General features: G+C 60.7%; 155 protein-coding genes, 2 tRNA genes, 2 pseudogenes and 2 riboswitches. Of the genes and pseudogenes, 67 read left to right on the forward strand and 92 right to left on the reverse strand.

Translation table 11 applies throughout. The features are described 5' to 3' along the window. Positions 1-276: 276 nt before the first annotated feature. The 4 genes from ACP7E0_RS22525 to ACP7E0_RS22540 all read right to left on the reverse strand — a co-directional run bounded on the left by ACP7E0_RS22525 (position 277) and on the right by ACP7E0_RS22540 (position 2857). Positions 277-465 (reverse strand): Trm112 family protein, encoded by a 189-nt coding sequence (locus tag ACP7E0_RS22525; RefSeq protein ID WP_113247138.1) that lies wholly within the window; start codon positions 463-465, stop codon positions 277-279. 8 nt (positions 466-473) lie between these two features. After that, positions 474-1157: an LON peptidase substrate-binding domain-containing protein gene (locus tag ACP7E0_RS22530; RefSeq protein ID WP_113317414.1), complete on the reverse strand. Its 684-nt coding sequence runs from the start codon at positions 1155-1157 to the stop codon at positions 474-476. 130 nt (positions 1158-1287) lie between these two features. Continuing rightward, complete coding sequence (gene trxA, locus ACP7E0_RS22535) at positions 1288-2289, reverse strand: thioredoxin (RefSeq protein WP_426127996.1); 1002 nt, start codon at positions 2287-2289, stop codon at positions 1288-1290. 58 nt (positions 2290-2347) lie between these two features. Further along, positions 2348-2857: a prolyl-tRNA synthetase associated domain-containing protein gene (locus ACP7E0_RS22540; RefSeq protein WP_426127998.1), complete on the reverse strand. Its 510-nt coding sequence runs from the start codon at positions 2855-2857 to the stop codon at positions 2348-2350. Positions 2858-3111: 254 nt separating this feature from the next. Here ACP7E0_RS22540 and ACP7E0_RS22545 point away from each other — a divergent pair. Then, positions 3112-3186 (forward strand) — tRNA-Gly (locus tag ACP7E0_RS22545). 31 nt (positions 3187-3217) lie between these two features. On the opposite strand, the gene ACP7E0_RS22550 is transcribed toward ACP7E0_RS22545, so the two are convergent. The 9 genes from ACP7E0_RS22550 to ACP7E0_RS22590 all read right to left on the reverse strand — a co-directional run bounded on the left by ACP7E0_RS22550 (position 3218) and on the right by ACP7E0_RS22590 (position 9652). Next, positions 3218-3799, reverse strand: a complete 582-nt coding sequence (locus ACP7E0_RS22550; RefSeq protein ID WP_426127999.1) for an intradiol ring-cleavage dioxygenase — start codon at positions 3797-3799, stop codon at positions 3218-3220. 137 nt (positions 3800-3936) lie between these two features. Next, positions 3937-4704, reverse strand: a complete 768-nt coding sequence (locus ACP7E0_RS22555; RefSeq protein WP_426128001.1) for an SDR family oxidoreductase — start codon at positions 4702-4704, stop codon at positions 3937-3939. 226 nt (positions 4705-4930) lie between these two features. After that, positions 4931-5947 (reverse strand): aldose epimerase family protein, encoded by a 1017-nt coding sequence (locus tag ACP7E0_RS22560; protein WP_426128240.1) that lies wholly within the window; start codon positions 5945-5947, stop codon positions 4931-4933. A 245-nt stretch (positions 5948-6192) separates the two neighbouring features. Next, positions 6193-6645, reverse strand: coding sequence for a GNAT family N-acetyltransferase (locus ACP7E0_RS22565; protein ID WP_426128241.1), 453 nt, complete (start codon positions 6643-6645; stop codon positions 6193-6195). Continuing rightward, the gene (gene metA, locus ACP7E0_RS22570; RefSeq protein ID WP_426128003.1) at positions 6642-7568 is read right to left on the reverse strand and encodes a homoserine O-acetyltransferase MetA; all 927 of its coding nucleotides are present in this window, start codon (positions 7566-7568) and stop codon (positions 6642-6644) included. Before metA ends, ACP7E0_RS22565 begins: the two co-directional genes overlap by 4 nt. 88 nt (positions 7569-7656) lie before the next feature. Then, positions 7657-7734, reverse strand: a riboswitch (SAM riboswitch). 74 nt (positions 7735-7808) lie between these two features. Next, positions 7809-8279 carry an SRPBCC family protein gene (locus ACP7E0_RS22575; RefSeq protein ID WP_426128006.1) on the reverse strand — a complete coding sequence of 157 codons (471 nt, stop codon included), beginning with the start codon at positions 8277-8279 and terminating at the stop codon, positions 7809-7811. A 27-nt stretch (positions 8280-8306) separates the two neighbouring features. Continuing rightward, positions 8307-8780: an SRPBCC family protein gene (locus ACP7E0_RS22580; RefSeq protein ID WP_426128008.1), complete on the reverse strand. Its 474-nt coding sequence runs from the start codon at positions 8778-8780 to the stop codon at positions 8307-8309. Between the two features lie 27 nt (positions 8781-8807). Continuing rightward, complete coding sequence (locus ACP7E0_RS22585; RefSeq protein ID WP_426128010.1) at positions 8808-9281, reverse strand: SRPBCC family protein; 474 nt, start codon at positions 9279-9281, stop codon at positions 8808-8810. After that, the gene (locus ACP7E0_RS22590; protein WP_426128012.1) at positions 9278-9652 is read right to left on the reverse strand and encodes an ArsR/SmtB family transcription factor; all 375 of its coding nucleotides are present in this window, start codon (positions 9650-9652) and stop codon (positions 9278-9280) included. Before ACP7E0_RS22590 ends, ACP7E0_RS22585 begins: the two co-directional genes overlap by 4 nt. Positions 9653-9795: 143 nt before the next feature. Between ACP7E0_RS22590 and ACP7E0_RS22595 the strand changes: the two genes are divergently transcribed. From ACP7E0_RS22595 to ACP7E0_RS22610, 4 genes are all read left to right on the forward strand, one after another. Beyond that, positions 9796-10227: a DUF4345 domain-containing protein gene (locus ACP7E0_RS22595; RefSeq protein ID WP_426128014.1), complete on the forward strand. Its 432-nt coding sequence runs from the start codon at positions 9796-9798 to the stop codon at positions 10225-10227. Positions 10228-11650: 1423 nt separating this feature from the next. Then, positions 11651-12175, forward strand: a complete 525-nt coding sequence (locus ACP7E0_RS22600) for a transporter suffix domain-containing protein (RefSeq protein ID WP_426128016.1) — start codon at positions 11651-11653, stop codon at positions 12173-12175. Between the two features lie 25 nt (positions 12176-12200). Next, positions 12201-13304: an HlyD family secretion protein gene (locus tag ACP7E0_RS22605; protein WP_426128018.1), complete on the forward strand. Its 1104-nt coding sequence runs from the start codon at positions 12201-12203 to the stop codon at positions 13302-13304. After that, on the forward strand, positions 13294-14310 hold the full coding sequence (locus tag ACP7E0_RS22610) for a DUF2955 domain-containing protein (protein ID WP_426128020.1): 1017 nt from the start codon (positions 13294-13296) through the stop codon (positions 14308-14310). Before ACP7E0_RS22605 ends, ACP7E0_RS22610 begins: the two co-directional genes overlap by 11 nt. A gap of 15 nt (positions 14311-14325) precedes the next feature. Here the strand turns inward: ACP7E0_RS22610 and ACP7E0_RS22615 are convergent, their stop codons facing one another. From ACP7E0_RS22615 to ACP7E0_RS22625, 3 genes are all read right to left on the reverse strand, one after another. Further along, positions 14326-16149: an ABC-F family ATP-binding cassette domain-containing protein gene (locus tag ACP7E0_RS22615; protein ID WP_426128022.1), complete on the reverse strand. Its 1824-nt coding sequence runs from the start codon at positions 16147-16149 to the stop codon at positions 14326-14328. A gap of 2 nt (positions 16150-16151) precedes the next feature. Further along, positions 16152-16802 (reverse strand): thiamine diphosphokinase, encoded by a 651-nt coding sequence (locus tag ACP7E0_RS22620; protein ID WP_426128024.1) that lies wholly within the window; start codon positions 16800-16802, stop codon positions 16152-16154. A 202-nt stretch (positions 16803-17004) separates the two neighbouring features. After that, entirely contained in the window at positions 17005-17520 is a 516-nt protein-coding gene (locus tag ACP7E0_RS22625; protein WP_426128026.1) for a MarR family winged helix-turn-helix transcriptional regulator, read from the reverse strand. A 120-nt stretch (positions 17521-17640) separates the two neighbouring features. Between ACP7E0_RS22625 and ACP7E0_RS22630 the strand changes: the two genes are divergently transcribed. Further along, entirely contained in the window at positions 17641-19143 is a 1503-nt protein-coding gene (locus ACP7E0_RS22630) for an MDR family MFS transporter (RefSeq protein WP_426128028.1), read from the forward strand. A 101-nt stretch (positions 19144-19244) separates the two neighbouring features. On the opposite strand, the gene ACP7E0_RS22635 is transcribed toward ACP7E0_RS22630, so the two are convergent. Then, on the reverse strand, positions 19245-19697 hold the full coding sequence (locus tag ACP7E0_RS22635) for a GNAT family N-acetyltransferase (protein ID WP_426128030.1): 453 nt from the start codon (positions 19695-19697) through the stop codon (positions 19245-19247). Positions 19698-19961: 264 nt separating this feature from the next. After that, a riboswitch (TPP riboswitch) is annotated at positions 19962-20082 on the forward strand. 40 nt (positions 20083-20122) lie between these two features. Between ACP7E0_RS22635 and thiB the strand changes: the two genes are divergently transcribed. From thiB to ACP7E0_RS22660, 5 genes are all read left to right on the forward strand, one after another. Further along, positions 20123-21145: a thiamine ABC transporter substrate binding subunit gene (gene thiB / locus ACP7E0_RS22640; protein ID WP_426128031.1), complete on the forward strand. Its 1023-nt coding sequence runs from the start codon at positions 20123-20125 to the stop codon at positions 21143-21145. Positions 21146-21530: 385 nt separating this feature from the next. Further along, on the forward strand, positions 21531-23174 hold the full coding sequence (thiP, locus tag ACP7E0_RS22645) for a thiamine/thiamine pyrophosphate ABC transporter permease ThiP (protein WP_426128032.1): 1644 nt from the start codon (positions 21531-21533) through the stop codon (positions 23172-23174). Further along, positions 23161-23883, forward strand: a complete 723-nt coding sequence (locus ACP7E0_RS22650) for an ATP-binding cassette domain-containing protein (RefSeq protein ID WP_426128034.1) — start codon at positions 23161-23163, stop codon at positions 23881-23883. Before thiP ends, ACP7E0_RS22650 begins: the two co-directional genes overlap by 14 nt. 373 nt (positions 23884-24256) lie before the next feature. Continuing rightward, entirely contained in the window at positions 24257-25678 is a 1422-nt protein-coding gene (locus ACP7E0_RS22655; protein WP_426128243.1) for a M48 family metalloprotease, read from the forward strand. Positions 25679-26083: 405 nt separating this feature from the next. Further along, the gene (locus tag ACP7E0_RS22660; protein ID WP_426128035.1) at positions 26084-27145 is read left to right on the forward strand and encodes a LacI family DNA-binding transcriptional regulator; all 1062 of its coding nucleotides are present in this window, start codon (positions 26084-26086) and stop codon (positions 27143-27145) included. Between the two features lie 69 nt (positions 27146-27214). On the opposite strand, the gene ACP7E0_RS22665 is transcribed toward ACP7E0_RS22660, so the two are convergent. The 3 genes from ACP7E0_RS22665 to ACP7E0_RS22675 form a co-directional block, all read right to left on the reverse strand. Continuing rightward, entirely contained in the window at positions 27215-28954 is a 1740-nt protein-coding gene (locus tag ACP7E0_RS22665; protein WP_426128037.1) for a peptidoglycan D,D-transpeptidase FtsI family protein, read from the reverse strand. 211 nt (positions 28955-29165) lie between these two features. Beyond that, complete coding sequence (locus ACP7E0_RS22670; protein WP_426128039.1) at positions 29166-30638, reverse strand: diguanylate cyclase domain-containing protein; 1473 nt, start codon at positions 30636-30638, stop codon at positions 29166-29168. 199 nt (positions 30639-30837) lie between these two features. Next, positions 30838-31704 (reverse strand): RNA polymerase factor sigma-32, encoded by an 867-nt coding sequence (locus tag ACP7E0_RS22675; protein WP_426128040.1) that lies wholly within the window; start codon positions 31702-31704, stop codon positions 30838-30840. A gap of 519 nt (positions 31705-32223) precedes the next feature. Here ACP7E0_RS22675 and ACP7E0_RS22680 point away from each other — a divergent pair. Continuing rightward, a complete protein-coding gene (locus ACP7E0_RS22680; protein ID WP_113318057.1) occupies positions 32224-32730 on the forward strand; it encodes a GNAT family N-acetyltransferase in 507 nt (168 codons plus the stop codon). A 39-nt stretch (positions 32731-32769) separates the two neighbouring features. On the opposite strand, the gene ACP7E0_RS22685 is transcribed toward ACP7E0_RS22680, so the two are convergent. Then, positions 32770-33378 carry a hypothetical protein gene (locus tag ACP7E0_RS22685; RefSeq protein ID WP_426128042.1) on the reverse strand — a complete coding sequence of 203 codons (609 nt, stop codon included), beginning with the start codon at positions 33376-33378 and terminating at the stop codon, positions 32770-32772. A 152-nt stretch (positions 33379-33530) separates the two neighbouring features. On the opposite strand from ACP7E0_RS22685, the gene ppa reads away from it, so the two are divergent. Then, the gene (gene ppa, locus ACP7E0_RS22690) at positions 33531-34064 is read left to right on the forward strand and encodes an inorganic diphosphatase (protein WP_113318059.1); all 534 of its coding nucleotides are present in this window, start codon (positions 33531-33533) and stop codon (positions 34062-34064) included. A 345-nt stretch (positions 34065-34409) separates the two neighbouring features. Here the strand turns inward: ppa and ACP7E0_RS22695 are convergent, their stop codons facing one another. Next, positions 34410-34703, reverse strand: coding sequence for a YggT family protein (locus ACP7E0_RS22695; protein WP_426128043.1), 294 nt, complete (start codon positions 34701-34703; stop codon positions 34410-34412). A 129-nt stretch (positions 34704-34832) separates the two neighbouring features. Here ACP7E0_RS22695 and ACP7E0_RS22700 point away from each other — a divergent pair, with 129 nt between their 5' ends. Next, positions 34833-36080, forward strand: coding sequence for an MFS transporter (locus ACP7E0_RS22700; protein WP_426128045.1), 1248 nt, complete (start codon positions 34833-34835; stop codon positions 36078-36080). A gap of 249 nt (positions 36081-36329) precedes the next feature. On the opposite strand, the gene ACP7E0_RS22705 is transcribed toward ACP7E0_RS22700, so the two are convergent. From ACP7E0_RS22705 to hemC, 6 genes are all read right to left on the reverse strand, one after another. Further along, positions 36330-37073 carry a glutamine amidotransferase gene (locus ACP7E0_RS22705; RefSeq protein ID WP_426128047.1) on the reverse strand — a complete coding sequence of 248 codons (744 nt, stop codon included), beginning with the start codon at positions 37071-37073 and terminating at the stop codon, positions 36330-36332. Position 37074: 1 nt separating this feature from the next. Next, positions 37075-37560: a TerB family tellurite resistance protein gene (locus tag ACP7E0_RS22710; RefSeq protein WP_426128049.1), complete on the reverse strand. Its 486-nt coding sequence runs from the start codon at positions 37558-37560 to the stop codon at positions 37075-37077. Between the two features lie 29 nt (positions 37561-37589). After that, positions 37590-39254, reverse strand: a complete 1665-nt coding sequence (locus ACP7E0_RS22715; RefSeq protein WP_426128050.1) for a heme biosynthesis protein HemY — start codon at positions 39252-39254, stop codon at positions 37590-37592. A gap of 10 nt (positions 39255-39264) precedes the next feature. Continuing rightward, the gene (locus tag ACP7E0_RS22720) at positions 39265-40542 is read right to left on the reverse strand and encodes a COG4223 family protein (protein ID WP_426128052.1); all 1278 of its coding nucleotides are present in this window, start codon (positions 40540-40542) and stop codon (positions 39265-39267) included. 141 nt (positions 40543-40683) lie between these two features. Next, a complete protein-coding gene (locus tag ACP7E0_RS22725; RefSeq protein ID WP_426128054.1) occupies positions 40684-41406 on the reverse strand; it encodes a uroporphyrinogen-III synthase in 723 nt (240 codons plus the stop codon). Positions 41407-41410: 4 nt separating this feature from the next. Then, the gene (gene hemC, locus ACP7E0_RS22730) at positions 41411-42340 is read right to left on the reverse strand and encodes a hydroxymethylbilane synthase (protein WP_426128056.1); all 930 of its coding nucleotides are present in this window, start codon (positions 42338-42340) and stop codon (positions 41411-41413) included. A gap of 76 nt (positions 42341-42416) precedes the next feature. On the opposite strand from hemC, the gene tsaD reads away from it, so the two are divergent. Genes tsaD through ACP7E0_RS22750 form a run of 4 tightly spaced genes read left to right on the forward strand, consistent with a single transcriptional unit; the run spans position 42417 to position 45258 of the window. Continuing rightward, positions 42417-43514 carry a tRNA (adenosine(37)-N6)-threonylcarbamoyltransferase complex transferase subunit TsaD gene (tsaD, locus tag ACP7E0_RS22735; protein WP_426128058.1) on the forward strand — a complete coding sequence of 366 codons (1098 nt, stop codon included), beginning with the start codon at positions 42417-42419 and terminating at the stop codon, positions 43512-43514. Continuing rightward, a complete protein-coding gene (locus tag ACP7E0_RS22740; protein WP_426128059.1) occupies positions 43514-44512 on the forward strand; it encodes an NAD(P)H-dependent glycerol-3-phosphate dehydrogenase in 999 nt (332 codons plus the stop codon). The genes tsaD and ACP7E0_RS22740 overlap by 1 nt, the downstream gene beginning before the upstream one ends. A gap of 18 nt (positions 44513-44530) precedes the next feature. Beyond that, complete coding sequence (locus tag ACP7E0_RS22745) at positions 44531-44824, forward strand: YciI-like protein (protein ID WP_426128061.1); 294 nt, start codon at positions 44531-44533, stop codon at positions 44822-44824. Between the two features lie 2 nt (positions 44825-44826). Further along, the gene (locus tag ACP7E0_RS22750; protein ID WP_426128063.1) at positions 44827-45258 is read left to right on the forward strand and encodes an EVE domain-containing protein; all 432 of its coding nucleotides are present in this window, start codon (positions 44827-44829) and stop codon (positions 45256-45258) included. Positions 45259-45416: 158 nt separating this feature from the next. Here the strand turns inward: ACP7E0_RS22750 and ACP7E0_RS22755 are convergent, their stop codons facing one another. After that, positions 45417-45848, reverse strand: coding sequence for an Lrp/AsnC family transcriptional regulator (locus tag ACP7E0_RS22755; protein WP_426128065.1), 432 nt, complete (start codon positions 45846-45848; stop codon positions 45417-45419). 33 nt (positions 45849-45881) lie between these two features. Here ACP7E0_RS22755 and ACP7E0_RS22760 point away from each other — a divergent pair, with 33 nt between their 5' ends. After that, the gene (locus ACP7E0_RS22760) at positions 45882-47075 is read left to right on the forward strand and encodes a saccharopine dehydrogenase C-terminal domain-containing protein (protein WP_426128067.1); all 1194 of its coding nucleotides are present in this window, start codon (positions 45882-45884) and stop codon (positions 47073-47075) included. A gap of 274 nt (positions 47076-47349) precedes the next feature. On the opposite strand, the gene ACP7E0_RS22765 is transcribed toward ACP7E0_RS22760, so the two are convergent. From ACP7E0_RS22765 to ACP7E0_RS22795, 7 genes are all read right to left on the reverse strand, one after another. Beyond that, entirely contained in the window at positions 47350-48777 is a 1428-nt protein-coding gene (locus ACP7E0_RS22765; RefSeq protein WP_426128069.1) for a mannose-1-phosphate guanylyltransferase/mannose-6-phosphate isomerase, read from the reverse strand. A gap of 243 nt (positions 48778-49020) precedes the next feature. Then, positions 49021-49428, reverse strand: coding sequence for a F0F1 ATP synthase subunit epsilon (locus ACP7E0_RS22770; protein WP_426128070.1), 408 nt, complete (start codon positions 49426-49428; stop codon positions 49021-49023). 129 nt (positions 49429-49557) lie between these two features. Further along, positions 49558-51120: a F0F1 ATP synthase subunit beta gene (gene atpD / locus ACP7E0_RS22775; protein WP_426128072.1), complete on the reverse strand. Its 1563-nt coding sequence runs from the start codon at positions 51118-51120 to the stop codon at positions 49558-49560. A gap of 24 nt (positions 51121-51144) precedes the next feature. Further along, positions 51145-52029 (reverse strand): F0F1 ATP synthase subunit gamma, encoded by an 885-nt coding sequence (locus ACP7E0_RS22780; protein WP_426128073.1) that lies wholly within the window; start codon positions 52027-52029, stop codon positions 51145-51147. Between the two features lie 27 nt (positions 52030-52056). Next, positions 52057-53586, reverse strand: coding sequence for a F0F1 ATP synthase subunit alpha (gene atpA, locus ACP7E0_RS22785; RefSeq protein ID WP_426128075.1), 1530 nt, complete (start codon positions 53584-53586; stop codon positions 52057-52059). Continuing rightward, the gene (locus tag ACP7E0_RS22790; protein WP_426128076.1) at positions 53586-54152 is read right to left on the reverse strand and encodes a F0F1 ATP synthase subunit delta; all 567 of its coding nucleotides are present in this window, start codon (positions 54150-54152) and stop codon (positions 53586-53588) included. The genes atpA and ACP7E0_RS22790 overlap by 1 nt, the downstream gene beginning before the upstream one ends. Positions 54153-54414: 262 nt before the next feature. Next, positions 54415-54801, reverse strand: a complete 387-nt coding sequence (locus ACP7E0_RS22795; RefSeq protein WP_426128078.1) for a DUF4345 domain-containing protein — start codon at positions 54799-54801, stop codon at positions 54415-54417. Positions 54802-55372: 571 nt separating this feature from the next. Between ACP7E0_RS22795 and ACP7E0_RS22800 the strand changes: the two genes are divergently transcribed. Beyond that, a complete protein-coding gene (locus tag ACP7E0_RS22800; protein ID WP_426128080.1) occupies positions 55373-56098 on the forward strand; it encodes a nucleotidyltransferase family protein in 726 nt (241 codons plus the stop codon). Between the two features lie 3 nt (positions 56099-56101). Here the strand turns inward: ACP7E0_RS22800 and ACP7E0_RS22805 are convergent, their stop codons facing one another. Continuing rightward, positions 56102-58306 carry a primosomal protein N' gene (locus ACP7E0_RS22805; protein WP_426128082.1) on the reverse strand — a complete coding sequence of 735 codons (2205 nt, stop codon included), beginning with the start codon at positions 58304-58306 and terminating at the stop codon, positions 56102-56104. 96 nt (positions 58307-58402) lie between these two features. Between ACP7E0_RS22805 and fsa the strand changes: the two genes are divergently transcribed. Then, positions 58403-59056 carry a fructose-6-phosphate aldolase gene (gene fsa, locus ACP7E0_RS22810; protein ID WP_113313881.1) on the forward strand — a complete coding sequence of 218 codons (654 nt, stop codon included), beginning with the start codon at positions 58403-58405 and terminating at the stop codon, positions 59054-59056. A 61-nt stretch (positions 59057-59117) separates the two neighbouring features. Here fsa and ACP7E0_RS22815 read toward each other — a convergent pair whose 3' ends face one another. After that, the gene (locus ACP7E0_RS22815) at positions 59118-60251 is read right to left on the reverse strand and encodes an AAA family ATPase (protein ID WP_426128085.1); all 1134 of its coding nucleotides are present in this window, start codon (positions 60249-60251) and stop codon (positions 59118-59120) included. 9 nt (positions 60252-60260) lie between these two features. After that, positions 60261-61187, reverse strand: coding sequence for a GNAT family N-acetyltransferase (locus ACP7E0_RS22820; RefSeq protein ID WP_426128087.1), 927 nt, complete (start codon positions 61185-61187; stop codon positions 60261-60263). A 131-nt stretch (positions 61188-61318) separates the two neighbouring features. On the opposite strand from ACP7E0_RS22820, the gene ACP7E0_RS22825 reads away from it, so the two are divergent. From ACP7E0_RS22825 to ftsZ, 3 genes are all read left to right on the forward strand, one after another. Continuing rightward, positions 61319-62260, forward strand: a complete 942-nt coding sequence (locus ACP7E0_RS22825) for a tyrosine recombinase XerC (RefSeq protein ID WP_426128088.1) — start codon at positions 61319-61321, stop codon at positions 62258-62260. Positions 62261-62359: 99 nt separating this feature from the next. Further along, complete coding sequence (locus ACP7E0_RS22830; protein ID WP_426128090.1) at positions 62360-63463, forward strand: TraB/GumN family protein; 1104 nt, start codon at positions 62360-62362, stop codon at positions 63461-63463. 355 nt (positions 63464-63818) lie between these two features. Further along, the gene (gene ftsZ, locus ACP7E0_RS22835; protein ID WP_426128092.1) at positions 63819-64844 is read left to right on the forward strand and encodes a cell division protein FtsZ; all 1026 of its coding nucleotides are present in this window, start codon (positions 63819-63821) and stop codon (positions 64842-64844) included. Positions 64845-64885: 41 nt separating this feature from the next. Here ftsZ and ACP7E0_RS22840 read toward each other — a convergent pair whose 3' ends face one another. The 18 genes from ACP7E0_RS22840 to sdhC form a co-directional block, all read right to left on the reverse strand. Then, positions 64886-66151, reverse strand: a complete 1266-nt coding sequence (locus ACP7E0_RS22840) for a CHASE3 domain-containing protein (RefSeq protein ID WP_426128094.1) — start codon at positions 66149-66151, stop codon at positions 64886-64888. A 114-nt stretch (positions 66152-66265) separates the two neighbouring features. Continuing rightward, on the reverse strand, positions 66266-66757 hold the full coding sequence (locus tag ACP7E0_RS22845) for a DUF2867 domain-containing protein (RefSeq protein WP_426128095.1): 492 nt from the start codon (positions 66755-66757) through the stop codon (positions 66266-66268). A 101-nt stretch (positions 66758-66858) separates the two neighbouring features. Further along, complete coding sequence (lpdA, locus tag ACP7E0_RS22850; protein WP_426128097.1) at positions 66859-68265, reverse strand: dihydrolipoyl dehydrogenase; 1407 nt, start codon at positions 68263-68265, stop codon at positions 66859-66861. 23 nt (positions 68266-68288) lie between these two features. Then, positions 68289-69047 (reverse strand): SDR family oxidoreductase, encoded by a 759-nt coding sequence (locus tag ACP7E0_RS22855; RefSeq protein WP_426128098.1) that lies wholly within the window; start codon positions 69045-69047, stop codon positions 68289-68291. Further along, a complete protein-coding gene (locus ACP7E0_RS22860) occupies positions 69044-69538 on the reverse strand; it encodes a hypothetical protein (RefSeq protein ID WP_426128100.1) in 495 nt (164 codons plus the stop codon). Before ACP7E0_RS22860 ends, ACP7E0_RS22855 begins: the two co-directional genes overlap by 4 nt. 2 nt (positions 69539-69540) lie before the next feature. After that, entirely contained in the window at positions 69541-70182 is a 642-nt protein-coding gene (locus ACP7E0_RS22865; protein WP_426128102.1) for a LysE family translocator, read from the reverse strand. 37 nt (positions 70183-70219) lie between these two features. Next, entirely contained in the window at positions 70220-70633 is a 414-nt protein-coding gene (locus tag ACP7E0_RS22870) for an MAPEG family protein (RefSeq protein WP_426128103.1), read from the reverse strand. A gap of 179 nt (positions 70634-70812) precedes the next feature. Further along, positions 70813-72066, reverse strand: a complete 1254-nt coding sequence (gene odhB / locus ACP7E0_RS22875) for a 2-oxoglutarate dehydrogenase complex dihydrolipoyllysine-residue succinyltransferase (RefSeq protein ID WP_426128105.1) — start codon at positions 72064-72066, stop codon at positions 70813-70815. 76 nt (positions 72067-72142) lie between these two features. Next, complete coding sequence (locus tag ACP7E0_RS22880) at positions 72143-75139, reverse strand: 2-oxoglutarate dehydrogenase E1 component (protein ID WP_426128107.1); 2997 nt, start codon at positions 75137-75139, stop codon at positions 72143-72145. Between the two features lie 167 nt (positions 75140-75306). Then, positions 75307-76209, reverse strand: a complete 903-nt coding sequence (gene sucD / locus ACP7E0_RS22885) for a succinate--CoA ligase subunit alpha (RefSeq protein ID WP_426128109.1) — start codon at positions 76207-76209, stop codon at positions 75307-75309. A gap of 18 nt (positions 76210-76227) precedes the next feature. Then, positions 76228-77421 carry an ADP-forming succinate--CoA ligase subunit beta gene (sucC, locus tag ACP7E0_RS22890; protein ID WP_426128111.1) on the reverse strand — a complete coding sequence of 398 codons (1194 nt, stop codon included), beginning with the start codon at positions 77419-77421 and terminating at the stop codon, positions 76228-76230. Between the two features lie 31 nt (positions 77422-77452). After that, on the reverse strand, positions 77453-78415 hold the full coding sequence (mdh, locus tag ACP7E0_RS22895) for a malate dehydrogenase (RefSeq protein ID WP_068955315.1): 963 nt from the start codon (positions 78413-78415) through the stop codon (positions 77453-77455). Between the two features lie 194 nt (positions 78416-78609). After that, positions 78610-79764 carry a cell division protein ZapE gene (zapE, locus tag ACP7E0_RS22900; RefSeq protein WP_426128113.1) on the reverse strand — a complete coding sequence of 385 codons (1155 nt, stop codon included), beginning with the start codon at positions 79762-79764 and terminating at the stop codon, positions 78610-78612. Positions 79765-79829: 65 nt separating this feature from the next. Continuing rightward, positions 79830-80372 carry a protease inhibitor Inh/omp19 family protein gene (locus tag ACP7E0_RS22905; protein ID WP_426128115.1) on the reverse strand — a complete coding sequence of 181 codons (543 nt, stop codon included), beginning with the start codon at positions 80370-80372 and terminating at the stop codon, positions 79830-79832. A 248-nt stretch (positions 80373-80620) separates the two neighbouring features. Then, positions 80621-81400 carry a succinate dehydrogenase iron-sulfur subunit gene (locus ACP7E0_RS22910; RefSeq protein ID WP_426128118.1) on the reverse strand — a complete coding sequence of 260 codons (780 nt, stop codon included), beginning with the start codon at positions 81398-81400 and terminating at the stop codon, positions 80621-80623. Between the two features lie 12 nt (positions 81401-81412). Next, positions 81413-83257, reverse strand: coding sequence for a succinate dehydrogenase flavoprotein subunit (gene sdhA / locus ACP7E0_RS22915; protein WP_426128120.1), 1845 nt, complete (start codon positions 83255-83257; stop codon positions 81413-81415). A 6-nt stretch (positions 83258-83263) separates the two neighbouring features. Next, positions 83264-83644, reverse strand: a complete 381-nt coding sequence (gene sdhD / locus ACP7E0_RS22920; protein WP_426128122.1) for a succinate dehydrogenase, hydrophobic membrane anchor protein — start codon at positions 83642-83644, stop codon at positions 83264-83266. A gap of 15 nt (positions 83645-83659) precedes the next feature. Next, positions 83660-84052: a succinate dehydrogenase, cytochrome b556 subunit gene (gene sdhC / locus ACP7E0_RS22925; protein WP_113241789.1), complete on the reverse strand. Its 393-nt coding sequence runs from the start codon at positions 84050-84052 to the stop codon at positions 83660-83662. A gap of 313 nt (positions 84053-84365) precedes the next feature. On the opposite strand from sdhC, the gene ACP7E0_RS22930 reads away from it, so the two are divergent. From ACP7E0_RS22930 to ACP7E0_RS22950, 5 genes are all read left to right on the forward strand, one after another. Then, positions 84366-84965, forward strand: coding sequence for a hypothetical protein (locus tag ACP7E0_RS22930; RefSeq protein WP_426128123.1), 600 nt, complete (start codon positions 84366-84368; stop codon positions 84963-84965). Between the two features lie 97 nt (positions 84966-85062). Beyond that, entirely contained in the window at positions 85063-85842 is a 780-nt protein-coding gene (locus tag ACP7E0_RS22935) for a helix-turn-helix domain-containing protein (protein ID WP_426128125.1), read from the forward strand. Positions 85843-85917: 75 nt separating this feature from the next. Continuing rightward, a complete protein-coding gene (locus ACP7E0_RS22940; protein ID WP_426128127.1) occupies positions 85918-86319 on the forward strand; it encodes a VOC family protein in 402 nt (133 codons plus the stop codon). A 31-nt stretch (positions 86320-86350) separates the two neighbouring features. Next, complete coding sequence (locus ACP7E0_RS22945) at positions 86351-86755, forward strand: VOC family protein (RefSeq protein WP_426128129.1); 405 nt, start codon at positions 86351-86353, stop codon at positions 86753-86755. Next, positions 86752-87111, forward strand: a complete 360-nt coding sequence (locus ACP7E0_RS22950) for a DUF1801 domain-containing protein (protein ID WP_426128131.1) — start codon at positions 86752-86754, stop codon at positions 87109-87111. Before ACP7E0_RS22945 ends, ACP7E0_RS22950 begins: the two co-directional genes overlap by 4 nt. Positions 87112-87168: 57 nt before the next feature. On the opposite strand, the gene ACP7E0_RS22955 is transcribed toward ACP7E0_RS22950, so the two are convergent. From ACP7E0_RS22955 to ACP7E0_RS22970, 4 genes are all read right to left on the reverse strand, one after another. After that, positions 87169-87828: a class I SAM-dependent methyltransferase gene (locus tag ACP7E0_RS22955; protein WP_426128133.1), complete on the reverse strand. Its 660-nt coding sequence runs from the start codon at positions 87826-87828 to the stop codon at positions 87169-87171. Between the two features lie 128 nt (positions 87829-87956). Beyond that, entirely contained in the window at positions 87957-89609 is a 1653-nt protein-coding gene (locus ACP7E0_RS22960) for an OFA family MFS transporter (protein ID WP_426128134.1), read from the reverse strand. Positions 89610-89850: 241 nt separating this feature from the next. Then, complete coding sequence (locus ACP7E0_RS22965; protein ID WP_426128136.1) at positions 89851-91854, reverse strand: sensor histidine kinase; 2004 nt, start codon at positions 91852-91854, stop codon at positions 89851-89853. Beyond that, positions 91847-93238, reverse strand: coding sequence for a sigma-54-dependent transcriptional regulator (locus tag ACP7E0_RS22970; RefSeq protein ID WP_426128138.1), 1392 nt, complete (start codon positions 93236-93238; stop codon positions 91847-91849). The genes ACP7E0_RS22965 and ACP7E0_RS22970 overlap by 8 nt, the downstream gene beginning before the upstream one ends. A 192-nt stretch (positions 93239-93430) precedes the next feature. Here ACP7E0_RS22970 and ACP7E0_RS22975 point away from each other — a divergent pair, with 192 nt between their 5' ends. After that, positions 93431-94036 (forward strand): nucleotidyltransferase domain-containing protein, encoded by a 606-nt coding sequence (locus tag ACP7E0_RS22975; RefSeq protein ID WP_426128140.1) that lies wholly within the window; start codon positions 93431-93433, stop codon positions 94034-94036. 15 nt (positions 94037-94051) lie between these two features. Here ACP7E0_RS22975 and ACP7E0_RS22980 read toward each other — a convergent pair whose 3' ends face one another. From ACP7E0_RS22980 to ACP7E0_RS23015, 8 genes are all read right to left on the reverse strand, one after another. Next, positions 94052-94765, reverse strand: a complete 714-nt coding sequence (locus ACP7E0_RS22980) for a pentapeptide repeat-containing protein (protein ID WP_426128142.1) — start codon at positions 94763-94765, stop codon at positions 94052-94054. A gap of 228 nt (positions 94766-94993) precedes the next feature. After that, complete coding sequence (locus ACP7E0_RS22985; RefSeq protein WP_426128144.1) at positions 94994-95332, reverse strand: formate dehydrogenase subunit delta; 339 nt, start codon at positions 95330-95332, stop codon at positions 94994-94996. After that, on the reverse strand, positions 95322-96149 hold the full coding sequence (gene fdhD, locus ACP7E0_RS22990) for a formate dehydrogenase accessory sulfurtransferase FdhD (RefSeq protein ID WP_426128146.1): 828 nt from the start codon (positions 96147-96149) through the stop codon (positions 95322-95324). Before fdhD ends, ACP7E0_RS22985 begins: the two co-directional genes overlap by 11 nt. A 452-nt stretch (positions 96150-96601) precedes the next feature. Beyond that, entirely contained in the window at positions 96602-99481 is a 2880-nt protein-coding gene (gene fdhF / locus ACP7E0_RS22995) for a formate dehydrogenase subunit alpha (protein WP_426128148.1), read from the reverse strand. Positions 99482-99486: 5 nt separating this feature from the next. After that, positions 99487-101043, reverse strand: coding sequence for a formate dehydrogenase beta subunit (locus ACP7E0_RS23000; protein ID WP_426128150.1), 1557 nt, complete (start codon positions 101041-101043; stop codon positions 99487-99489). Further along, a complete protein-coding gene (locus ACP7E0_RS23005) occupies positions 101040-101459 on the reverse strand; it encodes a formate dehydrogenase subunit gamma (protein ID WP_426128245.1) in 420 nt (139 codons plus the stop codon). The genes ACP7E0_RS23000 and ACP7E0_RS23005 overlap by 4 nt, the downstream gene beginning before the upstream one ends. A gap of 271 nt (positions 101460-101730) precedes the next feature. Then, positions 101731-102624 carry a LysR family transcriptional regulator gene (locus tag ACP7E0_RS23010; protein ID WP_426128151.1) on the reverse strand — a complete coding sequence of 298 codons (894 nt, stop codon included), beginning with the start codon at positions 102622-102624 and terminating at the stop codon, positions 101731-101733. 25 nt (positions 102625-102649) lie between these two features. Continuing rightward, positions 102650-103420: an SDR family NAD(P)-dependent oxidoreductase gene (locus ACP7E0_RS23015; protein WP_426128153.1), complete on the reverse strand. Its 771-nt coding sequence runs from the start codon at positions 103418-103420 to the stop codon at positions 102650-102652. Between the two features lie 175 nt (positions 103421-103595). On the opposite strand from ACP7E0_RS23015, the gene ACP7E0_RS23020 reads away from it, so the two are divergent. From ACP7E0_RS23020 to ACP7E0_RS23055, 8 genes are all read left to right on the forward strand, one after another. Beyond that, positions 103596-104360 (forward strand): DeoR/GlpR family DNA-binding transcription regulator, encoded by a 765-nt coding sequence (locus ACP7E0_RS23020; protein WP_426128155.1) that lies wholly within the window; start codon positions 103596-103598, stop codon positions 104358-104360. 105 nt (positions 104361-104465) lie between these two features. Beyond that, complete coding sequence (gene glpD / locus ACP7E0_RS23025; RefSeq protein ID WP_426128157.1) at positions 104466-106007, forward strand: glycerol-3-phosphate dehydrogenase; 1542 nt, start codon at positions 104466-104468, stop codon at positions 106005-106007. Between the two features lie 47 nt (positions 106008-106054). Then, complete coding sequence (locus tag ACP7E0_RS23030; RefSeq protein ID WP_426128158.1) at positions 106055-107137, forward strand: ABC transporter ATP-binding protein; 1083 nt, start codon at positions 106055-106057, stop codon at positions 107135-107137. Positions 107138-107147: 10 nt separating this feature from the next. After that, positions 107148-108218 (forward strand): ABC transporter ATP-binding protein, encoded by a 1071-nt coding sequence (locus tag ACP7E0_RS23035; protein ID WP_426128160.1) that lies wholly within the window; start codon positions 107148-107150, stop codon positions 108216-108218. Between the two features lie 2 nt (positions 108219-108220). Then, positions 108221-109087, forward strand: coding sequence for a carbohydrate ABC transporter permease (locus ACP7E0_RS23040; protein WP_426128161.1), 867 nt, complete (start codon positions 108221-108223; stop codon positions 109085-109087). A gap of 21 nt (positions 109088-109108) precedes the next feature. Further along, positions 109109-109945 carry a carbohydrate ABC transporter permease gene (locus tag ACP7E0_RS23045; RefSeq protein ID WP_426128163.1) on the forward strand — a complete coding sequence of 279 codons (837 nt, stop codon included), beginning with the start codon at positions 109109-109111 and terminating at the stop codon, positions 109943-109945. Next, positions 109945-110364, forward strand: a complete 420-nt coding sequence (locus ACP7E0_RS23050; protein WP_426128165.1) for a DUF2160 domain-containing protein — start codon at positions 109945-109947, stop codon at positions 110362-110364. The genes ACP7E0_RS23045 and ACP7E0_RS23050 overlap by 1 nt, the downstream gene beginning before the upstream one ends. A 75-nt stretch (positions 110365-110439) precedes the next feature. Further along, entirely contained in the window at positions 110440-112158 is a 1719-nt protein-coding gene (locus ACP7E0_RS23055) for a carbohydrate ABC transporter substrate-binding protein (protein ID WP_426128167.1), read from the forward strand. Between the two features lie 139 nt (positions 112159-112297). Here ACP7E0_RS23055 and ACP7E0_RS23060 read toward each other — a convergent pair whose 3' ends face one another. The 4 genes from ACP7E0_RS23060 to ACP7E0_RS23075 all read right to left on the reverse strand — a co-directional run bounded on the left by ACP7E0_RS23060 (position 112298) and on the right by ACP7E0_RS23075 (position 115544). After that, a complete protein-coding gene (locus tag ACP7E0_RS23060; protein ID WP_426128169.1) occupies positions 112298-113041 on the reverse strand; it encodes a sugar transferase in 744 nt (247 codons plus the stop codon). Between the two features lie 252 nt (positions 113042-113293). Then, positions 113294-114163 carry a DUF6030 family protein gene (locus ACP7E0_RS23065; RefSeq protein ID WP_426128170.1) on the reverse strand — a complete coding sequence of 290 codons (870 nt, stop codon included), beginning with the start codon at positions 114161-114163 and terminating at the stop codon, positions 113294-113296. 108 nt (positions 114164-114271) lie between these two features. After that, entirely contained in the window at positions 114272-114460 is a 189-nt protein-coding gene (locus ACP7E0_RS23070) for a hypothetical protein (RefSeq protein WP_426128172.1), read from the reverse strand. Positions 114461-114638: 178 nt separating this feature from the next. Further along, on the reverse strand, positions 114639-115544 hold the full coding sequence (locus ACP7E0_RS23075; RefSeq protein WP_426128174.1) for a LysR substrate-binding domain-containing protein: 906 nt from the start codon (positions 115542-115544) through the stop codon (positions 114639-114641). 114 nt (positions 115545-115658) lie between these two features. Here ACP7E0_RS23075 and ACP7E0_RS23080 point away from each other — a divergent pair, with 114 nt between their 5' ends. The 3 genes from ACP7E0_RS23080 to ACP7E0_RS23090 are packed head-to-tail and all read left to right on the forward strand — an operon-like array spanning position 115659 to position 119438. Beyond that, positions 115659-116801: an iron-containing alcohol dehydrogenase gene (locus tag ACP7E0_RS23080; protein ID WP_426128175.1), complete on the forward strand. Its 1143-nt coding sequence runs from the start codon at positions 115659-115661 to the stop codon at positions 116799-116801. A 2-nt stretch (positions 116802-116803) separates the two neighbouring features. Continuing rightward, positions 116804-118303, forward strand: coding sequence for an aldehyde dehydrogenase family protein (locus tag ACP7E0_RS23085; RefSeq protein WP_426128176.1), 1500 nt, complete (start codon positions 116804-116806; stop codon positions 118301-118303). Positions 118304-118316: 13 nt separating this feature from the next. Further along, positions 118317-119438: a mandelate racemase/muconate lactonizing enzyme family protein gene (locus tag ACP7E0_RS23090; protein ID WP_426128178.1), complete on the forward strand. Its 1122-nt coding sequence runs from the start codon at positions 118317-118319 to the stop codon at positions 119436-119438. Positions 119439-119592: 154 nt separating this feature from the next. On the opposite strand, the gene ACP7E0_RS23095 is transcribed toward ACP7E0_RS23090, so the two are convergent. Next, positions 119593-120399 (reverse strand): potassium channel family protein, encoded by an 807-nt coding sequence (locus ACP7E0_RS23095; RefSeq protein ID WP_426128247.1) that lies wholly within the window; start codon positions 120397-120399, stop codon positions 119593-119595. Between the two features lie 231 nt (positions 120400-120630). On the opposite strand from ACP7E0_RS23095, the gene mprF reads away from it, so the two are divergent. Then, positions 120631-123231, forward strand: a complete 2601-nt coding sequence (gene mprF / locus ACP7E0_RS23100) for a bifunctional lysylphosphatidylglycerol flippase/synthetase MprF (RefSeq protein ID WP_426128179.1) — start codon at positions 120631-120633, stop codon at positions 123229-123231. After that, complete coding sequence (locus ACP7E0_RS23105; protein WP_426128181.1) at positions 123228-124607, forward strand: virulence factor family protein; 1380 nt, start codon at positions 123228-123230, stop codon at positions 124605-124607. Before mprF ends, ACP7E0_RS23105 begins: the two co-directional genes overlap by 4 nt. A 69-nt stretch (positions 124608-124676) precedes the next feature. On the opposite strand, the gene ACP7E0_RS23110 is transcribed toward ACP7E0_RS23105, so the two are convergent. The 3 genes from ACP7E0_RS23110 to ACP7E0_RS23120 all read right to left on the reverse strand — a co-directional run bounded on the left by ACP7E0_RS23110 (position 124677) and on the right by ACP7E0_RS23120 (position 127071). Next, positions 124677-125093: a hypothetical protein gene (locus ACP7E0_RS23110; protein WP_426128183.1), complete on the reverse strand. Its 417-nt coding sequence runs from the start codon at positions 125091-125093 to the stop codon at positions 124677-124679. A gap of 72 nt (positions 125094-125165) precedes the next feature. After that, positions 125166-126122 carry an MBL fold metallo-hydrolase gene (locus ACP7E0_RS23115; protein ID WP_426128184.1) on the reverse strand — a complete coding sequence of 319 codons (957 nt, stop codon included), beginning with the start codon at positions 126120-126122 and terminating at the stop codon, positions 125166-125168. 79 nt (positions 126123-126201) lie between these two features. Beyond that, a complete protein-coding gene (locus tag ACP7E0_RS23120; RefSeq protein ID WP_426128186.1) occupies positions 126202-127071 on the reverse strand; it encodes an alpha/beta fold hydrolase in 870 nt (289 codons plus the stop codon). 156 nt (positions 127072-127227) lie between these two features. On the opposite strand from ACP7E0_RS23120, the gene ACP7E0_RS23125 reads away from it, so the two are divergent. Then, complete coding sequence (locus ACP7E0_RS23125; RefSeq protein WP_426128188.1) at positions 127228-128229, forward strand: GlxA family transcriptional regulator; 1002 nt, start codon at positions 127228-127230, stop codon at positions 128227-128229. Positions 128230-128283: 54 nt separating this feature from the next. On the opposite strand, the gene ACP7E0_RS23130 is transcribed toward ACP7E0_RS23125, so the two are convergent. The 4 genes and pseudogenes from ACP7E0_RS23130 to rocF all read right to left on the reverse strand — a co-directional run bounded on the left by ACP7E0_RS23130 (position 128284) and on the right by rocF (position 133079). Then, positions 128284-128763 (reverse strand): chemotaxis protein CheW, encoded by a 480-nt coding sequence (locus ACP7E0_RS23130; protein ID WP_037097448.1) that lies wholly within the window; start codon positions 128761-128763, stop codon positions 128284-128286. Further along, positions 128763-130546 (reverse strand): annotated as a pseudogene (locus tag ACP7E0_RS23135) (methyl-accepting chemotaxis protein). The gene ACP7E0_RS23130 and the pseudogene ACP7E0_RS23135 overlap by 1 nt, the downstream one beginning before the upstream one ends. 364 nt (positions 130547-130910) lie before the next feature. Continuing rightward, positions 130911-132116 (reverse strand): ornithine--oxo-acid transaminase, encoded by a 1206-nt coding sequence (gene rocD / locus ACP7E0_RS23140; protein WP_426128189.1) that lies wholly within the window; start codon positions 132114-132116, stop codon positions 130911-130913. Positions 132117-132143: 27 nt separating this feature from the next. Beyond that, a complete protein-coding gene (gene rocF / locus ACP7E0_RS23145; RefSeq protein ID WP_426128191.1) occupies positions 132144-133079 on the reverse strand; it encodes an arginase in 936 nt (311 codons plus the stop codon). A 138-nt stretch (positions 133080-133217) separates the two neighbouring features. Between rocF and ACP7E0_RS23150 the strand changes: the two genes are divergently transcribed. Continuing rightward, positions 133218-133661: an Lrp/AsnC family transcriptional regulator gene (locus ACP7E0_RS23150; protein WP_426128249.1), complete on the forward strand. Its 444-nt coding sequence runs from the start codon at positions 133218-133220 to the stop codon at positions 133659-133661. Positions 133662-133689: 28 nt separating this feature from the next. On the opposite strand, the gene ACP7E0_RS23155 is transcribed toward ACP7E0_RS23150, so the two are convergent. From ACP7E0_RS23155 to ACP7E0_RS23165, 3 genes are all read right to left on the reverse strand, one after another. Continuing rightward, positions 133690-139401, reverse strand: coding sequence for a translocation/assembly module TamB domain-containing protein (locus ACP7E0_RS23155; RefSeq protein WP_426128193.1), 5712 nt, complete (start codon positions 139399-139401; stop codon positions 133690-133692). Positions 139402-139600: 199 nt separating this feature from the next. After that, positions 139601-141511: an autotransporter assembly complex protein TamA gene (locus ACP7E0_RS23160; protein WP_426128195.1), complete on the reverse strand. Its 1911-nt coding sequence runs from the start codon at positions 141509-141511 to the stop codon at positions 139601-139603. 256 nt (positions 141512-141767) lie between these two features. Further along, positions 141768-142025 carry a YMGG-like glycine zipper-containing protein gene (locus tag ACP7E0_RS23165; RefSeq protein WP_113313822.1) on the reverse strand — a complete coding sequence of 86 codons (258 nt, stop codon included), beginning with the start codon at positions 142023-142025 and terminating at the stop codon, positions 141768-141770. Positions 142026-142746: 721 nt separating this feature from the next. On the opposite strand from ACP7E0_RS23165, the gene hemA reads away from it, so the two are divergent. Then, the gene (hemA, locus tag ACP7E0_RS23170; RefSeq protein ID WP_426128251.1) at positions 142747-143964 is read left to right on the forward strand and encodes a 5-aminolevulinate synthase; all 1218 of its coding nucleotides are present in this window, start codon (positions 142747-142749) and stop codon (positions 143962-143964) included. Between the two features lie 97 nt (positions 143965-144061). Next, on the forward strand, positions 144062-145180 hold the full coding sequence (locus ACP7E0_RS23175; protein WP_426128197.1) for a serine hydrolase domain-containing protein: 1119 nt from the start codon (positions 144062-144064) through the stop codon (positions 145178-145180). Between the two features lie 6 nt (positions 145181-145186). Here the strand turns inward: ACP7E0_RS23175 and dxr are convergent, their stop codons facing one another. Further along, positions 145187-146380 (reverse strand): 1-deoxy-D-xylulose-5-phosphate reductoisomerase, encoded by a 1194-nt coding sequence (gene dxr, locus ACP7E0_RS23180; RefSeq protein WP_426128199.1) that lies wholly within the window; start codon positions 146378-146380, stop codon positions 145187-145189. Positions 146381-146549: 169 nt separating this feature from the next. On the opposite strand from dxr, the gene ACP7E0_RS23185 reads away from it, so the two are divergent. Beyond that, a complete protein-coding gene (locus ACP7E0_RS23185; protein WP_426128201.1) occupies positions 146550-147263 on the forward strand; it encodes an META domain-containing protein in 714 nt (237 codons plus the stop codon). A gap of 43 nt (positions 147264-147306) precedes the next feature. On the opposite strand, the pseudogene ACP7E0_RS23190 reads toward ACP7E0_RS23185, so the two are convergent. The 3 genes and pseudogenes from ACP7E0_RS23190 to ACP7E0_RS23200 all read right to left on the reverse strand — a co-directional run bounded on the left by ACP7E0_RS23190 (position 147307) and on the right by ACP7E0_RS23200 (position 149323). Beyond that, positions 147307-148763 (reverse strand): annotated as a pseudogene (locus tag ACP7E0_RS23190) (FAD/NAD(P)-binding protein). A gap of 100 nt (positions 148764-148863) precedes the next feature. Further along, the gene (locus tag ACP7E0_RS23195) at positions 148864-149076 is read right to left on the reverse strand and encodes a hypothetical protein (RefSeq protein ID WP_426128203.1); all 213 of its coding nucleotides are present in this window, start codon (positions 149074-149076) and stop codon (positions 148864-148866) included. Positions 149077-149185: 109 nt separating this feature from the next. After that, the gene (locus ACP7E0_RS23200; RefSeq protein WP_426128205.1) at positions 149186-149323 is read right to left on the reverse strand and encodes a hypothetical protein; all 138 of its coding nucleotides are present in this window, start codon (positions 149321-149323) and stop codon (positions 149186-149188) included. 200 nt (positions 149324-149523) lie between these two features. On the opposite strand from ACP7E0_RS23200, the gene ACP7E0_RS23205 reads away from it, so the two are divergent. The 3 genes from ACP7E0_RS23205 (at position 149524) to ACP7E0_RS23215 (ending at position 153239) form a co-directional block, all read left to right on the forward strand. Beyond that, positions 149524-151257: a cation:proton antiporter gene (locus tag ACP7E0_RS23205; protein ID WP_426128206.1), complete on the forward strand. Its 1734-nt coding sequence runs from the start codon at positions 149524-149526 to the stop codon at positions 151255-151257. 187 nt (positions 151258-151444) lie between these two features. Further along, on the forward strand, positions 151445-152728 hold the full coding sequence (locus ACP7E0_RS23210) for a cystathionine gamma-synthase family protein (protein WP_426128207.1): 1284 nt from the start codon (positions 151445-151447) through the stop codon (positions 152726-152728). 343 nt (positions 152729-153071) lie between these two features. Beyond that, positions 153072-153239: a hypothetical protein gene (locus tag ACP7E0_RS23215; protein WP_426128209.1), complete on the forward strand. Its 168-nt coding sequence runs from the start codon at positions 153072-153074 to the stop codon at positions 153237-153239. Positions 153240-153373: 134 nt separating this feature from the next. Here the strand turns inward: ACP7E0_RS23215 and ACP7E0_RS23220 are convergent. Continuing rightward, positions 153374-153450, reverse strand: a tRNA-Arg gene (locus ACP7E0_RS23220). Positions 153451-153669: 219 nt separating this feature from the next. Between ACP7E0_RS23220 and ACP7E0_RS23225 the strand changes: the two genes are divergently transcribed. The 7 genes from ACP7E0_RS23225 (at position 153670) to ACP7E0_RS23255 (ending at position 162602) form a co-directional block, all read left to right on the forward strand. After that, the gene (locus ACP7E0_RS23225) at positions 153670-154566 is read left to right on the forward strand and encodes an ROK family protein (RefSeq protein ID WP_426128210.1); all 897 of its coding nucleotides are present in this window, start codon (positions 153670-153672) and stop codon (positions 154564-154566) included. 20 nt (positions 154567-154586) lie between these two features. Further along, positions 154587-155081 (forward strand): heme-degrading domain-containing protein, encoded by a 495-nt coding sequence (locus ACP7E0_RS23230; RefSeq protein WP_426128212.1) that lies wholly within the window; start codon positions 154587-154589, stop codon positions 155079-155081. A 14-nt stretch (positions 155082-155095) separates the two neighbouring features. Further along, positions 155096-156259, forward strand: a complete 1164-nt coding sequence (locus ACP7E0_RS23235) for an AGE family epimerase/isomerase (protein ID WP_426128213.1) — start codon at positions 155096-155098, stop codon at positions 156257-156259. Positions 156260-156422: 163 nt separating this feature from the next. After that, positions 156423-160196, forward strand: coding sequence for a methionine synthase (gene metH, locus ACP7E0_RS23240; protein ID WP_426128215.1), 3774 nt, complete (start codon positions 156423-156425; stop codon positions 160194-160196). Between the two features lie 220 nt (positions 160197-160416). Further along, positions 160417-161613, forward strand: a complete 1197-nt coding sequence (gene cml / locus ACP7E0_RS23245; RefSeq protein ID WP_426128217.1) for a CmlA/FloR family chloramphenicol efflux MFS transporter — start codon at positions 160417-160419, stop codon at positions 161611-161613. A gap of 155 nt (positions 161614-161768) precedes the next feature. Then, positions 161769-161987, forward strand: coding sequence for a hypothetical protein (locus ACP7E0_RS23250; RefSeq protein ID WP_113313808.1), 219 nt, complete (start codon positions 161769-161771; stop codon positions 161985-161987). Between the two features lie 126 nt (positions 161988-162113). Then, positions 162114-162602: a BA14K family protein gene (locus ACP7E0_RS23255; protein WP_426128218.1), complete on the forward strand. Its 489-nt coding sequence runs from the start codon at positions 162114-162116 to the stop codon at positions 162600-162602. A gap of 90 nt (positions 162603-162692) precedes the next feature. Here ACP7E0_RS23255 and ACP7E0_RS23260 read toward each other — a convergent pair whose 3' ends face one another. Genes ACP7E0_RS23260 through ACP7E0_RS23270 form a run of 3 tightly spaced genes read right to left on the reverse strand, consistent with a single transcriptional unit; the run spans position 162693 to position 166432 of the window. After that, positions 162693-164171, reverse strand: coding sequence for an aldehyde dehydrogenase family protein (locus tag ACP7E0_RS23260; protein ID WP_426128220.1), 1479 nt, complete (start codon positions 164169-164171; stop codon positions 162693-162695). A 14-nt stretch (positions 164172-164185) separates the two neighbouring features. After that, positions 164186-165451 (reverse strand): glycosyltransferase, encoded by a 1266-nt coding sequence (locus tag ACP7E0_RS23265; protein ID WP_426128222.1) that lies wholly within the window; start codon positions 165449-165451, stop codon positions 164186-164188. A 15-nt stretch (positions 165452-165466) separates the two neighbouring features. Then, positions 165467-166432 (reverse strand): FCD domain-containing protein, encoded by a 966-nt coding sequence (locus tag ACP7E0_RS23270; RefSeq protein ID WP_426128224.1) that lies wholly within the window; start codon positions 166430-166432, stop codon positions 165467-165469. 273 nt (positions 166433-166705) lie between these two features. Between ACP7E0_RS23270 and ACP7E0_RS23275 the strand changes: the two genes are divergently transcribed. The 9 genes from ACP7E0_RS23275 (at position 166706) to ACP7E0_RS23315 (ending at position 175710) form a co-directional block, all read left to right on the forward strand. Next, positions 166706-167758 carry a polyamine ABC transporter substrate-binding protein gene (locus ACP7E0_RS23275; protein ID WP_426128225.1) on the forward strand — a complete coding sequence of 351 codons (1053 nt, stop codon included), beginning with the start codon at positions 166706-166708 and terminating at the stop codon, positions 167756-167758. A 186-nt stretch (positions 167759-167944) separates the two neighbouring features. After that, positions 167945-168781 (forward strand): ABC transporter permease, encoded by an 837-nt coding sequence (locus ACP7E0_RS23280; protein WP_426128253.1) that lies wholly within the window; start codon positions 167945-167947, stop codon positions 168779-168781. Next, positions 168774-169565 (forward strand): ABC transporter permease, encoded by a 792-nt coding sequence (locus ACP7E0_RS23285; protein WP_426128228.1) that lies wholly within the window; start codon positions 168774-168776, stop codon positions 169563-169565. The genes ACP7E0_RS23280 and ACP7E0_RS23285 overlap by 8 nt, the downstream gene beginning before the upstream one ends. Beyond that, positions 169562-170623 carry an ABC transporter ATP-binding protein gene (locus ACP7E0_RS23290; protein WP_426128229.1) on the forward strand — a complete coding sequence of 354 codons (1062 nt, stop codon included), beginning with the start codon at positions 169562-169564 and terminating at the stop codon, positions 170621-170623. Before ACP7E0_RS23285 ends, ACP7E0_RS23290 begins: the two co-directional genes overlap by 4 nt. 19 nt (positions 170624-170642) lie before the next feature. Beyond that, positions 170643-171935 carry a nucleotide disphospho-sugar-binding domain-containing protein gene (locus tag ACP7E0_RS23295; protein WP_426128231.1) on the forward strand — a complete coding sequence of 431 codons (1293 nt, stop codon included), beginning with the start codon at positions 170643-170645 and terminating at the stop codon, positions 171933-171935. After that, positions 171928-172284 (forward strand): cupin domain-containing protein, encoded by a 357-nt coding sequence (locus tag ACP7E0_RS23300; protein WP_426128233.1) that lies wholly within the window; start codon positions 171928-171930, stop codon positions 172282-172284. The genes ACP7E0_RS23295 and ACP7E0_RS23300 overlap by 8 nt, the downstream gene beginning before the upstream one ends. 88 nt (positions 172285-172372) lie before the next feature. Continuing rightward, the gene (locus ACP7E0_RS23305) at positions 172373-172720 is read left to right on the forward strand and encodes a cupin domain-containing protein (RefSeq protein ID WP_426128235.1); all 348 of its coding nucleotides are present in this window, start codon (positions 172373-172375) and stop codon (positions 172718-172720) included. A 173-nt stretch (positions 172721-172893) separates the two neighbouring features. Beyond that, the gene (locus tag ACP7E0_RS23310) at positions 172894-174399 is read left to right on the forward strand and encodes an aldehyde dehydrogenase family protein (RefSeq protein ID WP_426128237.1); all 1506 of its coding nucleotides are present in this window, start codon (positions 172894-172896) and stop codon (positions 174397-174399) included. A 117-nt stretch (positions 174400-174516) separates the two neighbouring features. Beyond that, entirely contained in the window at positions 174517-175710 is a 1194-nt protein-coding gene (locus tag ACP7E0_RS23315; protein WP_426128238.1) for a saccharopine dehydrogenase family protein, read from the forward strand. Positions 175711-175940 lie beyond the last annotated feature (230 nt).

Genomic DNA, 175940 nt, shown 5'->3' on the forward strand with positions numbered 1-175940 from the left:
CGCGGCAAGCCTTTCAAGGTCATCATCATTGCCCTCGCACGCAAAATACTCGCCATCGCAAACGCAATCACGAGGGACAAAACAATTTTTTCACAAACGTAGAAACACAGTTGCCAGCCGCCACGCGTCTGCGCGGCGAGGGGACCGACCACCCAAGCCTGGATTACGAGTCTTCCACGCGACGGACGCCGCGTGACTGGATTCCTGTGACAAGCACAGGAATGACGGAGAGTTTTGGGCGAGCCGCCAAACGTACGCCAAATCAATCCTCAATCCTCAATCCTCAATCTTCCTCGCTTCGGAGATCAGCATGATCGGAATGCCGTCGCGGATCGGATACGCGAGGCGGGCTTTCTCGGAGATCAGCTCGTTGTCGGCGGCGCGGTAGCTGAGGCGGCCTTTGGTGAGCGGGCAGACCAGCAGTTCAAGCAGTTTGGGATCGACCCGGCTGGTTCTGTCTTCCATCTTTCCGCCTATTGCAGCATGGTTTCGATATCGCCGAAATTGCGGGCGAGAACGATTTCGGTAATGGCAATCAGCGTTTCGGCGCGGGTCTTCAGGTCCGGTGCCTCAAGCAGCGCCTGCTTTTCCGCCGGGCCATAGGGCGACATCATCGCCATGGAATTGACCAGCGTTACATTGCTGGCGCGCTCGACGCTCTCCCAATCCGCTTCCAGCTTGTTGGCGTCGAGATAGGCCTTGAAGGCGGCCAGCAGGGCTTGGCGATCGACCTGCGCCTCATCGTCCGGCCCGGTGAGGTCGGTGGCGAAGGGGGCGATTTTGAAGGAGCGATAGCCTTTTTTGGTCAAATGCACTTCGTCGAACAGGCGGAAGCGGCAGATGCCGGTGAGCGAGACGATATAACGGCCATCCTCCATCTCGGCGAACGAGGTGATTCGGCCAACGCAACCGACCTGGCAGAGCGCCTGCACATGCGCTTGGCCCGGCTCTTCGCGAATTTCCCCGAACGAAGGCTGGATCATGCCGATCAGGCGATTTCCGGCCAGCGCATCGTCGAACATCGAGAGATATCGCGGCTCGAATATGTTGAGCGGCAGCTGGGAGCCGGGAAGCAGCAACACGCCCGTCAGCGGGAATACCGGAAGCGTCTCCGGCAGGTCCTGAGGCCTCAGATAACGTGCATTACCAACTTGCATGTCTCAATTCACCCCGTCGCTGTCAGGCGTTCTTGGCAGCCGCTGTGGCGCCGCGCCGCTTATCGACAAGAAATGGGGCGCCAGCGGTAAATCTCAAGGGAGATTGTCACAAAGCCGCCCCGTTAGGGTATCACGAAAACAGGATCGATGACAGTTTGCGCCGCGCTGACAGCGTTGCGGGGTCCAACGGTCCCCAGACGTCGAAGAACTGCAGCAGTTCGCGCCGTGCGCCGTCATCCTCGAACGTCCGGTCGCGCTTCATCACCTTGAGCAGGTGATCGGCGGCAGCCTCGCGGTCGCCCTCGACATTGCGGATCTTGGCGAGCTTGATGCGGGCACCATGATCGTCGGGATCGGCGGCAAGGATCTGTTCGAGCGCATTCGGGTCGCCGAGCTTGCGGGCCTCCTCGATCTGGTCGAGTTTTTTCACAACGGCGGCGATGCCGGCATCCTTTGCAAGCTCCTCGGAAAGCTCGGCCAGCACTTCGCGCGCCTGCTCCAGCTCGCCGGCGGTGATCAGGCAATTGGCGAGCCCTGCAAGGGCTGCGGCATTCTCCGGGTCCGCCTGCAGCACGGCACCAAACAGGCCGGCGGCGTTCTGCAGGTCGCCCTGTTCAGCAAATGCCTTTGCCTCGGCTAGCGCCGCATCGATCCCGGCCTGCTGGTCATCAATCATGGGGCCTGCGATCTTGTCGATGAATTCGCGTATCTGGCTTTCGGGCACGGCGCCCATGAAACCATCGACCGGCTTGCCGGCGACGAAGGCGATGACGGCCGGGATGGACTGGATGCCGAGCTGGCCGGCGATCGAGGGATGATCGTCGATATTCATCTTGACCAGCCTGACGCGGCCCTGTGCCTCGGTCACCACCTTTTCGATCACAGGGGTCAGCTGCTTGCACGGGCCGCACCAGGGGGCCCAGAAATCGACCAGCACCGGCTGCTGACGGGAGGCTTCCAGCACGTCGCGCGTAAAGTTGGCGGTGGTGGTTTCCTTGATCAGCTCGCCGGCCGACGCGGCTGTGGCCGCCGCTGCCGGAGCTTTCGCTGGCGCAGGGGCGCCGCCATAGCTGGCCGTTGCCGTCATCTGGTTGCCGTAGGATGCTGCATAGGGATTGTCGTTGCCGCTCATCGTGTCTCCTCGCGGACATCCTCGTCCGTCTGACTGTCTTCCCGTCAAAGATCGTATGTCAGGACGTCACTTTCAAGACAAGGGCTTCATGTCCTGTCGCCTCGATAAAGCGCAGCAGATCCTTCGACGCGATCGACGTCGTCGCATCGTTCGCCAGCGGATGGCAGTTGACGATCTCGCACTTCATCAGCGCCTCGTCGATGATGATCTTCACGTTCTTATGGGTATCGTTGATCACGCCGAAGGCGGTGACGGCGCCGGGAATGACGCCCAGATATTCCATCAGCTTTTCCGGCCGGCCGAAGGACACTTTGCTGGCGCCGCCGATGAGCGTGTGCACCGTCTTGAGGTCCACCGTGGCGTTCTCTTCGACGGTGAGCAGGAAATAATTGTCCTTCTTGTCCTTCACGAACAGGTTCTTGGTGTGCCCGCCGGTAATGGCGTCCCTAAGCGCCACCGATTCGGCGACGGTGAAAACCGGCTCGTGCTGCATGGTCTTGTGGGCGATGCCGAGGCCGTCGAGAAACGCGAACAATTCGTCCTGTGTCTTCGGCTGCATTTCACTCATGACGGCTTCCTTCTGGCTCGAAAATAGTGGTCTTCCTTACGGGTAAGGGCAAAAAACCGCAATCTTCCACAGAAAGCAGGCTGCAAAACGCCTTGTTTTCAGGGGCTTGCGACATTTCTTCAAAAAATTATTGGACCGACCGTCATTTCCCTGTTGCATTTAAAAATCGTCTGGGCCATATAGCCGTCGTCGCAGCAAACAACAAACGCAGCGGCGCCACGGTCCACCGACTACCCCCGGACCTTGGATGATGAGCGGGTGTAGCTCAGGGGTAGAGCACAACCTTGCCAAGGTTGGGGTCGAGCGTTCGAATCGCTTCACCCGCTCCATTTTTTCTTCAAAGACTCTCCAAGCCTTGGGTTACGCAACGATGAAGTCGTAGCGGCCGAATTTTCCGTCGTCAGTCGGGCTGACATCGAGCAATAAGGTTGCGTTGAATATCCGGTCGCGCTCATTGAGCGGCTCACCCGGAAAATAGAGTTGCGTCGTCAGCACGCTCCCGCCGGGCCGTTGGACTTTCAGGTGGTAATGCCGGGTGCGACCAGGATATAGCCCTGGAACGATCGTCTCGAACCACCATTTCCCTTCATCGTCGGTGAATTGATGTCCACGGAGTTTGTAGCCACCATTGTCGTAGAGCCCGCTTTCGTTGGCATGCCATAACTCGATCAGCGCTTTTGAGACGGGCCGGCAGTCCTCGGTCAGCACGCGGCCGGCAAGCGTCATCCTTTCACCGTCGGGTGCGTCGTTCGCGAAGTCCTGTTTTTCAGGGCTGTGCGGGGTAAAATACGGGCCTTCTGTCTGCGCTGGCGTCACATCGTCGTCGTCAATGCAAGTTGGTGTAAGTGACAGCTGTGCCGGCGCACCGGCTGCGTGGCCGAGTCCCGGCAGCACAATCGGCGCGGCAACGAAGCCGATAAGGAAATGTCGCCGGGTGGGCATCGCGCTGTATCTCCCGATTACGGAAACCAAGATCCTTGCGGCTCCATAGGGCGGAAGTGAGGCAGGACTTTCTCCTGCCAGGCCATCCTGCGTCGCTGTGCTTGTTCGATCTCCGCCAGTCAAAAAAGGTCCTACTATCATCCCCTTCCGACATACGGCATCTGTGTCGCCATCACGGTCATCGTCAGCACATTGGCGTCGAGCGGCAGTCCGGCCATGTAGACGACGGCGTCGGCGACCAGGTTTGCCGGGATGGTCGGTTCGGAGGCGATGTCGCCATTGGCCTGCAGGACGCCTCCGCTCATCTTTGATGTCATTTCAGTCGAGGCATTGCCGATATCGATCTGGCCGCAGGCGATATCGAACAGGCGGCCGTCGAGCGCGGTAGACTTGGTGAGGCCGGCGATGGCGTGTTTGGTGGCTGTGTAGGGCGCCGACATCGGGCGGGGCGTCGAGGCGGAGATCGAGCCGTTGTTGATGATTCGCCCGCCACGCGGCGTCTGCGCCTTCATCAGCTTCATAGCCTGCTGGGTGCAGAGGAATGCGCCGGTCAGGTTGGCGCTGACGATCGCGTTCCACTGTTCGAAGGTGATGTCCTCCATCGGAATGGCCGGTAGGCCCATGCCGGCATTGTTGACCAGCAGGTCGAGACGGCCGAAATCATGTTGGATGGCGGAAAACAGGGTGGCGACCGCCTGCGGATCACCGACATCGGCGGCGAACGCCCTTGCCGTGCCGCCGGTCTCGGCGGACAGCTCCTTCGCGGCGTTCTGGAGAATATCGAAGCGCCGGCCTGAAAGGACGACCGTATAGCCGTTTTTCAATAGCGCCTCGGCAATGGCGCGGCCGATACCGGTCCCGCCGCCTGTGACCAGGGCAATCTTCGATCCGCTTGTTTCAGCCATGCCCAAGTCCTCCTCGTGCCGCATCATTGATTAGGGCATCAAATCCGGTTTTGCCGCAAAAGCCCAGCGGATTTGCTTTGGACTTATGGGGGCAGCCGGTCGACGGCAACGAGGGGCGGCTTACGCCGCGCAGCGGTGGATCGATCGTTCCACGGTTATTCGTCCGTACTCCGTGGCAGTCACGCCGGGAGGCGTCGTATTGGCGTGGACGAGGAGCCGGCGCCGATCAGCTTCGTGTGAAGACGTAATCTGTTTCCTGCCGCAGGGTTTCGCCGGGCTGCAATACGGCTTGCGGGAAATTGGCGTGATTGATCGCGTCCGGCCAGATCTGGGTTTCCAGGCAGAAGCCGGCGAATGGCCCGTAATGGCGGCCTTCGAGGCCGGGCGCGGCTATATTCATCTTGAAGCCGGTATAGAATTGCACGCCGGGCTCGGTGGTGCGGACTTCCAGCGAAACGCCGGAATTGATGCTGCGCACAAGGGCAACGGACTGCTTGGGGCCACGGGCCTCTGCCAGGCAGAAATTGTGGTCGTAACCGATCTTTTCGCCTTCCAGCTGACGGCGCAGCGGGGTCATGGCGCGCAGGTCGAACGCCGTGCCTTCGACGGAGCGGATCTCGCCGGTCGGGACCTGCAGTTCGTTGGTCGGCAGATAGGTATTGGCGGCAATCATCGCATCGTGACCGAGCGCATCGGCGGTGCCGTCGAGATTGAAATAGCTGTGCTGACAGACGTTACAGATCGTCGCGCGATCCGTGGTGCTTTCATAGAGAACATTGAGGACGCCGCCTTCGCTGACCGTATAGGTGCAGGTGATGGTGCAATTGCCGGGATAACCGGCGCGGCCATCGGGATCGACGATCTGCAGCACAACGCGGTTCTCCGCCGTCTTGATCACTCTCCACAGACGCTTGGCGATGCCGTCGCTACCGCCGTGCAGGTGGGTCACGCCCTTTTCATTGCATTCCAGCTGATAGGACACGCCGTCTATGGCAAACCGCCCACCGCCGATGCGGTTGGCGTTGCGGCCCGGCGTTGCGCCGAAATAGGGGGAATGCGCGAGATAGTCGGAAAAATTCTCGAAGCCGAGCACCAGAGGCGCCGCATGGCCATCAAGACGCAGGTCCTGGATGACCGAGCCCCAGGTGAGGATATGTGCTGTCAGGCCGCCGCCCTTGATCACAATGCGATGCACGGGTTCGCCGGACGGCATATGGCCGAACACTTCAGTCTCTGTCTGCACGGCCATTCTTCCTCCACTCTTCCTGCTGCATAATTCCTTAAATCGGAATCGATTTAAGGGGAAATTATGCAGCAAATTTAACGTGCTACAGCGACCTTTGCGCGTCATGAATGACGCGCGGCGCTGTAGGCGGCAAACTGCGTCATTTCACTGATCGCGGCAACCGAAAAGTCATACAATTTACGGCCATCCGGCCGCCGCATGCGTTGCCGCGCCTTCCGCAGCAGAGACAAAGCAGATTCGTCTCAAAACGTCTTCTGATAGATGATGAAGGGCGTCTTATCGGCGATCCGGTCGTAAAGCTTGCGGGCATTGGCGTTGAAGTCCTGGGTCATCCAGTAGACTTCCTCGGCCTTTTCCGCGTTCGCCCGGGCATAAACAGCCTCGATCAGCGCTCGGCCGATCCCCTGTCCACGCACGTCCGGGTCGGCGAACAGGTCCTGCAGGTAGCAGATCGAATTCTTGTGCCAGCAGGACCGGTGAAAGAGGAAATGCGCAAGGCCGACGGGCTTGCCATCCAGCACGGCGAGAAATCCCGCATATTCATGGGCTGCGCCGCTCAAGAGCCGTGAAAAGGTGAGGGCGTAGATGTCCTCCGGCAGGGTGGTCTCGTAGAAGGCGAGATACGCCTGCCACAGACGGCGCCAGTCTTGCTTGTCACCGGGCTCGACGGGGCGGATGGTGAGGGGTGCGGTCAGCGTCTGTCCTTCCCGATATCGGCGAGATCAAAGGATGTCGTCTGATAGATATCGTTGATCCAGTTGCCGAACAACAGGTGTGCGTGGCTGCGCCAGCGGTTCTGTGGCGTCAGCGTCGGATCATTGTGGGGAAAATGGTTGTGCGGCATCTTGATCGGCACGCCGGCATCGACATCGCGGAAATATTCGTCCGATAGCGAGGTCGAATCATATTCGACATGATTGAAGACATAGAGCCGGTTGCCCGCCTTTTCATGCACGAAGCAGACGCCCATTTCCTCGGATTCCATCAGGATTTCGAGGTCCGGCTTTTTCTCGATATCGGTACGGCGGACCTCGGTCCAGCGCGATACCGGGATCTGGAAATCATCGGAAAAACCGCTGAGATAGGGCGAGGACGGGTTGAGATTGTGATGACGATAGACGCCAAAAGCCTTTTCCTTCAGCGTGTATTTCGGCACGCCATGGAAATGGTAGATCGCCGCCATCGCGCCCCAGCAGATGTTCAGGGTCGAATGGACGTTGGTATGGGTCCAGTCGAGAATCTCACGCATCTCGTTCCAGTAGGTCACGTCCTCGTAATCCAGCGTCTCCACTGGCGCGCCGGTTATGATCAGGCCGTCGAACTTGCGGTGCTTGACCTCTTCCCAGGTCTCGTAGAAGGCGAGCAGATGCTCTTCCGGCGTGTTCTTGGCCTTGTGGCCGCCCAGCCGGATCAGCGAGAACTCGACCTGCAGCGGCGAGGCGCCGACAAGGCGCGCCATCTGCACTTCGGTCTTGATCTTGTTCGGCATGAGGTTGAGCAGGCCGATCTGCAGCGGCCGGATATCCTGACGGATCGCCGCAGTTTCGGTCATCACCCGCACGCCCTCTTTGACGAGGGTTTCGAAGGCGGGCAGCGTATCGGGAATCTTGATCGGCATGGGCAACACTCTGGTCTACGAGCAAGCGGGATATGAACTTGCCGGCACAAAAAAACCGGCAACGACAGAGTCGCTACCGGGCCCGCTTGCTTGCGCACGCACGGCCCTTTAGCAACTTATTTAACGTGGCTGCAAGCCGGCCGGCCAAATCACCACGAATGCTTAGATAGCGCCTGTTGGTGCGCGAATCAATATGCGGCGCCGATGTCCATGAAACGGGCGCCGCAAGGATGCTTTCTGTCAGTCCGGATCGCCGGTCGCTAGAAATGCTGCCAGACTGTCGAGCAGGGAACGCGTTCCCGTTTCGCGCTGTCTGGCAGTGTCATGGCCGTCGAGAAAGGCGTCCTGTTCGGTGAAGATCAGCTTCGTCCCGGTGCCGTCTGCCTTCAGTTCGACCGTGGTCAGCGAGACGGAGATCCGCGTGCGATCCAGGTGCATGTCGTAGCTGTAGATGATGCGCTCGTTTGGCACGATGTCCTGATATTGCCCGTCGAAAGTATGCACGACCCCATCGGGGGCGGCGATCGACAGGTGCTCGCGGCCGCCGATGCGGAAATCCAAGGTGAAGTCCTGCGATCTCCAGCCGGCATGGCTGGCGTACGACGGGGCCTTGCGGTCCTTCTGCGCCCAGGCGGCAAAGACGCGGTCGGGGGAGGCATCATAGTGGCGGACAATGGTGAAGGTGGCGTGGGTGACCGAATGTGGGGCCATGACGGTTTCCTTCCTTTGGTGACAACGTCAGGCAGCAACCTGCGGGCGCAAGAGTTCTATGCAGAGTTTGTCGAGCATTTCACTCCAGCCTGCCTCGTGGTTCGCCCGTTTGTCGTGGCCGTCGAGGAACGCGCCCTGTTCGGTCACGATGTGGCGGCAGCCCTTGCCGGCAAGGATGAATTCGGCCGTGATCAGGCTGGCAAAAATGTGCTTTCCCTCTGATGTCATGCTGCTGGCCGAGACAATTCTCACATCGGGCACGATGTCAAGGTAGGTGGTCTCGTTGCGGAAAGTCGGGCCACCTCTCGGGCCGAAGCGGTTGATATCACCGCCACCGACCTTGAAGTCGAAGTGGTCATAGGCAAGATCCCAGCCATCGCCCGGATTGCCCCAGCGCAGCAGCGCTTCACGTGTTGACCAGGCGGCAAAAACGCGGGACGGCGATGCGTCATAGGTGCGCTCGATGACGATGGTCGAATGATGTATTGAACGCTCGCTCATCACACTCTCCTTGTTTGGCTGCTGGGGTCAGGCAATGGCAGCGCTGCGTTCGAGCTCCAGCGCCAGTTGTTCGTAGAGGTCGCGGCAGCCCTTTTCGCGGTCGGCGACCTTGTCGAGGCCGTCGAGGAAGGCGCCCTGTTCGGTGTAGAACAGCCGGGTCTTTGTGCCTTCTGCCTTCAGTTCCACCGTGGCGAGCGACGAGGAAATGCGCTTGTCGCCGATCAGCATCGAATAGGCGAAGATCATCCGGTTGTCCGGCACGATGTCGTGATAGATGGTTTCGTTATAGACCATCATCGTGCCATCCGGGCTGAACCGGCCGGTCTCGCGGCCGCCGACGCGGAAGTCGAAGGTGTATTCGGCAATCGGCCAGTTGTCGGCCTTGACGAACCAGCGGTTGCGGGCGGCCGGGTCGGAAAAGGCCTTGAAGACGCGGGCCGGCGAGGCGTCGTAGACGCGCTCGATGACGAAGGTGGCATGGGTGACGCTGCGGTCGGTCATTTTGTACTCCCTGGTGATGTTTCGGTTTTGATGGTTTCGGGGTCTTCAGGATTTTCAGCGAGATACTCCCCCAGCGCGTCGAGACGGCGGCCCCACAGGGCGCGGCGGTCGGAGATCCATTGTTCGGCAAGGCTCAGCACCTCCCGGTCGATGGTGCAGGTGCGGACCCGCCCGACCTTCTGCGATTGGACGAGGCCGCTCAGTTCCAGCACCTGCAGGTGCTGCATGACGGAGGGCAGGGACATGGTGAGCGGGCCGGCCAATTCGCTGACCGAGGCGGATCCGCGGCAGAGCCTGTCCACCATCATGCGCCGCGCCGGATCGGCGAGCGCCTGGAACATGAGATCGAGCTGGTTCGATTGGTTAAGCATATGCCTAACTATCATGGTGTGATGGTGGGCGCAAGAGATAGTTAAGTGAATTACTAAGTGTTGTGTTCACGCCTATGTGTTCGGGGTGCTGAAACTCGGCCGCGCCCGCGTCCGTACCCCTGATGACTTCAGGAGGAAACGCGATGCCCAGTCTTGCCTATCAGATCAGCCCGGCCGATTTCCGGCAGCGGCGCCTGCTGCAGGCGACCATCGCGGTTCTTGCGATGCTGCCGGTGTTTGCCGGTTTGTGCGGGGTGGTGATGGGACCTGGGTTTCTCGGCGAAAAGACCCCGCCTACGGATCTCAGCAGCCATGTGCGGTTCCTGTCCGGGGTTTTCCTTGCCTTCGGCATCGCCTGGTACAGCTGCATTCCGGCGATCGAGACGAAGGCCGAGCGCATCCGGCTTCTGGCGATCCTAACGTTCAGCGGCGGGCTGGCGCGGCTGTATTCGCTGTATGTCGATGGCGTGCCGTCGGCCGGGCATGTGCTTGGCCTCGGCATGGAACTTGTCGTCGTGCCCTGCCTGGTCGTCTGGCACGGACGGGTCGCGGCGCTCAGCCAAAGCCGGGGCTGAGCGGGCTGAACGATGTCGCGCGGCAATCGGCGTCTTCCTCCCTAAAAGCAAAAGGGCGGAGGCGATTGCCGCAAGCGGCGGGTGGGGCGGTCCTAGCGTGGCTGGGAGGATCGTCTCACCCTTTTTTCCGGCATGCGGGAGAGGTTGTCGCGTCACCGTTCAGTGGGTGACGTGCTCCGGGAACAGTGTTTCATGCCGAACTGCTTTCCCACTGTCCGTCGTACTCGAACAACATGCCCCGCTGCAGCGCAGCGAAAGAACCCTTGCCCTGACGCTGGCTTGTCTTTTGGCGCGAAGGACTTCGCGCCGCTGGATCCCCGCCACGGAGGGCTGACATGACGGAGGTGGGGAGGGCTTCTGGGCACAAAAGATGCTCCACGCCTTCCATCCACGCGCGAAAATTCGCCGTGGGTTTTCAAAGAACAGGTTGGCCGGGGCACATCGGGTGCCTCAGGTAGGTAATAGTAGGTGACACGCGATGTGCCCCGTTTCGGTGTCTTTTGCCGCGCTTCTCAGGTTCTTCTGCGCTTTCCTTTTTGACGGGAAAGCCTCCAATGCCCCGGCCCGGCCGCTTATCCGCCAGGCCTTTCAATACGGCGGGGTTCAGCCCTGGACCGTCCAAGGACGGTGTGACCACCCGGCACGCCCAGTCCGCTTTCACGAACCGGAGGAGAACCGCCTTTCACGCAGCCCCGGGGATTTTGCGCGCGTTCCGCCAAACCGTCCGGGCACCGGCCCCGCCTCGCCGGCAACGCAAACCGGTGTATCCGTGGTGGGACGGGGAGAAGTATGGCACGGGTTTTGAGGGCGGGGATTTGCGGGGATGATTTTTTACGAAGTGGCGGCTATCCGCATCAAACGGAACTTATCAACCTGGCAGCGGGTTCCTTCCCCTTAGAGGCCACATCTGCTAAAATCGTGCAGAACATGGGGTGGTCCATGATGCCTAGATTCCTCGGTATTGCCGCCTGCGCCAGCACGCTCCTATGCCAAGCCCTGGTCGCCGAAGAGCTTGCCACCTGGCAAACTCACGCCTTGGAAGCAATTCAGCAAAAGAGAGGCGTGGAAAGGGTTTCCTGGAAGGCGCCCGTGATAACGTCTTGTGGGTAGACGTACAGCCCGACACCTATCATTCGGCGGGGTTCGCACGTTACCTATGCACCACGCTGGACGACGCCGGTTTGCCGCCCGGCGTTCGAACCACGATCTGGATCTTTGATCCTGCTGCACATAGAAGGGGCGGATGGCCCCTCGGCGACACGAAATGTGTCGGCCACTGATCCTCGACCGGCTTCAGCCCGGCGAATTGCATTTTCTCATATACTAAAAGCCTAACTTGCGATTTATAATCGTTTTGACGGGAAAAGAGCGGGAGCAGCGCTGGTCGGCAACGCGATCGACGCTTCAGGAGGGGATGAGGAAAATGTCAGTTCAATTGGAAGAGAATGTCGCGCCGCAAGCACCGGCCTGGCGTTTCAAGCTCGGTATCGTCCTTGTCTGCGTCGCCATAGCCATGTGGCTTTGCGTGCCGATCGCAGCATGGGCGGGTGTGCCAAGTACAAGGATTGCCGCCATCACGGGGGTGATCTTCATCGTCAACAAGATCCTTCTGCTGCTTGTTATTGCGGTGATGGGCAAGGCCGGCTTCCAAGAGCTCAAGAGGAAGATCTTCGGCGTCTTCCGTCTCTCGACGGAGACCCATATCAGCCGGGCGCGATACAATCTCGGCCTCGTGATGTTCTGTATCCCGCTGATCTCGGCCTCGCTGGAGCCGTATCTGGATGCGCTGTGGCCCCAACTTCGCCCGAACATGTGGCAGCTCCAGTTGCTCGGCGATCTAATGTTCCTTGCAAGTTTCTTCGTCCTCGGGGGCAATTTCTGGGACAAGATCCGCTCGCTGTTCATTCGGAGCAGCCGCGTCGTCTATCCCGCCAATCCTGCTGCGTAAGCACCGACAGTCAAAGGAACGATCCGTGGCTTCTGAAGAAACGTCAAGCGAACCTGTGCCGGCGCCGCCAGCCGGCAATCCTTTGCGCAGGGTTGCACTGATCATCGTGCTTCTGGCTCTGGTTTTACTCGTCCTTTCCATCTTCATGGAACGAAGGACACCCTCGAGCTCGCAGGCGCAGGTACAGGCCTATGTCGTCGGCATTGCTCCCGAAGTCACGGGACGCGTTGTCGAGGTCAACGTCACAGACAATTCGCCTGTCGAGGCAGAGCAGGTGCTGTTTCGCATCGATCCGAGCCGTTACCAGATCGCAGTCGCGGAAGCGGAAGCGGCTCTCGAGCGCGTCGGCCAGACAATCGGCGCCTCGACGGCGCAGGTTGATGCGGTGCAGGCACGGCTCGTGGAAGCCCAAGCGAACCGCGACAATGCCCGCGAGCAGTTCGGCCGGGCCTCGGAACTGGTCAAGCGAGGGGTTTACGCGCAGGCGAAATTCGATGAAGCCAAACTTGCCTTCGATCAGGCGGAAGCGGCGGTAAAGGGTGCGCAAGCCGATCTTTTGAGCGCGCAGGAGGATCTCGGCCCGGCGGGTAGCGACAATCCGCAGCTGAAGGAAGCGCTTGCGGCGCTGCAAAGGGCGCAGCTCGATCTGTTGCGCACGACCGTTCGCGCCCCGGCCGCGGGTGTCGTGACCAATCTGCAGCTGTCAATCGGCAAGGTGGTCAGTGCCGGCCAGTCTGCCATGACCTTCATTGATGTCGGTACGGTCTGGATCGCCGGGGCCTTCAAGGAGAACAGTCTCGAAAGGGTTGCGGTGGGCAACGAAGCCGAAATCCTGTTCGACGCCCTTCCAGGGCAATTGTTTAAGGCAAAGGTGGAAAGCGTCGGGCTCGGCGTATCGCAGGGCGGCACCGATCCGAGTACCGGCCTGCCGACCATTCGAAGCGACAGCGGCTGGGTCGCCGAGGCACAGCGCTTCCCCGTTCGGCTGGTTCTGGAGGAGGGGAGGCCCAAGGGGGTTCGCTACGGTTCGCAGGCGACGGTTGTCATCTATACCGGGGAGCACCCTGTCACGAATGCATGGGGCTCGCTCTGGATACGCATCATGTCGGTTCTAACCTATGCTGGCTGACCCCGTTGCCGAGCAGAGACGCAAGGGACTGCGGGTGGCGCTCGCGGTCTCGGTGGGTTTCACGCTCGCGGTTGCGATGGGTGCGGTCGTCCCGTTCCTTGGGCCGCTCTTTGCAGCCCAGTTTCTCCTGTCGAGTCCGCAGCCCATGCCTCTTGGCAAGACGCTGGGGATGGCGATCCTCATTCTTGCCACCGGCGTCGTCATGATGCTTCTGACCTCATGGTTCGGCGATCGGCCCGCGACCTTTCTCATGGTCCTCGGCCTGATCTACTTTTCATGTTTCCTTGCACAATCGAGCGGCAAAGGCGGCCCGGCGGTTTTCCTGGTCCTCGTCGTCGCTGTCATGGTGCCGCTGCTGGGTATCCTCAACAAGGAGCTGGCGGCGTCGATCCTGTCGATCCTGACGATCGGGGTGCTGAGCGGAGCGGTGATGATGTGGCTTGCCCATGCGGTCATTCCGGAGCCGGCATCGATTATGCCGCAGCTACAGCCTCCGGCCCCGACCACGCCCGGGTATCTGCGCGCTCTGGCAAACACTGTGATCCTCCTATCGACTGTGACAATCTGCCTGACCAGCGAGGATCTGGGTGCGGCAATCGTCATTCCGATAACGGTGGCGTCCCTGCTTGGGCAACTCGATACAACGGCAAGCGGCCGGGCGTCCGTCGGGCTCGCTATCGTCAATCTCCTTGGCGGTATCGTCGCGTCGCTCGCCTATGCCATTCTAACGATCCGCCCGAACCTGTTTTCCATGTTCGTCATCGTGCTGGTCGTCTGCCTGATTTTTGGCGGCCGCGCGGCAGCGCGGACTGCGGACGCGAAGCTTTACGCCGGTGCGCTGACGACGTTCCTGATCCTCTTCGGGCTTGGCGTTTCGCCCTTGCCTGGCAGCGCTGCGGAATCGTTTTCCACGCGGATATTATACGTCGCCGGTGCGATCGTTTTTGTGTTTCTCACGACAGCCTTGCTTTGGCAGCGCCCGCACGAAAAGCATGCAACTGTCTGACGGCAAATGTGCCCGCTACCCCTCGATCTCTTCCCGCAGCATCTCCAGTTCCAGCCATTCCTCTTCCATCTTTGTGATCGAAGTCCGCAGCTTTTCGAGCTCGGCGGCGAGCGCCGAAAACCGGGCCGGGTTCCTGGAAAACAGGTTCGGGTCGGCCATTTCCTTTTCGTGTTTGGCGATCACGGCTTCGGCTTTTTCCATCTCCTTCGGCAGGTTTTCCAGCGCGAATTTCTGTTTGAAGGAGAGTTTGCCCTTGCCGGTTTTGGGCGCTGAGGAGCCGTTGTCGGTGGCGGATTTGGCTTTTTCGGCTTTTTCCGCGCGCTTCTTTTCGTCGGCCATGCCCTTGCGCTGCGCCATCATGTCGGAATAGCCGCCGGCATATTCGATCCAGCGGCCGTCGGGCGCGTCGGGGTTGGCAGGCGCTATGGTCGAGGTGACGGTGCGGTCGAGGAAGTCGCGGTCGTGGGAAACGAGGATGACGGTGCCGGGGAAGCCGGCGACGATTTCCTGAAGCAGATCGAGCGTCTCGATATCGAGATCGTTGGTCGGTTCGTCGAGGATCAACAGGTTGGTCGGGCGCGACAGGATGCGGGCGAGCATTAGCCGGGCGCGCTCGCCGCCGGACAGGTTCTTGATCGGGGTGCGCGCCTGTTCCGGCTGGAACAGAAATTCCTTCATGTAGCCGGTGACATGGCGCTGCTCGCCATTGACCAACAGGTTGTCGCCGCGGCCGTCGGTGAGGTAATGGGCCAGCGTATCCTCAAGGTTCAGGTCCTCGCGGCGCTGGTCGAGCGTGGCGATCTCAAGGTTGGTGCCGAGCTTGACCCAGCCGCTGTCCGGCTTGATCTGGCCGGTCAGCATCTTCAGCAGCGTGGTCTTGCCGGCACCATTCGGGCCGACGAGGCCGATGCAATCTGTGCGGTGGACGCGGATCGAGAAGGGGGCGACGATATTGCGGTCGCCATAGGTCTTGGTGATCTGATCGGCCTCGATCACCAGCTTGCCGGATTCGCGGGCGTCCGAGACGGTCGCCTGCACCGAGCCTTGCGGGCCGTTATGGCCGCGGTGCTTGGCACGCAGGTCCTGCAGCGCGCCGAGGCGGCGCATGTTGCGCTTGCGCCTTGCCGTCACGCCATAACGCAGCCAGTGTTCCTCGCGTTCGATCTCCTTGCCGAGCTTGTGCTGTTCGAGCTCTTCTTCTTCGAGCACTTTGTCGCGCCAGGCTTCGAAGAAGGCAAAGCCCTGGCTGAGGCGGCGAGACTGGCCGCGATCGAGCCAGACGGTGGCATTGGAGACCTTTTCGAGGAAGCGCCGGTCATGGGAGATGACCACGAGGGCCGAGCGGCTCTTGATCAGCTCACCTTCCAGCCATTCGATGGTCGGCAGGTCGAGATGGTTGGTCGGTTCGTCGAGAAGCAGGATATCCGGCTCGGGCGCCATGACGCGGGCAAGCGCTGCGCGGCGGGATTCACCGCCCGAAAGCTGGTTCGGGTCCTCGTCGCCGGTGAGGCCCAGATGTTCCAGAAGATATGCGACGCGGTAGGGATCGTCGCTTGGGCCAAGGCCGGCCTCGGCATAGGCGCGGACCGTATCGAAGCCTTCGAAATCGGGGGCCTGATTGAGGTAACGGATGGTGACGGAGGGGTGGCGGAAGATTTCGCCGGTCTGCGGTTCGGCAAGGCCGGCCGCCATCTTCATCAAGGTCGATTTGCCCGAGCCGTTGCGGCCGACGAGGCAGATGCGGTCGCCCGGCTCCACCTGCAGATTGGCGCCGGCCAGCAGCGGCGTGCCGCCGAAGGAGAGGAAGATATCATCGAGTTTCAGAATGGGTGGTGCCATGGTCAGGCTCCCGAAAGGTCTTGCGGACGGGCAAGGATGAGCGCCCGGCCGGAGGAAAGGGTAAAGCGGACGGTGCCTTCGGCGACATTGGAAACAGTGCGCGAGGAGCCGAACGGCAGATGGAAATCCTTGAGCGGATAACGGGCGCCTTCAATGGACAGGCCGGTCAGCGTATCGAGCCCGAGGATGGAAAACAGGCTGCTCTTCGGCAGGTCGATCTCGAACGTGCCGGGCAGGAGCGGATAGGCTTCCTCCTCGCCGGAGGTCAGCAGCATGTCGATGCCCTGTTCGGCGAGTTTGGCGGCATAGAGCAGGTGCATGAAGGCATGGTCGCTGCGCTCGCCGCCCAAGGCGCCTGCCAGCACCAGCCGCGCCGCGCCGCGCTCAAGGGCCGTGGCAACGGCGATTTCGCCATCGGTCTCGTTCTTGGCGGCGGGATAGGGCTCGCGGGCAACGTTCGGCCATTCGGCGATCAGGGCGTCGGCCGTGGAATCGAAATCGCCGACCCAGAGTTCCGGCGTCAGGCCAAGCGCGCTCGCATGGCGCATGCCGCCATCGGCCGCAATGACGCGGGCGTCGGCCAGCTGGGCCAAAAGCCTGTCCGTCGGCGTCAGCGGCCCGCCCATCAAGATTACGAAAGCCTGTTTGCTCATGGCGCAAGGCCATAGCGTAAACAGGGGGATGAGGGGAAGAGGCGGGCGTGTATTTGGCGGTGATGGATCTCTTCTCCCCAGCGGGGAGAAGGTGGCCCGAAGGGTCGGATGAGGGGGAACCGCAAGCTGTGAACGTGCCGAACCGCCCCCTCATCGCCTCGCATTCGCTCGGCACTTCTCCCCGATGGGGAGAAGAGGGATGCTAATCCGTATCCTTAGCGCGGGTGGTGCAGACCTGCTCGAACGAGGTGACGAAGCGGTCGAAGAGGTGGGCGAAGCTGGCGACGTCTTCTTCCGGCCAATCGGCCAGCACGCTTTCGATGACATCGCGCTTGACTGCCTGGATCTTGATCATCAGCTGCTGGCCAAGCTCGGTCATGACGACGATGATGCGGCGGGCATCGGCCTGCGAGGCTTCCCGGCGCAGTGCACCGCGTGTCACCATCTCGCCGACGATGCGGCTGGCGCGCGACGGATCGATGCGCATCATCTCGGCAATGGTGCCGACCGTCACTTCGCCCTCCGGTTCGGCCCGGCGCACGGCATCGAGCACGTCGAGATGGGTGATTTCAAGGCTCGGTGCGACATTGCTGATCGCCAGACGGGCAAGCACCCGCCGCCCGATCATCGTCCGCCAGCGGCCCATCGAGTTGCTGATCAAGGTGCGGTGGCTCTCCGCGTCGCCGCTGCATTCCAAGGGTGAGGGTGCGTGATCCATGGCGCATCCTAGCAAAACGCGCGGGTTCCATAAAGCATGAATATGCTTTGGGCATAAATGTGCTGTTGACAATTATATGCTAACAGCACATAAATTGGCCAACGCAATTGGAATTCTCCCATGGACATGCAGGTCACCCCGGCGCCGCTGGTCTCAAACCCGGCGCTCCGCCTCACGCTTTTCTTCTTCCTGATGACGGCTTTGTTCATGGCGACGCTGGACAACCAGATCGTCGCGACCGCGCTGCCGACCATTGTCGGTGAATTCGGGCAGATGGAGCGGTTCGGCTGGATCGGCTCTGCCTATCTGCTGGCCACCTGCGCCGTCATGCCGCTCTACGGCAAGCTCGGCGATCTGTTCGGCCGCAAATATGTGATGATCGCGGCGGTGACGATTTTTACGCTGGGGTCGATTGCCTGCGGGCTGGCCGTCTCGATGAACACGCTGATTGCGGCGCGTGTGCTGCAAGGGCTTGGCGGCGGCGGCATCATGGTGTCGATCTTTTCGATCACTGCCGACCTGTTCGAGCCGCGTGAACGGGCGCGCTACCAGAGCTATTCCAGCTTGGTCCTGATGGCGTCCGGCGCCGTCGGCCCGGTGATCGGTGGCGCGATGAGCGATCACTTCGGCTGGCGCTCGATCTTCCTCATCAACATCCCGATCGGTATCGCGGTGCTTATCGGCCTGTTCGTCTTTCTGCCCTATCGCCGCCCGACACGCCGTCCGACGATCGATTATGCCGGCGCGCTGCTTCTCGCCGCCGCCGTTACCTGCGTCGTGCTTCTGGGCGATGGTGCCGAACTGTTCGGCTCGCTGTTGTCGCTCGGCAGCCTGGCGATCGTCGCGCTTGGCGCGATCTGCGCCACGGCTTGGGTGTTTGTCGAGCGGCGGGCGCCGGAGCCGATCGTGCCTTTGACGCTGTTTCGCAATCCGACGTTCAGCCTGATGCTGGTGATTTCGCTGGCAAGCGGCGCCGTCGGCATCGGCATGGTCAATTATTTTGCGCTGTATCTGCAGACGACGACAGGGCTGACACCGTCGCTCGCAGGGCTGCTGTTCATCATGCTGACCGGCGGCATCGTCTGCGGTTCGCTGACGGCAGGACGGCTGATTTCGCGGAGCGGCCGCTACAAGCCGTTTGCGATCGTCAGCGCCAGCCTGACGGTTGTGGCCTTGCTTATCTTCACGCAGATCCAGCCCGGCACGCCGCTTTATGTGATCTGCGCAATCATGGCGCTGCACGGCATCGGCATCGGGTTTGGCCAGCAGGTGCCGATCGTCGCGGTGCAGAACATCGCCTCGCGCGGCGATGTCGGGGCCGCCACCGGCGCCGTCACCCTGTCACGCATGGGCGGCGCCTCGATCGCCATCTCGATCTACGGCGCGATCATCGCGGCAGGCCTTGCCCGCGGCACCACGGCGATCCCGGGCATCACCGACATCGAAAAGCTGACGCCGCTGGTGTTGTCAACCCTGCCGGAGGCAACACGCCAGCTGGTGGCTGAGAGCTATACGGCTGCCTTCCTGCCGCTGTTCCTGACGGCTGGCGGCATCTCGTTGATCGCGCTCACTGCGGCGATTAGCCTGAAGGCCGTGCGGTTGCCGCAGAAGCCGGCGGAGTGAGGGGTGTCACGGTGACCGCCACCCTTAAAATAGGTGATGGCCTGCCTTGGGCGCCAGAAGCGGTCATGCCGGGCAACGAATGAAGTTGCCCGGCCGCTGTTTCAGCCCTTTAATCGCAAACGCGCATTCTCGAAAGGAAAGCCTTCATCGTCGGTGGCTCTTCGCGACACTTCATAGAACCCAAGCGCTGTGTAGAACCGCATGGCTTGTTCGTTCTCGGTATAGACTTCCAATGAAAGTTCGCCTTTTCGATCCACCGCATGGGTGATCAACTTGCGTCCGATTCCCCGCCCGTGCTGGTCCGGGGCAACAAAAATTCCCCCGATGAACGTGTCCATCAAGCTGATGAAGCCAACAGGTTCACCCATGCGGCAGGCCACCCAGGTCTCGGCATTGGGCAAGTATTTTTCCTCGATCAGCTGCCGCTGTTCGAGGAGTCTGGATTCACCGATGAAAGGGTGAGCGACAAGGGAAGCGTCGAGCCAAATGCCTGACAGTTTTTTGGTGTCCGTCGCCGCCACAAACGGCCGGACCACTAGATTTTGGTTCTCCATGAGAACTCCACAGAATATACATGCAAAGAAGATCAGCACCGTTATGGTGCCGAGCGATACCGCTACAGGCGGTTTAATCTAATCTTCTGCGCATAAGTCTCCTTCTGCCAATAAGTCTGTTTATGCCCGTCATATCGTGGCGTCAATGGCGGCTTCGGGACATCTGTAGCCCATCCCGCTCCAAACGGGAACGGCGCGACAGCCCGGCAATAGCCACCCGTTCTTGCCCCCTTGCCAAGCATATCCCCCGGGTCTAAACCTCCTCCTGCTCTAACGGGGTGCCGGCCGTTCTTTTTTTGAACGTTTGGCTGAGAGGCTTTTTAAAAGCCAACCCGAAGAACCTGATCCGGTTTGTACCGGCGGAGGGATTAGACGGCACATTCCAGCGCCCTATTCCCATTTTTTGGATTTATAAGGAGGCGCGGATGCGCAAGGCAATCATTCCACTTCTCGGGCCATTTTTCGCGGCAGTCGCTGCCCTCGCTACGCCGTTTTCCGCCTCGGCCGAAGACAAGGTGCTGACGGTCTATACCTATGAAAGCTTCACCAGCGAATGGGGCCCCGGCGCCAAGGTCGCGGAAGCCTTTGAGAAGACCTGCGGCTGCAAGGTGTCCTATGTCAGCGTCGCCGATGGCGTCGAGCTCCTGACCCGGCTGAAGCTCGAGGGCGCCTCCTCCAAGGCCGATATCGTGCTTGGCCTCGACACCAATCTCGTGTCCGAGGCCAAGGCGACCGGCTTCTTTGCGCCGCACGGCGTCGATACCTCGGCCGTCAAGGTTCCCGGCGGCTTTAGCGACGATACGTTCGTTCCCTATGACTACGGCCATTTTGCCGTGACCTACGACACGCAGGTGATGAAGGAACCGCCGAAGAGCCTGAAGGAACTGGTCGAGGGCGATCCGAACCAGAAGATCGTCATCGAGGATCCGCGCACCTCGACGCCGGGCCTTGGCCTGCTGCTTTGGGTCAAGTCTGTCTATGGCAAGGATGCTCCCGCCGCCTGGGCAAAGCTCAAGGATCGCGTCCTGACCGTCACCCCCGGCTGGTCGGAAGCTTACGGCCTGTTCACCAAGGGCGAGGCGCCGATGGTTTTGTCCTACACGACCTCGCCGGCCTATCACATGGTTGCCGAAAATACCGACCGCTATCAGGCTGCCGCCTTCTCGGAAGGTCATTACATCCAGATCGAAGTGGCTGGTATGACCAAGGCCGCCAAGGATCCGGCGCTCGCCAAGGACTTTCTCTCCTTCGTGACCGGGCCGGAATTCCAGTCGATCATCCCGACCACCAACTGGATGATGCCGGTTGCCGCCACCAAGGAACTGCTGCCGGAGGCGTTCGGCAAGCTGGTGACGCCGGAAAAGACGTTTCTGATGTCGTCGGACGAGGTTGCCGCCAACCGCAAGGCCTGGATCGACGAGTGGTTGGCTGCGATGAGCAAGAACTAGCGTTACGTTTGGGCAGGGCTGCCCCTCATCCGGCCTGTCGGGCACCTTCTCCCCGTTATGACGGGGAGAAGGGACCTGCTGCAAGCTCTGTCATCCGCTCTCCCCGCGTGCGGGGAGAGGGCTAGGGTGAGGGGCTGAAGGCTTTCCGCGTGCGGGAGGGCTGGATTGATGAGTGGCTGGCGGCGATGAGCAGGAACTGGACGGGCTGGGACGATCGTTTCCTCTTCTCCCCGGCGGGGAGAAGTGCCGAGCGACTGCGAGGCGATGAGGGGGCGGTTCGGCACATTCTGAGTGTTTGGCCCCCTCATCCGGCCCTGCGGGCCACCTTCTCCCCGATGGGGAGAAGAGGGGACGAGGTGACGCCCGTAAACGAGATAAAGTCATCATGATCAACCGCATGGAACGACGTTGGACGCTTGCCGCCGGTGCGCTTTGCCTTGGCGGTATTTTGCTGTTCGTCTGTCTGGCGGCTGCGGCGCTTCTCGCCTTCGACGAGCCGGGCTCAGCCAATGACGGCGTGCTGTTTGATGCCTATGTCTGGCGTGTTGCCCGGTTCACGCTGTTGCAGGCCTCGCTTTCCGCGCTTCTTTCCATTCTCTTTGCCATCCCCGTTGCCCGGGCGCTGGCGCGGCAAGCGGCCTTTCCCGGCCGTGTCTGGATCATCCGGCTGATGGCGCTGCCGCTTGGGCTGCCGGCGCTGGTCGCGGCTCTGGGCCTGATCGGCATCTGGGGGCGGCAGGGCGTGCTCAACACGGCGCTTGTGGCTGTCGGCCTCGATCAGCCGGTGAGCATCTACGGCCTGTCGGGTATTCTCGTCGCCCATGTCTTCTTCAACATGCCGTTGGCCGCACGGCTGATGCTGAGCGGGCTGGAGCGCATTCCGGGCGAATACTGGCTGGTCGGGGCCAATCTCGGCATGCGGCCGGTTTCGATTTTCCGCTTCATCGAATGGCCGGTGATCCGCGGGCTTTTGCCGGGTATCGCCGGACTGATCTTCATGCTCTGCGCCACCAGCTTTACCCTGGTCCTGACGCTTGGCGGCGGGCCGGCGGCCAGCACGATCGAAGTGGCGATCTATCAGGCGCTGCGCTTCGATTTCGATCCGCCGCGCGCCATCGCGCTGTCGCTGCTGCAGATTTCGGTGACTGCAGCGCTGCTGATTGCCATCCGCTTGCTGACGCCCACTGCCGATGAAGGCCACGGCGGCGGGCGCAAAGTGCGCCGGTTCGATGGCCGTAGCCGGTTTGGCCGGGTGGGTGACGGGCTGGTGATCGTGTTTGCGGTGCTGTTTCTCGTCCTGCCGCTTGGCTCGGTGGTCTCCTCCGGTCTTCGCGCCGATCTCGTCCGGCTGGCCAGCGATCCGACGGTGCAGCGGGCGTTGCTCACCAGTATCGTCATCGCGCTGGCTTCGGGTCTGCTTTGTGTCCTCTCGGCCGCTCTGATGATCCGGGCGCGGCAGGCAGCACTTTCGTCCCGGCGGCCAGCGGTGTTTCTGCGGGGGCTTTCGGCCGGGATTTTTGCCAGTTCGTCGCTGGTGCTGTTGGTGCCGCCGGTCGTTCTGGGGGCAGGCTGGTTCCTGCTGTTGCGGCCGCTCGGCGATGTCGCCCGTTTTGCGCCGCTTTTGGTCATCCTGATCAATACGCTGATGGCGCTGCCCTTCGTCTACCGCGTGCTGGAGCCGGCGATGGCTACCCATACTGCCCGGACGGCCCGGCTTGCGGTGAGCCTCGGTCTCGGCGGCTGGCATCGTTGGCGCCTGATCGACTGGCCGGGGTTGCGTAGGCCGTTGCTGATGGCCCTGTCTTTTGCCTGTGCCTTGTCGCTCGGCGATCTCGGTGCCGTGGCGCTGTTCGGTTCGCAGGATATGGTGACGCTGCCGTGGCTTCTTTACAGCCGCATGGCCGGTTATCGCTCGACCGATGCGGCGGGGCTGGCGCTGTTTCTCGGCCTCGTCTGCCTGGTGCTAACGATCGCCGGTACGTCGCGGGCAGAGGCCGATGATACGAGGAGTAAAGATGTCACCGCCTGAAACGGATATTGCGGTTCGCCTCAGCGGCGTGCGCGTGCAGTTCGGCCAGACCGAACTGCACTTCGATTGCGCCATCGGCAAGGGGCAGATCGTCGCGGTGACCGGGGCGTCCGGTTCCGGCAAATCGACGCTGCTCAATGTGATCGCCGGGTTCGAGACGCCCGACGCGGGCACAGTCGAGATTCTCGGGGACGATGTTGCCGGGCGCGATCCTGCTGAGCGGCCGGTGTCGGTGATCTTTCAGGAACACAACCTGTTTGCGCATCTCGACGTCGCCACCAATATCGGTCTCGGCATCGATCCGGCGCTAAAGCTGGGCGTCAAGGAGAAGGCGAAGATTGCAGGTGCGCTGCTGCGCGTCGGGCTGGAGGGTTTTGGCAAGCGCCTGCCGCCGACCTTATCCGGCGGCGAACGGCAGCGGGTGGCGCTTGCCCGGGCACTGGTGCGCCGCAAGCCGATCCTGCTTCTCGATGAGCCGTTTGCGGCGCTCGATCCGGGTCTGCGCGCTGGCATGAGCAGCCTCATCCTCGATCTGCACGGACAGGAGGGCCATACGATCCTGATCATCACCCATCATCCCGACGATGTCCGGGCGCTGGCCGACAGCGTGCTCTTTCTCGACAAGGGCCGCATTCTCCTGCATGAACCCACGGCGCAGTTTCTCGAGCATACCGATCTTCCGGCTGTCGCCCGGTTTCTCGGCCGGTGAGTATCGCCTGCGATGCTTTTGCCACAATTTGAACGACAGCCTATGCGACGGCGCTTTGGATGTCCGGCGGCGTGCGTTCTCCTATGCGTTGCCGGGATATCACGGGGCAACTATTTCTATCGGCGTATGCTAGGCACGCATGGCGCGAATAGGCTACAGCAGGTCATTGCCGTGACCGCCGCCCGGCTTATTTATGGGGCTGTAAAGAATACTGAATTTGCACGCGTGTTAACACCGGAACGGTTTGCACGGCTGGCCTGAAGACTGGAAATGAGCTGAGGCGATGAGCAGAACGACAGGCACGCAGAAGCGGGTTTCAGGAACAGGCTCCGGCGTGTCCTTTCGCGCTGTCGCGGCGCTGGCGGGAAGCCTGATGTTGTCCAGCTGCCAGTCGGTGATCGAGCAGACCTACGAGCCCAAGGTCTCGCCGTCGTCCAATCCGCAGATCGTCGAGGAAGTCCAGAAGAACGACCCGCGCGCCCAGGTCGGCGCCCGCGAACATCCGCGTATCGTTGCGAGCTATGGCGGCGAGTATCAGGACGAAAAGACCGAACGGCTGGTCGCCCGCATCACCGGCGCGCTGACGGCGGTTTCGGAGAATCCGAACCAGTCCTACCGGATCACCATTCTCAATTCTCCCGCCATCAACGCCTTCGCGCTGCCGGGTGGCTATCTCTATGTGACGCGCGGCCTTCTGGCGCTCGCCAATGATGCCTCGGAAGTGGCAGCTGTGCTCTCGCACGAAATGGCGCACGTGACGGCCAATCATGGCATCGAGCGGCAGCAGCGCGAAGAGGCTGAAGTCATCGCCAGCCGCGTCGTATCAGAGGTGTTGTCGAGCGATCTGGCCGGCAAGCAGGCCTTGGCGCGCGGCAAGCTGCGCCTGGCGGCGTTCTCGCGCAATCAGGAATTGCAGGCTGACGTCATCGGCGTGCGCATGCTCGGCGAGGCGGGTTACGACCCCTATGCGGCGGCGCGCTTCCTTGATTCGATGGCAGCCTATAGCCGTTTCTCCTCGGTCGATCCCGACAGCGACCAGAGCCTGGACTTCCTGTCGAGCCATCCGAGCGCGCCGCAGCGCGTCGATCTCGCCCGCCGCCATGCCCGTGCCTTCGGCGCGGAAGGTTCCGTCGGCGATCGTGGCCGCGACTATTATCTCGCCGGTATCGACGGCCTGCTCTATGGCGACAGCCCGCAGGAAGGCTATGTCCGCGGCCAGACATTCCTGCACGGCAAGCTCGGCATCCGCTTCGATGTGCCGGCAGGCTTCCAGATCGACAATAAAGCCGAGGCCGTTCTTGCAACGGGGCCGAACGAGACCGCGATCCGCTTTGACGGCGTGGCCGATACGCAGAAGCGCAGCCTGACCGACTATATCGGCAGCGGTTGGGTAACCGGCCTGCAGCCGGACACGATCCATCCCGTGACGATCAACGGGCTTGAGGCCGCGACGGCGCGGGCATCGGCCGAGCGCTGGGATTTCGATGTGACCGTGATCCGCATCGACACGCAGATCTACCGCTTCCTCACCGCCGTGCCGAAGGGCGCGTCGAGCCTGGAGCCGACCGCCGATGTCCTGCGCGCCTCGTTCCGCCGCATGACGCCACAGGAAGCTGCTGCCTTGAAGCCGCTGCGCATCCGCGTCGTCACAGCAAAGCCCGGTGATACGCTGGCAACGCTCTCGGCCCGGATGATGGGAACCGACCGCAAGCTAGATCTCTTCCGCCTGATCAATGCGATGCAGATTACCTCGACGGTAAAGCCCGGCGACAAGGTGAAGATCATTTCGGAATAGGGCGCGGCAAAAGCCGTCGCAGGCTCGGCCGCGCATCGAAATTTTGACCGTTTCGTCGTATCGGCCGTCTATCTGGAGAGGCGGTCGATCGGGATAGTGAAGGACCAGGCGTTCGGGCGTTCTGCCCGATGGCGAAGGAACCTCTGCGTAAAGATGGTGTTCCTCTCCTGCAAAGGATTTCCCTGTGCCGGATTGGTTGGAGCGCCCCAGCGGTCGTTATAAAGGTCCTTGAAAAGATAGCTGATCGGGATCATAGTTTTATTCTTTCTTGAATCGATTCAATAAAAAGCCGAAAGCCTTCTTGAACCGATTCAATTTTGCCTGATCAATGGAAGGTGTCAAGAGATTTGAACCGATACAATATTCTGCTAGGTTGACGTGGGTTCAGTGGATGAAGGAGCGACCTTGATCAAGGGACATTTAAAGCTTGCCGACGTTGCCAAGGCGGCCGGTGTGTCGCAGGGGACGGCGTCGAATGTCTTCAGCCGGCCGGAGGTGGTGCGCGAAGAGGTGCGCGAGCGCGTGCTGGGGATCGCCCGGGATCTTGGCTACAATGGTCCGGATATCAAGGGGCGGCTGCTGCGGGCGGGGCGGGTCAATGCCATCGGCGTGGCGGCGATCGAGCCACTGGCCTATTTCTTCGAGGACCCCTGGGCGCGGGCGCTGATGACGCAGGTCGCGGCGGTCTGTGACGCCACCGGCACCGGCATCGCGCTGGTCTCGGCGCAAAACCAGCAGAAGCTGGCCTGGAACATCAACAGCGCGCTGGTCGACGGCTTCATCCTGCTGTGCGTCGAGGGCGGGGAACAGCTGGTAGCGTTGACACGGCGGCGGCAATTGCCTTTCATTGCCCTGGCACTGGGCGACGGGGACGCTGCAATCCCGGCGATCGGTCTCGACAATATCGCCGGGGCAGCGCAGGCGGCGCGGCATTTGGCGGATCTCGGCCATCGGCGGTTTGCCATTCTGGCCATCGACCTCGCCGGCGATGAGGCGGGCGCGATGGCGCCGGAACAGGCTGTCCGTTCGCTGAAATTCACCTCGCGCGACCGGGCGCTCGGCTATTGGCAGGCCTTGGCGGATTTCGGCGTCGGGCGGGCTGATGTGCCCATCCACGCGACGCAAAACGACAGGCCGAGCGTCGATGCGGCGCTGGAGACGCTGTTTGCAGCCGCAGGACCGCCCACAGCCATCCTGGCCATGTCCGACCGCATTGCTCTCTTTGCCATGCAATGGCTTGCCGGGCGGGGATATGCGGTGCCGGACGACGTGTCCGTCATCGGCTTCGACGGCGTGCCGGAGGCGGCGACGGCCGTGCCGGGGCTGACGACGATGGCGCAGCCACTTGCCGAGATCGCGCGCCGGGCCGTGGCCGCCATCCTTGAGGACGCGACGCCTGCGCAACAGGAGGCGCTTGCTGTGACGTTGATCGTGCGGGGCAGCACGGCACCATCGCCGCCGGTTTAGCGTCTGCCGGCGGCTATCACGGGAACCGCCCCCGCTTTGATGAGCGTGGTATCGCCAACCTGTTTCCCGTCAGTAATCGGCGAGAATCAAGGACCCGTCTTTCCCGAATTGCGGCTGAACGCCGAGCAGCGGGCCGGCGCGGCTGATGATTTCCTTGATCATCGGGGCGGCCGTGGATGCTGCCGTGCGTCCGCCGTTCTCTCCGGTCCGGGGCGCATCGACAATGGTGAGGACGATATATTTGGGCTTATGCATCGGGAAGCCCGCAACGAAGGCGTTGAAGTTGATATCTTTGGCATACCGGCCGTTGATGACCTTGTCGGCCGTTCCGGTCTTGCCGCCGACATTGAAACCGGCGACCTGCGCATTCCGGCCTGATCCGTTTGAGCCGTTCCAGTTGAAAAGATAGCGCATATCGGCGCTTGTCTTTTCCGTTACGACCGTGCGGGCAATCGCCATTGCCTCCGGAAGCGACCGGGGCAGAAATGTCGGTGGGATCAGGTTTCCTCCGTTGATAAGGGAGGCCGCCGCCACGGCGGTCTGCAACGGCGTGGTTGCTACCCCGTGGCCGAAGGAGATGGTCACCGAGTTGATCTTCTTCCAGGCCCTCGGCTGCGTTGGTGTCGCCACGCCCGGCATTTCCGTTTCCATTTTGGATAGCAGTCCGAGCCTTGTCAGGAATTCCTGGTGCCCTTCGATGCCGACCATGTCCGCCACCGCCGCCGTGCCGATGTTTGATGAGTACTGGAAAACCTCGACGATTGAGAGGGGGCGGTTCTTGCCTTTGAAATCCTTGATCGTGAACCCGCCCATGCGGATGGGGCGTGACGCATCGACAACCGAATTGAGGGTGATCTTTTCGGCGTCGAGGCCCATGGCCAGGGTAAAACTCTTGAACGTCGATCCCATCTCGAAGGTGGCATTGCTGATCCGGTTGAACCATCCCTTCTCATAGTCCTTGTCGACGCTGCCGTCGGGTAGCGTCCGGGAGGGCTGGTTCGGGTCGTAGTCAGGCACCGAGGCCATGGCGAGAACCTCGCCGGTTTCCATGTCCAGAACCACGGCGCCGGCGGCTTCCGCCTGATAGTCCTTCATTGCGCGTACGGCGACCTCGCGGACGATATGCTGAACACGCAGGTCGATCGACAGTTTTACCGGTTCCAGCGGCACATCGCCGGTCAAGCCGGCGGCGCGCAGATCAGCCAGGCCTTGCTGGTCGATATACCGCTCCATGCCGGCAAGGCCCTGATTGTCGACGTTCACATGGCCGAGAATATGCGATGCGGTGGGGCCGCCCGGATAGAAGCGCCGGTTTTCGGGGCGAAAGCCGATGCCGGGGATGCCAAGCGCCAGGATATCCGATTGCTGGCGCGGCGTCAGCTGCCGTTTCAGCCATTGAAACGCGGAGCCGGATTGCAGTTTCTTGTGAGTGTCGCTCCAGTCGAGGTTGGGAATGACGATCGCGAGTTTTTCGACGGCTTCATCGGCATCGACGATCCTGCGCGGCTCGGCATAGAGCGACATGGTTCTGAGATCTGTTGCCAGCAATTGTCCGTTGCGATCGACGATATCCGGCCGGGAGGCGACTGCGGCAGTGCCGTCGATGATCGATGCGAGCGCAATGGGATCTGCAAGCCCGTATTGAACAAGCCGGGCAAAGGTCACAAGAAAGATAACGGTAAATCCGGCGATGAGGATGGCAAGCCTGTTCCTGGAATCAAGTCTACGTTGTGCGGCGCCGACGAACGCTCTGTTCTTGCGGGTGCTGAAATGATTGCGGCTGCGCAGCCGCATGACAAAAGCAATCATTGCAAACGACCCCACGCAACGCCGGTGAAAGCGGCCCCGAACGGATTATGGCCGCCGGGGTGAAAGGTGCACGCAGCCGGGGCGCAAGCCAATCAAAGAATGGGCGGATGGGGGCGGATCATTAAAGTTGTATTAATATACATTTAAAGTTGTGATGGGGAGCTTGAGCCTTGTTAACTTATGCCTTCACGGGCGCTCAGCATTTCCCCTGCTATGACGTCCGGCGGGCAATGCGGCCGCCGCTTGCGCTCATCGTGCCCCTGGCTTCGTAGAATGCTCTCTTATGCTCGTACATCAGAGTATCGGCGCGCTGGACGAGGGATTCCATGGATTCGCCCTGTTCGCTGGTCGCGACGCCGAAGGACATTGTGAGGGGCGCGCTCGAATAGAACTGGTTGTTGATCTTCAGGAGTTCGTTGATCGTCTCCATCATCGCGCCCGCGGCCTTGTTGTCTGCCCCAGGCATCAGAACGGCGAACTCGTCGCCGCCGATCCGGGCTGCGTGGTTGGGCTGCGAGACGGCGCCATTGAGGATTTCACCGAACCGCCGCAACAGGGCATCACCGGCATCGTGACCAAGCTGGTCATTGGCCTCCTTCAGCCCGTTGAGATCGATGATGATCGCCGAAACGGGGCGAAGCGATTTCCTCTCCAGCCGGTTGATTTCCTCGGCGTAGAAGGCGCGATTGTAGAGCTTTGTCAGGACATCATGCTTGCCGAGGTATTCGAGATAGGCTTCGGCTTTTTTGCGCGCCGTAATATCCGCCAAGGCAACCTGAACGCGGGACCAGTCGTTTTCGCGACCGGGAAAGACCGAAAAATGCAGCAGTATGTGCCGTTCGGATCCATCCAGCGCGTAGTTGATGACTTCGCGGTGGTGGAACAGCTTTCCGTTCCAAAGCTCGATGAGTTGCTCGCGGAACGGCTTTTCCATATCGCCGCGGAAGATATCGCCCAACCGCTGAAGCAACGTCATGCGATCCGGGGCGCAGAAGAGGTCGAGCGTCGCCTGGTTGACGTCGATGACGCGGATTTCGCTCATGCACTGCGTGACAAATTCCGGATGGACATCCATGAAGGTTCGAAAGTCGCTGATGCCGCGGGCGCGGATATCCTCGATCAAAGCCTTGATGCGGCTGAAGTCCTCGATCCAGAGGGAAACCGGCGAATGCTCGAAGATGCCTTCGGCATAGAGTCTTTGCGCGATTTCAGACCTGCGCGCATCTTCCCGCGTGGTGATGTTTTCCGTCGTCAGAAGCACCTTGGCGAGAGAGCCTTCATGACCCGGCATGACCGCACCGCGAAGCTGGATATCGAGACGGCGGCCGGAGAGCGTGTAGTTTACGGTGGTGCTGGAAAAGGCAAGCTTTCCGTCGAAAAGGTCGGCCAGTTCATTGCTATGCGTTTCGAGCATGTCGTCTCGAAAGATCTGCGCTATGCCCGCTCGGAGATGATCGACGTCATCGGCTTCAAAAAGCTCAAGCGTCTTCCTGTTGACATCCAGCACCCGAATTCGCCTGGAGCATTCGGCGATACGCCGGACATCATCCCGCAAGAAGGCGCGGATGTCGGTGACCCCTTGCGATCGCCAGATGTCGAAAAGCGCTTTGACGTCACTGAAATCCTCGATCCACATGGCAATCGGCGCAAGGTTGAAGACGCCGGAATCGAATGTCTCTTGCATTATGCCACCTGAAAACGAGTGAGAACAAGATGCGCCACTGGCGCAAAAATCGCGTATCCGCAGTATTAACCCCCGAAGGTAAACCACGCATGACCGCTGCTGGGCTGCTGCTGTGCCGAAGACATGCTCCAGTCGTACATGCTGACGTAAAAAACCGGATGAAGCCTTTCATCCGGTTTCACGTTCGGTCAAATTTTCCTCAGTGCCGCATTGCCAGCACCGGGGCCTCCGCGACCAGCGCGATCTTCAGCTTTTCCAACGCCCTTGTTTCGATCTGGCGGACGCGTTCCTTGGAGATGCCAAGGTCGGCGCCGAGTTCTTCCAGCGTGGCGCTGTCTTCGGAAAGGCGGCGGGCGCGGATGATCTTCATTTCGCGCTCGTTGAGCTGGCACAGCGCATGGCTGAGCCAGGTGCGGCGGCGTTCGCTGTCGATCATTTCGGACACCTGCTCATCGGGCAGGGGTGCGTCGCAGGCGAGAAGATCGAGGCGTTCACCACCGTCGGATTCGCCCGACGAGGAGATCGGCGCCTGCAGCGAGGCGTCGTTGCCGGAGAGGCGCGCATCCATGGTCTGCACATCGGCAAGGCTGACGCCGAGCGCCACGGCGATTTCCTCGTGCACGGCACGTGCCGTCAGCTGGCGGTCGCCCTGGGCGAGCTTGGCGCGCAGGCGGCGCAGGTTGAAGAACAGGGCTTTTTGGGCCGACGACGTGCCGCCGCGCACGATCGACCAGTTGCGCAGCACGTAATCCTGCATCGAGGCGCGGATCCACCAGCTGGCATAAGTCGAGAAACGGACTTCGCGGCTCGGTTCGAAGCGGGCTGCCGCTTCCAGAAGGCCGATGTGACCTTCCTGGACAAGATCGCTCATCGGCAGGCCGAAATTGCGGAACTTGGAGGCCATGGAAATGACCAGCCGCATATGGGCCATGGCAATCTTGTTGCGGGCGTCCTGGTCCTGATGGTCTTTCCATGCCAGCGCCAGCGCATGCTCTTCATCCCGTGCGAGATATGGAGCCGCCATGGCGATCTTGATCATGCGCCTGTCTGCTGAGAGATTTTTCATCGGCTACTCCATGACGGGCACAAGGGCGTGCCGCTGAACGATAGGTCGATAGGTATTTCGGGATTTCCGCTGCCTGGCGCTTGACCAGAATTCGAACCGCCCTACTTCCTGTTGAGATCCGAGGCCGGAAGAAGAGGCCGCGGCAGTCCCGATTTGCGCAAGTGCACATATGCGGACGCTTTCAAACGCGCGACCTGATGAAAAGGTTCCATGCTGCGCTGCCGTATTTTGAGGCGGCGGGCGTCTTTTTGTGTTTCCGCCTCTGTTTGCGATTCGGATGATCGCCGAGAAGCGTTGCCTGGCCTGGGCGAATCACCTCAACCGGCAAAAAGTGAAAGTTGCTCTGACGTTAGAGGGTGCGGCGGGGCAAATCTTGTGTGCTGCGATGATTGCCGCTTGCCGGAAAAGTTAAAAAAGCGTTAACTTTTGATGGTTGTCCCCATAAGTTGCCTGTGAGTTAGTTAAAGACAGGGCTTGGACGGGATTCCTGTTTGTCCGGCACGGGTCTAGAGTCGCGTTATGAAAACACTATCAATCGAGGTGCGCCCGGGTGAGCCGAGGGACGCCATGTCCATCTCGGATGTGCACCGCGTCTCGTGGCTGCAGGCCTATGGCGGTCTCATTCCGCACAAGCCGCTGACCCAGATGGTTCACCGGCGCGATCATGCGTGGTGGCGCAAAGCCACGCGCGGACCCTCGACATTGCTGGTCGTCGAAGTTGCCGGCGTGATTGCCGGCTACGCGACGCTTGGGCTCAACCGGTCCCGGTCGCTGCCGCAGGAAGGCGAGGTCTACGAGATATACCTGCGCCCGGAATATCAGGGCATCGGCCTTGGCCGCATTCTCTTCGGCGAAGCCAAGAACCTGTTGAAGTCACTCGGCTGCCAGGGCCTCGTCGTCTGGTGCCTGGAAGACAGCCATCATGCCGACCGCTTCTTCCGCATGGCCGGCGGCCGTGACCTCTGCGAGGGCATGGAAGATTTCGGCGAAAAAAACCTTAAGAAGATCGGCTATATCTGGGATTGATGCGCTCGCGCAGACCGCTTCTGTGCGATATGCCGTGGTTCAGTCTGGAAAAACATGCGTCGGCTCTGCCGCCGTCGGGCCGCGAATGCCGTGATAAGCCGCCGTGTCTTTACCGCAGGCGAAGTCTTTTGCCCTGGTGTCGGCGACTTCCCGGGCCACTCTGTTGGGTTCGGGATTAGCCAGCGCATCGACATAGCCGACCACGCAGCCCTGTCCGGTACCATCCGCCACTTTCGAGACGACGAGAACCTGGCCTTTCAATTTCAGTGACGGTTCGTAGGTGACCGGATCGATGTTTTCCAGGAACCAGCGCAGGATTGTCGCAACCGGCTTGCCGTCCGCGCCAAGGCGCCACTCGATCTTTCGCGTCGCGTTGTTGAACGGCTCGAAGCTTTCAAAGACGTCGTTGACATAGGTGCCGCTGACGGGGCCGTAGAGGATGCTCTGCCGCAGATCGCCTTCCTTGAAATAAACAGCGTAGTCCTCGAGACCCTTGCATTGCAGCGAAATGCTGCCGCCTTCCGTGTCTTCCGGCAGAAGGGACTTGCAGTGATCGGTGTCGAGGTCGGTATAGGTGCTGTTATTGGCAAGGGCGGGCGCCATCGACAACAGGAGCAGAAACGGTATGGCATAGGCGAACTGTTTCATTGGAACTCCTCTTGCAGATATACGTCCTGCCGTGCGCGAATATTCGCTGAAACGTCGCATTTTTCGGGCCGAAACGAAAGTAATGTTGCGCCGCGTCATGTTTCCCGTTATCGGACTTGCCATCGGAAAAACTGGCCCCTGGGGGAAAACTCATGCGTATTGATGCAATTTCGATTGGAAAGAATCCGCCTGAAGATATCAACGTGATCGTCGAGGTTCCGGTTGGCGGGCATCCGATCAAGTATGAAATGGACAAGGAAGCCGGCACGCTGGTCGTCGACCGCTTCCTCTATACGCCGATGACCTATCCCGGCAATTACGGCTTTGTGCCGCACACCCTGTCGGAAGACGGCGATCCGATCGACGTGCTGATCGCCTCGACGCGTCCGCTGGTTCCCGGCTGCGTCATCAACGTGCGCCCGATCGGCGTTTTGATGATGGAAGACAATTCCGGCAAGGACGAAAAGATCGTCGCCGTGCCGAACTATCACCTGACCAAGCGCTACGACAAGGTGAAGGAGTATACCGACCTGCCGGAAATCACCCTGCAGCAGATCGAGCATTTCTTCGAGCACTACAAGGATCTGGAGCCCGGCAAATGGGTGAAGATCTACGGCTGGAAGGATACCGCCGTTGCCCAGCAGCTGATCCTCGAAGCCATCGAGCGCGCCAAGGCAGAGAAGTAAGCGAGAGCTGAAAAGGCGTCCTGCGCTTCAGTTGCCAACGCTTCAGGGCGTGGCTTTGACGAAGCGCATAGCCCCATCCCGGTCATGGTCGCCCTCGTGGCGGGCATCCAGCGACCCGACGTCCGGCGGGTCAAAAGCTTTTCAGCCCAAGGACTTGGGCTGGCTAGATTCCTGTGACGGGCACAGGAATGACGGAGATTTTGGTGTCACTCAGTTTCCCAAATGACCTGTCAAAAATGGGAAATGGCTTTGTCAGTCGTAAAATGAAAACCTCCGGATCAGCCTGATCCGGAGGTTTTCTTGTTTTCGACGGTTCAAGACTTGAGCCCGAAGGCTCCTCGGCGTTTAGCTGAGCAACGCTGCGGCGATTGTCGTGTTGAGCAGGTACCAGAGGAAATAAAGGATGACCAACACCACCAGCGGCGACAGGTCGACGCCGCCCATGTTGGGCAGGACGTTGCGGATCGGCCTGTAGAGCGGTTCCGTCAGCTGGTACAGCGAACGGCCGATCATGTTGATGGCGTTGTTGTTCACGTTGATCACGTTGAAGGCGTAGAGCCAGGAAAAAATGGCCGAGGCGATGACCAGGAACCACGCAATGTTGATGATGAAATTCAGGGTCGCAATGACAGCAAGCATGCCGGTCTCCAATTCGTTGTTGACAGACATGTAGACATTGCCGACTAAACCGGCAAGTCCACGCTTCGTGATGGGCCAAACATGTTTAATGCGGCGGGATAGCCTGCCGTTGTTCGGAAAGATTGCCGCATGTCCGTCCCTGAAGGTGCAGACCGGTTTGCCGCATTCCGGCATGTCTCCTATGCCCGTTTTTTCTTCGCCCGTTTCCTTGCGTCCTTCGCGATCCAGATCATCAGTGTCTCGGTGGGATGGCAGATGTACGAGCAGACGCAGAACACGCTCTATCTTGGCCTGATCGGCCTGTTCCAGTTTCTGCCGTCGCTGCTGCTGATCCTGATCACCGGATCGGTGGCCGACCGTCATTCGCGGCGCATGATCGTTTCGATCTGCATGATCATCAGCGCGCTCTGCGCGGCGGCGCTGCTGGGATTGACGATTGCCGATGCCTTTTCGCCCTGGCCGGTGTTTGCCATCCTGATCGTCTTCGGTATCGAGCGCGCCTTCATGGCACCCGCCGTGCAGTCGCTGGCGCCCAACCTCGTTCCGGCCCGGGACCTCGCGAACGCGATTGCCTGGAATTCATCCTCCTGGCAGACGGCCGCCATTCTCGGCCCGGTGGCCGGTGGCCTGCTCTATGGTCTTAGCGCCATTGTTGCCTATTCCGTGGCGCTGGTTTTTCTCATCCTGTCGGCGATCCTCATCTTCATGATCGAGAAGCCGGCGCAGCACAGTCTCAGCGAACCGCGCGACTGGACCTCGGTGCTTGCCGGGTTCAAGTTCATCCGCACGGAAAAGATCGTGCTGGGGGCAATCTCGCTCGACCTGTTTGCGGTGCTGCTCGGCGGTGCCGTGGCACTGATGCCGGTGTTTGCCAGCGAAATCCTTGTCTTGGGTCCGCTTGGTCTTGGCCTGTTGCGCGCAGCACCCGGTATCGGCGCCATCCTTGTGGCCGTGACGCTGGCGGCCTACCCGATCCGCCACAATGCGGGCCGGCTGATGTTTGCCGGTGTGGCGCTGTTCGGCGTCGGCACGGTGATCTTCGGCCTGTCGCAGGTTGCCTGGCTTTCGATCGCGGCGTTGATGCTGATGGGCGCTTCGGACATGATCTCGGTCTATGTGCGCGAAACGCTGATCGCGCTGTGGACGCCGGATGCGGTGCGCGGCCGCGTCAATGCGGTCAACATGGTTTTCGTCGGAGCGTCCAACGAACTCGGCGAATTCCGCGCGGGCACGATGGCGCATTTTATCGGCGCGGTGCCGGCCGTGGTGATTGGTGGAGTCGGCACTCTGGCGGTCGCAGTCATCTGGGCGCTCGGCTTTCCGCAGCTGCGCAAGATCGATTCGCTCGATGCGCCGGATCGTTCTGTTTCGGGGTGATCCGGGGCGGGGGCGGTATGCGTGGCGGGCACCCCCTCTGCCGGCTATGCCGACATCTCCCCCGGAAGGGGGGAGGTTGCCTATCAATTGCCGAGCGCACAACGATCTCCCTCTTCTCCCCAGCGGGGAGAAGTGCCGAGCGTATGCGAGGCGATGAGGGGGGGCGGCACATTCTGAGAGCTTGGCCCCCTCATCCGGCCCTGCGGGCCACCTTCTCCCCGCTGGGGAGAAGAGGAAACGGTGACTTGCTCAAGCTCTGACCGTCTCGCCCTGCCGCTGGAAGATGTGGCTGAGAAACTGGTCCATCCAGGCGCGCAGCGGCGCGTCGTGATCCATCCGGCCTTCCAGATGGGCGCGGCCGATTTGCGCACCCGGCAGCTCGAACCGGTGGGCGCCATGCACGACCCAGCGGTGCATCATCACCCGTGTCAGTTCGCCGTGGAACTGAATGCCCCAGGCGTTTTCGCCATAGCGGAAGGCCTGGTTGGGGTAGGTGCTGCCGGAGGCGAGCAGTTCGGCGCCTGCCGGAAGGTCGAAACCTTCGCGGTGGAATTGGTAGACCATCGGTGGCCAGTCCATCAGCGCGTTGCCTTTTTCGGTGGCGTGCAGTGGATACCAGCCGATTTCCGTCTGTCCTTCATGGTGCGGGCCGACCACGCCGCCGAGGTGGCGCACCAGCATCTGGGCGCCGAGACAGATGCCGAGGAAGGGCTTGTTTTCAGTGAGCGGTACGGAGAGCCAGTCGATCTCGCGGCGGACATAGTCCTCGTCGTCATTGGCACTCATCGGCCCGCCGAAGACGACGGCGCCGGCATGCTGTTCCAGCGTCGCGGGAAGGGGATCGCCGAGCACCGGACGGCGGATATCGAGACTCAGGCCCTTTTCCAGCAGCAGATGTCCGACACGGCCGGGGCTGGAGCGTTCCTGATGCAGGACGATCAGGACCGGCTTGTCGGTATTGCGCGTGTAATAGGTACGGTCGTCGAAAAGCATGTCACTTTTCCTGGTGCGCGGTTGCTTCCTCCACGACGTCGAGCTTGGCGGCTACCTCCTGCCGCTTGATGATCCGGTCCCTGCCGGACACGCCAAGCAGATCGGCGATCCGCCAGATCACATGATCCTCCATCTCGCTGCGCTTGCCATCGGCATAGACAATCTCCCACAGCATGCCGATCAGGTCTATGCGCTGCTCCTCGGAAAAATGCCGCTTGATGTCGGAGGTGAAGCGGAAGAAATCGATGGCCTGGCTTTCGGCGGTTTCGCCGGCAGCAATCAGCGCGTCGAGGGCCGCGTCGTCGAGCTTGTAGTGATCCTTGATCATCGAGCGCACTTTGCGGCGTTCCTTTTCGTGGATCTCGCCGTCAGCTTCCATCACCTGGATGCAGAGAGCCATGATGGCGATGCGGGGATCGCCGGGCTCGATGGCGGAGGGGCCGCTGCCGGTCAGGCTGTCGAGGAAAGTTCGAAATCGATCAAACATGGTTTTCCGTTAAAGAGCGGGGTTTCTTTTCAAAACAGGCGAAATGTGGACTTTTCCAGCGGCTTGCTGCCGTCATCGCGAACGCCGGGATCATCCGGCGAGCGGCCGAAGAAGGGTTCCACGACGGTTTCTAGGGGCTTGCCTTCACCAATTTTGGCTGGGGCCGGCTTGGGCTCGACCTTCACCGTTTGCGGCACGATCACCGATTCGCTTGGCGTTGGCACGGCGATGGTCTTGACCGTCACCGGCGCTTTATCCTCGGCTTCGATCACTGGACTTGTCTTGACCGGAACAGCGGCCTGTTCAGGCTGCGGCTCCGGACGTTTATGGACGATGGCCACCGGCGGCAGGCTGCGGATTGCGGCGTCGGCAGCATCCGGCGTACCTTCCTCGATAGGTCCGGCGATCTGGGCGACCGGCTGTTTCCATTCAAACGCATCGAGACGGCCGCTGACCGGCGAAACCGGCAGCCATTCGGGTGCCGTGACGCCATCTGCGGTCCAGGCCGGGTCGCGCGGGCTTTTCAGTGCCTGGTTCATCCAGTGGCGGATACGGCCGTCATCATTGGTATCGGCCTCCTCGATATCGGCGAGCAGCAGAAAGATACTCTCGCTCGGCTGGATGCGGGCGGCGGCTTCCGCCTTGGAACGGGCGAGCGGCAGCTGGCGGGCTTCGAGTGCACTTTCGGCAACGGCTGCGAGCGCAACCGGATTGTTGGGGCGGAGCGCCTCAAGCTTGTTGGCACGCTTCAGCCGGTCGCTTGCGGAATCGCCGCTGCGGGCACGGACATAGAGCTTGGCCACCTCCGGATGCGGATCCTGCTTCCAGAGCTTTTCCAGAATGGCGGCGCCCTTGCGCAGGTTATCCTCGCGAAACAGCGCCCTGGCGGCGATCAGTCCGGCGGGGACCAGATCTTCGGCAAGCTTCAAGGCGGCCTGCGCATCGTCGCGGGCGCCCTTCGGATCGGCCTCCAGCTTTTCCCCGGCGCGGGCCGTCAATAGCACGGCCTTCTTGCGGTCGGCTTCCTTGCGCTCAATGACATGCGCCGTGCGGCTCTGGTCGAGCAGGCGGATCGCTTCATCCCACTGGCCGGTCTGGCTGCGATAATCGAGAGCGGCCAGCGTCGCCCAGGGCAGATGCGGTGCCTTGTCGGCGGCGCGCTCGGCATATTGGCGGGCCGCCTCGTTGGCGCCCAGCCGCTTGGCTTCGAGATAGAGGCCGCGCAGTCCGAGTTCGCGGGTTTCCGGATCGTCGGCCATCAGCTCGAATTTCTTGCGGGCGTCGTCATATTTGCCTTCGATCAGCGCCGTCTGGGCTTCGAGCAGGTGGATCAGAGGCTCCTGGTCGGCGCTCAAAAGACCATGGGTGCGGGCAGTCATCCTGCGGGCAAGGGCTGAGTCGCCAGCGCCGGCAGCAATCAGGCCGGTGGAAAGCGCCTGATAGCCCCGGTCGCGCTTGCGGGCGCGGAAATAGCGGGAGATCGAATGGGGCGAGAGCCAGACGACGCGGATGAACCAGACGACGATCAGGATAGCCGCGATCAGCGAGGCCAGCAGCGTTGCCGCCACCATCAGGCTCATCTCGATGCGTTGGCCCTGCCAGATCAGCGACAGTTCGCCGGGACGATCGGCAAGCCAGGCAAAGCCTGCGCCAAGGGCAAGGACGATGAGAACATAGAACAGAATACGGATCATGAACTCTTCCTTAGCCCTGGTTGGCCGTCATGGCGCCGGCAACGGTGGCGTCGATCAGACCCTCGACGCGGATGCGCTGGTCCAGCTTGGTCTTGAAATCGGCACCGGCAGTCTTTGCCGGCTCCGGCAGCGTTTCCCATTCCAGGCTCGCGCCCTTCAGGTCGCCATTGGTCAGCCTGTCCTCGATGCGGGCGACGACGGCTTCCGGGCCTTCACCCTCGACGCTGCCGACCGGGCGGACGCGGATGGCTGAAGAGGCGCTGTCCATCAGACGGGAGAAGACGCCCTGATTGGGATCGCTGTGCCGGGTTGCCTCCAGCATCGTATCGGCAACGGCCGGGAAGTCGCGCACCAGATCGGCGCGCGGGGCAATGCCCGTCGTGGCATCGTCTGCAAGGCCGGTGACGGCCGGGTCGGTGGCGGCGATGCTTTTCAGAGCGTCGAGTTCGGCCAGGAACGGTCCGCCGCGATCGATCGCCGTCTTCAGCGCTGTGACGGCGACGGCCCGGGCCAGCTGCACGTCGCTCGCGGGCTCATCGATCTTCTTTTCGGCAGCATCGAGACGGGTCGACAGCTCGGATTTCGCCGCTTCGGTCGATTGTTGTGCATCAGCCAGCGCCGATTTCAACGTGGCGATCTCGCCGGTCAGGTTGGCGATCTGGGCATCAAGGCCCGAGACATCGGCGCCGGCGCCATTTCCGGCTTCTGCGGTCTTCTTCTCCAGCTCGGTGATGCGGGTTTCAAGCGGGCTCAGATCAGCGGTCGCCTGCGGTGCCGGGGCTGCGGCAAGCTGCGCCTTGAGGGCTTCGATATCGCTGGCGAGGCTCTGTTCGACAGCTGTATTACTGGCGCTCGGGCCAAGCGAGGGCATGACACCGGCATATTGCAGGCCGCCGGCGCCGAGAAGCGCGATCAGGCCGCCGAGGATACCGGCGGCAAAGGCGCCGGAATTGGAGGTGCGGTGCTGAGCGGGGTAGATCGGCCTTACCGGTTCTTCGGCGGCGGTTGCAGCTGAGGTTGGCTCCTCGGCAAAGGCTGCAGCGGCGGCTTCGGCTCGCGCATCTTCCTCTTCCGCTTCGGACTTGCCGGTATCAGTGCCGGAAATATCGGCGCGCACCGTTTCATCGGCTTCACCGGCGCGGATTTCCGTTGTTTCGTCGACAGAAGCTTCGCGCTCTACGGCGGTGCTTTCATCGGACCCTTCCTTCTGCACCGCAGTGGCATCCAGGTCGATCGTCAACGGCTCCTGATCGGACTTCGAGCGGCGCGGAGGGTTTTCCGGTCCCATGATGATCTCTTTCCGTTATCGCATGAACTTGACGTACTGTCTTAAACCTAGACATGCGGCAGGGATAGGGAAAGCCCCCAAGCGACAATTCCTTGACCAGACCCTGTTGCGGGCAACGTTGATTGCTCGCCGCCGAAACGATTAGAGCTGGGCCAGGAGTGCTTCTTCGGAGGGCTCCGAGGCGATGGCAATCGGCCCGAAACCCGGCGGTATGGCGTTTGCGACATGTTCGCTCAGGCAAAGGAGACGCGTGCCGGAAAGCATCTGCGCTGTTCGCGGAGACAGAAGCGTGAAAAAATGCCGCGCGGTTTCGTGCGAGTAGAGCAGGGCGACGTCCGGGATGGGGGAGCGAAGCCGCTGTTCGATGATTTCCGGTGGGTGGGCGATTGCCGACATCCGGTAGGTTTCGGCGGTGCGGCAGGCGATGCCTGCGGCCTGCAAACCGGCCTCGAAGGCGGGAGAGCGCGGCCAGCCGGCCAGATAGACCAAGCCGTCTGTGAGGCTTGCCGATGCGGCTGCGGCGATCCTGGCGAGGGATAACCCGGTGCCTGAGCCGGCAATGACCGATTGGAAGCCCATGTGTTGCGCTGCCTGCGCCGTTGCCGGGCCGACGCAGTAGACGGTTGTTTGGAAATGCGGCGCCAAACGGTCCCTGTAGTGTGCAAGCGCGCGAAACACCTCGGCACTGGTGACGGCAATGGCGCTGTGGGGGTGGGCCAGCGCGTCGAGCGCTGCCTGCGGCTGATGGACGGCTTCCATGACCGGCAGCAGGACGGCTTGATGTCCCATTGCCTCCAGCCTTGCCGCCGTTGCCGCTGCCGAAGGTTGCGGCCGGGTGACAAGGATGCGCAAGGGCACAGGCATGGGCTCAGGTCCAGCTCGAAAAGAAGTCCGGTCCCGCTTCGATGCGGATATCGTCGCCGGCCTTGGCGCCGAGCTGTTCGGCATCGGACGCCTTGCCCTCGGTCGTCACGCGAAAATACTCGCTGCCGTCTGGGGTCAGAACCATGCCGGAGAAGCGGACGGTATCGCCATCGGAGACCGCATAGCCGGCAATCGGCGTGCGGCAGGAGCCGTCGAGCGTGGCAAGGAATGCCCGTTCGCAGGTCACGGCTTCGTGGGTTCTCAAATCATTGACAGCTTCGAGCAGCGCGTTGACCTTGGCGTCGCCAAGGCGGCTCTCGATACAGATGGCGCCCTGCGCCGGTGCCGGCGGGAAGGTTTCCGGATCGAGAAGCTCGGTCGGAACGTCGTGCTTGCCGAGCCGCTTCAGGCCGGCGAAGGCGAGCAGCGTCGCATCAACCTGACCCTCGGCCAATTTCCTGAGCCGGGTATCGACCAGGCCGCGATAGGTTATGACGTTGATATCCGGGCGCAGGCGCTTGATCAGCGCCTGACGGCGCAGCGACGAGGAACCGATGGTGGCGCCCTGCGGCAGGTCGAGCAGTTTTGCGGCGGTGCGGCCGACAAAGGCGTCGCGGGCGTCTTCGCGCGGCAGATAGGCGGAGAGGAACAGGCCGGTTGGCAGCTTGGTCGGCATGTCCTTGGAGGAATGCACGGCAAAATCCAGCCCGCCGGAGGTGAGCATATCCTCCAGTTCCTGGGTGAACAGGCCCTTGCCGCCGATCTCCGACAGCGAGCGGTCGGTGATCCGGTCGCCCATGGTCGACAGCACGACAATCTCGAACATTTCGGACGGCAGGCCATGCGCCGCCATCAGCCGGTCCCGTGTTTCATGGGCCTGCGCCAGCGCTAAGGGACTGCCCCGCGTGCCGATCCGGAAAGGTTTTGTTTGCATCCACTGCGATCCGTTGTTACCGGAGTTCCGTGTAACCGCCTTTCCCCGCGACCGCAATATTCGAGTCAATTCGCCCATGTCCGCCCGCCTGCGCATCCTCGGTATCGAAACAAGCTGCGACGAGACCGCCGCTTCCGTCGTCCTGCGCGATGAGAACGGCCATGGCGAAATTCTGGGCGACGTGGTTTTGAGCCAATTGGAAGAGCACAGCGCCTATGGCGGCGTCGTGCCCGAGATTGCCGCTCGTGCGCATGTCGAGGCGCTGGATACGCTGATCGAGGAAGCGCTTTTGCGCGCCGGCGTGACGCTGTCGGATATCGATGCCATTGCCGCAACCAGCGGTCCGGGTCTGATCGGCGGCCTTTTGGTCGGCCTGATGACCGGCAAGGCGATGGCGCGGGCGTCGGGAAAACCGCTCTATGCGGTCAACCATCTGGAAGGCCATGCACTGACGGCGCGGCTGACCGATGGGCTGTCCTTTCCCTATCTGATGCTGCTGGTTTCCGGTGGCCACACGCAGCTGATCCTCGTCAAGGATGTCGGCGTTTACGAGCGCTGGGGCACGACCATCGACGATGCCTTGGGGGAAGCCTTTGACAAGACGGCGAAGCTCCTGGGCCTGCCTTATCCGGGTGGTCCGGCCGTCGAGCGTGCGGCAAAAAGCGGCAACCCGGAGCGATTTTCCTTTCCGCGTCCACTGGTCGGCGAGGCGCGGCTTGATTTTTCGTTTTCCGGCCTGAAGACCGCCGTTCGCCAGGCCGCGCAGTCGATCGCGCCGGTGACCGATGAGGATATCGCCGATATCTGTGCCTCCTTCCAGAGGGCGATTTCACGCACGCTGAAGGATCGCATCGGCCGGGGGCTTGCCCGTTTCAAGGAGCAATTCGGTGGTACGGTCGAGCATCCGGCGCTGGTCGTGGCCGGCGGGGTTGCGGCCAACCAGGCGCTGCGGGCAACGCTGCAGGAGCTCTGCGACACGAACGGTTTCCGCTTCATCGCCCCGCCTTTGCAGCTGTGCACCGACAATGCGGCGATGATTGCCTGGGCCGGTGCCGAGCGCATGGCGGCGGGATTGCCGGCCGATGACCTCGATGTGGCGCCGCGTTCGCGCTGGCCATTGGATGCTGATGCGAAAGCCCTGATCGGGTTTGGCAAGCGGGGAGCAAAGGCGTGATGGCGGACAAGGTGCGGACGGATCGTATTGTTGTTGTCGGCTCCGGCGCATTCGGAACGGCGCTGGCGGCTGTTGCTTCTGCATCCGGCAAGGTGCCGGTGACGCTGCTCACCCGCCGCGAAAGCATCGTCGAGGACTTCAAGCAAACAGGCCGCAACGACAGCGCACTGCCGGGTATCGACCTGCCGGAAACGCTTGATGTTTCCGATGATCCGGCGGTGCTTGAAGGTGCCGGCATCGTTCTCTTCGCAATGCCGTCGCAGGCGCAGCGCGAGGCTGGGCGCTCGCTACATGGTTTCATCGGCAAGGGTGCCGATGTGGTGATCTGCGCAAAGGGCATGGAACGTGCCAGCGGCCGGTTGCTGACCGATGTCGTCGAGGAAGAGTTGCATCTGCAGAATGTCGCGGTGCTGTCCGGCCCGGGGTTTGCCGCCGATATCGCCAAGGGCCTGCCGACGGCGATGGTGATTGCGGCCAATGGCATGGAGCGCGCTGCGGTTCTGGCCGAAGCTTTGTCGGGTGCGACCTTCCGTCTCTATCCGTCGGCCGACCGTATCGGCGTCCAGCTGGGCGGCGCCTTGAAGAATGTGCTGGCGATTGCCTGCGGCATTGTCGAGGGCGCAGGGCTTGGTGATTCGGCCCGGGCGGCCCTGATTTCACGCGGATTGGCCGAAATGTCGCGCTTCGTGGCGGCTCGTGGCGGCGAGGCCGATACGGTGCGCGGCCTGTCGGGCCTCGGCGATCTGGTGCTGACCGCAACCAGCCATCAGTCGCGCAACCTGCGCTACGGCATCGCGCTTGGCCAAAGCGGCAGTGCCAAGGGTTTTTCCGGCGAACTGGTCGAGGGTGCGTTTGCCGCCTCGGTTGCTGCCGATGTCGCCCGAAAGCTCGGCGTCGATATGCCGGTGACCGAAGCGGTGGCTGCGATCATCGATGGAAAAATGGATGTGAGAACGGCGCTGGAACAGCTGATGTCCCGCCCGATCACTCAGGAATAAATCAACAAGGAGAACACCATGCTGTTTGCGGTTCTGTGCACGGACAAGCCGAATGCCCTGCAGGTGCGGATGGGCGCCCGTCCCGAGCACGTCGCGTTTCTGAACGATCTCAATGCCAAGGGTACGCTGGCCTTCGCCGGTCCGTTCCTCGACGATGCTGGCAAGCCGAACGGCAGCCTGGTGGTCATCCAGGCAGAAACGATCGACGATGCACGGGCGATCGCAGCCGCCGATCCCTATGCCAAGGCCGGCCTGTTTGCCAATGTCGATATCAAGCCCTGGAACTGGGTCTTCAACAAGCCGGAGGCTTGAGCGTGGGTTACTGGCTTTACAAGTCCGAGCCGTTCAAATGGTCCTGGGCTATGCAGAAGGATGCGGGCGCCAAGGGCACGGAATGGACCGGGGTGCGCAACTATCTGGCGCGCAACAACATGCGGGCGATGCAGCTTGGCGACAAGGGCTTCTTCTACCACTCGAACGAGGGGCTGGAGATCGTCGGGATCACCGAAGTATGCGCGCTGTCGCATCCCGATTCGACCGCCGAGGGCGATCCGAAATGGGATTGCGTCGATATCCGCGCCGTCTGCGACCTGCCAAACCCGATTTCGCTGAAGGACATCAAGGCCAATCCAACATTCGAGAAGATGGCTTTGGTCACCTCGATGCGGCTATCGGTGCAGCCGGTCACCGAAGAGGAATACCTGGAAATCTGCCGGCTCGGCGGGTTGGACAATCCGCCGCGGTGACCTGCTCTATGGCGGATTGATTGCCTCTTCCCTTTACAGTCACGTCTAGGGCTGGATTACATATGGGAGAGCGCGCGCCGATCTCCCTCTTCTCCCCGGCGGGCAGACGTGCCGAGCGCATGCGAGGCGATGAGGGGGCTTCGGCGAAGCCGGGGCCATCACCGATTGATTCGCGTCGACAGAATGATCGATGACAGCGTTTTTTCCACCCCGTCGATCTCGCCGATCCGGTCGATCACCAGATCGAGTTCGCTGATCGATGACGCAGCGACAATCGCGATCAGATCGAAACTGCCGCTGACCGAATGCAGCGTCCGCACATCCTCGATATCGTGCAGGTTCTGCGTTACCCGCCCCAGCGCCTTGGCGGCAAGCGTGATCAGCACATGCGCCTTGATCAGCCCCTTCTCGAAATCGTCCGACAGCCGTACGCCATAGCCGGCAATGATGCCGTCCCGTTCCAGCCGCTCCAGCTTTGCCTGCACCGTCGTGCGTGAAAGACCGAGTTTTCGCGCCAAAAGCGCCGTCGGCATGCGGGCATTCTCGCTGAGAATGGCGAGAAGATGCCGGTCCTTGTCCGCTAACGTCATTCTGATCATCCCTGACGGCATTATGCCGATTATATGTCGGCATTTTTATCAGATCAGCGCTTCATATCAACCGCCGGAAAGCAGACAGTTGGGGTACAAACAGATTCATTCGGGGGAACCACCATGAAAAACATCGTTGTCATCGGCGCCGGCAAGATCGGCTCAACCATCGCCCGCCTTCTCGCCCATTCCGGCGATTACCAGGTGACGCTGGCCGACCGCAGTGCCGAACAGCTCGCCATGATCGAAAAGCACGACGCCATTTCGGTCGCTGAAATCGACATATCCGACAGCGCTGCCATGGTTGCGCTTTTGACCGGCAAATTCGCCGTTCTCAGCGCCGCACCGTTCCACCTGACGATTGCCATTGCCGAAGCCGCCTCCAAGGCCGGCGTGCATTACCTCGACCTGACCGAGGACGTCGAATCCACCCGTCTCGTCAAGGAGATCGCCGAAACCGCCAACACCGCCTTCATCCCGCAATGCGGTCTGGCACCCGGCTTCATCTCCATCGTTGCCAATGATCTCGCCAGCCGCTTCGATACGCTCGACAGCGTGCGCATGCGTGTTGGCGCCCTGCCGCAGTATCCGTCCAACGCGCTCAACTATAACCTGACCTGGAGCACCGACGGCGTCATCAACGAATATATCGAGCCCTGCGAAGCCATCGTCGAAGGCCAGTTGATCAAAGTGCCGGCACTGGAGGAGCGCGAAGAGTTCTCGCTCGACGGCGTCACCTATGAAGCCTTCAACACGTCGGGCGGCCTCGGCACGCTCTGCGAAACGCTGAAGGGCAAGGTCCGCACGCTCAACTACCGCACCATCCGCTATCCCGGCCACGCCGCGATCATGAAGGCACTCCTCAACGACCTTGGCCTGCGCCACCGCCGTGAAGTTCTGAAGGACATCTTCGAAAATTCGCTGCCATCGACCATGCAGGACGTCGTCATCATCTTCGTTACGGTTTCCGGCCGCAAGGAAGGCCGCTTGGTGCAGGAAACCTACGCGAACAAGGTCTATAGCGCCGTCGTTGCCGGCCGCATGATGAGCGCCATCCAGATCACCACGGCAACCAGCATCTGCGCCGTTCTCGACATGCTGGCCAAGGGCGAACTGCCCTCCAAGGGCTTCATCCGTCAGGAAGAAATCGGCCTCGACGCCTTCCTCAAGAGCCGCTTCGGCCACCACTACGAACAGCGCGCCTATGCCGACAAATTGGCCGGCTGATCTGCGGGGATAAAAAGACCATAAACTGCAACGCCCGGGATTAAATAATCCCGGGCGTTTTCGTGTCAGCGTTTCAACGCAAATTCGCAGCGCAGCCCCTCATCCGCCCTTGGGGCACCTTCTCCCCGCAAGCGGGGAGAAGGACACGGGGTGGCAAGCCCCAGTGTCTTTCGATTATCTTCAAACGGAATGCGGGCGGTGCGGCATAGTCTTTCTCCCCGCCCGCGGGGAGAAGGTGGCCGACAGGCCGGATGAGGGGCGGCAGCCCGATTCGCTACGTCCGTCCAAACTCGTCATCCAGCCGGATGATATCGTCATCCTCCAGATAAGACCCCGTCTGCACCTCGATCAGCTCCAGGGGGATCTTGCCGGGATTGGTCAGCCGGTGGACGACCCCTTGCGGGATATAAACAGACTCGTTTTCATGCAGCAGGCGCGTCTCGCCGTCGATCATGATCTCAGCAGTTCCCTGCACGACGATCCAGTGCTCGGAGCGATGATGGTGCTTCTGCAGCGAGATTTTCCGGCCGGGCGTCACATGCAGACGCTTCACCTCGAAACGCTCGCCGCTCAGCACGGATGCCACTGCACCCCAGGGGCGATAGGATGTCGGATGATTTTCCGTCAGCCCACGGGTTTTCGCTGACAAGGCCAGCTGCTTGACGATCTGCCCGACATTCTGGCTGTCTTCCATCCGTCCGACATAAACGGCATCCTCGCTCGCAATGACCGCGACATCATCCAGCCCCTGCACGGCGATATGGATATCACGCGATAATATCAGCGAGTTGCGGGTATTGGACACCGTCGCCTTCTGGCCAACGACGTTGCCATCCGCATCCTTGTCGCCGATCGACCAAACGCTGTCCCAGCTGCCGAGATCAGACCACGCGAAGGATGACGGAACGACGGCAGCATGCGGCGTATTCTCAAACACGGCGTAATCGACGGAAATATCCGGTGCCTGCGAGAAGGCCGCCTCATCGAGACGGTCGAAATCAAGATCCCGCTCTGCGCCTTGGATTGCCCGCTGCGCGGCATCGTAGACGGCAGGTGCATAACGCAGGATTTCCGCCAGCAACTGCCCGACGGGCAGCATGAACATCCCGGAGTTCCAGAGATAACGGCCGCTTGCCAGAAGTTCCTCGGCGCGTTCGCGGTCTGGCTTCTCGACGAACCGGGCAACGGTTTTTGCACCCGTTTCGAGATCGCCCCCCATTTCGATATAGCCATAGCCGGTTGCCGGTTCCGTCGGCTCGATACCGAAGGTCACCAGCTTGCCCGTCTGTGCCGTCTCCTGAGCAATGCGGATGCAGTCGAAATAATGCGTGTCGGCATCGATCTCATGGTCGGAGGCCAGCACCTGCATGATGGCTGCGTCACCATGGTCCCGCAGAACCACGAAGGCGGCCGCTGCGAGTGCCGGCGCGGTGTTGCGGGCGACCGGCTCCAAAAGGATGCTCGACAGCGGTGCATCCAGCGCCCGGGCCTGCTCGGCAACGATGAAGCGGAATTCGGCATTGGTGACCACCACCGCCGGCGTATACAGTTCCTGATCGGAAACCCGCTGCAGGGTCTTCTGGAACAGCGAGTGATCGCCGAGAAACTGGAGAAACTGCTTGGGCGCCGCCGCGCGCGACAGCGGCCACAGCCGCGTACCCTTACCGCCAGCCATGACGACCGGCACGATCCTGGAAGTCATGCGCATCCTCTTGTCTCTTGCCGAACCTGACGGCTCCAAACGTTCAAAAATGTCTGCGACGGCCACAGCCTAACGAAAAACCGAAGGTTGTGAAACCATTAAACATCCCGAGCTTTATAGAATCAAAGCGTTAACACGGCGATTCAGTACCGCCGCGCCTCTCGAACCACCGTTGGCGCGCAAAATTCGGACAATAAAAAACCCCGCCGGAGCGGGGTTCGAAAGTCTAGTTGCTCAAGCCTTTCAGGCGGCAACAACGATTTCATTGAGCTGCGTCAGCTCGGCAAGGAAACTTTCAAGACGCGTCTTATGCTCGTCACTGTGCGAACCGTCTTCCAGTTCCGACTTCGTTGCATCGATGCGCTTTTCGATCAGCTTGGCATCGACTTCGCTGACCGGAACGGCGGATTCGGCAAGCAATGTGCAGCCTGTCGGCAGGATATCGGCGAAACCGCCGAACACGACGTAGCGCGTCACCTTGCCGTCGATCGCCTTGACGCTTACGACGCCCGGCTTGATCGTCGTCATCGTCGGGGCGTGGTTGGCCATGACGGTCATTTCGCCTTCCGTTGCCGGAAGAACGACTTCGCTGACGCGCTCGGACAACAGCAGGCGTTCCGGGGAGACGAGTTCGAAATTGAAATCAGCCATGATCATTCGCTTCTTTTGGCGCTACCGGCGAGAGACCCCGGCAGAAAATCCGTTCGGCGCGGCCGGACCCTTGCCAGCCGCAGCGATTGTCGATCGGGGCACCGTTCCGGCGCCCCGATCGAAAAGTCATTAAGCGGCTTCGGCAGCCAGGCGCTTGGCCTTCTCGACCGCTTCCTCGATGGAGCCGACCATGTAGAAGGCGGCCTCCGGAAGATGATCGTATTCGCCGTTGACGAGGCCCTTGAAGCCCTTGATCGTGTCTTCGAGAGCAACCAGCTTGCCCGGCGCACCGGTAAAGACTTCGGCCACGAAGAACGGCTGCGACAGGAAGCGCTCGATCTTGCGGGCGCGGGCAACCGCGACCTTATCTTCTTCCGACAGTTCGTCCATGCCCAGGATGGCGATGATGTCCTGGAGCGACTTGTAGCGCTGCAGGGTCGTCTGGACGCGGCGCGACACTTCGTAGTGCTCTTCGCCGACAACCATCGGGTCAAGCATGCGTGAGGTCGAGTCGAGCGGGTCAACGGCCGGGTAGATACCCTTTTCCGCAATCGAACGCGACAGAACGGTCGTTGCGTCCAAGTGGGCGAACGATGTTGCCGGTGCCGGGTCGGTCAAGTCGTCGGCCGGAACGTAAATGGCCTGAACCGAGGTGATCGAACCCTTGGTCGTCGTGGTGATGCGTTCCTGCATCTGGCCCATGTCGGTGGCAAGCGTCGGCTGATAGCCCACAGCCGAAGGAATACGGCCGAGAAGAGCCGACACTTCGGAACCTGCCTGGGTGAAGCGGAAGATGTTGTCAACGAAGAACAGAACGTCCTGGCCTTCGTCACGGAACTGTTCAGCGATCGTCAGACCGGTCAGGGCGACGCGAGCGCGGGCGCCCGGAGGTTCGTTCATCTGGCCGTACACGAGTGCTGCCTTGGAGCCTTCGCCGCCGCCGTGCTTGTTCACGCCGGATTCGATCATTTCGTGGTAAAGGTCGTTGCCTTCGCGGGTCCGTTCACCCACGCCAGCGAACACCGAGTAACCACCGTGCGCCTTGGCGACGTTGTTGATCAGTTCCATGATCAGAACCGTCTTGCCGACGCCGGCGCCGCCGAACAGGCCGATCTTGCCGCCCTTGGCGTAAGGAGCCAGGAGGTCGACGACCTTGATGCCGGTGACGAGGATCTGCGCTTCCGTTGACTGCTCGACGTAGGACGGTGCTTCCTGGTGGATCGAGCGCTTGCCCGACGTGATCAGCGGACCAGCTTCGTCAACCGGCTCGCCGATGACGTTCATGATGCGGCCGAGCGTTTCCAGCCCAACCGGAACGGTGATCGGAGCGCCGGTGTCTGTCACAGGCTGACCGCGGACCAGACCTTCGGTCGAGTCCATGGCGATCGTGCGAACGGCGTTTTCACCGAGATGCTGGGCAACTTCGAGAACAAGGCGGTTGCCGTTGTTGTCCGTTTCCAGCGCGTTGAGGATCAGCGGCAGCTGGCCTTCTTCGAAGGTCACGTCGACGACGGCGCCGATGACCTGCGTCACGCGGCCGACTGCGCCGGTTGCCGTCAAGACGACCTTGGCTGCCGGTGCCTTCTTCGCTGCAACGGTCTTCGCTGCTGCTGCCGGCTTTTCCGCTGCTGCCTTCACCGCTGCCGGCTTCTTAGCCGCTGCTGTTGTACTGGGGGTAGCTGCCTTAGCCATAATCCTTACCCTCTTTCCGTAACCTTAGAGCGCTTCCGCGCCCGAAATGATTTCAATGAGTTCCTTGGTGATCTGAGCCTGGCGCTGACGATTGTAGGACAGCGTCAGCTTGTTGATCATTTCACCGGCATTGCGCGTGGCATTATCCATCGCGCTCATTTTGGCACCCATTTCACCCGCAACATTTTCGAGCAAAGCCCGGAAAACCTGCACCGAAATGTTGCGCGGGATGAGATCGTTGAGGATCTCGCCCGCATCTGGCTCGTATTCATAGATCGCGGCGGCAGATGCTTCATCGCTCTTGGCGACTGCCGGAGCAGCAGCCGGGATCAGCTGAAGCGCTGTCGGAACTTGGCTAATGACCGACTTGAACTCCGAATAGAACAGAGTGCAGACGTCGAATTCGCCCTTTTCGAACAGGCCGATGACCTTCTTGCCGATCAGGTCGGCATTGTCGAAGCCGATCCGCTTGACTTCGCGCAGATCGACACGATCGATGATCAGCGATGCAAATTCGCGGCGAAGGATATCGAAGCCCTTCTTGCCGACGCAGATGATCTTGACCGTCTTGCCATCGACCAAAAGCTTGCGCACGTGGTCGCGGGCAAAACGGGCGATCTGGCTGTTGAAACCGCCACAAAGACCGCGTTCGGCCGTGCAGACCACGAGCAGATGCGTCTGGTCGCGGCCATTGCCCGTCATCAGGCGCGGTGCGCTGTCGTCGGTGCCCACAGCTTCTGCGATGTTCGCGAGAACGATCGCCATCCGCTGCGAGTAAGGCCGAGCAGCCTCGGCCGCCTCCTGCGCACGCCGAAGCTTCGCCGCAGCGACCATTTTCATCGCCTTGGTGATCTTCTGCGTCGCCTTGACGGAGGCGATCCTGTTTTTCAGATCCTTAAGTGAAGGCATCCGTTGTCCGTCCTAACTGGTACCCGATCAGGCGAAGGATTTCGCAAACGTGTCGATGGCAGACTTGAGCTTGCCCTTGACGTCGTCGCTGATTGCCTTGTCCTTGCGGATAGCCTCAAGAATGTCCTTGCCTTCGGAACGCATGTACGACAGCAGACCCTGCTCGAACGCGCCAACCTTGTTGACGGAGATCTTGTCGAGGTACCCGTTCACGCCGGCGAAGATGACTGCGACCTGTTCTTCCGTCTTCAGCGGCGAGAACTGCGGCTGCTTCAGGAGTTCGGTCAGACGCGCACCGCGGTTCAACAGGCGCTGCGTCGCAGCGTCAAGGTCGGAACCGAACTGAGCAAAGGCGGCCATTTCGCGATACTGAGCAAGCTCGCCCTTGATCGAGCCGGCAACCTGCTTCATCGCCTTGACCTGAGCGGCCGAACCGACGCGGGAAACCGACAGACCGACGTTCACCGCCGGGCGAATGCCCTGGTAGAACAGGTCGGTTTCAAGGAAGATCTGGCCGTCGGTGATCGAGATCACGTTGGTCGGGATGAACGCCGAAACGTCGTTACCCTGGGTTTCGATGACCGGCAGAGCGGTCAGCGAACCAGCGCCGTTGGCGTCGGAAAGCTTTGCAGCGCGCTCAAGAAGACGCGAATGCAGATAGAAAACGTCGCCTGGATAGGCTTCGCGGCCCGGAGGACGGCGCAGCAGCAGCGACATCTGGCGGTAGGAAACAGCCTGCTTGGAAAGGTCGTCGTAACCGATCAGGGCGTGCATGCCGTTGTCGCGGAAATATTCGCCCATCGCGCAACCGGCGAACGGTGCGAGATACTGCATCGGAGCCGGATCGGACGCCGTTGCAGCAACGATGATCGAATACTTCAGTGCGCCGCGCTCTTCGAGCACCTTGACGAACTGGGCAACCGTCGAACGCTTCTGGCCAATAGCGACATAGACGCAATACAGCTTTTCGGCTTCCGGACCATTGTCGTGAATGGCCTTCTGGTTGAGGATCGTGTCGAGAATGATGGCGGTCTTGCCGGTCTGGCGGTCGCCGATGACCAGCTCGCGCTGGCCGCGGCCAACCGGGATCAGGGCGTCGATGGCCTTGAGGCCGGTCGACATCGGCTCATGAACCGACTTGCGCGGGATGATGCCCGGAGCCTTGACGTCAACACGCGAACGGCGCGTTGCGTTGATCGGGCCCTTGCCGTCGATCGGATTGCCGAGCGCGTCAACGACGCGGCCGAGCAGTTCCGGACCAACCGGAACGTCAACGATGGCGCCGGTCCGCTTGACAGTGTCGCCTTCCTTGATGCCACGGTCGGCACCGAAGATAACCACACCGACATTGTCGGCTTCAAGGTTCAGCGCCATGCCGCGAATTCCACCCGGGAATTCCACCATCTCGCCGGCCTGGACATTGTCCAGACCGTAGACGCGGGCAATACCGTCACCGACGGACAGCACCTGGCCAACCTCGGAGACTTCTGCCTCCTGGCCGAAGTTTTTAATTTGATCTTTAAGAATTGCGGAAATTTCCGCGGCGCGGATATCCATCAGCCGACCTCTTTCAGTGCAAGCTTAAGGCTAGAAAGCTTTGTGCGAAGGGAAGTGTCAATCTGGCGGGACCCGACCTTGACGATCAGACCACCGAGAAGAGAGGGTTCAACCGTGACGTTGAGCGTCACGTCTTTGCCGGTGACGCCCTTGAGCGCCGCCTTCAATTCAGTCTGCTGCGCTGCCGACAGGGCATGAGCCGAAGTCACCTCAGCAGAAACTTCGCCACGATGACGGGCGGCGGTTTCGCGATAGGACTTGACGATGCCAGGCACTGCAAACAGGCGGCGATTGCGAGCAACCACCTTCAGGAAATTGCCGACCAGACCTGTAATTCCAGCCTTCACGATGATCGCGGAAATGGCCTTGAACTGGTCGTCGGCAGAAAAGATAGGGCTGACGATAAGGCGCTTCAGATCGGCGCTCTCGTTGATCAGCGACTGGAACTTGTCCAGATCCGCCCCTACGCTCTCCACCGAACCCGCTTCCAATGCGAGATCGAAAAGCGAAGACGCGTACCTTTCTGCAACACCGGAAATAAGCTGGGATGTGTCTGCCACGGGCACAAGCTTCTCTTATTTTAATTCAAAGGCGATGTCTGCGGAGAACCGTAAACCCAACACTTTGAATTTGTTGCTATATTTTAAAGGACATACAGGCCGGGCGGCCTGTTTCCCCCACAAGTCGCGGTTCGTCTAGCATAGGATATCTGGACTCGCAACACGCGAACCGCACGAATGCGCATAGTTGGGGCCGGATTGGCCAAATTTTGACAAAAATGGGGTATGAGCTGGCGAGGTCCGCGCTGTAGGGCCTGACTGACGGGGCTTAAACGAAGCCAAAGACATAGGCCAAGGGCAAAGCCGAAAGCGCGATCTGGACGATCAGATACAACCAGTTCACAACCGTATTGCCGCTATCCGACAGCATCGACAGGATGCGCCCGAATGCCGCAAGCGCAAAAGCAGCCCCCAGCGCCAGATAGACCATCGGCTGGGCCAACAGCAGTGCGGCGATGCCAAGCCCGAGGTGGAAACCACCCATCGTCGAGCGCGCCTCAGCATAACCACCACGCCGGCCTTCGCGCAGATCGATCCCCAGCGCCCGAAAGGCGATGCCCGGAGCAAACAGAAAGACAAGCCCGAGCAGCGACGTGACGACGGCTGCGCAAAACGCCAGGAACTCTCCCGTTTCCGTCGGAATGTAGAATTCCATGTCATATCCCCGTTTTCGATCTGCCGATTCGCTTATCGCACAGACGGATTCTGCCTGAAAGCGCAGAAACCTCGCCCATAGATTTGCCGGGTCAGCCGTTTCTTTCCACGAATTGAAGACAACATATTGAAAAATAAAATATTATCCCTGTTTAAGGGAAATTTTCCGCAAAAGGGATAATTCTTGAATTGCTCTTCCTGAAGACTATTATCCCTTTTCCTCAAGAATTCTCCATGAAGGGGATAACGTGTATAGTATCAATATACTAAGCGGAGAAAAAGCGCGCCAGATCATCGATACCGAGCAGGTTTACCTCGCCTGGAGGACGGCTTCCCGGGAGTTGGCGGCGCGATATGCAGGCTCCATGGCATTCAAAAAGGTTGGCAAGCGCGAATACCTTTATCGAAAGGCTGAAAGGACCTGGAAATCGCTGGGGCCGCGCGGCGAGGAAACAGAAGGCATTTTCGCAAGCTTTCACGACGGCCGCCGAACGCTGCGTGACGCGGTTGCGAGCTTGGTGCGACGCCTGAATGAGCTTGCCGCTGTCAATCGTGCAATGGGGCTGGGAAGGATGCCGTTGATCGCGGCGAGAATACTGCGCGCCACGGATTCAGCCCATCTGATGGGTTCGGCTCTCGACATTGCAGGCACACATTGCCTCTTTGCCTACGAGCGCCTGGCCGGTGTGCACATAGACAGCCAACTCGTCGCCACCGGCGACATAGATCTTTTACTCGACAGACGGACAAGTTTGCGGTTGCTTGCAAGACATATGCCGCAGGAGGGTTGGCTCGGCCTGTTGACGTCCGTTGATCAGTCCTTTCGCTTGCTTTCGAAGGGCAGCTATCGAGCAGTCAACAAGGATGGCTTCCTTGTCGATCTGATTACGCCCCAATCTGCCGATCCCATAAAGCCCGGCAGATTGGAAACTCCCCACGCAACCGACCTGACGCCCGTCGAGATTGAGGGTCTAAAATGGCTCGTCAACAGTCCGAAAATCGAACAGACCGTACTGGACGCGCGCGGGTTTCCGTTGACGATGTCGGTACCCGACCCGCGCAGCTTCGCTCTCCACAAGATCTGGGTTAGCGAAAGGGAGGATCGCGACCCACTCAAGCAACGGCGGGATAAGGATCAGGCCTATCTTGTCGCCGAGTTGATCGCCAAACACCTGCCGCATTTGAGCTTCGAAGATTCAGCCCTTAATGCGCTTCCACTGGAATTGAGACGCCGGGCAGCAACGTTGGCTGCCGAAACAAGAGAAATCACCCCGCCTTCCCTTGAACCTGATTGGTAAACCTCACAAAAAACTCTGCGGATCGATATCGAGCTGCACGCTCACCGAGCCGCGCATCTTCGGTCCGTTGGCCATCATCGTTTTGACGAAAGCCTGCATGTCGCTGTTGCGGCGGCCGTGGACCAGCAGCCGGAAACGGTGGCGGCCGCGGATCAGCGCCAGGGGCGCCTCCGCCGGACCTAGAATGCTGATGCCGCTGACCTTGGGGGCTGCTTGCCGCAGGCCGCGCGCATGCCCCTCGGCATCGGCGCGGGTATCGGCCGAGACGATGATGGAGGCAAGCCGTCCGAAGGGCGGCAGAAGTGCCTTTTCCCGCTCGCTAATCTCGCGTTCGTAGAAGGCATCCGAATCGCCCGACACGATCGCCTGCATCACCGGGTGCTGCGGCTGGTAGGTTTGCAAAAGGCCAAGGCTCTTCAGGCCGGTTCGCCCGGCCCGGCCCGTCACCTGGCTGAGCAGCTGGAATGTGCGCTCGGCCGCGCGCGGATCGCCGTTGGCAAGGCCGATATCGGCATCGACGATGCCGACGAAGGTCATCATCGGAAAGTTATGCCCCTTGGCGACCAGTTGCGTGCCGACGACGATATCCGCCTCGCCCTTGGCGATGGCCTCCAGCTCCAGACGCAGGCGCTTGACGCCCATCAGGTCGGAGGACAGCACGATGGTGCGGGCATCGGGAAAATGCCGGTCGACTTCTTCGGCGATCCGCTCGACGCCCGGGCCGCAGGCGACCAGATGATCGAGCGTGCCGCATTCCGGGCAGCTCTCCGGCGTTTTCTCCGCATAGCCGCAATGATGGCACTGGATCTGGCCGCGAAACCGGTGCTCGACCAGCCAGCTGGAGCAATCCGGGCATTGGAACCGATGGCCGCAGACCCGGCAGAGCGTCAGCGGCGCATATCCGCGCCGGTTGAGAAACAGAAGCGCCTGCTCGCCGCGCTCCACCGCCTTGCCGATATAGCGCAGCAGGACGGGCGACAGGAAGCCGCCGCGCTCCGGCGGATGCTTGCGCATATCGACGAGGCCGAGATCCGGTAGTGCCGCATCGCCGAACCGGGTCGGCAGGTGGATCGGATTATAACGGCCAAGATCGCCGTTGACCCGGCTTTCCACCGATGGCGTGGCAGAGACAAGCACGATCGGAAACTCGCCGATCCGGGCCCGCACCACCGCCATGTCGCGTGCATTATAGAAGACACGGTCTTCCTGCTTGTAGGCCGGGTCATGTTCTTCATCGACAATAATGAGACCAAGATTTTCGAACGGCAGGAACAGGGCCGAGCGCGCACCGGCCACGACTCGCACCCCGCCCTCCGTCACCTGCCGCCAGACTTTTTCCCGGGTGCGGGGAGCGAGATCTGAATGCCATTCGGCCGGTTTCGAGCCGAACCGGTCCTGGAAACGTTCGAGGAAACTCGCCGTCAGCGCAATTTCCGGCAGGAGGATCAGCACCTGCTTGCCGGCCTTCAAGGTCGCGGCGATCGCCTCGAAATAGACCTCGGTCTTGCCTGAACCGGTAATGCCGTCGATGAGCGAGACAGAAAAACCGCCGGCATCGACGCTTTCGAGCAGATCCAGCGCAGCCTGCTTCTGCGGCCCTTCAAGCCGATGCTCTGTATAGTCCGGATCGGGTAATGCCACCACCGGCGGCGGCGGCATGAAAACCGTCTCGAACACACCCTGCGCCGTCAGCCCGTCGATGACGCTGGACGAGGTGCCGGCGGCATGGGCAAGCCCCGACCGCGTCCAGGTAAAACCATTGTCGGCCGTGGCGATCACCCGTTCGCGCGCCGAGGTCATCCGCTCCGGCCGTGTCTCGGTCAGCCGCAAGCCCTCGATCATCGGTTCCGGATCGAACGCCGCCGGGGCCCGCAGCGCCATGCGCGCAACAAGACCGGGTGGCGAAACGGTGTAGGTCGCCACCCAATCGAGGAAAGTCCGCATGTCCTTTGCCAATGGCGGGCAATCGAAGACACGGGTAATGGCCTTGAGTTTCTTCGGATCGACGCTGCCGTCGTCGATCCCGTCCCAGACCACGCCCAGCACCTGGCGGGGTCCGAGCGGCACCTGGACGATCGATCCGGGCTCGACAGCCATTCCCTCCGGCACGGCATAGGAGTATGGTTTCGGGGCGGGCATCGGCACCAGAACGGGCACGACACGGCGGGCGAACAGGTCGTCAAACAAATCGGTCGAATCTTCAGTCATCGGCCGTGACCTTGCCTCCGGATTGCGTTAAAGAAAACCCCGAAACAACACAGCAGCCCGCGCATCGCCCGCCCGAGCGCCGAAAGGGAGAATTCCATGAAGTTTTTTGTCGATACAGCCGATGTCAATGAAATCCGGGAGTTGAACGACCTGGGCCTCGTCGACGGCGTCACGACCAACCCTTCGCTGATCCTGAAGTCCGGCCGTAACATCCTGGAAGTGACCAAGGAAATCTGCGGCATCGTCGATGGCCCGGTTTCGGCCGAAGTGGCTGCCACGGACTACGAAACGATCATGAAGGAAGCGGCTGTCATTTCCAAGATCGCCGACAATATCTGCATCAAGGTGCCTTTGACGCTCGACGGCCTCAAGGCCTGCAAGAACCTGTCGTCGGATGGTCACCTGACCAACGTGACTTTGTGCTTCTCGGCCAACCAGGCCCTGCTCGCCGCCAAGGCTGGCGCCACCTTCGTGTCGCCCTTCGTCGGCCGCCTCGACGACATCGCCTTCGACGGCATGGACCTGATCCGCGAAATCCGCCAGATTTTTGACAACTACGGCTACGAGACCGAAATCCTCGCCGCCTCGATCCGCACGGTCAACCACGTCAAGGAAGCCGCCCTGATCGGCGCCGACGTCATCACCGCTCCGCCGGCAACGCTGAAGGCACTGGTCAAGCACCCGCTGACCGACAAGGGCCTCGAAACTTTCCTAGCCGACTGGGCCAAGACCGGCCAGAAGATCGCCTGATTTTTTTCAGGTTTTGGAATGAACGAAGAGCCCTGCGAGACGATCGCGGGGCTTTTTGTTTTCAATCATCATCCTCATCGATCACGCCCGTCAGCCGCATGCCTTCGATCCAGGTCGCGCCATCGTTGCGGATCACCCGTTTCGGGCGCGTTCCGCATCGCTTGTGGATTTCCGCCGCCAGGAGCTCGGAATGGGTGACGATCCAGATCTGGCTGTCGGCCGAAGCACTGGCGATCATTTCGGCAAGTGCCGGCAGCATATCGGGATGCAGGCTGGTTTCCGGCTCGTTGAGGGCGATGAAGCGCGGTTTGCGATAGGAGAGCAGCGCGCCGGCAAGAGCCAGGAACCGCATCTGGCCATCCGACAGTTCGCGCGGCGAAAACTGGCGTTGCGGGAAATCCGGAAAGACCAGCGAGAACTCGGCAAACTCTTCCGGTTCCGGCACTACCAGCCGCGCACCGCCGAAGGCATCGGTAATGGCGCGGTCGAGATCGACCGTATCCTGGCGGGTATGAAACAGCGTTGCAAAGACGGCGGCAAGGTTGGAGCCGTCCTCATCCAGCATCGGCGCGGTGACGGCAAGGCAGGGGGAGCGCAGCGGCGAATCGCGGTCGGTGCGAAAGCCATGAAAAAACCGCCAGCCGTCGATCGCCCGCCGGAACGTACCGATCTCCGGATAATGCCCGGCATCGCCGAGAAGCGCGATGGCGGTTTCCGAGGTCAGCGCCTGTTCCGGATGCTCCTCCATCCGGCCGGCAGCGTTTCTGACGAAAATGCCCGGCCCCGCCCGCTTCATCACCGTGACCGGACGGCCGGCGTCGACCTTCAGTTCCTCCTCCTTCACCTGCGGTTCGAAGACGAACCCGGCAGCAGCCTTCGCCGGGCGCAACCCAGCCTCGACGCGGTAGAGGAAGCTCAACGCATGGACATCATCGAGTAACTCAACTTCAAGCTTGATCCGCACCGGATCGCCGCTCCGGCGCTTTCCGCTCCACAACGCCGAAGCCATGCCGCCTTCGCGGGCGATCTCGTGGGCCAGCCGTCCGCGCACGGCGGCCTGAATCAGCTGCAGGGCGCGGTAGAGATTGGACTTGCCTACACCGTTTTCGCCGATGAACAGGTTGACGCCTGCCATATCCATGCGGATGGATTTGAGCGACCGGTAATTAGCGGCGAACATGGAGCGAATCTGCATGACGCAGATTTACCCGATCGTCTCCGGCAACGGAACCGGATTGCGGAACCGGGCATCACCGTCAAAGGCGAGATCGACCACGGTGTGCCGCTCCAGGGCCCGCGTCACCTCGACCGGGTCCCCATCCAGCGCATCCGGCTGGATCAGGTTGCCGATGGTGAAATCGAACAAGTCGCCCTTCTTGTTCAGAAGCTCATGGAACACAGTCATGTCGCGCAGTTCCGTCGACCATTTGGCCAGCCAGTAGAACAGCCCGGAATTGCGCGCCGACATGTGCACCGGCAGGATCGGCAGATTGTACTTGCGGGCAAAGCCGACGGCCGAGGTCTTCCACGGGCGTTCATTGAGCCGTCCTTCCGCCCAATAGGCGATGCGGCCGGACGGAAACAGCACCGTCGCCTTGCCTTGCGAGATCGCCCGGTTGGTGATCTCAAGCGTTTCGCGCGCTTTCAGCTTGCTCTTGTAATCCTCGCGCCACTCGACCGGGATGACCATTTCGGCAAAGCGCGGATTGACCCGGATGGCATCGCGATTGGCAAAGAACATCATGTCAGGGCGGCGGTTTTTCAAAAGATCGAACACGGCGATACCATCGGCAATCCCGGTCGGGTGGTTGCTCACCAGAAGGAAGCCGCCCTTTTCGGGAATACGCTCTTCGTTGTGCACGCGGATATCCAGCGAAAGCGTCCGGCTCAGATGCTCGAACGCCTGGAAGCCCGGCACGTTGGCTACGGCATCGGCAAACTCGATCGCCTTGCGGTAATTCAGCACCGTATAGAGAAACGGCCGCATCACCGGCCAGAGCGGATGCTTGACGATGCGCTGGCCACGCTCGGCAATCAGCGTATCGACGATATGGCCGGGCTGGCCGTGCGACACCAGCGCGACCGTCTCCGCGAAGTAGGTGAAACCGCTTGCCGAATGCCGTCGCGCCATCGCTTCTTCCGCCTCGTCTGCGCCTGAGCTATCGCAGTTGAATATGATCCGAGCATGACAAATTCCAAGGGCCGTTAGGAAAAACATAACCGGCTGGCGCGCAGAGTCGTGCTCATCTCGAAACGCGGAGCATGGCTGTGAACGAACTCTTGATCATAGGTCATCCCGAGCTGATGGCCGAGCGCCAGCGCTGGCTTTCCGGCCTCGGCGAGGAGCGGCGCCTGTCGGACAAAACCGTCGAGGCCTATGAGCGCGACACACGGCAATTCCTGCATTTCCTCACCGGCCACCTCAGCGGCCCGGCCAGGCTGAGCGACATCAGCGCGCTGCGCCCTGGCGACCTGCGCGGCTTTCTTGCCTCCCGCAGACGGGATGGTGCGGGTGCCAGAACCCTTGGGCGCGGACTGGCGGGCCTTCGCTCCTTTCTGCGCTATCTGGAAAAGAAGGGCCTTGCAAATGCCGCCGGCGCCTCTGCCGTGCGCTCGCCAAAACAACCGAAATCGCTGCCGAAGCCGCTGACGGCTATCGATGCCCTGATGGTCGTCACCAGCGACGCTCAGCTTGCTGACGAACCCTGGATCGCTACCCGCAACGCCGCCGTGCTGACGCTGCTTTATGGCTGCGGCCTGCGCATTTCCGAAGCGCTGGACCTGACGCCGGCCGATTTTGCCGGTGCGCCGACCGCACTACGCATTCACGGCAAGGGCGGCAAGACCCGCATCGTGCCGCTGATATCGGCGGCGATCGACGCGGTGCGTGCCTACGAAAAACTCTGCCCCTATCATCTGGCAACGGATGGTCCGCTGTTTCGCGGCGCCAAGGGGGGCAAGCTGCAGGCGGGGATCATCCAGCGCGAGATGCAGAAACTGCGCGGCGCGCTCGGCCTGCCGGATACGGCAACGCCACATGCCCTGCGCCATTCCTTCGCCACGCATCTTCTGGCCGGTGGCGGCGACCTCAGGACCATCCAGGAGCTGCTCGGCCATGCCAGCCTGTCGACGACGCAGGTCTATACTGGCGTCGATTCGGCAAGGCTCTTGGAAATCTACGACCGGGCGCATCCACGCGCCTGAATTTTGCCAGTTAACGCGCATTAACCAGATTTGTTAAACGGCCCGTGAGGCCTGGGCGGCTAGAATCGCCCGATAGAGTTTTCGCAGACAGGATCGACTATGTTTCAGCATTTGGCAAAACCGGCACGTAGCCTGGTCAGCACATTGGCCGGCAGGTTGGGCGACAATGTCCTTGCGCTGATCGCCACGCTGCACGTCCTGTTTGCGATGAGCCTGATCGTCACTCTCTTGTCGATCTCGCCAGCCCGTGCGCAAGACGCGTCCTGTGGCGGCAAGAACTTGATTGCCGAGATGCAAACCTCCGATCCGGCCAAGTTCGCGGCGCTGGAAAAGGAAGCGGCGGCCATTCCGAACGGCAGGGGCACCTTCTGGAAGATCGAGAAGGCGGGCATTGCGCCATCCTATCTGCTCGGCACCATGCATGTGACCGATCCGCGCGTGCTGGCCATGCCGGCAGGCGCCAGCCAGGCCTATGACACCACCAAGACCGTCATCGTCGAATCCGACGAGATCGTCGATGATCGCAAGGCAGCCGCCGCGATCATGATGCAGCCGGGACTGACGATGTTTGCCGACGGCAAGACGATAAAGGATTTCTTGAAGCCCGAAGAGATCGAAAAACTATCGGCCGGGCTGAAGGCGCGCGGCATCCCGTTGACGCTGGTAGCGAAGATGAAGCCATGGATGATCGCGAGCTTCGTTGCCCTGCCCGCCTGCGAAATGAGCCGAAAGGCTGCCGGTGCCGCCTTCCTCGACAAGAAGCTGGCCGAAGATGCCCTGAAACAGGGCAAGAGCCTGAAAGGGCTGGAGACCCTGGTCGAGCAATTGCAGGCAATGGATGCCCTGCCGGTGCAGTTTCATCTGGAAGCACTGATCGAGACATTGGCGCTCGGCGATACCATCGCCGACGTCATGGAAACGACCACCGAACTCTATCTCTCCGGCGATACAGGCCTGATCATGCCGATGATGAAAGCCGTTTCGGAAGAAAAATCCGCCGTGGACGACGCAGGCTATGCCGATTTCGAGCAACGCATCATCACCAACCGCAACAAGACCATGGCAACCCGCGCCAAGCCGATCCTTAACAGTGGCGCCGCCTTCATGGCCGTCGGCGCCCTGCATCTGCCCGGAAACGAAGGCGTGATCGAGCTTCTGCGCAAGGACGGCTTTACCATCACCAGCATGTCGGCCGCCAACTGAGCAACGTCTTGTCTCTTCTCCCCTGCGGGGAGAAATGCCGAACGCGGTGAGGCGATGAGAGGGTGGTTCGGCATATTCCGCACCTGCGGCTCCCCCCTTGTCCGGCCTTTCAGGCCACCTTCTCCCCCGCTGGGGAGCAGAGGAAGTGCTCCCGAACGACCCCTTTACCCCCTCCAGACCGTTCGCCGGCACAGCAATTTTAGCTGTGACTCTTGCACCCGTGCCGTCTCTCTGCCTTTTTGCCAGAATAACCTGCGGCAGCCTGATTCGCGCCCGCTCCGCTTCGCATTCGATGCAGCTCCCGGAACGCGCTTCCACATGCCGGGGCCGCAAGCACGTCCAAGGAGACGACGAGATGACAGAGATCAAAAAACCCGTGATTTCGGAAATGAGACCGAAGATCACGGTCATCGGCGTCGGCGGCGGCGGCGGCAATGCCATCAACAATATGATCACCGAGGGCCTGCAGGGCGCCGAATTCGTCGCGGCCAACACCGATGCGCAGGCGCTGACCATGTCGAAGGCGACCCGGCTGATCCAGCTCGGCGCGCAGGTGACCGAGGGTCTCGGCGCCGGTTCGCTTCCCGAGGTTGGCCGTGCGGCGGCAGAAGAATCGATCGACGAGATCATGGATCATCTCGGCGGCACCCATATGTGTTTCGTCACCGCCGGCATGGGTGGTGGTACAGGTACCGGTGCAGCTCCCGTCATCGCGCAGGCGGCCCGCAATGCCGGCATCCTGACGGTGGCTGTGGTCACCAAGCCGTTCAGCTTCGAAGGCAAGCGGCGCATGCAATCGGCCGAGGAAGGCATCGAGCGGCTGCGTGAAGCGGCCGATACCGTCATCGTCATTCCCAACCAGAACCTCTTCCGCATTGCCGATGCCAAGACCACCTTTGCTGATGCCTTCGTTATTGCCGACCGGGTTCTCTATTCCGGCGTCGGCTGCATCACGGACCTGATCGTCAAGGAAGGCCTGATCAACCTCGACTTCGCCGACGTCAAATCGGTGATGAAGGGCATGGGCCGCGCCATGATGGGCACCGGCGAAGCCAGTGGTGATGGCCGCGCCTCCAAGGCCGCCGAAGCGGCGATCGCCAATCCGTTGCTCAGCGAAGTCTCGATGAAGGGCGCCAAGGGCGTGCTGATCTCGATCTCCGGCGGTTCCGACATGACGCTGTTCGAAGTCGACGAAGCTGCCACCCGCATCCGCGAGGAAGTCTATGAGGATGCCGACATCGTCGTCGGCGCTATCTTCGACAAGAGCCTCGACGGCGTGTTCCGCGTTTCCGTCGTTGCCACCGGCCTCGACGGCCAGGCTGCGGGCGCCGATACCGGCGCTGTTGCCGCCCAGCTGGCCCAGATTCGTACACTGCAGTAAGCGTATTCAGCTCCGACGCCGGTCACCCGGCGTCGGAGCCCTCACGTCAGTATCCCGGCAACTTCGGCCGCCGGATCAAACCGCACCCGGAAAGCGCTGACGGGATGGGCGATGTTCTTCACCTTTAGGAAGCCCAGGTCATCGAAACTCAGGTGCCTCTGCTTGCGGATATGATCGCGCACCGCGCGAGAAATGCAGATGCCGCCGGGATCCGCCATCGGCTCCAGCCGAGCCGCAACATTCACCGTATCGCCGAAGACATCCCCGTCCTGCACGATCACGTCACCGACATTGATACCGATGCGGAACATCAGATGCTGTTCTTCCGGCAGCTCCCCATTGTCGGCAGCCATCGCCCCCTGGATCTCCACCGCACAATCGATTGCTGATAGGGCGCTGGCAAAGGCGACGAGCACGCTGTCGCCGGCCGTAGTGACGATGCTGCCGCTGTGGCTGGCAATGATCGGATCGATGCGATCGCGCATCTCTTTCAGCCGCGTCAGGGTCTGGGCTTCATCGCTCTCCATCATCCGGCTATAGCCGACGATATCGGCCGCCATGATGGCGAGCAGCTTGCGATCGAGCTGCTGCAACAACTCATCGCGCGATGCCTCCGCCGATCGTGCCCGCCGCAGCGTGGCGCGCACCGCAATCACGCCCATGAGGGCGGTCAGAAGCGCCAGCCCGATCACCATCATCTCCAGGACAAACCCGGCGCGCCGCGCCTGATTGGCCCGCACGGTCATCAGGCTTTCCTCTTCCGTGCGCGTGCGCTCCAGAACGTCGCGCACGCCGTCCATCAGGACCTTGCCCTGGCCATTGCGCAGCACGGAGACGGCCGCCGCCTCATCGCCGGCGCGGCGGCGCTCGACGGTCTGGCGCAGCTCCGACAGTTTCTGCGTGGTCAGAGATCGCAGCACGGCGATATTGCCGTCCTGGCGGCGGTTGTCGGAAACCCCGGTTGCGAGGCTTTCCACGCTGGCGCTGATCGCGCTGACCGCCTTGTCATAGGGCTCGAGATAGAAGGGGTCGCCGGTCAGGAGGTAGCCGCGCTGGCCGATTTCGGCATCCTGGAGCTGGGACTGCACGACCGAGATCAGGCGCTCATTGCGAACCGTGTGGGCGACGGCCTCATCGGCCTCCTGTCCCTTCTTGGACACCCAGAAGGAGGCGCCCAGGAGAAGGACGACGAACACGGCGACGCCGACTGTGATCATCCGTAGATTTTGCCCGGCCTCGCTGATGCGCCGGATGACCGTAGAGGCTTTCGGGCCGGAGATTTTGGGCGCGCTGAAATCGGATGCCACGGATACCTGCCTTGCCACCGGCACCGGTGGCACCGTCAAGAAAAAATGGCGCGGAACCGCGGTTTTACAAGGGCTGGCCGACAGCGTTATGAGAATACCCTGCGGCCGGAAATGTCAGCGCATGGCCATTCCGGGACGGGCAAGCCGCGCCAGCATCGTCTTGACGATCAGCCGGTGAAACGGTGTGATGACGGCGATATAGATCTTTCCGAGCAGGATCTTGCGGCGCACCAGCGTCGTCACACTGACCCTCTGGGCCAGCTCGCCCGCCTGGCGCACATCGACAACGATACGGAAATCCAGATGGGTATCGTCAAAGCCGAGCACAGCCTGTTCGCTCGATTGCGAGATGATGGGGAAAAAACCGATCATCTCAGCCTTGCCGTTGGCACCCGAACTCTTCAAGCCGAAGGGGCTGACAACGGCGTTTCGCAGCCACATCAAAGCGCGGACCCAGGTTGGAAAATCACCCAATGCCCGCTTGGCCGCAGAGATGGCGGTGGTCGCCTGGCCGGGCACCAGAAGGTCGTAACAATCCGCCCAATCGGCTAGAGGCAGTGCTGAATGAGGCAGGGTAACCGGAACTGTGTGGGGGCGTTGGGGCATAGGCGGCACTCCTTGAATACGCTGATCCTAGACCGCATGCTCAGGAGCCGCAAAGGGGCCGATTGTCACGGCCCCTCCCAGTTTTTCCGATGTAGATTTTTTTACATATGGATCGGCTTGAAGAAGGTGGCGAGTGCCGCTTCCTTCACCGCTTCCGACATGGTCGGGTGCGCATGGCAGGTGCGGCCGAGATCTTCCGAAGAACCGCCGAATTCCATCAGCACGGTGATTTCGTGGATCATCTCGCCGGCGCCGAAGCCAACGATATGACCGCCGAGAACACGGTCGGTATTCTTGTCGGCAAGGATCTTCACGAAACCGTCAGTCTCCAGCATCGCGCGGGCGCGGCCGTTTGCCGTGAACGGGAACTTGCCGACCTTGTAGGCGATGCCTGCGGCCTTCAGCTCTTCCTCGGTCTTCCCCACGGAGGCGACTTCCGGCTGGGTGTAGACCACGCTCGGGATGACGTCATAGTTCACGTGACCGGCCTGGCCGGCGATGATCTCGGCAACCGCAACACCTTCGTCCTCCGCCTTGTGGGCGAGCATCGGGCCGCGCACGACGTCTCCCAGCGCATAGATGCCGGGAACGCTGGTGAGGAAATGATGGTCGATCTCGACGCGGCCGCGGTTGTCCATGACGACGCCGGCTTCGGCCAGGCCGAGGCCATCGGTGAACGGCTTGCGGCCGGTGGCGATCAGAACGACATCGGCGTCGATGGTCGCAGCATCACCGCCCTTGACCGGCTCATACGTCACCTTGGCACCCTTGCCGGACTTTTCAACGCCGGTCACCTTGGCGCCGAGTTTGAAATCGATGCCCTGCTTGGCGAGCATCCGCTGGAACTGCTTGGAGACTTCGCCATCCATGCCGCCAAGAATGGTATCGAGATATTCGACGACGGTGACCTTGGCGCCGAGACGCGACCAGACCGAGCCGAGCTCCAGACCGATGACGCCGCCGCCGACCACGACCATGGTGGCCGGAACTTTTTCCAGCGCCAGGCCTCCGGTGGACGAGATGATGATCGTCTCGTCGATCGCGACCTCGACGCCCGGAATGCCGGCAACATCGGAACCGGTGGCGATGACCACGTTCTTGGTCTCGATGATCTGCTCTTCACCCTTGTCGTTGGTGACGGAGACCTTGCCTTCGCCGAGCACCTTGCCGGTGCCCTGGAAGGTGTCGATCTTGTTCTTCTTGAACAGGAAGGCGACGCCATCGACGTTGGATTTGACGGTCGCGTCCTTGTGCGCCAGCATCTTGGGCAGGTTCAACTTGGGGGCTGCGACTTCGACGCCGAGCGCATCGATGCCGTGGCCGACCTGGTGGAACACTTCCGACGCATGCAGCAGGGCCTTCGAGGGGATGCAGCCGATGTTGAGGCAGGTGCCGCCATAGGTGGCACGCTTCTCGATGACGCCAACCTTGAGGCCGAGCTGGGCCGCCTTAATGGCGCAGACATAGCCGCCGGGGCCGGTACCGATAACGATGAGATCATAAGCCATGGGAAAGTCCTTCCTGAGAGCGGCTAGCGTCCGCCGCTGACGTTGAGAATGGCGCCCGTTACATAGGACGATGAAGGGGAAAGCAGGTAAAGAACGGCATCGGCGACCTCTTGCGCGGTACCCGGCCGTTTCATGGGAATTGTTGGTCCGAGTTCGCGGGCGCGGTCGGGAAGCCCGCCCGACGCGTGGATATCCGTATCGATGACACCGGGGCGCACCGCATTGACGCGAATGCCGTCCGAGACGACTTCGCGGGCAAGGCCAACGGTAAATGTATCGATCGCCCCCTTCGAGGCGGCATAATCGACATATTGTCCGGCCGAGCCGAGCACGGCCGCCATCGAGGAAATATTGACAATGACGCCACCCTTGCCGCCATGGCGCACCGACATGCGCCGGACGGCCGCCGCCGCACAGAGGATCGAACCGGACACATTGACCCGCAGCATGCGCTCCAGCCGGTCCGAGGTAATCTCATCGATCCGCGCCGGAACGCCGACAATGCCGGCATTGTTGACCAGACCGTCGAGACGGCCGAACCTCTTGTCGATCGCCGCAAAAATGGCAGTAATCCCGGCTTCACTGCCGACGTCACCTTCCACCGCAATGGCCGTACCGCCCTCTGCCTCAATCGCAGCCACGACCGCGTCGGCGGCAGGCCGGTTGGAGGCATAGTTGACGGCAACCGCCCAGCCCTGTTCGGCCGCCGACCGACAGATGGCCGCACCAATGCCGCGGCTGCCGCCGGTGACCAGCAGAACGGGCCTGTCATTCCGCGTCATTGGCCGCATTCCTTGAAGGTCAGAACATCCCAGGGCGCGACGGTCGCCTTGCCCCAGATCGATGAATTGCGGATGGCTGGGCCGAAATCAGGCAGCAGGACCTGCGAGGCAGCCTCCAGGCCCTCTCCGGGCAATGAGGCGACCTTGCCGTCGGGACTGACGGAATAGATCACACCCTGCCAGACGGTGCAGGCGGCGATATCGTCGCCGGTGACGTCGCCTTCCGGGCAATTGTTCATGATCATGCCGTTGGCGCGCGCTGGTTCATCCGATTGCATCACGATACCGTCAAGCACCAGATTGGTCTTGGCGACCTTGACCTTGAAATGATTGCTGGTGGCGGCACTCGCGGAACCGACCGGCTCGAACCGCAGTTCATAGGCACCATCGGCATCGCCATAGATTGCCTGTTCCTGCAGGCAACCAGCAGCAAACGCCGGCGAAACCGCCAGCAATGCGCTCAAGGTCGATGCGAAAGCGGCAAGACGCATGCTCAGGCCGCCTTTTCGGTGGCGAGCTTCAGGCCAAGCGCAATGAAGACCAGACCGCTGGCGCGGTCGATCCACTGGCTGGCACGCGAGAAGGCAGCGCGCATCTTCGGCGTCGTCATGAACAGGCTGACACCGACGAACCAGAGGATCAGGCAGCTCGCCATCACCAGGCCGTAGCCGAACTTGACCATGATCGGCGTATGAGCGCTGACCACCGTCGAGAAGATCGACAGGAAGAAGAACACCGGCTTCGGGTTCAGCGCGTTGGCGGCAAAGCCGAGACCGAACGCCTTCAGCCCTGACTGACGCTTTTCGCCGACGCGGACGCCTTCGGCCTGCGCCGTCATGTCGGTCTTGCCGGCCCGCAGCGACTTGATGCCGATATAGAGAAGGTAAGCGACACCGCACCATTTGACGATGTTGAACAGGGTGATCGACTGCGAGATCAGGAGGCCGAGACCGAGGATCGTGTAGGTTACATGGAACATCAGTGATGTGCCGACACCGAACGACGTGATGACGGCGGAGCGGCGGCCGTTGACGATCGACTGGCGCATGACCATCGCAAGATCGGCGCCCGGCGAAACGATAGCGAAGGAAAAAATCGCCATCAGCGAGGCGAGTTCGAACAGATAGGGATGCACGGCAGTGTCTCCGGTCGTTTACGGGTTCCGATATCCGTCAGAAGATAAGCACGGCCGTCATGACGAGCAAGCCTATGAGCGATCCGACCCAGACGAGCGAGCGGACATAGGGAATGCCCGCCAGGTAGAGCGGGATATAGACGATCCGGCAGACAAGCCACAGCCAGGCGCCAACCAGGCCCCAGCCGCTCAAATCGCCTGTGATGGCGAGCGACACAGCCAGACCGATGAAGGCCGGGTAGGTTTCGCGGAAATTGGCAAACGCCCGTTCCGCGCGTCCGGCAAAGACGCCGGACGGCTTTTGTCCATCGTCGCGCGCCCCGGCATTCCATGCCGATCCCAGTTCCAGCGTGGCGGGAATGCTCTGCAGCCCGATATGGACGGCAAGCAGCACCACACTCCATGCGAGAAGCGTGATGAAAGGCGATACCGCCAGAACTGCTGCGTCCATTGAAGACTATTCCCTTTTGATCGACTGAGCTCTTTTATTGCAAAGCCCCTCACCCTAACCCTCTCTCCGCTCGCGGGGATAGGGGACGACGGAGCCAGCCTCTTGGCCCTTCTCACCGCAAGCGGGGAGAAGGTGGCCGACAGGCCGGATGAGGGGCCTCAAGCCATGAGATCATCCAATTAAAGGTCGAGAACGAGGCGTTCCGGATCTTCCAGGCTTTCCTTGACGCGCACGAGGAAGGTAACCGCTTCCTTGCCATCGACGATGCGGTGATCGTAGGAGAGCGCGAGATACATCATCGGACGGATGACGATCTGGCCGCCGACGACGACCGGACGGTCCTGGATCTTGTGCATGCCGAGAATGCCCGACTGCGGTGCATTGAGGATCGGCGAGGACATCAGCGAACCGTAGACGCCGCCATTGGTGATCGTGAACGTACCACCCTGCATGTCAGCCATGGAGAGTGCTCCATCGCGGGCAAGCTTGGCGAGACGGCCGAGATCCTTCTCGACTTCGGCGATCGACATCTCGTCGGCGTCGCGGATGACCGGAACGACGAGACCCTTGTCAGTACCGACGGCCATGCCGATATGGCAGAAGTTCTTGTAGATGATGTCGGTGCCGTCAATCTCGGCGTTGACCGAAGGAATTTCCTTCAAGGCATGCGTTACCGCCTTGGTGAAGAAGCCCATGAAGCCCAGCTTGACGCCATGCTTCTTCTCGAAAATGTCCTTGTACTTGGTGCGTAGCGCCATCACCGCGCTCATATCCACCTCGTTGTAGGTGGTCAGCATCGCTGCCGTGTTCTGCGCATCCTTGAGGCGCCTGGCGATCGTCTGACGCAGACGAGTCATCTTGACGCGCTCTTCGCGCGGCGCATCTTCTGCCGACGACGGACCACGCGATACGACTTTCACCGGCTCGGACACGGCAGGTGCCGAAATGCCCTTGGCAACGGCAGCAATGACATCGCCCTTCAGAACCTGACCGCGCTTGCCGGAACCATCGACCTGTTCGGCCGAGAGGTTGTTTTCGGCCAGCATCTTGGCAGCAGCAGGTGCCGCCGGCATAGCGGAAGCGACCGGCGTGGCGACCGGCGTTGCGGCCGGTGCAGCAGCGGCGGCTGCAGGTGCCGAGGCAGCCGGTTCGGCAACCTTCTTTTCGGCAGCGGCCGGAGCAGCGGCTCCTGCAGCGCCAGCGGCGATGTTGCCGAGCAGCGCGCCGAGGCCGACGGTTTCGCCGGCAGCAGCGACGATTTCCGACAGGACGCCGGCGGCGGGTGACGGCACTTCGATCGTCACCTTGTCGGTTTCGAGTTCAAGCAGAGGCTCGTCGGCCTTGACGGTATCGCCGACCTTCTTGAACCAGGTACCGATGGTGGCTTCGCTGACGGATTCGCCCAGAGTGGGAACGCGGATTTCTGTGGCCATGATATTTTGTCGTCCGTTGATCGGGTGTCTGTTTCTGTTGAGGCAAAAGGAGGGAGGCCTTTCAGCCTCCCGTTTTTCAGCCCCCAAGCGCGTCTTCGAGGAATGCGGCAAGCTGGGCGAGATGTTTGGACATCAGGCCCGTCGCCGGAGAGGCGGCAGCCGGACGGCCGGTGTAGCGCACCCGCTGGTACTTCGCATCGATATGGGCAAGCACCCATTCCAGATACGGGTCGATGAACGACCAGGCACCCATGTTCTTCGGCTCTTCCTGGCACCAGACCATTTCGGCATGACGGAAGCGCGAGAGTTCGTTGATCAGCGCCTTGGCCGGGAACGGATAGAGCTGTTCGACGCGCAGCAGATAGACATCGTCGATGCCGCGCTTTTCGCGCTCTTCCAGCAGGTCGTAATAGACCTTGCCGGTGCAGAGCACGACGCGCCGGATCTTGGCATCCTTTTGCAGCTTGATCGGACCGTCCTTGATGACCTCTGCATCGTCCCACAGCAGCCGGTGGAAGGAGGTCTCGCCGGCCATTTCCGACAGCGAAGAGACGGCGCGCTTGTGGCGCAGCAGCGACTTCGGCGTCATCATGATCAGCGGCTTGCGGAAGTCACGCTTCGTCTGGCGGCGCAGGATGTGGAAGTAGTTCGCCGGCGTCGTGACGTTGGCAACCTGCATGTTGTCTTCGGCGCACATCTGCAGCCAGCGCTCGAGGCGGGCCGAGGAATGTTCCGGACCCTGACCTTCATAACCGTGCGGCAGCAGGCAGACGAGACCGGACATGCGCAGCCACTTGCGTTCGCCTGACGAGATGAACTGGTCGAAGATGACCTGTGCACCGTTGGCGAAGTCGCCGAACTGGGCTTCCCAGAGCGTCAGCGCGTTCGGACGGGCCAGCGAATAGCCGTATTCGAAACCAAGTACCGCTTCTTCCGAAAGCATCGAGTTGATGACCTCGTAACGGGCCTGGGTCGGCGCCAGGTTGGCAAGTGGGATGTAGCGATCTTCGGTCTCCTGATCGTAGAGAACCGAATGGCGCTGCGAGAACGTGCCGCGTTCGCAATCCTGGCCCGACAGGCGGATCTTGGTGCCCTCGACGCAGAGCGTACCGAATGCGAGCGCTTCCGCCATCGCCCAGTCGATGCCTTCACCGGTCTGGACCATGTTGGCCCGGCCGTCCATGAAGCGCTGGATGGTCTTGTGGGCGTGGAAGCCTGCCGGAACTTCCGACAGCTTGCGGCCAACGTCCTTCAGCGTCTTCATCGGCACCGACGTCTTGCCACGGCGCTGCTCATCCTGATTGTCTGCAGCGCGAAGCCCCGACCATACGCCGTCCAGCCAGTCGGCCTTGTTCGGCTTGTAGGACTGTCCGGCTTCGAATTCCTGTTCCAGACGCGCACGCCAGTCGGCGCGCATCTTTTCCAGTTCGCCTTCGGAGATCAGGCCCTCGGCGATCAGGCGTTCGCCATAAATCTGCACGACCGTCTTGTGAGCGCGGATGACCTTGTACATCTTCGGCTGCGTGAATGACGGCTCATCGCCTTCGTTATGGCCGAAGCGGCGGTAGCAAAACATGTCGACGACGACAGGCTTGTGGTACTTCATCCGGTATTCGGTGGCGATCTTGGCGGCGTAGACAACCGCTTCCGGATCGTCGCCGTTGACGTGGAAGATCGGCGCTTCGATCATCTTGGCAACGTCGGACGGATAGGGCGACGAGCGCGAGAAGGCCGGATTGGTGGTGAAGCCGATCTGGTTGTTGATGATGAAATGCACGGTGCCGGCAACGCGGTGACCGCGCAGGCCCGACAGGCCGAGGATCTCAGCCGTGACGCCCTGGCCGGCAAAGGCGGCATCGCCATGCAGCAGAAGCGGCATGACTTGCGCCCGCTCGGACAGCGGAATGACGTCGCCTTCGAAGATCTTCGCCATCTGGTCCTGCTTGGCGCGGGCCTTGCCCATGACGACAGGATTGACGATTTCCAGATGCGACGGGTTTGCGGTCAGCGACAGATGCACCTTGTTGCCATCGAACTCGCGGTCCGAGGAGGCACCCAGATGGTACTTCACGTCGCCGGAGCCTTCGACATCGTCCGGAGCGGCAGAGCCGCCCTTGAACTCGTGAAACACCGCGCGGTGCGGCTTGCCCATGACGTTGGTCAGCACGTTCAGGCGGCCGCGATGGGCCATGCCGAGGATGATTTCCTTCAGGCCTTCCTGGCCGCCGCGCTTGATGATCTGTTCGAGCGCCGGGATGAGCGATTCACCGCCGTCGAGGCCGAAGCGCTTGGTGCCCTTGTACTTGACGTCGATGAACTGCTCGAAGCCTTCAGCCTCGATCAACTTCTGCAGGATGGCCTTCTTGCCTTCCGGCGTAAAATCGACGCCCTTGTCCGCACCTTCGATCCGCTCCTGGATCCAGGCTTTGATTTCCGGATCGGAGATGTGCATGAACTCGACGCCGAGCGTCGAGCAGTAGGTGCGCTCGAGGATGTCGACGATTTCCCGCAGGGTCGCGTATTCGAGGCCCAGCACGTTATCGATGAAGATAGGGCGGTCCATGTCTTCTGGGCTAAAGCCATAGTTCGACGGCGACAGCTCATGATAATCGTCGACCGGTGCGGCAATGGCCAGCGGGTCGAGTTTGGCATGCAGGTGACCGCGCATGCGGTAGGCGCGGATCAGCATGATGGCGCGGACGCTGTCGCGGGTCGACTGGTGAACGTCGGCTGGCGCTGCGGCAACGCCGGTTGCAACAGCCTGTGCCTCGGCCTTCGCCTGAACCTTCTTTTCGATAACCTTTTCGACCGTGCCCCAGTCGCCGTCCAGCGCCGAGACCAGATCGCCACTGGCCGGGATCGGCCAGTGCGGCTTCTTCCAGGACGCGCCCTTGGCGGCCTTGATGACGTCTTCAGGCTGCTCCTGCAGCGCCTTGAAGAACGACTGCCATTCGCCGGAGACCGACGACGGATCGTTTTCGTAGCGCGCATAGAGCTGATCGATATAGCCGGCATTCGCTCCGTCGAGGAACGAGGTCAGCTGAAATTGCTCGTTGGCTTCTTGCCGTGCCATGGTGTTCTGCGGACCTGTCCGTCCGCCTCCTGACTTGTTAACTCTGCCGGGTGTGGGCCCCGGTAAACCGCATTTTCAAAAGCGCTAGACGCGCCTTCACGTCATCAGATGGTGCGGACCGGGCCAACCGCAATGGCAAGCCCGGTCACGTTATCGGTGCGTCAGTCTCAGCCCTTGAGGACTTCGACCAGCGTCTTGCCGAGGCGTGCCGGGGAAGGCGATACCTTGATACTGGCTGCTTCCATGGCGGAGATCTTCGATTCCGCATCGCCCTTGCCGCCGGAAACGACAGCGCCGGCGTGACCCATGGTGCGGCCCTTCGGAGCCGTCCGGCCGGCGATAAAGCCTGCCATCGGCTTCTTGCGGCCCTTCTTGGCTTCATCGATCAGGAACTGTGCCGCATCTTCTTCAGCCGAGCCGCCGATTTCGCCGATCATGATGATCGAGGTCGTGGCTTCGTCGGCGAGGAACATTTCCAGCACGTCGATGAATTCGGTGCCCTTCACCGGGTCGCCGCCGATGCCGACAGCCGTCGTCTGGCCAAGGCCTTCGTTCGACGTCTGGAACACGGCTTCATAGGTCAGCGTACCGGAGCGCGAAACGATACCCACCGAACCCTTGCGGAAGATCGAGCCCGGCATGATGCCGATCTTGCATTCTTCCGGTGTCAGGATGCCCGGGCAGTTCGGGCCGAGAAGGCGGGACTTGGAGCGGTCGAGGCGAGCCTTGACGCGGACCATGTCCATGACCGGAATGCCTTCGGTGATGCAGGTGATGAACGGGATTTCGGCTTCGATCGCCTCGATGATTGCATCCGCAGCGCCTGCCGGCGGAACGTAGATCACCGATGCATCGGCGCCGGTGCGTTCCTTGGCTTCAGCGACCGTCGCAAAGATCGGCAGGCTTTCGCCCTTCGAACCGGTCCAGGTTTCGCCACCCTTCTTCGGGTGGATACCGCCGACCATCTGCGTGCCGTAATAGGCAAGCGCCTGTTCGGTGTGGAAAGTGCCGGTCTTGCCGGTCAGGCCCTGAACCAGGACCTTGGTATTCTTGTTGACGAGAATAGACATAAGTTCGGGTCCTTCAAATTAGGCTTTGATCGCCGCGACGATCTTCTTGGCCGCATCGTCCAAGTCGTCTGCCGCCGTGATCGCGAGACCCGACTCATTCAGAATCTTCTTGCCGAGTTCGACATTGGTGCCTTCGAGGCGCACGACGAGCGGAACCTTGAGGCCGACTTCCTGCACGGCAGCGACAACGCCTTCAGCGATGACATCGCACTTCATGATGCCGCCGAAGATGTTGACGAGGATGCCTTCGACCTTGGGATCGGCCGTGATGATCTTGAAGGCTGCAGCCACCTTCTCCTTTCCGGCGCCGCCGCCGACGTCGCAGAAGTTTGCCGGCTCCTTGCCGTAGAGCTTGATGATGTCCATCGTCGCCATGGCAAGACCAGCACCATTGACCATGCAGCCGATATTGCCGTCGAGCGCCACGTAGGCGAGGTCCCACTTGGAGGCCTCGATTTCCTTGGCGTCTTCTTCGGTCTCGTCGCGCAGCGCCTTGACGTCGTCGTGACGGAAGATCGCGTTGCCGTCGAACGACATCTTGGCGTCGAGTACGCGCAGATGATCGTTCTTCATGACGATCAGCGGGTTAACCTCCAGCAGGGCCATGTCCTTCTCGTTGAAGGCTTTGTAGAGAAGCGGGAAGAGCGACTTGGCGTCCTCCGCAGCAGCACCCGAAAGCTCGAGAGCCTTGGAGATCGCGGCCACATCAGCATCCGTCACGCCCGTTTCCGGATCGATGGCGATCGTGTGGATCTTTTCAGGCGTGTCGTGGGCGACAGCCTCGATGTCCATGCCGCCTTCGGTGGAGACCACGAAGGCTACGCGGCCGACCGAACGGTCGACGAGCAGCGAGAGGTAAAGCTCGCGGGCGATGTCGGCACCGTCTTCGATGTAGAGGCGGTTGACCTGCTTGCCGGCTTCGCCGGTCTGCGCGGTTACCAGCGTGTTGCCCATCATTTCCTTGGCGTGCGCCTTGGCTTCATCGATGGAGAACGCCAGGCGAACGCCGCCCTTGGCATCCGGGCCGAGTTCCTTGAACTTGCCCTTGCCGCGGCCGCCGGCGTGGATCTGGCTCTTGACGACATAGAGCGGGCCTGGAAGCGACTTTGCAGCCGCTTCGGCTTCTTCCGCCGAGAAGATGGCGACACCTTCCGCGACCGGAGCGCCAAAGGTCTTCAACAGAGCCTTGGCCTGATATTCATGAATGTTCATGGGGAAACTTCCTGTTTAAGCCGAACGGCAATTACTTGAGGCTCGGCGCGATGGCGATGCAGGCTTCGCAAAGGCTCGCCACCGAAGCGACGGACTTTTCGAAGGCTTCCTGCTCGGCCTTGTTGAATTCGACTTCGATGATGCGCTCGATGCCGCCGGCACCGATGATCGTTGGCACGCCGACATACATGTCCTTGACGCCGTACTGGCCGTTGAGATAGGCGGCGGCCGGCAGCACGCGTTTCTTGTCCTTGAGGAAGGATTCAGCCATTTCGATCGCCGAGGCAGCCGGTGCGTAGTAAGCCGAACCGGTCTTGAGCAGACCAACGATTTCGGCGCCGCCGTCGCGGGTGCGCTGAATGATTTCTTCGAGGCGCTCCTTGGTGACCCAGCCCATCTTGACCAGATCGGTCAGCGGAATGCCGCCGACGGTCGAGTAGCGGGCAAGCGGCACCATCGTGTCGCCATGGCCGCCGAGAACAAACGCTGTGACGTCCTGGACGGAAACGTTGAATTCCTGGGACAGGAACAGGCGGAAGCGCGAGCTATCGAGCACGCCCGCCATGCCGACGACCATGTTCTTCGGCAGGCCGGAGAACTTCTGCAGCGCCCATACCATCGCGTCGAGCGGGTTGGTGATGCAGATGACGAAGGCGTTCGGGGCATATTTCTTGATGCCGGCGCCGACCTGTTCCATGACCTTGAGATTGATGCCGAGCAGGTCGTCGCGGCTCATGCCCGGCTTCCGGGCAACACCGGCGGTGACGATGCAGACATCGGCGCCTTCGATTGCGGAATAGTCACTGGCACCGGTCAGGTTGGCATTGAAGCCTTCGACGGGAGAGGACTGAGCGATATCGAGACCCTTGCCCTGCGGAATGCCGTCGGCAATGTCGAACAGGACGATGTCGCCCAGTTCTTTCAGGCCGGCGAGATGCGCCAGCGTGCCACCAATCATTCCAGAACCAATAAGTGCGATCTTGTTGCGCGCCATGAAAGTGCTTCCTTTGCGATCCAAATCTGTCAAGGCCTGACGTGGCGCCTCAAGCGCGAGCGATGGCAAACCTTCCGCGCAAGGAATTAAACGCCAAAAACTAAAATATCAACCCATACTTTTGGGTAGAGCAATTTCAATCGGTTAGATCATAAAATTCTTACGTAAACGTAAGAATTTACGTCGCCATTTTGTCATGAAACAGCAGAAGCCGCATGATGATTGGCGGCATATTCCTTGCTCTGCAGCTCGATCAACCGCGAAACAGTGCGATCGAACTCGAAGCCCTCGGTGCCTTTTTTCGCGGTCAGCAGATCGATCGGCGCGGATGCCGCCGAGGCAAACAGCCGGGCACCGTGATCGTAGATCGTATCGATCAGCATGATGAAGCGCTTGGTCTCGTTGCGCCTCTCAGGCCCCAGATGCGGGATATGCTCGACGAAGAGCGTCCGGTAATGTGAAAGGATGGCAAGGTAATCGGCCGCCCCGAGCGGTTTTTCGCAGAGATCGGCAAACGAGAACCGGGCGCATTCACCAGCAGCCTTGGGCACGACGATCTTGCGGCCCTTGAAGGCCACCTCGGCAGAGGTCACCGTCAAACCTGCCGTTGCCAGTTTCCAGGCATTGTCGAGTTCGGCATCGGCGTCCGGTCCGAGCGGCGACGACCAGACCGGCAGGCCCTCGATCTTTGCCAGCCGGTAATCCGTCGTCGTATCCAGCGGCACGATATCAGCATGCGCTTTCAACAGATTGATGAACGGCAGGAACAGGCCGCGATTGAGACCGTCCTTGTAGAGATTGCCGGGCTCGACATTGGATGTCGCCACCAGCACGCAGCCCTTGGAGAACAGCTCGCCGAACAGCCGCGACAGGATCATCGCGTCGGCGATATCGGTAACCGAGAATTCGTCGAAGCACAGCAGGCGGGCCTCGGCAAAGATTTCCGCAGCCACAGGCGGCATCGGATCGGCCTGGCGCGTCTCGCCGTTCTTCAGCTTCTGCCGGTGCATGAAGATGCGTTCATGCACATCGGCCATGAATTCATGGAAATGCGCCCTGCGCTTGCGCTTGATCGGCACCGTCTCGAAGAACAGGTCCATCAACATGGTCTTGCCACGCCCGACGCCGCCGTAGAGATAAAGCCCCTTCAGCGGCGGATGCTCGTTCTTGCGCGAGGCAAACAGCCAGCCGAGCGCATTCGACTTGCGCTCGGCGCGGCCGGCGGCCAGTTCCGAGGAAAGATGATCGAGGCGCCTGGCGATGACCAGTTGCGCCGGGTCACGCGTCAGCGTTCCCGCCACGATCATGGCTTCGAGTTTTCGTGAAATACTATCTTCAGGATTGGGCACGCGCTTTACCGGTCTGGTGTCGGAAACGACGGCAAGAAAAAACCCGGCTGATGCCGGGCTAATGATTAGCGGCTGAGGCTGACCGACTGGCCGCCATTGGTCGAGCCGTCGAAACGCGAATCGGCCGTCTTGAAAAGGCGGGCGAGCGGATTGCCGTTGCGATCCTTGAGCACGACCTGCTTGCCGGCAACTTCCCAGGAGCCCATCGCCGTCAATTCGCCGGCGCAACCGCGCGTACCGCCGCGCGAGCCGCTGCCGAGATTGGTGAGCGTCAGGAACATGTCGCAGGAAGCACCGGCATTCGAGACGCGCCAGTTGCCGACCATCGATTCCTTGGTGACGTCAAGTGCATTGGTTGCTGCCGCTACCTCGGTACCGCCGGGCGCCGTGACACCGCCAACCGCAGCCGTGCCGCTGACCGGAGCTGCCGGAAACTGTGAGGTTTCGCCGGGAGCAGCAAGCTGGCCGGACGAAACGGTCGGCACAGGCTGCGCCTGCACAGGAGCAGGCGACGTGTTGTTGCCATTGAAATCGGTCATGGACGTCCTCTGACATCCAGCCAGCGCCAGCACCACGGCCAGTCCCGCCACCGCATGTATTGTCCGCATGTTTAAGCTCCCGATCATCTTTGCCATCGTATTCATCAACTGGCATATAGGCGCAATTAACTTAAAACCATCTTTCAATTCAAGAGCACGGCAATTCTTTGACGGCTGTGACATGATTGAAACGGTCAATTCCCTGCGTGGTAGAGTTGCCGTCTCTTTCAAACCGGGCGCTCGAAGCAGCTTGCTCACACGAAAACGCCGGGCAGAACCCGGCGTTTGCAAATTGATCAAAACGGCCGCACCCAGTATCAGACGCGGCGTTCCACCATCATCTTCTTGATTTCGCCAATGGCCTTGGCCGGGTTGAGGCCTTTCGGACAGGTCTGGGCGCAGTTCATGATCGTGTGGCAGCGATAGAGGCGGAAGGGGTCTTCGAGATTGTCGAGACGCTCGCCCTTGGCTTCGTCGCGACTATCGATCAGCCAGCGATAGGCCTGCAGAAGCACGGCCGGACCGAGATACCGGTCGCCATTCCACCAGTAGCTCGGGCACGAGGCGGAACAGCAGGCGCACAAGATGCACTCATAGAGACCATCAAGCTTCTGGCGGTCCTCGTGGCTCTGCTTCCATTCCTTGGCAGGCGTCGGCGAAACCGTCTTCAGCCAGGGCTCGATCGAGCGGTGCTGGGCGTAGAAGTTGGTGAGGTCCGGCACCAGGTCCTTGACGACCGGCATGTGCGGTAGCGGGTAGACTTTCACCGTGCCCTTCACCTCGTCCATGCCCTTGGTGCAGGCCAGCGTATTGGTGCCATCGATGTTCATCGCGCAGGAACCGCAGATGCCTTCGCGGCAGGAGCGGCGCAGCGTCAGCGTCGGGTCGATCTTGTTCTTGATGTAAAGCAGTGCATCGAGAACCATCGGCCCGCAATCGTCGACATCGATATAGAACGTGTCGATCGACGGGTTCTTGCCGTCGTCCGGGCTCCAGCGATAGATGCGGAGCTCACGAGTGTTGGTGGCACCGGCCGGCTTCGGCCAGACCTTGCCTTCCGTCATCGTCGAGTTTTTGGGGAGAGCGAGTTCAACCATGGATCATTCTCCTCAGTACACGCGTGCCTTGGGCTCGATCTTTTTCGGATCGATGCCCGGCTGCAGAAGTTCGGTGTGAACCGGGCGGTAGTCGAGGCGGACTTCGCCGGCCTCGTTCACCCAGGACAGCGTATGCTTGCGCCAGTTGACGTCGTCGCGGCCGGCAAACGGGCCATCGACAAAATCCTCGCGCGCATGGCTGCCACGGCTTTCCTTGCGGGCTTCGGCGCCATAGACCGTGACGATGGCGTTGGCCATCAGGTTTTCCAGCTCCAGCGTCTCCACCAGGTCGGAATTCCAGATCATCGAGCGGTCGGTGACCTTGACGTCGCTCAGTTCCTGCCAGATCGCGCTCATGCGCTTGCAGCCGCTCTCCAGCGATTCCTGCGTGCGGAACACGGCGGCGTCGTCCTGCATGGTGCGCTGCATCTTTTCACGCAGCACGGCGGTCGGCGTCGAACCATCGGCATAACGCAGCTTGTCGAAGCGCGTCATGATCTTTTCGCAGGCCTTTTCGTTGATCGCCGGGATCGGCGAGGCGCGGTCGATGACTTCGCCGGCGCGGATCGCAGCGGCGCGGCCGAAGACCACGAGGTCGATCAGCGAGTTGGAGCCGAGGCGGTTTGCCCCGTGCACCGAAGCGCAGCCGGCTTCACCGACAGCCATCAGGCCCGGCAGGACGCGCTCGGGATTTTCACCGTCGGCGTTCAGCACTTCGCCCCAGTAGTTGGTCGGAATGCCGCCCATGTTGTAGTGAACGGTCGGCAGAACCGGGATCGGCTCGCGCGTCACGTCGACACCGGCAAAGATCTTGGCGCTCTCGGAAATGCCCGGCAGGCGCTCGTGCAGAACGGCCGGATCGAGATGGTCGAGATGAAGGTAGATATGGTCCTTGTTCTTGCCGACGCCGCGGCCTTCGCGGATTTCCAGCGTCATGCAGCGGGAAACCACGTCGCGGGACGCCAGGTCCTTGGCCGAGGGCGCATAGCGCTCCATGAAGCGCTCGCCCTCGGAATTGACCAGATAACCGCCTTCGCCGCGCGCACCTTCGGTAATCAGGCAGCCGGAGCCGTAGATGCCGGTCGGGTGGAACTGGACGAATTCCATGTCCTGCAACGGCAGGCCGGCGCGCGCCACCATGCCGCCACCGTCGCCGGTGCAGGTATGGGCGGAGGTCGCCGAGAAATAGGAGCGGCCATAGCCGCCGGTCGCCAGAACGACCATCTTGGCCGAGAAGCGATGGATCGTGCCGTCGTCGAGGTTCCAGGCGACAACACCGGTGCAGCGGCTGCCGTCATCCGACATGATCAGGTCAAGCGCGAAATACTCGATGAAGAATTCGGCATTGTGTTTCAGCGACTGGCCATACAGCGTGTGCAGGATGGCATGGCCGGTCCGGTCGGCAACGGCACAGGTGCGCTGCACCGGCGGGCCTTCGCCGTAATTTTGCATGTGGCCACCGAACGGCCGCTGGTAAATCTTGCCTTCGGCATTGCGCGAGAACGGAACGCCGTAATGTTCAAGCTCGTAAACGGCCTTCGGCGCTTCCATGGTCAGATACTGCATCGCATCGACATCGCCGAGCCAGTCAGAGCCCTTGACCGTATCGTAAAGGTGCCACTGCCAGCTATCCGGCGTCATGTTGGTCAGCGATGCGGCGATACCGCCCTGGGCTGCGACCGTGTGCGAACGCGTCGGGAAAACCTTGGTGATGCAGGCCGTCTTGAAGCCCTGTTCGGCCATGCCGAGCGTGGCGCGCAATCCGGCGCCGCCGGCCCCGACGACGATCACGTCGTAGGCATGGTCGACATAGTCATAGGCGTGGCCGTTGATGAGCGGCGAGGAAGTGGGTGCCATTTTGAATTACCCTGCAAACGCGATCTTCAGGATGGCGAAAAGACAGAGCCCGCCAACTGCGATCGCAAAAAACGTATTGAGCATGACGAGGACTATCTTGGCGCCTTCGTTGTGGACATAGTCCTCGATGACGACCTGCATGCCGAGCTTCATATGGATCAGGCCAGAGATCACGACCAGCCCCATGACCACGGCCACGAAGGGGTTCGACAAGGCAACGACGACCTCGGCATAAGGGGCGCCTGCATATTTGATCAGGAACAGCACGAAGAAGATGATCAGCGGCACGTTGGCAACGGCCGTCAGCCGCTGGCGCCAGAAGTGATCGGTGCCTTCCTTGGCCGAACCGAGGCCGCGAACCTTGCCGAGGGGAGTACGCATATCCATGGAATTCTTGTCCTCTCAGCGAACCACGTAGCCGACGATCCAGATCAATACGGTCACCGCGACCGAACCGATCAGATTGGCAATGGCAAGTTTGGTCGCAAAATGCTTTTCGTAGCCGTAACCCAGATCCCAGACGAAGTGCCTGAGACCGCCGAACAGATGATGCACCAGCGCCCAGGTATAACCAAACAGAATGAGCTGGCCGATGATCGTGCCGAAGGCCCACATGGCCCAGTCGTAATATTCGGGACCGCTGGCGGCGGCGATCAGCCACCAGGCGACGAGGACCGTGCCGAAGTACAAGGCGCACCCCGTGATGCGGTGCACAATGGACATGACCATCGTGGGAATGGGCTTATAGATTTGTAGATGCGGCGACAACGGCCGGCTTTTGGTGACATTCGTCATCTGAACCTCACGGAAGACCCGGAAAGATGCCCAAAAACTGGACTATTTTCATCCGGTATTGCACCTGATTGTGCGCAATTCAGTCAGCCGACGTTTAATCACCATATTGATTAACGACAAGTGTGTTTGCACTGCAAAATCAATTTAATCGATTAGACGAAAATATGGCGGCTTGACGGATACGATTCATCCGCCGCGTTAACGATAAGGCGTGAAAATTCAACGCAATCCGTGACTTTTGCCGGCATCTGCCCCACATTGCCTGTTAAGGATTTGTTAAGAGTTACCCGGAGGGCTGCACGAAATGCGTCCAATGAGCATGCAGAATGCGACGAAAGTCTTGATCGCGGCGCTGACCGTGATCCTCTCGTTCGCCAGTTTCGCCGAAGCGCGTGATCGCAGTGGCGAGCGCCACCAGTTTCGCCGTACCCATTTCGAACGGTCGCATGACCAGCGCCCGCACCATCAGCGCCGCGACCGCAGCGAAACGGTTTCGGGCATCAATGCTGGTCACTGGTATCGCGATGACCGCCGCCGTGGCCGCAACAGTCTCGCCGGCCGCATGGACCGCCGCCAATATTACGAGCGCCGCTACGGACATCGGTACGATCGCGATCGCGGCATCGTCGTGCGCCAATATCGCGAACAGCGCGGCAATGGCTGGGACCAGTCCTATGGCGGTGACGGCTTCCCGTCACATGCCAATGGCGGTACCTATTTCGGCGGGCTCTCCGCCTGGACCGACCCGGGCAACGGCACCTATTTCAGCTCGGAGCGCAATGGCTACGGCTTCTATTCTGGCGACACCGGCATTAACTATCCCGCCGCGCGCCCGAAGATCATCCGCGTCACTCCATCGACCGCCGGCCGTGCCTGCTCCTGGGAATCCGGCGTCTGCGTCATTCGCAGATGACATTGTTGTTCCGAGGGTGGCGGCACGGGGATGGTGTGTGCTGTGCGGCGTGATCGCCGCAAACCTTGTGCCAGTTTCCGTTGCTCTTCAGGCCCCGATGACACTTTCCTCGCGCTACGCCGAACTACCCGAACAGACTGACCTGAATGCCGGAATCGAATCCGTCTGGTCGTCGCTCAGCGATCGGTCGGGAGAATATCGCGTCCTGCCTGACGGGCGATGCGATATCCTTCTCAGGTTCCAGGCCGGCGAACGCCCAATCCGGGAGGTGACTGCGGTGGTGACCGGCCCGGCGACCGGATATTATGATGTTCCGATAGTGTCTGGCATGGGATTTGCGGGCGTTCGGCTTCGTCCGGGTTCCTTTTTCAGGATATTGGGACTTGAACCTGCCAGTCTTCGCGATCGCAACCTCGTTGGTGATGCTGCACTTGCCGCCTGTCCTGAACTTGCCGCGATCTGCCTGCCGGCTGTGAGCCGGGAAGAACTGCTCAATCGCCTGATCGGTTTCGTTCATCGCCGAAACGCCCAAAGCAATTACAGGCTCCCGCCTCAAACGCGCGAAGTTCTCGGCGCATTTCACGCGTCCAGTGGGCGGTTGCGCATTGGGGAAATTGCCCGAATGCATGACATCGCCGATCGCACTGTGCGGCGCATTATGATCGAGGCCACCGGCCTCCCGCCCAAGGCATTTGCGCAGATCTTGCAGTTTCATCGTGCACTGCGGCTGTTGCGCGATCATCACCTGAGCCCTGCCGATGCAGCGCTGGAAGCCGGGTTTTCCGATCAGCCACATATGAACCGGGTGTTTCGCCGCATGGGCGGCATTTCGCCGGCCCGGCTGCCTGACCTTACACTGGTGACAATTCGCGATTGATGTCCGATTTGTTCAAGACTAGCCCATCCTTGTCCACCATGATCAGGCTGCACTATAGAATGCAGAAAGAGACAAATGACCGTAAGGTTCGGATATACTATCCTTTACGTGCCGGATGTGACCGCAGCCATCGCCTTCTATGAAACAGCCTTTGGCCTCAAGCTGAGGTTCCTGCACGTAAGCAAGCTCTACGCCGAGATGGAAACAGGGGCAGTTACCTTGTCTTTCGCCGGCGAGGAAATGGCGGAGATGAATGGTCTGGCCATCCGCCCCGGCCGCAAGGGCGACCTGGCGGCCGGCTTCGAGATTGCCCTCATCTGTGACGATCCGCAAGCGGCGTGGGACAGGGCAAGGGCCGCAGGAGCCACCCCGGTCAAGCCCCCCGAGGCGAAACCGTGGGGACAGACAGTCGGCTTTGTCCGCGATTTGAACGGCTGCATGGTGGAGCTTTGCTCCGACATATCGACGGTGGCCTGATCGTGCCCCGCTCCACGTCAGGAGAAGCATAATGCGTCCAACCGCAGCCTCGCCCTGCATCACCACCCCGCATATCGCCGCTTGCCGGACATTCTACCGGAAGCATTTTGGCGCCCGGTTGGTCTTCGACTGCGGCTGGTTCATCAGCCTTGAATTTGGCGACGGAATTTCTCTGCAGTTCATGGAGCCACAAGGGGGCCAACCAGCCTGCAAGACCGAGGGGTTGACCTATAATTTCCGGGTGCCGGATGTGGATGAAGATTTCCGCCACCTCGTCAATACCGGTCTAACACCGGACATTCAGCCGGAAGACCACCCTTGGGGCGATCGCGGCTTCTCGGTCCAAGACCCGAATGGCATCACCCTCTACATCTATTCCGATCGGGAACCAGCGCCTGAGTTCAAATCGGCTTTCATCGGGGAAATTGCAGCATGAACACAAATATTAAAGTGGAAGCCTTCCTACAGGAGATAAGAGCGCATCGCGGAGAGCTCTTTCCGATTGTTGCGCGCTTGCGCGACATGGTTCTGGCCGCCGGCCCATCCATTACCGAAGAAGTGAAATATGGTGGATTGCTGTTTTCATCCGGCCAAAGTTTCTGCGGCGTTTTTCCCTACAAGTTCCACGTGACGCTGGAATTCAGCCAGGGCGCAGCCCTTACCGACCCTCATGGGCTCCTGTCCGGCGGCGGCAAGTACCGGCGCCATATCAAACTGGAGACCGTGCAGGATATCGAGACAAGACGCGTCGCGGACTATGTCGCGCAGGCACGCGAAGCGGCGGACAGCTGACCATCTGCGTTGCGTTGCACGCCAACGGAACGCCGCCCGCGCACGCCGTGGCAGCCCTCAATCGAGCTCTCTGCTCAGAAACCGCCAGACCGTGGTCTTCTTGACCTCGCTGTCCTCCAGTGCCCGGGTCACCGGCACCTGGTAGGTCGCCAGCATCTCCATCCGGTCACACGGGCAATAGGCGCGACCGGGATCGCCGACGAGAACATCGGCACCGTCTTCGGCCAGCATGTTCAGCCAGGGAACGATCCGGTCAGCAAACGACTTGTCATAAAAGACGTCGCCGGCAAGGTAGACATCCGCATTCCGCCCAGTGCCGATAATATCCGACGCCGACGACGAGACTGCGACACCATTCAGCGTTGAATTCAGCCGGATAGCCGTTTCGGTCCAGGGATCGATGTCGATGGCGGCAACAGACGCAGCCCCCGCCTTCATCGCCGCGATCGCCACCAGACCGGACCCCGAAGCGAAATCGATCACCCGCTTGCCCGCCACCAGTTCGGGATGATCAAGAATATGCCGCGCCAGCCCCTGCCCGCCTGCCCAGGCAAACGCCCAGAACGGCGGCGGCAATCCGATCTTCTCCAGCTCCTCCTCCGTCTTCAACCACAGATCATGCGCTTCGCTCGCGAGATACAGCCGCACCTCCGGCACATGCGGCGGCGTCATGATGTCCGTGTTTGTGCGGATAAAGGTTTCGGGATCGGTTTTCACGGCTGTTGGGCTTCCGGTTGATGATTGGCCAATGGCTTGAACGAACCTCTTCTCCCCGTCAACACGGGGAGAAGTGGCCGGAAGGGCGGATGAGGGGGGGCGGCAGCAGTAAGCTGCCGCGCTTCCCTTTACCCGAACAGCACCATACTGGCCCTCAGCGTGACCCAGACGCCCCAGAGCAACGGGATGCCGACGATAGCCCAGGCGATCAGGGCCTTGCCGTCGAAACCGCCGGCGCCGATGCCGAAGGAGCCCGTGGGGCCAGCATTTGCTGCGGCGGACTTGGCCTGGAGGGCATTAACCTCCTCGTCGTTCATGAACCATTTGTCCGATAGCGGCCGGATCAGCGCATTGGCGATCAGACCCAGTGCGAGCATGCCGGCGAGGATATACATCGTGCCGGTGTAGAGTTCGGGACCGGGCGCGACGCCAGCCGAAATCTGTGCCTCGCGGATATAGTTGACCACGACCGGGCCGACGATGCCCGCCGTTGCCCAGGCCGTCAGCAGACGCCCATGGATGGCGCCGACGAACTGGGTGCCGAAGATATCGGCAAGATAGGCGGGGATGGTGGCGAACCCGCCGCCATACATCGACAGGATGATGCCGAACGCCAGAACGAACAGCGCCTTGTTGCCCAGACCGGCGAGCGTCGGGGCGAGCGCATAGAGCGCGATACCGAGGACGAAGAAGCAGAAGTAGGTGTTCTTGCGGCCGATCTTGTCGGACAGCGAGGCCCAGAAGAAGCGGCCGCCGATGTTGAACAGCGAGAGAAGCCCGGTAAAGCCCGCCGCGATGGCGGCGATCGATGCTTTCTGCGTCGTGTCGAGATCTGCAAAGGCGACATCCGGCAGGCCGATCAAGGAGCCTGCGAAAATCTCCTGGAGCATTGGCGAGGCCATGCCGATGACGCCGATGCCGGCCGAGACGTTGAGGCAGAGCACTGCCCAGATCAGCCAGAACTGCTTCGTCTTATGGGCATCGCGCAGGTGAACATGCTTGGTGGTGATCATCGTGCTTTTGGAGGCGGGTGCAGTCCAGCCTTCCGGACGCCAGCCGGCGGGTGGGATTCGGTAACCGAAGGCGCCGCCCATCATGAAGACGAAGTAGATCACCGCCATGACGACGAAGGTTTGCCAGACGCCGGCCGAAGCATCAGTGCGGAAATAGGTCATCAGCAGGTTGGCGAGCGGAGCGCCGATCATGGCGCCGCCGCCAAAGCCCATGATCGCCATGCCGGTTGCCATGCCGCGCCGGTCGGGGAACCATTTTATCAGGGTGGAAACCGGCGAGATATAGCCGAGCCCGAGGCCGACACCGCCGATGACACCGGCGCCGAGCCACATCAGCCAGAGTTGATGGGTATAGACACCGAGTGCCGCGACGAGGATGCCGCCGCACCAGCAGCAGGCGGAGACGAACCCGGCCTTGCGCGGGCCGGCGCGTTCCAGCCAGCCGCCCCAAATGGCGGCCGAGCAGCCGAGCAGCACGAAAAACAGCGTATAGATCCAGCCGAGATCTGCAACGCGCCAATTGCAGCTGGTGGTGAAGAGGGCAGACGCGAGGTTCATGCTGGCGCAGGTATCGGGCGTGGTGCCGAGCGCCTTGGACAGCGGCAGCCAGAAGACGCTGAAGCCATAGGCCATACCGATACAGAGATGGATGGCCAGCGCTGCCGGTGGTACGAGCCAGCGGTTGAAGCCCGGCTTGGCGATGATGCGTTCGCGGTCGAGAAGACCGACTGCGCCTCCGCCCACATAGGTATCCGTTGTTGCTGCCATTGTGTATCTCCTCCATTCGCCCACGTCCCGTCGGGCGTTCCCAGTGAATGTCATGTCCGGGGTGGCTGAACAGTGTCTCGCACCACTCGCTCCTCAACGCGTGTTGCCTCCTCTGCCGTCCGTCCCATCACAGGAGCAATCGGCGTGCCATATCGGGTCATTCAAGATTTCAATGGGTTATGCGGGAGAGGCTGCGGGCGTTGGACAAAATGTCTGGGAGCCGGCGGACATTTTGTCCGGATCAGCTGGCTTCCGGCAGCCAGATGGAAAAGGTCGTTCCCTCTCCCGGCGCGCTCTGGACGGAAATGCGGCCGTTCTGGCGGGCGATCAGGCGCTGGCTGATGGAGAGGCCAAGACCGGTTCCTTCCTGCCGTTTGGTGGTGAAGAACGGGTCGAAAATCTTGCCGATCAGTTCCGGCGTCATGCCCACACCCGTGTCGGTGATTTCAATGAGGACGCCGGGTCTCGTCTCGACGTCTTGATCCAGCGTGCGGATCGTTAGTATCCCGCCCTTCGGCATGGCGTGAATGGCATTGACGATCAGGTTGACCGTCACCTGCTGCAGTTCCGTCCGGTTCATCAGCACCAGCCGCGTGGCCCGGTCGTCGCGGACGAGCTTGATCTCGGCTTTATGGAGCAGATGCTGCACCAGCGGCAGGCAATCGGAGATCACCTCTGATGGCGGGTGGCGCTCAACATAACCGGCATATTCTTCCGGCTTGGCAAACTGCAAGAGCTTGGTGACGATCTGGCTGATGCGATGGATCTGCTCGTCGATTAGCCGGAACTCGACTTTCGCCTCGTCGGCCTTGGCGCCGAGCACACTGCGGACAACGTCGAGATTGCCCTGGATGACGGCGATCGGATTGTTGATCTCGTGGGCGACACCGGCGGTGATCTCGCCGATGGCGGCAAGTTTTTCCGACATGATCAGCTGCTTGGTGGTCGCCTCGATCTGGCGGTTGGCGAGTTCCAGTTCGCTGGTGCGTTCGGCAACGCGGTCGTTCAGCTCCTCGTTCCATTGCCGAAGTTCGCGGTCGCGCTGCTGCAACTGGTCGAGCAGGCCGTCGAGATGCAACGCGACGCGGCCGATTTCGTCGCTTGCGGCCTCCAGTTCGGTGCGGGCGCCCATATTGCCGCCTTCGACGCGGGTAATGGTGTCGCTCATGCGTTCCAGCGGCTGGAAGATCGCCCGGGCCCAGCGCAGGAAGATCGGAACGCTGGCGGCAGTAACGGCCAGGAAGGCGAGTACGATGGTCAGCAGCGTGGTATATTTCGCCTGCCGGAAGGGCGTTTCCAGAAAGCCGACATAGAGCATGCCGACGCGCTTGCCGAAACTGTCGACGATCGGCTCATAGGCCGAAATGTACCAGTCATTGACGACGAAAGCGCTGTCGAGCCAGGTGCGGCCCTCGTCCAGAACGGTAGCGCGCACGGCGGCGGAAACCCGGGTTCCCAAGGCGCGGCGATCCTCGAACAGGCGCACATTGGTGCTGATACGCACGTCCTCGAGAAATAGCGTCGCGGTGCCCTTGCTGCCCTCCGGCAGGCTAGCCTCGCGATAGACGAGGTCGTTGATCGTATCGATGAAGACGAGGTTCTGGTTGAGCAGGATACCGCCGACCAGTGCCGCCTTTACGCCGTTTGCGAGTATCACCGGGCTGGCCGAGTGCACGACCATGCCGCGCGTCTCGCTCTTCCTGTCGGTCGGTACTGCGTTGGGGGTTTCCACCAGCTCGATCCGGGCGCGCTCCGCCAGCGCCGGCGACAGGGCGGCCAGTTGGGCGTCGGAGAAAATGTCGATAGCGGTCGAGGATGTGCCGTCGAGCGCTGAGATCACCACCGTCCAGGCTTCCTGCGCTTGCCGTGCCGCGCTGATCGGTTGTCCCTGATGATCGACAAGCATGAGGAAATCGAGGCCGAGCGTCTGGCGGCTCTTCTCAAGGAATGCTGGCAGGGCCGGGGTTTCGCCGGAGCCGACCGTGTCGCGAAATGCGGCGGAGACGGCAAGTGCCTGGATATGCTCACCGGTGTTTTCGAGAATGCGGGACAGATATTGATGGGCGATGGTCAGGTCGCCATTGACCTTGGTGATCAGCAGCGCATCGAATTTCGCATTCCAGCGGGCAATGGCGATACCAAGCAGAAGCGGCAGGATGACCAGCGTCGGCAGGAGCGCGATGGCCAGAAGCCTAAAGCGGATTGAGCGGGCAGGGCGCTCCTTAGGGCGGGAAGCCTCAGCCATTCCAGACGGCGCATTTGCGGTCGATGGTCTTGCGCGAAATGCCGAGGCGGCCGGCCGCTTCATCACGATTGCCGCCGGTTTCCTTCAAAACGGCCAGAATATGCCGCCGCTCGACATCATCCAGCGTTTCACCAGCCGCTTCCGCCTGCTGACTGCGATTGCCCCGAAAGTCGTCCGGGAATTTTCCGAGAATCAACGAGCGCTCGATGAGGTTGCGCAGCTCGCGCACATTGCCCGGCCACGCATAACGCGCCAGCGCTGCCCGCACCGGCGCGTCGATCGTCACTTTCGGCATGCCGAGTTGCTGCGACAGTTTCTGCATGAACAGATCAGCGAGTTCTTGCACATCGTTGCCCCGGTCGCGCAGCGGCGGCAGAGTGAGCTGCATGACATTGATCCGGTAGAACAGGTCGGCGCGGAACCGGCCTTTCTCGACCTCCTTCTGCAGGTCGGCATTGGTGGCGAAGACGAAACGCAAATCGACCGGCACCTCCCGCTCGGAGCCAACAGGCCGGACGCGGCGATCCTCGATGACACGCAGCAGCTTGCTCTGGGTGGCAAGCGGCATTTCGCCGATCTCATCGAGGAACAACGTGCCGCCCTGCGCATGGGTGAACAGGCCTTCGCGGTTGTTTTCGGCGCCGGTAAACGCGCCCTTGATATGGCCGAACAGCTCGGTCTCGATCATGTCGGCCGGGATGGCGGCGCAATTGACCGGCACGAAAGGCTTGTCCGCCCGGTCGGACAAGGTGTGCAGCGAGCGGGCGGCGACCTCCTTGCCCGTGCCGGATTCGCCGGTCAAAAGCACCGAGGTCGGCAATGGGGCGACGCGCGCGATGGTATCGCGGACATCGCCGATGACCCGTGATGCGCCGATCAGCCGGTCGCGCAAAAGGATGTGGTCGGACGTCGCCTTCAGCTCGTAGCGCAGCACGAAATTCTCGCGCTGCAGCCGCATGCGGTCAAGGCAGCGGGCGACGGAATTAAGGATCTGGTTTGAGCGGAACGGTTTGAGCACGAAATCGACGGCGCCGGCGCGCAGAGCCTGGATCGCGGTTTCCAGATCGGCAAAGGCGGTGATCAGGATCGCCTCGGCAAAGAAGCCGATGGCGCGTTGCTCGGCAAGCCAATCGACGCCATTCTTGCCGGGCATGATATTGTCGAGGATGACGACATCGAAATGATGCGCGTCGAGCTTGCGCGACGCCTCGTCGGTATCGGCCGCCTCCTCGATCCGCTTGCAGCGGGGTCCGAGCGTACGAACGAGGAAATTGCGCATGCCCGGCTCATCATCGACGATCAGGATGGATGCCTGCGCCAGCCACGGGCCGAATTCCGGATCGCGCTCCGGCACGGACGCTTTTCGCGCTGCCTCTCCCTGCAAAAGTCTCTCCCTCTTTTGACGAGGCCGACCATAGCAAGGGTGACGGGAAGGTACAAAGCGGTTTCGGGTTTCTTTCGGAAAACAGCCTGATTGGTTCGCTGCGGGATATCTTGCGGCAGATAGGCCCGGTTTATTCGCTGCTTCAACTCTGCTAGGTGCCCGATCGAATGCAATGGCTGAGGGGCACATTCGATGAATGTACAGGAAATTCCGGACCATGATGCCTGGAGCGCCTGGTATCCGTTGGAGCTGGCAAGCCGGCTGGCTGGCGTTTCGAAGCCGTGGTGCATCGTTGGCGGTTGGGCGGTTGATCTGTGGCATGGCCGACAGACCCGCGATCACGACGATCTCGAATTCACTGTGCTACGCGAGGATATCGGGATTTTCCGCAATGCCCTGAAAGGGCTCGATTTCTACACGGCGGGAAACGGGGTCGTGGAGCCTCTGCCGCACGACGCAGAGCTGCCCGCCGATATCACGCAGATCTGGTGCCTGGACAGTATCGAACGCCGCTGGCGGGTGGATATGATGATTGAACCCGGAACGCCGCAGACATGGGTCTGCAAACGCGATCCGACAATCTTTGGCCCCCGCCATGATTTCGTCCGCTCGACTACGGGTGGAATTCCCTATCTGGCGCCAGCACCCGTCCTTCTGTTCAAGGCCAAATATCAGCGGGCCAAAGATGAGATCGATTTCGAAAATGTCTTGCCGAAACTGGCAGTGTCGGAGCGGGTTTGGCTGAGGGCCAGCCTTGCGGTGGTGCACCCAGGGCATGACTGGATCGGAATGCTGTAGGGGCGATGGAAAGGGCTACCGAACCTTCAGCCCCAACTCCGCAAGCAACTGGCCCGCCTGATCGCGTGAGATCGTTGCGCCCTTGAATTGCTTGGCGTTCAGCAGGCGAATGCCGCCGAGGTCGGCGCCGCGAAGATCGGCACCCTCGAAACGGCAATCGACCAGATTGGCGTCGCGCAGGCTGCAATCCTGAAAGATCGCGTCGCGGAAATCGCATTTCTTCAGATCGGCCATCTGAAAATCGAGGCCGTTCAGGCGGGCCTTGCGAAAGGAGAGGCCGGGCAGCCGGGCGTCGGCCAATCGGGTTTCGATGAAGGTCAGGTTGAGGGTTTTGGCCTCGGAGAGGTTGGCTCCCGTCAACTTGCAGCGGGCGAATTGCGCGCCAGTCAGCGTCGTGCCCCTGAAATTGCTGTTGTTGAAGTCGCAGCCTTCGATCCTGCTTTCGGACAGATCGCAGCCGGTGAAATCGGCGAGACCGCCCTTGCAGCTTGACCAGGTCGTGGCACTGAGTTTTGCGCCGGTAAAATTGGCCTGCTTGACATTGCAGGCCTCAAACACCCATCCGTCCATTGTCAGGCGCGAAAGGTCGGCCTCCTCTAGAACGCAATCGATCAGCTTGTGCGGCAGCCCGCTTTTCGAGAGGTGTTCGATTGCAGAACGATCAAGCTCGCAGGTATCGAGGATATTGGCTGCTGAAATTTGGGTGTCCGGGGAGATGGAGGGCGCCATGCCGATGGTCCTTGTTCGTCATCGAGGGAACACGGCATAGAACCACGACCTCGCTGACCATTGCTGATCAAACTGGTGCCGTGGAAACCCGGAGGGGGCGTAAGCTGCTCAGCGCAGAAACCGGATTACCAACCGGCTCATCTTTTTCGGTGTTGCTGCGTAGCTTAGATGGCGCTCCCGTTCAACGTCCATGAACGGAGTTGTGCAAAGTATTGCGTCGCCCCGAGATCAGGCCTTTTCGGGAATGCTCGGTTCGGACAGGGATTCGCCGGCTGCCGTGCCTTTCCCGCCCGGTGCACCGGCGGCGGCATCGCTGCCGGTACCCACGCCTTCGGAGCCGGAATAGGGCTGCTTGATGATGGCGGCAGCGGCGATCACGATCGGGTCGAAACCGGCATCGCCCTGTTCGATCAGTTCGAAGAACGCCTTGCGCATGCGCGGTTCCCAGAACTTGTTGATATGGGTGGCGACGCCCTGGACGCGTTCGGCTTCGGGCTGCGACTTGAAGAAGGTGGCGATCTGGTTGGCCATCCGCACAAGTTTGCCATTGGTGTTATCAAGCGACATCGGCGATGGCTCCGGATTGAATGCGATGGGATTGCGTGAAAATCTCGAAATCGGCGCCGCGCACCAGCGCGATCAGCGTCATGCCGGCCTCATCCGCCGTGCGGATGGCAAGCGCCGTTGGTGCCGATATGGCGATGATGAACGGGCTGGCGATAATGGCGGTCTTCTGGACCATCTCTACGGAAACGCGGCTGGTGACGACGACGGCGCCGGTTGATCCGGCATGTCCGGTTCGCGCCGCAGCACCGACCAGCTTGTCCAGCGCATTGTGCCGGCCGACATCCTCGCGCACGGCGATCAGGCCCTTGCCGGGAACGTAAAAACCGGCGCCATGCACGGCGCGGGTTTCGAAATGTAGCGGTTGCTGGCCATTGAGCAGGGCAACGGCTTCGATGATCTGCTGCTCTGAGAGGTGCAGCGTCGAGGTCGATACCGTCGGCGTCTTGCGGACGGCCTGCTCGATCGATTCGATGCCGCAGAGACCGCAGCCAACGGGACCTGCCATATGGCGGCGGCGGGAGACCAATGCGTCGTTCTGCTCGTCCTTCAGGATGATCTGCAGGTCGATGCCTTTTTCGTCCGTGACGGCCTCGATCGATTCGATCTCGGAGGGATCGGTGATGATGCCCTCCGTCAGGCTGAAGCCGACGGCAAAATCCTCCAAATCACCGGGGGTGGCCATCATCACCGCATGGGTGGAGCCGCCATAGGAGAAGGCGATCGGCGTTTCCTCGGGGACGACGCGGGAGCCGGGCGTCAGCTTGCCGTTGCGATAGGCGGTCTCGGGGACGGTCTGGATGAGCTTGAAGCGGGTCATGCGGCGAGCTCCCTCTTCTCCCCAGCGGGGAGAAGGTGGCGCACAGCGCCGGATGAGGGGAGCGAAGCCGCCCTTCTTGCATCATGAATCTCATTGTTGTGAGACGAAACCGCGATCATCGGAGATTGGGGAATTGGCCTGCGGCCCCCCTCATCCGCCCTTCGGGCACCTTCTCCCCGCTGGGGAGAAGAGGGAACTCGATCTAACCCTCCCCCTTGTGGGGAGAGCCGGAGCGAAGCGGAGGGGAGGGGTTCTTGTTCGTTGAAGGAAAAGACCCCTCCCCAACCCCTCTCCACAAGGGGGAGGGACTTGACCGCGGATGACGCACGACCCAGCCACTCTCCCCCCTTGAGGGGGAGATGTCCCGGAGGGACCGAATAGCATGGGCGCGTCACATTCATCATTCGTTGTTCTTCTACAGTCTCAGTTCGCGGGTGTTGTGCGTCTAACAGCTACTCCGCTGCCTCCAGCTTGCCGGCGATCCGGCGGGAATGGCGGGCCTGTTCGTCATAGTCGATCTGCCATTGCGAGGGGCCGTTCGATGGCGAGATCTGGACTGCGGTTACCTTATACTCAGGGCAGTTGGTTGCCCAGTCGGAGAAGTCGGTGGTGATGACGTTGGCCTGTGTCGTCGGGTGGTGGAAGGTGGTGTAGACGACGCCGGTGGCGACGCGGTCGGTGATGAGCGCGCGCAGCGTCGTATCGCCGGAACGGCTGTGCAGCTTCACCCAGTCGCCATCGCGAACGCCGCGCAATTCGGCGTCATGCGGATGGATTTCCAGCCTATCCTCCTCGTGCCAGACGACATTGTCGGTGCGCCGGGTCTGGGCGCCGACATTGTACTGGGACAGGATGCGGCCGGTGGTGAGCAAAAGCGGGAAGCGCGGTCCGGTCTTTTCATCGGTTGCCACATACTCGGTGCGGATGAACTTGCCCTTGCCGCGCACGAAGCCGTCGATATGCATGATCGGCGACCCGAGCGGAGCCTTCTCGTTGCACGGCCACTGAACCGATCCCATCTTTTCCAGATAATCGTAGGACACCATGGCAAAGCTTGGCGTCGTCGCGGCGATTTCGTCCATGATCTGCGACGGGTGCGTATACGTCCAATCGAGCCCCATGGCCTGCGCCAACTTCTGCGTCACCTCCCAGTCCGCATAGCCGTTGCGGGGCGTCATCACCTTGCGGACGCGGTTGATGCGGCGCTCGGCATTGGTGAAGGTGCCGTCCTTTTCGAGGAAGGTCGAGCCCGGCAGGAAGACATGGGCGTAGTTGGCGGTTTCGTTGAGGAACAGGTCCTGCACGACGACGCATTCCATCGCGGCAAGGCCAGCCTGCACATGCTTGGTGTCCGGGTCGGACTGGAGAATGTCCTCGCCCTGGATATAGATGCCCTTGAACGAGCCATCGACGGCGGCATCTAGCATGTTGGGAATGCGCAGGCCCGGCTCGTTGGAAATGGTCACGCCCCAGAGCTTTTCGAAGGTTTCACGCGTCGCGTCATCGGAGACGTGACGGTAGCCTGGAAGCTCGTGCGGGAAGGAGCCCATGTCGCAGGCGCCTTGCACATTGTTCTGGCCGCGCAGCGGGTTCACGCCGACGCCTGGACGGCCGATATTGCCGGTGACCATGGCGAGATTGGCGATCGCGATGACCGTCGTCGAGCCTTGGCTGTGTTCGGTGACGCCGAGGCCGTAATAGATCGAGCCGTTGCCGCCGGTGGCAAACAGGCGGGCCGCACCGCGGATTTCCTCGGCCGGAACCCCGGAGAGCTTTTCGACGGCTTCGGGGCTGTGATGTTCTTCAGAAACGAAAGCCGCCCAGTCCTCGAACTCCGACCAGTCGCAACGTTCGCGGATGAATTTTTCGTCGTAGAGGCCTTCCGTCACGATGACATGGGCCAGCGAAGTGACCACGGCGACATTGGTGCCGGGGCGCAGCGGCAGGTGATGCGATGCCTTGATATGCGGCGAGGAGACGATGTCGGTGCGGCGCGGATCGACGACGATCAGCTTGGCGCCCTGCCGCAGCCGCTTCTTCAGGCGCGAGGCAAAGACCGGATGGCCATCGGTCGGGTTGGCGCCGATGATGATGACGACATCAGTGTGCTCGACCGAATCGAAATTCTGCGTGCCGGCCGAGGTGCCGAAGGTGGCGCCGAGACCATAGCCGGTCGGCGAGTGGCAGACGCGGGCGCAGGTATCGACATTGTTGTTGCCGAAGCCGGCGCGGATCAGCTTCTGGACGAGGTATGTTTCCTCGTTGGTGCAGCGCGACGAGGTGATGCCGCCGACCGATTCGCGGCCGTACTGATACTGGATGCGGCGGAATTCGCTGGCCGTATGGGTGAGCGCCTCTTCCCAGCTGACTTCGCGCCAGGGATCGGTGATCTTTTCGCGGATCATCGGGGTGAGGATGCGCTCCTTATGGGTCGAATAGCCATAGGCGAACCGGCCCTTGACGCAGGAATGGCCGCGATTGGCCTGGCCATCTTTCCACGGCACCATGCGCACCAGCTCTTCGCCGCGCATCTCCGCCTTGAACGAGCAGCCGACGCCGCAATAGGCGCAGGTGGTGACGACCGAATGTTCGGGCTGGCCGATGGCGATGACGGATTTTTCGGTGAGCGTCGCGGTCGGGCAGGCCTGGACGCAGGCGCCGCAGGAGACGCATTCGGACTCAAGAAAATTCTCGTGCATGCCGGGCGAAACACGGGAGCCGAAACCGCGGCCTTCGATGGTCAGCGCGAACGTGCCCTGAACCTCTTCGCAGGCGCGCACGCAGCGCGAACAGACGATGCATTTCGATGGGTCATAGGTGAAGTATGGATTGGATTCGTCCTTCGGCATCCATTTGGCATTGATGTCGCCATTGTTGCGCGCCTTGACGTGGTTGTCGCCTTCATAACCGTAGCGCACGTCACGCAGGCCGACGGCGCCGGCCATATCCTGCAATTCGCAGTCGCCATTGGCGGCACAGGTCAGACAGTCGAGCGGGTGGTCGGAGATGTAAAGCTCCATCACGCCCTTGCGGATGTCCTTCAGGCGGCTGGTCTGGGTATGGACGGTGATGCCGGGTGCGACGGGTGTGGTACAGGACGAGGGCGTACCGTTGCGGCCTTCGATTTCGACGAGACAGAGGCGGCAGGAGCCGAACGCATCGACCATGTCGGTGGCGCAGAGTTTCGGCACCTTGATGCCGGCCTCCATCGAGGCACGCATGATCGAGGTGCCTTCCGGCACGGTGATTTCGTTGCCGTCGATGGTGAGCGTCACCATGTTTTCCGAGCGGGAGGCGGGGGTGCCGAAGTCGATTTCAGAGACGAGGGGCATGGAAATTACTCCGCAGCTTCGACAAGGGGAGCCGGGCGAAAATCGTCCGGGAAATGATTCATGGCACTGGTAACCGGATAGGGCGTGAAACCGCCCAGCGCGCAGAGCGAGCCGAATTTCATCGTGTTGCAAAGGTCGGCGAGCAGCGCCATGTTCTTTTCCGGCTCGATGCCTTGGGCGATCTTGTCGGCTGTTTCGACGCCACGGGTCGAGCCGATGCGGCAGGGGGTGCACTTGCCGCAGCTTTCAATGGCGCAGAATTCCATGGCGAAACGGGCCTGCTTCAGCATGTCGGCGGTGTCGTCGAAGATGGTGATGCCGGCATGGCCGATCAGGCCATCCTTGGCTGCGAAGGCCTCGTAATCGAACGGCGTGTCGAACAGGGCGCGGGGGAAATAGGCGCCGAGCGGGCCGCCGACCTGCACGGCCTTGACCGGACGTCCGGTCGCGGTGCCGCCGCCGATCTCATCGACGATCTGGCCGAGCGTCAGGCCGAAGGCAGCCTCATAAAGTCCACCATGCTTGACGTTGCCGGCGATCTGGATCGGGATCGTGCCGCGTGAGCGGCCCATGCCGAAGTCCTTATAATAGACCGGGCCCTTGTCCATGATGATCGGCACAGAGGCGAGGGAGATGACGTTGTTGATGACGGTCGGGGAGTTGAAAAGGCCCTTGTGGGCGGGAAGTGGGGGCTTGGCACGGACAATGCCGCGCTTGCCTTCCAGCGAGTTCAAAAGAGCCGTTTCCTCGCCGCAGACATAGGCGCCTGCGCCGGTGCGGATCTCGATGTCGAAGGCCTTGGCCGAGCCGAGCACGGAGCTGCCCAGCACCCCTGCCTTGTGGGCGATCTCGACGGCTTGCGTCATCGTCGTGATGGCGTGGGGATATTCCGAGCGGATGTAGACGAAGCCCTTGGTCGCACCCGTTGCGATGCCGGCAATCGCCATGCCCTCGATCAGCACGAAGGGGTCGCCCTCCATGATCATGCGGTCGGCGAAGGTGCCACTATCGCCCTCGTCGGCATTGCAGACGATGTATTTGCGGTCGCCGGGGGTGTCGAGAACCGTCTTCCATTTGATGCCGGTCGGGAAGCCCGCGCCGCCGCGGCCGCGAAGACCGCTCTCGGTCACGTGGGTAACGATATCGGCAGGCGACAAGGTCACGGCTCTTTCCAGGCCCTTCAGCCCGTCATGGGCCCGGTAGTCGGCGAGTGACAGCGGATCGACGATGCCGCAGCGGGCAAAGGTCAGGCGCGTCTGGTTTTTCAGGAATGGCAGTTCCTCGGTCTTTCCGAGACAAAGCGGGTGGGTTCCGCCGGTGGCAAGGCCTGCGTCCAGCAAAGACGCCACATCGGACGCTTTCACCGGGCCATAGGCAATCCGGCCTTCTGGCGTCTCGACCTCGATCATCGGTTCCAGCCAGTGCAGGCCGCGCGATCCGTTGCGGACGATTGTAGCGTCCAGCCCGCGCGCTTCGATTTCACGGGTCAACGCCGTGGCGACGCGCTCGGAACCGAGGGCGAGGGCTGATGCATCCTTGGGAACGAAAATCCGCACGCTCATGCCCGTACCTCCGCAACGAGGTCGCGCACCGCCTCTGCGTCAAGCCGTCCGTGCACCTCGCCGTCGAGCATCGCGGCGGGTGCGGTGGAGCAGAGCCCAAGACAATAGACGGGTTCCAGCGTCACCGCGCCATCGAGCGTCGTCTGGTGGAAATCGATGCCGAGCAGGGATTTTACCCATTCGGCCAACTGGTCGCCGCCCATCGACTGGCAGGCTTCGGCCCGACAGAGCTTTAGCACATGCCGGCCCGCCGGGTGGTCGCGATAGTCGTGGTAGAAGGTGACGACGCCGTGGACTTCGGCGCGCGACAGGTTGAGCTCGCGGGCGATGACCGGCAGGGCTTCCTGCGGCACATAGCCGAACTCGGCCTGGATCTCGTGCAGTATCGGCAGAAGCGGCCCTTCGAGCGACTTCATTTCGCTGACGATATCCAGCGTCCGTTCACCGATATCACGGCTTGATACATGCAGGTTCAACGTTCAGACCTCCCGAACTGAAATGAACAATCTGTCGTCATCTGCGATTCCAATCAAACGAAGCTCCCTCCAGAACATCGTTTCATTCGGTTTCCTGGATCAAAATGACCAGAAAGACGCGGTTTCGCAGCTCACGCACTGAGAGGACAGCGTGTCAGCAGGCTGCGGGAGGGTCAATAGGCGTATTCCGTTAAGCGATAGATGTTTTCTATCAAAGAGCTTGGGCGTCGGCCAGAATGCGCGCTTCGTGCAGCAGGGCCGAGACGAGCGGCGTGAATGGTTCGCGATGCGTTGCGACCAACCCGACCGTGTGCCGGGCATCCGGCTCGATGATCGGGATCAGCCGGATCTCGTCATGAAAACCAAACGATTTCGCGACGTTATACGGCATGATGCTGGCCCAGTGGCCGGTGCGCACATGGGAGAACAGTACGATCATCGAATTGGATTCCAGCGTTGGCGAGACGGTCACGCCGGCTTCTGCGAAATGCTGGTTGATGATGCGCCGGTTCTGCATATCCGCGGTCAATAGACAAAGCCGAACACTGCCGACTTCCTTCCAGGTCACAGTTTCGCGATCTGACAGATCGGTACCTGCAGCGGTCACCAGATGATAGCGCTCCACCTGCAGCGGCACGCTGGTGACGCGCCCGAGCGGTTCGTTTTCCAGATAGGTGAGACCGGCATCGATCTCTAGGTTTTCCAGCAGGCCGAGGATTTTCAGCGAGGTGGTGGAGAGGATAGAGAAGGTCACCTCCGGATGCTTTTCCTGGAACGGTGCGGTAATGCGCGGCACCATAGCAAGCGTCGTCGGCACGGCAGCTAGCCTGATATGGCCGACAAGTCCGCGCCGGGCAGCGCGCATTTCCTCGTGCATGGTGCGCGAATCACCGACGATCCGCCGGGCCCATTCCAGCACACGCTGGCCTTCCGGCGTCAGGCTCTGGTAGCGCGAGCCGCGATTGACCAGCATGACGCCGAGTTGATCTTCCAGTTGCTTGATCGCGGCCGAAAGCGTCGGCTGGGTAATGCCGCAGAGGTCGGCGGCGCGGCCGAAATGCCTCTCCTGGGCGAGTGCGATGAAGAATTCCAGCTTGTCGATCAATCGCTACCCTCCCCCATGCCTACGCTCAGCAGATCAACTGACCGCCGTTCACTTCCAGCACCTGTCCGGTGATGTAACCCGAGAGCGCGTTCGACGCGAGGAACAAATAGGCCGGGGCGCAATCCTCGGCGGTGCCCAGCCGTTGCAACGGGATGGTCTTGCGGGTGGCTTCGAGCTTTTCGGCGGATGAGTAGCGTTCGTGGAAATCGGTGGTGATCGTTCCCGGCGAAACGCAGTTGACGCGGATACCTTCAGGCGCCAGCTCGCGGGCGAGTGCCTTGGAGTATGTCGAGACGAAGGCCTTGGTGGCCGAATAGATCGCCGATCCGGCGCTGCCGCCGGTGAGCGCCGAGATCGACACAGTGGTGATGATGGCCGGATGGGTGCCGCGCCGGATCAGTGGCAAGAGCGCGCGGGTGGTCTGCACCACGGAGGTCTGGTTGAGCTGCACCACCGTCTCATATTGTTCATCGGTCAGGTCACCGGCGAGAAACCGGCCGACCATCGTGCCGGCATTGTTGATGAGAATGTCGATGGCCTGGAAACGCGTGGCGATGCCGGTGGCCAGAAGTTCGATGCCGCCTGCAGTCGAGAAATCGGCATACGAGAGAAAAGCCCGGCCTTCGGTCAGAGCCGCATCGAGAAAATCGGGCAGCGGCTCGCGCGCCACGCGGCCGCCATGCAGATAGACGGTTGCGCCGCAATCGAGAAACTGGCGGGCGACCTCCAAGCCGATACCGCGACCGGCGCCGGTGACGACAACATTCAAGCCTTTGAACAGCGATGGATGAAACATAGTGAACTCCTCCTCAGCCACCGACAGGCTGTAGCATCATGACCGGAATTGCAACGCAGCCGGTTTCCCTTCTTTGAAAAGGGTTCATTTTAAGCACTCGCTGCGTTTATGAAATTGCGCTGCTTTCGTTTTTGCCTATTATGAAAGAAAACGAAAACGAAGGGGAGGAGTAACCATGTATCTGACGGGGCGCCAGTCGGAAATCCTAGAGCTTGCCAAGACCGATGGCCGGGTTCTCGTCGATGAACTGGCCGCACGCTTTTCCGTGACGCCGCAGACCATCCGCAAGGATCTCAACGATCTATGCGACGGCCGGGTGCTGACGCGTATCCACGGTGGGGCGGTCTTTCCGCGTGGCAACGAGAATGTGAAATACGAGGCCCGCCGCTCGATCGCAGCTCTGGAAAAACAGGCAATCGGCCAGGCTGCTGCCGCGATGATCCCGAACAATTCCTCGCTTTTCATCAATATCGGCACGACGACGGAAGCCGTCGGTGAAGCGCTTCTTGACCATACGGAACTGATGGTCATTACCAATAACATCAATGTTGCCAATCGCTTGCGAGTTTTTCCATCGATCGAAGTGGTCATTGCCGGTGGCGTCGTGCGCGGTGCCGATGGCGGTATCGTCGGTGAGGCGGCGGTGGATTTCATCCGCCAGTTCAAGGTGGATTATGCCGTTATCGGCGCATCCGCGATCGATCACGACGGCGCGCTTCTGGATTTCGATTATCGCGAAGTGAAAGTGGCCCAAGCGATCATTGCCAATGCCCGGCATGTTATTCTCGTTTCGGACTCGACCAAATTCGAGCGCACGGCGCCGGTCCGGATCGGCCATATCACCCAGGTTCACACCTTCATTACCGATATTTGTCCCATCGAGAATGTCCGGAATATCTGCCAGGAGCAGGATGTTCGGCTGATCGAAACGGCGCGCTGAAATCGTTGATTTTAGCGGCTGCTTGTTTTCCAAAAACATTCGTTTGACATTCGTAAGGTTTTCGCTTTAATTATTTTTACTTTCGCATCTGCGCAAAATTGTGCAATGCGAAATGTGGGAGGGGAAGCAGTGCCTGCGCAAGATGTACTCGACATTTTCGTGATCGGTGGCGGCATCAATGGGTGTGGCATCGCAAGAGATGCTGCCGGCCGTGGATATTCGGTTGCGCTGGCCGAAATGGACGATTTCGCCTCCGGTACCTCCTCGCGCGCCACCAAGCTCATTCATGGTGGATTGCGCTATCTCGAGCACTACGAATTCCGGCTGGTGCGTGAATCGCTTATGGAGCGCGAAGTGCTCTGGGCGATGGCGCCGCATATCATCTGGCCGATGCGCTTCGTGCTGCCGTTCCACAAAGGCGGCATCCGCCCGGCCTGGCTCATCCGTCTCGGCCTTTTCCTCTACGATCATATCGGCGGCCGCAAGCTTTTGCCCGCCACTCGTACGCTGGACATGCGGCGCGATCCGGCTGCCAAGCCGTTGAAGGCGCTGTTCACCAAGGCATTCGAATATTCCGACGGCTGGGTCGATGACGCCCGCCTCGTGGTGCTTAACGCCAAGGATGCAGCGCTCAAGGGTGCGCGCGTCATGACCCGCAGCCGCGTCGTCTCGGCGGAGCGTGAAGGCGGCCTCTGGTCTGTGAGTGTGGAGGATGCGGCGACCGGTGGCGTCAACACCTTCAAGGCGCGGATGCTGGTCAATGCGGCCGGCCCCTGGGTCGACGTGGTTTTGTCGGGTGCCGTGCGCAAGAACAATGTCCACAATGTCCGCCTCGTTCAGGGCAGCCATATCGTCGTGAAGAAGAAGTTTGACGATAGCCGCGCCTATTTCTTCCAGAACCCGGACAACCGCATCATCTTCGCGATCCCCTACGAGACCGATTTCACCCTGATCGGTACGACCGACAATGATTTCACCGGCGACCCGAAGAACATCCAGATCACCGAGGGCGAGATTGCCTATCTCTGCAATGCGGCGAGCGAGTATTTTTCCGAACCGGTCAAGCCGGCCGATGTGGTCTGGACCTATTCCGGCGTGCGGCCGCTGTTTGATGACGGCGCCTCGAAGGCGCAGGAAGCGACGCGCGATTATGTGCTGAAGATCGATGGCGGCGACGGCGATGCGCCACTGCTCAACGTCTTCGGCGGCAAGCTGACCACCTATCGCCGGCTCGCCGAGCATGCGCTGGAAAAGATCGCCGGCGCGATCGGCGCGAAGGGCAATCCGTGGACCGCGAAAAGCGTCCTTCCGGGCGGTGATTTTCCGGCGAGCGGCTATGACGCCGAAGTTACGAAACTCAAGAGCCGCTATCCGTTTCTGACTGAGCGCCACGCGCGCCGCTTGGTCCGGCTTTATGGTACGCTGGCAGCAAGTCTGCTGGGCAATGCCGGCAAGGCGGAGGACCTTGGGTTGCATTTCGGCGCTGATCTCTATGAGGTCGAGGTGCAGTGGCTGATGACCCAGGAATGGGCGCGGCACGCCGAGGATATCCTCTGGCGCCGCACCAAGCTGGGCTTGACATTGACCCAGGCGGAAGCCGCCGGGTTGGAGGAATACATGCGGGAGACTATCCGCAACGTTGCCTGACGGTCGCGCCGGGATGGCGCTGCCTACGGCTGGGAGGAAGCCTGAGAATGCTTGAACTGAAAAACATAACCAAGGTTGTCGGGGCGGATACGCATATCCATTCGACCGATCTTGTGCTGGAGCGGGGCTCGCTCAATGTGTTGCTGGGCCCGACGCTGTCGGGCAAGACATCGCTGATGCGACTGATGGCTGGGCTCGACAAGCCGACGACTGGCACGATCTCGTTCGACGGCAAGGATGTGATTGGCGTGCGCGTGCAGGATCGTTCTGTCGCCATGGTCTACCAGCAATTCATCAACTACCCGGCGATGACCGTTTACGAGAACATCGCCTCGCCGATGCGCATTTCCGGCAAGGATGCGGCAACGATCGATCGCGAGGTGCGCAAGGCGGCCGAGCTGATGAAGCTGACGCCTTACCTCGAGCGCACGCCGCTCAACCTGTCGGGTGGCCAGCAGCAGCGCACGGCGCTGGCGCGCGCCATCGTCAAGAATGCCAGCCTCGTTCTGCTCGACGAGCCGCTTGCCAATCTCGATTACAAGCTGCGCGAGGAATTGCGCGAAGAATTGCCGAAGCTGTTTGCCGCTGCCGGCTCGATCTTCGTCTATGCGACGACCGAACCGCAGGAAGCGCTGCTGCTCGGTGGCCATACCGCTACCATGCACCAGGGCCGCATCAGCCAGTTCGGGTCGACGATCTCGGTCTATCGCAAGCCGGCCGATATAGTCACCGCAAAAACCTTTGCCGATCCGCCGCTCAATACGCTCGACGTTGTGAAGTCCGGCAACACATTCGAACGCGGCGGCCTCAGCGTCCTGCCGGTGCCGGCGCACCTGGCCGGTATCGCCGACGGCGCCTATACCATCGCCTTCCATCCACACCATCTGTCGCTTGCCCGTCCGCACGACACGGCGGCGACGCTGAAGGCGCGCATCATCATTTCGGAAATCGCCGGCTCGGAAAGCTTCATCCATGTCGATTGCGCGGGATCGCGCTGGGTCATGCTCGAACACGGCATTCACGACATCGATCCGGATACGGCAATCGAGCTTTTCGTCGATACCCGCCACCTGATGGCGTTCGGGCCGGATGGACGCGCGATCGGCGGCTCTGCCGCTCGGGGAGCGTGAGGAGAAAACCATGGCACGCATCAATCTCGACCATATCCGCCACGCCTACGGCCCGAACCCGAAGAAGCCCTCGGACTATTCGCTGAAGGAAGTGCATCACGAATGGAATGATGGCGGCGCCTATGCGCTGCTCGGTCCGTCCGGCTGCGGCAAGACCACGCTGCTCAACATCATTTCCGGGCTGCTGCAGCCGTCGGAAGGCAAGATCCTGTTCGACGGCAAGGATGTCACCAACCTGTCGACGCAGGAGCGCAACATCGCCCAGGTGTTCCAGTTCCCGGTGATCTACGACACGATGACCGTTTACGACAATCTGGCCTTTCCGTTGCGCAACCGCCGGGTTCCGGAAGGCGAAGTCGATCGCCGCGTCACGGAAATCCTCGAAATGATCGGCCTGTCCGACCGGGCGAAGAAAAAGGCGCAGGGGCTGACCGCCGACCAGAAGCAGAAGATCTCGCTCGGCCGTGGTCTTGTCCGCTCCGACGTCAGCGCCATCCTGTTCGACGAGCCGCTGACGGTTATCGACCCGCATATGAAATGGGTGCTGCGCTCGCAGCTGAAGCGCCTGCACAAGCAGTTCGGCTTCACCATGGTCTACGTCACCCATGACCAGACCGAGGCGCTCACCTTCGCCGACAAGGTCGTTGTCATGTATGATGGCGAGATCGTCCAGATCGGCACGCCGGCGGAGCTGTTCGAAAAGCCGAAGCACACCTTCGTCGGCTATTTCATCGGTTCCCCGGGCATGAATGTGCTGCCGGCGAAGATCGACGGTTCCTCCGTCGATCTCGATGGCCAGAAGCTCGCCCTGTCCTTTGCGCCGAAGATCGCCGCCGGTGCGAAGACCGAACTCGGCATCCGTCCGGAATTCATCCGGCTTGGCCGCGAGGGCATGCCGGTGACGATCTCCAAGGTCGAGGATATCGGCCGCCAGAAGATCGTCCGCGCGTCCTTCGCCAACAAGCCGATCGCCATCGTCGTGCATGAGGACGGCGAAATCCCGGCGGAACCGAAGATCACCTTCGATTCCGCGGCCATCAATATTTACGCCGACAGCTGGCGTGTAGGGGGGGAGGCCTGATCATGGAAAAGACCTGGAACAACAAGGCCTGGTTCATGGTCCTGCCGGTGCTGGTGCTGGTCGCCTTCTCAGCGGTCATCCCGCTGATGACGGTGGTCAACTATTCGGTGCAGGACACATTCGGCAACAACGAATTCTTCTGGGCAGGCACCGACTGGTTCATCCAGGTGCTGCAGTCCGACCGTTTCTGGGATGCGCTGACCCGCAACCTGATCTTCTCCGCCATCATCCTGGCGATCGAGATCCCGCTCGGTATTCTGATCGCGCTCAACATGCCGAAGACGGGGTTTGGCGTTCCCGTTTGCCTCGTTCTGATGTCGCTGCCGCTGCTCATTCCGTGGAACGTCGTTGGCACCATTTGGCAGGTGTTCGGCCGGGTCGATATCGGCCTGCTCGGCTACACGCTGGCAGCGCTCGGTATCAACTACAACTATGTCAACAATGTCTTCGACGCCTGGGTGACGCTGATCGTCATGGACATCTGGCATTGGACGAGCCTTGTGGTTCTGCTTTGCTATGCCGGCCTCGTGTCGATCCCGGATGCCTATTATCAGGCTGCAAAGATCGACGGTGCCTCGCGCTGGGCGGTGTTCCGTTATATCCAGCTGCCGAAGATGAAGCGCGTGCTTTTGATCGCCTTCCTGCTGCGCTTCATGGATAGCTTCATGATCTATACCGAGCCCTTCGTCATCACCGGCGGCGGACCCGGAAATGCCACCACATTCCTGTCGATCGATCTCGTCAAGACGGCCATCGGCCAGTTTGATCTCGGTCCGGCAGCAGCACTTTCGCTCATCTACTTCCTGATCATCCTGTTGCTCTCATGGATATTCTACACCGTGATGACCAATAGCGATGCGCAGAGCTGACGGACGGAGGGAGGAAAAACAATGACCACCGCAACACAATCTGCATCCCTGGCATCCGGCCGCAGCCTCTCCTGGCTCGTGCCCACGATCTACATCATCTTCCTGTTGTTGCCGATCTATTGGCTCGTCAACATGAGCTTCAAGACCAACACCGAGATCACCGGCACGTTCTCGCTCTATCCGCATGCGCCGACGCTCAGGAACTACGCTGTGATCTTCACCGATCCATCCTGGTACAAGGGCTATATAAACTCGATCATCTATGTGGTGATGAACACCGTGATCTCGGTTTCGGTGGCGTTGCCGGCGGCCTATGCCTTCTCGCGCTACCGGTTCCTTGGCGACAAGCACCTGTTCTTCTGGCTCTTGACCAACCGTATGGCACCGCCGGCCGTTTTCGCGCTGCCGTTCTTCCAGCTTTATTCCGCTTTCGGCCTGATCGATACGCATATCGCCGTGGCGCTGGCGCATTGCCTTTTCAACGTGCCGCTGGCGGTCTGGATCCTCGAAGGCTTCATGTCGGGCGTGCCGAAGGAAATCGACGAGACCGCCTATATCGACGGTTATTCGTTCCCGCGCTTCTTTGTCCGGATCTTTATCCCGCTGATCGCATCCGGTATCGGTGTCGCCGCGTTCTTCAACTTCATGTTCTCCTGGGTCGAACTGCTGATCGCTCGGACCCTGACGACGACCGACGCCAAGCCGATCGCCGCGATAATGACGCGCACGGTGTCTGCATCCGGCATGGACTGGGGTGTACTGGCCGCGGCCGGTGTGCTCACCATCATTCCCGGTGCGATCGTGATCTATTTCGTCAGAAACTACATTGCCAAGGGCTTTGCCCTGGGGAGAGTCTAATGGCCACCGTGTCCCAACGCATCAACCGCTGGCCCCTGGCGCTGGCTGCCGTTCTCGTCGTCTATGCCGCCTTAACCGGGCTGCTCATCATGGCGCTGCCGATCAAGGACGGCGTGCGCGACTGGTTTGCGCCGCTGATCCCTGGCGGCTGGATGGCCTGGTCCTTTCCGGGCGCGATGTTCTTCCTCACCATCTTTGCGCTCCTGTCGCTGATGGCCGTCTGGGAATATGCGCGGCCGGGTGGCAGCCCGCGCGTCGGCATCCTGCGCTTCGAGACGACGCGCGGCGATCGGCTTTTCGTCTCGCTGCTCGGCAGCGCCTTCATTCATCTCGCATGGCTGGGACTTGTCGGTCCCAACGTGTGGTGGGCTCTTGCGCTTTCCTTCGTGTACGCCGTCGGCGTTTTCAAGCTGGTTTGAGGCAAGATTACTGAAACGGATTGCCGGGGAGGCAATCCGACATTGCAATCGCAAAACCTTTAAGGGAGGACAATTATGCGACGGCACCTTTTAACATCAACAGCAGTTCTGCTGCTGGCCTTTACCGGATCCGCATTCGCGGGCATGGACGAGGCAAAGCAGTTCCTCGATAAGGAAATCGGCGATGTCTCGACGCTCGATCGCGCCGGCCAGGAAGCCGAAATGCAATGGTTCGTCGATGCGGCAAAGCCATTTGCCGGCATGGACATCAAGGTGGCTTCCGAAACGCTGACCACACACGAATATGAATCCAAGACCCTTGCCGCGGCGTTTACCGCGATCACGGGCATCAAGGTCACGCACGACCTGATCGGCGAAGGCGATGTGGTTGAAAAGCTGCAGACCCAGATGCAGACTGGCGAGAATATCTATGATGCCTATGTCAACGACTCTGACCTTATCGGCACCCATTGGCGTTACCAGCAGGCCCGCTCACTGACCAAGTGGATGGCCAATGAAGGCAAGGACGTGACCAATCCCGGTCTCGACCTCGCTGATTTCATCGGCACGAAATTCACGACAGCCCCGGACGGCGACCTCTACCAGCTGCCCGACCAGCAGTTCGCCAACCTTTACTGGTTCCGGTATGACTGGTTCAACGACGAGAAGAACAAGGCCGATTTCAAGGCGAAATACGGCTACGATCTCGGTGTTCCGGTCAACTGGTCTGCTTATGAGGACATCGCTGAATTCTTCACCGGTCGCGAAATCGACGGTAAGAAGGTCTATGGGCACATGGACTACGGCAAGAAGGATCCGTCGCTCGGCTGGCGCTTCACCGACGCCTGGCTTTCCATGGCCGGCAACGGCGACAAGGGCCTGCCGAACGGCCTTCCGGTCGACGAATGGGGCATCAAGGTCAACGAGAAGTCCCAGCCGGTCGGCTCCTGCGTTGCCCGCGGTGGCGACACCAACGGTCCTGCAGCGGTCTATTCGATCCAGAAGTACCTGGACTGGATCAAGGCTTATGCGCCGGCGTCCGCCGAAGGCATGACCTTCTCGGAATCCGGTCCGGTTCCATCGCAGGGCGAAGTCGCCCAGCAGATGTTCACGTATACGGCGTTCACCGCCGACTTCGTGAAGGAAGGTCTGCCGGTGGTCAACGCTGACGGTACGCCGAAGTGGCGCTTTGCTCCAAGCCCGCACGGCGTCTACTGGAAGGACGGCATGAAGCTCGGTTATCAGGACGTGGGTGCCTGGACGCTCATGAAGTCCACGCCGGAAGACCGCGCCAAGGCCGCATGGCTCTATGCGCAGTTCGTCACCTCCAAGACCGTTGACCTTAAAAAGAGCCATGTCGGCCTGACGCTGACCCGCGAGTCGACGATCCAGCACAAGAGCTTCACGGATCGTGCGCCGAAGCTTGGCGGTCTGATCGAGTTCTACCGCTCGCCGGCCCGCGTTCAATGGTCGCCGACCGGTACCAACATCCCTGACTATCCGAAGCTGGCACAGCTTTGGTGGCAGGCGATCGGTGACGCGTCCTCGGGTGCGAAGACCGCGCAGGAAGCCATGGATTCGCTGTGCGCCGAGCAGGAAAAGGTTCTGCAGCGTCTGGAACGCGCCGGCATCCAGGGCGAAATGGGTCCGAAGCTCGCCGAAGAGCACGATCTCGAATATTGGAACAAGGATGCCGTCTCGAAGGGCAACCTTGCACCGCAGCTTAAGATCGAAAACGAAAAAGAAAAGCCGCAGACCATCAACTACGACGAACTGGTCAAGAGCTGGCAGTAAAAGATAGCAACCAGGCGCCGGATAATACCGGCGCCTGGTTCTGTATTCTCAGGCGGATCACTGTCGATCCGCCGGTAAAAAAGCCGCCGGAAGATATTTTTCCGGCGGCTTTGTTGTTGGGGATGTCTGCCTTTTGGCTCTAAAGGCCGGTGGCGCTCTTTAGCGCATTGAGGATGTTGCGGGATACGATCTTCACATCCATGATCAAGGAAAAATTACGAATATAATTGACGTCACAAACGATGCGGCGGATCACCATCCAGCGGTGTCCGGCCAGGCCGTGTAGATGACGGGCCTGTGTCAGTCCGGTCAGGCCGGGGCGCATCAGGTGGCGGTATTCGTATCCCTCTACCAGTTCGGCATAGCGCTGCCCTCCAACCTGCATATCGGGAACATGCGGGCTTGGCCCGACCAGCGACATATCGCCGGCAAGCACATTCCATAATTGCGGCAATCCATCGAGATGGGTCTTCTGTAAGATGCGCCCAATCGGCGTCAGCGGCGGGGCGGCCGGTGCATGGGGCATGCCGCGGCGGTACTCACAACGAAATCGCAAGACATCGAACGGGACTTCGTTGAGGCCGGTGTGTAATTGCCGGGTGAGGGCCGGGCCTTTGCTACCCAGTTTGATGAATACGGCGATGAGGAAAAACACCGGCGCAAGAAACAGAAGTCCGAGAGAGGCGCAAACGGCGTCGAAAAGACGTTTGACAGCCAGTTGAACGGGAGCGTTCGGGGAGCCGGTCGGATGGATGTAAAAGCTGTTGTCGTCTTTCCGCCGGTCGTTATCGGGAGGGAGAAATTTCGTTGGCAGCGTCCTGCCTGTTCGGCGGCCTGCCATCTTGATGGCCGAAGCCGGTTCGAACACCATTTCCTCTGCCATGCTTTGGCTACTCCCGATGTTCTTGACAGACGAGGACGATACGTTTTTCTGCGTACGTGATAATATGACGAAGGCTAATAAAACTTTTAGTGTTGCCGCCTGATAAAATTACTTTGTTCGTGCGTAGAATATTGGATTTTTAGTAATCTATTAAATACGACGATCTTCGACAATGCCCTGACGGGTTATCTTGTTACGTTTGGTTAATATGTGCAGTCCGAGATGGATTGTGGCGGCCTTGATATAAGCTGATTACGGGGCCGGATTTTCGAGCGTCAAGCCTTCAGCGCTTTCACCGGCCATCATGCCGTCGATCATGGGGAGGCCGTCGCTGCCAGTCAGCGGAAACCATTTTTGCCGATCGAAAAACAGCTCACCTGGCGTTTTCTTGCGCCGGTTGGTGATCTGGTAGGCGATGAAATTGTAGCGCGGCGTTTCGCCAAACTCTTTCTTGAACTGGATGCGACTGCCAAAGTCACGGATATCGAACGCTTCCAGCGCATGGATCTTGGCGATGATCTCGTCGATATTCCCCCAGCGAACCTGCCGCAGGAAGATGCCCGCAGCGTCGCCGGCAAGGTCTGCAACCTTGGCCGTGTCGGCTGCGGCTTCTATGTTCAGCTTGACGCGGAAGGAGGTGACGAGGTTTTCGGCCGCACCCTTGATGGAGATGAAGACTGAAGACTGCACGTCTCCCGCATTGTTCTGAATAGGCAATTCAACGAAGGACGAGCATTCCCAATTGTCTTTGCTGTTGCTGCTCACCGTCCAGTCCAAGTCGCCGAAGCCGCCGCTCTTCAACTGTTCGCAAAGGGTTCGCGGATCGCTCTGGATCAGGCGGATAAAATTCTGTTGCGGTGCCTTGAAGTCGGCGAATGTATAGACCGGCAACACCATGCGAGCCGGCGGCATGCGAATGCCCCGGCTTTGCGTGATCTTCACCTGTTTTGCAGCCGGATCGGGTTTTCGCAGAAGGTCCGGATAGCCAAGATAGGTCAACAGCAGGTCGAGATTCCGGTGGTTGTTGGCAAGCAGAACCGTTGCCAGAATACCTGCAAAGACCAGGCCCACAGCGACGAGAAAGAAAACCTTTCCAGACCGGCTTTTCCGCTGCTCTTTCATGCCGAAACCCGAACTCCGCGGTTCCCACCGGCCTTGGACGTTTTCATGCCCTGGCCATCCGGCTTCTTGTTTGTTCCAGGCCCACCCTGGTAACTTTTGCGGGCGGGATCAGCCGGTCAGCCGGCTCAAACGAGCCATGACGATCGCGTGAACAAGGAGCAAAGGCCACACGAGGCACAAAACCAATCCGAGAACACGCATTCCATCCCAGCCGCCACCGCCGATCTCACCCTCACGATAGGTATTGTCGAGAAAAAACAGACATATCAAGGCATAAAATGCAAGAAACGATGCCATCAAGATGGACCCGGAACCAGCGAGAGGGAAGGGAGACGCGGGCTATACGCAATTTTGGACATGGCAGCATTGCTACCAAGACCTTGCACAGCTGCAACTGGCCGGCAATATACCACGACAGCGGCTGATAGAGCCTTGCTTGATTCGACGGCAATTCACAATCGGCCCACGCTTTTGGTCATACCGTTCCCGATTCAAGCAACCTTGCGTGCAGGTGCATCGCTTCCGCCGATACTGTCTTGTATTTCGGCAGGCCGAGATAGTAGCCGTATCCGGTTGCCAGGCATTCTTGACCTACCCGCACCAGCTGCCCGTCTGCGATCTGCTCGTCGATCAATCCCAGACTGCCAAGCGCGATGCCATCGCCGCGCAGGGCCGCATCGATCGCCATGATATAAGTTGAAAAGGAAAAGCGCGGATTCTGCAGCTTGAGCCGCGGCGGATTCGGCAGCCGGCCGAACCATTGGCGAAACGAGATCCAGTGGGCGTTGAAACGTTCATAGTCGATCAGGTCAAGCGCGGCGATATCGGTGACAGAGAGTTTGCCGCTGTCGAGCCCACGGCTTGCCAGGTAATCCGGCGAGGCGACCGGGGCCAGCAGTTCCGGCATCAGCAGCGTCAGATTCCAGCGCGGATGCTCGCCGGTCGAATAGAGAATGACGAGATCATTGTTTTCCGATGCAAGATCGGAGGGCGTATCAGAGGTCAGAAGCCGCAACGAAATGGTTGGGTTCTCCTTGCCGAAGTCCCTCAGCCGCCGCCCGAGCCAGAGATGAGAAACCGAGCCGCTGGCTGCAATGGCGATCGTTCCGCCGGTGCCGGGCCGGAATGGCTCAAGACTTTCCTCCAGGTATTCGAGCGTTGCGCGCACCCGCTGAAACAGCTGTTCTCCTTTTGGCGTCAGTTCAAGGTTTTTGCCGCGCCGGATGAATAAGGGCGTGCCGAGATGATCTTCCAGTCCCTTGATGCGACGGCTGATGGCGGCCTGGGTGATGTTCAGCTCGCGGCCAGCCTTGGAGAAGTTCATTTGCCGGCAGGCTGCGTCAAAGACACGGAATGCTTCCAGCGGAATATGATCGAGCATATGTCTTCCATGACTTCAGATTATCAAAATGGCTGAATAATGCCCATATTTGAAAATATCAGATTGTGATGCACGGTGGAAGCAGCATCCACCTCGCATTGCAGGATAGACCCCGTGCCGTTCTCCACATCCTTCGTTCCCGAAATCCGTTTCGGTGAAAATCTCCACGAAACGATCGGTGCCGCAGCCAAGGCTTTTGGCGGCAAAACCGCAGCCCTCATCATCGATAGTTTCCTGGCGCAATCGGGGCTGGCGGAGCGGGTCGTTGCCCAGCTCAAGGCTGAAGGCATCGAGGTGCGGGTATTTTCCGATTTCGCCGGTGAGCCGAAGATCGCGCATGTGCGCAAGGCGACCGAAACCGTCACCGGAGCGGATGTCGTGATCGGCATCGGTGGCGGTTCTGCGCTGGATATTGCAAAGATTGCCGCCTGTTGCGCAGCTTCCGGCGAAGACGCCATGCATTATGCTCTTGCTGCCAATCCCCTGCCGAAAAATCCACTGAAGAAGATCATGGTGCCAACCACCGCCGGAACGGGGTCGGAAACATCCGCTACCAATATATTTGCCGGGCCGGAAGGCAAGAAGCTCTGGATCTGGGGTGCCGAGACCAAGGCCGATCTGGTGCTGCTTGATCCGGCCCTGACCGCGACATTGCCTGCTACCTTGACGGCCTGGTGCGGCATGGACGCCTTCATCCATGCCTTCGAGGCTGCCACCAACCGCAATGCTCACGCTGGCGGCAAGTTTTATGCTCACGAGGCATTGCGTCTGCTGACGGATGCGCTTGAGACGGCGGTGAAGGAGCCGAATGATATGGAGGGCCGCGGCAAGGTGTTGCTCGGCTCATGCTACGCCGGCATCGCCATCGACAATTGCGGCACGGCCGTCGCCCATAATATCAGCCATGCCATGGCAGGCCTAGCGCCTGTGCATCATGGCCTTGCTACGGCACTCGGCTTCGAAGCGACGCTCGCCTGGCTGGTCGAAGCTGATACCGCCGATCTGAACGCCGCGGCTCATGCCTGCGGCCTTGCCGATGCGGCAGCACTGCCGGCCTTCGTGTCTGATCTGATGAATCGTTGCGGTATCGCCCGCGTTTTGCCGAAGGCTTTCTCGGCTCTCGATGCGGCGGCGCTCTCCGAGGAGATGAAGGCGCCGGAAAATCAGCCGATGCGCCGCTCGACCATTCGCGAAATCGGCGACGAGGATATCGCCCGTTTCGCCGCATCCATCATGTCCCTTCCGAAGGCAGCCTGATCATGACCAAGCAGTATACCCGCGACTACTGGGAAAACGTTCTCTCAGCTCTGAAGCCGGAAGGCCGCCATTTTATCAATGGCGAACTGTCGCCGTCGTCATCCGGCCAGACCTTCACCCGCACACGCCCGATGGACGGACAGCCGGGCGGGGTTCTGGCGCGCGGCAATGCTGCCGATATCGACCGGGCGGTGGCCGCCGGGTGTGCTGCCTTTGCCAGCGGCGTCTGGCGGCACAAGGATCCGGTTGAAAAGAAGAGGGTCATGCTGAAATGGGCGCAGCTTATCCGCGACCACGGTGATGAACTGGCGATGCTGGAAACGCTCGATGTCGGCAAGCCGGTGATGGCCTCGCTGAATGTCGACGTCCGGCTCTGCGCCGATGGCATCCAGTTCTATGGCGAAATGATCGACAAGCTCTATGACGAGGTGGCCCCGACGCCGCCTTCGGAACGGGCGATCGTGCGCAAGGTACCGATCGGCGTTATCGGCGCCATTACGCCCTGGAACTATCCGATGATCATCGATGCTTGGAAGCTCGGACCGGCGATTGCAGCGGGCAATTCCGTGGTGCTCAAGCCAGCCGAGCAGTCCTCGCTCTCGGCCATCCGTCTTGCCCAGCTTGGTTACGAAGCCGGTCTCCCGGCAGGCGTCCTCAACGTCGTCACCGGCTTTGGCGAGGAAACCGGCAAACCGCTGGCGCTGCATATGGATGTCGACATGATCGCCTTTACCGGCTCGACGGAGGTCGGCAAGCTGATCATGGGTTATGCCGCCCAATCCAACGTCAAGCGCGTGGCGCTCGAACTGGGCGGCAAGTCGCCGCTGGTGGTGTTTGCCGATGCCGATCTCGATGCCGCCGCATCCGCCGTTGCCTGGGGCTGTTTCTATAATTCCGGCGAGACCTGCCATGCCTCGACACGGCTGATCGTCGAACGTTCGGTGCAGGACGCGCTGATCGCCAAGATCGAAGCGGTGACGAAGAGCGACATCGCGCTCGCCCATCCCTTCGAGCCGTCGGCCCAGATCGGTGCGCTGATCGAGGAGGAGCACATGAACAAGGTGCTCGGGATGATCGCTGCCGGTGAGAAGGAGGGTGCGCGCCGCGCGTTTGGTGCCGAACGGGTTCTGGCGGAAACCGGCGGCTATTACGTCTCCCCCGGTGTTTTCGTCGATATGACCAACGATATGAGCCTCGCCCGCCAGGAAATATTCGGACCCGTGCTGGCCGCCATCCCGTTCGATAGCGAAGAAGAGGCGCTCAGGATCGCCAACGACACGATCTATGGTCTTGCCGGTGCCGTCTTCACCACGGACATGAGCCGTGCTCACCGCTTCTCTGAAAACCTGCATGCCGGCACGGTCTGGATCAACACCTACGACATGTCGAATTTCGCCACGCCATTCGGCGGCTTCAAGCAGTCGGGCTTTGGCCGCGACCGTTCGGTGCACGCGATCGACAAATATTGCGACTACAAGACCATCTGGCAGCATTTCGGCTGAGGAGAGCAGGGCTATGAGCAAGATCGTTTCCATCGAGATCACCCATCACCGCCTGCCGCTCGATCCGGCCTTCAAGGCGAGCTGGGACGGCCGTCCGCGCAAGCATTTCGATGCGACGATCGTCCGCGTCCGCGATGACGAGGGCCGCGAGGGCATCGGTTCCGGCGACCTGATGAAAGGGTTTGAGGGCCATGAGGACCTGTTCATCGGGCAGGATCCGCGGCATCTGGAGCGGCATTATGAGGTGTTGTCGCATATCTCGTTCCATTATGGCCGCTGCTGGCCGATGGATCTGGCGCTGTGGGACCTGTCCGGCAAGATCACCGGCGAACCCGTATGGCGCATGCTTGGTGGCCGCGCGGACAAGGTCCGGCTCTATGCTTCGTCCGGTGTTCTGCGTGATCCGTCCGCCATGGCCGACACTGCGGAACGTTATATTGCTGAAGGCTTTCCGGCCATGAAGGTGCGTTTCTCTTCCTCGGCCGGTGGCCGTGGCAGCTGGAAGGCGGATGTCAAGGCGCTTGAGGCGATCCGTGCCCGCGTCGGCGACAAGCTGGAACTGATGGTCGATTGTAACCAGGGTTGGCGCATGCCGTGGGATACGACGCTTTCCTGGACCTTCAAGGACGCTCTGACTGTTGCCAGGGAGTTGGAGAAGCTCGGTATCTATTGGATGGAGGAGCCGCTGTTTCGCTCCGACCGCGAAGGCATGCGCCGTCTGTCGGACGCGACCAGCATGCGTATCGCTGGCGGCGAAATGACCCGCGAACTTTATGAATTCCGCGATATTATCGAGGAGCGTGCCTTCGACGTGATCCAGCCCGATGTGGCGCTGGTCGGCGGCATTACCGGTTGCCGGCGTCTTGCTTATCAGGCCAGGGAAGCCGGGGTGATGTTTACGCCGCACTCCTGGACAAACGGCATCGGCGTGCTCGCCAACGCGCACCTGACCGCCGGTGCCGGCGATGCTCCGTTCCTGGAGTATCCCTATGACAATCCCGAATGGAGCGAGGCCCGCCGCGACTATCCGATGGTTTCACCCTTGAAACACAAGGGCGGCTGGCTTGAACTCGGCGAAGCGCCGGGGCTCGGTGTCGTCTTGGACGAGGACAGGCTGAAGGCGACGCGGGTTTAGAGCGCTAGGGCACTTGATGAAGTGCGGCCTGCTCAGGCAACTCCCTCCCCTTTGTGGGGAGGGTTGGGGAGGGGAAGCTGCACGCTTTGAACAGAAGAAACCCCTCCCGGCCCTCCGGGCCACCCTCCCCACAAGGGGGAGGGAGACGCAGGCTTCAGTTTCCTTCGTCCGGAATGTTCAGGACATGGCCGCAGGCCTTGCAGTGCACTGCGTTGGCGTCATGCCGCTGCAAGCCGCATTGCGGGCAGGGGAAGACGACCTTGTGCGGGCGCACGATCGCCTGCGCCAACCGCACGAACAGCGAGATGCCGAAGATCATCGTGACGATGGACGTCAGCTTGCCAAGTGTTCCGGGCAGGGTGATATCGCCGAAGCCTGTCGTCGTGATGGTGGCGACGGTGAAATAGAGGGCATCGACGAACCCTTCGACACCTGCCGCTTGATGATAGAAAAACGCGGTATAGACGAAGCCGGTGACGAGGAACAGGAAGGTCACAAAATTGATGCAGGCGCGGATGACGTCTTCCCATTCCGCATAGCCCGCCCGCTTGATCAGAAGCGTGAACACCTTGCTCTGACCAAGCGACCAGATGCGGAAGGCACGCAGGAACGCGAAATTGGAAAATTGTGCCGGAAAGAGCAGGGTCGCCAGGATCGCGATATCGACCCAGGTCATCGGCCGGGTCAGCCAGCGTCTGAAGCTTGAAGCGATCAGCGCGCGGGCCCCGAGCTCGAAGGCGATCAGCGCGGCGATTGCATAGTCGATGATGAGGTAGGTATGCCCGGCAGCGAAATAGGGGCCGACGAGGAAGAAGATGATGATGGCGAGATCGATGAACGCCATGGTGATCTGAAACCGGATCGCCCGGGTACTCGTACCGAGATAGAGCATGCGCAGTTTGCAGCGCAGGGCATGCAATACCGGTTCTTCTGGTTTTTCCGTCTCGATGTGCTCTGTCATGAAATTGAAATAGGCTGGCGCGTTAAAGTGGTCAATGCTGCCAATGGTTACAGATGTCATGATGCGGGTGCTACGCGACCAAGAGCCGGTTCGAATCTGGTGGGGCCCTCGTGCCGGCGCAAAAAGGCTGGAATCAGGCGTTTGAAGATTACATTAAGTTCACTTTATTTAGCTATCGCAGGATGTATATGTCGATGACATTACAGTTTGAAATGCCCCACCAGGTGCTCAATGTCCAATCCGGCCGATAGAAACGATGAGCACAATGGTGCTCAAGTCCTGGTTCAGCGGGTATGGCTTCAGGGCCGGCTGCTGGCGGCGATTGCTACGATCCTTATTCTTGCCCTTGCCGGCTATGCGATCTTCCACCTGACGAGTGAAGTTCGCTACGAGGACGTGATGTCGGCGCTCGATAACGCCAGCACCACGTCCATCGCGCTTGCCATCGGCTTTACCGGTTTGAGCTTCTTCGCCCTGACCTTCTACGATGTCGGAGCGTTGATCTACCTCAAACGAAAGTTGCCTTATGCGGATGTCACGCTGACGGCGGCGGCGGCCTATGCCGTCGGCAATACGGCGGGTTTTGGGCCGCTGAGCGGCGGCGCCATCCGCTACCGCGCCTATTCGCGCCTGGGTCTGAAGCCGGAAGAAATCGGCGCCATTATCGCTTTCGTCACCCTTGCCTTTGGGCTCGGGCTGGCAAGCGTCACGGCCCTCAGCCTTTTAATGATCGCTCCGGAAGTGGCGCCGCTCGTCGGCATGAGTTCACCGGCACTCCGTACCATCGCGATCCTGATCCTGACCGTTCTTGTGGCGTTTATGGTGGCGGGGCGCGACAACCGGGCCCTGCAGCTGGGGCGTTTTTCCTTGCGTATTCCCGATTCGCGCACGGCATCACGCCAGTTTCTCGTGACCGTCCTCGACCTGGCGGCCTCGGCGTCCGTCCTCTACGTGCTGTTGCCCGACGGCGTGATCGGCTGGCCGGCGTTTCTTGCGATTTATGCGGTGGCTGTCGGCCTTGGCGTTCTCAGTCATGTCCCGGCCGGCCTCGGCGTCTTTGAAACGGTGATTGTTGCCGCGCTCGGACAGGCGGTCGATGTCGACACGGTTCTGGGGGCACTCGTCCTCTACCGCCTGATCTACCATGTCCTGCCGCTGCTTCTGGCGGTCATCTTCGTCATCGGTGCCGAGTTGCGCAGTCTCTACCGCAAGCCGGTCGCTTCCAGCCTTCGCCGCGTGGCAGGCCGGCTGACGCCGCTTCTCCTGGCAACACTCGCGCTTATTCTGGCCGCCATGCTGGTGTTTTCCAGCGTCACCCCGACGCCGGATGACAATTTGGCTTTCCTGGCCGACTATGTGCCGTTGCCGATTATCGAAGGCACCCATTTCCTGGCCAGCCTGCTCGGCCTTGTTCTCGTCATCGTCGCGCGTGGCCTGGCCCGGCGGCTGGACAGTGCCTGGTGGGCAGCGCTGGTCGTCGCCGTTATCGCGCTGCTGTTTTCACTGTTGAAGGCCGTTGCGCTGATCGAGGCCAGCCTGCTCGCATTTTTCATCGTTAGCCTGCTGGCAACGCACCGCCTGTTCGACCGGCCTGCAAACCTGTCGAACGAACGGCTGACGCTGCCGTGGTTGACGGCGATGCTGGCACTGTGCGCCTTTGCCGTGATCGTGCTGTTGTTCGTCTATCGCGACGTGGAATACAGCAATACGCTCTGGTGGCAGTTCGAGCTGTCGGAGGAAGCGCCGCGCGGCCTTCGCGCTGTCCTCGGATTGACGATTTTCTCCGGTGCCGCCGCGCTCTGGAGCCTGTTGCGCCCGGCCAAGGGTCCGAGGGAAGCGTCTTCCACAGAGGACATCGACAAGGCGATCGCCATTGCCAGAATGCAGGATATGTCGGACGCCAATCTTGTGCGAATGGGCGACAAGAGCCTGATGTTTTCAACCGATGGCCGCGCCTTCATCATGTATGGCCGTCAGGCCCGGTCCTGGATTGCCCTGTTTGATCCTGTTGGCCCGCGCGATGCGTGGCCGGACCTGATCTGGCAGTTCATCGAGGAAGCGCGTTCCTGCGGCTGCCGCCCGGTTTTCTACCAGGTGTCTCCTGCCGGGCTCTCCTATTACGCGGATGCGGGCCTGCGGGCGTTCCGTCTGGGCGAGCTTGCCACGGCGGACCTGACAACGTTCGAGCTGAAGGGCGGCAAGTGGGCCACTCTGCGCCAGACCGTCAGCCGGGCGCAGCGCGACGGCCTGGAATTCGCCGTCGTCGAGCCGGACGGCATCCCGGCGATCATGGACGATCTCGTTGCGGTCTCCGACGCCTGGCTTGCGCACCATCGTGCCAAGGAAAAGGGTTTTTCACTCGGTGCATTCAACCCGGACTATATTGCCGCCCAACCGGTCGCGGTCCTGCGGCTGAACAGGAAAATCGTCGCCTTCGCCAATATCCTCGTGACCGATGTTTGCGAGGAAGGGACCATCGATCTCATGCGCTTCCTGCCGGATGCGCCGAAGGGATCGATGGACTTCCTGTTCGTATCGCTGATGGAATATCTGCGCGACAAGGGGTTCAAGCGGTTCAATCTCGGCATGGCACCGCTGGCCGGCCTTTCCGGCCGCCGTTCCTCGCCTGTCTGGGACAAGGTTGGCCGCACGGTTTTCGAACACGGCGAACGCTTCTATAACTTCAAGGGCCTGAAGGCCTTCAAGTCGAAATTCCATCCGCACTGGCAGCCGCGTTATATGGCAGCGGGTGGTGGTATCAACCCCGTTCTGGCACTGATGGATGCAACATTCCTGATTGGCGGCGGCGTTAAGGGAATTGTGAAAAAATGATCTTGAAGACATTCTGCCAGGCCGCTTTCGCAGCCAGCCTGTTTTTCACGGCATTCCCGGCGCGATCGGAGGATCCTGCCGCCTTTGATACGGGCATGATTCCGTCGCCGCACATTCTGACGCCTACCGGCGATGTCGCTGCCGCCGTGGTGCTGATTTCGGACAAGGCCGGATGGTCGGACAAGGAGGATACGCTTGCCAAAAGCCTGAGCGACGGCGGCGCCTTGGTCATCGGCATCGATCTGCCGAGCTATCTGGCATCGCTGGCGAAGGACGACGGCGACTGCATCTACATGGTGTCGGACATCGAAGCGCTAAGTCAGCAAGTCCAGCGGGCGGCGAAGAACAACGATTACCGGCTACCGATCGTTGTCGGCGCCGGCGCGGGCGGCGCGCTGGCTTTGGCCATCGCGGCGCAGACCCCGGCAGCGACAATCGGGCAGACGCTGGCGATCGATCCCGAGGCCGGCATCGCACTGAGCAAACAACTCTGTACGCCCGCCGACAAGAAAAAGGTGGGCGATCGGATGGTCTACGGTCTGACCGACGGCCCGCTGCCCGACCCGGTCACTGTGCTGTTTACCAAGGATGCACCTGCAGATGGCCGCGCCCATGTTGCGGAGTTGACAGCCAAGCACAGCGATATCGAAATCACCGAGACCGATGACGAAACGTGGACGGCTTTTTCCGATGCGCTTTCGGGGCTCGTTTCTGCCTCCGCAGGCGAGGACAATCCGCTCGGTCTGCCGCTGACGGTGCTTGAGGCCAAGCCGACGCGTGACACGATGGCCATCGTCTATTCCGGCGATGGCGGCTGGCGCGATATAGACAAGGAAGTCGGTGATGTTCTGCAGCAGCAGGGCATGCCGGTGGTCGGTATCGATTCCCTGCGTTACTTCTGGTCTGAACGCCAGCCGCAGGAAACCGCCGATGATCTGCATCGCATCATCGCATTTTATGGAAAGCGCTGGAACGTCAAGCATATCCTGCTGATCGGCTATTCCTTCGGTGCCGATATCCTGCCCCGGACCTACAATCTGCTGCCACAGGCCGATCGCGACCGCGTTGCGCAGGTATCGCTGCTCGCCGTGTCGCATCAGGTGGATTACAAGATTTCCGTGCTTGGCTGGCTGGGTGCGGCGGCGGCGGATGGGGCCGGAGATCCGGCAGACGACATAAGCAAGATCAAACCAGCCGTCGTGCAGTGCGTTTATGGGACCGACGAGGAGGATGATGTCTGTCCGACACTGAAGGATACCGGCATCGAAGTCATCGCAATCGACGGAGGCCATCATTTTGACGAGGATTATCCGGCTCTGGTCAAGCGCATTCTGGATGGATTTGATCGCAGGCTGGCGGCTATCGCCAAACCTTAGTCGGTAAGCCGCGGCCGGACATAGAAAAGACCGCCCTCCTGATGGAGAACGGTCCTTTTTGGTCAAGGGTTATTGCTTGTTGGCTTTGTCAATGTCGGCGCGGCCGCTCGGAATGGTGCTGACGGTGACCGAGACCGGATCACTGGCGGGGAACGAAGACTCCAGCCCTTCATCAAGCTGTTCTTCCAGCGTGCCGCTATCGCCAGCAGTTCTCGCACTTCGCAGCGAAATCACTGCCGGAGATTCACCGGTGGAACCACTGCTAACGCGCCCGCTATCATCGGCCTCGCCGCCATCGGGCTGGTCGAACGACGCCACTTGCAGCATCATCGCCTTGGCTCTTGCGATCGCGTTGAGACGGTTCAAGCCATCGGATTCGGTCTGATGCATCTGGACCGAAATCACGTCGCCACCTTCGCCGACAAATTCCACAGTCATGAGCCCCGATGAAGGCTGCGGGTGGACCTGCGTGCCGATTACTTCCATGACAGTCGCCTCCGTGAATACGTTACCGCTAATAACAGCGCCGGGAGAGGTTTTGTTCCGTTGCTCGATGTCTCACGCTGCAACGAAGCGGTAACTGGTGCCCTTGCGTTCGGCATAGCCGATGCCGGGATAGGTCCAGTGGTAGCCGAGCAGCTTGATGCGGTCGGCGGCGGCGCGGTCCATCAGTTTCTGGCGGTTCCTGATTGCCACGTCCGAAAGCGTGTCGAAGCCGAATTTCCAGCCGGGATGTTCGAAGGAAACGATACGGTTGGTGGCGGCGTCGGCCGAGATGATCATTCCATCGCTGCCCGCCAGTTCGAGCGAGATATGGCCGGGGGTATGGCCCTCGGTATCGAGGACCCGCATGCCGGTGACGATATCGTCGCCGTCTTTCACCAGCTTCACCCGGTCCTTGACGGCAAACAGGTCGCGTTGCGCACCGCGGGCAAAGCTGTGCAGGGCCTTCGGCATCTTTGTTTCGAAGTCCGGATCGGCCCAGAAGGCCCATTCCTTCTCGGAGACGAAGTATTCGGCGTTGGGAAAGCGCAGGTTTCCCGCCTCCGTCAACGTGCCGCCGGTGTGATCCGGATGCGCATGGGTGAAGACCACCTTGGTGACGCCGTTGGGATCGGTGCCGGTGATATCGAAGTTCTTGCCGAACAGGCCGGCCGTCGCCTGGAAATTTGTGCCCGAGCCGACATCGACGACGATGATGTCCTTGCCCGTGCGGATGACCGGAATGTTGGCCGGCATCGGCGCACTTTCGGCATCGCCGCCGAGGCGCTTCAGGATGTCGGCACGCTCAGCCGGTGTTGCTTCCGGCATGATGATATCGGCGGGCAGGGTGAAATAGCCGTCGCTGAGGACGGTGATGTCGAAATTGCCCTGGGTAATGCGATGGGTTTCGGTCGCGAACATGGTCTTTGGCCAGAATGGGAGGGTGGCAAGGGCTGCACCAAGCGCCAGGAACTGGCGGCGGCTGGTTTCGCTCTCGGTGAAGGTCTCGGTGGCAACGGTTGCGCGGGTCATGGCAAAACTCCGGTGGGTTCGGGTTTAACGATAAGGCGGTTCCGGCACCGCGGGAGGTGGCGGTGCCGTAAGGTCGGCATCACAATCTTGCGAATTCGAGCAGATCGGCGTTGAGCTGCTCCTTGTGCGTGTCGGTGATGCCGTGCGGGGCGCCGGCACAGACCTTGAGGATGGCGTGCGGCACCAGCTTCTTGGAGGCGCGGCCGGCGGCATCGATCGGCACGATCTGGTCGTCGTCGCCATGGATGATGATCGTCGGCACGTCGAACTTCTTCAGGTCCTCGGTGAAGTCGGTCTGCGAGAAGGCGACGATCGAGTCATAGGTGTTCTTGTGGCCGCCCATCATGCCCTGCAGCCAGAAGCTGTCGATCATGCCCTGGGAGGCAACGGCGCCGGGACGGTTGAAGCCGAAGAAAGGGCCAGAAGCGATATCCCTGTAAAGCTTCGAACGGTCGACGACGCTTGCCGCCTGGATGCCGTCGAAGACCTCCTTCGGCAGGCCGAGCGGGTTCGCATCGGTCTTGACCATCAGCGGTGGCACGGCGGAGATCAGGCCGGCCTTGGCGATGCGACCCGTGCCATGGCGGCCGATATAGCGGGTGATCTCGCCGCCACCGGTGGAAAATCCAGCCAGGAAAATGTCCTTGAGGTCCAGCTGCTCGATCAGGTCAGAGAGGTCGTCGGCATAATGGTCCATGTCGTTGCCATCCCATGGCTGTGACGAACGGCCGTGGCCGCGGCGGTCATGGGTGATGACGCGAAAACCATTGTTGGCGAGATGGAAGGCCTGGGCTTCCCAGCTATCGGCGGACAGTGGCCAGCCATGGCTGAGGATGACGACCTTGCTATCCGTCGGACCCCAGTCCTTGTAGTAGATTTCGACGCCGTCGCGTGTGATGATCCTGCTTATCATGGTCTTGGTCCCTTCGGTTGCAGTGTGGATGGTCATGGTCGTATTCCCTCTGGTTCTATCCGGTTGTTTTTCCTCGATGGGGGCTGCGTTTCCGGTGTTTCCGTTTGCGCCGCCGGTCTTGTTGCTTTGATACCAAGCGGGGCCTAAACTCGGGATTGGCGAAACTGACATTAAGCGGGACGGAACTGACAAATGGCGCTTGGTGAACCAGCAGAGATCGGCATCGTCATCTATCCGGAGGCGCAGCGCGCGGCGATTCACGGGCTGACGGACCTGTTTCACGTGGCCAATCTGATGAGCGACGAGCAGGCTGGCAGGGCACCGGCACGCATCCGCGTCAGCCACTGGCAGTTGTCGGAGGATGGCCGCGAGGTGACGAAGGTCTTTGACAGTCATCCCGGTCCGCACAGGGGACCGGTTGCACTAATCCTGCCACCGAGCCTGACCAACCTGCCCATTGGCAAGCGCATGGGTGTCCTGCCGGAATGGATCAGGGCTCAGCATGCGGCGGGGACGACGATCTGCTCGATCTGCGGCGGCGCCTATCTTCTGGCGGAATCCGGATTGCTCGACGGCCGCGTGGCGACGACCCATTGGAGCCATTCCGACGAGATTTCAGGCAAGTTTCCCGGCATCAAGGTGGATGTCAGCAAGCTGATCATCGATGACGGCGACATCATTACCGCCGGGGCGATGATGGCCTGGATCGATCTGGGACTGAAACTGACGGCGCGTTTCATGAGCCCGAGCATCCAGCTCGCCACTGCCCGCTTCATGCTGGTCGATCCGGCCGGGCGCGAACAGACCTTCTACAGCACCTTCGCGCCGAAGCTGCATCACGGCGACGATGCCGTGCTGAAAATCCAGCACTGGCTGCAGGCGCATCACGCGGAAAAGATCACGCTGGAGATGATGGCGGAGCGCGCGGGGCTCGGCGAACGCACATTCCTGCGCCGTTTCCAGAAGGCGACGGGTATAAACCCGACGGAATATTGCCAGCAGTTGCGGATTACCAAGGCGCGCGAGCTGCTGGAGATTTCCGGCATCAAGGTCGAGCAGATCGCCTGGCAGATCGGTTACGAGGACCCCGGCGCATTTCGCAAGATCTTCCGCAAGCTCTTGGGCCTGTCGCCGGGCGAATACCGCCGCCGATTCTTCGTCGGCGAGGATGCGCCCGGCACGGCTGCTGCCTAAACGCAAAAAGAGCGGCCGGCGCCGCTCTTTGATGCGATCGTGAAGCGGCAGCGATCAGGCTGCGACGTCTTCCATCTCGCGTTCCTTGAACATGCGGGCGAGGTTGAGGAAGCAGATCATGCCGGTCTCGTTGGCGATGATGCCTTCCGCATAGCTCTTGTCGAAGGAGGTGGTGATTTCCGGAACCGGCTGAACCTGGTCGCCGCGGACAGTCAGGATGTCGGAGACGCGGTCGACGACGAGGCCGATGACCATGTTGTGGACTTCTGCAACAACGATGGCGCTGCGTTCGTTGGCAACCGTGCTCTTCATGCCGAGCTTGTGGGCAAGGTCGATGATCGGGATAACGGTGCCGCGTAGGTTCATCACGCCGAGAACGTCGGCCGGAGAATGCGGGATCGGGGTGGACGGCGCCCAGCCGCGGATTTCGCGGATCGTCGTGGTCTTCACGCAGAACTCCTGATCGTGAAGACGGAAGGCGATGATCTCGAGCGTTTCGTGACCGAAGGTACCTGTAGAGATCGTGTTGTTCATCAAAATTCTTCCCAGCTATCCCGATTGGCGGCAACTGCCACGTTTGAACTAAAGGCCTTCGCTACCCGGTTGGCCATGGCTCGGGCCGGGGAAGCGACCGGTTTTGCGTCCTGCCGCGCTGCCGCCAAGCGACCCTTAGATGCCTCGCCGACCTTGAACTGGCTGAGCAGACTGAAAAGACCGTCCGCTTCCTTCGCCAAGGCGTGGCTGGCAGCCGTGGATTGCTCGACCATCGCTGCATTCTGCTGTGTACCTTGGTCCATTGTATTCACAGCCTGGTTAATTTCTTTCAAACCTGCCGCCTGTTCTTTTGCACCTTCTACAATAGCGGTCACATTGGTGTTGATCTGCTGCACCTGGGTCAGGATTTCCTCCAGTGCCTTGCCGGGACGAGAGAGACGCCGGTTTTGACCTGATCGCTGGAGGTAGTGATCAGGCTCTTGATCTCCTTGGCCGCTTTTGCCGAGCGCTGGGCGAGTTCACGCACTTCCTGTGCCACCACCGCAAAACCCTTGCCGGCATCGCCGACCCGGGCCGCCTCGACGCCTGCATTGAGGGCCAGCAAGTTTGTCTGGAAGGCGATTTCGTCGATCACGCCGATAATGCTGGAAATCTCGCGCGACGAGTTCTCGATCTCGCCCATCGCCTTGACGGCGTTTCGTACCACCTCGCTGGAGCGTTCGGCTCCGAGCTTGGTCTGCGCCACCAGCGTGCCTGCCTCTTCGGCGCGGCTGCTGCTGTCAGCCACGGTGGTGGTGATCTGCTCAAGTGCTGCGGCGGTTTCCTCTATCGATGCCGCCTGCTGCTCGGTGCGTCTTGAAAGATCCTGGGCGGCGTTGCTGATTTCGCCGGAACCAGCGGCGATCGCCTGCGCATTGGTGCCAACGGCGCGCATGGCCTGCTTCAGTTTGTCGATGGAATCGTTGAAGCTGAGGCGGAGCGTTTCCAATGCCGGGATGAATTGCCTGTCCAGATGCTGATCGAGATTGCCGCCAGCCAGGTCTTGCAACGCCGCCGCCAGTTCCTGGCTATTGTTGACGCGGCCGGTAATGTCGGTGGCGAATTTTACCACCTTCATCACCGATCCGTTCAAATCGAAGATCGGATTGTAGCTGGCCTGGATCCACACCTGCCTGCCGCCGCTGCCGATCCGTTTGAATTCGTCGGCGATAAACTGGCCGTTGCGCAGCTTGGCCCAGAAGTCCCTGTATTCGTCGCTGCGGCTGTAGGCGGGATCGCAGAACAGGCTGTGGTGCTTGCCCTGAACATCGGCAAGTTGATAACCGAGCGTCGAGAGAAAATTCCCGTTGGCCGTCAGAATGTCGCCGTTCGGGGTGAACTCGATGACGGCCTGGGCGCGGGAGATCGCATCGATCTTGCCGGCATCTTCGGTGCTCCGCAGTTTAGCCACGGTAATGTCGGTGGCAAACTTGACGATCTTGTAGGGCTTGGAACCCCGGAAAACGGGGTTGTAGGATGCCTCGATCCAGATTTCCCGGCCGCCCTTGCCAATTCGCTTGTACTGGCGTCTGTCGAATTCGCCGCGCCCAAGCCGTGCCCAGAATTCGCGATAATCCGTGCTAGCCGCGTCGGCCGGATCGACAAACATGCGGTGATGCTGACCGACGATTTCCGGTAGGTCATAACCCAGTGTTTTGCAGAAGTTCTCATTGGCAGTCAGGATTTTACCCTGCAGATCGAACTCGATGATCGCTTGTGATCGCTGCATCGCAGACAGGATTGCCTTGGCGTCGCCGCCGAACGGCGATGGGAAACTGCTCATGGCTGTCGGTCCTTATGTGCACGGTTGGACAACGCGCGCGCAGGCGCGCCGCGCGATCGGGGCGGATTTTCACTGAATGGGAATGCGGACTGTTGGTGAACGATACCGGCACTTGCGCCAGCGGCGTCATGTCATGCCGGATAAACGGCGTTGCGCGAAAGCTTCATGCTCCGGCGAATACCGGTCGCGTAGCAATATCTAGGGGGTAAAACTTGAACAGATATTTAAGATTTGGCGGTTTGAGGCCGTTGATCGGTATAAATATGATAAATGAAAATACCCGGCTCAACGCCGGGTATAAAAGCTTACTTGATTGCATTCAAAGGGTGCGGAAAGCCACGTTTCCGGGCTTTCGCGTTGCTGCTCACTGTGCGGTGAGAACGCCTGCGAACTGCTCGACGGCCCAGTCCACCTGGTCTGCGGTGATGACCAGCGGCGGGGCGATGCGGATCGTGTCGCCATGAGTGTCCTTGGCCAGAATGCCGCGTTCCTTCAGCGCTTCGCAATATTTGCGGGCACCACCGGCTTCCGGCACCAGCTCGACTGCGAGCATCAGGCCGCGTCCGCGCACCTCCTTGATGATGTTCGAGCGAATATCCTTGAGGCCTGTCTGGAAACGCTCCCCCATGCGGGCGGAGTTGCCGATCATGTCTTCCTCGGTCAGGGCCTTCAGCGAGGCGCGGGCAATGGCGCAGGCAAGCGGATTGCCGCCAAACGTCGAGCCATGCTGGCCGGGTTGCAGGACGCCGAGCACTTCGGAATTCGAAAGAACAGCAGAGACCGGATAAAAGCCACCGGACAAAGCCTTGCCGATCAGGGTCACATCGGCTTCGATGCCTTCATGCTCTTCGGCCAGCAGCTTGCCGGTGCGGCCAAGGCCGGTCTGGATCTCGTCGAGGATCAGCGTGATGCCATGCTTGGAGCACAGTGCGCGCACTTCCGGGAAATAGCCCTGCGGCGGGATCATCACGCCGGCTTCGCCCTGGATCGGTTCGATCAGGAAGGCGACCGTATTTTCGTTGATCGCGGCACGGAAGGCTTCGATATCTCCGAACGGAACGGTCTTGAAGCCGGGTGCGAACGGGCCGAAGCCGGAGCGTGCGTCCGGGTCCGTCGAGAAGCCGACGATACCCATGGTGCGGCCATGGAAATTGTTGGAGCAGACGATGATCTCTGCCTTGTTCTCGGCAACGCCCTTGACCTCGTAACCCCATTTACGCACCGCCTTTACGGCGGTCTCGACAGCTTCTGCGCCGGAGTTCATCGGCAGGATCTTATGGCTGCCGGTGAGTGCCGCCAGTTCCTCGTAGAAATGCGCAAGCTGATCGTTGCGGAAGGCGCGCGAGGTCAGTGTCAGCTTCTGCGCCTGCTCAACCATTGCCGCCAGGATTTTCGGGTGGCAATGACCTTGGTTGACCGCAGAATAGGCCGACAGGCAGTCGAGGTAACGGTTGCCATCGAGGTCCCAGACATAGACGCCTTCGCCGCGCGACAGCACGACGTCGATCGGCTTGTAGTTATGTGCGCCGAGCCGGTATTCGGTTTCGATCAGTGCGTTGGTCGTGTTCATGGTTCCTCCGGTCGTATTGTTATTGGCTCAGGCGCCGCGCGTGGGGCGATCAAGGATGCGGCGGCCGAACAGGCTTGCCGTCAGCTCGACGAGGATGCGGGCGCTCTTGCCGCGGTCGTCGAGGAAGGGATTGAGCTCGACCAGGTCGAGCGAGGAGACGAGGCCGCTGTCACACAGCATTTCCATGATCAGATGCGCTTCGCGGAAGGTTGCGCCGCCCGGAACCGTTGTGCCGACGCCAGGTGCCAGTTCCGGGTCGAGGAAATCGACGTCGAGGCTGACATGCAGCAGGCCGTTGGCGGCTTTGATCGTGGCGATGATCTCGTGCATGATATGGGCCATGCCGGTCTCGTCGATGGCGCGCATGTCATAGACATTGACGCCGTGCTCGGCGATTTCCTCGCGCTCGCGGTCATCGACGGAGCGGATGCCCACCTGGAAGACGTTCTTCGGATCGACCATCGGGCGGTTCTTGTCGAGGATCGGCGCAAACTCCGCCTGGCCGCAGAAAAAGGCCACCGGCATGCCGTGCATGTTGCCGGAAGGTGATGTCGCCGGCGAATTGAAATCGGCATGGGCATCGAGCCAAAGCACGAAGAGCGGGCGGTTCTGCTCATGGGCATAGCGCGCCATGCCGGAGACCGAGCCCATCGACAGGGCATGATCACCGCCGAGGATCACCGGAAATTTGCCGGTGCGGGCTGCCTGGTGCACCGATTCGTCGAGCGCGCGGGTGACGGCTGCAACGATCTGCAGATTGTTGGCTTTCGGATGGTTGGGAAGGTCTCTGGCAGGCAGAGGCTTCAGGTCGCCTTCGTCGGTGACGCTGTGGCCAAGACCGGCCAGAATGGTGTCGAGGCCTGCAATGCGCAGGGCTGCTGGACCCATTGCAGCACCGCGACGGCCGGAGCCTTCTTCGAGTGGTGCGCCAATGAGCACGATGTTCTTCTTGGATTCAGCCATGGTCTTCCCCGCAAGTTCGCGTGATGCCGGTTTGCCCGGTTTGTGTGCGGATTATACGGGTTTGTTCGTTGGCAAATAGATGGAAAACTGGCAAATAGGCAGCAATAATTGACACTATGAGAAGTGCGGATGGACAGAATGATAAGTCTCGATGATCTTGATCATGCCCTGATCAGTGCGCTGCGTCACAATGCCCGTACACCCGTTTCAGCCCTTGCCGCCACCACAGGTGCGTCGCGCGCGACCGTTGCCGCCCGGATCGACCGGCTGGTGGCATCCGGCACCATCGCTGCCTTTACCATCCGCACCGGAGCGGAGCTTTCCGGCAGCGGTGTGCGCGCCATCGTGATGATCGAAATTCACGGCAAGATGGCCGATCGCGTCGCGGCGCAGCTGCGCGGCCTGCCACAGGTGCGCGCGCTGCATTCCACCAATGGCCGCTGGGATTTCATCGCCGAGCTGGAGGATAAGGATCTCGGCACCTTCGACGAAACGCTGCGGCTGATCCGGCTGATCGATGGGATCAACCTGACGGAGACGAATATTCTGCTGAAGACCAGCAAGATTTCGGCTGCGGTTTAGGTCGGATGGTATTGAGCGGCGCCTGCCCTCAGTATTCCTTCTCATAGAAGATACCGCCGCCTGCGCCGCTGGCTCCGGCTTCACCGCGCAGCTTAACGCCACGTCCCACGTCGAGATTGATGATCGCCTTGCCGCCGCCTGCTTCCGCGCCTGATTGAAGCTCAAGGTAGGTCCGGTCATTGAGATACTTGCCGGCCGTAACCGTGGCGCCGCCGGTCGCATCGGTCGAGACATCGAGATCGTCGACGCCCAGCTTGTTGCGCAGGCCGCTCAAAAGCGAGTTGGAGCCGCCGCCGGCCAGTTCGCTGACGGCGCCGGCCAGTTGGGCGATCTGCAGAGCCGAAAGATTGGAGAGCGACCGGTTGAAGATCAGCTGAGCCAGGATTTCGTCCTGCGGCAAAGCAGGCGATGAGGAGAAGGTGATGGCCGGATTGTTGGCCGGCCCGGCGACATTGACGGTAACCGTCGTTGATCCGGCGGTGGAGGTCGCGTCGAGGTCGAGGGTGGGCACGAGGTTGCCACCGAAGCTGATCGTGCCATCGGCGAAGTTGAGACGCTTGCCGAGAATTTCCAGCCGGCCGCGCCGCATCTCGAAACCGCCGGAGACTGCCGGTTCTGCTGCGGTGCCGCGGATGGTCAGGTCGCCACCAAGCTCTGCATCGATGCCACGTCCGCGGACGAACAGCTTACTCGGCGCGCTGACCGCCAGGTCGAAGGCAATGCCGCCGCTCTTGCTGCCGCCGCCGCTGACCGTATCCTTGCGGACATCTGCCTGCATCTGCCGCACCTTGGCCGGGGCGTTCTTATGCTTGATGTTGATCTCGGACAGCGAAGCCGGCAGCTTTTCCGGAATGGTGATCGAGGCTTTGTGAATGGTGACTTTTCCGCCCAGCACCGGCGTTGCGGTCAGCGAGCCCTTGAGGGTCATCGCGCCATCGACGCTGGCTGTGAACAGGCTGCCATCGACATAGGTCGCATTGGCAAGGCGGATGGCAAGGTCGGCCGGGAAACCCGAGCCGGGAGCGATGCCGACCGTGCCCGTGACATCGAGTGTGCCGCCGCTGGCAAGCTTGCCGGAAAGCTTCTGGATGCTCGCCTGCTTGCCATCGAGCGAAACATTGGCAGTCAGATCGGTGATCGCCAGATTGCGCCGGACATCGACGAAGCGCGCGCCGGAGGTCGAGATCGTGCCGGTCACTTGGGGTGCGGTTGCGGCACCGGTGATGGAGAGGTCGACATTGGCAGCACCGGTCAGGGTGAACCCTTGCTCGGCCAGAAGACCGGCCGCGAGGCCGAAGGGCAGATTGCCCGACAGTTTCATGTCGATCGGCTTGTTGCCGGTGATGCCGACCTTGCCGTTGGCCTTGAAGGTAAGCCCGCCCGCCCCGTTGATCGCGCTGTCGAGCGTCACGACGTTGTTGGCAAACTGGCCTTTCGCCGCGATATCGAGCGCGCCGACGCCGGCGGATTTGGCCTGCGCGACGGCGGCATTTGCCCAGCGCAGATCGTAAGCCACGATGGGTTCCGCCGCGGTTCCGGTGACATCGACCTTGCCGCTGATGGCACCATCGGCGCCCAGAGACGGCACGAATGTATTAGCAAGGCTGGCCGGTAGCGCGTTGAGGGCGACGTCGAGATCCAGCTTTTCCCCAGCCGAGCCGGTCAGTGCGATCGTGCCTCCCGAAGCGCCGATTGTCAGCTTCTGCAGGCTGACCTTGCCGTTTTCCATAGTGATCGTCGTCGGTGCAGCCAGCCTCACCGGAATCTTGCGCGGTGTTGCGGCAAACGAGGCGAGATTGACGATCGTCTTACCGTTCGCTGTCTCGATATCAGCACGCAGATTGAGCGGCGCGCCGTCATACTCGCCGTCCAGCGTCACGTCGGTTTTGCCTGCCTGCTGGGTGAAGTCGAGCTTCAGGCCGCCAACACGGTTTTGCCCGTGCGCGAATGTTTCGACGGAGAGATTGCCTTTGATCGCCAGTGACTTGAGGTCGGAGATGGTGATGTCGGCGACCGGCTTCGTAATGACGAGATCGCCGCGCTTGATGCCGGAACCGCTGGCTTTCAGCGCAATCGAGGTCTTGCCGCCGTCGCTGTTGATCGAGGCCGATCCGGCCATGTCGCCCGATGCCTTTTCACCGGCCATGGCGGCGAGCAGGCCGACATCCGGGAAGGTGAAGTCGATATTGCCCTGCGGCAGGAAATCGCTGGTGAACTGGATCTTGCCGTTCAGTCTGTTGTCGCCAATTTGCACCTGAAGAACCGGAAGACTGGTGCGCCCTTCCTCCGAGACGAGGTCCGCGTTGACGTTGAGCGCCTGGCCGCCGAGGGCGCCGGTGGCCTTGATCTTCGCCTGCGGGTTTTTCGGATTGGCGGTCCCATCGGCGGTCAACTGGAGGTCGCTAAGTGTGCGCCCTGCCAGAGTGGCACCGCTGGAGGTGACTTCCGCCTTGATACTGAGATTGTCGAGCGGGCCGGTGGCGTCAACCTTGAAGTCAGCGATGCCGCTGGCGTCGGCCAGCACCTTGCCGAGATCGGGCAGTGTGCCGGTGACGGCGGCTGTGAGGGCTCCATCCTTGAGGCCGACGGAGCCGGCGGCCTGGATCGTACCGGAACCGACGGCCAGTCTGCTGATATCCACCGCGCCATCCGTACCGGTGGTCACCATGCCGGATAATGTTACCGGCGTGTCGAATTTCGGGGAGAGGGACGTTGGCAGGCCGGCCGGAAGGATGGACAGGTTGAATCCGGCATTCAGGGTCTTTGCGGCAATCTCGAGCGCGCCATCGACTGTGCCGCCGAGATTGCTGCTGTCGATGGTGACGGGATCGAAGCCGATCCGTTGCGGTGACACGTCCAGAACGGTCTCGACCGTCAACGGTCCCTTGACCAGCCTGTCGAGGTCGGCGCTTGTCAGCTGTGTGTTGCCGGTCACGATGCGGGTTTTGATCAGGCCGGTCTGGGTCGACAGGTTGAAGGTGTCGCTATGGGCCGTGAGCTTGATTGCTTCGAGGCGGCCTTGTGGCAGAGCCAGCTGACCGACATCGGCCCGGACGTCGACGATGGCGGATTGCATACTGCCGGTGATCGATGCAGTCCCGGTATCGAGCACGACATGGGCTTCGCCATTTTCAAGCGGCAGGCGAGCGTCGATTCCCGCGAGCGTCGCGGTGATATCGAGCTTTTCGCCGGCACTGCCGTTCAGCGTCACCGTGCCGCCGGATGCGGCGATTGCGAGTTGTTGCAGATTGACCGCGCCGTTTTCGACGGTGATCGTCGTTGGGGCGGCCAGTTGCAGCGGGATTTTCTTCGGTGCGGCGGCGAACGACTGGAGATTGATCGTCGTCTTGCCGCCAGCACTCTGCAGGTCGCCGCGTGCAGTCACAGGGGCTGCATCATAGCTGCCGTCGAGGGCGAAGTTGGTTTTCGGACCCTGTTGTTCGAAGCCGAGCTTGAGACCGTCGAGGCGCGTGTCACCTTGCTTGACCTCTTCCACCGTGACCGCGCCCTTGATCGCCAGCGCCCTCAGATCGGCAATGGTGATGTCGGCGGCGGGTTTGCTGATCACCAGATCGCCGCGCGTAATGCTCGAACCGTTAGCCTTGACGGAAACCGAGGTGACACCGTTTTCAGACGTGATGCTGGCCGTACCTGCAAGGTCACCGGAGGCGGTCTGGCCGGCCATGGCGGCAAGCAACCCGAGATCGGGGAAATTGAACGTGAGTGCGCCGTTCGGCTGGAGATCCGGCGTCAGGTCCAGCGCGCCGGTCAGCGTGTTCTGGCCGATCGTCGCTTCGATCGAGGGAAGGCTGGTCGCACCCTTGGCGGACGCGATTTCGGCCTTGGCATTGATCGCCTGTCCGTCCAGCGCGCCGGTGGCGGTGACCGTCGCATTCGGGCCATTCTGGCCGACGGTCGCATCGGCGTTGACGGCGAGATCATTGAGCGTGCGTCCGGCAAGCGTTGCACCGTTTGCCGTCACCTCGGCCTTGATGGCCAGAGCGTCGAGCGGACCGCTAACATCGGCCTTGAAATTGGCGGCGCCCTTGGCATCTGCGAGGAACTTGCCGATTTCCGGGACGACACCGCTGATGGCCGCCGTCAGGTTTCCGGTTTCGAGCGCTGCCGATCCGGCCGCCTCGATGGTTCCGGACTTGAGGGCCAGATCACTGACGGTGACGCTGCCATTCGCGCCGGTGCCGAGATTACCGGTGATGGCGATAGTCGTGTCGAATTTTGCAGCCAGCGCCGGGGGCAGGACGACGGGCAAGGCGAAGAGCTTGAAGCCGGTGGCCAGTGTGTTTTCGGCAATCGTGTAGGAGCCGGTCAGCGTTCCGCCGATGCTGGCGCTTTCCAATGTCAACGGATCGAAGGAGACCGTTTCGGGGGTTACCGACAGTGTGCCGTCGATCTTCACCGGGCCTTTGATCAGGCGGTCGATATCGGCGCTGACGAAGCGGGTCGCACCGGTCTCGATCGTTGTCTTCAGGGGGCCGGTCTTGGTCGAAAGGTTGAAGGCGTCGCTAAAGGCGTGAAGCTTGATCGCCTCGATCTCGCCCTGCGGCAGCGTCGCCTTGCCGATATCGGCGCCGATGTCGAGGACGGCCGCCTGCGCCTCGCCGATCAGCGAAACGCTGGCATTGTTGATCGAGAATTGCGCTTCTCCCTTTGCCAGCGGCAAGCGGAAGTCGATGGGGCCATTCGTGCCGGTGAGGCTTGCCTGCAGGTCGTTTTGACCTGCCGTGCTGTAGGTGCCGGATGCGGCGAAGGTCAGTGCACCCGTCGAGAAATTACCCCTGTTGATGCGCATGGTCGTGCCATCGAGCGCCGCCGACAGGTCAATGTCGGTCGTGCCCTCGAACAGTGGCCTGAAAGCAGCTGGCAATAGATCGCTGAACGTGCCACCTCCCTTGAGCGAGAGGGTGCGGAAGCCATCGCGAGCAAGCGTGTGCTCGCCTTCCACTTTCAGCACCTCGTTGCCGTCAAGCGCTGCGGTTGCCGTACCGGTCCATTTCGTCAGTGGACCGTCGCCGGTCACTGAAATGCTGACCGCCGGTTCGCCGGGCAAGCGCATGGCCTTGGCGAGCAGGCCGCCCTTCGGCTCGTTGATCGTGGTTTCAAGCTTCAGTTTGTTGTCTGCCGGATTGAAGACGATATCGGCTATCGCCTTGGCGTCCGGCCGGTCGCGCTGTGCAACCGCAAGCGCCGCGGCAATGCTGGCATTGGTGGCGTTCAGCTTACCCTGCGCATTGAGGAACTGATCGACGCCGGCGATATCCTTGCCGATGATGATTTCCTGCAGATCGAAGGCATCGATCTTGACGTCGAGCGGGAGAGCAAAGGTCTGGCGGACTTCCTTGGTTTCCTGCGAGGGAATCGGCAGCCGTTCGAGGCGAACGGATCCAGCGGACAGTTTTGCTGCATCGAAGCGTTTGGAAAACAGGGCGGTCGGCGACCAGTCGATCGCGACTTCGCGGATTTCGGCATAGATACCCTTGCTGTCGAACAGCGTCACGCTGGACGCCGTGAAATCACCTGTCAGAAGCGCGCTCGGGTCGTTGATGCGAACGATCTGGTCGGGCGTCGAGGCATATTTCTCGATCATCGCGGCGACAAAGCGCGCACCTGGCGCGGTAAAGCCTGCGAAAAGCACCAGAAGCACCAGGGCGACCAAGGCAAAGCCAAGGCCGTAAACCAGCCAGCGCGACGCGATTTTCAAAAAACGGAGCAAACGATTCATGGTTCATCCATAGCGCAAGTTGCGTTGCGGTGAAATTGCTTCTCACTACAGCGCCGCGCGTCATTTGTGACGCGCAAGGTCGCTGTAGAACTTAAATTTGCTGCATAATTTTTCCGTAAATCGATTCTGATTTAAGGAATTATGCAGTGAAATCGGCTTCTTGCGTCCGGGGCCAGGCCGTGGTGACTGCCCCAGGCAATCAGAAGGATTGGCCGATGCCGGCATAGATTCCGTATTTTGTGCCGCCGGGATAAGCATTCAGCGGCACGGCGACATCCAGCCGGATCGGTCCGAACGGCGTGTTGTAGCGCAGGCCGATACCGGCCCCGGCGCGGATATCGGAAAAGTCCGGTGCGGTCTTTGCCGATACGGTTCCTGCGTCGATGAAGGGCACGATGCCGATCGTGTCGGTGATACCGATGCGGGCTTCCACGGTCGCATTGACATAGGAACGGCCACCCAGAATATCGTCATTGCCGTTGCGCGGGCTGATCTCCTGATAGGAATAGCCGCGCACAGTGCCGCCGCCACCCAGATAGAAGCGCCGGTTTGCCGGAATGGATGCGAGGAAATCACCACCGGCAATCACGCCGGCGCCAAGCCTTCCGGCCAGAACGAAGCGGTTCTCCTCGCCGAACCCGACATAGGCTGCTGCCGATCCTTCGAAGGAACTGAAGAAGGTCTGGCCGTTGATCTCGTAACTTGGCTTGGCGTTGATCGAAGCGCGATAGCCCTCGGTCGGGTTCAGCTTGTTGTCGCGGGTGTCGCGGACATATTCGATCGGGATTGCCGCCGTCAGATATTCGTTCTTGCCGAAAGCGTCATCGACATCGGCCCAGCTGAGTTCACCACCGGCGGAAATGGTGTCGGTGTCTGAGAGCTCAACGGTGACCCCGGCAGCACCGGTGAAGATCGTCGCCTTGTAGGCGTCTGGATCCAGCAGCTGCGCCTTCAGGCTGGCATTGAAGGTGGAGGCAGGCCCGAAGGCGCCGGGCTTGGCAAATAGCAGGCCGGCCGAATAGTCGAGATCGCCGACATCGGTGGTTTCGCCGATGCGGCTGACCGAGCCCTCCAGACGCAGGGATTCGGCCCGGCCGAAAAGGTTGCGGTGGCCCCAGTAGCCCTGCAGACCGAAACCGTCGGTAGTGGAATATTGCGCACCTGCGCCAAAATAACGGTGTTTGCCTTCCGAGACCTCGATTGACATCGGAATGGTGCCGTCCGGTGCCAGCTGATCAGCTTGCTTGATGGTGACACTGGAGAATACGCCCAGCTGCCGCAGCCGGTCGGATGCCTTGCGCAACGCTTCGGGAGAGTAAGGCTTGCCGCCGTTCAGGCGGGAATAGTCGGCAACGAAGGTCGGATCGACGGTCTTGGTGCCGCTGACGGTGACGGCGCCCACCGGCGCGACGGGGCCACCTTCGGCTGCGATTGTCACATCGACGGTGTTCGTCGCGTGATCGGCAACAACGCTGCGTTCCGTCAGTTTGGCGAGCGGCCGCCCTTCTTCCTTGAGGTCTTCGACAACTTTTTCGCCCGCCTTGATGGTCAGGGTCGAATCCGCCCGTGCGCCGGGTTTCAGATATTCGTCCGGCCGGCGTCCAATGGCGTCTCCCTTGAGGACAACATCGCCGAGCGTGAACACCGGGCCAGGGCTCACGGTGATTTCGACCGGCACCGGGGCACCGTCTGGAAAAACGGGATCGGGCGGCAGCGTGTCGATGTCCTGACCGTTCACCTTGACGGCCACGGTGCCGCCGTAGCGGGCCTGTTCGTAAAGGGCTGCCAGCAGACGATCGCGGTCGTCGCGCGCCTTGATGGCGAGACCAAGATCGCCGGAAACCGGCTTGTCCTTGTCCTGAAACAGCCGGGAGCTGTTTTCAAGCGCCGACTTCAGATCGGCGTCGCCGGAGGATTCATTCAGTGTCAGGCTGAAATTGACGGGATCGACGATATCGTTGGGCTCTTCTTCTTTTTCGAAAAACCGCATGCCGAAGATTTTGAAGGCATAGGCGTCACTGACAGACAGAGGTCCGCAGGCAGCCAGAGCCGCGACCGCAAAAGCAGCACCAACCTTCCGATACGCAACACTCATATTCGGCAAACGCATAATTTCCGCATTCCGCTGTTCAGGCCACTTCGAACACCTGCCTGCCATCACGGCAGAGGTACAATCGCATGACAAGGTTTGCCGTTTGTTAATGATGACCCTACACAGCATTGGCCGGGTGATGAAGACTTTTGGCGGTCTTTTTGTATAAAACCCCTCCAAGTGTGGCACGAGGGAAACAAAAAACCCCGGATTTCTCCGGGGCTGAGAGTGGAAAAGCGGTGTAATGCGCCACTTTTCGCGGTGTGGCCTGCAATCAACGCGGGCAGCTGTCGATGTAGCGGCGGCCGTAGCGGTCGCGGTAGTAGCACTGGCCGGGCTGTTCGCTTACGTTGCCAATGACAGCGCCGGAAACGCCACCGATCGCAGCACCCACGGCAGCGCCGCGAACGTCGCCGGTGATTGCTCCGCCGATGATAGCGCCGGAAACCGCCCCGATACCGGCACCCTTTTCAGTCTGCGTGCAGCTCGCGACGGATAGAGCGAGCAGGACAAGCACGATGGCCTTCTTCATTTGTTTCTCCAAATCTGGACGCGGGAACTGAGTTCCCGGCCGTCCGTTTCTCCCCAGGGATGGAAAGCGGACGGTAAGGTCCCCCTCCGGTCGAACTTGCACCTTCGAAAGATAAATGCCTGTCTGTGAAAGTCTACAGATATCCTGCAAAATCCCCTTGTCGCAAGTAATGCTATTCAACCTGAACGGAAGCTGAAGGCTGTTCCTTGCGTGACAGGTACGACCGGTATTTCTCGGTTGCCCGACTTTTTCGATGCCGGGATGGTCTGCTGGCCTATTGGGTGGCGTCGGCGGCTACCCAACCGACTTCGCGCGCCATGCGAGGACAGCTGCGTTCCTCCGCTGGCGCCGGGCGTGGTGATGCATCGTTAGCGGATGCCGACATTCTGCATCATTTCAGCGTACTTGTTGTCCGTTATTCCCCGCGGATACAATTGCCGGAGATCGCACCAATCTGATGAAGGTCACGGCCAAACGCGGCGCTGCTATTTCGTGAGAGATTACCGCTGATCTCATTGAAACAGAATATAAGGACCGAATGCCCCGTCCTTTTCGCATGGTCTTGACTCAGATCAAGGTTAAGTGGAATGAAATCCATGACGGATAGCTTGGAACTGTTCAAAATTAGGGGCCTTTTGCCGCACTTGGCCGCGCTAACCCTCGCAGAGGTTGACGCCGCCGCACTTTGGATCAAAAAGACGGCAAGGTTCTGGAGACAATGATGGATTTCGAGAGTTTCTTTAAAGGTGAGTTGGACGGCCTGCATCAGGAAGGCCGCTACCGCGTTTTTGCCGATCTGGAGCGCCAGAGCGGGCAATTCCCCAAGGCGACCCGTTACAATTCGGCCGGCGAGAAACAGGACGTCACCGTCTGGTGTTCCAACGACTATCTTGGCATGGGCCAGCACCCCAAAGTCACTGAGGCGATGAAGCTCGCCATCGACCAGTGTGGCGCGGGTGCGGGAGGCACCCGGAATATTTCGGGCACCAACCATTATCACGTTCTTCTGGAGCGCGAACTTGCCGACTTGCACGGCAAGGAATCGGCGCTGTTGTTTACCTCCGGCTACGTGTCCAATTGGGCAGCGCTCGGAACGCTCTGTTCGAAGATTCCCGGTGTGATCGTCTTTTCGGACGCCGGGAACCACGCATCGATGATCGAAGGCATCCGCTACTCCAAGTGCGAGCGGGTCATCTTCAAGCATAATTCGCTCGCCGACCTCGAAGCCAAGCTCCAGGCCGCCGATCCGCGTGCGCCAAAGATCATCGCGTTCGAATCGGTTTATTCGATGGACGGCGATATTTCGCCGATCAAGGAGATCTGTGATCTGGCCGACAAGTATGGCGCGATGACCTATCTCGATGAAGTGCACGCTGTCGGCATGTACGGCGCGCGCGGCGGTGGCATTGCCGAACGCGAAGGCCTGATGCACCGCCTGACCGTGATCGAAGGCACGCTCGGCAAGGCTTTTGGCGTGATGGGCGGCTATATTGCTGCGTCCACGGCGTTGTGCGATTTCATCCGCTCGTTTGCGTCCGGCTTCATCTTTACGACGGCGCTGCCGCCGGCGCTTGCTGCCGGTGCCGTTGCCTCGATCCGCCATCTCAAGGAAAGCCAGGTCGAACGCTTCGCCCATCAGGAACGCGTCCGCCGGCTGCGCAATCTGCTCGACAAGAACGGCATTCCACATCTCAACAATTCGAGCCATATCGTACCGGTGATCGTCGGCGATGCCTCTAAGTGCAAGTGGATCTCCGATCTCTTGCTCGACAATTGCGGCGTCTATGTCCAGCCGATCAACTATCCGACGGTGCCGAAGAAGACTGAACGCCTGCGCATCACCCCGACGCCGCTGCATTCGGATGCGGATATCGATCATCTGGTCGGCGCGCTGCACCAGCTCTGGTCGCGTTGCGCGCTGGCAAGGGCCGTCGCGTAAGGCAGCGGCTCATTGGCAAAGGCTTGAATTTACAATGCGGATTGTCGAAAGATGATCCGCATTTTTGCTTCTGGACAGTCTTTCGGGGGTTCTCCGCATGGGTATCGAGCACAGGCTCAATCAGGTGATCGACCGGTTTCTCGAAACCGGAAAAATCACCGGAACCGTGGTGCTCGCCTATCAGCATGGCCAACCGCTTTTTCGCCGGGCCGCAGGCTTTGCCGACCGGGAAGCGGGCAAGCCGGTTGAATTCGATACGATTTTCCGAATGGCCTCGCTGACCAAGCCGATCGTTGCGGCCACGGCGCTGGCGATGATCGATCGGGGCCTGATGGCACTGTCAGATCGGGTCGCCGGGCATCTGCCGTGGTTCCAGCCGAAGGCGCCGGATGGCGGGGCGGCGGATATCTCCATCCATCATCTGCTGACGCACACATCCGGTCTTGTTTACGACGTGGCGCTCGAGCATCTGCCTGACGACCAAGCCATCACCTGCGGACTGCTGGACACCGATCTCGATTACGAAGCCAATTTCGGCCGCCACAATGCCGTGCCGCTGGCTTTCCACCCAGGAGCCCAATGGGGTTACTCGTTCGCAACGGACATTCTGGGTGCCGTGATTGCTAAGGTTCATGGCGGGGCGCTGGAAGACGCCGTGGTGATATACATAGCCGGTCCGCTCGGGATGGCCGACAGCCGTTTTCATGTCACGGATGTTACCCGGCTCGCAGTTCCCTACGCCGATTCGTATCCGGCCGCAGTGCGGATGACTAATCCTTACTTCGCGCCGGGAGATGCTGACTGGACAATCGGCTTTTCACCTGCCCGGATATTCAATCCCAAGGCGTTTCAATCCGGTGGTGCCGGCATGGTGGGAATGGCCGATGATTTTCTGGTTTTCCTGGAAACATTGCGCACAGGCGGCGGTGCCGTTCTCAAGTCGGAAACGGTGCGTCTTGGCCTTTCCAACCGCATCGGTGCGCTGATTTCCGACCCCGGCTGCTCCTTCGGTTACTTCGGCGCGGTCGTTGATAACGCCATCGAAGCAGCTACGCCGCAGGCGGCGGGAACCGTTCGCTGGGGTGGTGTCTACGGTCATAACTGGTTCATTGATCCTGCCAGCGGGCTAACGGTGCTCAGCATGAGCAACAACGCCACGGAAGGTTGCTCCGGTGAATTTCCGGCCCGGATCGTCGAAGCGGTCTACGCGGCGTAGCTTTTCCTACGCAGCTGCCGCCTCACGTTCGACGATCGTTTTTGCAATGCGTCGGGCTTCTCCATCAACGGCAAAGACGTCATCCATGCTGAATGCCGCCGGTATCGCGATCATCGCATTCATGACGGTCTCGGTGATCTCGGCCATCTGCAGGAAGCCGACATGTCCGCTGATGAAGGCCTCCAGCGCCACTTCCTTGGCGCCATTCAGCACCGCGCTCTGCATGCCGCCGCGCTCCATCGCCAGCCGGGCGAGGCGCAGGGCCGGGAAGCGTTCTTCGTCCGGCGCCTCGAAATCGAGCCGTGAGAGTTTTGCAAAATCCAGCCGCTCGACATCGAGCGCCGGCCGTGCGGGGTGCGATAGCGCATAACCGATCGCCGTGCGCATATCCGGGCAGCCCAGCTGCGCCAGCACCGAGCCGTCGCTATAGCCGACCATCGAATGAATGACCGATTGCGGATGGACGATCACTTCGATCTGGTCCGGCCGCATGCCGAAGAGGTGCTTGGCCTCGATCATCTCGAGCGCCTTGTTGAACATTGACGCGCTGTCGATCGAAATCTTCAGGCCCATCGACCAGTTGGGGTGGGCGCGGGCCGTGGCGGCAGTGACGTCGCGCATCTCGGTCAGCGTCGATTGACGGAACGGGCCACCGGATGCGGTGAGAATGATGCGCTCGACGGCATGGCGCTGATGCTCTTCCAGCACCTGATAGATGGCATTGTGCTCGCTATCGACCGGCAGCAGCTTGCCGCCGCCGGCATGGACGGAGGCCACGAAGAGATCGCCGGCCGAAACCAGGCATTCCTTGTTGGCAAGCGCGATGTCGGCGCCGCGCCGTGCTGCAGCCAGTGTCGGGGCAAGGCCAGCCGTACCGACTATGGCTGCCATCACCCAGCTGGCGTCCCGCTGCGCCGCCTCGATCAGACCGCTGCGGCCAGCCGCGACTTCGATACCGGTGCCGGCCAGCGCTGCCTTGAGGTTTTCGTATTGGCCTTCATCGGCCGTGACGGCGAGTTCGGCGCCCGTTGCTTTTGCCTGTTCGGCCAGTAGCGCTATATTGCCGTTGCCGGTCAACGCGGTAATTTCGAACGCATCGCGTCCACCGAGCTGGCGGATAACGTCGAGCGTGTTGGTGCCGATCGAGCCCGTCGAGCCCAGAATGGTCAAGCGGCGTTTTTCAGATGCGCCGGAGGTCATGGCCAAGTCCCGTTGTTTTTGTTGTTTCACGGTAGGCTCTACAGGTGAAAGCGGATGCCAACAAGGGTAGCTTCGCTCCGGGTGGTGGCGATAGGGTCGCAGGTACTGCGAATCACCGCCCGTTTCTGATCGGGGTGGAACCCGCCGTTTGCGGGAAAGGATGTTCCTGATGCTGAAAATTGCGCTGTTTCTGTCCTGTTCCTGCGTGCTGATCGATGCCACGTCGGTCTCCACCGTTGCGGCCGAATCGGTGCCGAAAGCGCTGGTGGGGACATGGCTGGCAGAGGATATCGGCGGGCGTGGCGTCATCGATTATCTGCAGACGACGCTGGAGATCAACGATGATGGCACCTATTCCGGCTTTGCCGGCTGCAACAACTACACTGGCACCTTCGACCTGAAGGGCGCAGAGATCGTCTTCGGTCCGGCGGGCTCGACGCGCAAAATGTGCGTGCCGGCGGTGATGGATCAGGAGACGAAATTTTTCGAGGCCCTGAAGACCGGCCTGTCCTGGAAGATCGAAGAAACGAAGCTGGTGCTGGCGAAAGCCGATTCGACGACGGCCCTGCGGCTTGCTGCGCACACGGTGTCGTCAGATGTTCTCATCAATGTTCCCGGTGCCCGGACAATCGACCGGCAGGCGGTGCGGTACGACTGTGCCGGCAAATCCGTGGCTGCCGAATATATCAATGCCGGACCGGTCTCTTTGGTCACGCTGACCATCGGCAGCGAGTTCGTGATCGCCTCAAACGTGCTTTCGGGATCCGGTGCGAAATATGCGGGCGGGCAATATGTCTGGTGGACGAAGGGTGGCGAGGCGACGCTGATCGACACGATGAAGGGCGAGGACGGTCCCGGTATCGCCTGCTCGAAGGTGCCGTAAATCGTCTCTGCCGCCGAGGAGTATCGACGGCCAAATTTCCACGTCAGCTGGTGGCTAACGCACCCAGCTGCAGGCGGTCCGAGACGATGGAGGCAACAAACGCCGCATGTTCCGTCACCTGCGGCAGGCCCATCAATTCGCCAAATGTTCCGCGCGCCAGCGGACCTGCGATCAGCAGGGAGGGGCTCACGCCTGTCGATCCGATGGCTTCCGAGTTTCGCGTGCAGGAGAGCCCAAGCCCGGTCGGGTCGAGTTCGAGATAGCCGCTCTCCGACAGTTCGGCGAGAAACGGCTGGCTGGCGAGAATTCCTCCGTGGCCGGGGCCGGTGGTAACGACCACCGCGTCATAGGCTCTTTCGATGGGGACCGGATCGTGCCGCAGGCGAAGGGTACAGTGGACGTCCTCGTTTTCGAGGCGGGTGGACGCGATCGATCCGGCCAGAATTTCAAGGCGTCCCTTTGCTATCGCCTCGTCCAGCGCCGCCTCGACCTGCGGCGCGACGCGGAAGCGGTGGACATCCCAGTAAGGCCGCAAATGCCTGACGATCCGCTGTTGTTCCGCCAGCGGCAGCACCTTCCAGAGGCCTTGGCCCTGCGCACGCACCTGATCGATGACGGCGTGCCAGCTCACTCCCTCGGAAGCGGCCGTGCGAATGGCATTGCGAATGGTCTTCAAAAGCTGGCTGGCGGAGAGGGCTGGCTGTGTGAGGAAATCACCGGCCGGATCGTGCGGACAGGGCGCATGGCCGCGCGATCGCAGGCCACGGCGCGAGATCGCCGTGATCGGCCCATTGTGTCCTTGAGGGCGAGCGATGCGATCACATCTGCCGAGGTCAGGCCATTGCCGACGACCAACACCCGGTCGGATGGGCGAATTGCTTCCAGAGCGCCGGGTTTCGTCGGATCGGGCACGAAACGGGCGCGGCCCTTCAATACGGCCTGCAACGGTCCGGGCGCCACCGGCGGTGGATGGCTGGTTGCGATCACGACGATATCGGCCATCGTCCGGGCGCCATCATTGTCGATGATGCACCAGCGCTGTCCCTCGCGCAGCACATGGGCAACCGTGGTGCGGCGGTGCTGGACGGTTCCATGAGTAATAAGGGGTTGCAGCATGTCGTTGACATAATCACCGAAAACGCTGCGGCGGGGAAACAGAGCACCGTCGGGCTGCAGGGCGTCGTCATCACCGGCCGTTGCCGAATGCGCCGCGATCCAGTGGAGGAAATGCTCCGGTTGATCGGTGATGAGGCTCATGCGCGCGGCAGGCACGTTGATGCGATGGGCGGGTTCATTGGTATCGTAGGCAAGGCCCCTTCCAATGCCGTCACGCGGTTCGAAAACGACGATTTCAGGTATTGGTCCCTGTTTTGCCTGCGCCAAATAAAAGGCTGTCGCTGCACCGGATACGCCGCCGCCGATGATGGCGACCAGCGGCCGGACGGCCGGTTCTGTGCCTGCGGCAAACAGGCTCGTCGGGTTGACGATCAACTGGTTCATGACACCTCACCGTCAGGCCGTCTTTGATAGTCTATAGTTTTTATCAATATCATGCGGGGGTCAAGCCCACAAATCGGCTGACCTCAGTGCTGCCTGCCAATCAGGATTTTTCGTCGAGAGCCTGCAGCACCCGCCTAAGCAATTCCTCTTCATCCCGAACGCCGTGGCGATAGAGGGTCAGGACGAGTGCTGCGACCGGGTCATTGGCATCACTTTCGGGGGGAATTGCGCGTGCTGTCCTCGCCGCGTCGAAAACGCGTTGGCACAGCTGCACATGATTCGGGAGCATCGGCTCGTTGCGCCATTTCGTCATTCTTCGTCTCCTGCCCGCCTGCTTAGCGAACGATGATCGCGTTGCTTCGAGGGATACGATTGGCGAGTGATTGTGGCGGTTTTTTTACCGGCGCGCGGTTGGCCGGCTGTCACGTGGGCTCGGTAGCTGAGGCCGGGTCCAGCATCGGCACTGCGGCGTTTAAATCATTCTCGGCATATTTGATCACGAGAATGCTGAGAATTGAGCCGATGATCACAAAGACGACGGCGCGCATGACCATCTGCATATTATTTTTTCCTGTTTAGGTACCCCTGAAACGTGCGGATCGCCAGCTTGTTCCGAAAGGCAGGGACGGCGAGAGCATGGCGGCCATCCGGTAAAATCGCCATTTTCCGAATATGCCACTTTATCAAAGGGCTAAGGACGGCATACGATGGGAAAGGGACCGTCATGTTGACGAACGGCTTGGGCAGTTGGGAGTAGGGCGTGCATCAGGACATGGCTTTGGTAGCGACGGTGGCGATCGGCTTCGTGCTGGCAGCCGGTTTCGGCTATCTTGCTGACAGGCTCCGCCTGCCGCCTTTGGTCGGATATCTCGTTGCCGGCATTATGATGGGGCCGTTTACGCCAGGATTTACTGCAGATAGCGCGCTTGCGGCGCAATTGGCCGAAATCGGCGTCATTCTGCTGATGTTTGGCGTCGGCCTGCATTTCTCCGCCTCTGATCTCATTGCCGTGCGCGGTGTCGCCATTCCCGGTGCTATCGGCCAGATTGTTCTCGCGACGCTTCTCGGCATGGGCCTTTGTAGCCTTTGGGGCTGGAGCCTCGGCGCCGGGCTTGTTTTCGGTCTTTGCGTTTCCGTCGCCAGCACAGTGGTTCTGCTGAAAGCCCTGGAAGAGCGAAATCTTGTCAATTCGCCGAATGGCCGGGTGGCGATCGGCTGGTTGATTATCGAGGATTTGGCGATGGTCCTGACGCTCGTTCTTTTGCCGATCATCGCGCAGGTGCTGGGCGATCCTGGCGCCGATGCTGCACATCAGGCGAGTGCCAGCGGCACGTCTATTGTGCTCACCATCGTTTTGACATTGGTCAAGCTGGGTGCATTTGCGGTGCTGGCAATCGTGCTTGGGCCGCGGCTTGTTCCGTGGCTGCTGACACTGGTGGCGCGCACCGGTTCGCGCGAATTGTTCACGTTGACTGTGTTGGCTATCGCGCTCGGTATCGCCTTCGGCTCGGCAACCATCTTCGGCGTCTCCTTCGCGCTCGGGGCGTTTTTTGCCGGCGTCATCATGAGCGAATCGCATCTGAGCCACAGGGCCGCGGCGGATTCCTTGCCGCTGCAGAATGCCTTTTCCGTTCTGTTCTTCGTGTCCGTCGGCATGCTGTTCAATCCAATGGTGGTCTTCGAACAGCCGGTGGCGGTGCTTGCCACCGTGGCGTTGATCACGTTCGGGAAGTCGCTGATCGCCTTCGGCTTCGTGCTGCTTTTGCGCTACCCCGTATCGATGGCGTTGACCGTCGGCGCAAGCCTTGCGCAGATTGGCGAGTTTTCCTTCATCGTTGCAGGGCTTGGAGTGTCGCTGGGTCTCCTCTCGCAGGAAGGGCATGACCTCATTCTTGCTGGCGCTATCCTGTCGATCACTTTGAACCCGGCGATCTTCTGGGCTGCGGGCAAGTTGAAGATAGCAATGTCCGGCGCCATGCCCGGCTACGGCGAGCGGAAATTTGCAACGCTCAGCCATGCACTGGATGTCATCAAGGCGAAAGCCGAGGAACGAGAAAACCAGCAACAACTGAAGAAGCAGCAACTGCTCAGCATGTTTCCGCTTTTCTCGCAGGTCAACGACCATGCCCTTGAAGAGCTTCTACTGTTGTTCCGCCCAACGTCGGCCTCGCCGGGTGACAAAGTGATCCGGGTCGGCGAACGTGGCGATGCCATGTATTTCATTTCCGCCGGTGCGGCCGAGGTGCGGTTGCCGGGCAATGCCATTCTGCTGGAAGCTGGCTCGTTCTTCGGTGAAATGGCGCTTTTGAGCGGCGGGTTGCGAACCGCTGATGTCATCGCGGTGGATTTCTGCCAGTTTCTCAAGCTGGACCGGCGCGATTTCAATATTTTCATGACCCGGCATCCCCGGTTGCGGGCGGCAGTCAGCGATATGGCGCGCGAGAGAAAACGGATGAATGTGGCCCCGGATACGGGCTCGCCCGTTCCGGAGTGAAATTGCCGGATGCTGCCTGGGCCATGCAAGGGGCTCCTGTTTGAAAACGCCGGATGAGGCGAACGACCCGGCGGTGGCTTTCTCGCCAATCGCGCAACTTTTGGCCGAAAACGCATGCGGAATGGTAACAAGCGGTCGCCGGAATTGATGTAGACTACCGTTATCGCCTCAAAATCCGGAGATCGCCATGACTGCTCCACATCCTTCCAAGACTCATATCGGCAATCATAAACTGCATCCCGAGACACTGATGCTGAACTATGGCTATGATCCGGAACTCTCCGAAGGCGCGGTGAAGCCGCCGGTGTTCCTGACCTCCACCTTTGTCTTCAAGTCGGCCGAGGAAGGACGCGACTTCTTCGATTTCGTTTCCGGACGCCGCGAGCCGCCGGCAGGCACCGGCGCGGGACTCGTCTATTCCCGCTTTAATCACCCCAATAGTGAAATCGTGGAGGATCGTCTCGCCGTTTACGAGCGGACGGAAAGCTGCGTGCTGTTTTCCTCCGGCATGTCGGCGATTGCCACGACGCTGCTGGCCTTTGTGCGGCCGGGCGATGCGATCCTGCATTCGCAGCCGCTTTATGGCGGCACTGAAACGCTGCTGGCCAAGACTTTTCTCAATATGGGCGTTGCTGCGGTCGGATTTGCCGATGGTGTCAACGAGGCGTCCGTGCAGGCAGCGGCCGAGGAAGCCATGGCCAAGGGCCGGGTGTCGATGATCCTGATCGAAACGCCGGCCAACCCCACCAACAGCCTCGTGGATGTTGCGATGATCCGCAGAGTTGCCGATGCGATCGGCAGGAAACAGGGGCATACGCCGATCGTCGCTTGCGACAATACCCTGCTTGGGCCGGTCTTCCAGCGGCCGATCGAGCATGGCGCCGATATTTCGCTGTATTCGCTGACCAAATATGTCGGGGGCCATTCCGACCTGATAGCCGGTGCGGCTCTCGGCGCTAAAACGGTGATGAAGCAGGTCAAGGCGCTGCGCGGCGCCATCGGCACACAGCTCGATCCGCATTCCTGCTGGATGCTCGGCCGGTCTCTGGAGACATTGTCGATCCGCATGGAGAAGGCCAATAACAATGCGCTCGAAGTCGCCAATTTCCTGCGCGAGCATCCAAAGGTCGAGGGCATTCACTATCTGCCCTATCACGACCCGCAGTCGCCGCTCGGCAAGACGTTTGCTGCGCAATGCACCGGGGCGGGATCGACTTTCTCGTTCGACATCCGCGGCGGCCAGCCGGCTTCCTTCAAGTTTCTCAACGCGCTGCAAATCTTCAAGCTCGCCGTCAGTCTCGGCGGCACGGAATCGCTTGCCAGCCATCCGGCAACCATGACGCATTCCGGCGTGCCGCTGGAGGTTCGCCAACGGATCGGTGTGCTGGAATCGACCATCCGCCTGTCGATCGGTATTGAACATCCGGATGATCTGATCGCCGATCTGACGATCGCGCTGGATGCGGCCTGATATATTCGGCGATTTTTTCTTAATTTTCGCTTTGTCTTGAAATGGTTACATTCCCTTGCCATATTGCCTCCTTGGAATTCGTTTCCAGCGGTTGACCACGGATGTACTGGCAATCACTGTCGAGACGGGTCGGAGAGGTCGGGTTTTCACCCGGCCTTTTTCTTTGCCAGGACCTCTGTCCTGCACTCAATCGTAGTGTTCCTTTTTGGGACCGGCGTTTGCATTGGCCTTCATCATCTCGCCTTTCTGGAGAATGGCGCTACTTGCCATCGAAGATGATTTGGAGGAACAATGCAGTCAGGCCATCCGGCCGTCCGGCCAATCATCACGACAGGAGAACACTATGCCACTACGATTTCTGATGGCTGTTGCGGCATTGGCGCTTTTGGCCCTTTCGGGATGTGCAAGCACCGGCGGCGCCAACAACACGACCTATTCCCAGTACCAGGGATATGGTCCGGTGCCTGACTTCGGCGCATCCGAACCCGGTGGCGTGCGGGTCGGATACTGATACCGGGCGAAGCATTGCTTGTGCAGCTTGAGGCAGGTGGGACGAACGTCTTGCCTGCCCGGCTCTTATAGCTGAGGAACAAGACGTTCCACCAGTAGCGTATTTTCCGTAAAGTATCGCGGCAGGACAATAGGTGGTGATCCCAACTGGATTCGAACCAGTGGCCTCAAGATTAGGAATCTTGCGCTCTATCCTGCTGAGCTATGGGACCAGCCTGAAGAACCCTTACAAAAGGTGGGCGCGGAAGCCAAGTGTTTCCGGTGTGGTTTTTGGCGGTTTTCTGCGAACAGGCCTTTCTGATGTGCGTGACGCAGGCCGGGGCTGGCGCGGGACGGTTTTCCGATGTTAAGCAGGATGCGGCGAAACGGGGAGGAGACCCGGCCGTAACGGCGCCGTGTTTGGCAACGACACCCACAGAGTTTGATCCGGTATGTTCATTGGAATTGATTGGGGCGGCACGAAAATGGAAGTCATCGCGCTCGATCGCGATGGCGCAACGCGGGCAAGGCATCGTATCGCCACGCCAACCAGCGGCTACGACGCCTGCATCCGCGCCGTACAGGAGCTTGTCGCTGCCGCCGAGCAGACGGCCGGCGAAACGGGAACGATCGGCATCGGTATTCCCGGCAGCCCCAATCCGCGCACCGGGATCGTGCGCAATTCGAATGCGGTGCTTCTCAACGGCCAGCCGCTTGGACGCGATCTTGGCGCAGCACTCGGCCGCGAGGTCCGGCTTGCCAATGACGCCAATTGTCTGGCGATCTCGGAAGCCGTCGATGGTGCCGGCAAGGATGCGCATACGGTGTTCGGTGTTATCGTCGGGACGGGCCATGGCGGCGGGCTGGCGATCGGCAAACACGTGCATGCAGGCTATCAGGGCATTGCCGCCGAAATTGGCCATTACCCGCTGCCCTGGATGACTAGGCAAGAATATCCCGGCCATAAATGCTGGTGCGGCAAACATGGCTGCCTTGATATGTATGCCTGTGGCACCGGCGTGGAGCTCGATTATCGCCTGACCACGGGCGTTGAGCGGCGCGGCCGCGATATCATCGCCGACAAGCGCAATGGCGAGCCGGTGGCGACCGGCGTCTATGACCGCTTTGTCGACCGGCTCGCCCGCAGCCTGGCGCTTTTGACCAATATCGTCGATCCGGATGTCTTCGTGCTTGGCGGCGGCATGTCGAATGTCGATGAGATCTACGATGAATTGCCGGACCTGATCGTCAAATATATCTTCGGCGACAGTTTCGAAACGCCGATCCGCAAGGCGGTGCATGGTGACAGTTCCGGCGTGCGCGGTGCCGCATGGCTCTGGAAAGACTAAAAAACAAAAGGGAGAGCAGAATGAGTATCGACGCGGATCTGGAGCGGATTGCCCTTCAGGAAAAGGAACTGCAGTTCGACAGTTTCAGCCTGGAAACCGGCTGGGCGCTGGGATCGCTGCTGCGCGAGATGGCGGTGGAGCGCAAGCTCGGCGTCGTCATCGACGTGACGCTGTTTTCCATGCCCGTCTTTTACGCCGCGCTGGAGGGCTCGACGCCGGACAATCCGAGCTGGGTGCGCCGCAAACGCAATTGCGTTTTCCGCTTTCTGAAGAGCAGTTATGCCGTCGGCCTTTCGCTTGCCAAGCAAAGCACCGATATCACCACCAAGTTCGGTTTGCCGGACGCCGAGTTTGCACCGCATGGCGGCAGTTTCCCGATTGTCGTCAAGGGCACCGGCTGTATCGGCGCGGTTACCGTTTCGGGCTTGCCGCAGCGCAACGATCACATCATGGTCATCGAAGCGCTTGCCCAGATCCTCGGCAAGGATATCGCCGCGCTGAAGCTTGGCGAATGAGCCTGAACGGATAGATGACTATGGATATTGCCGGTTTTTCCGCGAAATTGAACGAATGGCTTTCCGAAAAGGCTTTGCCGCTCTGGCGGGAGAAGGGTTTTGATGCGGCCGGCGGCGGCTTTGTCGAGACGATCGACATGGCGGGGGAGCCGACGCGGGCCAACCGGCGTTCGCGCGTCCAACCACGCCAGGTCTATTGCTTTGCGGAAGCCGCGCGACGTGGCTGGTCCGGCGACTGGCAGACGCCTACTACCGATGGCCTTGCCTATTTCGATCGGGTCTATCTGCAGCCAAGCGGCTTCTATGGCGCGCTGGCGGATGCGGATGGCACTCTGATCGATGCGTCATTCGATCTCTACAATCAGGCCTTCGCGCTGTTGTCGTTTGCCTATCTGGCGCAGGTGTTTCCCGGTCGCAAGGAGGAGATGATCGATCGCAGCAATGCATTGCGCGACCGGCTCGAGGCCCGTTGCAAACATCCTTCGATGGGGTTTGAGGAGGACAATCCGCCGCGCCTGCCGCTCGGCTCCAACCCGCATATGCACCTGTTCGAGGCGTGCCTTGCCAGCGAGACCGTGGAGGGTTTCGATGCTGTTGCCTGGACCAATCTGGCCGATGAGATCGCCTTCCTCTGCATGGAACATTTCATCGACCGGGAAACCGGCGCGCTGCGCGAATTCTTCGATCACGACTGGGCACCGATATCAGGCGACCAGGGCCGCATCGTCGAGCCCGGCCATCAGTTCGAATGGGCCTGGCTTCTGTTGCGCTGGGCCGAGCGGCGCGGCAATGCCGATGGGCTGGTCAAAGCCCGGCGGCTGTTTGAAATCGGCGAGCAATATGGCATTGCCCAGCCGCGCGACGTGGCCGTCATGACGCTGTTCGACGATTTTTCGGTTGCCGATCCGATTGCCCGCCTGTGGCCGCAGACGGAATGGCTGAAGTCGGCAATCCGTTTCGCAGCACTGACGCAGGGCGAGGAGCGTGAGCGTTACCTGCGATCGGCCGTTCGCGCCGCAACCGCATTGCAGAGCTTTCTCGATACGCCGATCGAGGGCCTTTGGCGGGACAAACAGAAGGCTGACGGGTCCTTCGTCAACGAACCGGCGCCGGCCAGCAGCTTTTACCATATCCTATGCGCCATCTATGAATTGGACGACTGCCTGAAGCGGTTGTAAGTCGAGATATCTGCTCACTTTTTTCAAACGGCCCGCCTCGAATAGAGGCGGGCCGCTTTGTTTTCAAGGTGTTCAAATAATGAAGTCATATATTGACATAAAGATATCTTTATGTGATCTCTGATTTCCAATTTATTGTCGTTTTCAGAACGGGAGATTTCCCATGTACGCCATTGATGCACTTTTCGGTGCCGTTTTACCCAAGCCGGATGGGTCCGAAGTGATGGCCGCGCTGAAGGCGGCGGCTCGCCAACGCATCCTGATCATGGATGGCGCGATGGGCACGGAAATCCAGCAGCTTGGCCTTGGCGAAGACCACTTTCGCGGCGACCGCTTCGGTGCCTGTGAATGTCATCTGCAGGGCAACAACGACCTTCTGACGCTGACCCAGCCGGGCGCGATCGAGGAAATCCACTATAACTACGCCATCGCCGGCGCCGATATTCTCGAGACCAACACGTTTTCCTCGACTTCGATTGCCCAGGCCGACTACGGCATGGAGGCGATGGTCTATGAACTCAACCGTGATGGCGCGCGCCTTGCGCGCCGCGCCGGATTGCGGGCGCAAAAGGTCGATGGCAAGCGCCGCTTCGTTGCGGGCGCCTTGGGACCAACCAACCGCACGGCTTCGATCTCGCCGGACGTCAATAATCCCGGATATCGTGCCGTCTCCTTCGACGATCTGCGCATCGCCTATACCGAGCAGTTGCGCGGCCTCATCGACGGCGGCACCGATATCATTCTGATCGAAACCATCTTCGATACGCTGAACGCCAAGGCGGCGATCTTTGCGACCGAGGAAGTGTTCATCGAGATGGGGGTCCGCCTGCCGGTGATGATCTCCGGCACAATCACCGATTTGTCCGGCCGCACGCTGTCGGGCCAGACGCCGACCGCCTTCTGGCATTCGGTGCGCCATGCCGATCCCTTCACCATTGGCCTCAACTGCGCGCTCGGTGCCAACGCCATGCGCGCCCATCTCGCTGAAATCTCCAGTGTTGCCGACACATTCGTCTGCGCCTATCCGAATGCCGGCCTGCCCAACGAGTTTGGCCAGTATGATGAAACGCCGGACGAAATGGCCGCTCAGATCGAAGGCTTTGCCCGCGAAGGCCTGGTCAATATCGTCGGCGGTTGCTGCGGTTCGACGCCGGCCCACATCAAGGCTATCGCTCAGGCTGTTGCAAAACATGCGCCCCGCGAAATTCCCGACGTACCGCGGCTGATGAAGCTGTCCGGCCTGGAGCCTTTTACGCTGACCAAGGACATCCCCTTCGTCAATGTCGGCGAGCGCACCAACGTCACGGGTTCCGCGAAGTTCCGCAAGCTGATCACAGCCGGTGATTACGCGGCGGCACTCGATGTCGCGCGGGACCAGGTGGCCAACGGCGCCCAGATTATCGACATCAACATGGACGAAGGCCTGATCGATTCGAAGCAGGCTATGGTCGAGTTCCTCAACCTGATCGCCGCAGAGCCGGACATCGCCCGCGTTCCGGTGATGATCGACAGTTCGAAATGGGAGATCATCGAGGCGGGTCTGAAATGCGTTCAGGGCAAGCCGCTGGTCAATTCAATCTCGATGAAGGAAGGCGAGGAAGCCTTTTTGCATCACGCAAGGCTTTGCCGCGCCTATGGCGCCGCCGTCGTCGTCATGGCGTTCGACGAACAGGGGCAGGCGGATACGCAGGCCCGCAAGGTCGAAATCTGCACCCGCGCCTATAAGCTTTTGACCGAACAGGCCAACTTTGCGCCGGAAGACATCGTCTTTGACCCGAACGTCTTTGCGGTGGCCACCGGTATCGAGGAACATAACAATTACGGCGTCGATTTCATCGAAGCGACGCGCGAGATCATCGACACCCTGCCGCATGTGCATATTTCCGGCGGCGTCTCCAACCTGTCCTTCTCCTTCCGCGGCAACGAGCCGGTGCGCGAGGCAATGCATGCCGTGTTCCTCTACCACGCCATCCAGGCGGGCATGGATATGGGCATCGTCAATGCCGGTCAGCTGGTGGTCTATGATCAGATCGAGCCAGAGCTGAAGGAAGCCTGCGAGGACGTGGTTCTCAATCGCCGCGCCGATTCGACCGAGCGCATGCTGGAACTGGCCGAACGCTTCAAGGGTACCGCCGGTAAGGAAGCCAAGGAACGGGACCTGAAATGGCGCGAATGGGCTGTCGAAAAGCGGCTTGAACATGCGCTGGTCAACGGTATCACCGAGTTCATCGAGGCCGATACCGAGGAAGCCCGCCAGAATGCGGAGCGGCCCCTGCACGTTATCGAAGGCCCGTTGATGGCCGGGATGAATGTCGTCGGGGATCTCTTCGGCGCCGGCAAGATGTTCCTGCCGCAGGTGGTGAAGTCTGCCCGCGTGATGAAGCAGGCGGTTGCTATTCTGCTGCCCTACATGGAAGCCGAACGGCTGGCGGGTGGTGGCCTTGGCGAGCGCAAGAGCGCCGGCAAGGTGTTGATGGCGACGGTGAAGGGCGATGTTCACGATATCGGCAAGAATATCGTCGGCGTGGTTCTGGCCTGCAACGACTACGAAATCATCGATCTCGGCGTCATGGTGCCCTCGGCCAGGATCCTTGAGGTCGCCCGCGAAAAGAATGTCGATATCATCGGTCTTTCCGGTCTGATCACGCCATCACTGGATGAGATGGCACATGTGGCGGCCGAAATGGAGCGCGAAGGGTTCAATATTCCGCTGTTGATCGGCGGCGCGACGACCAGCCGTGTCCATACTGCGGTCAAGATCCATCCGCGCTACAACCAGGGCCAGGCGATCTACGTCACCGACGCCAGCCGTGCCGTCGGAGTGGTCTCCAGCCTGCTGTCGCCGGAGATGAAGGGCGGCTACATCGACACCGTCCGGGCCGAATACAAGAAAGTCGCGGACGCACATGCCCGCAACGAACTGGAAAAGCAGCGCCTGCCGCTCGCCAAAGCCCGTGCCAATGCCCAAAAAGTCGATTGGGACGCCTACCAGCCGAAGACGCCGTCTTTCCTCGGCACGCGGGTTTTCCAGAATTGGGATCTTGCGGAGCTGGCTGAATATATCGACTGGACCCCGTTCTTCCAGACTTGGGAGATGAAGGGTGTCTACCCGAAAATCCTTGACGACGAGCGCCAGGGCGAGGCCGCGCGCGCGCTGTTTGCCGACGCGCAGGCGATGCTCGCCAAGGTGATCGCGGAAAAATGGTTTGCGCCGAAGGCCGTCGTCGGCTTCTGGCCGGCCGGCGTGGTCGGTGACGATATCCGCCTGTTCACCGACGAAACCCGGGCAACCGAACGCGCCGCCTTCTTCACGCTGCGCCAGCAGATGGCCAAACGCGATGGCCGCCCGAATGTAGCCTTGTCGGATTTCGTCGCCCCGGTTGATAGCGGCAAGCAGGATTATCTCGGCGGCTTCGTTGTCACCGCCGGTATCGAGGAAGTGGCGATTGCCGAACGCTTCGAGCGGGCCAATGACGACTATTCGTCGATCATGGTGAAAGCCTTGGCCGACCGTTTTGCCGAAGCCTTTGCCGAGCGCATGCACGAATATGTCCGCAAGGAACTCTGGGGCTACGCAGCCGATGAAACCTTCGCACCGGGCGAACTGGCCGGCGAACCCTATGCCGGCATCCGTCCGGCGCCCGGCTATCCGGCGCAGCCGGATCATACCGAAAAAGCTACGTTGTTCAATCTGCTGAAGGCCGAAGAGGAAATCGGTGTGACCCTGACGGAAAGCTTCGCCATGTGGCCGGGCTCCTCCGTCTCAGGCATCTATATCGGTCACCCGGACGCCTACTATTTCGGCGTCGCCAAGGTCGAGCGCGACCAGGTCGAGGACTATGCCGCACGCAAGGACATGGCCGTTACCGAGGTTGAGCGCTGGCTGGGACCGATATTGAACTATGTACCGGTCCCGAGGGCGGAAGCGGCGGAGTAGCGCGCCTTTCGCGGCAACATTGTTTGCACGCTCCGATTTTGATATAGGGGCGTTCATCGAATTTCGGATATTGGAGCATCGGCATGGGGACTGCAAAATCCGCAGATAAGTAAGCCGCAACAACCTTTTCATGTTGTTGCGGCGTTCTGTCGATCCAATCCCCAGCTCAAGCTGACAGGCAGACGCCGCCAAATGTACTCATTTGAGCGGATGTTTTTCCATGCCTACTAATTCCCGTGTCTGGGCCTATTCCCTGCCAGCAACACTGCTGCTGCTGGCCCCATTCGATATCCTCGCCTCTCTGGCGATGGACATCTATCTTCCGGTCGTTCCTGCCATGCCCGGGATTCTCAACACCAGCCCGGCGGTCATTCAGCTGACCCTGAGCCTTTACATGGTCATGCTCGGTCTTGGGCAGATCGTGTTCGGGCCGCTCTCCGATCGCATCGGCAGGCGCCCGGTGTTGATCGGTGGCGCGCTGCTGTTTGCTGTCGCGTCGTTCTGCCTCGCCGCATCATTGACGGCAACCCTGTTCATCGTTTTCCGGTTCCTACAGGCAGCCGGTGCGTCCGCAGCGCTGGTGGCCACGTTTGCGACCGTTCGCGATGTCTATGCAGACCGTCCGGAAAGCGCTGTAATCTATAGCCTTTTCAGCGCCATGCTGTCCTTCGTGCCGGCTCTTGGCCCGATTGCGGGTGCCTTGATCGCCAATGGATTGGGCTGGCGCGCGATCTTCGCCGCTCTTGGCGCCGTCACGATTTTAGCACTCGTCAATGCTGCGTTTCGATGGCATGAAACGCGGCCGGCAGTTGCGGCAAACTCGCGCCGTTCGATTCTGCCAATTTTCAAGAGCTTTGCGTTCTGGACCTATACGCTCGGATTCAGCGCGGCGATGGGCACGTTCTTCGTGTTCTTCTCGACCGCCCCCCGCGTCCTGATCGATGGTGCGGGTTTCTCGGAGGTGACGTTCAGTCTGGCTTTCGCAACCGCGGCGGGCGCGATGATTATCATCACGCGCTTGGCCCGGGCATTCGTGGAGAAATGGGGTATTCGCGGCAGCCTCGCCAGAGGAATGGGAATGCTGCTGCTGGGTGCTCTCCTGCTGAGCATCGGCCAAATCTGCGGTTCTGCTTCTTTCCTCACCTTCATCGTGCCGATGTGGGTGATGGCGATCGGCATCGTCTTTGCTGTTTCCGTCACTGCCAACGGAGCGTTGAAGGGCTTTGACGATATCGCCGGATCGGCGGTCGCCTTCCATTTCTGTATCCAGAGCCTGATCGTCGGCGTTGTCGGGACGCTGGTGGTCGTCACTTTACCCGGCGATACGGCATGGCCACTCGTCGCCTATTCCTCGTTTATGGCGCTGATTGTGTTGGCTGCGCTGGCATTGCTTCGCCGCCAGCAAAGAACGGCCTAATTGACTGGGGCAGGTCGGCATCTGCTGTCCTGCCCGGTTCCCGATGTTTGGATTGAGAAAGGCGCACAGGTTGATGTATTGAACCAATCTGTATTCGTCGTCGCGACAAGGATCGAATGCCGCCTCGACATGGCGAGAAGGAGCCTGCCACATTCATGGCCGAAAACAAGCTCGATACGATTGCCCTTCTCAAGGCGATTGCCGATAGCCCGAAGCGTGACAACAGTGCCTATCACCGGGCAATGGCGGAGGCGCGCCAGGCTTTCGAAGATGCGGAGATTGCGCTTGGTGGACCAGTGCGGGTGCGGACCAAAACCAAGCTGAAGCGTAGCGGCGAGTTTACGGTCAAATGGACATTTAAGCGCATATCCTGAATAATGGCTCTGAAAGGGTGCTGATCGTGTGCGGCATGATCACAGGATGATTATTTTTATTCGACCAGGGCACAAAACTGTCGGTTGAAGCGTTTCATAGGTTGAAAGGTAAAAATGGTGACTCACATGAAAATGTTTGCAATCATCGGTCTGTCGCTGGCCACGGCCTTTTCTAGCGTTGTGCCGGCCCAGGCATTCCCATCCATTGAACGGCCGAGACCTCAAGTTTCGGATGTTCAACAGGTCGAATCATACCGCAGTTCCTGGGGTATTGGCCGCTATGGCGGCAACCGTGGCCCTTACATCAGGCGCCACTATCGCAACGGTGGCTATCGCAATGGCGGCGGCTATCGCAACGGCGGTTACTATAACCATCGACGCTACGACCGTGGCTATGACGACAACTTCGGCGCGGCGTTTGGCGGCCTGGCTGCAGGCGCGATCATCGGTGGGCTCTTAGCGCAGCCCAGATATTACGGCGGTGAGCGCCGCTATTATCGCACCGGCGGTTCGCATGCCGATTGGTGCTATGCGCGATATCGCTCGTACAGGGCCTATGACAACACATTCCAGCCGTATAATGGTCGCCGCCGTCAGTGCATTTCGCCTTACTGACGTCAGTTGCCGATGCTGCTAAATCGTAAAGGGCAGGACAGGGTGTCCTGCCCGAGTTGATGGGTAGCCCTTTTTTCCGGCGCACGCGCTTTACTGTTTGATATACCATCCCCACGGTTCGTCGCTGTTGAAACGGGTGATCTGCTTGGTTTCCAGATAGTTCGACAGTCCCCAATGGCCGAGTTCGCGGCCGATGCCGGATTGCTTGTAGCCACCCCAGGGGGCTTCGACGAAAGTCGGCTGCGAGCAATTGACCCAAACGATGCCGGCACGAAAGGCCTCCGCGACACGTTCGGCGCGGATCACGTCCTTCGACATCACGGCGGCGGCAAGGCCGAAGCGGCTGTCATTGGCCATACGGATCGCATCGTCCTCGTCTTTGAACGGCTTGACGCAGACGACCGGACCGAAAATCTCTTCTTTCCAGACGTAGCTGTCCTCACTCATATCGGTCAGTACGGTCGGTTCAAGGAAATAACCGCTGTTGAGGCCCGCCGGGCGGGAGCCGCCATAGGCGACCGTGGCCCCATCGATGCGGGCGCGGTCTATTGCTGAGGTGATCTTGTCATACTGGCCCTTCGAGACGATCGGCCCAAGCAGCGTTCCTTCGTCCATGCCGTTGCCGATCTTGATCTTGGCCGCTTCCTCGCACAGGCGTGAAACAATCGCGTCATAGATCCCCGCTTCGACCAGCACGCGCGAGGTTGCCGAACAGACCTGGCCCTGATTCCAGAAGATGCCGAACATGATCCATTCGACGGCTTTTTCGATATCGCTATCGGCGAAGATGACGAAGGGCGATTTGCCGCCGAGTTCGAGGCTGACGGTCTTGATATCCTGCGCGCCGGCCATCATCACCTTGCGGCCGGTGGAGACCGAGCCGGTGAAGGCGAGTTTATCGACCAGCGGATGTTCGGTCAGCGGTTCGCCGGCTTGCATGCCGGTGCCGGAGACGATGTTGAGCACGCCCGCGGGAAGATCGACTTCTTCGGCGATAACGCCGAGTTCGAGCGCGGTGAGTGGTGTCAGTTCCGATGGCTTGAGGACCATGGTGCAGCCGGCGGCGAGTGCGGGTGCGACTTTCCAGGAGACCATCAACAGCGGATAGTTCCATGGTGTGATGGCGCCGACGACCCCAAGCGGTTCGCGCACTACCCGCGAGGAGAAGCGCGGTTCACTGAGCGGGATGGTCTCTTCCGGGTGGTGATCGAGTTCTTCTGCCAGAGTGGCATAATAGTTGAAACAGCCGGCGACATCGTCGATGTCCCAAAGCGCTTCCGGCAGCGGCTTGCCGTTGTCGGCGACTTCGAGCCTGGCGAGGAAGTCGCGTTTCTCGGTCACTTTCGCGGCAATGGCGCGCAGATAGACGGCGCGCTCGGTGCCGGTGAATTTCGACCAGGGGCCGGAATCGAAGGCGTAGCGGGCAGCTTTGACAGCCTTGTCGATATCGCCGCTGGTGCCGGCCGGGACCTTGTGAATGACCTGTTCGGTGGCGGGGTCGATAACATCCAGCGTGCCACCCTTCTCAGGCCTTACCCACGCACCGTCGATGTAAAGCCTGTCCTGCATGTCGCCGTCCTTCTTTAAATCAGCTCAAGTATCGCCTTGGCAGCCGCTGTCACGCCGGCAGCCTTTTTCATCGTCGCGGAATTGGCAGCAAGTGTATCGTGCAGCGTGGAATTGTCGAGAAGGCCGGTAATCGCCTCCGCCAGTTCGCCGCCGGTCCAGCGATAGCGGTCCAGCTTGCGTCCAACACCAGCATCTTCAGCGCGCCGGGCATTGTCATGGCCATCCCAGCAGAACGGCATGACCAGCGACGGCACGCCGAAATAGAGCGATTCGCAAAAGCTGTTATTGCCGCCATGATGGATGAACAGGCTCGACTGCTCGACGACCGAAGGCTGCGGAAACCAGCTTTCGAGGAAGACGTTGTCGGGGATGCGGCTGTACTCGTCACGCCACGGTCCGACATTGACGATGAAGCGGTAGGGCAGGGTTTCGAAGACGCCGATCATCCGCTTGATCATCGACACGTCCATGGCGCCAAGGCTGCCGAAACTCGCCAGCACCAGCGGCGCATCCTGATTCGAGGCGAAATGCGGCAGCGTATAGGGTGCTTCCTGCCGGACGCAGCCGTCGAGATAGACGAATTGTTTCGGATCGAGCGGGTTATCGCGCTCGAAGCGCACGGCGTCCGGCGAGAGAAGCAGATTGAGGTACGGCGAGTTTTCCAGGAACTCGCTTGGCGGCAGCGGGTTGAGGCCGCATTCCGCGAGAAACGCATTCATGCGTTTCTGCGCCGGCGCCACCGCCTTGGCATAGGCGCGTGCAAACGCCGACCAATCTGCGCCGGGCTTGCCGCCGCAGCCGGAGAGATAGGGTGGAACCTGCGGATCGGGCAGCTCCGTCTCGGCGCACGAGACAACCCGGACCCATGGCACACCGGCATTGGCGATCGCTGGAAACATCACCACGTTGTCGAGCACGATGGCCGCCGGTTTCAACTGCGCTAGCAACTGGCGAAGCGGCTCTTCCGCTGCAATGGCCGTATCGACGATCGCCTCCCAGGTGGGGGAGACATAGCTCTTCACCTGCTCCAGCGGCGACTGGCGAAAGGCGTCCTGGTGCCGGTTGATGAAGTCGGTCCAGTCGGTCTGGCTCTCCGTTCCGGCTGACTGCAGCAAATATTCCGGAAAACCATATTCACTAAAGACGCCGCGAAAGCCGGGATGACAGATGAACACCGGGCGGGCACCTAGCCGGCGCAGTTCCTGGGCGATGCCGACACAGTTGAGGGCTGCGCCGTAGCTGGCTTCCGGGAAAAAGGCGATCATCTTGGGCTGGCTCATGCGTGCACCAAATATCTAGCCCACGACCTTGAAGACGGGCGGAACGCCGCGCCCGGCAAGGCGTGGCCGCTGCGAATGGGAAAGCTGGATATGCACGCGCATCAGGTCGGCCGCAAGCTCAAGCTGGCCGCGCTCGATCTGTTCCAGCATCTGGATATGCTCCATGTTTGACTGCATCAGCCGGAAGGCGTTGACATGTACCGGCGGCTGGCTGGAGCGGCGGCGGCGGTGATGGCTCGACAGAGCCTCCGACATGAAGGGATTGCCGCAGCTTCTTGCGATCAGCATGTGGAAATCGAAATCGGTGCGCTCGAACAATTTCTGATCGAAGCTGCTTTCGGTCATCGAGCGGAGGATTTCCATCGATTGTCTGAGCGAGGTGATTGCCGCGGCATCCCGGCGAAAGCCGGGCATGATCAGGGCCAGCGGTTCGCAGGACAGGCGATATTCGAAACTCTTGGCAACGGCGTCGCCGCTGATGGCGAACTGCTTGATCAGCCATTGCTGGCCGGCGGCGCGTTCCGCCAGATTATCCTCGGCTAGCCGCGTCAGCGCGTTTTGCACCGCGTTGCGGGATGCATCGTAGCGGCGCTGCAGGCTGGCGACGGTCTGGGAATCGCTGATCCGTCCGGCCGAGACGTCGCGCAGGATGGCGTTGTAAAGCTCGGTTTCCTCGGCCGGCTGCGTCGTGTCCTCCAGGCCGGGAAACGAGGCGGGATCAATGGCAAGCAGATAACCGCCTTCGGTCTCGGCCGTGACGATCGATTTTTCGGCCAGGAACTGCAGAGCCTTGCGGATCGGGGTGCGCGAAACGTTGCAGCGGGAGGCAAGCGCCTGTTCCGGCAGCCGCTCGCCGCGGCCCATGCCGCGTTCCGTGGCGATATCGAGTATTTTTTGCGCCAGTTCAACATGGCGATGATTGACCTTTTTCGCCTCTGCTTGCATCGCCCGTACCTTTGAATGCCATAGAGTAAAGCTCATGCTGCATCTTCTACCAAAGGTCTGCAAGAGCGTTTGTTAAATTTTCGCCACTGGTGCGATTTCATATTGACGTATTTTTTTTATAAATAATACTGCCTGACGAAGCGAGACATAGACCGGATAATCGGCGCGCTGCTTTGGGAACAGAGGTTGAACCCTCGGGTGAGGCATTGCGTATGACCGCGATACCTTCCGGGACGATGTATTTGCGCATGCGGCGATGGCCCAAGATCTGCTTGGCATCCGGGCTGCGCCAGCAACGGGAGACTACCCTTGAAAACGTCAGTGAAATTGCGCCTGGCCGGTCTCGCAGCGACAGCCATGATCCTTTCGTCCGGAACGGCGCTATCGGCCGATCTGGTAATTTCCAACTGGGCCGGATACATGGCACCGGACATCGCCGAGACCTTCAAGGCGGCGACCGGGCTGACGATCGAGGTGGTCAACCACGCCACCAATGAAGAGATCATGGGCAAGCTGATGGCGGGCCAGGGCAAGGGCTACGACGTTGTGTTCGTCTCCTCTCCCTTCGCCCATATCCTCAACGGCCAAGGCCTGCTGGAGCCGCTCGGCGCCGAGAAGGTGCCGAATCTCAAAAATCTCTATCCCCAGGCGACCAAGCTGGCGTTCGATCCGGGCAATACCTATGCCATCCCCTATGCCTGGGGCACGACAGGTCTCTGCTATCGCTCCGATCTGGTCGAAGGAACGCCGGACAGCTGGTCCTATCTGCTCAATCCGCCGGAAGCGCTGAAGGGCAAGATTACCATGCTCTCGACCGACCGCTGGCTGATGGGCGCCGGCCTGCTCTACAAGGGGTACTCGGTCAACGAGAAGGACCCGGCCAAGATCGAGGAGGCGAAGAACGCCCTGATCGAAGCCAAGAAGGGCCTGCTCGCCTATGACGACACGACCTTCTTCTCCAAGCTGGTGTCCGGCGAAGCTTCGCTGGTGCAGGCCTGGGACGGCTGGTGCAACTATGGCATTGCCGAGAATGACAAGATCAAGTTCGTCGTGCCGAAGGAAGGCTCCGATCTCTGGATCGACACGATGGTCGTGATGAAGAATTCCGAGCACAAGGAAGCGGCGTTGAAATTCCTCGACTTCATCCTCGAAGCAAAGAACCATGCCTGGGCTGCCTCGAACATCTTCTACGAGGTGCCCAATAAGCCGGCCATGGAAAGCCTCGATCCGGAGCTGATCAAGAAATACCCGACCATGGGCGTCTCGCCGGAAACACTGGTGAAATACGAGGAACTTCAGGACCTCGGCGAAGCACAGCGCGACTATTCGCGCGCAGTCAGCGAGATCAAGGCGGCGAATTAAGGCGTCTTTCTTTCCTTCTCCCCGCAAGCGGGGAGAAGGTGCCCGTAGGGCGGAAGAGGGGCTAAGCGAAACACTCAGTTTGTGGATGCAACCCCTCACCCCAGCCCTCTCCCCGCAGGCGGGGAGAGGGGGTAACTAAACCCCGGAGTCCTTGCCTTGTCCTCGCAGACGGTTCGTTCCAATCTCATGGCTCTGCCTGCCGTTGCGTGGCTCGTCCTGTTCATGGTCGTTCCGTGCCTGATTATTCTTGCCTACGCATTCCTGACGCGCGGTCTTTATGGCGGCATCGAATACACGCTGACGGCGGAGAATTTTCAGCGCGTTATCGATCCGCTTTACGCGAAGATCTTTCTGACATCGGTGCGCATCGCGGGGCTTGCCACATTGCTGGCGATCCTGATCGCCTATCCTGCCGCCTATGCCATCTGTCTGGCGCCGAAGCGGACGCAGCCGCTACTGCTGTTCTTTGCCGTCTTGCCATTCTGGAGCAATTATCTGATCCGCACCTATGCCTGGATCGTGCTGTTGAACCGCGAGGGCCTGATCAACAATCTGCTGCGCTGGTTCGGTTACGAGGGCGAGCCGCTGGCTCTGCTCTATAGTGAGGGCGCCGTGATCACCGGCCTCGTCTACAACTATCTGCCCTTCGTGATCCTCGCCATCTATTCCAGCCTGTCGCGGTTGAACGGGGAACTGATCGAGGCGTCGCGCGATCTGGGTGCTTCGCGGGTGCGGACATTCTTCCGCGTCACCCTGCCGCTGACCATGCCGGGCGTGGCTGCCGGTGGCGTGTTCGTCTTCGTGCTATCGATCGGCAACTTCGTCACCCCGGCTCTGCTCGGGGGCGGCCGGTTCCAGATGATCGGCAATCTCGTCTATGACCAGTTCCTCACCGCCAACGACTGGCCGTTCGGTGCCGCGCTCGGCATGGTGTTGATCGCCATCATGATCGGGCTGCTGCTGCTGCAGGCGCGGGCCTCGGCGCGCTTCAGCGGCGAAAAGCAGGAGGCGACCCATGGCTGACGCTCTGCGCACCAAATTGACGGGACGCACCATCCTCGTGCTGGTCTTCGGCTTCCTCTATCTGCCGATCGCGGTTCTCGTGCTGCTGTCGTTCAATGCCAGCGGCTTGCCGACGACCTGGTCGGGCTTTTCACTGCGCTGGTATGTCTCGCTCGCCGGCAATAGCGACATCCTGCACGCCGCTTGGAACACGTTGATTGTTGCGCTCGTCGCGACGCTGATCGCCACAGTTCTCGGAACCATGCTGGCAATCGGCATGGAAACGCGCAAGCGCAAGAGCACCGCTCTCGAAGCGCTGGCATTTGCGCCGATGGTTATCCCGGATATCGTGTTGGCCGTCGCGCTTCTCACCCTGTTTTCACGCCTGAACGTGACGATGGGCCTTTCGACGATCATCATCAGCCACGTGATCTTCGATCTCGCCTTCGTCTGCTCCGTGGTGCGAGCTCGTCTGAAGAATTTCGATTTCTCGATTGTCGAGGCGTCGCGCGATCTCGGAGCCTCGTCGTTCACGACCTTCTGGCGGATCACCTTTCCGGTTTTGCTTCCGGCCATCATCGCCGGAGCGCTGCTCGCCTTCACCCTGTCGGTCGATGAATTCATCATCGCCTTCTTCACCTCGGGCGCCGGGCGCTCGTCGATCACTCTGCCGATGCAGATCTATTCGATGATCCGCTTCGGCGTGACGCCGGAAATCAATGCGCTCGCCACCATCGTCATGGGCGTCAGCGCCGCCGCCCTTCTGCTTTCGCAATGGCTGAACAAAGAACAGATGACCCGATGAACACGTCTTTCAAAGCCCCGGTTCTGGCGGTCGATAACGTCGTCAAGCGTTTCGGCAAGACGATAGCGGTCAATGGCCTGTCGCTGGATATAAGAGAGAACGAATTCTTCGCGCTGCTCGGCCCGTCCGGCTGCGGCAAGACCACGCTTCTGCGGATGATTGCCGGGTTCGAGGTGCCGGATGAGGGCCGCATCCGGCTGGCAGGCGCCGATATTACCGGGCAGGCGCCGGAAAAGCGGCCGCTCAACCTGATGTTCCAGTCCTATGCCCTGTTCCCACATATGACGGTTCGGCAAAACCTGGCCTACGGCCTCGAAATGGAACGGCTCGCCAGACCCGAAATATCGGCACGCGTCGAAGACATGCTGAAGACGACGGACTTGCAGGCGTTGGCGGAACGCAAACCGAACGAGCTTTCCGGTGGGCAGAAACAACGCGTTGCTCTCGCACGAGCACTGATCAAGCGGCCAAAGGTTCTTTTGCTCGATGAGCCGCTCGGCGCACTCGACAAGAAGCTGCGCGAAAAGATGCAGCTCGAATTGAAGCGGCTGCAGCATGAGGTGGGCATCACTTTCATTATCGTCACGCACGATCAGGAAGAGGCGCTTGTCATGGCCGATCGCGTGGCGGTGCTGAAAGATGGCCGCATCCTGCAATGCGGCACGCCCGAAGAGGTCTATGAGCGCCCGGCCAACCGCTTCGTTGCAGGCTTTATCGGCATGATGAATTTCATCGAGGGTGAGATCGGCGATGACGCGGTTTTCCGCGTCGCGGGCCAAGCATTGGCCTGCGATACCGCAGGTCTGAAACGCAATGCCAAGGCGGTGCTGGCAATCCGGCCTGAAAATATCACACTGACATCGGCAGGCTCCGGGATCGCCGGAACCGTCGGCGATGCCGCCTATCATGGTCTCGACCGGCAACTCTACGTCAAGACGGCTCTATCGGCGGTGCCCCTTCAGGTTCGCGTGGCGGCGACAGGGGCCGGGACCGTGCAGACAGGTGCTGTGGTGTCGCTCGGGTTTGAGGCGTCATCCTGCCGGATTTTTCAGGACTAAAGAAAACAAGAGGGAACTGATGTTCAAGACGATTGCATTCTTTCCGGAAGCGGCCTTCGGCCCGGCGCTCAATTCCGTCGGCATCGCGCAGGCCGTCGAGGCGCTCGGCCACAAGGCCGTCTTTCTGTCCGATCCCGGTTTCGTCGATGTCTACAAGGGGTATGGGTTTGAGGCCTATCCCGTGAACCTGTCGGCGCCGATGCCGCCGGAGCAGATGGCGAAGTTCTGGGAGGATTTTATCAACGGCCATATCCCAAACTTTCGCAAAAGCCCCTATGACCAGATCGGCAATTATGTGCGCGATTGCTGGGAAGCGATCGTCGACAGCGCCAAGTGGGCTGAGAAGGATTTGCCGGACGTGCTGGCGAAAATCAAGCCCGACCTCATCTGCGTCGACAATGTCATCCTGTTTCCGGCGATCAAGCAGTTCGGCAAACCCTGGGTCAGGATCATCTCCTGCTCGGAAAACGAGATCGAGGACGAAAACATTCCGCCGCACCTGTCCGGCTGCCGCCAGGACGATCGCGCCGGCCATGCCGCTTACCGCGAAAAATTCAACGCGGTGATCAAGCCGATCCATGAGGATTTCAACGCCTTCCTCGCCTCGACCGGGGAGGCGGCCTATCCGATCGGCCAGTTCTTCGAGGCCTCGCCCTTCATGAACCTGCTGCTTTATCCGGAATCGGTGAAGTTCGATCGTGAACATCCGCTCGATCCAAAACAGTTCCAATATCTTGAAGGCTGCGTGCGCAAGGAAAAGTCCTACGACGTCCCGGTCTTTGCCGAGAACAATGACAAGCCTCTTCTCTATATATCCTTTGGCAGTCTTGGCGCCGGCGATACCGATCTTTTGAAACGGCTGATCACCACAATTGAAAAACTGCCCTATCGCGCGCTCGTCAATGTCGGAGACTATAAGGAGCAGTATAGCGACCTGCCTGATAATATCATTGTCGATAGCTGGTTTCCGCAACCGTCCGTTATTCCACAGATCGATGCGGCCATCCATCACGGCGGCAACAACTCGTTCACCGAGTGCCTCTATTTCGGCAAGCCGGCGATCATCATGCCCTATGTCTGGGATGGCCACGACAACGCGACGCGGGTCGACGAAACCGGCCATGGCTTCAAGATGTCCCGCTACAACTGGACCGACGATGAACTGGCCGCCAAGCTTGACGCCTGCATCAACGATCCCAAGATGAAGGCGAAACTGGCTGCCACCAGCGCCCATATGCAATCGCAAAGCGGCCCGCAAAAGGCCGCCGCGATTCTCGATCAGCTGGCAAAGACGGGGACGTTCAATGGCTGAGCCTTCATCCGCACCACATATCTACAACGCCACCACCACTGACGACCTCGTCGACTGGGGCGTGCAACCGGACAGTGTCGAGGGCCAGTCGAAATCGACCGGCCGCCTCGTGCACAAGGGGCCGAACAACCAGCCGGAATCCGGCATCTGGGTCTGCACGCCTGGCCGCTGGCGGCTGTCGATCCCACGCGACGAATTCTGCCATTTCGTCGCCGGCCGTGCCGTTTATCGTTCGGACGAGGGCCAGGTGATCGAGGTCGAGGCGGGCACCGTGGTGATGTTTCCCGGCGGCTGGACCGGCGAGTGCCACGTGATCGAGACCATGCGCAATATCTACATGCTGGTCTGACCGGCCGGACTTGAGACTACTGCAGCGGCTTCTCGGCGTTTCTCCAAACGCGGCCGCTTCCCGAAGAACAGACGAAAGGAAACACGCCATGACCGCAACACCGCTGATGCGCAAGCCGCTCGAACAGACCGACCTCAAGGACTGGGGCGTCATCTCAACGATGATCGAAGGGGAGAGCCGAACGACCGGCAAGCTGATCCACAAAGGCCCCAACGGCGAATCCGAATGCGGGCTATGGGTCTGCACACCCGGCAAGTGGGACTGCCACGTGACGCGCGACGAGTTCTGCCACTTCCTCGAAGGCCGCTGCACCTATGTGCATGAATCGGGCGAAGTGATCGAGATCACCCCGGATACGGCCGCCTTCTTCCCGCAGGACTGGAAGGGCGTCTGCACCGTCCATGAGACGATCAAGAAGGTTTACATGATCCGCTGAGGGTTTTTGGGGGCAAACCGCGCGACGGCAAGACCCCTCATCCGCCCTTCGGGCACCTTCTCCCCGTCGGGGAGAAGAGGGGTGCGGCGAATTCTGTTCCTCCTCTCCCCGCCGGGGAGAGGGCAGGGTGAGGGGGACTTCACCTCTCGGAATAAAGCGACAAGGAAAACACCATGTTCAATCCAGCCGAGCCCGTCTTCTACCGGCACCCGGTCTACATCGCGGCGACGGGCGAACGTCATGGGGTGATCAACCCCGCCACGCTCAAAAACGAGGGCGTGTTTGCCGAAACGACGGTCGCGGAACTGGATGCCGTGCTGCTTGCGGCGAAAACCGCGCAATCCCAATGGAAACGTCTCGACGCCAAGAGCCGCGCCACCATCCTGCACCGGATCGCCAACCGGATCGAGGCGACCGACATGCGGACCTGCGCCGAACTGATGTCGCGCGAGATGGGCAAGCCCTATCCGGAAGCGATCGGCGAGGTCGCCAATTGCGCCGGTGCCTTCCGCTATTTCGCCGAAATGGCCCGCGACGAGGCCGGCAAGGTGGCGGGCACGACACAGGCCGGGTCGTTCCAGTATGCGCGTTATGAAGCGCTCGGCACCAGCGTCCACATCATGCCGTTCAATTTCCCGATCCTGTTGATGTGCTGGACGGTGGCGGCGTCGTTGGCGTCGGGCAATGCCTGCATCATCAAGCCGGCGCTGGCGACGACCTTGTCGACGCTGGAATTCATGACTGTCTTCGAGGCCTTGCCGGAAGGGTTAATCGCTTGCGTGCCGGGTGGTGCCGAGGTCGGGCAATATCTGATCGCCTCGCCGCTCACCCACGCCGTCGCCTTCACCGGTTCGGTCGCGGCCGGCCGGGCCGTGTCTTCGGCCGCCGCGGGCCAGATGAAACCGGCAGTGATCGAGGCGGGTGGCAGCGATCCGATGATCATCACCGCACACGCGCCGCTTGATGTCGCCGCTGCCGGTGCGGTCACGGCTGCCTTCCATCTTTCCGGCCAGGTCTGCACATCGGCCGAACGTTTCTTCGTCGTCGATAGCGTCCACGATGCTTTCATCGAGAAATTTGTCGCGCAAGCCCGCCGCTTGCGCGTCGGCAACGGCTTGACGAGAGCCGAGATCGGCCCGCTGGTCAGCAAAGCTGCGCGTGACAAGGTGATCCGGCTTGTCCAGGACGCCACCGCCAAAGGCGCAACCGTTGTTCTTGGCGGCAAAATCCCCGAAAGCGAACCGGTTGGCTGGTTCTATGAACCGACCATCCTCACCGGTTGCACGCCGGATATGGCGATTATGCAGGAAGAATGTTTCGGCCCGGTCGCGGCTGTTGCTCGCGTCGCGGATTTCGACGAGGCGGTCCGGCTTGCCAATGACAGTCCCTTCGGCCTCGGGGCTTCAGTGTTCACCACCAGCCTGGAAGAGGCGATGGAGGCGGCTGAGCGGTTGGAATCCGGCATGGTCTGGGTCAACAATCCGATGATCGACAATGATGCGCTGCCCTTCGGCGGCTGGAAGGCATCCGGCATGGGCCGCGAACTCGGGCGTCAGGGCCTTGATGCGTTCCGCCGCTCGAAAATGGTCATCATCGACCACAAGCCGGTCATTCACGAGTGGTGGTACCCCTATCCCGACAGCTGGTTCTACGAGGAAGGCGGGCGCAAGCACGTCTGAGAGTTCCCTTCTCCCCAGCGGGGAGAAGGTGGCGCAAAGCGCCGGATGAGGGGGAGCGCAACTCTCCTGAAAACAGGATGCCTGTCGGGCCAAGAATTCGAAAAGGACGCCTAGCTCATGAAAATCTCCATTCTCGGTGGCGCCGGCCTGATGGGCGCCGGTATCGTCCGCGATCTCGTTTCCGATCGCGCCATTGTCGATATTTCGATGATCCGCATCTGCGATACGTCGCGCGATCGCATGGAAAGCCTTGTTGCCGATCTCGGTGATCCGCGGCTGGACCTGTTCGACCTCAATGTGAACGACCCGGCGCGGCTGGCGGAAGCGATCGCGGTCGCGGATCTCTGCATCAACTGCGTGCCCACCCTGCTCGGTTTCCAAATGACCATCTTCGAGGCGGCACTATCGGCAAAGGTCGCCTATATGGATCTCGGCGGCCTCGGCACGTTCACAGTCAAGCAGATCGCCGAACATGAGCGCTTCAAGGCGGCGGGGGTCACCGCCGTTGTCGGCGTCGGTGCGGATCCCGGCATGTCCAACGTCATCTGCCGCGCGGTGGCCGACGAGCTCGATACGATCGAGAAGATCAACCTCTATTGGGCGGCCGAACTGACGGGCGACGAAAACCCGATCCTGATGCCGCCCTATAGCGTCTCGACGGTGCTGGCCGAATATGCCCATCCGAGCACGCAGTTCCTCGGTGGCAAACATGTCGAATGCGCGCCGATGACGGGCAGGGAAGTGCTCGACCTGCCGGAACCATGGGGGCGCTGCGAATTCATGTATTCGCCGCATTCCGAACAACTGACCGTGCCGCTTGCCGACGGCATCCGCGACAAGGGCATCCAGGAGTTCACCTGGAAACTGCATCTGCCGCACCGCGAGCACGAAGCCTGGGTCGGTCTGGTGAAGGCCGGATTTGGCGATTTCAACGATCCGGTCGAGGTCGGCGGCGTGTCGGTCAAGCCGCTAGATGTGCTCAACGCCGTCATCCAGCGCAACATCGCCCGCAACCCGCACCGCATTCCGCAGCAGGAGAGTTCGGAGATCCACTTTGCCATCGGCCGGGGCTTGAAGGACGGCAAGCCGGTCGAGGTCCGCTACGAGGTGATCGTCACGCCGGATGAGATGTATGCGCCTTATGTGGATGCGGGTACGTCGATGAGTGCGTCGATCGCTGCCCAACTGGTCTTGAAGTACCCGAAGCGACCCGGCGTCTGGGCGCCGGAGGAATATTTTACGGCGGCTGATTTCTTCCCTGAACTGGAGAAGCGCAAGTTCAAGGTAAGCCACAGCGTAAGGGCGCTTTAGGGCGCCTTTTACCTCCTCGTTGCCCTTTCCCAATTTTGACCATCTGGACAAGATTTTGGTGATTGGATTGGGTGTGTTTTGCCGGATTCTGGTGTGTGTTTGGGTTAATTCGAAATACACTAGCAAATTCAGTTACTTATCAGAAACTTCATTTTTTTGAAATTGTCGTGTTGACTTGTTTCGGGTGTGTCGCCTATAAACCGCTCACCAACGAGGGCGGCGGCGCTGCT

Origin of the sequence: Pararhizobium sp. PWRC1-1, from assembly GCF_049897905.1 — a bacterium.
Lineage (GTDB): Bacteria > Pseudomonadota > Alphaproteobacteria > Rhizobiales > Rhizobiaceae > Pararhizobium.

Coding starts and splice junctions, on each gene's coding strand:
- ACP7E0_RS22755 (WP_426128065.1), bottom strand. CDS start 45,848: ATGACGTTAGCGGACAAGGACCGGCATCTTCTCGCCATTCTCAGCGAG.
- ACP7E0_RS23090 (WP_426128178.1), top strand. CDS start 118,317: ATGAGCAAGATCGTTTCCATCGAGATCACCCATCACCGCCTGCCGCTC.
- ACP7E0_RS23270 (WP_426128224.1), bottom strand. CDS start 166,432: ATGAGCTTTACTCTATGGCATTCAAAGGTACGGGCGATGCAAGCAGAG.
- ACP7E0_RS22575 (WP_426128006.1), bottom strand. CDS start 8,279: ATGGCCCCACATTCGGTCACCCACGCCACCTTCACCATTGTCCGCCAC.
- ACP7E0_RS22860 (WP_426128100.1), bottom strand. CDS start 69,538: ATGCGTCTTGCCGCTTTCGCATCGACCTTGAGCGCATTGCTGGCGGTT.
- ACP7E0_RS23185 (WP_426128201.1), top strand. CDS start 146,550: ATGCTGAAAATTGCGCTGTTTCTGTCCTGTTCCTGCGTGCTGATCGAT.
- ACP7E0_RS23175 (WP_426128197.1), top strand. CDS start 144,062: ATGGGTATCGAGCACAGGCTCAATCAGGTGATCGACCGGTTTCTCGAA.
- trxA (WP_426127996.1), bottom strand. CDS start 2,289: ATGAGCGGCAACGACAATCCCTATGCAGCATCCTACGGCAACCAGATG.
- ACP7E0_RS22795 (WP_426128078.1), bottom strand. CDS start 54,801: ATGGAATTCTACATTCCGACGGAAACGGGAGAGTTCCTGGCGTTTTGC.
- ACP7E0_RS22760 (WP_426128067.1), top strand. CDS start 45,882: ATGTCGGCATTTTTATCAGATCAGCGCTTCATATCAACCGCCGGAAAG.
- ACP7E0_RS23285 (WP_426128228.1), top strand. CDS start 168,774: ATGGCTGACGCTCTGCGCACCAAATTGACGGGACGCACCATCCTCGTG.
- ACP7E0_RS22975 (WP_426128140.1), top strand. CDS start 93,431: ATGAATGTACAGGAAATTCCGGACCATGATGCCTGGAGCGCCTGGTAT.
- ACP7E0_RS23020 (WP_426128155.1), top strand. CDS start 103,596: ATGTATCTGACGGGGCGCCAGTCGGAAATCCTAGAGCTTGCCAAGACC.
- ACP7E0_RS22830 (WP_426128090.1), top strand. CDS start 62,360: ATGTTTCAGCATTTGGCAAAACCGGCACGTAGCCTGGTCAGCACATTG.
- ACP7E0_RS23095 (WP_426128247.1), bottom strand. CDS start 120,399: ATGACAGAGCACATCGAGACGGAAAAACCAGAAGAACCGGTATTGCAT.
- ACP7E0_RS23310 (WP_426128237.1), top strand. CDS start 172,894: ATGTTCAATCCAGCCGAGCCCGTCTTCTACCGGCACCCGGTCTACATC.
- sdhC (WP_113241789.1), bottom strand. CDS start 84,052: ATGACGAATGTCACCAAAAGCCGGCCGTTGTCGCCGCATCTACAAATC.
- ACP7E0_RS22530 (WP_113317414.1), bottom strand. CDS start 1,157: ATGCAAGTTGGTAATGCACGTTATCTGAGGCCTCAGGACCTGCCGGAG.
- ACP7E0_RS22770 (WP_426128070.1), bottom strand. CDS start 49,428: ATGGCTGATTTCAATTTCGAACTCGTCTCCCCGGAACGCCTGCTGTTG.
- sdhD (WP_426128122.1), bottom strand. CDS start 83,644: ATGGATATGCGTACTCCCCTCGGCAAGGTTCGCGGCCTCGGTTCGGCC.
- ACP7E0_RS23130 (WP_037097448.1), bottom strand. CDS start 128,763: ATGAACAACACGATCTCTACAGGTACCTTCGGTCACGAAACGCTCGAG.
- ACP7E0_RS22655 (WP_426128243.1), top strand. CDS start 24,257: ATGTTGTCCAGCTGCCAGTCGGTGATCGAGCAGACCTACGAGCCCAAG.
- ftsZ (WP_426128092.1), top strand. CDS start 63,819: ATGACAGAGATCAAAAAACCCGTGATTTCGGAAATGAGACCGAAGATC.
- ACP7E0_RS22600 (WP_426128016.1), top strand. CDS start 11,651: ATGTCAGTTCAATTGGAAGAGAATGTCGCGCCGCAAGCACCGGCCTGG.
- ACP7E0_RS22960 (WP_426128134.1), bottom strand. CDS start 89,609: ATGGCAGCAACAACGGATACCTATGTGGGCGGAGGCGCAGTCGGTCTT.
- cml (WP_426128217.1), top strand. CDS start 160,417: ATGCCTACTAATTCCCGTGTCTGGGCCTATTCCCTGCCAGCAACACTG.
- ACP7E0_RS22905 (WP_426128115.1), bottom strand. CDS start 80,372: ATGCGGACAATACATGCGGTGGCGGGACTGGCCGTGGTGCTGGCGCTG.
- ACP7E0_RS23305 (WP_426128235.1), top strand. CDS start 172,373: ATGACCGCAACACCGCTGATGCGCAAGCCGCTCGAACAGACCGACCTC.
- ACP7E0_RS23265 (WP_426128222.1), bottom strand. CDS start 165,451: ATGAGCCAGCCCAAGATGATCGCCTTTTTCCCGGAAGCCAGCTACGGC.
- ACP7E0_RS22665 (WP_426128037.1), bottom strand. CDS start 28,954: ATGATTGCTTTTGTCATGCGGCTGCGCAGCCGCAATCATTTCAGCACC.
- ACP7E0_RS23000 (WP_426128150.1), bottom strand. CDS start 101,043: ATGAGCGTGCGGATTTTCGTTCCCAAGGATGCATCAGCCCTCGCCCTC.
- ACP7E0_RS23105 (WP_426128181.1), top strand. CDS start 123,228: ATGATCTTGAAGACATTCTGCCAGGCCGCTTTCGCAGCCAGCCTGTTT.
- ACP7E0_RS22740 (WP_426128059.1), top strand. CDS start 43,514: ATGGCGGACAAGGTGCGGACGGATCGTATTGTTGTTGTCGGCTCCGGC.
- ACP7E0_RS23295 (WP_426128231.1), top strand. CDS start 170,643: ATGTTCAAGACGATTGCATTCTTTCCGGAAGCGGCCTTCGGCCCGGCG.
- ACP7E0_RS22590 (WP_426128012.1), bottom strand. CDS start 9,652: ATGCTTAACCAATCGAACCAGCTCGATCTCATGTTCCAGGCGCTCGCC.
- ACP7E0_RS22525 (WP_113247138.1), bottom strand. CDS start 465: ATGGAAGACAGAACCAGCCGGGTCGATCCCAAACTGCTTGAACTGCTG.
- ACP7E0_RS22825 (WP_426128088.1), top strand. CDS start 61,319: ATGGCTGTGAACGAACTCTTGATCATAGGTCATCCCGAGCTGATGGCC.
- tsaD (WP_426128058.1), top strand. CDS start 42,417: ATGTCCGCCCGCCTGCGCATCCTCGGTATCGAAACAAGCTGCGACGAG.
- ACP7E0_RS23040 (WP_426128161.1), top strand. CDS start 108,221: ATGGAAAAGACCTGGAACAACAAGGCCTGGTTCATGGTCCTGCCGGTG.
- ACP7E0_RS23035 (WP_426128160.1), top strand. CDS start 107,148: ATGGCACGCATCAATCTCGACCATATCCGCCACGCCTACGGCCCGAAC.
- ACP7E0_RS22540 (WP_426127998.1), bottom strand. CDS start 2,857: ATGAGTGAAATGCAGCCGAAGACACAGGACGAATTGTTCGCGTTTCTC.
- ACP7E0_RS22610 (WP_426128020.1), top strand. CDS start 13,294: ATGCTGGCTGACCCCGTTGCCGAGCAGAGACGCAAGGGACTGCGGGTG.
- ACP7E0_RS23110 (WP_426128183.1), bottom strand. CDS start 125,093: ATGGAAGTAATCGGCACGCAGGTCCACCCGCAGCCTTCATCGGGGCTC.
- ACP7E0_RS22680 (WP_113318057.1), top strand. CDS start 32,224: ATGAAAACACTATCAATCGAGGTGCGCCCGGGTGAGCCGAGGGACGCC.
- ACP7E0_RS23210 (WP_426128207.1), top strand. CDS start 151,445: ATGACTGCTCCACATCCTTCCAAGACTCATATCGGCAATCATAAACTG.
- dxr (WP_426128199.1), bottom strand. CDS start 146,380: ATGACCTCCGGCGCATCTGAAAAACGCCGCTTGACCATTCTGGGCTCG.
- fdhD (WP_426128146.1), bottom strand. CDS start 96,149: ATGACCCGCTTCAAGCTCATCCAGACCGTCCCCGAGACCGCCTATCGC.
- ACP7E0_RS22910 (WP_426128118.1), bottom strand. CDS start 81,400: ATGGTTGAACTCGCTCTCCCCAAAAACTCGACGATGACGGAAGGCAAG.
- lpdA (WP_426128097.1), bottom strand. CDS start 68,265: ATGGCTTATGATCTCATCGTTATCGGTACCGGCCCCGGCGGCTATGTC.
- ACP7E0_RS22585 (WP_426128010.1), bottom strand. CDS start 9,281: ATGACCGACCGCAGCGTCACCCATGCCACCTTCGTCATCGAGCGCGTC.
- ACP7E0_RS23235 (WP_426128213.1), top strand. CDS start 155,096: ATGACTATGGATATTGCCGGTTTTTCCGCGAAATTGAACGAATGGCTT.
- ACP7E0_RS22675 (WP_426128040.1), bottom strand. CDS start 31,704: ATGAAAAATCTCTCAGCAGACAGGCGCATGATCAAGATCGCCATGGCG.
- ACP7E0_RS22815 (WP_426128085.1), bottom strand. CDS start 60,251: ATGCAGATTCGCTCCATGTTCGCCGCTAATTACCGGTCGCTCAAATCC.
- ACP7E0_RS23165 (WP_113313822.1), bottom strand. CDS start 142,025: ATGAAGAAGGCCATCGTGCTTGTCCTGCTCGCTCTATCCGTCGCGAGC.
- ACP7E0_RS23250 (WP_113313808.1), top strand. CDS start 161,769: ATGGCCGAAAACAAGCTCGATACGATTGCCCTTCTCAAGGCGATTGCC.
- fdhF (WP_426128148.1), bottom strand. CDS start 99,481: ATGCCCCTCGTCTCTGAAATCGACTTCGGCACCCCCGCCTCCCGCTCG.
- ACP7E0_RS22855 (WP_426128098.1), bottom strand. CDS start 69,047: ATGACGCGGAATGACAGGCCCGTTCTGCTGGTCACCGGCGGCAGCCGC.
- ACP7E0_RS22820 (WP_426128087.1), bottom strand. CDS start 61,187: ATGGCGCGACGGCATTCGGCAAGCGGTTTCACCTACTTCGCGGAGACG.
- ACP7E0_RS23300 (WP_426128233.1), top strand. CDS start 171,928: ATGGCTGAGCCTTCATCCGCACCACATATCTACAACGCCACCACCACT.
- sdhA (WP_426128120.1), bottom strand. CDS start 83,257: ATGGCACCCACTTCCTCGCCGCTCATCAACGGCCACGCCTATGACTAT.
- ACP7E0_RS22945 (WP_426128129.1), top strand. CDS start 86,351: ATGCGTCCAACCGCAGCCTCGCCCTGCATCACCACCCCGCATATCGCC.
- ACP7E0_RS23045 (WP_426128163.1), top strand. CDS start 109,109: ATGACCACCGCAACACAATCTGCATCCCTGGCATCCGGCCGCAGCCTC.
- ACP7E0_RS23055 (WP_426128167.1), top strand. CDS start 110,440: ATGCGACGGCACCTTTTAACATCAACAGCAGTTCTGCTGCTGGCCTTT.
- ACP7E0_RS23215 (WP_426128209.1), top strand. CDS start 153,072: ATGCCACTACGATTTCTGATGGCTGTTGCGGCATTGGCGCTTTTGGCC.
- metH (WP_426128215.1), top strand. CDS start 156,423: ATGTACGCCATTGATGCACTTTTCGGTGCCGTTTTACCCAAGCCGGAT.
- ACP7E0_RS23230 (WP_426128212.1), top strand. CDS start 154,587: ATGAGTATCGACGCGGATCTGGAGCGGATTGCCCTTCAGGAAAAGGAA.
- ACP7E0_RS23065 (WP_426128170.1), bottom strand. CDS start 114,163: ATGAAAGAGCAGCGGAAAAGCCGGTCTGGAAAGGTTTTCTTTCTCGTC.
- ACP7E0_RS22705 (WP_426128047.1), bottom strand. CDS start 37,073: ATGCTTTTCGACGACCGTACCTATTACACGCGCAATACCGACAAGCCG.
- ACP7E0_RS22870 (WP_426128103.1), bottom strand. CDS start 70,633: ATGGACGCAGCAGTTCTGGCGGTATCGCCTTTCATCACGCTTCTCGCA.
- ACP7E0_RS22805 (WP_426128082.1), bottom strand. CDS start 58,306: ATGACTGAAGATTCGACCGATTTGTTTGACGACCTGTTCGCCCGCCGT.
- ACP7E0_RS23115 (WP_426128184.1), bottom strand. CDS start 126,122: ATGACCCGCGCAACCGTTGCCACCGAGACCTTCACCGAGAGCGAAACC.
- ACP7E0_RS22725 (WP_426128054.1), bottom strand. CDS start 41,406: ATGCCTGTGCCCTTGCGCATCCTTGTCACCCGGCCGCAACCTTCGGCA.
- ppa (WP_113318059.1), top strand. CDS start 33,531: ATGCGTATTGATGCAATTTCGATTGGAAAGAATCCGCCTGAAGATATC.
- ACP7E0_RS23030 (WP_426128158.1), top strand. CDS start 106,055: ATGCTTGAACTGAAAAACATAACCAAGGTTGTCGGGGCGGATACGCAT.
- ACP7E0_RS22650 (WP_426128034.1), top strand. CDS start 23,161: ATGTCACCGCCTGAAACGGATATTGCGGTTCGCCTCAGCGGCGTGCGC.
- ACP7E0_RS22580 (WP_426128008.1), bottom strand. CDS start 8,780: ATGAGCGAGCGTTCAATACATCATTCGACCATCGTCATCGAGCGCACC.
- ACP7E0_RS22780 (WP_426128073.1), bottom strand. CDS start 52,029: ATGCCTTCACTTAAGGATCTGAAAAACAGGATCGCCTCCGTCAAGGCG.
- ACP7E0_RS22720 (WP_426128052.1), bottom strand. CDS start 40,542: ATGGGACCGGAAAACCCTCCGCGCCGCTCGAAGTCCGATCAGGAGCCG.
- ACP7E0_RS23060 (WP_426128169.1), bottom strand. CDS start 113,041: ATGGCAGAGGAAATGGTGTTCGAACCGGCTTCGGCCATCAAGATGGCA.
- rocF (WP_426128191.1), bottom strand. CDS start 133,079: ATGGCTGAATCCAAGAAGAACATCGTGCTCATTGGCGCACCACTCGAA.
- odhB (WP_426128105.1), bottom strand. CDS start 72,066: ATGGCCACAGAAATCCGCGTTCCCACTCTGGGCGAATCCGTCAGCGAA.
- ACP7E0_RS22765 (WP_426128069.1), bottom strand. CDS start 48,777: ATGACTTCCAGGATCGTGCCGGTCGTCATGGCTGGCGGTAAGGGTACG.
- ACP7E0_RS22950 (WP_426128131.1), top strand. CDS start 86,752: ATGAACACAAATATTAAAGTGGAAGCCTTCCTACAGGAGATAAGAGCG.
- atpD (WP_426128072.1), bottom strand. CDS start 51,120: ATGGCTAAGGCAGCTACCCCCAGTACAACAGCAGCGGCTAAGAAGCCG.
- ACP7E0_RS22940 (WP_426128127.1), top strand. CDS start 85,918: ATGACCGTAAGGTTCGGATATACTATCCTTTACGTGCCGGATGTGACC.
- ACP7E0_RS22670 (WP_426128039.1), bottom strand. CDS start 30,638: ATGCAAGAGACATTCGATTCCGGCGTCTTCAACCTTGCGCCGATTGCC.
- mdh (WP_068955315.1), bottom strand. CDS start 78,415: ATGGCGCGCAACAAGATCGCACTTATTGGTTCTGGAATGATTGGTGGC.
- ACP7E0_RS23050 (WP_426128165.1), top strand. CDS start 109,945: ATGGCCACCGTGTCCCAACGCATCAACCGCTGGCCCCTGGCGCTGGCT.
- ACP7E0_RS22685 (WP_426128042.1), bottom strand. CDS start 33,378: ATGAAACAGTTCGCCTATGCCATACCGTTTCTGCTCCTGTTGTCGATG.
- ACP7E0_RS23255 (WP_426128218.1), top strand. CDS start 162,114: ATGAAAATGTTTGCAATCATCGGTCTGTCGCTGGCCACGGCCTTTTCT.
- ACP7E0_RS22595 (WP_426128014.1), top strand. CDS start 9,796: ATGCCCAGTCTTGCCTATCAGATCAGCCCGGCCGATTTCCGGCAGCGG.
- ACP7E0_RS22695 (WP_426128043.1), bottom strand. CDS start 34,703: ATGCTTGCTGTCATTGCGACCCTGAATTTCATCATCAACATTGCGTGG.
- ACP7E0_RS23155 (WP_426128193.1), bottom strand. CDS start 139,401: ATGAATCGTTTGCTCCGTTTTTTGAAAATCGCGTCGCGCTGGCTGGTT.
- ACP7E0_RS22930 (WP_426128123.1), top strand. CDS start 84,366: ATGAGCATGCAGAATGCGACGAAAGTCTTGATCGCGGCGCTGACCGTG.
- ACP7E0_RS22550 (WP_426127999.1), bottom strand. CDS start 3,799: ATGCCCACCCGGCGACATTTCCTTATCGGCTTCGTTGCCGCGCCGATT.
- ACP7E0_RS23290 (WP_426128229.1), top strand. CDS start 169,562: ATGAACACGTCTTTCAAAGCCCCGGTTCTGGCGGTCGATAACGTCGTC.
- ACP7E0_RS23070 (WP_426128172.1), bottom strand. CDS start 114,460: ATGGCATCGTTTCTTGCATTTTATGCCTTGATATGTCTGTTTTTTCTC.
- ACP7E0_RS22700 (WP_426128045.1), top strand. CDS start 34,833: ATGTCCGTCCCTGAAGGTGCAGACCGGTTTGCCGCATTCCGGCATGTC.
- ACP7E0_RS23005 (WP_426128245.1), bottom strand. CDS start 101,459: ATGAAGTCGCTCGAAGGGCCGCTTCTGCCGATACTGCACGAGATCCAG.
- ACP7E0_RS22980 (WP_426128142.1), bottom strand. CDS start 94,765: ATGGCGCCCTCCATCTCCCCGGACACCCAAATTTCAGCAGCCAATATC.
- ACP7E0_RS23085 (WP_426128176.1), top strand. CDS start 116,804: ATGACCAAGCAGTATACCCGCGACTACTGGGAAAACGTTCTCTCAGCT.
- hemC (WP_426128056.1), bottom strand. CDS start 42,340: ATGCAAACAAAACCTTTCCGGATCGGCACGCGGGGCAGTCCCTTAGCG.
- ACP7E0_RS23150 (WP_426128249.1), top strand. CDS start 133,218: ATGATAAGTCTCGATGATCTTGATCATGCCCTGATCAGTGCGCTGCGT.
- fsa (WP_113313881.1), top strand. CDS start 58,403: ATGAAGTTTTTTGTCGATACAGCCGATGTCAATGAAATCCGGGAGTTG.
- ACP7E0_RS23225 (WP_426128210.1), top strand. CDS start 153,670: ATGTTCATTGGAATTGATTGGGGCGGCACGAAAATGGAAGTCATCGCG.
- ACP7E0_RS23260 (WP_426128220.1), bottom strand. CDS start 164,171: ATGCAGGACAGGCTTTACATCGACGGTGCGTGGGTAAGGCCTGAGAAG.
- ACP7E0_RS22630 (WP_426128028.1), top strand. CDS start 17,641: ATGGACATGCAGGTCACCCCGGCGCCGCTGGTCTCAAACCCGGCGCTC.
- ACP7E0_RS22845 (WP_426128095.1), bottom strand. CDS start 66,757: ATGCCCCAACGCCCCCACACAGTTCCGGTTACCCTGCCTCATTCAGCA.
- ACP7E0_RS23280 (WP_426128253.1), top strand. CDS start 167,945: ATGGCTCTGCCTGCCGTTGCGTGGCTCGTCCTGTTCATGGTCGTTCCG.
- ACP7E0_RS23125 (WP_426128188.1), top strand. CDS start 127,228: ATGGCGCTTGGTGAACCAGCAGAGATCGGCATCGTCATCTATCCGGAG.
- rocD (WP_426128189.1), bottom strand. CDS start 132,116: ATGAACACGACCAACGCACTGATCGAAACCGAATACCGGCTCGGCGCA.
- thiP (WP_426128032.1), top strand. CDS start 21,531: ATGATCAACCGCATGGAACGACGTTGGACGCTTGCCGCCGGTGCGCTT.
- mprF (WP_426128179.1), top strand. CDS start 120,631: ATGTCCAATCCGGCCGATAGAAACGATGAGCACAATGGTGCTCAAGTC.
- ACP7E0_RS23195 (WP_426128203.1), bottom strand. CDS start 149,076: ATGACGAAATGGCGCAACGAGCCGATGCTCCCGAATCATGTGCAGCTG.
- ACP7E0_RS23315 (WP_426128238.1), top strand. CDS start 174,517: ATGAAAATCTCCATTCTCGGTGGCGCCGGCCTGATGGGCGCCGGTATC.
- ACP7E0_RS22985 (WP_426128144.1), bottom strand. CDS start 95,332: ATGTCGCTTGATAACACCAATGGCAAACTTGTGCGGATGGCCAACCAG.
- glpD (WP_426128157.1), top strand. CDS start 104,466: ATGCGAAATGTGGGAGGGGAAGCAGTGCCTGCGCAAGATGTACTCGAC.
- sucD (WP_426128109.1), bottom strand. CDS start 76,209: ATGTCTATTCTCGTCAACAAGAATACCAAGGTCCTGGTTCAGGGCCTG.
- ACP7E0_RS22935 (WP_426128125.1), top strand. CDS start 85,063: ATGACACTTTCCTCGCGCTACGCCGAACTACCCGAACAGACTGACCTG.
- ACP7E0_RS23075 (WP_426128174.1), bottom strand. CDS start 115,544: ATGCTCGATCATATTCCGCTGGAAGCATTCCGTGTCTTTGACGCAGCC.
- ACP7E0_RS22965 (WP_426128136.1), bottom strand. CDS start 91,854: ATGGCTGAGGCTTCCCGCCCTAAGGAGCGCCCTGCCCGCTCAATCCGC.
- ACP7E0_RS23200 (WP_426128205.1), bottom strand. CDS start 149,323: ATGCAGATGGTCATGCGCGCCGTCGTCTTTGTGATCATCGGCTCAATT.
- ACP7E0_RS22745 (WP_426128061.1), top strand. CDS start 44,531: ATGCTGTTTGCGGTTCTGTGCACGGACAAGCCGAATGCCCTGCAGGTG.
- ACP7E0_RS22710 (WP_426128049.1), bottom strand. CDS start 37,560: ATGTTTGATCGATTTCGAACTTTCCTCGACAGCCTGACCGGCAGCGGC.
- atpA (WP_426128075.1), bottom strand. CDS start 53,586: ATGGATATCCGCGCCGCGGAAATTTCCGCAATTCTTAAAGATCAAATT.
- ACP7E0_RS22800 (WP_426128080.1), top strand. CDS start 55,373: ATGCCGTTGATCGCGGCGAGAATACTGCGCGCCACGGATTCAGCCCAT.
- ACP7E0_RS22620 (WP_426128024.1), bottom strand. CDS start 16,802: ATGAGCAAACAGGCTTTCGTAATCTTGATGGGCGGGCCGCTGACGCCG.
- hemA (WP_426128251.1), top strand. CDS start 142,747: ATGGATTTCGAGAGTTTCTTTAAAGGTGAGTTGGACGGCCTGCATCAG.
- ACP7E0_RS22555 (WP_426128001.1), bottom strand. CDS start 4,704: ATGGCTGAAACAAGCGGATCGAAGATTGCCCTGGTCACAGGCGGCGGG.
- ACP7E0_RS22715 (WP_426128050.1), bottom strand. CDS start 39,254: ATGATCCGTATTCTGTTCTATGTTCTCATCGTCCTTGCCCTTGGCGCA.
- ACP7E0_RS22615 (WP_426128022.1), bottom strand. CDS start 16,149: ATGGCACCACCCATTCTGAAACTCGATGATATCTTCCTCTCCTTCGGC.
- metA (WP_426128003.1), bottom strand. CDS start 7,568: ATGCCGATCAAGATTCCCGATACGCTGCCCGCCTTCGAAACCCTCGTC.
- ACP7E0_RS23015 (WP_426128153.1), bottom strand. CDS start 103,420: ATGTTTCATCCATCGCTGTTCAAAGGCTTGAATGTTGTCGTCACCGGC.
- sucC (WP_426128111.1), bottom strand. CDS start 77,421: ATGAACATTCATGAATATCAGGCCAAGGCTCTGTTGAAGACCTTTGGC.
- ACP7E0_RS23160 (WP_426128195.1), bottom strand. CDS start 141,511: ATGCGTTTGCCGAATATGAGTGTTGCGTATCGGAAGGTTGGTGCTGCT.
- ACP7E0_RS22625 (WP_426128026.1), bottom strand. CDS start 17,520: ATGGATCACGCACCCTCACCCTTGGAATGCAGCGGCGACGCGGAGAGC.
- ACP7E0_RS23120 (WP_426128186.1), bottom strand. CDS start 127,071: ATGACCATCCACACTGCAACCGAAGGGACCAAGACCATGATAAGCAGG.
- ACP7E0_RS22635 (WP_426128030.1), bottom strand. CDS start 19,697: ATGGAGAACCAAAATCTAGTGGTCCGGCCGTTTGTGGCGGCGACGGAC.
- ACP7E0_RS22880 (WP_426128107.1), bottom strand. CDS start 75,139: ATGGCACGGCAAGAAGCCAACGAGCAATTTCAGCTGACCTCGTTCCTC.
- thiB (WP_426128031.1), top strand. CDS start 20,123: ATGCGCAAGGCAATCATTCCACTTCTCGGGCCATTTTTCGCGGCAGTC.